Origin of the sequence: Nocardia inohanensis NBRC 100128 (assembly GCF_001612945.1) — a bacterium.
Taxonomy (GTDB): Bacteria; Actinomycetota; Actinomycetes; order Mycobacteriales; family Mycobacteriaceae; genus Nocardia; species Nocardia inohanensis.
This window is the reverse complement of record NZ_BDBK01000014.1, coordinates 1-230,686: the sequence shown is the minus strand read 5'-3', so window position 1 is coordinate 230,686 and position 230,686 is coordinate 1. Positions and strand designations below refer to the sequence as shown.

At 67.6% G+C, this 230,686-nt stretch carries 183 protein-coding genes, 5 tRNA genes, 1 other RNA gene and 3 pseudogenes (1 of these 192 cut by a window edge); 112 read left to right on the top strand and 80 right to left on the bottom strand.

Features of this window, described 5'->3' with window-relative positions:
* The 5 genes in view from glnT to NI1_RS26625 are tightly spaced (at most 21 nt apart) and all read left to right on the top strand, a layout consistent with a single transcriptional unit that may run on beyond the window.
* A protein-coding gene (gene glnT, locus NI1_RS26645; RefSeq protein WP_067825869.1) for a type III glutamate--ammonia ligase crosses the window boundary here: on the top strand, positions 1 to 442 show its final stretch. Its footprint begins 899 nt before the window's first position; 442 of the gene's 1,341 nt are visible here — the last part of the coding sequence; its start codon lies off the left edge, out of view; the stop codon is at positions 440 to 442.
* 21 nt (positions 443 to 463) lie between these two features.
* Complete coding sequence (locus NI1_RS26640) at positions 464 to 1,387, top strand: class II glutamine amidotransferase (RefSeq protein WP_067826047.1); 924 nt, start codon at positions 464 to 466, stop codon at positions 1,385 to 1,387.
* Complete coding sequence (locus tag NI1_RS26635; RefSeq protein ID WP_067825867.1) at positions 1,372 to 2,067, top strand: GltB/FmdC/FwdC-like GXGXG domain-containing protein; 696 nt, start codon at positions 1,372 to 1,374, stop codon at positions 2,065 to 2,067. Before NI1_RS26640 ends, NI1_RS26635 begins: the two co-directional genes overlap by 16 nt.
* Position 2,068: 1 nt before the next feature.
* On the top strand, positions 2,069 to 3,382 hold the full coding sequence (locus NI1_RS26630) for an FMN-binding glutamate synthase family protein (protein WP_067825865.1): 1,314 nt from the start codon (positions 2,069 to 2,071) through the stop codon (positions 3,380 to 3,382).
* Complete coding sequence (locus NI1_RS26625) at positions 3,379 to 4,656, top strand: allantoate amidohydrolase (RefSeq protein WP_067825863.1); 1,278 nt, start codon at positions 3,379 to 3,381, stop codon at positions 4,654 to 4,656. The genes NI1_RS26630 and NI1_RS26625 overlap by 4 nt, the downstream gene beginning before the upstream one ends.
* On the opposite strand, the gene NI1_RS26620 is transcribed toward NI1_RS26625, so the two are convergent.
* Genes NI1_RS26620 through NI1_RS26595 form a run of 6 tightly spaced genes read right to left on the bottom strand, consistent with a single transcriptional unit; the run spans position 4,641 to position 11,529 of the window.
* Entirely contained in the window at positions 4,641 to 5,270 is a 630-nt protein-coding gene (locus NI1_RS26620; protein ID WP_067825861.1) for a helix-turn-helix domain-containing protein, read from the bottom strand. The genes NI1_RS26625 and NI1_RS26620 overlap by 16 nt on opposite strands.
* A gap of 44 nt (positions 5,271 to 5,314) precedes the next feature.
* Positions 5,315 to 5,980: a hypothetical protein gene (locus NI1_RS26615; protein WP_067825860.1), complete on the bottom strand. Its 666-nt coding sequence runs from the start codon at positions 5,978 to 5,980 to the stop codon at positions 5,315 to 5,317.
* An 8-nt stretch (positions 5,981 to 5,988) separates the two neighbouring features.
* Positions 5,989 to 7,671, bottom strand: coding sequence for an ABC transporter family substrate-binding protein (locus tag NI1_RS26610; protein WP_067825858.1), 1,683 nt, complete (start codon positions 7,669 to 7,671; stop codon positions 5,989 to 5,991).
* Between the two features lie 53 nt (positions 7,672 to 7,724).
* Positions 7,725 to 9,599, bottom strand: coding sequence for an ABC transporter ATP-binding protein (locus tag NI1_RS26605; RefSeq protein ID WP_067825856.1), 1,875 nt, complete (start codon positions 9,597 to 9,599; stop codon positions 7,725 to 7,727).
* On the bottom strand, positions 9,596 to 10,552 hold the full coding sequence (locus NI1_RS26600) for an ABC transporter permease (RefSeq protein WP_067825854.1): 957 nt from the start codon (positions 10,550 to 10,552) through the stop codon (positions 9,596 to 9,598). The genes NI1_RS26605 and NI1_RS26600 overlap by 4 nt, the downstream gene beginning before the upstream one ends.
* Positions 10,549 to 11,529, bottom strand: coding sequence for an ABC transporter permease (locus tag NI1_RS26595; RefSeq protein WP_067826046.1), 981 nt, complete (start codon positions 11,527 to 11,529; stop codon positions 10,549 to 10,551). Before NI1_RS26595 ends, NI1_RS26600 begins: the two co-directional genes overlap by 4 nt.
* 167 nt (positions 11,530 to 11,696) lie before the next feature.
* On the opposite strand from NI1_RS26595, the gene NI1_RS26590 reads away from it, so the two are divergent.
* Positions 11,697 to 12,497 (top strand): Cof-type HAD-IIB family hydrolase, encoded by an 801-nt coding sequence (locus NI1_RS26590; RefSeq protein ID WP_067826045.1) that lies wholly within the window; start codon positions 11,697 to 11,699, stop codon positions 12,495 to 12,497.
* 3 nt (positions 12,498 to 12,500) lie between these two features.
* Here NI1_RS26590 and NI1_RS26585 read toward each other — a convergent pair whose 3' ends face one another.
* Positions 12,501 to 14,564, bottom strand: a complete 2,064-nt coding sequence (locus NI1_RS26585) for an N-acetylmuramoyl-L-alanine amidase (protein WP_084523742.1) — start codon at positions 14,562 to 14,564, stop codon at positions 12,501 to 12,503.
* Between the two features lie 222 nt (positions 14,565 to 14,786).
* Between NI1_RS26585 and NI1_RS26580 the strand changes: the two genes are divergently transcribed.
* Positions 14,787 to 16,178, top strand: coding sequence for a SpoIID/LytB domain-containing protein (locus NI1_RS26580; RefSeq protein ID WP_067825852.1), 1,392 nt, complete (start codon positions 14,787 to 14,789; stop codon positions 16,176 to 16,178).
* Positions 16,179 to 16,783: 605 nt separating this feature from the next.
* Here the strand turns inward: NI1_RS26580 and NI1_RS26575 are convergent.
* Positions 16,784 to 17,041 carry a helix-turn-helix domain-containing protein gene (locus NI1_RS26575; protein ID WP_067826043.1) on the bottom strand — a complete coding sequence of 86 codons (258 nt, stop codon included), beginning with the start codon at positions 17,039 to 17,041 and terminating at the stop codon, positions 16,784 to 16,786.
* A gap of 140 nt (positions 17,042 to 17,181) precedes the next feature.
* Here NI1_RS26575 and NI1_RS26570 point away from each other — a divergent pair, with 140 nt between their 5' ends.
* From NI1_RS26570 to NI1_RS26560, 3 genes are all read left to right on the top strand, one after another.
* Positions 17,182 to 17,931: a PE-PPE domain-containing protein gene (locus NI1_RS26570; RefSeq protein ID WP_157535360.1), complete on the top strand. Its 750-nt coding sequence runs from the start codon at positions 17,182 to 17,184 to the stop codon at positions 17,929 to 17,931.
* Positions 17,931 to 18,656 (top strand): hypothetical protein, encoded by a 726-nt coding sequence (locus tag NI1_RS26565; RefSeq protein WP_067825849.1) that lies wholly within the window; start codon positions 17,931 to 17,933, stop codon positions 18,654 to 18,656. The genes NI1_RS26570 and NI1_RS26565 overlap by 1 nt, the downstream gene beginning before the upstream one ends.
* Positions 18,657 to 18,907: 251 nt before the next feature.
* The gene (locus NI1_RS26560) at positions 18,908 to 19,678 is read left to right on the top strand and encodes a peptidoglycan recognition protein family protein (RefSeq protein WP_067825847.1); all 771 of its coding nucleotides are present in this window, start codon (positions 18,908 to 18,910) and stop codon (positions 19,676 to 19,678) included.
* A gap of 77 nt (positions 19,679 to 19,755) precedes the next feature.
* On the opposite strand, the gene NI1_RS26555 is transcribed toward NI1_RS26560, so the two are convergent.
* Entirely contained in the window at positions 19,756 to 20,490 is a 735-nt protein-coding gene (locus NI1_RS26555) for a helix-turn-helix domain-containing protein (RefSeq protein ID WP_169815638.1), read from the bottom strand.
* Positions 20,491 to 20,662: 172 nt separating this feature from the next.
* Between NI1_RS26555 and NI1_RS26550 the strand changes: the two genes are divergently transcribed.
* The gene (locus NI1_RS26550; RefSeq protein WP_218026831.1) at positions 20,663 to 20,926 is read left to right on the top strand and encodes a hypothetical protein; all 264 of its coding nucleotides are present in this window, start codon (positions 20,663 to 20,665) and stop codon (positions 20,924 to 20,926) included.
* A gap of 142 nt (positions 20,927 to 21,068) precedes the next feature.
* On the opposite strand, the gene NI1_RS26545 is transcribed toward NI1_RS26550, so the two are convergent.
* On the bottom strand, positions 21,069 to 21,908 hold the full coding sequence (locus tag NI1_RS26545) for an MBL fold metallo-hydrolase (RefSeq protein ID WP_067825841.1): 840 nt from the start codon (positions 21,906 to 21,908) through the stop codon (positions 21,069 to 21,071).
* Between the two features lie 99 nt (positions 21,909 to 22,007).
* Here NI1_RS26545 and NI1_RS26540 point away from each other — a divergent pair, with 99 nt between their 5' ends.
* The gene (locus tag NI1_RS26540; RefSeq protein ID WP_067825839.1) at positions 22,008 to 22,388 is read left to right on the top strand and encodes a winged helix-turn-helix transcriptional regulator; all 381 of its coding nucleotides are present in this window, start codon (positions 22,008 to 22,010) and stop codon (positions 22,386 to 22,388) included.
* Between the two features lie 22 nt (positions 22,389 to 22,410).
* Positions 22,411 to 23,013 (top strand): VanZ family protein, encoded by a 603-nt coding sequence (locus NI1_RS26535; RefSeq protein WP_067825837.1) that lies wholly within the window; start codon positions 22,411 to 22,413, stop codon positions 23,011 to 23,013.
* Here the strand turns inward: NI1_RS26535 and NI1_RS26530 are convergent.
* Positions 22,921 to 23,421 carry a MarR family winged helix-turn-helix transcriptional regulator gene (locus NI1_RS26530; RefSeq protein WP_067825835.1) on the bottom strand — a complete coding sequence of 167 codons (501 nt, stop codon included), beginning with the start codon at positions 23,419 to 23,421 and terminating at the stop codon, positions 22,921 to 22,923. The two genes, NI1_RS26535 and NI1_RS26530, sit on opposite strands and share 93 nt — an antisense overlap.
* Before the next feature lie 103 nt (positions 23,422 to 23,524).
* On the opposite strand from NI1_RS26530, the gene NI1_RS26525 reads away from it, so the two are divergent.
* Together NI1_RS26525 and NI1_RS26520 are read left to right on the top strand one after the other, a co-directional pair.
* Positions 23,525 to 24,463 (top strand): EamA family transporter, encoded by a 939-nt coding sequence (locus NI1_RS26525; RefSeq protein WP_067825833.1) that lies wholly within the window; start codon positions 23,525 to 23,527, stop codon positions 24,461 to 24,463.
* 46 nt (positions 24,464 to 24,509) lie between these two features.
* A complete protein-coding gene (locus tag NI1_RS26520) occupies positions 24,510 to 25,148 on the top strand; it encodes an NAD(P)-dependent oxidoreductase (protein ID WP_067825831.1) in 639 nt (212 codons plus the stop codon).
* Between the two features lie 120 nt (positions 25,149 to 25,268).
* On the opposite strand, the gene NI1_RS26515 is transcribed toward NI1_RS26520, so the two are convergent.
* Entirely contained in the window at positions 25,269 to 26,006 is a 738-nt protein-coding gene (locus tag NI1_RS26515) for a S1 family peptidase (protein ID WP_067825829.1), read from the bottom strand.
* Positions 26,007 to 26,247: 241 nt separating this feature from the next.
* On the opposite strand from NI1_RS26515, the gene NI1_RS26510 reads away from it, so the two are divergent.
* Complete coding sequence (locus tag NI1_RS26510; protein ID WP_067825827.1) at positions 26,248 to 27,003, top strand: MerR family transcriptional regulator; 756 nt, start codon at positions 26,248 to 26,250, stop codon at positions 27,001 to 27,003.
* Between the two features lie 10 nt (positions 27,004 to 27,013).
* On the opposite strand, the gene NI1_RS26505 is transcribed toward NI1_RS26510, so the two are convergent.
* Both NI1_RS26505 and NI1_RS26500 read right to left on the bottom strand, forming a co-directional pair.
* Positions 27,014 to 27,586 (bottom strand): Uma2 family endonuclease, encoded by a 573-nt coding sequence (locus NI1_RS26505; protein WP_067825826.1) that lies wholly within the window; start codon positions 27,584 to 27,586, stop codon positions 27,014 to 27,016.
* Between the two features lie 75 nt (positions 27,587 to 27,661).
* The gene (locus NI1_RS26500; protein ID WP_067825824.1) at positions 27,662 to 28,882 is read right to left on the bottom strand and encodes a hypothetical protein; all 1,221 of its coding nucleotides are present in this window, start codon (positions 28,880 to 28,882) and stop codon (positions 27,662 to 27,664) included.
* Between the two features lie 252 nt (positions 28,883 to 29,134).
* Here NI1_RS26500 and glf point away from each other — a divergent pair, with 252 nt between their 5' ends.
* From glf to NI1_RS26460, 8 genes are all read left to right on the top strand, one after another.
* Positions 29,135 to 30,331 carry a UDP-galactopyranose mutase gene (gene glf / locus NI1_RS26495; protein WP_245663409.1) on the top strand — a complete coding sequence of 399 codons (1,197 nt, stop codon included), beginning with the start codon at positions 29,135 to 29,137 and terminating at the stop codon, positions 30,329 to 30,331.
* Positions 30,328 to 32,283: a glycosyltransferase gene (locus tag NI1_RS26490; RefSeq protein ID WP_067825820.1), complete on the top strand. Its 1,956-nt coding sequence runs from the start codon at positions 30,328 to 30,330 to the stop codon at positions 32,281 to 32,283. The genes glf and NI1_RS26490 overlap by 4 nt, the downstream gene beginning before the upstream one ends.
* Positions 32,280 to 32,861, top strand: coding sequence for a phosphatase PAP2 family protein (locus NI1_RS26485; protein ID WP_084523738.1), 582 nt, complete (start codon positions 32,280 to 32,282; stop codon positions 32,859 to 32,861). Before NI1_RS26490 ends, NI1_RS26485 begins: the two co-directional genes overlap by 4 nt.
* Positions 32,862 to 32,887: 26 nt before the next feature.
* The gene (locus NI1_RS26480; protein WP_067825818.1) at positions 32,888 to 33,835 is read left to right on the top strand and encodes a decaprenyl-phosphate phosphoribosyltransferase; all 948 of its coding nucleotides are present in this window, start codon (positions 32,888 to 32,890) and stop codon (positions 33,833 to 33,835) included.
* A gap of 1 nt (position 33,836) precedes the next feature.
* Positions 33,837 to 35,801, top strand: a complete 1,965-nt coding sequence (locus tag NI1_RS26475; protein ID WP_439957300.1) for an arabinofuranosyltransferase AftB family protein — start codon at positions 33,837 to 33,839, stop codon at positions 35,799 to 35,801.
* A 396-nt stretch (positions 35,802 to 36,197) separates the two neighbouring features.
* Positions 36,198 to 37,190, top strand: coding sequence for an alpha/beta hydrolase (locus NI1_RS26470; RefSeq protein ID WP_067825816.1), 993 nt, complete (start codon positions 36,198 to 36,200; stop codon positions 37,188 to 37,190).
* A 224-nt stretch (positions 37,191 to 37,414) separates the two neighbouring features.
* Positions 37,415 to 38,491, top strand: a complete 1,077-nt coding sequence (locus NI1_RS26465; protein ID WP_067825814.1) for an alpha/beta hydrolase — start codon at positions 37,415 to 37,417, stop codon at positions 38,489 to 38,491.
* A 183-nt stretch (positions 38,492 to 38,674) separates the two neighbouring features.
* The gene (locus NI1_RS26460) at positions 38,675 to 39,721 is read left to right on the top strand and encodes an alpha/beta hydrolase (protein ID WP_067825813.1); all 1,047 of its coding nucleotides are present in this window, start codon (positions 38,675 to 38,677) and stop codon (positions 39,719 to 39,721) included.
* A gap of 133 nt (positions 39,722 to 39,854) precedes the next feature.
* Here the strand turns inward: NI1_RS26460 and NI1_RS26455 are convergent, their stop codons facing one another.
* The 3 genes from NI1_RS26455 to NI1_RS26445 are packed head-to-tail and all read right to left on the bottom strand — an operon-like array spanning position 39,855 to position 44,335.
* A complete protein-coding gene (locus NI1_RS26455) occupies positions 39,855 to 42,800 on the bottom strand; it encodes a non-ribosomal peptide synthetase (RefSeq protein WP_067825811.1) in 2,946 nt (981 codons plus the stop codon).
* Positions 42,801 to 42,825: 25 nt separating this feature from the next.
* Complete coding sequence (locus tag NI1_RS26450; RefSeq protein WP_067825809.1) at positions 42,826 to 43,650, bottom strand: SDR family oxidoreductase; 825 nt, start codon at positions 43,648 to 43,650, stop codon at positions 42,826 to 42,828.
* The gene (locus NI1_RS26445; RefSeq protein ID WP_067825807.1) at positions 43,643 to 44,335 is read right to left on the bottom strand and encodes a thioesterase II family protein; all 693 of its coding nucleotides are present in this window, start codon (positions 44,333 to 44,335) and stop codon (positions 43,643 to 43,645) included. Before NI1_RS26445 ends, NI1_RS26450 begins: the two co-directional genes overlap by 8 nt.
* Before the next feature lie 720 nt (positions 44,336 to 45,055).
* Between NI1_RS26445 and NI1_RS26440 the strand changes: the two genes are divergently transcribed.
* The 10 genes and pseudogenes from NI1_RS26440 to NI1_RS26395 all read left to right on the top strand — a co-directional run bounded on the left by NI1_RS26440 (position 45,056) and on the right by NI1_RS26395 (position 61,998).
* Entirely contained in the window at positions 45,056 to 46,060 is a 1,005-nt protein-coding gene (locus tag NI1_RS26440; protein WP_439957303.1) for an alpha/beta hydrolase, read from the top strand.
* Positions 46,061 to 46,229: 169 nt separating this feature from the next.
* Positions 46,230 to 47,507: pseudogene (locus NI1_RS26435) on the top strand (alpha/beta hydrolase-fold protein); the annotation flags it as partial.
* Positions 47,508 to 47,663: 156 nt separating this feature from the next.
* The gene (locus NI1_RS26430; RefSeq protein WP_245663408.1) at positions 47,664 to 48,629 is read left to right on the top strand and encodes an alpha/beta hydrolase; all 966 of its coding nucleotides are present in this window, start codon (positions 47,664 to 47,666) and stop codon (positions 48,627 to 48,629) included.
* A gap of 151 nt (positions 48,630 to 48,780) precedes the next feature.
* A complete protein-coding gene (locus NI1_RS26425) occupies positions 48,781 to 50,844 on the top strand; it encodes an alpha/beta hydrolase-fold protein (protein ID WP_084523728.1) in 2,064 nt (687 codons plus the stop codon).
* A gap of 138 nt (positions 50,845 to 50,982) precedes the next feature.
* Positions 50,983 to 51,516, top strand: coding sequence for a DUF732 domain-containing protein (locus NI1_RS26420; RefSeq protein ID WP_067825801.1), 534 nt, complete (start codon positions 50,983 to 50,985; stop codon positions 51,514 to 51,516).
* A 3-nt stretch (positions 51,517 to 51,519) separates the two neighbouring features.
* The gene (locus NI1_RS26415; RefSeq protein ID WP_174564527.1) at positions 51,520 to 52,497 is read left to right on the top strand and encodes a cutinase family protein; all 978 of its coding nucleotides are present in this window, start codon (positions 51,520 to 51,522) and stop codon (positions 52,495 to 52,497) included.
* A gap of 445 nt (positions 52,498 to 52,942) precedes the next feature.
* Positions 52,943 to 54,865 carry a long-chain-fatty-acid--AMP ligase FadD32 gene (gene fadD32 / locus NI1_RS26410; RefSeq protein WP_067825798.1) on the top strand — a complete coding sequence of 641 codons (1,923 nt, stop codon included), beginning with the start codon at positions 52,943 to 52,945 and terminating at the stop codon, positions 54,863 to 54,865.
* A 111-nt stretch (positions 54,866 to 54,976) separates the two neighbouring features.
* Entirely contained in the window at positions 54,977 to 60,133 is a 5,157-nt protein-coding gene (gene pks13, locus NI1_RS26405; RefSeq protein ID WP_084523725.1) for a polyketide synthase Pks13, read from the top strand.
* A gap of 54 nt (positions 60,134 to 60,187) precedes the next feature.
* Positions 60,188 to 61,729, top strand: coding sequence for an acyl-CoA carboxylase subunit beta (locus NI1_RS26400; RefSeq protein ID WP_067825796.1), 1,542 nt, complete (start codon positions 60,188 to 60,190; stop codon positions 61,727 to 61,729).
* 71 nt (positions 61,730 to 61,800) lie between these two features.
* A complete protein-coding gene (locus NI1_RS26395) occupies positions 61,801 to 61,998 on the top strand; it encodes a DUF5988 family protein (RefSeq protein WP_067825794.1) in 198 nt (65 codons plus the stop codon).
* A 16-nt stretch (positions 61,999 to 62,014) separates the two neighbouring features.
* Here NI1_RS26395 and NI1_RS26390 read toward each other — a convergent pair whose 3' ends face one another.
* The 3 genes and pseudogenes from NI1_RS26390 to NI1_RS39950 form a co-directional block, all read right to left on the bottom strand.
* A complete protein-coding gene (locus tag NI1_RS26390; RefSeq protein ID WP_084523777.1) occupies positions 62,015 to 62,782 on the bottom strand; it encodes an alpha/beta fold hydrolase in 768 nt (255 codons plus the stop codon).
* A 125-nt stretch (positions 62,783 to 62,907) separates the two neighbouring features.
* Positions 62,908 to 66,237: an arabinosyltransferase domain-containing protein gene (locus tag NI1_RS26385; RefSeq protein WP_084523723.1), complete on the bottom strand. Its 3,330-nt coding sequence runs from the start codon at positions 66,235 to 66,237 to the stop codon at positions 62,908 to 62,910.
* 159 nt (positions 66,238 to 66,396) lie between these two features.
* Positions 66,397 to 69,691 (bottom strand): annotated as a pseudogene (locus NI1_RS39950) (arabinosyltransferase domain-containing protein).
* Between the two features lie 286 nt (positions 69,692 to 69,977).
* Between NI1_RS39950 and NI1_RS26375 the strand changes: the two are divergent.
* Complete coding sequence (locus NI1_RS26375) at positions 69,978 to 71,867, top strand: serine/threonine-protein kinase (RefSeq protein WP_084523721.1); 1,890 nt, start codon at positions 69,978 to 69,980, stop codon at positions 71,865 to 71,867.
* A gap of 3 nt (positions 71,868 to 71,870) precedes the next feature.
* On the opposite strand, the gene NI1_RS26370 is transcribed toward NI1_RS26375, so the two are convergent.
* The 4 genes from NI1_RS26370 to dprE1 all read right to left on the bottom strand — a co-directional run bounded on the left by NI1_RS26370 (position 71,871) and on the right by dprE1 (position 78,471).
* The gene (locus NI1_RS26370; protein ID WP_067826031.1) at positions 71,871 to 73,709 is read right to left on the bottom strand and encodes a DUF6541 family protein; all 1,839 of its coding nucleotides are present in this window, start codon (positions 73,707 to 73,709) and stop codon (positions 71,871 to 71,873) included.
* Between the two features lie 188 nt (positions 73,710 to 73,897).
* Complete coding sequence (locus NI1_RS26365; RefSeq protein ID WP_084523719.1) at positions 73,898 to 75,985, bottom strand: galactan 5-O-arabinofuranosyltransferase; 2,088 nt, start codon at positions 75,983 to 75,985, stop codon at positions 73,898 to 73,900.
* 249 nt (positions 75,986 to 76,234) lie between these two features.
* Positions 76,235 to 76,996: a decaprenylphospho-beta-D-erythro-pentofuranosid-2-ulose 2-reductase gene (gene dprE2 / locus NI1_RS26360; RefSeq protein WP_067825788.1), complete on the bottom strand. Its 762-nt coding sequence runs from the start codon at positions 76,994 to 76,996 to the stop codon at positions 76,235 to 76,237.
* Positions 76,993 to 78,471 (bottom strand): decaprenylphosphoryl-beta-D-ribose oxidase, encoded by a 1,479-nt coding sequence (dprE1, locus tag NI1_RS26355; RefSeq protein ID WP_084523718.1) that lies wholly within the window; start codon positions 78,469 to 78,471, stop codon positions 76,993 to 76,995. Before dprE1 ends, dprE2 begins: the two co-directional genes overlap by 4 nt.
* Positions 78,472 to 78,537: 66 nt before the next feature.
* On the opposite strand from dprE1, the gene NI1_RS26350 reads away from it, so the two are divergent.
* Complete coding sequence (locus NI1_RS26350) at positions 78,538 to 79,020, top strand: GtrA family protein (RefSeq protein ID WP_084523716.1); 483 nt, start codon at positions 78,538 to 78,540, stop codon at positions 79,018 to 79,020.
* 16 nt (positions 79,021 to 79,036) lie between these two features.
* Here NI1_RS26350 and NI1_RS26345 read toward each other — a convergent pair whose 3' ends face one another.
* The 4 genes from NI1_RS26345 to NI1_RS26330 all read right to left on the bottom strand — a co-directional run bounded on the left by NI1_RS26345 (position 79,037) and on the right by NI1_RS26330 (position 82,276).
* A complete protein-coding gene (locus NI1_RS26345) occupies positions 79,037 to 79,654 on the bottom strand; it encodes a pyridoxamine 5'-phosphate oxidase family protein (protein ID WP_067825785.1) in 618 nt (205 codons plus the stop codon).
* Positions 79,655 to 80,014: 360 nt separating this feature from the next.
* Entirely contained in the window at positions 80,015 to 80,722 is a 708-nt protein-coding gene (locus NI1_RS26340) for a DUF8020 domain-containing protein (protein ID WP_067825783.1), read from the bottom strand.
* Positions 80,723 to 80,732: 10 nt separating this feature from the next.
* On the bottom strand, positions 80,733 to 81,545 hold the full coding sequence (locus NI1_RS26335) for an SGNH/GDSL hydrolase family protein (RefSeq protein ID WP_067825781.1): 813 nt from the start codon (positions 81,543 to 81,545) through the stop codon (positions 80,733 to 80,735).
* A 50-nt stretch (positions 81,546 to 81,595) separates the two neighbouring features.
* Complete coding sequence (locus NI1_RS26330; RefSeq protein ID WP_067825779.1) at positions 81,596 to 82,276, bottom strand: hypothetical protein; 681 nt, start codon at positions 82,274 to 82,276, stop codon at positions 81,596 to 81,598.
* Positions 82,277 to 82,343: 67 nt separating this feature from the next.
* Here NI1_RS26330 and NI1_RS26325 point away from each other — a divergent pair, with 67 nt between their 5' ends.
* Positions 82,344 to 82,892, top strand: coding sequence for a MarR family winged helix-turn-helix transcriptional regulator (locus tag NI1_RS26325; RefSeq protein WP_245663406.1), 549 nt, complete (start codon positions 82,344 to 82,346; stop codon positions 82,890 to 82,892).
* A 35-nt stretch (positions 82,893 to 82,927) separates the two neighbouring features.
* Here NI1_RS26325 and NI1_RS26320 read toward each other — a convergent pair whose 3' ends face one another.
* Genes NI1_RS26320 through NI1_RS26310 form a run of 3 tightly spaced genes read right to left on the bottom strand, consistent with a single transcriptional unit; the run spans position 82,928 to position 87,927 of the window.
* Positions 82,928 to 83,587, bottom strand: a complete 660-nt coding sequence (locus NI1_RS26320) for a Crp/Fnr family transcriptional regulator (protein ID WP_067825777.1) — start codon at positions 83,585 to 83,587, stop codon at positions 82,928 to 82,930.
* Positions 83,588 to 83,600: 13 nt separating this feature from the next.
* Entirely contained in the window at positions 83,601 to 85,580 is a 1,980-nt protein-coding gene (locus NI1_RS26315; RefSeq protein ID WP_067825775.1) for an adenylate/guanylate cyclase domain-containing protein, read from the bottom strand.
* Positions 85,581 to 85,608: 28 nt separating this feature from the next.
* Positions 85,609 to 87,927 carry a molybdopterin-dependent oxidoreductase gene (locus NI1_RS26310; RefSeq protein WP_067825773.1) on the bottom strand — a complete coding sequence of 773 codons (2,319 nt, stop codon included), beginning with the start codon at positions 87,925 to 87,927 and terminating at the stop codon, positions 85,609 to 85,611.
* Positions 87,928 to 88,056: 129 nt separating this feature from the next.
* Here NI1_RS26310 and NI1_RS26305 point away from each other — a divergent pair, with 129 nt between their 5' ends.
* On the top strand, positions 88,057 to 88,485 hold the full coding sequence (locus NI1_RS26305) for a helix-turn-helix domain-containing protein (protein WP_067825771.1): 429 nt from the start codon (positions 88,057 to 88,059) through the stop codon (positions 88,483 to 88,485).
* Between the two features lie 121 nt (positions 88,486 to 88,606).
* Here the strand turns inward: NI1_RS26305 and NI1_RS26300 are convergent, their stop codons facing one another.
* Complete coding sequence (locus NI1_RS26300; protein WP_157535355.1) at positions 88,607 to 89,086, bottom strand: hypothetical protein; 480 nt, start codon at positions 89,084 to 89,086, stop codon at positions 88,607 to 88,609.
* Positions 89,087 to 89,435: 349 nt separating this feature from the next.
* Between NI1_RS26300 and NI1_RS26295 the strand changes: the two genes are divergently transcribed.
* On the top strand, positions 89,436 to 90,017 hold the full coding sequence (locus NI1_RS26295) for a DUF4282 domain-containing protein (protein ID WP_067826021.1): 582 nt from the start codon (positions 89,436 to 89,438) through the stop codon (positions 90,015 to 90,017).
* A 106-nt stretch (positions 90,018 to 90,123) separates the two neighbouring features.
* Positions 90,124 to 90,996, top strand: a complete 873-nt coding sequence (locus NI1_RS26290) for a helix-turn-helix domain-containing protein (protein WP_067825769.1) — start codon at positions 90,124 to 90,126, stop codon at positions 90,994 to 90,996.
* Positions 90,997 to 91,084: 88 nt separating this feature from the next.
* Here NI1_RS26290 and NI1_RS26285 read toward each other — a convergent pair whose 3' ends face one another.
* Positions 91,085 to 91,513 carry a MarR family transcriptional regulator gene (locus NI1_RS26285; protein WP_067826019.1) on the bottom strand — a complete coding sequence of 143 codons (429 nt, stop codon included), beginning with the start codon at positions 91,511 to 91,513 and terminating at the stop codon, positions 91,085 to 91,087.
* An 87-nt stretch (positions 91,514 to 91,600) separates the two neighbouring features.
* On the opposite strand from NI1_RS26285, the gene NI1_RS26280 reads away from it, so the two are divergent.
* The gene (locus tag NI1_RS26280) at positions 91,601 to 93,070 is read left to right on the top strand and encodes an MFS transporter (protein ID WP_245663405.1); all 1,470 of its coding nucleotides are present in this window, start codon (positions 91,601 to 91,603) and stop codon (positions 93,068 to 93,070) included.
* A 64-nt stretch (positions 93,071 to 93,134) separates the two neighbouring features.
* Here NI1_RS26280 and NI1_RS26275 read toward each other — a convergent pair whose 3' ends face one another.
* Positions 93,135 to 93,695 (bottom strand): dTDP-4-dehydrorhamnose 3,5-epimerase family protein, encoded by a 561-nt coding sequence (locus NI1_RS26275; RefSeq protein WP_067825766.1) that lies wholly within the window; start codon positions 93,693 to 93,695, stop codon positions 93,135 to 93,137.
* Positions 93,696 to 93,697: 2 nt separating this feature from the next.
* Positions 93,698 to 94,573, bottom strand: coding sequence for a glucose-1-phosphate thymidylyltransferase RfbA (gene rfbA / locus NI1_RS26270; RefSeq protein ID WP_067825764.1), 876 nt, complete (start codon positions 94,571 to 94,573; stop codon positions 93,698 to 93,700).
* A 247-nt stretch (positions 94,574 to 94,820) separates the two neighbouring features.
* Between rfbA and NI1_RS26265 the strand changes: the two genes are divergently transcribed.
* Positions 94,821 to 95,798: an alpha/beta hydrolase gene (locus NI1_RS26265; RefSeq protein WP_067825762.1), complete on the top strand. Its 978-nt coding sequence runs from the start codon at positions 94,821 to 94,823 to the stop codon at positions 95,796 to 95,798.
* Between the two features lie 143 nt (positions 95,799 to 95,941).
* Here NI1_RS26265 and NI1_RS26260 read toward each other — a convergent pair whose 3' ends face one another.
* Positions 95,942 to 96,640: a DUF8020 domain-containing protein gene (locus NI1_RS26260; protein ID WP_067825760.1), complete on the bottom strand. Its 699-nt coding sequence runs from the start codon at positions 96,638 to 96,640 to the stop codon at positions 95,942 to 95,944.
* A gap of 434 nt (positions 96,641 to 97,074) precedes the next feature.
* Here NI1_RS26260 and rfbB point away from each other — a divergent pair, with 434 nt between their 5' ends.
* A complete protein-coding gene (gene rfbB, locus NI1_RS26255; protein ID WP_067825758.1) occupies positions 97,075 to 98,079 on the top strand; it encodes a dTDP-glucose 4,6-dehydratase in 1,005 nt (334 codons plus the stop codon).
* Here the strand turns inward: rfbB and NI1_RS26250 are convergent.
* The 3 genes from NI1_RS26250 to NI1_RS26240 are packed head-to-tail and all read right to left on the bottom strand — an operon-like array spanning position 98,076 to position 101,722.
* Positions 98,076 to 99,104 carry a glycoside hydrolase family 18 protein gene (locus NI1_RS26250; RefSeq protein ID WP_067825756.1) on the bottom strand — a complete coding sequence of 343 codons (1,029 nt, stop codon included), beginning with the start codon at positions 99,102 to 99,104 and terminating at the stop codon, positions 98,076 to 98,078. The genes rfbB and NI1_RS26250 overlap by 4 nt on opposite strands.
* Positions 99,105 to 99,140: 36 nt before the next feature.
* A complete protein-coding gene (locus NI1_RS26245; protein WP_067825754.1) occupies positions 99,141 to 100,751 on the bottom strand; it encodes a DUF2142 domain-containing protein in 1,611 nt (536 codons plus the stop codon).
* The gene (locus NI1_RS26240) at positions 100,748 to 101,722 is read right to left on the bottom strand and encodes a glycosyltransferase (protein WP_067825752.1); all 975 of its coding nucleotides are present in this window, start codon (positions 101,720 to 101,722) and stop codon (positions 100,748 to 100,750) included. The genes NI1_RS26245 and NI1_RS26240 overlap by 4 nt, the downstream gene beginning before the upstream one ends.
* A gap of 174 nt (positions 101,723 to 101,896) precedes the next feature.
* Between NI1_RS26240 and NI1_RS26235 the strand changes: the two genes are divergently transcribed.
* The gene (locus tag NI1_RS26235) at positions 101,897 to 102,388 is read left to right on the top strand and encodes a GtrA family protein (RefSeq protein ID WP_084523712.1); all 492 of its coding nucleotides are present in this window, start codon (positions 101,897 to 101,899) and stop codon (positions 102,386 to 102,388) included.
* Positions 102,389 to 102,503: 115 nt separating this feature from the next.
* A complete protein-coding gene (locus NI1_RS26230) occupies positions 102,504 to 104,408 on the top strand; it encodes a glycosyltransferase (RefSeq protein ID WP_067825750.1) in 1,905 nt (634 codons plus the stop codon).
* A 163-nt stretch (positions 104,409 to 104,571) separates the two neighbouring features.
* Here NI1_RS26230 and NI1_RS26225 read toward each other — a convergent pair whose 3' ends face one another.
* The gene (locus NI1_RS26225; RefSeq protein WP_067825748.1) at positions 104,572 to 105,159 is read right to left on the bottom strand and encodes a TetR/AcrR family transcriptional regulator; all 588 of its coding nucleotides are present in this window, start codon (positions 105,157 to 105,159) and stop codon (positions 104,572 to 104,574) included.
* Between the two features lie 21 nt (positions 105,160 to 105,180).
* Here NI1_RS26225 and NI1_RS26220 point away from each other — a divergent pair, with 21 nt between their 5' ends.
* Complete coding sequence (locus NI1_RS26220) at positions 105,181 to 105,564, top strand: SRPBCC family protein (RefSeq protein ID WP_067825746.1); 384 nt, start codon at positions 105,181 to 105,183, stop codon at positions 105,562 to 105,564.
* A 59-nt stretch (positions 105,565 to 105,623) separates the two neighbouring features.
* Here NI1_RS26220 and NI1_RS26215 read toward each other — a convergent pair whose 3' ends face one another.
* Positions 105,624 to 106,472 (bottom strand): SDR family oxidoreductase, encoded by an 849-nt coding sequence (locus NI1_RS26215; RefSeq protein WP_067825744.1) that lies wholly within the window; start codon positions 106,470 to 106,472, stop codon positions 105,624 to 105,626.
* Positions 106,473 to 106,646: 174 nt separating this feature from the next.
* On the opposite strand from NI1_RS26215, the gene NI1_RS26210 reads away from it, so the two are divergent.
* The 4 genes from NI1_RS26210 (at position 106,647) to NI1_RS26195 (ending at position 111,430) form a co-directional block, all read left to right on the top strand.
* Positions 106,647 to 107,828 carry a serine hydrolase domain-containing protein gene (locus tag NI1_RS26210; protein ID WP_067825742.1) on the top strand — a complete coding sequence of 394 codons (1,182 nt, stop codon included), beginning with the start codon at positions 106,647 to 106,649 and terminating at the stop codon, positions 107,826 to 107,828.
* 11 nt (positions 107,829 to 107,839) lie between these two features.
* A complete protein-coding gene (locus NI1_RS26205; RefSeq protein ID WP_084523710.1) occupies positions 107,840 to 109,342 on the top strand; it encodes an alpha/beta hydrolase in 1,503 nt (500 codons plus the stop codon).
* Positions 109,343 to 109,553: 211 nt separating this feature from the next.
* Entirely contained in the window at positions 109,554 to 110,798 is a 1,245-nt protein-coding gene (locus tag NI1_RS26200; RefSeq protein WP_067826015.1) for a sensor histidine kinase, read from the top strand.
* Complete coding sequence (locus NI1_RS26195; RefSeq protein WP_067825738.1) at positions 110,786 to 111,430, top strand: response regulator; 645 nt, start codon at positions 110,786 to 110,788, stop codon at positions 111,428 to 111,430. The genes NI1_RS26200 and NI1_RS26195 overlap by 13 nt, the downstream gene beginning before the upstream one ends.
* 141 nt (positions 111,431 to 111,571) lie before the next feature.
* Here the strand turns inward: NI1_RS26195 and NI1_RS38180 are convergent, their stop codons facing one another.
* The 6 genes from NI1_RS38180 to NI1_RS26170 form a co-directional block, all read right to left on the bottom strand.
* On the bottom strand, positions 111,572 to 111,742 hold the full coding sequence (locus NI1_RS38180; RefSeq protein WP_157535354.1) for a hypothetical protein: 171 nt from the start codon (positions 111,740 to 111,742) through the stop codon (positions 111,572 to 111,574).
* On the bottom strand, positions 111,739 to 112,842 hold the full coding sequence (gene rsgA, locus NI1_RS26190) for a ribosome small subunit-dependent GTPase A (RefSeq protein WP_067825736.1): 1,104 nt from the start codon (positions 112,840 to 112,842) through the stop codon (positions 111,739 to 111,741). Before rsgA ends, NI1_RS38180 begins: the two co-directional genes overlap by 4 nt.
* Before the next feature lie 235 nt (positions 112,843 to 113,077).
* Entirely contained in the window at positions 113,078 to 114,001 is a 924-nt protein-coding gene (gene glfT1 / locus NI1_RS26185; RefSeq protein WP_067825734.1) for a galactofuranosyltransferase GlfT1, read from the bottom strand.
* Positions 113,998 to 114,819 carry a galactan export ABC transporter ATP-binding subunit Wzt/RfbE gene (gene wzt, locus NI1_RS26180; protein ID WP_067825732.1) on the bottom strand — a complete coding sequence of 274 codons (822 nt, stop codon included), beginning with the start codon at positions 114,817 to 114,819 and terminating at the stop codon, positions 113,998 to 114,000. The genes glfT1 and wzt overlap by 4 nt, the downstream gene beginning before the upstream one ends.
* Positions 114,820 to 114,826: 7 nt before the next feature.
* Positions 114,827 to 115,651 carry a galactan export ABC transporter permease subunit Wzm/RfbD gene (gene wzm, locus NI1_RS26175; protein WP_067825730.1) on the bottom strand — a complete coding sequence of 275 codons (825 nt, stop codon included), beginning with the start codon at positions 115,649 to 115,651 and terminating at the stop codon, positions 114,827 to 114,829.
* A 231-nt stretch (positions 115,652 to 115,882) separates the two neighbouring features.
* Positions 115,883 to 116,479, bottom strand: a complete 597-nt coding sequence (locus NI1_RS26170) for a bacterial proteasome activator family protein (RefSeq protein ID WP_174564526.1) — start codon at positions 116,477 to 116,479, stop codon at positions 115,883 to 115,885.
* 92 nt (positions 116,480 to 116,571) lie between these two features.
* On the opposite strand from NI1_RS26170, the gene NI1_RS26165 reads away from it, so the two are divergent.
* Positions 116,572 to 117,777, top strand: a complete 1,206-nt coding sequence (locus NI1_RS26165) for a cysteine desulfurase-like protein (protein WP_067825728.1) — start codon at positions 116,572 to 116,574, stop codon at positions 117,775 to 117,777.
* Positions 117,778 to 117,876: 99 nt separating this feature from the next.
* Here NI1_RS26165 and NI1_RS26160 read toward each other — a convergent pair whose 3' ends face one another.
* On the bottom strand, positions 117,877 to 118,866 hold the full coding sequence (locus NI1_RS26160; RefSeq protein ID WP_067825726.1) for an NAD(P)H-quinone oxidoreductase: 990 nt from the start codon (positions 118,864 to 118,866) through the stop codon (positions 117,877 to 117,879).
* Between the two features lie 253 nt (positions 118,867 to 119,119).
* Here NI1_RS26160 and NI1_RS26155 point away from each other — a divergent pair, with 253 nt between their 5' ends.
* The 5 genes from NI1_RS26155 (at position 119,120) to NI1_RS26135 (ending at position 123,144) form a co-directional block, all read left to right on the top strand.
* Positions 119,120 to 120,295: a lactate 2-monooxygenase gene (locus NI1_RS26155; protein WP_067825724.1), complete on the top strand. Its 1,176-nt coding sequence runs from the start codon at positions 119,120 to 119,122 to the stop codon at positions 120,293 to 120,295.
* A gap of 69 nt (positions 120,296 to 120,364) precedes the next feature.
* Positions 120,365 to 120,853, top strand: coding sequence for a MarR family winged helix-turn-helix transcriptional regulator (locus NI1_RS26150; RefSeq protein ID WP_067825722.1), 489 nt, complete (start codon positions 120,365 to 120,367; stop codon positions 120,851 to 120,853).
* Between the two features lie 53 nt (positions 120,854 to 120,906).
* Positions 120,907 to 120,994 (top strand) — tRNA-Ser (locus NI1_RS26145).
* A 10-nt stretch (positions 120,995 to 121,004) separates the two neighbouring features.
* Positions 121,005 to 122,069 (top strand): Nickel transporter NicT, encoded by a 1,065-nt coding sequence (nicT, locus tag NI1_RS26140; protein WP_067825720.1) that lies wholly within the window; start codon positions 121,005 to 121,007, stop codon positions 122,067 to 122,069.
* 22 nt (positions 122,070 to 122,091) lie between these two features.
* Entirely contained in the window at positions 122,092 to 123,144 is a 1,053-nt protein-coding gene (locus tag NI1_RS26135; protein WP_067825719.1) for an alpha/beta hydrolase, read from the top strand.
* An 8-nt stretch (positions 123,145 to 123,152) separates the two neighbouring features.
* On the opposite strand, the gene hisC is transcribed toward NI1_RS26135, so the two are convergent.
* Complete coding sequence (hisC, locus tag NI1_RS26130; RefSeq protein ID WP_067825717.1) at positions 123,153 to 124,232, bottom strand: histidinol-phosphate transaminase; 1,080 nt, start codon at positions 124,230 to 124,232, stop codon at positions 123,153 to 123,155.
* Positions 124,233 to 124,337: 105 nt separating this feature from the next.
* Between hisC and NI1_RS26125 the strand changes: the two genes are divergently transcribed.
* The 3 genes from NI1_RS26125 (at position 124,338) to NI1_RS26115 (ending at position 125,317) form a co-directional block, all read left to right on the top strand.
* Positions 124,338 to 125,027 (top strand): dienelactone hydrolase family protein, encoded by a 690-nt coding sequence (locus tag NI1_RS26125; protein ID WP_067825715.1) that lies wholly within the window; start codon positions 124,338 to 124,340, stop codon positions 125,025 to 125,027.
* Positions 125,028 to 125,115: 88 nt separating this feature from the next.
* A tRNA-Ser gene (locus NI1_RS26120) sits at positions 125,116 to 125,205 on the top strand.
* Between the two features lie 39 nt (positions 125,206 to 125,244).
* Positions 125,245 to 125,317, top strand: a tRNA-Arg gene (locus NI1_RS26115).
* A 78-nt stretch (positions 125,318 to 125,395) separates the two neighbouring features.
* On the opposite strand, the gene NI1_RS26110 is transcribed toward NI1_RS26115, so the two are convergent.
* The 4 genes from NI1_RS26110 to NI1_RS26095 form a co-directional block, all read right to left on the bottom strand.
* The gene (locus NI1_RS26110; RefSeq protein ID WP_084523770.1) at positions 125,396 to 126,112 is read right to left on the bottom strand and encodes a maleylpyruvate isomerase family mycothiol-dependent enzyme; all 717 of its coding nucleotides are present in this window, start codon (positions 126,110 to 126,112) and stop codon (positions 125,396 to 125,398) included.
* A 26-nt stretch (positions 126,113 to 126,138) separates the two neighbouring features.
* The gene (locus NI1_RS26105) at positions 126,139 to 126,876 is read right to left on the bottom strand and encodes a DUF998 domain-containing protein (protein WP_084523706.1); all 738 of its coding nucleotides are present in this window, start codon (positions 126,874 to 126,876) and stop codon (positions 126,139 to 126,141) included.
* Between the two features lie 93 nt (positions 126,877 to 126,969).
* Positions 126,970 to 127,416, bottom strand: coding sequence for a very short patch repair endonuclease (locus tag NI1_RS26100; RefSeq protein WP_084523704.1), 447 nt, complete (start codon positions 127,414 to 127,416; stop codon positions 126,970 to 126,972).
* A gap of 60 nt (positions 127,417 to 127,476) precedes the next feature.
* Positions 127,477 to 128,619 (bottom strand): DNA cytosine methyltransferase, encoded by a 1,143-nt coding sequence (locus NI1_RS26095; RefSeq protein WP_067825712.1) that lies wholly within the window; start codon positions 128,617 to 128,619, stop codon positions 127,477 to 127,479.
* Between the two features lie 245 nt (positions 128,620 to 128,864).
* Between NI1_RS26095 and NI1_RS26090 the strand changes: the two genes are divergently transcribed.
* The gene (locus tag NI1_RS26090) at positions 128,865 to 129,467 is read left to right on the top strand and encodes a putative glycolipid-binding domain-containing protein (protein ID WP_281179512.1); all 603 of its coding nucleotides are present in this window, start codon (positions 128,865 to 128,867) and stop codon (positions 129,465 to 129,467) included.
* Here the strand turns inward: NI1_RS26090 and NI1_RS26085 are convergent.
* Positions 129,464 to 130,414, bottom strand: a complete 951-nt coding sequence (locus NI1_RS26085; RefSeq protein WP_067825709.1) for a prephenate dehydrogenase — start codon at positions 130,412 to 130,414, stop codon at positions 129,464 to 129,466. The two genes, NI1_RS26090 and NI1_RS26085, sit on opposite strands and share 4 nt — an antisense overlap.
* A gap of 58 nt (positions 130,415 to 130,472) precedes the next feature.
* Between NI1_RS26085 and NI1_RS26080 the strand changes: the two genes are divergently transcribed.
* The 3 genes from NI1_RS26080 (at position 130,473) to NI1_RS26070 (ending at position 131,616) form a co-directional block, all read left to right on the top strand.
* Complete coding sequence (locus tag NI1_RS26080; RefSeq protein WP_067825707.1) at positions 130,473 to 131,012, top strand: tRNA adenosine deaminase-associated protein; 540 nt, start codon at positions 130,473 to 130,475, stop codon at positions 131,010 to 131,012.
* Positions 131,013 to 131,035: 23 nt separating this feature from the next.
* Positions 131,036 to 131,473 carry a nucleoside deaminase gene (locus NI1_RS26075; protein ID WP_067826004.1) on the top strand — a complete coding sequence of 146 codons (438 nt, stop codon included), beginning with the start codon at positions 131,036 to 131,038 and terminating at the stop codon, positions 131,471 to 131,473.
* A 55-nt stretch (positions 131,474 to 131,528) separates the two neighbouring features.
* Positions 131,529 to 131,616, top strand: a tRNA-Ser gene (locus NI1_RS26070).
* Between the two features lie 120 nt (positions 131,617 to 131,736).
* Here NI1_RS26070 and NI1_RS26065 read toward each other — a convergent pair.
* Positions 131,737 to 134,037 (bottom strand): MMPL family transporter, encoded by a 2,301-nt coding sequence (locus tag NI1_RS26065; RefSeq protein WP_067825705.1) that lies wholly within the window; start codon positions 134,035 to 134,037, stop codon positions 131,737 to 131,739.
* A 233-nt stretch (positions 134,038 to 134,270) separates the two neighbouring features.
* On the opposite strand from NI1_RS26065, the gene NI1_RS26060 reads away from it, so the two are divergent.
* From NI1_RS26060 to tgt, 5 genes are all read left to right on the top strand, one after another.
* Positions 134,271 to 134,837, top strand: a complete 567-nt coding sequence (locus NI1_RS26060; protein WP_245663404.1) for a TetR/AcrR family transcriptional regulator — start codon at positions 134,271 to 134,273, stop codon at positions 134,835 to 134,837.
* A gap of 69 nt (positions 134,838 to 134,906) precedes the next feature.
* Positions 134,907 to 135,422 (top strand): RrF2 family transcriptional regulator, encoded by a 516-nt coding sequence (locus tag NI1_RS26055; RefSeq protein WP_067825701.1) that lies wholly within the window; start codon positions 134,907 to 134,909, stop codon positions 135,420 to 135,422.
* 102 nt (positions 135,423 to 135,524) lie between these two features.
* Complete coding sequence (locus NI1_RS26050) at positions 135,525 to 137,258, top strand: ABC transporter ATP-binding protein (protein WP_067825699.1); 1,734 nt, start codon at positions 135,525 to 135,527, stop codon at positions 137,256 to 137,258.
* Positions 137,255 to 139,216: an ABC transporter ATP-binding protein gene (locus NI1_RS26045; RefSeq protein ID WP_084523700.1), complete on the top strand. Its 1,962-nt coding sequence runs from the start codon at positions 137,255 to 137,257 to the stop codon at positions 139,214 to 139,216. Before NI1_RS26050 ends, NI1_RS26045 begins: the two co-directional genes overlap by 4 nt.
* A 67-nt stretch (positions 139,217 to 139,283) precedes the next feature.
* The gene (gene tgt / locus NI1_RS26040) at positions 139,284 to 140,531 is read left to right on the top strand and encodes a tRNA guanosine(34) transglycosylase Tgt (protein WP_067825697.1); all 1,248 of its coding nucleotides are present in this window, start codon (positions 139,284 to 139,286) and stop codon (positions 140,529 to 140,531) included.
* Positions 140,532 to 140,565: 34 nt separating this feature from the next.
* On the opposite strand, the gene NI1_RS26035 is transcribed toward tgt, so the two are convergent.
* Positions 140,566 to 141,336 carry a queuosine precursor transporter gene (locus NI1_RS26035; protein ID WP_067825695.1) on the bottom strand — a complete coding sequence of 257 codons (771 nt, stop codon included), beginning with the start codon at positions 141,334 to 141,336 and terminating at the stop codon, positions 140,566 to 140,568.
* Between the two features lie 49 nt (positions 141,337 to 141,385).
* On the opposite strand from NI1_RS26035, the gene NI1_RS26030 reads away from it, so the two are divergent.
* Complete coding sequence (locus NI1_RS26030; RefSeq protein ID WP_067825693.1) at positions 141,386 to 142,003, top strand: DUF4190 domain-containing protein; 618 nt, start codon at positions 141,386 to 141,388, stop codon at positions 142,001 to 142,003.
* Positions 142,004 to 142,067: 64 nt separating this feature from the next.
* Here the strand turns inward: NI1_RS26030 and NI1_RS39940 are convergent, their stop codons facing one another.
* The 3 genes from NI1_RS39940 to NI1_RS26015 all read right to left on the bottom strand — a co-directional run bounded on the left by NI1_RS39940 (position 142,068) and on the right by NI1_RS26015 (position 144,434).
* Positions 142,068 to 142,856: an RDD family protein gene (locus tag NI1_RS39940; protein WP_067825691.1), complete on the bottom strand. Its 789-nt coding sequence runs from the start codon at positions 142,854 to 142,856 to the stop codon at positions 142,068 to 142,070.
* A gap of 51 nt (positions 142,857 to 142,907) precedes the next feature.
* Complete coding sequence (gene gluQRS / locus NI1_RS26020; RefSeq protein WP_067825689.1) at positions 142,908 to 143,831, bottom strand: tRNA glutamyl-Q(34) synthetase GluQRS; 924 nt, start codon at positions 143,829 to 143,831, stop codon at positions 142,908 to 142,910.
* Between the two features lie 99 nt (positions 143,832 to 143,930).
* The gene (locus NI1_RS26015) at positions 143,931 to 144,434 is read right to left on the bottom strand and encodes a DUF309 domain-containing protein (protein ID WP_067825687.1); all 504 of its coding nucleotides are present in this window, start codon (positions 144,432 to 144,434) and stop codon (positions 143,931 to 143,933) included.
* A gap of 386 nt (positions 144,435 to 144,820) precedes the next feature.
* Here NI1_RS26015 and NI1_RS26010 point away from each other — a divergent pair, with 386 nt between their 5' ends.
* Entirely contained in the window at positions 144,821 to 145,030 is a 210-nt protein-coding gene (locus tag NI1_RS26010; protein ID WP_067825686.1) for a DUF397 domain-containing protein, read from the top strand.
* Positions 145,031 to 145,078: 48 nt separating this feature from the next.
* On the opposite strand, the gene qcrB is transcribed toward NI1_RS26010, so the two are convergent.
* A complete protein-coding gene (gene qcrB / locus NI1_RS26005; RefSeq protein ID WP_067825684.1) occupies positions 145,079 to 146,716 on the bottom strand; it encodes a cytochrome bc1 complex cytochrome b subunit in 1,638 nt (545 codons plus the stop codon).
* Positions 146,717 to 146,813: 97 nt separating this feature from the next.
* On the opposite strand from qcrB, the gene NI1_RS26000 reads away from it, so the two are divergent.
* The gene (locus tag NI1_RS26000) at positions 146,814 to 148,214 is read left to right on the top strand and encodes a wax ester/triacylglycerol synthase domain-containing protein (RefSeq protein WP_084523699.1); all 1,401 of its coding nucleotides are present in this window, start codon (positions 146,814 to 146,816) and stop codon (positions 148,212 to 148,214) included.
* Positions 148,215 to 148,262: 48 nt separating this feature from the next.
* Here the strand turns inward: NI1_RS26000 and NI1_RS25995 are convergent.
* Together NI1_RS25995 and NI1_RS25990 are read right to left on the bottom strand one after the other, a co-directional pair.
* A tRNA-Ser gene (locus NI1_RS25995) sits at positions 148,263 to 148,348 on the bottom strand.
* Between the two features lie 54 nt (positions 148,349 to 148,402).
* Positions 148,403 to 149,488, bottom strand: coding sequence for a hypothetical protein (locus NI1_RS25990; protein ID WP_067825682.1), 1,086 nt, complete (start codon positions 149,486 to 149,488; stop codon positions 148,403 to 148,405).
* A gap of 99 nt (positions 149,489 to 149,587) precedes the next feature.
* Between NI1_RS25990 and ffs the strand changes: the two genes are divergently transcribed.
* Together ffs and NI1_RS25980 are read left to right on the top strand one after the other, a co-directional pair.
* Positions 149,588 to 149,682: signal recognition particle sRNA small type (gene ffs, locus NI1_RS25985), an RNA gene on the top strand.
* Between the two features lie 127 nt (positions 149,683 to 149,809).
* The gene (locus NI1_RS25980) at positions 149,810 to 151,099 is read left to right on the top strand and encodes an aspartate aminotransferase type Ic (RefSeq protein ID WP_067825681.1); all 1,290 of its coding nucleotides are present in this window, start codon (positions 149,810 to 149,812) and stop codon (positions 151,097 to 151,099) included.
* A gap of 54 nt (positions 151,100 to 151,153) precedes the next feature.
* Here the strand turns inward: NI1_RS25980 and NI1_RS25975 are convergent, their stop codons facing one another.
* Positions 151,154 to 151,996, bottom strand: coding sequence for a methyltransferase domain-containing protein (locus NI1_RS25975; protein ID WP_067826001.1), 843 nt, complete (start codon positions 151,994 to 151,996; stop codon positions 151,154 to 151,156).
* Positions 151,997 to 152,069: 73 nt separating this feature from the next.
* On the opposite strand from NI1_RS25975, the gene NI1_RS25970 reads away from it, so the two are divergent.
* From NI1_RS25970 to NI1_RS25955, 4 genes are all read left to right on the top strand, one after another.
* Positions 152,070 to 152,648: an HhH-GPD-type base excision DNA repair protein gene (locus tag NI1_RS25970; RefSeq protein WP_157535352.1), complete on the top strand. Its 579-nt coding sequence runs from the start codon at positions 152,070 to 152,072 to the stop codon at positions 152,646 to 152,648.
* A 113-nt stretch (positions 152,649 to 152,761) separates the two neighbouring features.
* Complete coding sequence (locus NI1_RS25965) at positions 152,762 to 153,469, top strand: DUF8020 domain-containing protein (protein WP_067825680.1); 708 nt, start codon at positions 152,762 to 152,764, stop codon at positions 153,467 to 153,469.
* 145 nt (positions 153,470 to 153,614) lie between these two features.
* Complete coding sequence (locus NI1_RS25960; protein ID WP_067825678.1) at positions 153,615 to 154,310, top strand: DUF8020 domain-containing protein; 696 nt, start codon at positions 153,615 to 153,617, stop codon at positions 154,308 to 154,310.
* Positions 154,311 to 154,439: 129 nt separating this feature from the next.
* The gene (locus NI1_RS25955; RefSeq protein ID WP_067825676.1) at positions 154,440 to 154,991 is read left to right on the top strand and encodes a flavin reductase family protein; all 552 of its coding nucleotides are present in this window, start codon (positions 154,440 to 154,442) and stop codon (positions 154,989 to 154,991) included.
* Positions 154,992 to 154,995: 4 nt separating this feature from the next.
* Here the strand turns inward: NI1_RS25955 and NI1_RS39935 are convergent, their stop codons facing one another.
* Entirely contained in the window at positions 154,996 to 158,028 is a 3,033-nt protein-coding gene (locus NI1_RS39935; protein WP_067825674.1) for a helix-turn-helix transcriptional regulator, read from the bottom strand.
* Positions 158,029 to 158,562: 534 nt separating this feature from the next.
* On the opposite strand from NI1_RS39935, the gene NI1_RS25945 reads away from it, so the two are divergent.
* The 13 genes from NI1_RS25945 to NI1_RS25890 are packed head-to-tail and all read left to right on the top strand — an operon-like array spanning position 158,563 to position 172,012.
* A complete protein-coding gene (locus tag NI1_RS25945) occupies positions 158,563 to 159,441 on the top strand; it encodes an amino acid ABC transporter permease (protein WP_245663402.1) in 879 nt (292 codons plus the stop codon).
* Entirely contained in the window at positions 159,438 to 160,202 is a 765-nt protein-coding gene (locus NI1_RS25940) for an amino acid ABC transporter ATP-binding protein (RefSeq protein WP_067825672.1), read from the top strand. Before NI1_RS25945 ends, NI1_RS25940 begins: the two co-directional genes overlap by 4 nt.
* 31 nt (positions 160,203 to 160,233) lie before the next feature.
* The gene (locus NI1_RS25935) at positions 160,234 to 161,214 is read left to right on the top strand and encodes a transporter substrate-binding domain-containing protein (protein WP_067825670.1); all 981 of its coding nucleotides are present in this window, start codon (positions 160,234 to 160,236) and stop codon (positions 161,212 to 161,214) included.
* 3 nt (positions 161,215 to 161,217) lie between these two features.
* Entirely contained in the window at positions 161,218 to 162,288 is a 1,071-nt protein-coding gene (locus NI1_RS25930; protein WP_067825668.1) for an LLM class flavin-dependent oxidoreductase, read from the top strand.
* Positions 162,285 to 163,886 (top strand): ABC transporter substrate-binding protein, encoded by a 1,602-nt coding sequence (locus tag NI1_RS25925; RefSeq protein ID WP_067825667.1) that lies wholly within the window; start codon positions 162,285 to 162,287, stop codon positions 163,884 to 163,886. Before NI1_RS25930 ends, NI1_RS25925 begins: the two co-directional genes overlap by 4 nt.
* A 4-nt stretch (positions 163,887 to 163,890) precedes the next feature.
* Positions 163,891 to 164,853, top strand: a complete 963-nt coding sequence (locus NI1_RS25920; RefSeq protein WP_067825665.1) for an ABC transporter permease — start codon at positions 163,891 to 163,893, stop codon at positions 164,851 to 164,853.
* Positions 164,846 to 165,022 (top strand): hypothetical protein, encoded by a 177-nt coding sequence (locus NI1_RS38175; RefSeq protein WP_157535351.1) that lies wholly within the window; start codon positions 164,846 to 164,848, stop codon positions 165,020 to 165,022. Before NI1_RS25920 ends, NI1_RS38175 begins: the two co-directional genes overlap by 8 nt.
* Positions 165,015 to 165,884: an ABC transporter permease gene (locus tag NI1_RS25915; RefSeq protein WP_067825663.1), complete on the top strand. Its 870-nt coding sequence runs from the start codon at positions 165,015 to 165,017 to the stop codon at positions 165,882 to 165,884. The genes NI1_RS38175 and NI1_RS25915 overlap by 8 nt, the downstream gene beginning before the upstream one ends.
* Positions 165,881 to 167,581 (top strand): dipeptide ABC transporter ATP-binding protein, encoded by a 1,701-nt coding sequence (locus tag NI1_RS25910; protein ID WP_067825661.1) that lies wholly within the window; start codon positions 165,881 to 165,883, stop codon positions 167,579 to 167,581. The genes NI1_RS25915 and NI1_RS25910 overlap by 4 nt, the downstream gene beginning before the upstream one ends.
* Positions 167,581 to 168,681 carry an LLM class flavin-dependent oxidoreductase gene (locus tag NI1_RS25905; RefSeq protein WP_067825659.1) on the top strand — a complete coding sequence of 367 codons (1,101 nt, stop codon included), beginning with the start codon at positions 167,581 to 167,583 and terminating at the stop codon, positions 168,679 to 168,681. The genes NI1_RS25910 and NI1_RS25905 overlap by 1 nt, the downstream gene beginning before the upstream one ends.
* Before the next feature lie 9 nt (positions 168,682 to 168,690).
* Positions 168,691 to 170,055 (top strand): NtaA/DmoA family FMN-dependent monooxygenase, encoded by a 1,365-nt coding sequence (locus NI1_RS25900; RefSeq protein ID WP_067825658.1) that lies wholly within the window; start codon positions 168,691 to 168,693, stop codon positions 170,053 to 170,055.
* On the top strand, positions 170,052 to 170,876 hold the full coding sequence (locus NI1_RS25895; protein WP_067825656.1) for a DUF1684 domain-containing protein: 825 nt from the start codon (positions 170,052 to 170,054) through the stop codon (positions 170,874 to 170,876). Before NI1_RS25900 ends, NI1_RS25895 begins: the two co-directional genes overlap by 4 nt.
* Positions 170,873 to 172,012 (top strand): LLM class flavin-dependent oxidoreductase, encoded by a 1,140-nt coding sequence (locus tag NI1_RS25890; RefSeq protein ID WP_067825653.1) that lies wholly within the window; start codon positions 170,873 to 170,875, stop codon positions 172,010 to 172,012. Before NI1_RS25895 ends, NI1_RS25890 begins: the two co-directional genes overlap by 4 nt.
* Before the next feature lie 647 nt (positions 172,013 to 172,659).
* On the opposite strand, the gene NI1_RS25885 is transcribed toward NI1_RS25890, so the two are convergent.
* Positions 172,660 to 173,931: an ROK family protein gene (locus NI1_RS25885; protein WP_067825651.1), complete on the bottom strand. Its 1,272-nt coding sequence runs from the start codon at positions 173,929 to 173,931 to the stop codon at positions 172,660 to 172,662.
* A gap of 685 nt (positions 173,932 to 174,616) precedes the next feature.
* Between NI1_RS25885 and NI1_RS25880 the strand changes: the two genes are divergently transcribed.
* From NI1_RS25880 to NI1_RS25855, 6 genes are read left to right on the top strand one after another with little or no spacing between them, the layout of a single operon-like run.
* Positions 174,617 to 175,381 carry a GntR family transcriptional regulator gene (locus NI1_RS25880; protein ID WP_439957298.1) on the top strand — a complete coding sequence of 255 codons (765 nt, stop codon included), beginning with the start codon at positions 174,617 to 174,619 and terminating at the stop codon, positions 175,379 to 175,381.
* The gene (locus NI1_RS25875) at positions 175,381 to 175,608 is read left to right on the top strand and encodes a 4Fe-4S dicluster domain-containing protein (RefSeq protein WP_040744775.1); all 228 of its coding nucleotides are present in this window, start codon (positions 175,381 to 175,383) and stop codon (positions 175,606 to 175,608) included. The genes NI1_RS25880 and NI1_RS25875 overlap by 1 nt, the downstream gene beginning before the upstream one ends.
* Before the next feature lie 33 nt (positions 175,609 to 175,641).
* Positions 175,642 to 177,081: an ABC transporter substrate-binding protein gene (locus NI1_RS25870; RefSeq protein WP_067825647.1), complete on the top strand. Its 1,440-nt coding sequence runs from the start codon at positions 175,642 to 175,644 to the stop codon at positions 177,079 to 177,081.
* Positions 177,078 to 177,941: an ABC transporter permease gene (locus NI1_RS25865; protein WP_067825645.1), complete on the top strand. Its 864-nt coding sequence runs from the start codon at positions 177,078 to 177,080 to the stop codon at positions 177,939 to 177,941. Before NI1_RS25870 ends, NI1_RS25865 begins: the two co-directional genes overlap by 4 nt.
* Positions 177,938 to 178,684 (top strand): ABC transporter ATP-binding protein, encoded by a 747-nt coding sequence (locus NI1_RS25860; RefSeq protein WP_067825643.1) that lies wholly within the window; start codon positions 177,938 to 177,940, stop codon positions 178,682 to 178,684. Before NI1_RS25865 ends, NI1_RS25860 begins: the two co-directional genes overlap by 4 nt.
* 32 nt (positions 178,685 to 178,716) lie before the next feature.
* Positions 178,717 to 181,416: a fumarate reductase/succinate dehydrogenase flavoprotein subunit gene (locus tag NI1_RS25855; RefSeq protein WP_067825641.1), complete on the top strand. Its 2,700-nt coding sequence runs from the start codon at positions 178,717 to 178,719 to the stop codon at positions 181,414 to 181,416.
* Between the two features lie 43 nt (positions 181,417 to 181,459).
* On the opposite strand, the gene NI1_RS25850 is transcribed toward NI1_RS25855, so the two are convergent.
* A complete protein-coding gene (locus NI1_RS25850) occupies positions 181,460 to 183,052 on the bottom strand; it encodes a DUF2207 family protein (RefSeq protein ID WP_067825639.1) in 1,593 nt (530 codons plus the stop codon).
* A 78-nt stretch (positions 183,053 to 183,130) separates the two neighbouring features.
* Between NI1_RS25850 and NI1_RS25845 the strand changes: the two genes are divergently transcribed.
* The gene (locus tag NI1_RS25845; RefSeq protein ID WP_245663401.1) at positions 183,131 to 184,474 is read left to right on the top strand and encodes a neutral zinc metallopeptidase; all 1,344 of its coding nucleotides are present in this window, start codon (positions 183,131 to 183,133) and stop codon (positions 184,472 to 184,474) included.
* Between the two features lie 89 nt (positions 184,475 to 184,563).
* Here NI1_RS25845 and NI1_RS25840 read toward each other — a convergent pair whose 3' ends face one another.
* Positions 184,564 to 185,862 (bottom strand): ammonium transporter, encoded by a 1,299-nt coding sequence (locus tag NI1_RS25840; RefSeq protein WP_067825636.1) that lies wholly within the window; start codon positions 185,860 to 185,862, stop codon positions 184,564 to 184,566.
* Positions 185,863 to 185,969: 107 nt separating this feature from the next.
* Entirely contained in the window at positions 185,970 to 186,803 is an 834-nt protein-coding gene (locus tag NI1_RS25835; RefSeq protein ID WP_067825634.1) for a hypothetical protein, read from the bottom strand.
* A gap of 425 nt (positions 186,804 to 187,228) precedes the next feature.
* Here NI1_RS25835 and NI1_RS37450 point away from each other — a divergent pair.
* The 5 genes and pseudogenes from NI1_RS37450 to NI1_RS25810 form a co-directional block, all read left to right on the top strand.
* Positions 187,229 to 188,848: pseudogene (locus NI1_RS37450) on the top strand (DNA polymerase III subunit gamma and tau); the annotation flags it as partial.
* A gap of 2,036 nt (positions 188,849 to 190,884) precedes the next feature.
* Positions 190,885 to 192,096: an acetyl-CoA C-acetyltransferase gene (locus NI1_RS25825; RefSeq protein ID WP_067825632.1), complete on the top strand. Its 1,212-nt coding sequence runs from the start codon at positions 190,885 to 190,887 to the stop codon at positions 192,094 to 192,096.
* A 35-nt stretch (positions 192,097 to 192,131) separates the two neighbouring features.
* The gene (locus NI1_RS25820) at positions 192,132 to 194,285 is read left to right on the top strand and encodes a 3-hydroxyacyl-CoA dehydrogenase NAD-binding domain-containing protein (protein ID WP_067825630.1); all 2,154 of its coding nucleotides are present in this window, start codon (positions 192,132 to 192,134) and stop codon (positions 194,283 to 194,285) included.
* 325 nt (positions 194,286 to 194,610) lie between these two features.
* Positions 194,611 to 198,141, top strand: a complete 3,531-nt coding sequence (locus NI1_RS25815) for a serine/threonine-protein kinase (RefSeq protein WP_067825995.1) — start codon at positions 194,611 to 194,613, stop codon at positions 198,139 to 198,141.
* A 60-nt stretch (positions 198,142 to 198,201) separates the two neighbouring features.
* Positions 198,202 to 199,674, top strand: a complete 1,473-nt coding sequence (locus tag NI1_RS25810) for an alpha/beta hydrolase (RefSeq protein WP_067825628.1) — start codon at positions 198,202 to 198,204, stop codon at positions 199,672 to 199,674.
* On the opposite strand, the gene NI1_RS25805 is transcribed toward NI1_RS25810, so the two are convergent.
* The 4 genes from NI1_RS25805 to NI1_RS39930 form a co-directional block, all read right to left on the bottom strand.
* On the bottom strand, positions 199,616 to 200,932 hold the full coding sequence (locus NI1_RS25805) for a class I SAM-dependent methyltransferase (protein ID WP_067825626.1): 1,317 nt from the start codon (positions 200,930 to 200,932) through the stop codon (positions 199,616 to 199,618). The genes NI1_RS25810 and NI1_RS25805 overlap by 59 nt on opposite strands.
* Positions 200,929 to 202,359 carry an FAD-binding oxidoreductase gene (locus NI1_RS25800; protein WP_067825624.1) on the bottom strand — a complete coding sequence of 477 codons (1,431 nt, stop codon included), beginning with the start codon at positions 202,357 to 202,359 and terminating at the stop codon, positions 200,929 to 200,931. Before NI1_RS25800 ends, NI1_RS25805 begins: the two co-directional genes overlap by 4 nt.
* 160 nt (positions 202,360 to 202,519) lie before the next feature.
* Positions 202,520 to 202,843 carry a hypothetical protein gene (locus tag NI1_RS25795; RefSeq protein WP_067825622.1) on the bottom strand — a complete coding sequence of 108 codons (324 nt, stop codon included), beginning with the start codon at positions 202,841 to 202,843 and terminating at the stop codon, positions 202,520 to 202,522.
* 85 nt (positions 202,844 to 202,928) lie between these two features.
* The gene (locus NI1_RS39930; RefSeq protein ID WP_067825620.1) at positions 202,929 to 209,045 is read right to left on the bottom strand and encodes a WD40 domain-containing protein; all 6,117 of its coding nucleotides are present in this window, start codon (positions 209,043 to 209,045) and stop codon (positions 202,929 to 202,931) included.
* A 116-nt stretch (positions 209,046 to 209,161) separates the two neighbouring features.
* Here NI1_RS39930 and NI1_RS25785 point away from each other — a divergent pair, with 116 nt between their 5' ends.
* The gene (locus tag NI1_RS25785) at positions 209,162 to 210,448 is read left to right on the top strand and encodes an ArsB/NhaD family transporter (RefSeq protein ID WP_084523689.1); all 1,287 of its coding nucleotides are present in this window, start codon (positions 209,162 to 209,164) and stop codon (positions 210,446 to 210,448) included.
* Here NI1_RS25785 and NI1_RS25780 read toward each other — a convergent pair.
* Complete coding sequence (locus tag NI1_RS25780; protein WP_067825618.1) at positions 210,445 to 211,359, bottom strand: hypothetical protein; 915 nt, start codon at positions 211,357 to 211,359, stop codon at positions 210,445 to 210,447. The genes NI1_RS25785 and NI1_RS25780 overlap by 4 nt on opposite strands.
* Positions 211,360 to 211,555: 196 nt before the next feature.
* On the opposite strand from NI1_RS25780, the gene NI1_RS25775 reads away from it, so the two are divergent.
* Entirely contained in the window at positions 211,556 to 211,990 is a 435-nt protein-coding gene (locus tag NI1_RS25775; RefSeq protein ID WP_067825991.1) for an SRPBCC family protein, read from the top strand.
* Between the two features lie 17 nt (positions 211,991 to 212,007).
* Here the strand turns inward: NI1_RS25775 and NI1_RS25770 are convergent, their stop codons facing one another.
* Together NI1_RS25770 and NI1_RS25765 are read right to left on the bottom strand one after the other, a co-directional pair.
* Positions 212,008 to 212,358, bottom strand: coding sequence for a VOC family protein (locus NI1_RS25770; protein WP_067825616.1), 351 nt, complete (start codon positions 212,356 to 212,358; stop codon positions 212,008 to 212,010).
* Between the two features lie 15 nt (positions 212,359 to 212,373).
* The gene (locus NI1_RS25765) at positions 212,374 to 213,192 is read right to left on the bottom strand and encodes a MerR family transcriptional regulator (protein ID WP_067825614.1); all 819 of its coding nucleotides are present in this window, start codon (positions 213,190 to 213,192) and stop codon (positions 212,374 to 212,376) included.
* A 161-nt stretch (positions 213,193 to 213,353) separates the two neighbouring features.
* Here NI1_RS25765 and NI1_RS25760 point away from each other — a divergent pair, with 161 nt between their 5' ends.
* Both NI1_RS25760 and recR read left to right on the top strand, forming a co-directional pair.
* A complete protein-coding gene (locus tag NI1_RS25760; protein ID WP_067825612.1) occupies positions 213,354 to 213,686 on the top strand; it encodes a YbaB/EbfC family nucleoid-associated protein in 333 nt (110 codons plus the stop codon).
* 15 nt (positions 213,687 to 213,701) lie between these two features.
* Positions 213,702 to 214,310 (top strand): recombination mediator RecR, encoded by a 609-nt coding sequence (gene recR, locus NI1_RS25755; RefSeq protein ID WP_067825610.1) that lies wholly within the window; start codon positions 213,702 to 213,704, stop codon positions 214,308 to 214,310.
* Positions 214,311 to 214,432: 122 nt separating this feature from the next.
* On the opposite strand, the gene NI1_RS25750 is transcribed toward recR, so the two are convergent.
* From NI1_RS25750 to NI1_RS25740, 3 genes are all read right to left on the bottom strand, one after another.
* Complete coding sequence (locus NI1_RS25750; RefSeq protein WP_157535350.1) at positions 214,433 to 214,624, bottom strand: hypothetical protein; 192 nt, start codon at positions 214,622 to 214,624, stop codon at positions 214,433 to 214,435.
* A gap of 153 nt (positions 214,625 to 214,777) precedes the next feature.
* A complete protein-coding gene (locus NI1_RS25745) occupies positions 214,778 to 215,419 on the bottom strand; it encodes a hypothetical protein (protein WP_067825606.1) in 642 nt (213 codons plus the stop codon).
* A gap of 16 nt (positions 215,420 to 215,435) precedes the next feature.
* Positions 215,436 to 215,660, bottom strand: coding sequence for a hypothetical protein (locus tag NI1_RS25740; protein WP_067825604.1), 225 nt, complete (start codon positions 215,658 to 215,660; stop codon positions 215,436 to 215,438).
* A 168-nt stretch (positions 215,661 to 215,828) separates the two neighbouring features.
* Between NI1_RS25740 and NI1_RS25735 the strand changes: the two genes are divergently transcribed.
* The 6 genes from NI1_RS25735 to NI1_RS37445 all read left to right on the top strand — a co-directional run bounded on the left by NI1_RS25735 (position 215,829) and on the right by NI1_RS37445 (position 228,537).
* Entirely contained in the window at positions 215,829 to 219,311 is a 3,483-nt protein-coding gene (locus NI1_RS25735; RefSeq protein WP_067825990.1) for a transglutaminase family protein, read from the top strand.
* Positions 219,312 to 219,332: 21 nt separating this feature from the next.
* Positions 219,333 to 222,341, top strand: coding sequence for a circularly permuted type 2 ATP-grasp protein (locus NI1_RS25730; RefSeq protein WP_245663400.1), 3,009 nt, complete (start codon positions 219,333 to 219,335; stop codon positions 222,339 to 222,341).
* Between the two features lie 52 nt (positions 222,342 to 222,393).
* The gene (locus tag NI1_RS25725; protein ID WP_067825602.1) at positions 222,394 to 223,266 is read left to right on the top strand and encodes a transglutaminase family protein; all 873 of its coding nucleotides are present in this window, start codon (positions 222,394 to 222,396) and stop codon (positions 223,264 to 223,266) included.
* Positions 223,267 to 223,272: 6 nt separating this feature from the next.
* Positions 223,273 to 224,256 carry a zinc-binding metallopeptidase family protein gene (locus tag NI1_RS25720; RefSeq protein WP_067825600.1) on the top strand — a complete coding sequence of 328 codons (984 nt, stop codon included), beginning with the start codon at positions 223,273 to 223,275 and terminating at the stop codon, positions 224,254 to 224,256.
* Between the two features lie 200 nt (positions 224,257 to 224,456).
* On the top strand, positions 224,457 to 226,256 hold the full coding sequence (gene leuA / locus NI1_RS25715) for a 2-isopropylmalate synthase (RefSeq protein ID WP_067825598.1): 1,800 nt from the start codon (positions 224,457 to 224,459) through the stop codon (positions 226,254 to 226,256).
* 235 nt (positions 226,257 to 226,491) lie between these two features.
* Positions 226,492 to 228,537 (top strand): MinD/ParA family ATP-binding protein, encoded by a 2,046-nt coding sequence (locus NI1_RS37445; RefSeq protein WP_157535349.1) that lies wholly within the window; start codon positions 226,492 to 226,494, stop codon positions 228,535 to 228,537.
* 63 nt (positions 228,538 to 228,600) lie between these two features.
* Here NI1_RS37445 and NI1_RS25705 read toward each other — a convergent pair whose 3' ends face one another.
* Both NI1_RS25705 and NI1_RS25700 read right to left on the bottom strand, forming a co-directional pair.
* Positions 228,601 to 229,587 carry an LLM class F420-dependent oxidoreductase gene (locus NI1_RS25705; RefSeq protein ID WP_067825596.1) on the bottom strand — a complete coding sequence of 329 codons (987 nt, stop codon included), beginning with the start codon at positions 229,585 to 229,587 and terminating at the stop codon, positions 228,601 to 228,603.
* Between the two features lie 77 nt (positions 229,588 to 229,664).
* Positions 229,665 to 230,573 carry a LysR family transcriptional regulator gene (locus NI1_RS25700; RefSeq protein WP_067825594.1) on the bottom strand — a complete coding sequence of 303 codons (909 nt, stop codon included), beginning with the start codon at positions 230,571 to 230,573 and terminating at the stop codon, positions 229,665 to 229,667.
* Positions 230,574 to 230,686 lie beyond the last annotated feature (113 nt).

The following is a 230,686-nucleotide window of genomic DNA, read 5'->3' as shown; positions in this document are numbered from 1 at the left end:
GCCGACCGTGAACTCCTACAAGCGACTCGGCGCGACCAATACCGCCAGCGGCGCGACCTGGTCGCCGCGCTATGCCACCTACGGCGGTAACGACCGCACGCACTACCTGCGAGTTCCGGATCAGCATCGGGTCGAATTGCGGGGCGCGGACGGTTCCGCGAATCCCTATCTGGCGATTGCCGCCTCGGTCGCGGCGGGGCTGGACGGCATCGACCGAGCCCTGGATCCCGGTGCGCCGGGCGAACAGCGCGGCGACATGCTCCCGATGACTTTGGTGCACGCCATGGACGCTTTGGAATCCGATCCGGTTCTCACCGGCGCACTCGATGTCGCGGGCCCCGGGGTGGCCGAGTATTTCGCGGCTCGCAAACGCGAGGAGTTCTTCGCCTGGCACAACACGGTCTCCGACTGGGAGATCGAGCACTACCTGACGGCCTTCTGACGAAAACCCTTGGAGGACAATATGTGCGGCATAGTCGGCCTGCACCTGCGCGATCCCGCGCTGTATCCCCGGCTGGGTGAACTGCTCACCGGCATGCTGGACCAAATGTGTGACCGCGGACCGGATTCGGCCGGAATGGCGGTGTACGGGGATCCGTTGTGGTCGCCGCCGGGCACCGTCACGGTCACCCTGCTGGACTGTCCGCTGCCCGCGCCCGTTCTGGCCGAAAAGCTCACGGCCGCATTGGGTGTGCCGATCACCGCCCGTTCCTACGCGCCGACGATGCTGGTCAACGGCCCGGCCCAACCCGGCGAGTGTGCCGACGGACACGCGGCCGCACTGGCGGAATCGATCCGGACTCTGGTTCCGGGAGTACGGGTGATCGGTTTCGGTGAGACGCTCACCGTGCTCAAGGGCATCGGCAATCCCACCGAATTGGCGCACGGTTTCGGCCTGCCGCAGGCGCAGGGCTGGCAGGGTGTGGCGCACACCCGCATGGCCACCGAGTCCGCCGTCACCGCCGCAGGCTCGCATCCCTTTTCGGTGGGACCCGGTCAATGCCTGGTGCACAACGGATCATTCAGCAATCACATGAGCATCAAGCACGAATTGCAGCGCGCCGGCGTCGAATTCGACAGCGAGAACGATACCGAGGTGGGTGCCCGGTTCGTGGCCCGGCAGCTGGCCGAGGGCGCGGACCTGGAGAAGTCCCTGCTGCTGCTCAATGACGTCTTCGACGGTTTCTACACCCTGCTGGTCTCCACCAGCGATTCCTTCGCCGTGGTCCGCGATGTGATCGCCTGCAAGCCCGCCGTCATCGCCGAGACCGATCGGTGGGTGGCGATGGCGTCGGAGTATCGCGCGCTGGCGGATCTGCCCGGCATCGAACAAGCCCGAATCTTCGAACCCGAACCGGAAGAGGTGTACGTATGGCGGCGATCATGACCGAGCGCACCGTTCTCGATGTGGCCGAATCCGGCACGCGCGCAGTAAATTCCGTCCTGCTGTCCGAGGACGCGCCCGCAGCCGTCACCCTCGCGAATCCGCGCGGCGCACATGCCCTGGCCTGCGGCCTGGACCGCGATCTCGAGGTGACCATCGACGGCCATGTCGGCTACTACTGCGCCGGTATGAACCAGCACGCCACGGTCACCGTACAAGGCAGCGCGGGGGTGGGCGTCGCCGAGAACATGATGTCCGGCACGGTGCGGGTGCGCGGTGACGCCTCCCAGTCGGCGGGCGCGACCGCACACGGCGGGCTGCTCGTCATCGAGGGCAATGCCGGTGCGCGCTGCGGTATTTCGATGAAGGGCGTCGATATAGTGGTGGGTGGCGATATCGGCCATATGAGCGCCTTCATGGGCCAGGCCGGCAGGCTCGTGGTGCTCGGTAATGCCGGTGAGGCACTGGGTGATTCGCTGTACGAGGCCCGGATCTATGTGCGCGGCACCGTGGCATCCCTGGGCGCGGATTGCGTCCGCAAACCCATGCGCCCCGAACACCTCGCCGAATTGCGAGACCTGCTGGCCGCCGCCGGTTTCGACGCCGATCCCGCCGAATTCACCCGCTACGGCTCGGCCCGGCAGCTCTACCACTTCCACGTCGACAATGCCGGAGCGTACTGACATGACCAACCCCGCACTACGCGAATCCGCGACCTTCGACCGCCGCGCCATCGCCGAAATCCAGCGCGCCGCCGAGACGGGCATCTACGACATTCGCGGCTGGGGCGCGAAACGCCCCCTCCCGCACTTCGACGACCTGCTCTTCCTGGGCGCGAGCATGTCGCGCTATCCCCTGGAAGGCTATCGCGAACGCTGCGATACCGATGTGGTGCTCGGCGACCGCCACGCGAAACATCCACTACACCTTGATATTCCGGTCACCATCGCGGGCATGAGCTTCGGCGCGCTCTCCGGGCAGGCGAAGCAGGCGCTGGGCCGGGGCGCGAGCGCCGTCGGCACCTCCACCACCACCGGTGACGGCGGCATGACGCCGGAAGAACGCGGGCAGTCCAAGCATCTTGTGTACCAATACCTTCCGTCACGTTACGGGATGAACCCCGACGATCTACGCAAGGCCGACGCCATCGAGATCGTGCTCGGTCAGGGTGCGAAGCCGGGCGGCGGCGGCATGCTGCTGGGCCAGAAGATCAGCGAGCGGGTGGCGGGCATGCGCACCCTCCCACAGGGCATCGACCAGCGCAGCGCCTGCCGTCACCCCGACTGGACCGGTCCGGACGATCTGGCCATCAAGATCCTCGAACTGCGCGAGATCACGCAGTGGGAGAAGCCGATCTACATCAAGATCGGCGCGACCCGCACGTACTACGACGTCAAGCTCGCCGTGAAGGCCGGAGCGGACGTCGTGGTGGTGGACGGCATGCAGGGCGGAACCGCCGCCACCCAGGACGTTTTCATCGAGCACGTCGGCATCCCCACGCTCGCCGCCATCCCGCAGGCCGTGCGCGCGCTGCAAGAGCTGGGCCTGCATCGCAAGGTGCAGTTGATCGTCTCCGGTGGCATCCGCACCGGCGCCGACGTGGCCAAGGCCATGGCGCTGGGCGCGGACGCGGTGGCCATCGGCACCGCCGCGCTGATCGCCCTGGGCGACAACAGTCCGCGCCATGCCGCCGAATACGCGGCGCTGGGGTCGGCGGCCGGCTACTACGACGACTTCCAGGACGGCCGCGATCCGGCGGGCATCACCACCCAGAACCCTGAGCTGGCAAGCCGTCTCGACCCGGTCGAAGGCGGCCGCCGGCTCGCCAACTACCTGCGCGTGCTCACCATGGAGGCGCAGACGCTGGCCCGCGCCTGCGGCAAATCCCATCTGCGCAATCTCGAACCGGAGGATCTGGTCGCGCTCACCGTCGAAGCCGCCGCCATGGCGCGCGTCCCGCTCGCGGGCACCGGCTGGATTCCGGGTGCGGTCGCATGACGGCGTCGAGCTACGTGCCGTTCGACAGTGCCGGCGCGGCAGCGGTTTTCGATCCGCTCTGGCACGAGATCCGCCTGATCGGCCGCCACGACGGCACCGGCGGCTACCGCCGTTACGCCTGGTCGGACCCCGATCTCACGCTGCGCGAATGGTTCCGTTCCAGCGCGGCGGCTCGCGCGCTGGAAGTGGAGGAGGACCGCAACGGCAACCTGTGGGCATGGTGGCTGCCGCGCGGCTGGATCGGTGATCCCGAGGGCGCGTTCGTGACCGGGTCCCACCTCGACTCCGTCCCCGACGGCGGCGCCTTCGACGGCCCGCTGGGCATCGTCTCGGCCTTCGCCGCGGTGGACCTGCTGCGCGCCCGCGGTATCGAACCGTCCATACCCATTGCGGTGGTGGCGTTCTCGGACGAGGAGGGCGCGCGGTTCGGCGTGGCCTGTATCGGTTCCCAGCTCGCCACCGGCGCCCTGGCCCCGGCGCGTGCCCTCGCACTGCGCGACATCGACGGAATCACCCTGGCGGAAGCCCTGACCCGCGCCGGACGAAACCCCCGGCACCTGGGCGCGGACCCCACCCTCACCGACCGGGTCGGCGTCTTCGTCGAACTCCACATCGAACAGGGCCGAGCGCTGGACCTGGTCGATCACCCGCTGGCCGTGGCCTCCTCGATCTGGCCGCACGGCCGCTGGGAGTTCGATTTCACCGGCGAGGCCAATCACGCCGGCGCGACCAGGCTCACCGACCGCCACGACCCCATGCTGGCCTTCGCCGCCACCGTCCACACCGCCCGCACCGAAGCCGCCGCCCTGAACGCCGTAGCCACCTTCGGCAAAGTCCTCGTCTCCCCCAACGGCACCAACGCCATCCCCTCCCGGGTCCGAGCCTGGCTCGATGCCCGCGCCGCCGACCAATCCACCTTGGAACGCCTGGTCGCCCGCATCACCGGCGCCGCCCACGTCCACACCAAACTCGACAACACCACCCTGACCGTCACCCCCGAATCCCTCACCCCCATAGTCGATTTCCCCGACGCCCCCCGAAACCGCCTGGCCCGCGCCCTGTCCCACCTCGGCGACCTCCCCGTCATCCCCACCGCGGCCGGCCACGACGCGGGCATCCTCTCCGACATCGTCCCCACCGCAATGCTCTTCGTCCGCAACCCCACCGGCGTCTCCCACTCACCTGCGGAACACGCCGACCCCCTCGACTGTCACCGCGGCGCGGCAGCCCTGGCCGACATCATGACCGCCTGGACCTGTCAATCCTCGACGTGATTGTCCGGATACGCGGTGACAGCCAGAAACCGAATCGGCAACCGCACCAATTCGTGCGGCCCATGCGGCCCCTCCCCATCCAGCAACAGCGAATCCCCCGGCCGCAGCGTGTACTCCGAATCCCCGTGCCCGTAAACCATCACCCCCTCCAGCATGTACAGCAACTCCGTCCCCGCATGCTGAAACAAGGGAAACGTCTCACTGGCCTCGGTAAGCGTCACCAGCACCGGCTCCAGCCGCTTGTGCTGCCCCCGCAGCGCCCCCAGCAACTCGTAGTGATGCCCCACCCGAGACCCCCGCCCCACGATCGCCGACCCATGCCCCGCCCGGGTGAACACCGCCTCCCCCTTCGTATCCGCCCCCCGGAACAAGGACGTCACCGGCACATCCAGCCCCGCCGCCAACCGCGCCAACGTGGAAAGGCTGCACGAAGTCTGCGCATTCTCGATCTTCGACAACATGGCCTTGGAAATCCCCACCCGCGCCGCCATATCCCCCACCGACAACCCACTGGCCAGCCGCAACGCCCGCACCTGCCGCCCGATCACCCGCTCCAAATCCACCCCGCTGGGCGTCCCCGCCGCCACTTCCCGATCCGCGCCACCACCACTCATCCCCCGATCCTATCGGCGCGTTTCCTCACAGTGGACATCGGTGATCAGCTGGGATCGGACCCGCGGATGGCGGCGAGCCAGGTGGCGGTGGTGGCGGCGATCAGCGTCGCGGCGACGAACGTGATGGTCCCGCCGCCGCCCACATAGACCCACAGCAAGCCCACGAACGGTGCTACCACCGCCGACTGGGCGTCGAGCAGCAGGCGGCGGCCGATCCGCGCCGCGGCGACGGCCGTCGTAGTCGCGTGTGTGTCCGGGCGGCTCGGATTGTCGATCAGCCGGCCGACCGGCTCCTGATCCCGGAAACGGCCCGACGGATACATCCGCGCTCCATCGATATGGACTGTGCGGGTGGACAAGTCGGCATTGTCCTGGGTGAGGGTGACCAGGGTCGGATCGAAATAGACGGGCAGCCAACGGGTCCGGCCGCCCAATGTGAACTCCAGCCAGGACCTGCTGACCAGTCGATGTTGCTGCCGCACCCGGCGGACCGCCGCGGGACCGATGGTGGGTCCCGCGGCGGTGCGTGGCAGGCCGATCGGCAGATAACCCAGCGCTGTCGCCAGCCGAATGCTGGTGTAGCCCAGCACGATCAGCGTCAACGCGGCGAGCATGCCGAACTGCTCCGGATCGGCGAACGGCACCCAGGCGAGCATGCTCACCAGGGTGCCGATCGTCACGAGCACCGGATAGGCCAGCGGGTGACCCATCCGGGAAATCACTTCAGGAAGCCGATTTTGGTGTAGTCGTAGCTGGCCAGGCCGACCGCGCCGAAGTTGGCGAGGTTGTCGCGGACCGCCACATTGCCGGGGGACTGCATGAGCGGCGCGGAATGGCCTTCGGCCCAGACCATCTTGTCCACCTCGTTGGCCAGCTTGATCGCCTTCTCCGGATCCAGTTCGGACACGGCCTCCTCGATCTTGGCGTTGACCTCCGGGCTGCCGACGCGGCCGTAATTGCCTTGCAGGTCATTGGGGTTGTAGCCCCAGATCTGGTTGAGGCTGCCGAACGGGAACGGGTCACCCACCCAGCTCCAGAAGCCCATATCGAAGTCGCCCGGCTGGATCACGTCGGTGAAGTAGCCCTTGCCCGGCTTGGTGATGATCTCGGTCTTCACACCGATCTGGGCCAGGTTCTGCTGCATGATCTGCGCCATCTGCACCCAGCTGGTGTCGTTGTACATGATGTGCCGGATGACCAGCTTGCGGCCGTCCTTCTCGCGCACATCGCCGTTCAGCTTCCAACCGGCGTCGTCCAGATCCTTGGCGGCGGCCTGGAGATCGAATGCGTAGGAATTGTCCTGGTAGCCCTGCTGGCCCTGCAAGAACACATGGTTCTGCAGCGGCTTGGGGTTCTCCACCAGCCCGTTCTGAATGGCGGTGGCGATGCCCTGCCGGTCGATGCCCTTCATGATGGCAACGCGCACTTTGGGATCGGCGAGAATGGATCCGGGCGAGCCGTTGAACGTCAGATGCGACCACTGGTTACCGGGTGCGCGCCGGATCACCACGCCCGCCGTGCTCTGGGCGGTCTTGAGATCGTCACGGCTGCCGATGCCGACGGCGTCGATCTCGTTGTTCTGCAAGGCCGGAATCAGTGCGGCGCTGTCCAGCGCGCTGTAGGTGATGGTTTCGAGCTTGGGCGTGTCACCCCACCATTTCGGGTTGCGGCCCAGCACGATCCGGTTCTGCGCGCGATCGATCGAAGTCACGATGAACGCGCCCGCGCTCGGCGTCGGACCGTCGATGAAGCCCTTGTTGAAGACCTCGGCATTGGCCGACACCGACTTCGGGAACAGGAAGGCGTTCCCCGAGAACTGGCCCTTCCAGTCGGCATAGTGCTTGTTGAAGGTGAGGACGGCCTGGCGGTCGTCGACGCCCTTCTCCACCTTCTCCACCCGATCGAAGCCATTGTTGATGGCGATCAGGTAATCCTTGTTCTTGCCGCTCAGCGCCTGCGCCTCGGCGGCGATGTCCTCCCAGGTGATCGGGGTGCCGTCGGACCAGACCGCCTTGGGATTGATGGTGTAGGTGACCTGCTGCGGGTTGGTGTTGGTCAGCTCCACGGAGGTGAAGTAGTCGGTATTGACCGTCGGCACGCCCGCGGCATCGATCCGGAACGCCCGGGGCATGGTGGCCTTCAGCAGCGCGCCGGTGTCGGCGTCGTTGCCGTCGTTGTGCATGCCGTTCCAGTTCTCCGGCAGCGAACTGACCGCCAGCCGCAGATTGCCGCCTTCCCGCACATCCTCGGCCGGGTGCGGATTGATGTCGTTGGTGGTGCCGATCGCCGCGACCGAGCCCTTCGGCGCGCCGGAGTCGTCGCCACCACCACACGCGGTCACGGCCAAAGCCACTGCGACCAAAGGAATCGCAAGCCGTAACCCTGTCGAGCGTTTCCTCATCGGTCGCCCCTTCCGTCGGAGTTGTACTGACACTTCGGAAACCTACGGTCCGCTCATCCGGCCACGACCGGCAGCGGAATCGCATCGATGAGGGCGCGAGTGTAGCTGTCGCGAGGATCGGAGAAGATTTGTTCGGCCGGACCGTACTCGACGATGCGGCCGTCCTTCATGACAGCGATGTCGTGCGCGAGATTGCGCACCACCGAAAGGTCGTGTGAGACGAACAGGTACGCGAGCCCGCGCTCGATCTGCAAGTCGCGCAACAGGTTCAGCACGCCCGCCTGAATGGAGACGTCCAGCGAGGACACCGGCTCGTCCAGCACCAGGATCTCCGGTTCCAGCGCCAGCGCCCGCGCGATGCTGATGCGCTGCTTCTGCCCGCCGGAGAAATCGGTCGGATAACGGTCGGCGTATTCGGGCCGCAATCCCACCTGCCGCAGCAATTCCGGTACGCGACGGGCGATTTCGTCCCGCGAGCGGCCGTCGATCCGCAACGGTTCGGCAATGGCGTCCGAGACCGGCAGCCGCGGATCCAGCGCGGACGCCGGATCCTGGAAGACGATCTGCATGCGGCGGCGAATACTGCGCCGGTCCGCCTTGGTGAGAGCGGCGACGTCCTTGCCGAGGATCTCGATGCGCCCACTCTCCGGCGGCAGCAAATCCATGATCTGGGTCAGCGTGGTCGACTTGCCCGAGCCGGATTCGCCGACGAGGGCCAGGGTCCGGCCCGCGCGCAGCTCGAACCCGATGCCGTCCACGGCTTTCACCTCGCCGATGCGCCGCTTGAACACCACGCCCCGGGTGAGCGGATAGGTCTTGCGCAGGTCGCTGACCTTCATCACGACGTCCCGGGTATCGACCTGCGCGACCTCCTCCGGCTGCTCGATCTCCTTGCGGTAGGCCGTGAACAGCTCGGTCGTGCCGATCTCGGAGGTCCGGATGCAGGCGGCGCGATGCCCGGGTTCGGTGTCCTGCAAAGGCGGTTCGGCCGCCCGGCAGTCGTCGATCGCGATCGGGCAGCGCGGCGCGAAGGTGCAGCCGGCCGGCAGCGCGTGCATGGCGGGCGGAGAGCCGACGATGGGGATGAGGGGGGTGCGCGCGGGGCCGTCCAAGCGCGGAATGGAACCCAGCAGGCCCACGGTGTACGGCATTCGCGGTGCCGCGAACAGCTGTGCGGCCGAGGCGGTTTCGACAATCCGACCGGCGTACATGACCGCCACCCGATCGGCCAGCGTGGCCGCGATACCCATATCGTGGGTGATCATGACGACGCCCGCGCCGGTGATGTCACGCGCCTTGCGCAGCAGGTCCAGAATCTGCTTCTGCACCGTCACATCGAGCGCCGTGGTCGGCTCGTCGCAGATGATGAGCTCGGGGTCGTTGGCGATGGCGATGGCGATCACCACGCGCTGGCGCATACCGCCGGAGAACTCGTGCGGGAAGGCCCGGGCGCGCACTTCGGGGTTGGGAATGCCGACCAGGCCGAGCAGCTCCACGGCCTTCGCGGCGGCCTCGGCCCGGCTCATCTTGCCGTGCGCGAGCAGGGCTTCCGCGATCTGATCGCCCACCCGGTAGACCGGGGTCAAGGCCGAGAGCGGGTCCTGGAAGACCATCGACACGCTGCTGCCGCGCAGCGTGGACAGCTGTTTATCGCCGAGCCCGAGCAATTCCCGCCCGCGCAATCGAATCGAGCCGCGGATTCGCGCCTGCTCCGGGAGCAACCCCATGACGGCCAGCGACGACACCGATTTGCCCGAACCCGATTCGCCGACGATGGCCAGCACCTCACCGTCGTTCACGGTGTAGCCGACACCGCGGACGGCATCCACCCGGCCTTCCTCGCTCGGAAAGGAGACGTGCAGGTCCGAGACTTCCAGCAGCGGCGCGGTGGTGGTCTTGCGGAGGTTGGGGGCCGAATTGTCGGTCATGCCTGCGCCTTTCCGGCGGGTGCGGCGCCCGCGGCCTGACGATCTTTGCGCCGGGAGCGCGCCCGCTGCGCGCTGGGGTCGAAGGCGTCCCGCAGGCCGTCGCCGACCAGGTTCGCGCACAACACCGTGGTGATCAGCAGTCCACCGGCGAACATGAAGAGCCACGGATACGTGAGCGCCGAGGCGGTGCCGGCGGCGATCAGCGAGCCCAGGGAGACGTCCGGCGGCTGCACGCCGAATCCCAGGTAGCTCAGGCCGGTTTCGCCGAGGATGGCCGCACCGACCGCCAGCGTGGTGTCGATGATCAGGATGGAGGCGATGTTCGGCACGATGTGCGAGACCACCACGCGCCGGGTCGAAGCTCCCATATACCGTGCGGCGCGGACGAATTCGCGTTCCCGCAAGCTCAGCGTGAGCCCGCGCACGATACGAGCGGTGATCATCCAGCCGAAGCCGCCGAGCAACAGGATCAGCAGTGCTATCGACGCATTGCCTTTGGTGCGCGGCGCGAAGATGGCCACCACGATGAAGCTCGGTACCACCAGCAGCAGGTCGACCACCCACATCAGGGCCTTGTCGATCCAGCCGCCGAGCAGACCGGCCAGCGATCCGACGACGGTCGCGACGATGGCCGCCATGAACGCCACACTGAAGCCGATGATCAGCGACTTCTGCAAGCCGCGCAGAGTCTGCGCGAGCACGTCCTGACCGATCTGGGTGGTCCCGAAGGGATGCTTGGCACTGGGCGGCTTCAACAGTGCCGTGTAATCGAGCTGCTGATAGTCGTAGGGCAGGAACGGCGGCAGCGCGAAACTGCCCACCAGCAGTATCAGCAGCACGACCGCCGCGGCCACCGACACCTTGTTACGCAGGAACCGGCGCAGCACCAGCTTGCCGCGGCCGCTCGCGGCGGGCTCCGGCGCGCCCTGGACGATGATCTCTGTTTCGGTCATGCCGCACGCACCCGAGGATCGAGGACGGCGAGAACGATGTCGGACAGCAGTCCGCCGATGAGCACCATCAATCCGGCGAAGGTCGCGACGGTCACCACCGGATACAGGTCCTGGCGGTTGATCGAATCGATCAGCCATTCACCCACGCCGTGCCAGCCGAAGATCTTCTCGGTGAAGGTGGCGCCGGTGATGAGACCCGCGAGGCTGTAGGCGAAGAGCGTGGCCATCGGGATGAGAGCGGTGCGCAGGCCGTGCTTGTACAGGGCGCGTCGCCGGGTCAAGCCCTTGGCGCGGGCGGTACGAATGAAATCGCTCTGCAACACGTCGAGCATCGCATTGCGTTGGTACCGGCTGTAACTCGCCATCGCCATGAGGATCAGGCCCAGGGTCGGCACCACCATGTGCTGGGCGCGATCGACTATCTGATTCCACAATCCATGCACGGCGGTCGCCGAGGTCTCCCCGGTATAGAGGAAGATCTGCTTCCCGCTGACCGTATTGATCTCCAGCGCACCGTATTTCAACAGCGTGGCGAGCAGGAAGATCGGCGTGCTGAGGATCAACAGCGAAAGCACCGTGGTGAAGTAGTCGCTGAACTTGTATTGCCGGATCGCTCCCGCCGCGCCGACCAGCACACCCAGCAGGGTGCCGAGTATCGACCCGACCAGCAACAGCCGCAAACTCACCCCGATCCGCCGCGGCAGTTCCTCGCCCACCGGCTGCCCGGCCAGCGTGGTCCCGAAGTCCCCTTCGGTCACCACCCCCTTGATCCAGGTGACGTACCGCTGCGGAATCGGATCATCCAGATGCAGCTGCTCCCGCTTGGCATCGATCACCGACTGCGGCGGCCGCGGATTGCGCGACTCCAGGCTGTCCAGGGGACGGAACGTCAGACATGCGAGGGAAAAGGTCAGGAACGACGCCAGCACAAGCAGCACGACATAGTTCAGCGCACGTCGCAGCAGAAAACCGGCCATCATTCCCTTCCGGGGTCGAGTCTTAGCCCCAGATCATAGGGACCGGCGACCCGAACCGCGTGGTAGCGCACAGCCAATGCCGGGCAATTCGCCCCAGCTTTCGGTTTCGCGTCGCGGTTTCAGGCAGACTGGACTGGGTGACACTCTTTCACCTGCCCAAACCCAAGATGGTCGCCACGGACGTCGATGGCACGCTCATCGACAACGGTGAGCAGGTGAGCACGCGCACGAAAGCCGCGGTAGACGCCCTTATCGCGGACGGTGTGCCGTTCGTGCTCGCCACCGGCCGTCCACCCCGCTGGATCGATCCGGTGGTGGATGGTCTCGGTTACGCGCCGCTGTGCGTGTGCGCGAACGGGGCCGTCATCTATGACAGTGCGGCCGATCGGATTCTGTCGGCGCGAACTCTGGATGTGGAGACGCTGGCCTGGGCGGCGGATCTGGCCGAGCGGCTACTACCCGGGTGCGGGCTGGCGACCGAGCGGGTCGGGCAGAGTGCCCACGATGCCGCGACGCCGCAATTCGTGAGTTCGCCGGAGTACGAACACGCCTGGCTGAATCCGGATGACACGCGCGTGTCGCGGGCCGAGGTGATCGAGGCGCCCGCCATCAAGATGCTGATCCGGTTGCCGGGGGCGATGAGCGGGGACATGCGGGCGGTTTTGGAGCCCGCACTCGGTGACCGGGCCGACCTCACCTATTCGACGGATCACGGGTTGATCGAGTTGTCCGCGCCGGGCGTCACCAAGGCGACCGGGCTGGCGACGGTGGCGCAACGGCTGGGCGTGCAGCATTCGGCGCTGATCGCGTTCGGCGATATGCCCAATGACGTGCCGATGCTGCGGATGGCCGGGCACGGGGTGGCCATGGGCAATGCGCATCAGGAGGCCAAGGACGCCGCCGACGAGATCGCCGCCGCCAACCACGAGGACGGCGTGGCGCGCGTCCTCGAGCGTTGGTGGACGTGAGTTCTACTGTGCGGCGGGCTGTTCCGGCCCGATAGCGGCCGGTGCGGGTTCGGCCGGCGCGGCCTCGGGCAGGGTCGCCGGGATCTGCGTGCCCGCCGCCGGCGCCGTGTTCAGCGTGTCCGGGATGGGCGAACCGCCGGGCACCGCAGCGGGATTGCCGCCGAAGTTCTTCAGCACGGTGGTGACGATTCCGGTGAGCTTGTTGAAAATCAGTGAGCCCCGCTGGAAGTCGGCGCGCACACCGTCCTGCACCTGATATTCGTTGCTCGACGGCAGCCCGAGCATGCCGGTCCCCGCGCCGAGTTGCAGGAATCGCTCCAGGATCTTGCCGACCACCGCGAACACTCGCCCGTCCGGCGTCGAGTACACGTACCCGTTCACGAACTCGGCGTACTGCCCGCCGTCCTCGGTTGCCACCGGCTCCGACTTCGCCTGTCCCAGTGGGCCGTTCGCCGCACCCTGCTGATTCCAGTAGCCCGCGACCGGATTCTTCCCGACCATATCCAGCAGCTTGCTGGTCAGGTCGGCGAGCGTGGCCAGATCGGCTTCGGAGTTGTTGCTCTGGGACTGCGGCGCGGTGTGCGGGCTGCCGGCCTGCTGTTCCGGCTTCGGCCGCGTGCCGCCGCGGCTGCCGCCCTGCACCGATCCGGCCGTCTGCTCGGCGATGGCGCGGATCTTGTCCATCAGCTCGTAGGCGGCATCACCGGGGCAGGTGGTATTGCCGACATCGCGATGTGCGAAGACATTCGGCAGCTTGACCGCTTGTCCCAGCGCGTATTTCGTGTAATCGCTGCCTTCGGAATACATGGTGGTCTGGCCTTCGGGCTGGATTCCGGCGATCTTCGCCCGCCATCCGATGAATTCGCCCATGGCCTGCACGGCGATATCGGTCGGCGCTTCTTCCTCGTGATTGCCCATGAATGCCACACCGGCGGTATTGATATTGAATCCGCCCGCGTGCGCGCCTTCGACCGCGCGGTCCAGCCCGCCGTATCGGCCTTCGAAAATCTGCCCGTACTTGTCGACCAGCGCGTTGTATCCGATATCGCACCAGCCCAGCGTCTTCGCGTGATACGAGTAGATGGCGCGCACGATGCCCGCCGATTCCGCCTTGGAGTAATCGTTGCGTCCGGCGGTGTGGTGCACGGTGATCGCATTGACGCCGTCGTCGTAGGTGGGTTCTTCACACCGCAGCGATTCGTCCGCGCCCCATTGCGCACGCGTGATCACCTTCGGTCCGCCGCCCGGCAGCGCCGCCGCGACCTGGGTGAGGTTCTCGTCGATGGCCCCGCGGCCCGGATCGATCAGCACCGCGGCCAATTTCTCCCAATTGATCTGCGCGGGATCGCCGGAATGGTCGGTCATCGGGGCGGGTTCGGCGACCGGCTTGCGGGTGGTCAGCACCTGCACGGCCTTGGTGCTGCCGACATAGAGCGGCTCGGTGCCGGTGCGTTTGGCCGCGACGCGCTGGCGTCCGTCGGCTTCGTCGGTGGAATACCAAGGGCCCCAGGTGCCGTCGGCGCGTTGCGCGCGAATCTTGGAGCTGGTGCCCGCCAGATTGTCGGCGGTGAGCGCGACCATGCTGAACGGCGTGTCGCGGGTGAGTTCCTTGACCTGGGCTCCGACCTGGTCGATCAGGTCGTTGGGTACGGCGCCGGGCGCCAGTGCGGGAGTGTTCGGATCGCCTTCGAGCTGGGGTGCGGCCGGGGTTTCCGCGGGCGCTTCGGGCCCGGGGTCGGCGATGAATCCGGGAGCGCCGCCGGGTTTCGAGACACCGCCGAGGTTCGGTAGCGGTATCTCGCTGGGTAGTCGTACCCCCGACGGCACCGGTAGCCCGGCCGGGATCGGAATCGATTTGGGCAGCGGCAGCTTGCGCAGATCCGACAGCCGCAGATCGGGCAGATTCAATCCGGTGAGCTGCCGCAGCGGCAAGACCACGTCCGGCGCGGAGGCCAGCGCCACCTCGGCCAGCTGGGCCGGTATAGCTGCCAGATTGCTCTGATCAGCAGGTTTGACTTCCGGGGAGTCGCTCAGCGCCAGGACCCCGAACGGTGCAGTAATGGCCATTATGGTGACTACGGGGAGTACATACGAGTGTTTGGCTCTGCTGTACGGCACGTCTATCTCCCATTCAGGTAAATCTGTCTAACGGCACCCGGCTCGCAAGGTTGCTTCCGAGCGTCTCAGCGATCACACTAGTCCCAACTGTCACAGTCCCTGAACGTATGGTTGAGGCTTAGCCTTGGGTAACTCGAATGTAGCCTCAGCTCCAAACAGAACGGGTATGACATGCCGAACGGTTACCTACACGCACGCCGCAGACGCCGTAGCCTGATCGCCCTGTCCGTCACCGCCGCCACCGCGGCCGGCGGTACCGCCGCTCTGCTCTGGGCGTGGCCCGACGGCGCCTTCAACTTCACCGCTGGCCCCGGTCACGGCCGCGGCATGAGCCAAACCGGCGCCTTCGATCGCTCTGTCGGCGGCGACACCGCAGAAACCATCCTCAGCCACTACTATCCCGGCGCCGAGCTGGCCGACATCGGCCCCACCACGGTCCGCGTCCGCCTCCAGCACCAGGACGACAGCACCCTCGACGTCACCTCCGAATCCGTCTTCTTCGTCGCCGGCCGCCGCGTAATCCCAGGCCAGGCAGCGGTTTTGACCCCGACCCCCACCGGCGCCGACATCCGCATCACCCAGGGCTGCGACGGCGAAACCCTGTGGGAGGGCAGCACCGACGACCCCTGGGCGTATCCGATTGCCGAAGGCACGAACCGCCCCGCCGAAGAACTCCTGCAACTCTGCGACGGCAGCGCCTACCGCGGCGTCCTCGGCGTCGCCCTGGAAGCCGGCAAATACCGCACCGTCAACGAAGTAGACGTCGACGACTACCTGATGGGCGTCGTCCCCGCCGAAATGGTCGCCAACTGGGCCGATCAGGGCGGCACGGAAGCCCTACGCGCCCAAGCCATCGCGGCCCGCTCCTACGCCCTGGCCGAAAACCGCTACGCCTACGCCGAAACCTGCGATTCGACCGACTGCCAGATGTACCCCGGCACCGACAAAGAAGACCCCCGCACCACCGAAGCCGTCCTGGCCACCACCGGCCGAGTCCTCGCCCGCGACAGCCACGTCCTGCGCGCCGAATACTCCGCCTCCCCCGAAGGCGGCACCCCGGCGGAAAATCTCGAAATAGGCCCAGCCCTAACCGATTTCCCCGCCGCCCAACCCGCATTCCCCGCCAAACCCCTGTTCCCGGACCTCCTCACCCCCGAGGAACCGTCCCAACCCGACGAGACCTATCCCGGCCAAACCTATTCGGACCCCACGTATTCGGATCCCACCTACACCGATCCCACGTACGCCGATCCAACCGCCCCAACCGACGTAAACCCGGCCGCCCCAACACAATCCCTTCCTCCAGCCGTAACAAAACCACACCCGAACCCCGGCACCCGAGTCCGCAACGTCCTACCCCCCTCGGGCTCCGGCACCCCAGCCGGCCCCACCGGCCTCCGCCTCATGTCCAACACCCACCACTTCACCGACCCCGCCCCGGAACCCACACCCGCACAGGTACATCCAACCGAAACCATGCTCCCCCGCACGGCTTCCACCCCCACCCCGCCCATCGCTCCACAGACCAGGCGCCTGCCTGTAGCAGGACCGGCAGGATTGTAAATCTGTCATCGAATCGGTCATGCGCCAAGACCGCTGATCAGATGCCAATTATCCATTAGTTCCACTGTGCTGAAAGGTCTTTCGTACGCACTGGTAACCCGCGTGTGGAATGTGAATTGTGAGATGTGTTGCGCAAGAGCTGAACTGAGGATTTAGTATTCGTTCTGTGTATACTGCCGCTCGTCATAATTGTCCTAAAGGGTTGCACCCCAGGGCATCACATATGGGTAGGTGTATGCAGTAGGCGTGGCGTGCCACAGCGATTCGATGAGCGATCGCGCGGTGGGTGTGTGGTTGCTGTCCGATGGGATCGAGCTGGCACGGAGTGGTGCTGAGTTGCCAATGAAGGACTCGTCGGCGGTCTGGTTATGACCCGATGGGTCGATGGTTGGCAATCCGCGCTGAACGCGGATCTCGTAGCAAGGAAGTGCGCCGTGTCCGCAGATGCGCTGGTGGCGTGGTTTGTTCGGATTTTCGATTCCGAATCGTTGATGATCGTGGCCGGGCAAGTGGGGGAGGAGACCGCCGCCCGCATAGCGCGCGGCGAAGCAACCGTTGCCGAGTTGTATATAGCCGCGGCGGTATTGGGCTGGGGCCTCGGCGACCTACTCCCAGGATCCATTGGCGAGCTTTACGGCCCGCCCCATGACTTCCAGCGGCGAAACGCCGAGTGCATCGCATAGTGCGACGAGCTGATGCATATCGGGTGAGCGCTCCCCGTTCTCGAAGCGCTGAATCGTACTGACGGCAACCCCCGAGGCTTCCGCCAGTTGCGGCCGGGTGAACCCCCGCCGCCCCCGCGCCGCGCGGAGCTCTTCACCCACCGCACGGTTGATCCCGTCGTGGAGGTCCCGCAGTTCCATACGGACCATGATGAGGTCCAAACGGAATTCTTGCAAACACCTACTGAGGTGCGCGGATGTGCCCATTTCCGGGCCTGCGGAGTCACTGAAAGGTCCGTTTGGACTTGTAAGTGGTCCGTACGGACCTTAGTCTGTTCCGTATGGACTTCTTTACAACCGGTCGTCGGGGCATGATCGACGTCCTGATCGTCGGCGGCACCTGGGCTCCGCAGGGTGAACCGGTCACCGATACCTTCGCGCGCTCCCTCGACCTGGCTCGATTCGCGCCCCGCATGGTGCCCTATCCGGCCGACTACGGCCGCCAGGTCCCCTACGCCGAAAGCAGTGCGGCGGGGAAGGCCGCACTGCTGGAAGCGATCGCCGCTGCCCCCAACCGCGTAGTGATCGCCGGCTACTCCCAGGGCGCCGCCATCGCCGGTGACGTAGCCGCAGAAATCGGCCGCGGCCTCCACCCGGAACTCGAAATCGAAGCCTGCGCCCTGATCGCCGACCCCCTCCGACCCGCCGGTCGGTGCCTAGGCCCCGACCCCGGCGGTTACGGCATCGCGGGCCAGCGCTGGATCGCCGACATCCCCGCATTCTGGGTCGCGGCCCCCGGCGATCCGATCACCGCCCTCCCCGCCGGCAACCCCCTTCGTCTGATCGCCGACCTCACCGGCTACTTCTGCCTGACTACCCCCGAGGACGTAACCCGTTGGGGGAGGAGCCTCATCGACACCGCTCTCCGCCGCCGCCTCCAGCGCTGGTGGACCCCGGACAACTGGAGCGCCTGGTCCGGCGCCCTCGCCTACGCCCGCGGCTACCTCACCGACGGTCGCCACACCACCGACTACGTCCGCCAAGGCCACGCCGCCCGCCTGGCCGAAACCATCAACCGAGAGGTCGCCTGATGCCGTCCGCCGAGCCCAACCACCTAAACCTGGACCGCCCGGCCCTCCGCAGCTTGGCCGATCTGCTCTGCCAAATCCCCGCCCTATCGGAAGATCTCGAGGACTCGGTGACCGGCCGAAGCCGCCTGGGCGAACCCAACTATCGCCTCTCCTCCCGCACCAGCGACCAACCGCTCCCATTCAGCGTCTCGGCGGCAAAAGTCCGTGACCACCTCCACACCCTATTGGTCTCCTGGGTTCGTGTCATCTGTGAACAGCGCGCCCTGGACTACTCCGGGCCGACTTCCACCGCAGGACTGTCCATCTGGCTGCACCGGAACCTGATCTCGTTAGCGATGACCGAGGGTCTCGACACCGCCCCCGAAGAACTCCGCATGGTGGTCGAAGCCGCCGAACGAATCATCTGCCCACCCCTTGAAAAGATCACCGTTGACGCCACCGCCCTCGAAGTCGCCCGTCGAGCCCGCCTCAACGTCTCCGGAATCGCGACGCTGGCCAGAGAACTAGGTGAGCCGTTCTCGGCGGTTACAGCACGCCGCATCCAAACCCTGAGGGACGCAGGAAGAATCATCCCGGTCCCCGGGCCGTGGGCACCCGACTGGCCCGAACTGTTCGTAGTCGGTGAAGTGTTCGACGCCCATCTCGCCCACCCCACGCGTCGCCGCAAGTCTCCGGCGAAACCAGTCGAATGCGTCAGTACCGTTCGTTACCTGCAACTTTCATGAATCTTCATTCTGGGTGTTGACTTTCGGGTGCGCTTAAGTGAAGCTGGATGCAGCGCCATAGTTGCGCCTTCATCCGGACCTCACCGGAAACCAATACTCAGGCAAGCGAATCAAGTTCGTCGCTGTGCCCGTGCAAGCCCTCGATCCGCAATTGCGGACCGGGGGCTTTGTCGTTGCGGCGGTAGCGAAACGACTGTCGCCAGCTCATGCGACGCCATCGAAAAGACCTCACCCCTTCGAAGGAAACCCATATGTCCTGGACTGGCGACCCGGTCTGGCTCGCGGATGTATTGCGCGAAGCCGGATTACGGGTAATCGAACACGAAGGCTGGCGTGAGCGCGGGCACGGCGACTTCGCCGATATCCGCGGCGTGCTCTGCCACCACACCGCCGGCGGCGGAACCGAGGACTGGCGGATCGTCCAGTACGGTCGCCCGGACCTCGAAGGCCCACTCGCCCAACTGGTCCTGGAACGTGATGGCACTTTCCGTGTCATCGCGGCGGGTGTCTGCTGGCATGCCGGTCGTGGGGCCTGGCCCGGCTGGCCCACCAACAACGCCAACTACCACGTGATCGGCATCGAAGCGGTGTCCCGAGGCGACGGAACCGATTGGACCTCAGCCCAATTGGACGCCTACAAGCGCGGCTGTGCGGCCATCCTGGCGCGCATCGGCCGCACCGCCTCGGACTGCGTCGCTCACCGTGAATACAGCAGCGAAGGCAAGATCGATCCCTTCGGCATCGACATGGACGAGTTCCGCGCCGATGTCCAGCACTTCATCGACGGAAAGGATGCTCCCATGAGCGCATCGGAAGTCAAGCAGATCCAGGACTTCGTGGCCGGGTTCTGTGGCCCGATCGGCAATGACGTCAAGGATATTCGCGAACAGCTGTGCGGTCGGGACCAGCGTGACGTGGGCGAATTCGCGGGCTGGCCGCAGCTCGGCGGGCATACCATCGTCGATGCCCTGGCCGAGATCCTCGAGCGGCTCGAGAAACTCGAAGCCCCTCAGCGCTCGTAGGCGGGCATCTCGTTCGAATGCCTCGGGATGCACCACGGACGGCACCGGGCTGCGCGATCGGTGATGACATATCCCGGCTAGTTCGTGCTCCCGGCGGCTGGGATCAGCCGGTACAACCACCATGGGCGGTCCGGGAACTCCGGGTTGTAGAGCCGGGCGTTCAGCCGGTGCACACGGTCAGCGGCCGGGTCGCGGACCAGCACGTGCTGGCGGAAAAGGATTTCGGTGGGTACCTCGTTGGCCCACATGCCCTGCCACTCCGGCGCGCTCCCACAGCTGCCGATGATCCGGGCCGTGCGATCGCTGCGTGAAACACCCGGCTCGAGCATGCGCAGGCCGTAGACGAGGCGGTGCGCTTCGCTCGTCCACTCGGGCAGCACGGTGCGGGCGTTCGGGTCCAGGAACATCCACTCGATCAGGCTGGGGCTGTCCTGAACTCCGGGAAACAGTCGCAGGTATGGGCGGTTGACGGCGACCAGGGTGAACGTCGGCACCAGGAAGAAGCCGGCTGGATGCCCGAGGCTGTCGAGGTCGGCCAGATCCGACGAGGTCGGGCGCGGCGGACCGGAGGGTGTGCGACGTCCCAGTACGTCGGGCAGCGCTCGTGCGAGGATCTGCCGCCGATGCAGGGCGGGCACATCCAGCTCGTCGAAGAGCGCCCGCAGGGTCCCCAGCGTGGCCGGGCGACTGCCGCGTTCGATCTTCTCGATCAACGACGCCGACACATTGGCCCGATCGGCGAGTTGCTCGCGAGTGAGCTCGGCGTCCTTACGCCGTTGCCGCAAGTATTCGCCGAATGGATTACCGGACAACACTTCTCACCTACCTGTTCCGGTTGCTAGCAGTATTCGGATTAGGGGACCCCGTACGGATTGTGCGGGCGGGCATCGTTGACTGTCGGTCCACTGATCTTGAATACTAGAACATATGTTCGAACGATAGCTAGAACGGCGCTATGACCGCAGGTGAGGCGGTGCGGCGCCGGTGGCTTCAGGGGTGGAAGGCGGTCCGGTGGACTGGATGGGTAGATGTGTCGGCGGCAAGATCGAGCGAGCGATGCTCGAAGCCGAGATCGGAGTTGCCGAACTCGCCCACGGGGTAGGTGTGCCTGAAGTGGTACTCGAGGCGAGGCTCGCCGAACCCGCCACCATCACCGCCACCGAGCTCATTCTCGTTGCGGCAGTGCTGAGTTGCGATATACGTGTACTGCTGCCCTGTCTCAACTGCATCGGGATGTGTCTTAACTGAGCGGTTGCCTGCCGGGGCGCGGCAACGAAAAATATTCGGCCTCAGCAGCATTGATGTCCAATAGCGAAAGCCAGTCCGAATCAGGGCGGTGCTCCACATGGAGCGCCGCCCTTTCGTCGTTGCTGGACCACCTATCCGGGGGTCAGTGGGTGTGGGCTGTGGTCAGTTCGGCGGCTACGGGGTCGGCGCCTAGGGGGATCAGCCAGTTCAGGGCTGCTTCGGGGGCGAATTCGGCCATGCGGGTAGCTACTTCGTCTTTTTGGGTGGCGGTTAGGGAGGTGGCGTCGCCCAGGAGGCGGGATACGGTTTCGCGGTACATCAGGAGGTATTTGCGCTGGGCTTGGAGGAGGGAGACGGTGCCTGCGGGGCCGTGGCCGGGGTAGAGGGTTAGGCCGGTGAGGGTGGGGATGAGGGTGTCGAGGGCTTCCAGCCATGTGGTGGAGTGGCCGTCGGTGAGGTAGGAGTGCATGCCGTCGAAGAAGGCCAGGTCGCCGATGAAGGCGGCGCGCTGGGTGCCGGATTCGACGAGAATCCAGCTGTCGGCGTGGCTTTCGGCGGGGCCTACCTCGTGGATGGTGAAGCGGAGGCCGTCGATTTCGATGGATTCGCCGTCGGCCAGGTGGTGGTTGGGGACGCGGTAGCGGTCGGGCCATTCGGCGCCGTAGGTCGGGCCCCATTGGGCGCGTTTGGGTTCCGCGGATTCGGCGATCACCTTGGCTACCTCGGCGGTGGAGTAGACGGGGGCTTCCTCGGGGACCACGTAGGGGAGGCCGTTGAAGTGGTCGGGGTGAGGGTGGGTGACGAAGGCGGCCAGCAGGGGCTTGCCGAGGGCTTTGGCTCGGGCGGCCAGCGCGTTCGCGTCGGAGACCAGGAGGTTGGCGTCGATCAGGATGACACCGTTCTCGGTCTCGAGCAGGTAGCTGTTGACGAAGATGCCGGGTTCGGCGGCGGAGTAGGTGTGGACGCGGAAGGTGGTGCTCATGTCCGGATTCCCTTTCGTGGTTACGGTAGGGATGACCGTATGAGCCCGCGCTCGGTGCCGATAGAAGGCACTTCGAAGTGCCCTTCCAGTGGAGATCCGATGAGCCTCGTCATTCCCGACATCCTGGAAGAATCCTGTGCGACGCGGCAGGCTTTGGAACGGTTCGCGGCCAAATGGCGGGTGCTGCTGATCTATGCGCTGATGGACGGGCCGCATCGGCCGGCGGCGCTGCGCAGGCGACTGCCCGACATCACGCAGAAGATGCTCACCGAAACCCTGCGTGGGATGGAAGCCGACGGGCTGGTGGAGCGGCAGGTGTACAAGCAGTCCGCGCCGCAGCATGTCGAATACACGCTGACCGCGCTGGGCAAGACGCTCGAGCAGCCGCTCGCCGCCATCTGCGGGTGGGCGACGGAACACGGTGTGCTGGAGGTGCGTCACGACGACGACCTCGACGAGATGAGCGCGGCCGCGGGCTGAAACCGCCGCTACCGTGGATGGGGTGCGGCAGGTGTGGGACGCGTGGGGGAGCGTGCTGGTGGTGTGGGCGCTGGCGGTGCCGGTGGTCGCGGCGGGCGGATTCTGGTTGGCGCGGTGGCGGATTCGGCGCGGGCGAGCGCGCGAACAGGCCGTGCGATGGACGGTGGCCGAGGCGGCCATCCTGGTCGGCACCCTGCCCTGGATCTGGATGATCCTCACCCCGGCTCACGGTGAACGCAAAGTCATCCTGATCCCGCTGCTCGATCTGTTCGAAACCCTGCTCGAGGCATCCAGCAACACCGTGGTGCAGGTGGTGGCCAACACCATCCTGTTCATTCCACTGGGTTTCTTTCTGCCCCGGCGGTTTCCGTGGTTCGCGACGGTGCCGCGCATGCTGGCGGTCGGCGCGCTGCTCTCCGCCGGGCTCGAAACCGCCCAATACGTGCTGGATCTCGGCCGCTGGTCCTCCATCGACGATGTGCTGATGAACGCGTCGGGCGCCGGTATCGGCGCGTGGCTGTCGCTGCGGTACTCAGCCCAGCGACCGGTCGCCGAGGGATTCGGCGAGCGTGCGCAGCAGGGGGACCAGGGTCTCGCGATCGGATCCGGCGAAATCGGCAAGTAGCCGTTCGGAATTGGCGGCGTGCAGCGGCAGCAGCTTGTCGACCAGTTCGCGGCCCGCATCGGTGAGCTGCACGCGGATGGCGCGGCGATCGGACGGATCGGGCACGCGCTCGACCAGGCCCTTGGCGGTCATGCGGTCGATACGATTGGTGATGGCGCCCGAGGTCACCATCAGCGCCTTGTTCAAAGCGCCTGCGGTGAGCCCGGTTTCGCCACCGTTGCGCCGCAGCGTCGACAGCAGGTCGAACTCCCAGAACTCCATGCCGTGCCCCTTGAAGAACTCGGCGAACTCGCGATCCAGGATGCGGGCGATGCGGGTCAGACGACCGGTCACCTCCACGTAGGAACAGTCCACTTCGGGGCGGATGCGGGCCCAGGCGGCGCGGATCTCGTCGACGGCATCGGACATCAGGACTCCTCTTTACGGTAAGTATCTCAACATCAAGATACTTGACATCGAACTAACCGGATGCTTTTATTTCAACGTTGAGATTATCAATGAGGAGCTAACGATGAACATCAGCCGCACCGGATACGCCGGAACTCTGGCTCTGACCGGCCTCGCACCGCTGGTTTGGGGATCCACCTACGCCATCACGACCGAGTTCCTGCCCGCGGACCGGCCGTTGTTCACCGCTCTCATGCGGGCCCTGCCCGCCGGTCTGTTGCTGCTGGCCGTGACCCGGAAGCTGCCGCAGCGGGAGTGGATCTGGAAGGCCGGCGCGCTCGGCGTGCTGAATATCGGGGCCTTCTTCCCGCTGCTGTTCCTCGCGGCCTACCGGCTGCCGGGCGGCGTCGCCGCGGTGCTGGGGGCCGCCGCGCCGCTCATCGCGCTGGGGCTGGCCACGGTCGCGCTGAACGAGAAGATCAACGCACGCAAGATCGCCGCGGCCGTCATCGGCATGGCGGGCGTCGCGCTGGTGGTGCTGCGAGCCAGTGCGGCCCTCGACACCGTGGGCGTGATCGCGGGTCTGCTGGGCGCCACCTCGATGGCCGCGGGCACCGTGATGACCAAGCGCTGGGGACGGCCGGAAGGCGTTGGGCCACTGGCTCTGACGGGCTGGCAGCTGACCGCGGGCGGCATCATGCTGCTGCCGCTGGCGCTGCTCGTCGAGGGCATGCCGCCCGCGCTGACGCTCACCAATGTCGGTGGCTACCTGTTCCTGGGTCTGATCGGTACCGCCGCCGCGTACGCCATCTGGTTCCGCGGACTGGCCAAGGTCAATGCCACCTCGGTGTCGTTCCTCGGCCTGCTGAGCCCGGTCTCGGCCGCCGTGATCGGCTGGGCCGCACTGGGACAGGCGCTGGCCCCGCTGCAACTGCTGGGCATGGCCATCGCACTGGGTGGCACGCTGCTCGGCCAGCTGGCCACCGCACCCAAGGCCATCGCCGTCACGGTGACGAATGATGGTGCCGCACAGCACGGTTCGAACGTCAAGACCGCTGCCTGATCGGCGTGACCATCACCTAAGCAACTATGAAGGAGAACGAAAAGCCATGCGTATCACGATCTTCGGAGCATCGGGTGGAGTCGGCAGCCGCACCGTACGGGAAGCGGTCGCCCGGGGACACGAGGTGGTGGCGGTGGCACGCAACAGCGCCGGGCTGGCCGGACTGCCGGAAGCGGCGGAGGTGCGGACGGGGGATGTGTCCGACCCGCAGCAGGTGGCGGCGATCAGCGCGGGCAGCGATGTGGTCATCAGCGCCACGCGGCCGGTCGCCGGGCAGGAGAACGAGCTGGTTCGAGCCGCGGTGGGATTGCTGGAAGGGTTGGCGGACAGCGAGATCCGGCTGCTGGTGGTGGGCGGGGCGGGCAGCCTCACGGTGCCGGGCACCGGCAAGACCGTCATCGAGCAGCCCGGCTTCCCGGCCGATTGGGTGCCGATCGCGGATGCCTGCAATCGGCAGCTGGCGGTCTTCCAGGACTCCGGGCCCGGCGTGGATTGGGCCTACGTGAGCCCGGCCGCCATGCTCGAGCCCGGGGAGCGCACCGGCTCCTACCGGCTCGGCGCGGACGAACTCATCGCGGATGACGAAGGCAATTCGGCCATTTCGATGGAGGACCTGGCGGTGGCGCTGGTCGACGAGGCGGAACGGCCCAAACACCATCGCACTCGATTCACCGTGGGGTACTGAGTGGATTCCGGCTGAGAGCATGCCGGAATGACGGGGGTGGGCTGCCGGAATGATGGGGCGAGATGCGAAGGGCGCGACCGGGAATCCCGGCCGCGCCCTTTTCGTCTGTGTGCAGCGAGCTCAGAAGACCCGGAAGCCCGCGCCGACCTTGCCGTGCGCGTCGATATCCGCGAGCACCATGGTGATGCTGGTGGCCAGCTCCGGCTCGTGGATGATGTCACCCGCGCCCTTGCACAGCGGCAGCTCGATATTGATCGGGCCGGCGGTGAAGTTGGTGGCCGCCACGACCATGCCGACCAGGCGGTCGCCGATCAGCACCGGGCCGCCCGAGTCACCGTGGTTGGCGCAGACCTGGGAGCGGAAGTACTCCGGCTGCGATTCCCACACCAGACCGCAGGTGTAACCGGTGGTGCGGCCGTTCTTGCAGACGGTGTCGCCGACCTTCGGGTTGGAGCCGATGCCGTTGATCACCGACTGCGCGACCTTGCGCACCGGAGCGACGCGATCGGCATTGAGTTCGATGACGGCCCAGTCGTTGTCGTCGCTCTTCTCCGAGATCACCCCGATCACCCCGGATTTGGTGGACTTCTCGGCGAGCAGGCGCGCGCCCACGTCACCGCAGTGCCCGGCCGTAATAGCGACCAGTCGGTTCTCCCGGTCGTAGCCGACCGCGGTCAGCGTGCACTCGGAGACCTGGTCCTTGGTGGTGAGGTCCTCGACGTAGACGCCGGAGCCACCGCCCAGGGCAGCCGGACCGGCCGCCTGCGCGCCGGCGGAGGAGACCAGCATCGGCGCGGAGAGGGCCGCTACCAGCGCGACCGCCCGATGCAGAATTCGGGCACGGCCCGCTGTGAACATGTGTTGCCTTTTCCCCAAAGGTTGAACAGAAGATGAATTGGCGTGGGCGAAACGAAAAACGGTGTAGCCCAACGTGCCGGGCGATCTTGTCACGGCTACCAGCCAGAATCAAGAGCGGACCGGTCGGTGACCGATGTGTCGGCCGATTCGCCGGGCGCATACTGAATGGGCTTGACCTTGACGCTGCGTCAACTTGCATCCTGAATCCATCGAGGCGAACGAGCGAAGAAAGGAACGAACAGTGGCGACCGAATGGTCCATCCAGGAACTGGCCAAAGCCGCCGGCACCACCAGCCGCACCCTGCGGCACTACGGTGCGCTCGGCATGCTGCCGCCCACCCGGATCGGGCACAACGGCTACCGCTACTACGACCAGGACTCGCTCGTCCGCTTGCAGCGCATCCTGCTGCTCCGCGAACTCGGTCTGGGCCTCCCGGCCATCGCCGAAATCCTCGCGGGCCAAACGGATACCGCCGCAGCCCTGCACACGCATCTGGACCTGTTGCGACAGGAACAGGACCGGATCGCGCGGCAGATCGCCTCGGTGCGAACCACATTGCGCAAAACGGAAGCAGGTGAGCCACTCATGGCCAAGGAAGTGTTCGACGGATTCGACCACACGCAATACCAGGACGAAGTAATCGAGAAGTGGGGCAGGGCCGCCTACGAGCGGGGCGACCGCTGGTGGCGCTCCATGACCGAGGCCGACAAGCAGGCCCACGGCCAAGCCCACCTCGACATCGCCGCCGACTACGGCCGCGCGCACGCCGCCGGCCTCCCGGTCGACAGCGCCGAAGTGCTGGATATCGTGCAGCGCCACTACGACTGGGTGACGGTCGGCTGGCAGGGCAAGCGCCCCACCGCCGAAGCCTTCACCGGCCTCGGCGAAATGTACGTAGCCGACCCACGTTTCGCCGCCAACTACGACAAGCACGGCGCAGGCGGCGCGATCTACGTCCGCGACGCCATGCGCGCCTTCGCCGAAACCCGCCTCTAGTTCCGCCGGCTCAGTCGCCCAGACCGGTGAGTTCGATCTCCATATCGAAGGGGTCGGTTGTGCGCAGTACCTTGCGATGGACGTCCACCGGCGCGTACTGACCGGTCATTTCGTCCAGGCGATAGGCGTAAACGACCGGCTGGGAGTCCTCGGCTTCGATTCGCCAGAAGTGGGGGATCCCAGCGCGTGCGTAGTCCATCGGGCGGATCATTCGATCTTTGCGGCGCGTTCCCGGAGAGACGATTTCAACTGCCAGGGTTACCGCGGACTTCGGAAGCACGTTCTCGGTGGGTAGGGCCGCGGCCCGGGTGACGACCAATATGTCCGGCACCGGAGCGAAGTCGTCGGTGATCGCGATGGCCTGCTCGACCTCGACCGCCAAGTCGCTCGGGCAGCTTTGCTCCATAGCGACGGCCATGCGTCTCAGCACTCGGTTGTGCCACATGGAGGCCGGAGCCATCATCACGGCAACACCGTCCTCGAGTTCGAAGCGGAATCCGGGGTCATAACCAGCACGCAGGTCGGCCACTGTCAGTCCACCCGGCGCAGTCTGCATCTGACGCGGTTCGGCGGTCACCGTCACCTCCTAGGTTCTACCCCGGATCCTGCCTGCACGATGCTGCTTGTCCGCATTATCGTGCAGGCCCTCGGCGTTTCGCTACGCCGCGCACATGGATTGCATGACGCCGCGCAGGATCGGCATGCCGTAGGTGGTGGGGGCGAAGGCGAGGGTCTGGGCGATGCCCAGGGGAGTGGTGATGGTGGAGGCGACGCCGGTGAAGCCGGCGATGGTGTTGCCGAGGGTGAGCAGCAGGCTGGTGGTGTCGAGGGTGAGGGTGATGAGGTCGAAAGCGTTCTCCACCTTCACATCACCGAGGGGGACGGTGTTGAGGGCCTTGCCTTCGTAGATGTCGAAGCCGAGGTTGGCCAGGAAGGTCAGCGGGCCGTAATCCATGGCGTTGACCAGCGGGCCGAGTTCTTCGATGCGGCGCATGGTGACGATCTCGGCCACCCGGTTGTCGCGCAGGAAGCCTTGCAGGGCATCGGCATTGGCGTGGACGGCGGTGGTGTCGACGCCCAGTTCGGGGTGCGCGGCGAGGAAGGTGCGGGTGCGCTCGACCAGGTCGGAGGTCTTGAGCTCGGCCAGGGGAGTGCAGGCGCCATCGGCCTTGACGAGCTGGTTGGCCAGGTCCAGCAGCGGCTGGGGGACGGCTACCTGTTCGTCGGGCAGATCCAGTTGCAGCTTCTCGTAGGCGTTGGGCGCCTTGCAGGTGCGGGCGACCTGGGCTTGGACGGCGCGGGCGAGGGACTTCACGCCGTTGAAGATCGCGCCGACGATGGGCTTGAGGATGAAGCCCGCGGTGGGGACCAGGCTGGCGGCCAGCTGGGCGGGGACCTTCACGATGCGGGTGGCGAGGATGAAGATCTCGATGACGTCGTTGACGGTCAGCTGGGAGACCGAGACGGTCTTGTTGATGCTGCCGGTGCGGATCGCGTCGAGGGTGTTGACCAGGTACGTGACGATCGGGTCGTCCAGGAATTGCAGCCGGCCGCCCGAATCGGCGGAGTCGGCGGGCAGTCCGCGCTTGTGCACGGTCACCTGCGCGATGCTCTGCCGGAAATCGTCGACCTGTTGGTCATAGGCGGACTGCTGTCCGGCCGGCACGACCGAGCGGACCGCGGTGGCCGCGGTGGTGACGATGTCATCGAAGGTTGCTGCGCCATCGCCACAGAGGCCGATGGTGTCCGCGACCTCGACGGTCGCCAGGGTCTCCTCGGCCGCGCGGGCGGGCGCGGCGGCGGGGATGAGGGCGGCCGAGCCGATCATGGCCGAGAGGGTGAACGCACCGACGAGCGGGGCGAGACGGTGAAACCGCATGTGAATTCGTCTTCCGGGTCGAGCGTCGGCTGCGGGCGGGCAACTGCAACACGGCATAACAAACTGGTCGGACGATCAGTTCGAGCCTATGTAATACAGGTCTCATGACACGTCTGTCAGCACTTCGGTGAACTCTGGGCAAAATTTCCCGGTGAGCGGAACGACGCTCTCCCGGCCCCGCCGTATCCTCCGGAATCCGCAGCACCCGGAGCCCACGCACGCCGAGCGGGGATGCCGGTAGTCTGGGCAGCCGTGACCGTCGCATCCCCCTTCGATCTCATTGTTGTCGGCTCCGGATTCTTCGGGCTGACCGTCGCGGAACGCACCGCCAGCCAGCTCGGAAAGCGCGTACTGGTGATCGACCGCCGCTACCACCTCGGCGGCAACGCGTATTCGGAGGCGGAACCCGAAACCGGCATCGAAGTCCACAAATACGGTGCGCACCTGTTCCACACCTCGAACAAGCGGGTGTGGGATTACGTGAACCAGTTCACCGAATTCACCAACTATCAGCATCGCGTCTTCGCCATGCACAAGGGCCAGGCGTACCAGTTCCCCATGGGCCTGGGTTTGATCTCGCAATTCTTCGGCCGCTACTTCACCCCCGACGAGGCCAAGGCGCTGATTGCCGAGCAGTCCGCCGAGGTCGACTCCAAGGACGTCACCAACCTCGAGGAGAAGGCCGTCTCGCTGATCGGCCGCCCGCTCTACGAGGCGTTCGTCCGCGACTACACCGCCAAGCAGTGGCAGACCGATCCCAAGGAACTGCCGTCGAGCATCATTTCCCGGCTCCCGGTCCGCTACAACTTCGACAACCGGTACTTCAACGACACCTACGAGGGTCTGCCGAAGAACGGTTACACCGCGTGGCTGACCAAGATGGCCGAGCACGAGAACATCGAGGTCCGTCTCGATACCGACTGGTTCGAGGTGCGCGATGAGATTCGCGCCCAGAACCCGGACGCGCCCATCGTCTACACCGGCCCGCTGGACCGCTACTTCGACTATGCCGAAGGCGAACTCGGGTGGCGCACCATCGATTTCGAGACCGAGGTCTTGAACACCGGTGACTTCCAGGGCACTTCGGTGATGAATTACAACGACGCCGACTTCCCCTACACCCGCATCATCGAATCGCGGCACTTCCACCCGGAACGCGATTACCCCAAGGACAAGACGGTCATCCAGCGCGAATTCTCCCGCTTCGCGCAGACCGGCGACGAGCCCTACTACCCGATCAACACCCCGGAGGACCGCGCCAAGGTGCTCGCCTACCGCGAGCTCGCCAAGGCCGAAACCGCCTCCGCCAAGGTGCTTTTCGGTGGCCGCCTGGGCACCTACCAGTACCTGGACATGCACATGGCCATCGGCGCGGCGCTCAGCATGTTCGACAATGTGCTGCGCCCGCACCTGGAATCCGGCGCCGCGCTGGTGGACAGCGCCGAATGACCGCCCAACTCGAGCTGGAAGCCATGAGCATCGACAGCCGCGCCAAGTCCCTGCTCCAGCGGATCATCCTGCCGCGCCCGGGCGAACCCCTGGACGTGCGCAAGCTGTACCTGGAGGAATCCGAGACCAATGCCCGGCGCGCGCACGCCATCACGCGTACGGCGCTGGCCATCGGGGCCGAGTCCGAGGTGTCGTTCTGCACCTACTTCAACGCGGTCCCGGCCAGCTACTGGCGGCGCTGGAGCGTGCTGAAGTCCGTGGTGCTGCGGCTGGAGCTGTCCGGCCACGGGCGGGTGGACGTCTACCGCTCCAAGGCCGACGGCTCGCGAATCCACGTGCAGGGCAGCGAATTCACCACCCCCGGTGATGGCGCGGCCGCCGCGGCGTTCGTCGAATTCGAGGTCGATCTGGGCCCGTTCGAGGACGGCGGCTGGATCTGGTTCGACATCACCACCGACTCGCACGTCGAAATGCGCAGCGGCGGTTGGTACGCGCCGATCGAAGCCCCGGGTGAAGGCAGCATCGCCGTCGGCATGCCCACCTTCAACCGGCCCACCGACGCGGTGAAAACCCTTGCGGCGCTGGGTTCGGACCCGCTGGTGCTGGAGAAGATCAAAGCCGTCATCATCCCCGACCAGGGCACCAAGAAGGTCGTGGACGAGCCGGGCTTCGCCGAAGCCGTTGTGCCGCTGGGTGATCGGCTTGCCATCCACAACCAGCCCAACCTGGGCGGGTCCGGTGGCTACAGCCGCGTCATGTACGAGGCGCTCAAGACCACCGACGCCGAGTTCATCGTCTACATGGACGACGACATCGAGATCGAGCCGGACTGCATCCTGCGCGCGCTCGCCTTCTCGCGATTCGCCAAGTCGCCCATCCTGACCGGCGGGCAGATGCTGAATCTGCAAGAGCGCTCGCACCTGCACGTCATGGGTGAGGTCGTGGACCGCTCCATCTTCATGTGGACCGCGGCCCCGAACGTTGAATACGACCACGACTTCGCCAAGAACCCACTGCGCGACCGCGACAACTCCAAGCTGCTGCACCGGCGCATCGACGTCGACTTCAACGGCTGGTGGACCTGCGTGATCCCGCGTCAGGTGGCGGAGGAGATCGGGCAGCCGCTGCCGCTGTTCCTCAAGTGGGACGATGCCGAATACGGTTTGCGCGCAAGGGATCACGGCTACCCGACGGTCACCCTCCCCGGTGCCGCCGTTTGGCACATGGCCTGGTCCGACAAGGACGACGCCATCGACTGGCAGGCGTACTTCCACCTGCGCAACCGCCTGGTCGTCGCCTCCCTGCACCTGCCCAACGACGGCCGCCCGATGGTCGTCAACACCATCAAGGCCACGCTGAAACACCTGCTGTGCCTGGAGTATTCGACGGTGGCCATCCAGAACGAGGCCATTCGCGATTACCTCGCCGGCCCGGACAAGCTGTTCGACCTGCTCCCCACCGCGCTCGGCAAGGTGCACGCCATGCGCAAGGAGTTCCCGGACGCCGTGGTCGTCCCGTCCTCCACCGAACTGCCCATGGCCTCCCGGGCCGAGGTCGGCGCGGTCGGCGAACCGGGCAATCCGCTGGCCAAGGTGGCGCGTCTCGGCAAGGGCGTGCTGCACAACTTCCGCAAGGCCAATCCCGCGCATCACGAGACCCCGCAGCTGAACGTCCCCACCCTGGACGCACGCTGGTTCCTGCTGTCGCAGGTGGACGGCGTCACCGTCACCACCGCCGACGGCCGCGGCGTGGTCTACCGCAAGCGCGATCCGCGTAAAGCCATGGAGCTGTTCAAGGAAGCCATGCGCCTGCGCCGGGAGCTGGCCGAGCGTTTCCCCGAAGTGCGCGAGCAGTATCGTCGCGCGCACGCGCATCTCACGAGCAAGTCGGCGTGGGAGAACGTCTTCGGTATCGACTCGACCGAATCCATTTCAGGAGAAGAGCGCAAATGACCGCTGCGGAGTCCGCGACCGCGGACCGCGGGCTGCACGTAGTTCCGGAGACTCCGGAGGCCGTGCCGCCCGCGACGGGTGAGGTCAAGATCCTCAACCTGGTGCAGGGCACCATCGGACAGCAGCCGGGCGCCATCAAGGCCGCGCGCGGTATGTCGCATTTCGGCGAGCATTCGCTCGGCTGGATCGGCATCGCCGCCGTCGGCGCGCTCGTCGACAAGCCGCGCCGCCGTGAGTGGGCGGGCGTGGCCGTCGGCGCGTTCGGTGCGCACGCCGCCTCGGTGGTGATCAAGCGGATCGTTCGCCGTAAGCGCCCGCATCACCCGTCGGTGCAGGTCAACGTGTCGACGCCGTCGAAGCTCAGCTTCCCGTCCTCGCACGCGACATCCACCACGGCGGCGGCTGTGTTGCTCGGCAGGCTCACCGGGCTACCCTTGCCTGCGGTGCTCGTCCCGCCGATGCTGCTCTCCCGGCTCGTCCTCGGAGTGCACTACCCCTCCGACGTGCTCGCCGGCTCGGCGCTGGGTGCCGCATCAGCTGCCGCCGTGCTCGCTGCCGAAAAGAGATTCGCGAATTGACCGCCCAGGAAAGAGCCCTTGTTGACATGAGCGAAGAGCCCACCAGCACCGACCTGGACGAGGCGGTCATCAAGGGACCGCCGAAGACGCTGGCCGGTGGCCTGGTCAAGGCCATGCGGCCGCGGCAGTGGGTCAAGAACGTGCTGGTGCTGGCCGCGCCCATGGTGGCCGGCAAGAACCTCGCGACCGGCGATTTCATCATCGCGAACTGGACCGTCATCGGGCACGTGGCCATCGCGTTCGCGGTGTTCTGCCTGGCCGCGTCCGGCATCTACCTGGTCAACGACGCGCTCGACGTCGAGGCCGACCGGGCGCATCCGACCAAGCGCTTCCGGCCCATCGCGGCCGGTGTGGTGCCGGTGAACCTGGCCTACGTGCTGTCGTTCGTGCTGCTCGCGGGCTCGATCCTGTTGTCGTTCACCGCGAATTGGCATCTGGCCGTGGTGATGGGCGTCTACATCGCCATCCAGCTGGCCTACTGCTTCGGCCTCAAGCATCAGGCCGTGCTCGATATCGCGATCGTCTCCTCGGGCTTCCTGCTGCGCGCGGTCGCCGGTGGCGCGGCCGCGGACATCAAGCTGTCCAAGTGGTTCCTGCTGATCATGGCGTTCGGCTCGCTGTTCATGGCGGCCGGAAAGCGCTACGCGGAGTTGAAGATCGCGCTCGACACCGGCGCCAAGATCCGTAAGTCGCTGGAGTACTACACGCCGACCTACCTGCGGTTCGTATGGACGCTGTCGGCCACCGCCGTGGTCGTGTTCTACGGTCTGTGGGCGTTCGAACCGGATCACGCCAACAACACCTGGTTCGCGGTGTCGATGATCCCGTTCACCATCGCCATCCTCCGGTACGCGGTCGACGTCGACGGCGGCGAAGCCGGTGAGCCCGAAGAGATCGCCCTGGGGGACCGGATCCTCCAGTTCCTCGCAATCGCCTGGATCGGAGCGGTAGGTGTCGCTGTCTATCTCACCTGACGTGGTAGAGGGAGAAGAGCGAGTCGAGGGCGCGCCGACGGCACAGTTGCCGGTCGGTCGCGCCCGTCGCCGTGCGGACGACGCACGGCTGTCTCGACTATCCCGCGCTACCTTCGTCGGTGGGATCGCGCTGACAGCGGTCCTTTTCGCGGCTGGTGGCTGGCAGCGCCGCTGGATCGCCGACGACGGTCTCATCGTGCTGCGCACGGTGCGCAACCTGCTGGCGGGCAACGGTCCCGTCTTCAATGCGGGCGAGCGCGTCGAGGCGAACACCAGCACCGCCTGGACCTACATCGTCTGGTTCTTCAGCTGGCTCACCCAGATCCGGCTCGAGTACGTGGTGCTCGGCATCGCGCTCACGCTGTCGGTGCTGGCGGTCGTGTTCGCCATGATGGGTTCGGCTCGGCTGTGGGGCGGTTCGGCTTCGCAGTTCCTGCTGCCCGCGGGCGTGCTCGTCTATATCGCGCTGCCGCCCTCGCGTGATTACGCCAGCTCCGGGCTGGAATCGAGCCTGGTCATCTTCTGGCTGGCGGTGCTGTGGTGGGCGCTGGTGCGCTGGTCGCAGGCCGAGAAGGTGCGGCTGCCAGGCTTTTTCGCGCTGGTCTTCTGGGCCGGTCTGTCCCCGCTGATCCGCCCGGAGATGACGCTGGTCGGCGCGCTGGCCTTGATGATGATCTTCCTGGCGCCGGTGCCCGAAACCCGTTTGCGGCCCTGGGTGTTCCGCGGGCTGATCGTGGCCGTCGCGGGCATCGTGCCGGTGGCCTACCAGATCTGGCGGATGGGTTACTACGGCCTGCCCTACCCGAATACCGCGGTCGCCAAGGACGCGGGCGGGGCCAAATGGGGTCAGGGCCTGGTCTACTTCTGGAACCTGATCGGGCCGTACTGGCTGCTGGTGCCGCTGGCGCTGCTCACCGTCGTCGCGGGCGTGCTGGTGTGGACGCGTTCGGGTACCCGCGGCGGACGGCACGCACTGGGCACGGCCGGGGCCGCGGACGGCGGAAAGCCGGACCTGCGCACCCGGATCCAGCGTTTCAGCCGGTGGCTGCGCACGCCCACGGCCGTCGTGGTGCTGATGGTCGGCAGCGGGCTGCTGCTCACCGTGTACGAGATCCGCGTCGGCGGTGACTTCATGCACGGGCGCATGCTGCTGCCGCAGCTGTTCTGCCTGATCCTGCCGGTCGCGGTGATTCCGCTGCGGCTGCCCGAGAACCGGAAGCCGGATTGGGTTTTCGCGGTGGTGCTGGCGGCGTTCCTCGGCACCGCCGGGTGGGCGCTGTTCGCGGCCAACACCACGGCCATCAAGACGGGGACCAAGATCAGCTCGACCGGCATCGTGGACGAGCGCGTGTATTACGTGCTGAACACCGGGCACGATCACCCGATCCGGGCCGAGGACTACCTGGACTATCCGCGCATGCGGGCCATGGTCAAGAACATCACCGAGACCCCGGACGGCGGGCTGCTGCTCAATTCGCCGTCGTTCATGTTCTGGTATGTCGCGCCGCCGCCGCAGCCCATTCCGGATGAGGGTGCGGGGCATACGGTGTTCTTCCTGAACCTGGGCATGACCTCGATGAACGTGCCGCTGGATGTGCGCGTCATCGATCAGATGGGGTTGGCGTATCCGCTTGCGGCGCATACCGAACGGCTGACCGACGGCCGCATCGGGCACGACAAGAACCTCTACCCCGACTGGGTGGTCGTGGACGCGGGCATGGTCGACAAGCACCCGTGGATGCCGTGGTACCTGGACGACCGCTGGACGGCGCAGGCGCGAGTCGCCCTGACCTGCCCCGCGACTCAGGATCTGCTGGCCTCGACGCGTGCGCCGCTGACCTTCGACCGCTGGCGGCACAACGTCCAGCAGTCGCTGGCCTTCGCCAAGTACCGCATCGACCGCGTACCGAAGTACGAGATCGAGCGCTGCAAGCTGGTCGACCCGACCCTGGTGCCGCCCAGTTAGTTCGGGACAAGAAATAAGAGCGACCCCGCGCCAGTTGGCGCGGGGTCGCTTGCTTCCCCCCGTCCTTCCCGCGTGCTTTTAGCGGGAATCCACACAGTGGGCGTGTGGATCCCGGCTAAGAGCATGCCGGGATGACGGGGAGGCGAGGGGGATTGGCCCCCTTTATCACGGTTGTCCCACAGCTTTACTATTCCTGTATCGATTCGGTAACGCCAAGGCATATGTTCCGCGATAACATCTGCGGACAACTCTTCTGACGGCCTGAGTGATCTTGTGCCGCAAGGGTTGTCGCACGGGACGAAAGGCCGATGAAGGATGCGGGGCGTAACTGTGAATGGTGGGGCACAGTCGGGCGGCGGACGTCCGATCACGCGGCGGGGGCTGCTCAAAGGAACCTTGGCGGGCGCGGCACTGGCCGCCGCCGCGCCACTGATCGGTTCCATCGCCTCCCCGGCAACCGCGCGAGCGGCTTTCAACTCCGACGGCTTCGACTTCTATGTCGATTCCGCGACCATGGGACCGGTCAAGAGCCGGGTTTTCCGTGCCGCGGACGGCAATACGAACCGCGTGCTCTACGCCCTCGACGGCATGCGCGCCCGCGACGACCTGAACGGCTGGGAGATCGAGACCGAGGTCGCGCGCGAACTCACCAAGCAGAACATCAATGTGGTGATGCCGGTCGGCGGCCAGTCCAGCTTCTATACCGACTGGAACGCCGCCAGCACCTTCCTGGGCAGCTCCGCCGGAACCGACGCGGGCCGAACCAATTCCGGCTCCTCGCAGGTCCTCGCGGGCGGCCCCGGCAAGTCCTACGCCTACAAGTGGGAGACCTTCCTCAGCAAGGAACTCCCCACCGGCCTGCGAGATCGCCTGGGCTTCAGCTCGACTCGCAACGGCGTCGTCGGCCTGTCCATGAGCGGCAGCTCCGCGCTCATGCTGGCCGCCTTCTACCCCGGTCAGTTCTGTTATGCCGGTTCGTTTTCCGGCGCGCTGAACATGTCCGATTCGGTGATGCGCAACGCGGTGCGGGTCGCCATGCTCGACGCCGGCGGTTTCAATGTCGAGTCGATGGCCAAGACCACCTCGCAGTGGCAGCACCTGGACGCGTACTCGTTCGCTCCGAAGTTGAAGGCCAACGGAACTCGCATGTGGATCTCCGCGGGCAGCGGCCTGCCGACCTCCAGCGACGCGCTGAACATGACGACTTTGCAGGGCATGGGCATCGAGGCGGTGGCGCTGATGGGCACCCGCGCCTTCCAGTCCCGCTACGCCGGCCTCGGTGGCTCCAACGTCACCTACGACTTCCCGGGGGTCGGCGTGCACAACTGGAAGAACTGGGAGGCACAGCTCTACAAGATGCTGCCGGACCTCTCGGCGAACATCGGCTGATGCGGCGGCGCTATGGATTCGACAAGCGGGATTTGTCCCTTGTTTTGTATCCAGGCGCAGCTCCGCGCCACTTTTTCGGCAGAGAGTGGCGCGGGTCACTTCTGTCTCGATCTGATAACGCCCCGTTAGTCATCACACGATAGGCTCCCCGAGACCTCCGGCCCGTGGTCACGAACACACGACCGGAAAAGCGTGAGACAACGACAGGAAAGGCCGGACAGAACATGCGAGGCGAGAGACGTCTGAGATCCCGCAGCGGTTGGCTCAAGAGATCGGTGCTGGGTGTCGCTTTGGCGACGTTGCTACCGTTCGGGGTGTCGGTGGCAGGAGCCGGAGCCGCACACGCGGCCTATAACCCATCAGGATTCGACTTCTACGTGGACTCCGCGTCCATGGGCCCGGTCAAGTCGCGAATCTTCCGCGCGGCCGATGGCAATACCTCTCGCGTGGTCTATGCCCTCGACGGCATGCGCGCCGGCCAGAACCTCAACGGCTGGGAAATCGACACCAATGTGGCGCAGCTGCTGACCAGCTGGAACATCAATGTCGTCATGCCCATCGGCGGCATGTCCTCGTTCTACGCCGACTGGAACGCGCCCTCGGCGCTGCTGAACCTGCCGGCCGGTTCGTCCTCCGGCTCCGCCTCGGGTTCGGGCACCGGCTCGTCCTCCGGTTCGGGCGCGCTCCAGATGTTCGACGGCGGCCCCGGCAAGTCCTACCGCTACACCTGGGAAACCTTCATCACCCAGGATCTGCGCAACGCGCTGCGCGACCGCCTCGGCTTCAACCCGAACCGCAACGGCGTGTTCGGCCTGTCCATGGGTGGTTCCGGCGCGCTGACCCTGGCCGCCTACCACCCGGACCAGTTCAGCTACGCGGGCTCGTTCTCCGGCTACCTGAACATCTCCGCGCCCGGTATGCGGGAGGCCATGCGCATCGCCATGATCGATGCCGGCGGCTACAACGTCGACTCGATGGCGCCGCCGTGGGGCCAGCAGTGGCTGCGCATGGATCCGTTCGTCTTCGCGCCGATCCTGAAGAACAACAACACCCGCCTGTGGATCTCCGCCGCGAGCGGTGTGCCCGGCGCGGGCGATGTCACCGGCGTCATGTCGGTGATCCAGGGTGTGCCGCTGGAGGCCCTGGCACTGGCCAACACCCGGGCTTTCCAGGTCCGGATGGCGACGCTGGGCGCCAATAACGTCACCTATGACTTCCCGGGTACCGGTGTGCACAACTGGCAGAACTGGGAGGCCGAGGTCAACCGCATGGTCCCCGACCTGTCGGCGAATATCGGCTAGCTCCACGACGCTCGAAACCGAGGCCCCGCGCTGTCCGCGCGGGGCCTCTTTTTCATCTCCAATCAGACTCGCGGGCGGCGACACGCTGAACACGCCGAGATGGGCGTCCGATACTCGTTCTGTACCGAAGATCAGTTCTGCAAGGTCGGGTTGTTCCAAGCTCCAGACGAGAGGGCTAGGTCGATGCGGTGTAGTGGGGTCAAACGCGCGGTATTGGGCATAGCGGCGGCGCTGCTACTGCCGAGCGGGATAACGGCGTATCAAGCGCCACCCGCGGCTGCGGCCTTCGACCCGTCCGGATTCGACTTCTGGGTCGACTCGCCCGTGATGGGACCGATCAAGACGCGCGTGTTCCGCGCCGCCGACGGGAACACCAATCGCGTCGTGTACGCCCTGGACGGGCAGCGCGCGACCGAGATCCTGAACGGCTGGGAGAACGACACCAATGTGGCCCAGGTGCTCACCTCCTGGAACATCAATGTGGTGATGCCGGTCGGCGGCGAGTCGAGTTTCTACGCGGACTGGAATTCGCCGAGTTCGTTCTTCGGCGTCCCGGCGGGCGCGGGTTCGTCGGCGGCCAATACCGGTTCCGGCGCGACCGAGGCGCTGGGCGGCGGGCCGGGCAAGAGTTACCGGTACGACTGGGAAACCTTCATCACCAACCAATTGCGGTGGGCGTTGCGGGACCGGCTGGGCTTCAACCCGTATCGCAACGGCGTCTTCGGCCTTTCGATGGGCGGCAGCGCGGCGCTGACCCTCTCGGCCTACCACCCGGACATGTTCAGCTTCGCCGGATCCTTCTCCGGCTACTTGAACATCTCCGCGCCGGGTATGCGGGAGGCCATTCGCACGGCCATGATCGACGCCGGCGGCTACAACGTCGATTCCATGGCCCCGCCGTGGGGCGAGCAGTGGCTGCGCATGGATCCGTTCGTCTTCGCGCCGACGCTGATCGCCAACAACACCCGCCTGTGGATCGCCGCGGGTAGCGGTCTGCCCATGCAGCAGGACCTCGACATCCCGTTCGGCGCGGCCGCCGACCGGCTGGTGCGCGGCGCGCCGCTGGAAGCCTTGGCGCTGGCCAACACCCGCGCCTTCCAGGTTCGGATGGCCACCCTCGGCGCGCAGAACGCCGTGTACTCGTTCCCGCCGTACGGCCTGCACGCCTGGACCAACTGGCAGGACGAGGCGTATCGGATGATTCCCGACCTGTCGGCGAATATCGGCTGACGGGCCGGGCCGCGGGTCAGCGCGGGCTGTTCAAGACCGCTGACCCGTTGGCCACGATTCCGACGCCGGTTCCGAAGAGGTTGGCGAGGACGCCGAGAATTTCCAGCATGGCTGTGTGCCTTTCGTTCGAATCTCAGTTTTCGAGGGCGGTGGCGAGGTCCCGGAACACCGGGTGCCGGTAGAGCAGCATCAGCTGCATGGGCAGTCCGTTGTCGGACAGTTCGGTGCTCAGGTGGATCGCCGCCAGTGAATTGCCGCCCGAGAGGAAGAAGTTGTCCTCGGGGTTCGGTGCGGCCCCGAGCACAGTCTGCCAGGCCGCGGACAGGATCTCCTGTGCCGCTGATGTTTTCGTGATGCCGACTGGATCCGCGGCCGGGTGTGCCGCGGCGAGCGGGTCCGGGAGGCGGGCGGTATCGGCTTTGCCGTTGGTGGTGAGCGGAATCGACGGCAGCGGCGTGTAGGTCGCCGGGCGCATGTACGCGGGCAGGGTGCGCTCCACCATGCCGCGCAGTTCGATCAGGTCGAGGTCGCCGACCACATAGGCGTCCAAGCGCGGAGTCGCGAAGCGGCCGTTGGCATTACAGACCACGATCGCGTCCTGTACGCCGGGCCGCCGCCGGATGCTGTTGCGGATCTCGTCCAGTTCGATGCGATAGCCGTTGATCTTGATCTGCTGATCGATGCGGCCCAGATGCTCCAATGTCCCGTCGGGCCGCACCCGGCCCAGATCCCCGCTCCGATACCAGCGCTGCCCGTCCGGGCCCGCCACGAACCGGCCGGCCGTCAGCGCGGGGTTGCCGGAGTAGTAGAGCGCCAAACCCGCTCCGGCGACCCAGATCTCGCCCGGGAAGCCCGGCGCCACCGGCTGCAGATCGGGACCGAAGACGGCGGTCCGCCAGCCGGGAATCGCGCGCCCCACCGAACTCGGGGCCCGCAACGCGACCTGTTTGGACACCGGCTGGATGGTGACGTGCACGGTGGTCTCGGTAATGCCGTACATGTTCACCAACCGGCAGCGCCGCTCCGGATAGCGATCCAGCCAAGCGGAGGAACTGCTCCCCTGCAAGGCTTCTCCGCCCAGGATCACCAGCCGCACGGATTCCAGCAGTGGAGCCCGAGCGTCGTGATGCACCAAATGGGCGAAGGCCGACGGCGTCTGATTCAGCACGGTGACACCGGAATCACGCAGCAGCGCATGGAATGCCGCCGGATCGCGGGCGGTGTCCTTGCCGACCACCACCGCGGTTCCACCGGTGGCCAGCGCGCCCCAGATCTCCCACACCGAGAAATCGAAGGCGGGGGAGTGGAATACGCTCCACCGGTCATCCGGCATCAGCGCGAACTCCGCTTCCAGCGCGTCGATCAACGCGAGCGCGCTGCGATGCGCGATCACCGTACCCTTGGGGCGGCCGGTGGTACCCGAGGTATAAATGGCGTAGGCGGGCGCGTCACCCGAAAGCAATTGTGGCAATGCGGCATTCGCGATCAGCGGGCCGGTCAGCTCCGCGATCGACACCACCGCGATGTCCTCCGGCAACTGCTCGACCAACTCCGCTTCGACCACGGCGACGCGCGCCCGCGAATCCTCGACGATGTAATGCAGCCGCTCGACCGGGAATTCGATATCGACCGGCACATAGGCCGCGCCACATTTCCAAATCCCCAGCATGACCGCGAACAACCGGGCCGATTTGGCAGCCGCCACCACCACGAAATCCCCCGGCAGCACCCCGAGTTCCAGCAGCCCGGCCGCGATCGAGCCGGACAGCTCGTCGAGCTCCCGGAACGTCAGCGCGCCCGCGCCGTCCTGGACGGCGATCGCGTCCGGCCGAGCCGTCGCCTGTCCGGCAACCCGCTGTTCCACCCGCTCGCCCGATGCCACCGGCGACCCGAACTCCGCAACGACCGCGCCGATTTCGGTGGAAGCGAGGCCGAGGCCGGAGCGATCCGGTTGGGACTGGCGAAGGCGTGCGTCAGGTCCGGTCTCGGCCGGGGCCGGGGCCGGATCCGGGGACGTGAAGTGGTGGCCGGGGTAAAGCGGTTCAGCCTGCTGAAGGCGTGCGTCGGGACCGATCCCGTGGACCGGTGCCGCGAACTCCAGGTCGCGAATGGACAAGTCCGGGCCGGACTTTCGCACCTGTCGGTAAACGGCCGCGAACGCACGCGTCAGCGGTCGGAGTCGTTCCGGTGACTCCGCGGCCGGGCCGCGTACCCAGAGCCGGACGGTGTCCGATCCCGGGCCGGGCCGAATCACGACGTCGAAGTCGCGGGCGGGCTGGTCACCGGGCAGGTACAGCGCCGCCGCGCCGGTGTAATCGGTGATGCGCACCGATCGCAGCACCGCACCGGCGTCGGTGGTGTCCACCGCTGGTTCGGCGAGCGCCAGCCGCGACGAAATGTCCTTGATCGAGCCGTGGCCGTCGACCTCACAGACCGCGTATCCGTTTCCGGGCCCCACGCCGGTCGGCCGGCCCGCTGTTTCCAGCAGCGTGTCGGTGGTTCGCAGGTGCACACTCAGCGTCGCGGTGTCCACGAAGCGGGCCAGCGTCGCGACGATCGCGGCGGCCAGCTCGTCAACGCGGTGATCCGCGCCCCACGCGATGTCGAGCTGCGTGCTCGGGCCTTCCGCGAGGCCGGTGCCGGAACATGCTCCGAAACCTTCGAGCTCGGCGGTTCCAACCGTGGAATCTGCTCCGCGCCCGTCGAATTCGGCGAGCTGGGCGATGGATCGGGCCCCGTATCCGTCGAGTTCGGCGAGTACCGGTCGCGGGTCCGCCGCCGTCAGCAGCACGACGTCCGCCGCGCCGTCGGGGTATCGGGTGCAGGTCAGCCGGGCCCGCAGGCCGCCGCCGAGCGGGTGCCGTAATCGCTGCCGGACGAGTCGCGCGGCGGGCTGCGAGGTGGCAGCGAAAGGCACGCTGCGGCACCAGGTTCCGATCTCGCCGGGCGTGATCCCGAGTGCGGCGGCGACCATGCCGGTCAAGGCCGCATCGGTGGGCGCGGTCCGCAGCCGCACCGCGATACCGACGATCGGCGCGACCTCGGCCCCGGCGGCCGGGCGGGCGTGGTGAGTCGTCATAGCCGGCCTTCTCTACGAGGAGCGATCATCGGGAGGTGAAACCGCCGTCGACCGTCACGACCGCGCCGACCACGCTGCGGCTGCGGCCGGAGGCCAGCCAGGCGACCGTTTCGGCGATATCCGCCGCGTCGACCAGCGCGTTCGAAGGCTGATCGCGCAGGAAGAGTTTCTCGTGATCGCCCTCCAGCGCGAGCGCGTTCGCGACCTCGCTCAGCATGCGTCCTTCCAGCTCGGGTGCGTCGTGGACCGAACCGGGGCAGACCGCGTTGACACGAATCCCATGCGGGGCCAGGTCCAGTGCGGCAGCTTTGGTCAGCCCGACCAGGCCGTGCTTGGAGGCCACGTATCCGGCGAAGTTGCGGTAGCCGACCAGACCCGCGGTGGAGGCGATATTGACGATGCTGCCCGAACCCTGCGGCTTCATGATGCGGGCGGCGGCGGACAGGATTCGAAACGGCCCGGTCAGGTTGATATCGAGCATGGTCGGCCAATCCTGTTCGGACACTTGGTCGATGCCCAGACCGGAGGGCCCCACGATGCCCGCGCAATTGACGACCACATCCAGGCGGCCGAAGCGGCGCAACGCCAGCGCCATCACCGAGTCCACATCGGCCTCCGACCGGACGTCACCGAGATGGAGCTCGGCATCCGCGCCGGCCTCCAGGCACAGTTGCCGGGTGTGCTCGAGCTGGCTCTCCGAACCCAGTGGGTACGGCACTTCGGGTGTGTCGCGGCCGATATCCATCAGCACCAATGCGCAGTTCGCCTCCGCGAGCCGCAGCGCGCAAGCCCGTCCGATCCCCCGGGCCGCACCCGTCACCAGGGCGACCAGATGCTCCGCATCAGCCATGGGACACGCGCGCCGCCGCGGCGATGAACTCCAGGGTTTCGGTCAAATTGTCGGCGAGATACATGTGCCCCCCGGGGAACATTCGCAGCGAGAACTCCCCCGAGGTGGCCCTTTTCCAGCCGTGCAGATCCGGCTCGGCGACCAATTCGTCGTCGGCGCCGCGCAGTGTGGTGATCGGTGCGGCGATGATCGCGTCGGGCGCGGCCACATACGATTCGTGCATACCCACGTCGCCGCGCAGGGCGGGCAGAATGATCTGCCGCAGCTCCGGGTGCGCCAGTGTGGGATGGGTGTAACCGGCGAAAGTCTCGACCCGGGCGACGAATTCGTCGTCGGTCAGGCCGGCGGCGCGTTCGGCGCGCGGATTCCACGGGTCGGGCGATCCGCTCACGTACACGTGGTCGACGACGGAACCGAGGCTACGAGCCAGTTCGAAGGCGAGGATGGCGCCGAAGCTGTGGCCGAGCAGCAGAATGCGCTGTCCGGGTGCGGCGGCCTGGTGAATCTGCTGGGCGATATCCGCCACGGCGGCGGTCAGATCCGGATACAGCGCGTCGGCGAATCTTTCCTCGCGGCCGGGCAATTGGATCGGCAATATGTCGATCCCCGCGGGGGCCTGTGCATTGCGGTAGAACGAGGCGCCCGCACCGGCGAACGGTAGGCAAACGAGCAGGTGGGTCGACATATCGGCGAGAATGCCACATCGGCCGAGCCCGGTTGCCGGGAATCGCGTTTCGGACTTGGACGCGAGTCCAACTCTACTTCGGCGACAATACGGCACCGATCGCCCTGATCTCTTCTGATAGTGAGAGCTCATGACTTTGAAACGTGATGCAAGTCACGTTTCGGACATTGGGGATGAGCCGGTGCATCCTGCGCCGGTCGCACCGGCGCTGAGTCATGATGGCAGCAGCGGAGTCCGCGTGGACGGGCGGCCCAGTTTCTATTCTGATCGGGCGCCTGCGAGGTCGCGATCAGTTCCGTTATGCCGCATCATATTCCGGTTATATGAAAGGCTCGACTCCGCGAACGGCCGTCCGGTCCGGAGATCGAATCTCGGTTGAACCGAGTGTGAAACTTCCCTCACGGCAAGGTTTTTCCGGTTGCCGGGCGCGCGCCCGCGATTCACGATATGGTCACGCCACCATTTCGGCTGCTTGCGCATGGTGGATTTTCACCGAACGAATGGAGTACCTTGCCAACCCCTCCCGGGGTCGAATAGTCTCCAGCGAGCGCAAGTGCCGTATTGGTGGCGCAGCTCGCTTCGGAGCGTCGGGATTCGCAGCGGGTATCGAACGCGCATGTCTGGATAGGCAGCCTTCACAGGCTCGGGCGTGCGTGTGCGAACAACTAAATGCACAGCAGCAGATGAGGAGCAGTATCCATGCGTTTCGGCAGGTCCGCCATGCCGGAGGGGGCCCAGACAGGACTGCGTCGCGCTAATAGCGGTTGGCGCACACGACTTTTCGCCGCTGGTGCGGCAGCTCTGGCCATCCCGACCGCGGCCGCAGTGGCGACTCCGACGGTCGCATCGGCCGCTCCGGTGTTCAGCCCGGTGCATCGCGCACCGGCGGGCGGTTTCGAAGAACTCATGGTCCCGTCCAGTATGGGACCGATCAAGGTGCAGGTGCAGTGGGCCAAGTACGGCGGCTCCTCCGCGCTCTACCTGCTCGACGGCATGCGCGCCGGCGATGACAAGAACGCCTGGTCGAACCCGGACGAGGGCAATGCGCTCGCCACGTTCGCCGAGGACAATGTCACCGTGGTGATGCCGGTCGGCGGTCAGTCCAGCTTCTACACCGACTGGACCTCGGCCTCCAACACCAACGGCCAGAAGTACACCTACAAGTGGGAAACCTTCCTCACCAAGGAACTTCCCGACTTCCTGGCCGGCTACGGCGTCTCCAAGACCAACAACGCGGTCGCGGGCCTGTCCATGGGTGGTTCGGCCGCGCTCGCGCTGGCCGCCTACCACCGGGACCAGTTCAAGCACGCCTCCTCGTTCTCGGGCTACTTGAACCTGTCCGCGCCGGGTATGCGTGAGGCCATCCGCCTCGCCATGCTGGACGCGGGCCGCTACAACGTCGACTCGATGGCCGCCCCGTGGAGCCCGCAGTGGCTGCGCATGGACCCCTTCGTGTTCGCCCCGCAGCTCAAGGGCCTGCCCATGTTCGTCTCGTCCTCGACCGGTATCCCCGGCCGCTACGACGGTTTCGACTTCGGCACCGGCAACGCGATCGCGCTGGAAGCCCTTTCCATCGTGAACACCCGGGCCTTCGAAGCCCGCCTGGGCGCCCTCGGCATCCCGGCTCGCTTCGACTTCCCCGGTACCGGTACCCACAAGTGGAAGTACTGGGCGGAGGAGCTCTCCAAGGTGCGTCCGGACATTCTGAACGCCCTCGGAGCCTGATCCCGGGATCCGAACTTCGAACGGCCCCCCGCTCTCCGGAGCGGGGGGCCGTTCTTTGTCACGACCGCTCGGTTCTGTTGTAGCGCCCCATGATTCGCCGCAAGCGAGTACAAAAACTAATGTGACACGTGTGGCATGTGTTAGATGGGGGGTGCTCGGGCGTGTGGGGATGGCAACGCTCGCGGCAGCCACTTCGATGGTTCTCGTCAGCAGTACCGCGATCGCGGAACCCGGACCGGCGGCCGCGCCGACCGGTACCGCGATCCGAAAAGTGGTGTGGCTGAGCGACAGACGGGTCGCCCTATGGGTGGATTCACCCGCCATGGGCACCCAGATCCAGGTTCAGCTGCTGCTGGCCAGAGAGTGGAAAAGCAAGCCCGACAGTAGATTTCCCACCCTCTTCATGCTCGATGGCCTGCGCGCCGGCGACGACGAGAACGGCTGGACCAAGGAAGCGGGCGCGGAGTCCTTCTTCGCCGACAAGAACATCACCGTCGTATTGCCGGTGGGGGGCATGTCGAGCTTCTACACCGACTGGAAGAAGCCGGACCACGGCAAGTTCTACAAGTGGGAAACCTTCCTCACCAAGGAATTGCCGCCCCTGCTCGACAAGGACTGGCGCACCACGAATGTGCGTGGCGTAGCGGGTCTTTCGATGGGCGGCACCGCGGCCATGACGCTGGCGAGCCGCAATCCCGGTTTCGCGAAGTTCGTCGCCTCCTACTCCGGCCTGCTCACCCTCACCACCCCGGGTATGCCGCAGGCCGTCCAGTACTCGATGCGCGAGGCGGGCGGCTACGACTCCGACGCCATGTGGGGACCGGCCACCGATGCCGAATGGGCCTCGCACGATCCCTATGCCCTCGCCGAAAAGCTCAAGGGCGCAAGCCTGTACGTCTCCAGCGGCAGCGGCCTCGCGAGCGTCCACGACATTCCGTCCGGAATTCCCGGCGTCAGCACCGACTGGACCGGTATGGCGCTCGAAGTGCTGGCCCGCTTCTCATCCCAGCAATTCATCGCCAAACTCAACAAACTGAGCATTCCGGTCTCGGTGAATTACCGTCCGTCCGGTACTCATTCCTGGCCCTACTGGGATTTCGAGATGCGCCAATCCTGGCCGCAGGCCGCGGCCGCCCTCGGCGTCGAGGCCACCAAACCGGAGTGTGCCGCGGCGGGAGCGATTCTGCCCGTGGCACTTTCGAAGTCCTGGCTGGGCGAATGCCTCACCGCCGAGTTCACGCAGGCCGGCGGCATCGCGCAGGACTTCCGGGGCGGCCGCGTGCTGTGGTCGGCGGCCACCGGCGCGCACGCGCTGGGCGGCCTGATCGGCGGCGCGTACCAGGGCGCGGCGGGACCGGCTGGGGCACTGGGCTTTCCGACATCCGACGAAACGCCTATTTCGGGCGGATCGGAACAGAAATTCCAGCACGGCAGTATTACCTTCACCGGGGGCGGGATCGAAATTCACCTGGGCTGAACGCCGATACACGCCATTCGGACCTGGATACCCGCCAGTTATCGCTCCCACACCGGTAAAGTGCACCGCGTCCGTGACGCCCGGTCACGATGCTGTCGTTTCCCTGCGGTTCAGGAGCTCATGTTCATGGCATCACAGGTTTTTCGGCGCGCGCTCGTGGCCGCCGCGGCTGTTCTCACCCTGCCCGCCCTCGCGGCTCCGGCCCTCGCGATGCCGGTGCACGCCCCGGTGCATCGCACGCCCGAGGGCGGTTTCGAGGAGTTGATGGTCCCCTCCAGCATGGGGCCGGTGAAGGTGCAGGTGCAGTGGGCCCGGCACGGCGGTGACGCGGCGCTCTATCTGCTCGACGGCCTGCGCGCCCGCGAGGACTTCAATGCCTGGTCCTTCGAGACCAATGCCATGAAGATGTTCGCCGAGGACAATGTCACCCTGGTGATGCCGGTCGGCGGCCAGTCCAGCTTCTACACCGACTGGCGCGCGCCCTCCAGCGGCAACGGCCAGAAGTTCACCTACAAGTGGGAGACCTTCCTCTCCGAGGAGCTGCCCGCCTTCCTCGAGGGGTACGGCGTATCCCGCACCAAGAACGCGGTGGCGGGGTTGTCCATGGGCGGTTCGGCCGCACTGGCGCTGGCCGCCTATCACCGCGATCAGTTCAAGCACGCCTCCTCGTTCTCGGGCTACCTGAACATCTCCGCGCCGGGCATGCGCGAGGCCATTCGGATCGCCATGCTCGACGCGGGCCGCTTCAATGTGGATTCGATGGCCTGGCCGTGGAGCCCGCAGTGGCTGCGTATGGACCCCTTCGTCTTCGCCCCGCAGCTGCGCGGCCTGCCCATGTACGTCTCGGCCGCGGCGGGCATTCCCGGACCGCACGACAATCCGGATGGGCCGGTCGGCATCTTCAATACCGTCAATGCCATTGCCCTCGAAGCCTTGTCGATGGTCAATACGGTCTCGTTCATGGCCCGGCTGAACCAGCTCGGTATCGACGCGCACTACAGCCTGCCGTCGAACGGCACCCATTCCTGGGGTTATTGGCAGGACCAGCTCGAGTCGGCGCGCCCCGAGATCCTCGCCGCCCTCGGCGCATAACCCCCCCGTCATTCCCGCGTGCTTTTAGCGGGAATCCACACAGTGCCGTGTGGATCCCGGCCAGGATGACGAAACTGGTCGTTTGCTGTAGTGCCCCCGATTCCCGCGCGTCCTACCCGGAACCGCGCCCCATCGGGGGTACAACACTTGTGTGGCTGGAGTTGTTCGTGGGACCGGATGGACGCGCAGGCGCGGCGCGATAGCCGCCGCTGCCGCGGTATTTTCCCTGGCCGCAGGCACTGTCGTCGGGTCCGGACCGGTCGCGGCCGCACCCGATTCGACGGCCGCCCCGGCCTCGGTGCAGAAGTCGCAGTGGCTCAGTGACCGCCGAGTGTCGCTGTGGGTGAACTCGCCCGCCACCGGCGCGCCGATCGAGGTGCAATTGCTGCTGCCCCGGGACTGGCACGCCCATCCCGATGCCAAGTACCCCGTGCTGTTCATGCTCGACGGCCTGCGCGCCACCGATGACGAGAACGGCTGGACCAAGGACGCGGGCGCGGCCGGCTGGTTCGCCGACAAGAACACCCTCGTGGTGCTGCCGATCGGCGGCCAGTCCAGCTTCTACACCGACTGGCTGCAACCCGACAACGGCCGCAACTACAAGTGGGAGACCTTCCTCACCAAGGAGTTGCCGCCGCTGCTGGAGAGCCAGTGGCGGGCCACGAGTCAGCGTGCGGTGGCCGGTCTTTCGATGGGCGGCAGCGCGGCCATGATGCTCGCGGCCCGCAATCCCGGCTGGGTCAAGCACGCCGCCTCCTACTCCGGCTTCCTCACCCTCACCACGCTCGGCATGCCGCAGGCGGTCAATTTCGCCATGAAGGACGCAGGCGGTTTCGATTCCGCCGCCATGTTCGGCCCGCCCGGCAGCGAGGCGTGGAAAGAGCACGACCCCTACGAATTGGCCGACAAGCTCAAGGGTTTGAGCCTTTACGTCTCCAGCGGCAGCGGCACCGCGGGCGCGACCGATCCGCCCGGCGACCTACCCGGCCTGACCTCGAACTACGCGGGCATGGGCCTGGAGGTGCTGTCCCGCTTGAGCACCCAGAACTTCGTGGCCAAGCTGAACAAGCTGAATATCCCGGTGCAGGTCAACTACCGCCCGTCCGGTACTCACACCTGGCCGTACTGGGATTTCGAGATGCGGCAGTCCTGGCCGCAGACCGCCGCCGCGCTGGGCGTGGACTCCACCGCCACCCAGTGCACGCTGGGCGGGGCCATTGCCGGTGTGGCACAGGCCAACAACTGGCTCGGCGACTGCCTGACCGGCGAATACTCCGTCAATAATGGTGTGGCCCAGGACTTCCGGGGCGGGCAGGTCTTCTTCTCCCCGGCCACCGGCGCGCAGCCGGTCGGCGGGGCGATCGGCGGCAGTTACGCGGGCTTGAACGGCGCGGCCAGTGGACTGGGCTTCCCGACCGGTGGCGACGGCGGCCTGCCCGACGGCCGCGGCCGCTTCCAGCCCTTCCAGAACGGCTCCATCTACTGGACCCCGCAGACCGGAGCGCAGGCGGTGCGCGGAGCCATCCTCGATGCCTGGGGCAAACAAGGATTCGAGCGCAGCCCCGCCGGTTACCCGACCGGACCGGAACAGCGCACCCCCAACAAGGACGGCGTGCTCCAGGGTTTCGAGAACGGCCCCGTCTACTTCAGCCCCAAGACCGGCGCGCACCTGGTGCAGGGCCTGATTCTGGGCAAGTACTCGGGCCTCGGTTTCGAGAACAGCCCCTACGGCTTCCCGGTCTCGGATGAGCAGCCGCTCAAGGACTTCGGCCGCTACTCCGCCTTCGAGAACGGCAATATCTATTGGAGCCCGCTCTCCGGCGCCTGGGGCGTGCGCAACGGCCCGATCATGGACGCTTGGGGCGCACTGGGTTTCGAGAACGGCAATCTCGGCTTCCCGATGGCCGACGAGACCGCGGTGCCCGGCGGCGTCCAGCAGATCTTCCAATTCGGTTCGATCGTGGTGCGCGACGGCAAGCCGCAGGCGCTGACCCACGACGGCAAGCCGATCGCGCTGCCCGGTGTGGTGGAGCCACCGAAACCGGAGCCGAAGCCCGAGGCCCCCAAGCCGGAACAGCGCGCCGCGGCCGCCCCCGGATCGCAGGCCGCGACCCCGGAACCGGCCACCACCACCCAGCCCGCCCCGGTGGAACCGGTCGAGGGCTTCCCGCTCCCGATCCCCGCCCTGGGCCCCGAAGTGCGGCCCAATAACTGACGCGCCCCGCCCGCACAGCGGGCATACCGGACGCTGAGAAGTCGATGAGGTTCGTTTGTGAGCTCGGGACGTCGGCGCGGGTTACCGCTAGCCTGGGGTCCGACCTTGTGCCCGCAGACAGATCAAGGAAGCGAATAAATGCATCGGACCCGTGGAAAGGTTGTCGGCGTGGTAGCCACCCTGGCTGCCGTCGGCCTGCTCGCCGCCTGCGGCAATAACGATTCGACCGCGAAGAGCACGCCCACGCTGGCCCCGACCACGTCCAAGGCCGCCGCCTCCGCTCCCGCCACTCCGGGCGGTGAAGCCCCCGCGACCGGTCAGTCCGGCAGTCCGGAGGCGGCGCCGACCAGTTCGGCCGCGGTCGAGCGCCCGCAGCCGGTGCCCAGCCAGTTCGTCACCACCCCCAGCAATGCGACGCCGCTGACCGACAAGGACAAGGCGTTCCTGGAGGAGCTGAAGAAGAAGGGCATCACGCCCGCCTCCACCGATATCGCCCTCACCGCCGGCAATCTGGTGTGCCAGGGCAAGGCCGGCAATGCCCCGGAGGACCAGATCATCACCTACGTGACCGCCATCGCGGGTTCGGATCCGAGCTTCGACGTGTCGAAGATGCCGGTCGAGCAGGCGGGCAAGATCTATTACGAAGTCGCCTCCAGCACGTACTGCAAATAAATGATGTCGACGCGCCGCTCCGGACGCCGGTCCAAGCCGGCAGGCTGCCTGCTGATCATCGCCGTGATCGTGATCGTGATCATCCTGGCGTTGCTGCTGTGGTACCTGCTGGCGGGCCGCCTGCACCTGCCCAAGCCCACCAAGCCGGGTTCGGAGCAGCCGCCGACCTCTCAATCCGCCGACTGCCCGGACGTGTTCATGCTGTCCGTGCCCGGCACCTGGGAGTCGAACAGCAATGACGACCCCTACAACCCGACGGCGAACCCCGCCTCGCTGATGTTGAACATCTCCAATCCGGTTCGTGAGAAATTCGACAACAAGCGCCTCGAGCTCTACACCGTCCCGTATGTCGCCCAGTTCTCGAATCCGATCGCGATCCCGCCGGACGGGCAGGCGTCGTACAACAAGAGCCGCTCCGAGGGTTACGACCGCGCCAACGCGAAACTGGCCGAGACGTACAAGAATTGCCCCCTCACCACCTACGTGCTCGCGGGTTTCTCCCAGGGCGCGGTGATCGCGGGTGACCTGGCCGCGCAGATCGGCGCGGGCAAGGGCCCGGTGCCCGCGAAGCAGGTGCTCGGCGTGACGACCATCGCCGACGGCCGTCGCGACGAGGGCGGCGAGGGCAAGGCCCAGGAGATCGGTTTCTCCCCGGCCGGTGTCGGCGCGGAGGTCGCGCTCAAGGGCCTGAACGTCCCCGGCATCACCATGACCGGACCGCGCGCGGGTTACGGCGCGCTCGCCGATCGCACCTATACGATCTGCGCCTCCGGCGATCTCATCTGCGATTCCCCGGCGGCCGCTCTCAATCCGGCCAATATCCTCGGCTCGATCGGCACCCTGGTGCGGGCCGCGGGCAATCCGGTGCACAGCCTCTACAACGGCTTCGTGGTGGACGAGAACGGCACCACAGCGACCCAGTGGACCGTCAACTGGGCCAGCGGGCTCATCGAGAACGCACCGCACCCCGCGCACTCCTGATTTTCACGCGATCCGGCGAGCGAGCGCTCACCTGTGTGACGGTCTCCCGACCGACCCCCCAGTTTCAGGGTCACCTAGTAAAGTGCTCCGGGTTGCGACACCCCCCGGGTCCGGTGGGTGCTTCAACTCACATCCATGTCCTTGTTGTGTCGTTTGTGGGTTCCCACCCACCCATTTGGAGGCATTCGCGTCGGTCGGAGCGTAGGAAGAGACTGTGAGCTGGGAGATGTTCGGCCGCTCCGAAGCATGGCCGATCTACTCGTCTGTAACATGTCTCTGGTTTGAGAACATCTAGCCAATAGACGGTCACCGCGCAGACCGCAACAGAATTCAGCAGGTTGGCTCTCGCATGGAGCTCCCGCGGGCGAAAGAGAGTCGGGGCCTCACAGGTAACAGCGGCACAATCGCCGTATGCCGCCGCGTGCGCCTCGGAGGAGAAGAAGGAATGGACGAGACTTTCGACGATTACCTCGACGAAACGGGGAACATCACGATTCCCGAGGGCAGCACCCTCGTCGACTACGTCGAGAAGCACACCCACGGTAACGACGCAGATGATCTGGCGTACCGCTACATCGACTACTCACGCGAGCGCGACGGTGAGTATCAGGACCTGACCTGGAGTCAGTTCGGCACCCGGCTGCGCGCGGTGGCCGCCCGTCTTCAGCAGGTGACCAAACGGGGCGATCGGGTCGCGATCCTCGCTCCGCAGGGCCTGGACTACGTGATCTCCTTCTTCGCCGCCATCTATGCGGGCACCATCGCGGTGCCGTTGTTCGATCCGGACGAGCCGGGTCACACCGATCGCCTGCACGCGGTGCTGGGCGACTGTGAGCCTGCGGCGATCCTGACGGCCAGCTCCTCCGCCGCCGGGGTACGCCAGTTCTTCCGGTCGCTGCCCGCCGCGCAGCGTCCCCGCATCATCGCCGTGGACGCCATTCCGGACAGCGTGGGCGAGTCGTGGATCCGCCCCGATATCGCGGTCGACGATATCGCGTACTTGCAGTACACGTCGGGTTCGACACGCGTTCCCGCCGGTGTGGAAATCACGCACCGGGCGGTCGGCACGAACGTGCTCCAGATGGTCAACGCGCTTGATCTGAACTGGAATTCGCGCGGTGTCACCTGGCTGCCGCTCTACCACGACATGGGTCTGCTGACCGTGATCCTGCCCGCCGTCGGCGGCAAGTACATCACCATCATGTCGCCGGCCTCGTTCGTTCGCCGCCCCGCGCGCTGGATCAACGAACTGGCCGCGGTGGCCGACGGCGCCGGAACCTTCGCCGCCGCACCGAACTTCGCCTTCGAGCACGCCGCCATGCGCGGTCTGCCCAAGCAGGGCGAGGCCCTCGACCTCTCGAACGTCATCGGCTTGATCAATGGCTCCGAGCCGGTCACCACCTCGTCGATGAAGAAGTTCAACGAGGCGTTCGCGCCGTACGGCCTGCCCAAGACCGCCATCAAGCCCTGCTACGGCATGGCCGAGGCCACCCTGTTCGTCTCGGCCACCCGGCACGAGGACGAGGCCAAGGTCATCTACGTCGATCGCACCGAGCTCAATGCCGGCCGCATCGTGAAGGTGGAGCAGGGCACGCCCAACTCCATCGCGCAGGTTTCCTGTGGCTACGTGGCGCTTTCGCAGTGGGGCGCCATCGTGGACGCCGAGACCGTCGACGATCCCGAGGGTGCGCGTGAGCTGCCCGAGGGTCAGGTCGGCGAGATCTGGTTGCACGGCAACAACATCGGCATCGGTTACTGGGGTCGCGCGGAGGAGACGCAGAAGACCTTCCGTAACCGGTTGACCCGCCGTCTGCCCACCGGCAGCCACGCCGAAGGCGTTCCGGCCGAAGGCAACTGGCTGCGCACCGGCGACTACGGCGTGTACGTGGACGGCGAGCTGTACATCACCGGCCGGGTCAAGGACCTGGTCATCGTGGACGGCCGCAACCACTACCCGCAGGATCTGGAGTACTCCGCGCAGGAAGCCTCCAAGGCGCTGCGCCCCGGTTTCGTCGCGGCCTTCGCGGTCCCGGCCAACCAGCTGCCCGCCGAAGTGTTTGCGCAGGACAGCCATTCGGGTCTGAGCTTCGATGCGGAGGATGGCAGCGAACAGCTGGTTATCGTCGCGGAGCGCGGTCCGGGCGCCGGCAAGGCCGATCCGGGGCCCATCGCGGATGCGGTGCGCGCGGCGGTCTCCTCCCGGCACGGCGTCACCGCGCGTGACATCCTGCTGGTGCCCGCGGGCTCGATTCCCCGTACCTCCAGTGGCAAGATCGCGCGTCGTGCCTGCAAGGCGGCGTACTTGGAAGGCACACTGCGTGGTGGTTACACGCAGCAAGCTTTCCCCGATGCACCAGACGAGGAATGAGGCTTAAGCCTCATCGGTTGAATGGCGCGAGCCCCGGCGGCTCGCGCCATTCGTTGAATCACCACCGATTCACTGCCGCGCACTCTACGCAGACAGGTAGCTTGAGGACTGATGGCTGAGAACGAGGGCATGCCCCCCACCAACACGACCGAGGACGCTCCGACGGCTGCCGAAGGCGCGCCGAAGTCCGCACCCACCGGTGCGGACATGACGGTGCCGGAACTGCGGGAGTGGCTGCGCAAGTGGGTCGCCGACGCGACCGGGCAGCCGCTGGAGAACATCACCGTGGATCGGCCGATGGAGGAATTCGGGCTGGCCTCGCGGGATGCGCTCGCGCTCGGTGGTGACATCGAAGAGTTGACGGGTGTGCTGCTCAACGCCACCGTCGTCTATCAGCATCCGACCATCGCCTCGCTGGCGGAGCGAATCATCAACGGGGAACCGGAACTTCCGGTCGAATCGGTCGACGAGTCGTTCTACACGGCCGGATTCCAGCCGGACGAAGCGCACGACATCGCCATCGTCGGCCTCTCCACCCGGCTGCCCGGTGCGGGCACTACGCCCGAATCCACTTGGGATTTCCTGATCAATCGCGGCGACGGCGTCCGTGATCTACCCGAAGGCCGCTGGGACGAGTTCCGGGGCGATCCGCGCCTGGACGAGATGATCGAGAAGTCGAATGTCCGGGGCGGCTACCTGGATCAGGAAGTCATCAAGGGCTTCGACGCGGAATTCTTCGCCACCTCGCCGGTCGAGGTCGAGCGCATGGATCCGCAGCAGCGACTTTCGCTCGAGCTGACCTGGGAAGCCTTGGAGCACGCCCGGATTCCGGCCAACGAGCTCAAGGGCAAGCCGGTGGGCGTGTACATCGGCTCGACCGGCAATGACTTCATGATGATCGCGGCCATGGGCGTCGGCAATGCCGAACCGGGCACCCCGGCCTCGGCCGAGGCGTACGGCATCATGGGCTCGGTTTCGTCGATCATCCCGAACCGCGTCTCCTACTTCTTCGACTTCCGCGGTCCGTCGGTCTCGGTCGACACCGCCTGCTCCTCCACCATGGTCGCCGTGCACGAGGGCGTGCGCGCGCTGCGCGGCGGCGAGGCCGATCTGGCCATCGCCGGCGGCGTGAACATGATCCTGGCTCCGGCCGCCTCGCTCGGCTTCGACGCCAATGGCGGTGTGGCCAAGGACGGTCACGTCAAGGCGTTCTCCGCCGAAGCGGACGGCATGGTCCGCTCCGAGGGCGGCGGCATGGTGGTGCTCAAGCGCCTGGCCGACGCCGAACGTGACGGCGACACCATCTACGCGGTGGTCAAGGGCTCCGCGGTGAACAATGACGGCCGTTCCAACGGTCTGCTCGCGCCCAACCCGGATGCGCAGGCCGAATGCCTGCGCCGCGCCTACCGCGATGCCGGAATCGCGCCCTCCACCGTCGATTACATCGAGGCGCACGGCACCGGCACCGCGCTCGGCGACCCCATCGAAGCCGATGCCCTGGCCCGCGTGGTCGGTCGCGGCCGCGACGACGACAAGCCCGCGCTGCTGGGTTCGTCCAAGACCAACTTCGGTCATCTGGAGTCGGGCGCGGGCGCGGCCAGCTTCGCCAAGGTGATCATGGCGTTGCGGCACAACGTGATTCCGCCGAACCTCGGCTTCGCCAACCCCAGCCCGTTCATCCCGTGGGATACCGCGCACCTGAAGGTCGTCGCGGAGCCCACCGAATTCCCGCGCTACAGCGGCAAGGCCACCATCGGCATCTCCGGCTTCGGCTTCGGCGGCACCAACGCCCACGTGGTGGTGCAGGAGTACGTGCCGGTCACCGCCGCGCCCGCCGCGGAGACCACCGACGAGACCGGCGCGGGCCTGGACAACGAGACCACCGATGTGGTCGCCGAGGCCGAGCGCATCACCGAAGCCGCTGCGCCGGAAGCCGAATGGGGCAATCGCGAAGAGCCGCTGCCGCTGATCCTCCCGGTCTCGGCGTACCTGCCCTCGCGTCGTCGCCGCGCCGCCGCCGATCTGGCCGATTGGCTGGAATCCGAAGCGGGACAGGCGACTCCGCTGGTCGCTGTGGCCCGTTCGCTGGCCAAGCGCAATCACGGTCGTTCGCGTGGCGTGGTCATCGCCAAGACCCACGAAGAGGCCGTCGCCGGCCTGCGCGCCATTGCCGAGGGCAAGCCCGGCACCGGCGTGTTCACCGCCGACTCGCCGTCGATTCGCGGACCGCTGTGGGTGATGGCCGGTTTCGGCGCCCAGCACCGCAAGATGGGCAAGCAGCTCTACACCGAGAACTCGATCTTCCGTAAGGCCGTCGACGAGGTCGACGAGCTGGTCGTGGACGAGGCCGGGTACTCGGTCAAGGAAATGATTCTCGACGATGCCCAGGACTGGGACATCGGCACCGGCCAGGTCGGCACCTTCACCGTCCAGGTCGGCCTGGCCGCCATCCTGCGTGCGCACGGCGCACAGCCGGAGGGCGTGGTCGGCCACTCGCAGGGTGAGGTTGCCGGCGCGTACATTTCGGGCGGCCTGCCCCTGGAGGACGCGGTCCGGGTGATCTGCGCGCGCTCCCGCCTGATGGGCGAGGGCGAGGCCATGATCACCGACGATCAGGTCCGGAACATGGCGCTGCTGGAGTACTCGGCGCAGGAGATCGCCAAGCTCCAGGAGACCGAGTTCCCCGATATCGAGGTCGCGGTCTACGCCGCGCCCACCAATACCGTCATCGGCGGCATGCCGGATCAGGTGGCGGCCATCGTGGCGCGCGCCGAATCCGAGGGCAAGTTCGCCCGCGTGCTCCAGACCCGCGGCGCCGGCCACACCTCGCAGATGGACATGCTGCTCGGTGAATTGGCCGCCGAGCTGGCCGGTTTGGAGCCGACCAAGCTGAAGCACGACCTGTACTCGACCGTCCACAAGGACGGCGTCTACCGCGCGGGCCACGACCCGGTGCACGATGTCGACTACTGGGTCACCAATATGCGCGGCTCGGTGTACTTCACCAATGCCATCCGACAGGCCGTCGACACCGGTATCACCACCTACCTGGAGCTGGCCCCGAACTCGGTGGCGCTCATGCAGGTCATGGGCACCACGTTCGCGGCCGGCGTGCACAACGCCGCGCTCATCCCGACGCTGAAGCGTAAGGAAGACGAGGCCGCGGGCATCATCACCGCGATGGCCCAGCTGTATGTGAACGGCCACTACGTGGATCTGCCTTCGCTGCTTCCGGCGGGCGACGGCTACGCGGATATCCCGCGCACCGCGTTCCTGCGGAAGCAGTACTGGCCCAAGGCCTCCGGTGGTTTCGGCGGCGGTTCGGGCAACACCCGCGTCCCGGGCGCGTACGTCGCGCTGCCGGACGGCCGCCACGTGTGGGAGGTGCGGGCGAGTGCCGTCACCGACCTGTCGGCCCTGGTGCATGCCGCTGCCTCGCAGGTGCTTTCGGATGTCACCGTGGGTGCGTCCGTCGCGCACTTCGCGATTCCGCTGTCCGGCACCCTGACCACCACGCTCACCCCGCATCCGGGCGGCGCGTCGGTGTCGGTGCACGCCAAGGAGGGCAATGCCTTCCGCCTGCTCTTCGACGCGGTGGTCACCTCCGGCGCTCCGCTGCCGGAATCCGCTGTGGCGCAGCCGGTCGCGGCTCCGGCGGCCGAGGTCGCGGTGCTGGAGACGGCTCCCGGTGAGCGCTGGGATCCGAACGGCTCGCAGACCATCGAGCAGCGCCTGGGCATCATCGTGGCCGAATCCATGGGTTACGCCGTGGAGGACCTCCCGATGGAGATCCCGCTCATGGAGCTCGGCCTCGACTCCCTGATGGCCATGCGGATCAAGAACCGCGTCGAGTACGAATTCGACATCCCGCAGCTGCAATTGCAGGCCGTGCGCGATGCCAGCCTGCTCGAGGTCGGCAAGGTGCTGCGCTACGCCATCGAGCACCGCGATCAGCTGAACGAGATCGCCGCGCGGCAGGCCGCCGGTGAGGACATCACCGTCGACGCCGACTTCGTGTCGGCCGCGCGCGCCGCCATGGCCTCCGGCGCCGATCCGGCCGCGCTGCTGCCGCAGGTCGAGACCACCGATCCGGTCGCCGAGGCCGAGCAGATCACCGAAGCCGTTGCGCCCGAACCGGTTACCGCCGACTACGAGGCGTCCGCGCCGGTCGCGGAGACCGACGCCGACAATGTGCCGCCGCGCAATGCCCCCGAACGCCTCGCGTTCGCGACCTGGGCGCTGGTGACCGGCAAGTCCGCGGGCGGCATCTTCAACCCGCTGCCCGAGCTGGACGCCGCCACCTTCGACAAGCTGGTGGCTCGCCTGTCCGAGCGGGTGCAGGCCGAGATTCCGGCCGACGAGGTGCGTGCCTGCAAGACGATCGAGCGGCTCGCCGACGTGGTCGCCTCCTACCAGGAGCACGGCAGTGACGTCGAAGGCTTCGTGCGCACCCTGCGGGCGCGGACGGCGGATTCGACCGAGCCGCCGGTGTTCGTCTTCCACGCCTCGGGCGGCAATACCCTCGCCTACGACGCACTGGTGAAGCGCCTGCCGGCCACCACCCCGGTGTACGGCTTCGAGCGGGTCGACGGCTCCATCGAAGAGCGTGCGCGCCAGTACATTCCGGAGATCCTGAAGCGTCAGCCCGAGGGACCGTACGTGCTGTACGGCTGGTCGCTGGGTGGCGTGTTCGCGTTGAAGGTGGCCGAGCTCATGCGCGCCGACGGCCACGATGTGGGCGTCGTCGGCCTGATCGATGTGGCGCTGCCGGCGCAGCCGCACGTCGATACCCCCGAGGAGCGCGTCGCGCGCATCCGGCGGTTCCAGAACTTCGCCAAGAAGACCTACGGCTTCGAGGGCGAGCTGGACGACGAGCAGCTCGAGGAATTGGCCGCCGCCTCCGACGAGGATCAGATCGACATCGTCATGCAGCTGGTCAAGTTCGCGGGCGTCGACATCCCCGGCGGCGTGCTCGAGCATCAGCGCACCTCCTTCATCGACGGCGGCGAGCTGTACCGGTTGTCGCCCATGCGTTACGAAGGTCACGTGGTTCTTTACCTGGCGGACCGGTATCACGACGGAATCATCGAACTGGAACCACGTTTCGGTGAGCGGCTGCCCAATGGCGGCTGGGAGGAGCACATTCCGGATCTGGAGATCATCCACATTCCGGGTGACCACCTCCAGATCATCGATGAGCCGCGGATCGCGACCATCGGGGCGGATCTCACCGGGAAACTCGCCGAGATCGCTTCCGCGGCGAAATAGCACCACAGCGAAACGGGTTCTGCGAAAGTAGGTATCACAGCCGAAAGGGGACCAGTGAGTACTGCCGGGAAACTCGCCGACCTGCGACAGAAGCTGGAAGTCGCGAGAGAACCGGCAGGAGCAGCGGGAATCGCGAAGCGGGCGCGCAAGGGTATCCCTTCCGCCCGCGACCGGATCAATATGCTCTTCGATCCGGGCACCTTCGTGGAAATCGGTGCGCTGGTCCGCAATCCGGGTGACAAGAACGCGCTCTACGGCGACGGCGTGGTCACCGGCCACGGCCTCGTCGAAGGCCGCCCCGTCGCTGTCTTCTCGCACGACCAGACCGTCTACGGCGGTTCGGTCGGCGAGATGTTCGGCCGCAAGGTCGCCGGCATCATGGAGTTCGCCGCCAAGGTCGGCTGCCCGGTGGTCGGCATCAACGACTCCGGCGGCGCGCGCGTGCAGGAGGCGGTGACCTCGCTGGCCTGGTACGCCGAGCTGGGTCGTCGCCAGGAACCGTTGTCCGGCTTGGTCCCTCAGATCTCGATGATCCTGGGCAGTTGCGCGGGCGGCGCGGTCTACGCGCCCATCAATACCGATGTCGTGGTCGCCACCGAGGCCGCCTACATGTTCGTCACCGGCCCCAAGGTGATTCGCGAGGTCACCGGCGAGGACGTCTCGCTGGAGGAGCTCGGCGGCGCGAATTCCCAAGCGCAGTACGGCAATATCCACCATGTCGCCAAGGACGAGGCCGCAGCTTTCCAGTGGGTTCGTGACTACCTCGGTTATCTCCCCTCCAGCTGCCAGGAACTCCCGCCCATCGTGAACCCCGGTCTGGAACCGGAGCTCACCGAATCGGATCAGGAGCTGCGCGGCATCGTGCCCGATGCCGACAACGCCGCGTACGACATGCACGAGATCCTGCTGCGCATCTTCGACGACGGCGCGTTCCACGAGTTCGGGGAATCCGCGGGCCGCAATGTCATCTGCGGTTTCGCCCGGGTGGACGGCCGCACCGTCGGCGTGGTCGCCAACCAGCCCATGGTCTACGCCGGCGCGCTGGACGCCCGCGCCTCCGACAAGGCCGCGCACTTCGTCCGGCTCTGCGATGCCTTCGAGATCCCGCTGGTGTTCGTGGTCGACACTCCGGGCTTCCTACCCGGGGTGGAGCAGGAGAAGATCGGCGTCATCAAACGCGGTGGCCGCTTCATCTTCTCGTTCGTGGAGGCCACCGTTCCGAAGGTCACCGTGGTCATCCGCAAGTCCTACGGCGGCGGTTACGCCGTCATGGGTTCCAAACAGCTGGGCGCGGACGTCAACCTGGCTTGGCCCACCGCCCGCATCGCGGTGATGGGCGCGGAATCGGCCGTCAGCCTGATCGGGGCGAAGTCCTTGGAGGCGGCGCCGGAGGATCAGCGCGCGGCCCTGCGCCAGCAGATGATCGACTTCTACAACGCCACCATGGCGACCCCGTGGGTGGCGGCCGAACGCGGCTATATCGACGCCGTCATCGACCCCGCCACCACCCGGCTGGAGATTCGTCGCGCGCTGCACCTGCTGCGCGACAAGAAGCTCCCACGCAACCCCCGTAAACACCATCTTTTGCCGCTCTGACCTACCGGCGACGGCTCGCCGATTACACCGAATCGATCGGTCGTCCGGGCCGGATGTGAGAGCCTTCAGCTATGAGTACACCGAAGGCATTGCTCGAAGGCGGGCCGGACGGCCTGAAGCAGCGGATCGTGCCCATCACCCCGCCGGGCATAGAGTTGCGGGTTGCTTTCGGGGGTGGGTACGAGCGCTTCAAGGTGACTCCGCGCTGGGAAGACACCCCCGAGGGCAGTCTTCCGGTGTACGAATGGATCGCTCACATCGACGCGTGAGTCGATACGAAACCGGTCAGTGCGCGGCGCGGCGGATGGGCTGGCGCGTCGGCACCGGATCCTTGGCGAGGAAGTCCGCGACCAGGGAGTAGACCGCGGCCGGTTTCTCCATAACCAGCAGATGTGACGTGCCGGGGATGATGGCCAGCTCGGAGTCCGGGATCGCGCGATACAGCGCGAGGGTGTGCTCCGCCGCGATGGCGTCGTCGTCCCCGGCCATGACCAGGGTGCGCACGCGCAGGGCCGACAGGTCCGCGGGGGTGAGAGCGGGTTCCGCGCGCTCCATTTCGATGATCTTGCGAACCACGACGGGGAAGTGGTCTTCGCCCTGGGGAGAGACCTCGCCGTAGCGGGCGCCCAGACGCTGCATGGCCTCCTCGCTCGTGAAGCTCTCCAATACCCCCGGCAGCAGGCCGTCGTGATGGAAGTTCCCGCTGATCAGAACCAGTCTGCGGATCAGGTCCGGGCGGCGCAGCGCGACCAGCAGGGCGACATTCGCGCCCGAGCTGTAACCGACCAGATGGGCGGGTTCACCGACCACCTTCTCCAGGAAGGCGATCAGGTCCTCGGCCATCGCGTCGAACGACATCGGCCCGTCGACATCGGACGTGTGCCCGTGCCCGCGCCGATCGGTCTTGTAGACCCGGAACCGCCCCACCAGTGATTCCATGGCCGGCGCGAACATTCGGGAATCGACGAAGGAGCCGTGCAGCAGGACCACCGGTTCGCCGTCACCGTGCACGTCGTACCAGGTCGCGACATCGCCGAGTTGAACATTCACCATGGTGTCCATCCTTCCGGGTGGCGGAGGTCACCCTCACAATGGGTACCCGTTCACGGTGAGACCACCGGAAAGCGAAGTGGCCGTCCGCGATTCGCGGACGGCCACTTCACTACGGGCCGGTCGGGTCAGGAGGCCCTGATCTTGCCGGGGGACCAGAAGCCGGAGCGGGGGGCGGTGCCGGTCTGGATCTCGGGCTTGCGGTCGGCGTCCGGGTAGTACTGGGTGTACTGCTCGAGGGAGCCCCAGTCGCGGTCCCAGTTGTCGCGGAGATAGGTGGGGATGGTTTTGGAGGAGGCGAGCATTTCGCTGAAGCCGAGCGGGCCGCCGAACTCCTCGGCCTGCCAGGTGTTGGTGGAGCTGATGGCCAGCGGGCGGTCCGGCAGGATGCGGAAGTTGGGGACTTCGGCGATGCCGTAGCGGTGATCGAACGGGCGCTGGCAGGGGAACTGGAGGCCGACCGCCCAGTCCAGCAGGATGGGCTGCTCGGAACCCAGGTAGTCGTTGAGGGTTTGCAGTTTGGGGACGCGCGGCGGGGTGAACGCCAGCCACTGGTCGCCGATCAGGATGGGATCGACGGCGTGGATGCGGACCGCGTCGGCCTCGGCGGGCAAGGCGGAGAAGGGGACTCGCAGATTGCGCCAGGACGGGGCGGGGCCGATGTCCTGGGGACGGTATTCGCCCAGTTCGGTGACGCTGCCGTCGGCGTTCTTGTGCCCGTACTGCACCACCAGCGTCTGGCCGTAGGTCATGTTGCCGGTGGAGTCGAAGGAGAGCACGCGCCCGGCCGCCGAGATGACGATGAGCGGCGAGTCGTCAGAGCGCGCGGGCAGGCCGTACCAGCTGGAGGTGAGGGTGGCGGGCTGCTGCACGCCGTCCTGCCAGGAGCCCATGATCGGGGTGGTGGCGGGGTCGAGGCCGAAGGGCAGCGCCACGGTGGAGCCGTTCACGCCCTCCGCGCCCTTGCCGCCGCCGGTGCCGGCGTTCTGGCCCTCCTCGAAGGCGGGGCCGACGGTCTGGGTGGAGGTATTGCCGGTGCCGGGTTTGACCTCGACGGCGTCGGCATCGAGTTTCACGGGAACGCCGTTGGGGGAGAAGCCGACCGGGTTCTCGCCGGCGAGCGGATCGCCGGTGGGCGGGTGCGCCGGATCGATGATGGGCGCGAGATTGCCCTTGTTCACCTCGGTTTCGACGAGCACGTCGCCGGCGAGCCCGCAGCTCTTGCCCGCGAGCGCGTCGAAGTTGGAGCGGCCCAGCGAGTACGCGGGGTACTGCGAGACCGCGCCCTTGAGCATGGACAGCACTTCGAATACGACCATGAGCGCCGCCACCACGGTCAACGGGATGGCCGCGAACTTGCGGATCCGCTTGCCGCGCTGCGTCTTCCCGTTGGCCAGTGGTTTGGCGTAGCCCTCGCGCAGCCCCTGCCAGGCGACCACGGCCAGCGCCAGGCCGAACAGCAGCAGCACGATGGTGTTGGACTGGACGCCGTGCAGCGAGACGCGCTTGTCGAACCACGGCACGCCGTAGCTGGAGACGTACCAGTATCCGTTGATGCCGGAGAAGGCCAGGGCGAGGGTGAACAGCAGCCCGGCCAGGAACACCGACCGGTTCTTGCGGGAGCGAAGTGCGGTGGCGGACACGGCAACCGCCGTCACCGCCGCCAGCGATCCCGCGATGCCCGCGTACGCGCCGAAGTGGTGGGTCCACTTGGTCGGGTTGAACATCATGAAGAAGATGGTTCCGAAGACCACGCCCATCAGCCGCCAGGTCGGGCCGGAGGCGATGCCCGGCACCTGCCGCCGCCGCAGCAGCACCAGCATGGTGGTGATCAGGCAGAGGATCATGACCAGGAACGCGAAGCGGCGCGCCAGCGACCCGTCCACGGTCTCCACGAACAGGTAGTAGTACCGCAGATAATCCTTGTACCAGGCGAGATTCGGCCCGGTGGCCTGCCGCACCCGGTTGGCCTCCATGATGCCGGCGAAGGTCTGGTCGCCGAAAACGACCACCAGGACCAGGGTTCCGGCCGCGGCTATCGGCGCCAGCAGCGCGACGTCGCCGAACTGCTTGCGCCGCCGGACCGCGATCGCCACGAGGGGCCGGATACCGGCGAGCAGCGCCGCCACACACATCAGACCGGTCGGTGCGGCCGCCAGGGTGAACGCCGCGACCAGCACCGCCACCGCCGCGGGCAGCAATCGTGAAGTGGCAATGGCTCGTTCGATGGAGACCCAGGTCAGCAACGCGCCCAGCGCCACGATCGGCTCCGAACGCAGGCCGTTGTCATAGGGCAGCCAGAAGGCCAGGAACACCAGACCGCCGGTCCACAGCGCCACCTTGGACTTGGAGACCGCGTTGCCGAGCCGCGGCACCACCTCGCGGCTGATCACCAGCCAGCACAGGATGCCGCAGAGCAGCGCCGGAATCCGCACCCACGGGCTCGCGGTGGAGATCTCCGAGAACGCCTGGATGACGTAGTAGTACCAGCCGAACGGCGCTTCGGGCACGCCGAACCAGCGGAAGTAGTTGGCCATGTACCCCGCGTGCGGCGCGACCCGGACCATGGTCAGGATGTAGCCGTCGTCGGAGGTGTTCGCGCCGATGAAATGCCACAGCAGCAGTGTGCCGATGACGCCGCCGTCCGCCCAGGTCGGCTTCAGCCAGTGCGCCGGGAAGATGCGCCGATGCCCGCGCCCGTCGCTGGTGTCCAGTACGGCGAGCGCACCCATGGCCAGCAGCGTCAGCAGCACGGCGGCGATGATCGCCACCAGCTTGATCACGGTCGGCGTGGAGGAGAACCGCGAGTCCACGTCCATGTGGAACGAAAGACCGTCCGGCACCGCGCCTTTCATATCGGTGAAGACGCCGGTCACCTGGGGCCGCAGATCGCCGCCGAGCTGGCCCTCGACCGGCACGGTGATGATTTCGCGCCCGCCGTCGGCCGTCGGCTTCTCGATGGTGCGGGTCAGGCCCTCGAAGCGCGCGTAGGTCTTGGCATCGTCGGAGGTGATGACGATCGACGAGCACTCGCTCATCCGCTCGCGCGGCGCGGAGACCACGACGGCATTGCGGTCCAGTACATCCACCGACTCGCCCGACACCCGGACGAACAGTGCCTCCAGGTCCGCCCCCTTGCCCTGTGGCGGCGCGGTTGCCAGCAGAATGCCGCCGCGCGGATCCAGCTGCTGCACAGCGCTGCACGGGATGGTGACGTCGAGGCTCAGCGGCACCTGCGACATCAACGGCGCGTCGATGCTCTGCAAGGAACCGTGCTGCGGCCAGTTGATCGCCGCGGTCGTCTGCTGCACCGGAAGGAACGGCGTGGCGAGCGCGAACAGCGCGCCCAGCAGACCCGCGACTATGGCGATCGTCTTGGCGATCCGGAAGTCGCGCGAGGACGCGGGAGGTTCCGCCGGTTGCGGCGGTTTGGTCAGCACTGCGGAGGCGTCGGACACGGTTGCTGATCGTATCGGTAGGAACCCGAAGTGGCGCTGTTCACTCCGGCGACGCGACACGCATACCGGCGTCCCTCGTCATCCCGGCATGCCTTCAGCCGGGATCCACACGCCCACCGTGTGGATTCCCGCTAAGAGCATGCGGGAATGACGAGGGGGTCAGCGGGCGCGGATCGGCGCGTCCTTGGCCAGGCCGGACCGGGTCTCCACCGTCACCGACAGTTCGGCCGGCGGTGCCTCGGCGTACGAGGTGAACTGTTCCAGCGAACCCCAGTCCCGGCCCCAGTCATCGTCCAGATAGGACGGAATGGTCTTGGACTTCAGCAACAGCGAGGTCCACCCCAGCGGCCCGCCGCCGATATCGTCCTGCCAGGCATTGGAGGCGTCCGAACCGACCCGGTCGGGCAGGATCCGCCACTCCGGCACCTCGGCGACCCCGTCCTTGTGATCGAACGGCCGCTGGCACGGGAACGCCAGCCCCACATGCCAGTCCTCCAGCACCGGAGCCTGCTCACCCACAACGGAATTCAGCGTCTTCAGCTGCGGCAACCGCGGCGGGGTGACCGCCAGCCACTGCCGCGGCGTGATGTCGGCGTCATTGGCGACCAGGCGAACCGAGTTGGCCCCCACCGGAATCTGGTCCAATGGCACCCGCAGGTTCCGCCAGGACGGGTTGGGCCCGATATCGATGGGCCGGATCCGCCCGACGTCCTTCATGTTCCCGTCGGCGTCCCGCGTCCCGTATTCGACGAAGAGATCCTGTCCATAGGTCTCGACACCGTCCTTGTTGAAGGATTTGATCCGCCCGGCCGCCGTCACGATCAGCACCCGGTACGCCGGATCGGCGCGCATGCTGTCGCTCGGATCCATCCGGTACCACTGGGTGGTGAGGGTCGCGACCTTCTGTTCGCTCGCGCTGTAGCTGCCCAGCACCGGTGTGGTGGCCGGGTTCAGCCCGAACGGCAGCGCCACGCTGGACCCGTTGACGCCGGTCTTCTCGGTGGTTCCGCCGCCGGTGCCCGCCCCGGTGGTGTTGGTGGTCTTGTTCTTCGAGTCCTCGTTCACCGAGTTCGCCCCGCCGGTGGTGGTCTCCTCGGCGTCGGCGGTGAGATCGGCGGCGACGCCGTCGGGGGTGAATCCGGTGTTCTCGGCGGACAATCCGTCGGCGTCGGAGCCGGTCCACGGATGCAGCAGCGACTGCTCGGTATCGGTCTCCACCAGCACGTCGTTGGCCAGCCCGCACGAATCACCGCCCAGCGACCGCAGATTCGATTCGGCGATGGAGTAGGCCGGGTACTGCGTGATCGCCGCCTTGGCCAGCGAGAGCACCTCGAACAGCACCAGCACCGCCGCCGCGATGGTGAGCGGCATGGTGGCGAACTTGTCGAATTTCCTTGGCGGCCCGGCATTCACGTAGGGTTCGCGATAGTGCTGCCACAGCGCGATCAGCAGGCACACCACGGCCAACCCGAGGAAGAGCGTGGAGAAGCCCTTGCCCGCGGCCAACGGCGCCTTGTCGTAGAACGGCACGCCGTAGCTGGAGACGTACCACCAGCCGTTGGAGCCGGTGAAGGTGATGGCCAGCAGGAAGAACACCGCCGCGGTGAACAAGGTCCGATTGCGCGGCGAGCGAATCCCGTTGGAGCCCACCGCGACCGCGGCCAGCGCCGCCACCGATCCGGCGAGGCCCGCGTACACGCCGAAGTGGTGCGTCCACTTGGTTGGCGTGAACATCATCAGGAACAGCGACATGAACACGATGCCGAGAATCCGCGCCGACGGCCCGCGCGAGGTGCCTGGAATGCGGCCGTTCTTGCGCAGCATGACCAGCACGCACACGCCCAGGCAGAGCAGCATGGCGAGAATGCCGAAGCGGCGGGCCAGCGAGCCGTCGGGGGAGAGCGAGAGCAGGGCGTCCCAGCGGGTGCGTTCGTCGAACCAGGCCACGTTCGGGCCGACCAGGGTGCGCACCCGGGTGGCCTCCATGACCGAGGCCAGGGTCTGATCGGCGAAAACGACCACGATGACCAGGGTTCCGGCGGCGATGCCCGGCAGCAGCAGCGCGCCGTAGCGCAGCACGGCCGAGCCGGGGCCGGACTTGGCGCGCTTCAGGATGACCTGGAGCACCGGCCGGGATCCGGCGACCAGTGCGGCGATACAGATCAGGCCGGTCGGTCCGGCGGCCAGTGAGAAGGCCGCGATGAGCACGCCCACCGCCGCCGGCAGCAACCGGCCGGTCGCGATCGCGCGCTCCATGCAGCACCAGGTCAGCAGCGCGCCCGCCGCGATCAGCGGCTCGGGGCGCAGGCCGTTGTCGTAGGGCATCCACGCCGCCAGGAACACCAGCGCGGCGGTCCAGATCGCCACATTGTCGCGGCGCACCCGAGCGCCCAGGCGTGGCAGCACTTCCCGGCTGATCACCAGCCAGCAGGTGATACCGGCCAGCAGCGCGGGCAGCCGCAGCCACGGGCTGGCATCGCTGATCCGGGTCATCCAGGCCAGCACCTCGTACGGCCAGCCGAACGGCGCCTCGGCGACGCCAGCCGAACGGCGCCTCGGCGACGCCGAACCAGCGGTAGTAGTTGGCCATGTACCCCGAATCCTTCGAGGCCCTGGCCATATTCAGGATGTAGCCGTCATCGGAGGTGTTCGCGCCGATGAAATGCCAGAGCAGCAGCGTGCCCAGCACCACCACATCCGCGATGCGCACCCGCCACCAGTGCGCGGGCAGGAACCGCCGGGCGCGGCGGCGGTCGGTGGTGTCCATCAGGTGCAGGGCCAGCAGCGCGTTCAGCGTGAACGCCACCGCGCCGATGATCGCGAGCCGCTTCAACCACGAAGGCGTGGTGCTGAATCGGGCATCGATGGCGACCTCGGCGTGCGCGCTCTTGATCTGTTCCCGGTTCAGATCGGTGAACAACCCGACCACCTGCGGCCGGCTGTCGCCGCCCACATGACCCTCGACCGGCGCGGTCTCCCCGGTCACACCGGTGACCTCGACGCGCGTCGCCGTCGAATCCGACGTGATCGACAGCAGCGCGGAGTCCGGCAATTTCGCGGTCGGCACGGACAGCAGCGGGATATTGCGCACCAGCACCGCGACGACGCGCCCCTGCTTCGGATCGTCCTCGAGCTTGACCACCAAGCCCTTGTCGACCGCCTTGCCGGAGGCCGCGGGCACGGTGGAGAAGACCATCCCGCCGCTCGGCAGCTCGCTGCCCGCCCACATCCGGGCGGGCAACCGCACATCCATCGACAGCGGCACATACGACACCAGCGGCGCCTCGACGCTGGTCGTATCCCCTTGCGGCCAGGTCAAGGTCGGCCGATCCTGCTCGACCGGCAGGATCGGCGTGATCACCGCCAGCAGGAATCCGAGAAGCCCGGAAACCAGGGCGATGAGACGGAGGCGGTGAAACGCTCGGGTGTCTTCGCGCACGGTCCCCGACTCTATTCCGCCTCTCCGTGACTTTTGCGCACGGCCGGGTGCCGTCGCCGGTCTCGCATGCGTGCCTGCGATTTCGAGCAACCCGATTCCGGGCGTACCCGGGGAGTTACCCGCACCTCACGACAACAGTTGTCCAGGTGGGTTCGCTTCGGCTATAGGGGGTTCGGGGGCTTGCCCCCGAACGTTCTTTCTCTTCCCCGGGACCGGGGCGGTGGCCGTCCGGGCGGAACTCGGTCAGGATGGTGGGTATCCGTACTGGGCGAGGGGCCGGGCCGGAAGACGAAGAGGAACCATGACCGAGCTGCGACCTGGTGAAGTGCTGGCCGGGTATGTGATTCAGCGGCGGGTCGGTGCCGGGGGTTCGGGCGTCGTATATGCGGCGCGGCATCCACGCCTGCCCCGGCTGACCGCCCTGAAGATCTTGAAACGTGATGAATACGCCGGCCACGAAGGGGTGTGGCGGCGCTTCGAACGTGAGGCGGATATCGCCGCGCACTTCGACCATCCGAATATCGTGCAGATCTTCGACCGGGGGGTCGCCGAGGATCAGTACTGGATCTCCATGCAGTATGTGGATGGGGTGGACGCCGGTGAGCTGCACGGTATTTCGCCCGATCGGGCGCTGCGTCTAGGCGGCGAGATCGCGGGTGCGCTGGACTACGCCCACGGCAAGGGCGTACTGCATCGCGATGTGAAGCCCTCCAATATCCTTGTCGCCGAACCGGACAGCGGCCGGCCCGAACGCGCGCTGCTCACCGACTTCGGCATCGCCCGGCTGCGTGACGAGACGACCAAACTCACGCAAACCGGAAACATCTCCGCGACTTTCGCTTTCGCGTCACCGGAACAGGTATCGGGCAAGCCGGTCGGCCCGCACTCGGACCAATACTCCTTGGCCTGCACGCTTTTCGTGCTGCTCACCGACCATCGGCCGTTCAAGGCCGACAATCCGCTGGGCTGGGTGCACGCGCACACCCAAGAGGATCCCTTGCGGGTCAGTGCGGTGCGGCCGGATCTGCCCGCCGCGCTGGATCCCATCCTGGCCCGAGCGCTGGCCAAGGATCCGGACGATCGCTACCCCACCTGCGCGGAATTCACCGATGCCGCATTGGCCGCCTACTACTCCGACCCGGCGATCGCGGTCACCGCGCCCGCGCGCTTCGTCCCGCCGACGCCGTCGCGCCCGGGCTCGGCGTGGGCGATCGGCGGCGGCCGAAAGTCGCTCCGGCAGCGCATTTTCCGTCATCGGGCCGTGATTCCGGTGGTGGTCGCGGCGGTGCTGGCGGCGGGCGTCGGCATCGCGCTCGCACAGCGCGACACCACCTCGATACCGGACGGTGGGGCCGTTCCCGCGAAGTTCCTCGGCACCTGGCTGGCCACCGAAGGCCAGACCAACTACCGCCTCACCGTCGAGCAGGGCAAACCACAAGACTCCATCATGTCCAGCATCGTGGACGGCGTGCTCCCCAACGGCTCCCCGTTCCACTGCGAGTTCGCCGCGCCGCTGGATCAGGTTCCCGCGGACGGTGATCGCGTGCTCATCGGCCAATCGCAGATCGTCACCCGCGAACCCGCGAATGCCTGCCGCGCCAACGCCCCCACCACCTTGAACCTGCTCTCCGACGGCCGGCTCAGCCGCAAAACCGATGTGAGCGGACTGATCACGTACACCCACGTCGAGGACGTCGCGAAATCCTGGGGCACGGACGCGCCGATCGCCCAGGCGTTCCCGACCCTGGTCGGTCAGCTCTCCGCGGCGGGCCGCTCGGTCGGCTGGCAGGGCGCGAGCTGCCAGAAGCGCGACCCCACCACCACCGACGCCCCCGCCACGCTGGGTTCGCATCGCATCGTCTGCAATGCCGAGGACAACAGCGGCCAAATGCGTTTCGACCTCTTCGATTTCGGCACCCGGCCCGGCCGTCCGATCGCCGACCTCTTCTTCACCGGCACCGCGCCGGCCCAGACCCGCACCCACCCCGACGTGGCCGGCGAACTGACCGTCACGACCACACCCGGCATCGATCCCGCCAAGGACCGTGACACCGACGCCCAGCGCATCTACACCGCCGTCACCTTCCCCGACGGCGATCCGCGCTCCCGCTTCGTACTGGTCCTGCGCTGGCCGGGCCACACCGTCGACAACACCCTCACCGACTGGCTGGCCCGCGCCCCGCTGAGATAACCGCTAGAGCTGCCCGCGCACGTCCCACAGCCAGACGCCGTCCACGTAGGTGGCGGGAATTCCCAGCAGCTGATCGACGGTCAGGCGCAGCGTGTCGCCGTTGTCGGTGGGCGGCAGTACCACCACGTCGGCCTTCCAGTACCGCAGATCGGCCCACGCCTGATCCTTGGCGGCCTGATCGACGATCGGCACCTTGTTGGCCTGCTGCGCCTTGATGAGCAGGCTGGCGGTGGGCCGGTCGTCCGGACCGTAGCGGCCCTTCTTGTCCACCCCGGTCGGGCCGACGAAATAGCCTCCGGCGAGCGGGAATCCGAAGTCGGCGTCGGCCTGCCAGCGCAGCGCGCGGGCATCCGGCGGCGTCGGCGGCGGCGCGATCACCACGGATCCACCCGAAACGTACTGCCGCACCGTCCCATCGGCGAAGAAGCCGGGGGTGGGTGCGCGCTGCACCACGGGCAGGATGGTCGGGGTGACGGTGAGCAGCGCGAAGCCCAGCGCCGCGAACCACGCCAAAGGCCGCCAGTCCGTGGCGGATGCACGCCAGTACTCCAGCGCCCGCTGCGTCGCCACCGCCAGGATGAGCGCGATCGCCGGAATCGCCGCCATGGTGAACCGTGACTCCAGCACCGAATTCAACAGCGGCACTTCCTCGAGCCACTTCCATGGCAGCGCGATGCCGGTGTCGTGCTTGCCGATCATGAGCTTGGAGCCCAGCGACAGCACCGTGAACGCCACGATCACCGCCGCGGCGGCCCGCACCACGCGTTCACGCCACATCAGCACCGTGGTGACCAGCACGACCAGCAGCAGCGGCCAGCCGAAGTAGGAGTTCTCCTCGGTCTCGTTGATGCTCACGTTCTGGCCGTGCGAGACCAGCCCGCCCAGGGATTCGGACGGGAACTGGAACAGCGCCTTGAGATCGTTGCCCATCGGACCGTGGTCGATGGAGCGGTAGGACTGCGGCCCGAAGAACTGCCACCACAGCGGAATCTCGGTGAAGGCGATGGTGATCAGCGCGGCCAGCAGCACGGTCGGGGTGATGGTGCGCAGCGCCCGCAGCCCGATGCGCGGGGAGTGCAGGTAGTAGACGACGGCGAACAGGCCGAAGGCGAGCGCGAAGATCAGCAGCGGCTCCTCGCCCAGCGCGATCTGCAAGGCCACCAGCAGGCCGAGCACGAAGGCATCGCGATTGCGGCGGGCCTTGCGGCGTTCGGGAGTGGTGCCCGCGCGCTTGGCCATCCGGATGATCTGCAAGGCGATCAGCGGCAGCAGCATCAGTGCGACGAAGTTCGGGTGCGCGTTGGCGTGCGAGATCATGGCGGGCGCGAAACCACAGAACACACCACCGATGGCGGCGGCGAACCTGGACTGCACGACCTGGCGGGAGAACAGCCAGTACCAGGCGAAGGCGGTGCCGAACAGGCCGAGGGTGAGCACCAGCACGAAGGTGACGGTGGGCCCGAACAGCAGGGTGACGGGGGTGAGCGGCACGCCGACGCCGAACATGGCGGTGTTGGCCATCATGTTCACGCCGTCGGGATAGTTCTGGAGGTTGGTGCCGAGCGGGTTCTCCAGGTGCGCGATCTTGTGGGCGGTGACCGCGAAGAACCATTCCCACATGGTCTGGTCCTGGCCGCTCTTGATCAGATAGCCGCGGTCGGTGTGCAGCCACTGGCCCGACAGCACCAGCACCGCGAGCGACAGATAACCGGTGGCGACGATGAGATCGGCGCGGGCGCTACGGACACGCCGAAGCACCCGTTGCGGCGTGTTCAGCCGTGGGGGTGAGGTTTGCGTTGTTATGGTTCGATCGAGAACCTTTACCGCCGAGTCGCTTTCGATGCGATCGGCCTCCCACCCCTGTGTCACAGATAACTCCTTGCCTTCACAATCAGCGGCCCACGCTACCGGGTTCCACTGAGATTGCACTGGCAAGTGCCTGAGTTATCCACAGAAACGTGGAGTTATCCCCAAAAATCGACCGATTTCTGGGGATAAGTGATCCATGTCTAGTTACCTGGTCGAGACTTTCACTTCCGTACCACCAACGTGAACGGGCCGATCTCCGTGCTGGTGAATCGCGCATCCTCGAACAGGCGCTTGGGGAACGACACGGTGTACCGCTTCACATTCGGATCGTTCGGGTACACATCCTCCGCCAGCCGCAGCGTGTACTCGTCGCCGGAACGCCGGAACAGGAACGCATCCGGAGCCCGCCACGGCGAATGCTCCAGCGCCGACACCAGTTCCGCCGGGCTCTGCAACTGCGACCACCGCTTGATCTCCGCCGCACGCCCCGGGAAGTCCGCGAGCGGGTTGGCGTAATGCGAAGTGAGCGACTGGAATCCGTAATACGGGTACACGGCCAGGAAACTGGTGTCGGCGGTCAGTACCACGGTCGCGTCGCGCGGACGCCCGGTCTGCTCCAGCAGTTTCGCGTCGATGGCCGCGTAATGCGATACCGCCGACGGCGGGCGCTTGTCGGCGCGCTGACCGTTGCCGTCGGTATCGGTGTACGCGGTATTGATCTCGGTGTTCAGCACCTGCGGAATCTCCTGGGCGAACGCCACCGCGCCCACGATCGCCACCGCACCGGCCGCCAGCCGGAACCGCGCCGGCTCGTTCAGCACCTGGTAGACCGCGCGCGCACCCTCCGCGAACCCGAACACCCCGGCCGCGCCCAGCAGCGCGTACAGCGGGGCCTCCAAGCGGAAACCCAGCAGCGTGGTCCCGGCCGCGGTCGCCAGCATGGACAGCAGGCACCACAGATAGACGGCCAGCACCCCGATACCCAGCGCCTGCGCACGCCGCGAGCTGCCCGCGCGCACCACCAGCCAGATCAACCCGAGCAGGCAGAACGCGCCGGCCAGCGAGAAGTCGAACATGGGCAGCGGCAGCCGCGAACCCGCCTCCGGCAGATAGTGGAACGCCGAACCACCCGCGAAAGACGCCTTGCCACTGAGGAAATCGAGCAGGAACGGCGTCCACACCGTCAGCGCCAACAGCCCCGCCACCAGGCCCATCGTGATGAGCCGCGCCAGTATCGGCCGCAGCACGGCCCACCCGCCCGGCACCCGAGCGCCCGGCGTGCTCGCATCACCGGTCTGCCCGCCCGAGGTGCTCCGCGCCGCCGCATCCCGATGATGTTGTGTGCGCAGGGCCCCATGACGTTCGCGCAGCATGAGCACGGCCGCGATGACCGCCATCAGGCACACCGTGAACACCGCGAGCCCGAAGTACAGCGTGTAGAACGACGCGGCCACCCCGAGGAAAAGCCCCGCACCGATCACCGCGCCCCACCCACCGGCGGTGGACGGCTCGCGTTCCACGGTGTCGGTCGTGGACGCATCGACTCCCGGCGCGGCGAGCACGGACCGCAACGCCAATTCGGCCGGGCGGTACAACGCACCCCAAGCCAGCAGCAGCGCCGGACCGAGCAGCAGCACCAGCACCGCGCTGTACGCCTCGGGCGCACCGTAGGCCAGCGTGACCGCTGTGGTCGCGGCGGCCACGGCCACCGCCCAGTCGGCGCGAATCAGGTTGGACCACAGCACGAGTGCCACCACTGCCGCGACCGCGAGCACCAGGATCGCGTACGGCTTGAACGCTTCCCACCCGGCCATTCCGGTCAGGCTCGCGAAACGTCCACCGAACCAGAACCATCCGCCCGGATAGAACGGCGGCAGGTCGATGTAGTTCATATCGTGCAGCGACGCGCTGTCGGTGAGCCGCGTCAAATACTGCGTCCGGAACTCCTGATCCACGGACATGCCGAACAGATACAGCTTGGTCGCCGCGAGCGGCATCCCGAGCGTGACGGTCACAAAGGCCGAAATACCGCCCCAGGACAGCAGTTTCGACAGCCACCGCCACTTGTGGTGCCGGATCAGCACGACCGCCACCACCAGCATGGCCAGCGCGCCCACCTGACCCACCGTGGTCAGCGCCTTCGTCACATGCGAGGCATTGAACGCCGGCCACTGCACCCGCGAGAAGGCGAACAGCCCGACCCCCGCCACCACGGCGGCGACAACGGCCGCGAGCACGGCCTCACCAAGCGCCCCACCGGCCTGCCGCACCAGCACCGCCGCCCGGCCGCCCGATTCCCGCTCGCTCATTCGCTCTCCGCCTCCGGATTCGCTCCATGGACCGTCTGCCGCTGCGAAGCCTAGTACCGCCGCAGCGCTACCCCTGGCTCCGTCTTCCCCGCACGTTCCCGTCCGTCATCCCGGCGTGCTTTTGGCCGGGATCTCCCCGGCAGCCAGTGAGATTCCCGCCAAAAGCACGCGGGAATGACGGGGGAGGTGCGCATACGCGACGAGCGGTGGCCGCAGGGCCACCGCTCGTCACTTACTGTCTCGTCTCGCCTAGACCGGCAGGCGGCGGAAGATCGGGCGCGGCACGTGCCGCAGGATCGCCATCACGAAGCGGATGGGGCCGGGGACCCAGACGATCTCCTTGCCCTTCTGCGACGCCGCCACGGCCATCGCCGCCACGTCTTCCTTGTCGACGGTGAGCCCGTTCTCCTTGGCGTGCGCGGAGAGCTTGGTGCGCACCATGCCGGGGCGAATCACCGTGACGCGCGGACCGAACGGAGCCAGCGCCTCGCCGAGACCCAGGTAGAAGCCGTCCAGGCCGGCCTTGGTGGAGCCGTACACGAAGTTGAAGCGGCGCACCCGTTCACCGGCGACCGAGGACATGGCCAGGATGCGGCCGAAGCCCTGCGCCTTCATCTTCTCGCCGATCAGCACGCCGACGGAGACCGCCGCGGTGTAGTTGATCTCGGCCATCATGACGGCCTTGCGCTGGTCCTGCCAGAAGATCTCGCCGTCGACGTCGATACCGAAGGCGACGATCGCGACATCCACATCGCCTGCCGCCCAAGCCTGTTCGATGACCTTCGGGTGGCTCTCGGTGTCGAGCGCGTCGAAGTCGACGACGGTGACCTCGGAGGCCCCGGCCGCCTTCATGGTGGCGACGGCGTCCTCGCGCAGCGCGTCACCGGGCAGCGCGGCCAGCACGACGCGCGCCGGGCCCTTCTTCAGGTACTCGGCGCAGATCGCGAGACCGATCTCCGAGGTGCCGCCGAGCAGCAGAATGGATTGCGGGTTCCCTACCGCATTGATCACTGGAGCTCCAGCCTTCTCGCCATATCGGACATGAAAACGCCTGTGGGATCGACACTTCGGCGGATCTTGATCCACTCGTCGATCCGGGGGTACATCTGGTGGAAGGTCTCGGCGTTGGTGCGCGAATCCTTCGCGGTGTACAGCCGGCCGCCGAACTCCAGCACGCGGCGGTCGAGATCGGTGACGAGCTCGTTGAGACCCGGCCGAATCGGGAAGTCCACGCAGATGTTCCAGCCCGGCATGGGGAAGCTCAACGGAGCCGGGTTACCCGCGCCGAACAGCTTGAAAACGTTGAGCGCCGAAATGTGCCCGGACGCCTGGATATCGATGATGATCCGCTTGAATTCGTCGACGGCCTCGGTCGGAACGACGAACTGGTACTGCAAGAAACCGGCCGAACCATAGACCCGATTCCACTCCGCGATCATGTCCAGCGGGTGATAGAACTGCGTCAGGTTCTGGATCTTGCCGGTGTAGTTGCCGCCCATGGCGTAGTACGCCTCGCCGACCGCGCCCAGCGTCAGCCGGTTCGCGGAGAAACTCGGGAAGATGTTCGGCACCGTCATCAGCTGCGGCGCATCGAACTTCAGCGGGTTCTTCTGCTTCTTCTTCGGCAGCTCGTCGACCTTGGCCAGGCGACCGCGAGTCAGGCAGGCGCGCCCCAGCTTCGGCTGCGGGTTCATCACGTCGAACCAGGCGCTCGAGTACGTGTAGTTCTCTTCGCTGCCGTCGCTGTGCACCGCGATGGTCTCGTCCAGCGTCGTGGTCTTCACACCGTCGTTGATGAAGTACGCCGACTCGGTCGGGATCATCTCGATGGTGGCGCGCAGGATGATGCCGGTCAGCCCGTTGCCGCCGACGGTCGCCCAGAACAGCTTGGCGTTCTTCTTCGGCCCGATGGTCTGCACCTTGCCGTCGGCGGTGAGCAGATCCAAGGTCCGGACGTGATTGCCGAAAGAACCTTCGCTGTGATGGTTCTTGCCGTGGATATCGGAGGCGATGGCGCCGCCGATGGTGACCTGCCGGGTACCGGGTAGCACCGGAACCCACAGCCCGAACGGCAAGGCCGCCTTCATGAGCTGGTCCAGGCTGACGCCACCGTCCACGTCGACCAGGCGTGAATCGCGGTCGATGCGGTGGATGCGGTTGAGCGCGGGCATGTCGATGACCAGGCCGCCCGAGTTCTGCGCGTGGTCACCGTAGGAGCGGCCGAGGCCGCGCGCGATCACGCCGCGGCGCAGGTGCGCGGGCTTGGAGTCGTTGTCCTCGGCGACCATGGCGACCGCGCGGGCGATCAGCTCGGGGTCACTAGTGGAGAGGACTTCGGACGTGGTGGGTGCGGTGCGACCCCATCCGGTCAGCGTGCGAGTCCGCGTCGGCAGTTCGAAGGAGCCGGTCGACGCTGAGTCCGCACCATCGCTCGCCGAGCTGGCGGCGGCTTCCGTGGTGGTCTGAGCTTTCGTGGACATCGGCATAGAGGCTACAGGCATAACCCGCTCGCGGCTTGTGTCCTCGGTCCCGGGCGCTACCCTCTGGAGTTTGTGACCGCGGAACCGCATCTGCCCCTCCCGCCCGAGCTGCCTCTCGTCGACGAGCCGGGTGGGACGGACGTCGATCTGAAGACCCAGATCATCCGGTTCACGCTGACCGGCGGGTTCTCGGCGATCATCGACTTCGGCCTGTATGTGCTGCTGATGAGCGTGGTGGGGCTGCCGCGCGAGGTCGCCAAGGCGATCAGTTTCATCGCGGGCACCACCACCGCGTATCTCATCAACAGGCGTTGGACGTTCAAGGCCGAGCCGAGTCGCAAGCGTTTCGTGGCGGTTGTCGTTCTCTATGCGGTGACATTCGCGACGCAGGTCGGACTGAATGCCGCGGTGGACACGGCCTTGCCCGACCTGCCGTTCACGCTGGCCGGTCACACTTTCAAGCTGTCGATTCTGATCGCGTTCGCGGTCGCCCAGGGCACCGCGACCGTGATCAACTTCATCGTCCAGCGGGCTGTGATCTTCAAGATCCACTGACGCCGGCGGAGGGTTGCTAGGAGTCGACGAGGGCGCGGGACTCTTCTTTCGAGTGGAAGTAGTCGCCGCCCTTGGCGCGCACATTGTCGGTGCCCCACTGGCGGGACTCGCGCTGGGCGGGCACCAGGTGCGGGATGTGTTTGCGGCAGTGGATGTATGCCTCTTCGACGTCGACCACCACCCAGCGTTCGGGGATGCGCCCGCGTTCGTCGGGCGGCAGGTCGGGTACGCAACGGCGCATCAGGGTGTCGTCGACTATGCGCGCGGTGCCGTTGATGTGCAGTCCGATCAGGTCGCGCACGAAGTCGATCATCAGGATGCCGATGTGCGGGTTCTCGAGCAGATTGCCCAGCGAGGCCAGCACCCCGTTGCCGCGATACTCGGGATAGGCGAGCGTGCGATCGTCGATGACGTGCAGGAAACCGGGTTTGCCGGCGCGGAAGCTGGAATCGCATTCACCGTGTTTGTCGGCGGTGGCTATGAAAGCCATATCCATCCGGCGAATGAATTCGATCATGTGGTCGTTCAGGCGATCTCGCACTTGATCGTTGTAGAAGCGTTCCGCCCGTTCTTCGGTGCCGTAGCGCTGCTGTAGTTCGCGTTCGCCATCGCTGCCGTTTCTGATACCGGGCATCGTGCACCCCTCGGGTAGCTGAACACCAGATGGAAGAGGCTCGGCCACGAATCTCGGCCATCCGAAATGCTATACGGTTTAACTATTTTCGTGTGGCGAATGCGTGAACCGCCGCATCGTCCCAGGTAAAGGATGGTCGACTGGCGAAGGTCCAAGCTTCCCGAGCGAGGATCCTCCCGAATGAAATCTTTCACAAGGGACCTAAGTCGCTTAGCTGCGGGGATGCTGCCGAGCGGTTCGCGGCCGGGCGCGGCGAGTTCCCTAGGGGGCGGGCGTTTTTCGCAATCCTGGAAAGTCCCTTTTGCAAACTTTGTCCGGGTATTGCGGAGCGTCATCCCCCTAGCGAACGTCGATCTCTACTCACATGGGCGCGGTGATGGTGGCGAAGTATTGCACCGCCGCCAATATCGCGACCGGCGCGGTCACCAGCAGTTGCCCGGCGATGGCGCCCAATGCGCCGACGGCCATGATGCCGCCGAGGCAGCCCGCTACCGCCGCGGGCAGGAACGGGCCGAACAATCCGACGATGGTGGCCGCAGCCACGGTGGTGGCGGCGATGCCGCCGAGCACGCAGCCGACGGCCGCACCGCCGACGCCGCCGATCAGCGCGCCCATCGAAACCCCCAGGCCGACAGTGGAGACCAGTCGGTTCCAGGCGGCGGTCTCGCGCTGGTACGGCGTCTGGAATCCGGCCGAATCCTCGAAAGGCAGTGCGACAGGAGAGTAGACGGCGTGTTCGCGATCCAGCAGCGGGGTGAGGGTCGCGGTGCGATCGGAGACGGCGGCCGCGATCGGGAACGTGAAATCGTCCACCCGGAAGCTCATTTCGGCCTGCGCCAGGGTGTCGTGGCCGGGGGATTCGATGGTGAGCACCCCGTCGTCCACCCTGATCGAACCGTCGTCGATGCTGATGACGGCGCTATCGCCGAGGGTGGTCGCGGTGAAGCCGATCCCCGGCGCATCGGATGCGGCCACACCGCCGGTGTCAGCCGACGCGCCGGATGCCGGACCGGCGGCGCACCCGCCGATGGCGACCAGCACGGCGAGCACGATCACTTTGAGTCGCATGGTCTTTCCTTCAATCCAGCAGTGCGAGCTCGGCCACCACGACCCGCGCCACGGCCACCTGGCCGGCGGGGGTGAGATGCACGCCGTCGGGCTCGAACAGCCGCCGTCCGGTTGTCGGATGGGTGACGCTCAGGGTGTCGATCACCACCTCGGGTCGCATCTCGAGTACGGCCGCGGTCTCTTCGTGATCCTTTGCGCGCCAGCTGATCCGGGACGCCTGGAACGGCGGGAACTGCGCGATCAGCGACTCGTCCATATCGGTCGGGGTGAGCCAGACCCAGCGCGCCTCGGGGGCCTGCGCGCGCAGCAGTTCGAAATTGCGAGCGGTCTCCTCGGCGCTGACCACCCGCTCGCCGTCGGGGCCGAGGCGCTGGGCGTCGTTCGCGCCGAGCTGGCACAGCACCCAGTCGGGGCGCTGGAGGCGAAGCGCTCCGGAGTTCTTCAGGATCTGGGTGGTGGTCGCGCCCGCGATCGCGGTGTTGGTGAACGTGACGCGGTCATCCGGTCGCGCCGATTCCAGCAGGTGCCGCAGGATTTCGAACCACGACAACCGGTCCGCGGTGCTGCTCTCGCCGAGCGCCACCACCCGCTCGCCGGGTGCGAACGGCAGGCGGTCCACCTGTTCGGCGATCTCTGGTTCGGTGAGCAGATCGGCCGCCGCGGCGCGGGCTTGATTCTCCAGATCCTCTCGCAGGGAACGGTATTCCTCCGGCTCGAGCCCGAACAGCGCGGCGATGTGCGCCTCGTCGATCCCGTACAGGTACGGCAGTGACAGTTCGGGCTTCTGGAATCTGACCAGCTTGGCGGCGAGGTCGGGGTTCATGGCTACTCCTGGATAGGTGTTGGGGCGGAGACGTATACGCGCCAGGGGAATTACGCGCGCGGCAGGCGGAAGCCGGCGACGATCAGCCACGCCATTCCGGTGAACCGGGCGATGGGCAGCAGGAACGCGGCGGTGGTGAAGGTGAGCGAGACGGTGGTCAGCATGGCGATGAACGCGATGCCCAGGCCGATGCGGAACAGCCACGGCCCGAACATGTTCCGGGCCTGCGCCGCGAGTGCGATGCCCGCGATGAGCAGGCCGGTGGTCATCACGTTGGCGGGGCCGCCGAGCAGAAAGGCGAGGGTGTGCAGGGCGCGTACCGTGCTCGGATCTTCGGTCACCTCCGGCACCGTCAGTACCCAGCTGACCACCCCCGAGCCGAGCAGGAACACCGTCGCGAGCGCGCCGCCGAGCGCGGTGAGCGCGGTGCCGAAGTCGTCGCCGAACTTGCGCAGTCGTGAGCCGGCGGTCGCGGCGTAGAGGGCGAGGGGGATGGCGGCGGCGTATTGCAGCACCGCGCCGGTGCGGACGGCCGAGGGGTGGTCGCGGAAGTAGGCGAGGGCGTCCCGGGCCTCCCCGAACGGTGACGGAAACGGGCTTCCGCCCGCACGGACGGTGCTGATGAGCAGCCCCGCCACGAACAGCCCGGCCGCCGCGGCGCCGAGTGCGCCGAGCGGGGGTTCGAAGGGGCGGGTGGGGCGTTCGATCGGGTATGCGGCTGCGATGGCCATGGCAATCCATTCTCAGAAGTGAATCATTCTGTTGGGTGAACGATTTCCTGCTGTGTACGATAACCCCGTGACCGATGCCGAGCAAGAGGGTGAATCGCAGCCGCCCCCGCGGCGGCCGAGCTGGCTGCCGCCGGCGGATCCGAACGCGCCGCGACCGCAGCGCCCCATGCGCGCGGCGGGGTTCCAGCTGGCCCAGCTCGGTGGGCTCGCGAGTCAGCGGTTCGCCGAGCGGGTCGCCGAAATCGGGCTCACGCCACCGGAAGTCGGCATCCTGCGGATGATCGCGAGCGAACCGGGGCGCAGTCAGCGCTCACTCGCCGCCGAACTCGGGGTGGTGCCGAGCCGGGTGGTGGCGCTCATCGATCCGCTGGACAAGAAGGGCCTGATCGAACGCCGCCGCAGTGTGACCGATCGCCGCAATCACGAACTGCATCTGACGGTCGAAGGTGGCAAGCAGCTGGGCCGTCTCGCCCAGGTGGCCTTGGCCCACGAAGCCGATCTCTTCGCCGTCCTGACCGACACCGAATACGACCAGTTCGCTGCCTTGCTCGCCAAATTGGCTGCGGCGCAGCAGCTCACGCCGGGAGTGCACCCGGGGTACCAATCGCTCCCGTAGGAGCGAACGAGATCAGTGTGGTTGCGTCGCCTGGGTTAGCGGGCTTTGTGGGTTAGGCGGGGGTGGTCGAGGATGATGATTGTGCCTCGGCCTAGGTGGACTATGCCCTGGTTTTCGAGGTCGCGTAGGACTTTGTTGGCGGTGGCTCGGGTGGTGCCCGCCATCGAGGCTAGGTCTTCTTGGGTCAGGCGAATTTCTGGTGGGGCGCTGTTGGGTTCGCGGTAGACGGTGGCCAGGTGGGCTAGGCGGCGGAGGACTCGGGTTTCTACGGGGAGGTAGAGGGCTTCCAGGACCGCGGCGGAGAGGCGGCGGACCTGGGCGGCCAGGGAGGTGGTGAGGAAGCGCTCCACCTGGGGGTGGTCGGCTCTCAGGCGCTCCAGTTGGGTGCGGTTGAGGGTGAGGGTTTCGGCGTCGGTGACCGCGACGATGGTGGCGGTGCGGCGGGCGTCGGGGCTGAGCAGTGCTTGTTCGCCGAACATTTCGCCGGGGCCGAGGATCGTCAGGGTGGCGGTGTGGCCGAGGGGAGTGGTCACTCGGACTACCAGGCGGCCGGACATGATCAGGTGGACGCAGTCGCCGGGGTCGCCTTCGTGGCAGACGATGTCGCGGCGGCGGAACTTCCTGGGGGTGCAGGCGGCGATGAACTGGCGCTGTTCGGGGGGTGAAAGGCCGTCCAGCAGTTCGAATTCCATCATGGCGGTCCTCCCGTCACCGCAGAGCCGTCAGCCGGTACACGGTGACCGGGCGGCTCTTGCCCTTGATATCGAAGTCGCCGAGGTTCTCGACCTCGGCGTGGGGTCCCAGTCGCTGCCGGGTGAGCGGGCCCACCACCACGGTGCCCGGTTCGGCCAGTCCCTCGAGCCGGGCCGCCAGGTTGGTGGTGTCACCGATCGCGGTGAAGTTGCGCATTTCCCGGGCGCCGACATTGCCGACGATGGCGGGGCCGGTGTTGACGCCTACCCGGAACATCGGCCAGTCGCCGTGCGCGGTTTCGCGGACCGCCGCGGTCGCGCGTTGCAGGGCGAGTCCGGCGCGCGCCGCTCGCAGGGCGTGATCATGTTGGCGCACCGGCGCATTGAAGATCGCCATCACCGCGTCGCCGACGAACTGCACCACGGTTCCGCCCTCGGCGAGGATCTCCGGGACGATCGCGCCGTAATAGGTGTTCAGCATGCGCATGACCTGTGCCGGGCCCGCCTTCTCCGCGAACGGCGTGTATCCGCGCAGATCCGCCATCAGCACGCTGACCTCGTGCACCTCGCCGCCCAGCCCGGCTTGCGACGGGTCGGCCAGCAGCGTGGTCGCCACCTGCGGGGACATGTAGGAGCGGAACAACCCGTCCAGCTGCTGGTACAGCCGGGCGTTCTCCAGCACGACCGACGCCTGCGCCGCGAACGAGCGCGCCACCGCGTGCTCGGCGGGGGTCAGCAGGCCGGGGCGGACGAGTTCCAGGACCCCGGATTGAATTCCCTTGACCAGCAAGGGGAATGCGAAAGCGGCCGCATCGGGCGGGCCGCCGTCGGCGAAGACCAGGTGTCCGCCGCGCATGATGCCGATGCGGACTCGATCGCGGTCGAAAGCCGAGCCCGCCAGCTGCTGGATCTCGGTGAGGAGCTGGTTCTCACCGCGAATCACGTTGGCGCGCTCGCCCACCGCGACGAGCGCGCCCAGCCGGCGGACCTGTTCGCGTTCGTTGCCGAGCGCTTGCGCGGCCTGTTGCAATACCGCGACCTGGCGTTCGGTGAGGCCGAAGCGGCGGGCCAGGTGCTGGGCGGCCGCGCCCAGCGGATCACCGGGGGCGATGCCGCCGGTGGCGCGCTGGTCGAGCGCGGAGACCATCTCCTCCAGAGCGCGGGCGTAATCACGCTGGATGGCGGCGAGGGTGCTGCGCTGGGTGATGCTGTCGAACAGGCCGCGGGTGGAGCCCTCGCGGCGGAAGCTCAGGTGGGCGCTGACCGCGATCAGGATGAACGCGACGCCCAGCAGCACATGCCACTCCCACCAGGAGACGCGCCAGCTGCGGCCGAAGCCGACGGCGAAGAGGGCCTCGGCGAGCAGGATGAACGCGGTCAGCACCGAGAGCAGGACGGTCGCGCGATTGCGCAGGTAGATCCAGATGTAGCAGGCCGCGGCCACCAGGTAGCAGGCCGCGCCGACGAAAGCCGCTGCGATCAAAGGACCTTGGGCTTCGGAGGGGTCGGGGACGGCGTCGAAGGGCGGGACGCGGGTGAGCGAGAGCAGCGCCCAGCCCGCCATCAGGGTGAGGGGCAGGGCGGCAAGGATTTCGGTGAAACGGTGCGCCCGCGCGGTGGGCCCGTACTCCACCACCGAAGCCAATGCCGCCAGCCCGCCCAGCACCATACCGACCGGAACCGCGACAGTGAAGCCCACATTCGGGGTCGACAGGATGACGCCGGGGGTGGCGAGGGCGTGCAGGCCGAGGAAACCGGCGTTCAACTGGAACACCAGCGAAACCAGGATCAACCGCATATCGCGATGCGCTCGCGCCGCCCGCAACAGCAGGATGCCGAGCGCCAGCGCCACCGCGGCCGCCCCGAGAATCAACCAGAAATGCAGGCCCCGATGCTGGAACTCGTGGTCCAGCTCCGGATGCGAAACCAGCAGCCACAGCCCCGCCGCGGGCAGTGCGACATGCACCGCCCACAGCGCGACCCGAATCATCGACATGCGATCGTCTCCCCCGGAACCGGGTGGCTCAGGCGGGCGAAAGCGTCACCGGCACGCCGTTGAACACGGCATTCCCGGACGGCGCGTCCACCAGCGAATCATCGGTCAGCACATTGGCGTTCACCCCGGCATGGGCCCGCGCCACCTGCTGCGTACTGTCACCGTGCCCCCACCCGTGCGGCAGGCTCACCACCCCCGGCATGATGTCCGCCGTCGCCTCCACCTCCACGGTCACCGTCCCGGCGGCGGACTTCACCACCGCCACCCCGTTCAACCCCAGCCGCAGCACATCCTCGGGGTTGACATGCAGGGTGCATCGATTCGACCCGCCCACCAGCGGCGGCACATTGTGCAACCAGCTGTTGTTGGACCGCAGCTGCCGCCGCCCCACCAAAACCATCTCCGGAGCCTCCACCGCCAGCCGATCCCGCAGCCGCGCAACATCATCCAGCAACTGCGGCGGAGCCAGCTCCACCTGCCGCGACGCCGTCAACAATACGCCCGGCAACCGCGACCGCAACGGCCCCAGATCCACCCCGTGCGGATTGTCCAGCAGCACTTGCAAGTTCAGTCCGCCCGGTGGCGGAACGCTCCCCGCCGATCCGGTGTCGCCGGTCGCCCTCCCGAGGTGCGGGCCCTCGGCCGCCGCGTCGGTCGCAGTTCCCGTGGTGCCGTGGGTTTGGGTCGCGGTCGGTGTGGCGGGCGCTCCGGCGGCCCATTCCCCGTAGGGGCCGAGGCGCAGCATCAGGTCGATGCGCTGCTCGGTGGTGTTGTCGCCCAGCAGTTCCGCGCGGCGGTGGGCCATTCCGGCCTTGTGCAGCGTGCCGGCGATCACGATCTCGTCCACCATGGTGAGCGGGTCCAGGCCCTCCTGGGGTTCCTGGCCGGAGACGGCGAGGGCGAGGCGGGCGATCACTTCGGCTTCGGAGAGCTCGCCGTCGGCCAGCGGGACCAGCGGGCGCGAGTAGCGGGCGTAGTTGTGGACGGCGAAGTTCAACAGGGCGAAGTCGTAGTGCGGGGCCTGGGTGATGCGGGGCGGGGGCAGGATCACGTCGGCGTGGCGGGTGGTCTCGTTGAGGTAGCGGTCGACGCTGACCATGAACTCGAGATCGGCGAAGGCCGTGTCCAGCCGCGCGCTGCTGGGGGCGGACAGCACCGGGTTGCCCGCCACGGTGACCATCGCACGGATCCGGCCCGCGCCCGGGGTGAGGATCTCGTCGGCGAGGGTGGCGACCGGGAATTCGCCCATGGCTTCGGGGAGTTCGCGGACCCGGCTGGTCCAGCGGGCGGTGCGGAACGGGCGGGTGCGCACGATGCCGAGGGCCGCGCCGGTGGGGAACATGGCGCCGCCGGGGGAGTCCAGATTGCCGGTGAGCACGTTGACGACATCGACCAGCCATTGCGCGACCGTGCCGAATTCGGCGGTGCAGGTGCCGATCCGGGCGTAGACGGCGGCGGTCGGTGCGGCGGCCAGTTCGCGGGCCAGGCGGATCACGGTCTCGGCGGGTACGCCGGTGCGCTCGGCCACCACCTCCGGGGTGAAAGGCGCTGCGGCGGCGCGTACTTCGTCGAGGCCGGAGACTGCGATACGCACGGTCGTCAGGTTCTCGGCGAAGAGCGTGTGCACGATGCCGAACAGCAGGTAGGCGTCACTGCCGGGGCGGATGAACAGGTGTTCGTCGGCGAGTTTGGCGGTGCGGGTGCGGCGCGGGTCCACCACCACGAACCGGCCGCCGCGTTGCTTCAGCGCCTTCAATCGTCCCGGGAAATCCGGTGCGGTACACAGCGATCCATTGGATTCGAGCGGGTTCGCGCCCAGCATGAGCAGGTAGTCGGTGCGATCCAGATCGGGTACCGCGACGGTGAGCGGATCGCCGAACATGAGCCCGCTGGCGACCTGCTTCGGCATCTGGTCCGCGGTGCTGGCGGAGAACAGGTTTCGCGTCGCCAGCGCGCGGATGAGCAGCGGCACGTACAGCGCCCCCGCGACCGTGTGCGCGTTCGGATTGCCCAGGTACAGCCCCACGGCCTGATTCCCGTACTCCGCGCTCACCTGCGGCAGCCGCTCGCGGATCACCCCGAACGCCTCGTCCCAGCTCGCCGCGCGCCAGGTATCGGTGGCGCGATCGCGAATCATGGGTGCGGTCAAACGATCCGGGTCCTCGTCCAGGTGGCCGAGGGTGGCTCCTTTCGGGCAGATGAACCCCCGGCTGAACGGATCGGCGTGGTCGCCGCGTATGGACCGGATGTGATCGTCGGCGTCCAGGGTGAGTTCGAGCCCGCACACCGCCTCACACAGCGGGCAGGTGCGCAGCAGGTTCCGGCTGCTGTCCGTGGCATGGGTCATAACCAATGATCGCGCGTCGGCCCCGGAGGTGAAACACTTCCGCATCAATGCCCCGAATGTCGGTGCGCTGACACTTCCCGCGTGCCGGCGCGGACAGACCCGCGCCGCCCCCGCGACCAGGCTTGCCGTATGCGGTTTCTGGAACGGACACAAGCACTCGAGGCGCTGCGGACGGCCTGGGCGGACGTCGCGGCGGGCACCTCATCGGTGGTCGCGCTGACCATCGGCGGCGAACCGGGATTGTTCGTGCGGGTCGCCGCGCCCGGCCCGGACGGCGATCCGGCCCGCGCGCTGCCCGAACTCACCGGACGCCAGCAGGACGTACTGGATCTGGTCTGCGCGGGCCTGACCAATGCCGAGATCGCCGAGTACCTGGTGCTGTCGGTGCGGACGGTGGACCACCACGTCTCGGCCGTGCTGCGCAAGCTCGGCGTCGCCAACCGCCGCGCGGCGCGGGCGCAGGTGCTGGGCCGGAATCCGGGGCTGCCCGCGCACGCCCCGAGACGGACCGTGGCGCAGCCGCATTCGCGCGCGCTGCGGGTACTGCGCAGCGCGTAATGGAACTACGTTCCGAATTCATGCGTTTCAGCAATTAATTCGCAACGTTTACCACCGGATACGACAAAACCGCGGGTGCCGGGGAGCACTCGCGGTTTTTCGCGTTATTCAGAGCTGGAGATCAGGAAGCGATACGAGCCGCCTGCGGAGCGCCCTTGGCCGCGGCGCGAACGGCGGCGGCGATGGCCACCACCGGAGGCACCCAGCGCGCCTCGTGCGGGGCGACGCCCCAGCAGGCCGCGCCGGCGGCCGAAATCTGAGTCGGCGGCAGCGGGATGCCCGCGCCGTCGGTGTGCACAACAGCTCCTGCGGCGCGCAGCGCCTCGATCGCCATGGCGGCCTTGGCCAGGCCGGTCACCAGGTGAATCTCGCGGCGCTCGGCGCCCGGAATCTCGATGATCGGACCGGTGAGGTCGTTGGCCCGCAGGAACCGACGGATGAAAGCGGCGGTGTCGCCGGTGACCTCGATACCCGAGATCTGCTCGTCGGTGATCAGGCAGATGCCGTTGGCGGTTTCGTTGACCGTCCAGCCGCGCTGGATGTACTCCTGCGCAGATTCCTTGACGGTTGACGAAAGCGTCGTACGCACTGGTTTCTCCATTCCCCGGTAGATCTTTGTCCTGCTCTGTGCGGGGTATCGCAACCAGACGTTCGGAGCGTTACACGTTCTTTTTCGATCGGGTCTGGTTTCGGCTCCTGTCGAGACGTCTTGCGGCGAATGAGACCGGTTCGTGCTCGTGTCACATTTGCGACGAGATCGCTGTGCGGCGGTCACTGCCTGCGATAACGCGCGCCCGCACGGACGCGACGCGGGCGGCGGGCCCGCGCGCGGTTCGACCGCCGGAAACCGGGAAGTGTTCTAGAACACACCGCGCCACTCTGCCGCCGTGCGGCGGAACCGGTGAGACTGCACACGGCCGAAAAGGTCTGTGGGAGAGGAGTGCGTCGGCATGACCGACCAATCGGGTGGGAACACAGCGGAACTCGGGGAGTTCGAGGAGTTCGAGGCCGAGGGACGGTGGGCCGCCTTCAAGGAATCCGCCGCCCGGCGCATGTCCCGGCGGGCCGCCGAAGAGGGTGAGGAACCCGAGACGCCCGTCGAACCCTTCGCCAGCCCAAGCGCTTTCGGCTCCTGGAGCGTGGACGCCGCCCGGGCGCTGCTGGATGTGCAGTTCCACCGCTCGGCCACCCGCACCCTGCTCCCGCTGGCCTATCTGCTGGGCCTGTCAGGCGCTTTCGCCATCCCGATCACGGGAACCGTACTGCTGTGGCGGGTTTCGGCCGTGCTGGGCATCGCTTTCGCGGTGATCTTCGCGATTCCGCTGGGCCTGACCATCGCCGCGGTGGTGCGCCTGCTGCTGGAGTTCGTGCTGAACGCGTCCCGGCTGGCGGGACGGGTGGAGCACATCGCGGATATGGCCGACGATCTGTTCCAGGCGCTCTCGGATGTGGCGGAACCGGTCAACCAGCTGTCGAAAGATGTTCAGGCGGTGCAGTTCTGGCGCTTCCGCCGCCGGTCGTCCGGGAAATAACCGCTGGAAATCGGGCATCATATCCGGCCTTTTGCTTCGCGCGTGCATGGATCGCTGAGTTCTCCTGTGCAACAATGCGAATCGCACACTGGTATCAGGGGGATTGATGGCACTACCGCAGGGGATAACCGGATCCACCATGCCGCGGCGGCAGCTCGGCAGACAGCTGCGTGACCTGCGCAATCGCGCACGCATGACCACGCGCGTGGCCGCTCAGCGGCTGGAATGGTCCGAGGCCAAGATCTGGCGCATCGAGACCGGGCAGACCTCACTACGCAGCCTGGACGTCGAGGCCATGTGCCGGATCTACGGCGCTCCGGAGGATGCCATCGCCCCGCTCACGGCCCTGGCCCGGGAGACCAAGGCGCGCGGCTGGTGGACCGAGTTCAGTGATGTCATCGACGAGGGGTACGAGGTCTACATCGGTCTCGAGGAGGCCGCGGCGCGGCTCACCACCTACGAGAACGAGCTGATTCCCGGGCTTTTGCAGACCGAGGGGTACATGCGGGCGGTGCTGGCGGGCGCGTATCCGGGCATCACCGCCGAGCAGATGGATCGCCGGGTGCGGGTGCGCACCGCGCGCCAGGCCCTGCTGTCCCGGCCGGATTCACCGCTCCAGGTGGATGTGGTGATCTCCGAGGCGGTGCTGTGGCATCGCATCGGCGGCGACGAGGTCATCGTCGGTCAGCTGGAGCGGCTGCGCCGCCTCGGCGAGCTGCCGAATGTGCGCCTGCGCATCGTCCCGGCGGATTGCGGCTATCACCACGGCATGGATGCCGGACGCTTCGTGCTGCTCGAATTCCCCAGTGCCGCAAATGAACCCACCGAACCGCCGGTGGTGTACGTGGAGTCGCTGACGGGGTCGTCGTACCTCGACAAGGAACATGATGTCGAGCGCTACAAGGAAGCCTTCGCCGCGGTCACCTCGATCGCCGTGGACGCACTTCCCATGATCGAAACCATGCGCGCTTCGGTGTAACCCACCTCGTCATTCCGGCGTGCCTTTGGCCGGAATCCGCACGCTCACTGTGGATCCCGGCCAGAAACATGCCGGGATGACGGGCGGGTCAGTGCAATACCTGCTCCAGCACCGCCCGATGCGTCGGCACGGCCTGGCTGTGCAGCTCACGCCCCTTTTCGGTGAGGCAGACGAAGATCGCCCGCCGATCCTCGGTACACAGCGAACGCGCGACCAGCCCGTCCTTCTCCAGGCGGGCGACCGCCCGCGACAGCGCACTCTGACTCAAGTGGATGTCGGCGGCGAGATCGCTCATCTTGTAGTTCTCCCCGCCGGCATCGATGAGCCGGTCCAGGGTCTCGAATTCACTGAGCCCGAGGTTGTGGCGGCCTTGCAGTTCTTTTTCGAGAGCGCACGAGGTCGTCGCGTGCCGGGCGAGCAGATCGCGCCACTCGGCGACCAAGCCAGTGGGTTGCGTGAAATCCACGGACGAGGCGACAGCGCTCCCCCTCTCGGCGCTTGCTGTCGACTTCGGCATGGCCGCCATCTTAGTGCGCGCAAGCAAACCATGCAACCGCATTAAATGCTTGTGCATTTGATGCGCGTGCATGTACTGTCCACTCTCGTGACTTCGACCGAAACCTTCCGCCCTTCAGCGGTCGCCGCTGACTCCTCGCAGTGGCCGATTCGGCTCTGGGGCATGCTCATCACCCTCTGCATCGTGCTGTTCCTGGACGGCCTCGACGTGTCGATGATCGGTGTCGCCCTCCCCTCCATCGGTACCGAACTGAACCTCGAGACCTCCACCCTTCAGTGGCTGGTCAGCGGATACGTCCTCGGCTACGGCGGCCTGCTGCTGCTGGGCGGGCGCACCGCGGACCTGCTGGGCCGGCGCAAGGTCTTCCTGATCGCCCTCGCGGTCTTCGCGATCGCTTCCCTCGCGGGCGCCCTGGTTAGCTCGGGCCCGCTGCTCATCCTGACCCGCTTCATCAAGGGCCTGGCCGCCGCGTTCACCGCGCCGACCGGTCTGTCGATCATCACCACCAACTTCCCCGAGGGCCCGGCCCGCAACAAGGCGCTCTCCATCTACACCGTGTTCGGTGCGGGCGGTTACTCCATGGGCCTGCTCTTCGGCGGCTTGATGACCGGTCTCGGCTGGCGCTGGACCTTCCTGCTGCCCGTCCCGATCGCCATCGCCGCGCTGATCGCCGCATTCCAGCTGGTGCCCAAGGACAAGCCCGCCGAGGAGGGCGGCCACGATCTGTTCGGCGCGCTGCTCTCCACCGCCGGCATGCTGCTGCTGGTCTACACCGTGGTCTCGGCCCCGGAAGCCGGCTGGGCCTCGGCCCGCACCATCGGTTCCTTCGTCGCCGTGGTGGTGCTCTTCGCCGCCTTCGTCTACGTGGAGAACAAGGTCAAGTACCCGCTGGTCCGCCTGAGCATCCTGAAGAAGGGCTCGCTGGTCCGCGCCAGCCTGGCCATCATCGCGGTCGGCGGTTCGTACTTCTCCTGGCAGTTCATCACCACCCTGTACCTCCAGGACACCCTGGGCTGGTCGCCGCTGAAGCTGGCCCTCGCCCTGCTGCCGGTCGGCCTGCTGGTGGTCGCCTCCGCCTTCGTCAGCGACAAGCTGGTCGATCGCTTCGGCACCGGGCCGATCATCGCCGTCACGCTGGTGGTGATGGCGGTGGGTTACCTGCTGTACCTGCGCCTGGACACCGCGCCGGCCTACCTGACCATGCTGCTGCCCGCGGTGCTGCTGGTCGGTATCGGCTGGGTCGGCTTCCCGGCCATCAATATTCAGGCCACCAGCGGTATCGAGGACGACGAGCAGGGTCTGGCGGCCGGCGTGCTGCAAACCGCCATGCAGGTCGGCGCGGCCATCGTGCTGGCGGTGACCACGGCCATCGTGACCTCCGGCGCGCACACCGACCGGAGCCCGCAGGCCATGCTCGACACCTACAAGCCGGGCCTGGAATTCGCCGCCGGGGTGGCTATCGTGGGAGCCCTGGTCGCCCTCTCGGTCTACCTGCCCAAGCGGCGGGTCAAGGCCGCGGAGTCGGCCGAGGATCGCGAATTGGAGCTCGTCGGCTGATCCGCAGCAGCCGATGAAAGCAGGGCCCGGGGACACTGTCCCCGGGCCCTCGGCTTTTCCGGAATCAGCGACGCAGCGACGAGAGGCCCGGCGCGGCAGCGTCTTTCGCGGAGCGGATGAACTCCAGCGGTTCACCGTTGCGCCCCGCCGTCGGCCATTCGATGGCCAGCTCCGGATCGAAAGCATCCAGGTCCCGGTCGAATTCGGGGGCGTACTCCAGCGAGCAGAGATAGTTGACGGTGGAGTCGTCCTCCAGCGACAACAACGCGTGCCCGAGCCCCTCGGCCAGGAAGACCGACTTGCGCTCCACATCGTCGATCACGACGGCGTCCCATTTGCCGAAGGTGGGGGAGCCGGGCCGCAGATCCACCACCACGTCCAGGAACGCCCCGCGCACGCAGGTCACGTACTTCGCCTGTCCCGGCGGATCTTCCGTGTAATGGATCCCGCGCAGCACGCCCGCCGCCGAGGTGGAGATATTGACCTGCATCAGATCGAACGGCCGTCCCACCGCCTTCTCGAATTCCGATGCCTTGAACGCCTCGGTGAAAACCCCGCGCTCGTCACCGTGCAGGCGCGGCGTGAACTCCCACGCCCCCGGTATGCCCAGTTCGCGAATCCGCATCTCTACTCCCACGCCCGTCCGTGATCGAGCAGGCTGTACAGGTATTTCCCATAACCGGAGCGCAGTAGCGGTTCGGCCAGCCGGCGCAGCTGTTCGTCGTCGATGAAGCCCAGCCGCCAGGCCACTTCCTCGGGCACGCCGATCTTCAACCCCTGCCGCTCCTCGATGGTGCGTACGTAATTGGCGGCGTCGAGCAGCGAATCGAAGGTGCCGGTGTCGAGCCAGGCGGTGCCGCGCGCCAGCACGTCCACCTGCAACCGGCCCTGCTCCAGATAGGTCCGGTTGATATCGGTGATCTCGTATTCGCCGCGGTCCGAAGGCTTCAGGTCGCGGGCGATGGCCAGTACGTCGTTGTCGTAGAAGTACAGCCCCGGAATGGCGTAGTTGGAGCGCGGCCGGACCGGCTTCTCCTCGATGGAGATGGCCTTGCCGTCGGCGAATTCCACCACGCCGTAGGAGGTCGGGTCCGACACCCGGTAGGCGAAGACCGCGCCGCCGTCGATGTCATGGAAGCGATTGAGCCGCATGCCCAGTCCGGGCCCGTGGAAGATGTTGTCGCCCAGCACGAGTGCCGCGGAGTCGGTGCCGATATGGTCCGCGCCGAGCACGAACGCGCGCGCCAGTCCGTCGGGTTCGGGCTGCACCACATAGGAGATGGAGAGCCCGAACTGGCTGCCGTCGCCCAGCAGGCGGGTGAAGGCGTCGCTGTCCTCGGGGGTGGTGATGACCAGGATGTCCCGGATTCCCGCCAGCATCAGCGTGGACAGGGGGTAGTAGACCATCGGCTTGTCGTAGACCGGGACCAGCTGCTTGCTCACTCCGCGCGTGATCGGATGCAGCCGCGAGCCCGTGCCACCGGCCAGGATGATTCCGCGCATGTCACGAGAGTCTGCCAGTTCGGTTCCGAGCGTGACGGGTCAGGTTCCGAGTCGACGCCGAATCGGTCACGCCGGTTTGCCGCTATGCCGAATGGTCCATAAGTGTTGCGTAGGTCACGTTCTCATGGTGTTCTGAAATGACGCTATGTGAGATGTCAGCGCCGACTCTCTTGCGCCGAGGTCGCAGCCGTGTGCTCCGCTCCCCGGAACGAACGGCTCGGCGCGCCAACAACGAGGTAGGTGCGCGATGACCCACGACACTCCGGTCGCGAATCCAGATCGAATCAGCGCCGCGGCGCGGGCCCTTGCGATGGCCTGCCGCACCATGATCCGGCCCGCCGGCGAATTGGTGCCCGTCACCGCGGGATCCATGCCCATCGCCCAGGCGGTGATCAACAATCTCGCCAAGATGCGCCCCGCGCCCCGGGGCGTGGAACGGGAACAGGTGCGGCTCAACGGCTTCCGGATGGAGATCGTGCGGCCCGCCGGTGCGCGTAAGTCACTGCGCGACGGCGCGATCATGTACATGCACGGCGGCGGATTCTTCCTGTGCGGCCTGGACACCCATCGCCCCGTGGTGGCGGCACTGGCCCGGCGCACCGGATTGCCGGTGGTGAGCATCGAATACCGCCAGCTCCCGCAGACCGATATCGCGGGCTCGGTCAGCGATTGCCTGACCGCCTACAAATGGCTGCTGGCACACGGTGTTCCAGCCGGGCGCATCGTCTTCGCCGGTGATTCGGCGGGCGGTTACATGACCTTCGCGACCGCCCTGCGCGCCCGGGACGCGGGGCTGCCGGTGCCCGCCGGGCTGGTCGGGCTGTGTCCCGCACTGGATCTCGACTGCACCGAGAAGCGCGCCCACCGCAACTATCGGCGCGATTCCCTGATTCCGCTCTCCGCGCTGGAGGCGGTCGTCGCGATCGGCGCGGCCCGGGACGGCTACCTGGATCCGCGGCTGTCTCCGGTCAACAACGTGCTGGCGGGCATGCCCCCGGCGCTGCTCATCGTCGCCGAAGACGAGGTGCTGCGCCGCGACAGCGAGATCATGGCCCAGCGGCTCGCCGAATCCGGCGTCCCCGCGACCCTGGAGGTCTGGCGGGGCCAGGTGCACGCCTTCATGGCCATCTTCCCGAACATGCCCGAAAGCCGCGCCGCCCTCGCACACGTGGCCCAATTCGTGCGCGCCCGAATCGAATCCGACTACATCGCGAGAACCGCGTGATGCCCGTCCGCGGGGGTGGGGGCGCAGCCCCCACGACCTGACGTCAGGCGGGTCCGTCTGAATCCGTTCGGCGGAGTCGGCTGCAAAAAGCGAATCCCCCACCCGGGTGGTCCGGGTGGGGGATTCGTTGTGCGCCGGATGAATTACTTGGGCGCGGTGAAGGGCTGGTTGATCGTGGTGAAGTACTGCACGGCGGCGGCGATCGCGACCGGAGCGGTCACGAAGATCTGACCGGCCAGCACACCCAGGAAGCCGACGGCGGCGGCACCGGCGATGCAACCACCCAGCGGGCCCAGGCCGAACAGGGTGGCCAGCGCGCCGGTGGCGACGACGCCGAGGGCCGCACCCGCGACACAGCCGAGGGCCGCGCCACCGATACCACCGACCAGGGTGCCGATGGTGGCGCCCATGGAGATGGTGTCCTTCAGGCGGTTCCAGGCGGCCTGCTCACGGTCGTACTCGGACTTCCAGGGAGCCTGGTTCTCGTACGGCAGGGCGACGGGCTTGTAGACGGCGTGCGCCTCGTCGTACTGCGGGGTCAGGGTGGCGGTGTTGCCCGCGATGTCGGCGGCGATCGGGAACTCGAAGTCGTCGACGCGGAACTTCAGTTCGGTGCCGGCGACGGTCGCGCCGTTGGCAGCCTGGATCTTGAAGGTGCCGTTGTCGTTGACCAGCGAGCCGACGTCGGTGCGGATGACGACGGTGCCGTTCTCGGTCTGGGTGGCGGCGTAGTTGACCACGCCGTTGTCTGCCGCGGCGGGGGCCGCGTTCACGGTGCCGGCGGTGACGCCCATGGCAGCGATCAGCAGCGCCGAGGTGGCGGCGAATTTCCTCATCAGCATTTGGTGAAACCTCATCGGAAGAGCTCGGGGGGACATGAGGAATCGAAATGGAGATCAGCTAACGCTCGGTGAACCGACTGTGACCGTTAGTTCAAATTCCGTTCACCATCGTGATCACGCGCTCGGGGAGGCTCCGGAAATGCGCTGCGTGCGTATGGTTTTCAAGGATGACAGGTATCCACCGATGCGTTACCGATCGGTCTCTTTGTGAGGAAGGTCACACGGCTTGCTTGGAAAGTCTCAGGAATTTCCCGATGAAAGTCTCAGCGTCTCGGCGTAATTGCGACATTTGGGATGCCGCCGCTGTTTCGGTGCGGATATTTTGTTTCCTTCTCGTGTCCGATTCCGCTCACTCCGAACCGGCAACCGGTGTAATGCCCGCAACCTATCCGACCCTGCGGCCGGTCGCCGCCCGCGCCGCGTAGGGTTTCGGTGTGCGACTGCTCGTAACCGGAGGCGCCGGATTCATCGGCGCGAACTTCGTTCACCAGACCGTGAACCGCCGACCCGGCGTGCACGTGACCGTGCTCGACAAACTCACCTATGCCGGCAATCGAGACTCGCTGGCCCCCATCGCGGATCGAATCGAGTTCGTGCACGGCGACATCGCCGATACCGCGCTGGTGGATCGCCTGGTGGGCGGCGTGGACGCGGTGGTGCATTTCGCCGCCGAATCCCACAACGACAATTCGCTCGCCGATCCGTGGCCGTTCATCCAGACCAATATCGTCGGCACCTATTCGCTGCTACAGGCGGTGCGCCGCCATCAGGTGCGCTATCACCACATCTCCACCGACGAGGTCTACGGCGATCTGGAACTCGACGATCCGGCGTCGTTCACCGAGGTCACGCCCTACAACCCGTCCAGCCCGTATTCGGCCTCGAAAGCCTCGAGCGACATGCTGGTGCGTTCCTGGGTCCGCTCTTTCGGCGTGCGCGCGACAATCTCCAACTGCTCCAACAACTATGGCCCATACCAGCATGTGGAGAAATTCATCCCACGTCAGATCACCAATCTGATCGACGGAATCCGCCCCCGCCTCTACGGCGCCGGACATCAGGTCCGCGACTGGATTCACGTGGACGACCACAACAGCGCGGTATGGGAAATCCTGGAGCGCGGCCGAATCGGCCAGACCTACCTGATCGGCGCCGACGGCGAACGCGACAACAAGTCCGTCGTGCAGCTGATCCTGGAAGCCTTCGGCCGCAGCCCCGACGACTTCGACCACGTCACCGACCGCCCCGGCCACGACCTGCGCTACGCCATCGACTCGACGCTGCTGCGCACCGAACTCGGCTGGGAACCGGAGTACCGCGACTTCCGCAAGGGCCTGGACACCACCGTCGAGTGGTACCGGAACAACGAATCCTGGTGGCGCCCACAGAAAGCCGCCACCGAGAACGCCTACGCGGCCGCCGGCGAGAAAGTCCTCTAGTCCCGGCACCAATCCGCGCGATACTCCGACCAGTCCCGGGGCGTGGCGGCGAAGTCGACATACAGGGCGACTCCGAACGATTCCCGTCCCGGGGCCTCCCGCCCCGAACCCAGCCGCACGCCGCGTATTGCGGCGGATACGGTTTCGGCCGCCGCGCGATGGCCGATATCGTCGGTATGGAATGCGGGCAGCCCCATCAGGAGATCCACGTTCTCGGGCGTGACCTGAAGCGCGAGTTCGGTCTGCTGCGCGACATAGCCGCCGTAAAGGGCGGGCGTAGGCATAGCGGTGTCGTATGACATCACCGCGATCTGATCCACCGACCGCGCGACCTCGGCGAAATAGCTTTGCGACCACCACTTTCCGTGGTCCGCCACCGCCGATCCGACCGAATGCAGACCCGGCAGCGGATCGATGACGGGAGCCGATACCGAGAGCAGCCGCTGCCGTTTCGATGTCAGGTCATGAGTTTGCGCGAGCATGGTCACGAACCCGTCCGAACCCGAGCGCACCGGCTCCAGATCGAAATGGATTCCGTCGAACCCGAGTTCGAGCATCTGTGCCGCCGAATCCATTACCCGATGCCGGACGCGTGCGTCATCCAGATCGAGTCCTTCCATTTCGGGTCGTACCAGATCGCCCAGCCAGGACTGCACCCGAATTCCCGGCAGCAGGCGATGTGCGGTGTCTATCAACCATTTGCCCTGTGGATAAAGCGCGCTGGGCAAAGAGCCGTCGTGTTCGAGAGGGCCCGTGTGCACGTACAGGTCCTTGATTCCGGTGCCGGAGAGCAGTTTTCCCAGCTCGATCAGGTCGGCCTCGGATTTGCGTCCGTCCACCCAGGCATGCCCGAGCCAGACCGCGTCCCGTCCGCGCGTGCGGGCGTCGTCGCGTAGGTCGCCGGAATACTCGAGGCGCAGGAAAAATGCCGCGCCCGCGATCGGGATCAGCATTACGCAGAGCAGTATCGCGGCAACGAATCCCGCGCGTCGCCCGCGCGACCACGAACGCCATTTCGCACCCATCGCCGACATGGTAGCGATGGGTGCGACGGGAGCGAATCAGCCCCAGACGATGGTGGAGTACTTGACCACGGCGGCGATCAGGGCGATGGAGGTCGCGGCTACCACCGTGATGGCCGGGCCGCGGGTGGGCACCCGGCCTTCGGAATCGGTGAGGCGCAAAGGCATCCAGCGCAGGATCACCGCGAATCCGAGAATGGTCAGTGGCACGAAATAGCGGCCTTGTACGCCGTCGATGATGAAATAGCCGACGGGGGTGAAGGACATGTACAGCGTCACATAGATCATTGCGACGCTTGCCAGGATGGTCAGGGCCACCAGCCAGGTGCGCAGCCGGTTCGCGTCGGCAGGGGTGAAGCGGTCGGCGATGCCGATGCTCACGGTGAAGGCCAGCAGGCTCGCCACGATGGTCAGGGCGGGCACGTCGATGTAGGCGAAGCCCAGCTCGCCGAAGAACTGGGTGAACCAGCGCTGATCGCGGCGGGCGATGGAATCGCCGAAGACGGACAGGAATTGGAGCGGATCGCCGAGGATCTCCTTCAGCTGATCGCCCGGGCGCACCGAACCCCACTGGTTCTCCGGCCGCATCAGGCTCATGCCGTCACCGGTGGGCGCGGCGATCTTCATCCACACCGCGAAGGAGAGCCCGCCGATGGCGGCCGCGGCCCACGGCAGGATGCGCTGCCACACCGCGATCCGCTCGATACCGCCGAAACCGAAGCGGCTCGGCGGAATCAGCACGATCAGCATGGCGATCAGCACGTAGGTCGGCTTGCACACCGGCAGCAGCACCGTGGCGGCCAGCGCCGCAACGGTTTCCGGCTTGGAGAGCCGCTGCCCGAGGAACAAGCCCTTCACCACCACGATCGAAACCAGCGCCGCGAGAGCGTTGGTCACCGTGTCGGCGGTGACCGTGCCCGCCTGGAACAGCGCGATGGGCAGCACGGCGACGGTGAACGCCAGCCACTGCACCCGATGCCCGCGCAGCATGCGCAGTGCGAAACCGACGATCACCAGGTAAGCCAGCAGACCCGCCCAGCGCGTCGCCAGCACCATGCCGCCGACGCTCAGGTCGAACGCCTGCGCGACCCGGATACCGGCCGCGGGCGGCAGGTACGGAATCGGGGAGTAGGCAGCGGTATTGGTGAACCAGACCTGGGTGGTGGTGGCGCTGACCGGGGCCGAGCCGAGCAGGTCGTAAGCCTTGCGGTCGACCACCATCGGATCGGGTTCGTCATTGTTGTTGCGGTAGTCGTCGAACGCGTAGCTCATCAGCGCGTCGATGCTGACCGGAACGTCACCGCCCCAGGCCGGGCCGCGATCGTCATGGATCTTCTCGGGCAGGAACCCGCCCTGCGACACCTGGTAGGCGCGGCCGAACTGGGTGATCTCGTCATGCCCCCAGAACGGCGGGGTGAGCACCGACCACACCGCACCGAAGATCCCGGCGATCAACACGAAAGCCACTGCGGCGGTGCCGAAGCGAGCGTCGATGCGCTCGAACAAACTGCCGGCGGGCGCGGGCTTCGCCTCCGCGGCAACCGGAGCTTCCGCCACCACGACCGGGGTCGCGATTTCTGCTGGTGCCGCAGCCGTTTCCGGCTGCTCGTTCTCGGGTCCGGCGGTCTCGGGCGATTCTCGGACCGTCATCGACGCGAGCCGCCCAGGCGCTCGACGACGGGCTCGGTCTCGCCGACCGCCGAATAGCGCAGGTAGACCAGGCGCGCGGCCTCGTGCCGGGAGCGCTTGATGCCGTCCAGGATCAACCCGGCGGTCCAGGCCAGGGTGCCGAAGAGCAGCAGCGTGAAGCCGAGGAACAGGGTCGGGAAGCGCGGCACCTCGTGGATCCGGTAGAACTCGATCACGATCGGGGTGATCAGGATGATCGAGATGATCCAGGCCAGGGTGCCGAACAGCCCGTAGAAGGCGACCGGCCGCTCGTGCCGGGCCAGGCCGACGATCAGCCGCAGGATCTTGAACCCGTCGTGATAGGTGCGCAGCTTGGATTCGCTGCCCGCCGGGCGATCCTTGAAGCCGACCGGAACCGCGGTCTGCGGCACCCGCAGGTGCTGCGAGTGCACGGTCAGCTCGGTCTCGATCTCGAATTCGCGCGAGACCGCCGGGAAGCTCTTCACGAACCGCCGGGAGAACACCCGGTAGCCCGACAGCATGTCCTCGACGTTCTCGCCGAACACCTTGCCGACCACGCCGTTGAGCACCTTGTTGCCGGTCTCGTGGCCGGCCCGGTAGGCGCTCTCGCCTTCGAGTTCGCGGCGCACGCCGAGCACGTGGTCGTAGGGGCCGTCGAGCAGGGTCTTGATCATGATGGGCGCGGCGGCGGCGTCGTAGGTGTCGTCGCCGTCCACCATCAAGTAGACGTCGGCCTCGATATCGGCGAAGGCGCGGCGGACCACATTGCCCTTGCCCTTGCGATATTCGGTGCGCACGATCGCCCCCGCTTCGCGCGCGCGTTCCGCGGTCGCGTCGGTGGAGCGATTGTCGTAGACGTATACGACGATGCCCGGTACGGCGGCCTTCAGGTCGGTGACGACTTTCGCGACCGCTGCCTCTTCGTTGTGGCACGGCACGATGGCGGCAATGCGAAGCTCGGTGGAGTCCACCCGGTCAATCCTCTGATCGGAAGGCGAATACGAACACGGGGAGGGTACCCGACCTTCGGGGGGAGCATGTGCGTTGCGCCCCGCAGTTCGCGGCCCGGCTCGTTCTGGACCGAGTGGAGCGGAGGAGCGAAGCGGAGGGCAAAATGTCACAGCGTGTCCAGCAGGGAGGTCGGAATGTCCGAGGCGGAGTCGGCGGGGGTGAGTGCACCCAAGACCTTGGGCGGGCGCTTGAAAGCACTCCTGAGCGGTGGTATCGGCGCATTCGTGGTGGTCGGAGGCATCGGCTTCCTGGTCGATGCGGGCACCTACAACGCGCTGGTGTTCTGGGGCGGCGAGGGGCCGATGCACGACGCGCCGGTGCCCGCCAAGATCATCGCGATTCTGACCGCCACCGTGGTCACCTATTTCGGCAACAAATGGTGGACGTATTCCGATCACGAGGGCGGCAATAACGGCCGTCATATCGTCGTATACGCACTTCTCAACGTGGTCGCCATCGGCTTGCAGGCGAGCTGCCTCGGCTTCTCCCGCTACGTGCTGGGACTGGACAGTCCGTTGGCGGACAACATCTCTGGCACGCTCATCGGGCAGGCCGTCGCGATGGGGTTCCGTTACTGGGCATACGGGAAATTCGTCTTCACCGGCAGCCGCGAAAAGCGGGACTAGCGCTGACGCGAGCCGAGCGCATTGATATCCTCGGCCCGCCGAGCGTGACAGTGGGAGTGCGACCACGTCGGGTGTGCCGGTGTCTGTTCTGTATTCGAGGGATGTCGAGGAATTCATGGACGCGTCGGCTGGCCAAGCCGTGACCGAAATCAATGACCGGCAGACGGCCGGGGCTCCGGCGACCCTGCGCGCCGAGCACGCCGCGCCGGATCGGCTGGTGCTGGCCCGCGGTGTCTTCACCGGACCCGCGCCGAAGATCAGCGATGAGCTCTATGTCGTGGTGAAGGGCGGCAAGGCCCGCCACGAGCGGCTGAGCCTGCACCTGGACAAGGGCGCGCGGGCCCACACCAACACCTACTTCGGGCGGTTCGCGGCCAGCTACTGGCAGCGCTGGACCAAGGTCACCGCGGTCGAGGTCGCTATGACGCTCGAGGTCAGCGGTAAGACCAAGGTCCGGATCGCCGCCTCCGATATCGCCGGCCATCGGCGTGTCGTGGGCACCGCGGAGGTGCGGGAGAGCGGGCGCGTGGTGCTGGGCGCGCCGCTGGACATGTACATCGACGGCGGCGCGCTGTGGGTCGAGATCGACGCCATCGGCAGCGATGTCACCGTCACCGATCTGGAGTGGACCGCGGCCGCGCCGGAGCAGGTGCGCCCGGTGGCCATCGCCATCTGCACCTTCAACCGGGCACAGGACTGCGCGCACACGGTGGCCGCGCTGGCCTCGGATCCGACCGTGCTGTCGCTGATCGACGCGGTGTACGTGGTCGATCAGGGCACCGATCTGGTCGAGAACCAGCAGCTGTTCACCGACACCCAGCCCAAGTTCGGTGACAAGCTGCGCTACATCCGGCAGCCGAATCTCGGCGGGGCGGGCGGTTTCACGCGCGGCCTCTACGAGGTGTCGGCGGCCAACGAGCACGCCGACGTCATCCTGATGGACGACGACATCCTGTGCGAGCCCGAAACCGTCCTGCGCATGAACGCTTTCGCGAACCTGACCGTCGAACCCACGCTGGTCGGCGCGCAGATGCTCTTCCTGTTCAACCCCGACTACCTGAATGTCGGTGCGGAGGAGACGAATCTGGCCCGGCTGCGGCACGGCCAGAAGGTCTCCAAGGCGCTGCGCAACACCTCCATGCTGAAGAAGCATCAGGAGCGCCGGGTGGATGCCGGCTACAACGCCTGGTGGACCTGCCTGATCCCGGCCGAGGTGGTCAAGAAGATCGGCCTGCCGGTGCCGATCTTCTTCCAGTGGGACGACGTCGAATACGGCCTGCGCGCTCGCGAGAACGGTTTCGTGACCGTGACGCTGCCGAACGCCGCGGTCTGGCACGCCGACTTCTACTGGAAGGATTTCGACGACTGGGCGCGCTACTTCTCCTCGCGCAACTCGCTCATCGTCTCCTCCCTGCACCACGATCTGGACCCGAAAGCCGTTACCCGCCAGCTCTTCCGCGAGATCGGCGAGTACCTGGTGGGTATGCAGTACGGTCTGGCGCACACCACGCTCCAGGGCATCGAGGACTATCTGCGCGGCCCGGAAGCCTTGCGCGACGGCGGTATCGAGGCTTTGGCCAAGGCCCGCGCCTCCCGCAACGACTACCCGGAGACCATCAAGCACCCGGTCACGCGGACGGATATCCCCAACGCGCACCTGCATCTGCGCCGCGCGGGTGGTGAACCCAGCCGTCCGCTGCTCATCCTGTTCAAGCGCGCCCTCACCCAGTGGACCGGCCGCACCATTCCGGGCCCGGTCAGCGTCACCCGCGAGGATGCGCACTGGTGGCATATCGGCCTGTTCGACCAGGTCGTCGTCACCGATGCGTCCCAGTCCGGCGTCCGAGTCCGCAAGCGCGACAAGGAAACCGCCCGTCGTCTGCTGATCCGCGCCTACCGCGTACTCAAGCAGCTCCGTAAGGACCTGCCGAGCTTGCAGGACCGCTGGCGCGCGGCCATGCCGGAGCTCACCTCCCGCGAGAACTGGGAACGCCTCTACGGGATCGACAAACTCTCCTGATTCTCAGGGGCTTCGCCTCCAGAACGCCACCTGATCAGGCGGCCCGGGACCTGCGGTCCCGGGCCGCCGTCTCGTTCGCGGGGTTCGTAGCCGAAGCGATCGGCGGGGTCAGTGGCTGAGAGTTGCCCGGGGGTTCGGGGCGAAGCCCCCGAAATCTCTTCTCTCACTTCGGGGTGAGCAATGTGCGGCAGGCAGCCGCGAGATCATCCTCCAACCACTCGGGCAGTGTGTCGGCGTGCGCATGGCGTCGCAGTGCCGCGTACGGGAGATCCACTACCGCCCGGCTGACGGCATCCATCTCGCGTGGTCCGTCACTGCCGAACAGTTGTCGCGCAACGCGTCTCACGTGTTCGATCAGCGGCGCGTTCATGGTCGCCAACCGTTCCCGGAACTCGGTATCCGGTGCGCCGTCGAGCAGATCGCGGGAGCGCAGGTTCAAGAGCAACCGCGCGTCGTCCAGGCTTTCCCGCCCGAATGTGACCGCCCCCCTGGTCATTCCGACGGCCGCGTCCAGCGGATCCTCCGCCTCGGCGCCGGCGAGCACCCGGGACTGAAACCGTTCCAGCGCCCGGATCCAGGCGGCGGTGAGCACGCCGTTCCGGTTGCCGAAGCGGTGATACAGCGTGCCCACGGGCGCGCCGCTGGCTTCGGCGATGGCGGCCACGGAGGCCGCGCGGGGACCGTCGCGCAGCACCAGGGTGCGCGCTGCGTCGAGGATCACGTCGGTGTCGTGCTTGCGGGGTGGCGCCATCTACTAGTACGTTCCTTCTATATGGAGCGTTTGCCCTATATCGATTCGCATTCCAGGATAATCACCGCCGATCGCGCGCACACCTGGGCGGCCCTGTTGCGCACGACCTGCCGGAACCCTGAAGATCTCAGCACACTGCCGCGCGGATTCACCCTTGACGAGGCCGATCCACCGCGACGTTTGGCCGCGAAAGGCGGGCACCGGTTCTCCCGCTACCGGCTCGCCTTCGAACTGGATGAGATGGAAGGCGGCCACACCCGCCTCACCGCCGTCTCGCACGGCGAGTTCCCGGGGATACCCGGCAAGATCTACCGCACGCTGGTCGTCGGCAGCGGCGGGCATCGCCTCGTGGTGCGGAACATGCTGCGCCGCATCGCCTGCACCGCGGAAGCGGGTGCGGCGTGATCAGCTGTGGAACCTGAAACTGCCGGCCGGGCGTCGAGCACGCTCGGCCGCAACCGGATTCAGAGGAACAGGTCGGTAGTCAGCTCTCCGTCGCCCGGCGTCACCCGGTACTTGTCCAGGTCGGTGATGCCGTGCGCGGCCAGCACCTCGTCATCGATGAAGAAGTTGCCGGTGGTGTCCTTGGCCGGTGAGGTCAGCACCAGGTAGGCGGCGTCGGCGTAGATATCGGGGGTGCGCGAGGTGGAGACCATCTCGTCGCCGCCGAGCAGGTTGCGCACCGCCGCCGTGGCGATGGTGGTGCGCGGCCACAGCGAGTTCACGCCGATTCCGTATTTGCGCAGCTCCTCCGCCAAACCGAGTGTGGTGAGCGACATTCCGTACTTGGCGATGGTGTAACCGAGCGCGGTGCCCGCCCATTTGGGATCGAGGTTCAGGGGCGGCGACAGGGTCAGGATGTGGGGGTTGCGCCCGGTCTGAGCCGAGTCCTTCAAGGCCGGAATGCACAGTTTCGAGAGCAGGAAGCTGCCGCGGCAGTTGATGTCCTGCATGAGGTCGTACTTCTTCATGGGCAGGACTTCGGTGGGGGACAGGTCGATGGCCGAGGCATTGTTGACCACCATGTCGATGCCGCCGAACATCTGAATCGTCTGCTGCACCGCCTCCGCGACCGCGCCGTCGTCGCGGATATCGCCGACGAACTTCAGCACCGTCCCGCCCGCCTGCTCCAGCTCGGCCGCCGCGGTGTGGATGGTGCCGGGCAATTTCGGATGCGGCGTATCGGTTTTCGCGATCAGCGTGACATTCGCGCCGTCGGCGGCCGCACGTTTGGCGATCTCCAAACCGATTCCGCGACTGCCACCCGACATGATCATGGTCCGGCCCGCCAGCGGCTTCCGTGCATCGGTCATGGTCGCTCCTGTTCCTCAGGTTCCCCCGCAATCGAGGGTAGTGCTGGCGCTACCCCCGCGACGGGAGATCGCACTACCGGCAATTCGGGCGTGCGGGGCATGGGCGCGACGGCCGCCGATTCCTAGGCTCGGAAGAGCCGGAACACCCGGCCTGAACAGGAGGAACACCTTCCCATGAGGACATTGCGGGGGTACGGCGGCCGAGTAGCGCTGGCCGGAGTCGGTATGGTCGCCACGCTCGCGGCGGCGGCCTGCAACACCGGGGTCTCCGCGTCCGAGCCCGGAAAGCAGTCGCTGACGCTGAGCCAGGCGATGCAGGCGGCGGCGAGCGCCGGATTCCCCGGTATTCAGACGGTGATCAGCGGCCCGAACGGGTCGCGCACCCTGACCGCCGGGGTGGGCGATGTAAGCACCGGCGCACCGATCCCGGACAACTCCCAGGTCCGAATCGGCAGCAATACCAAGACTTTCGTCGCCACCGTCATCCTGCAACTGGTCGCCGAAGGCAAGATCGATCTGGACGCGCCGATCGAGAAGTACCTGCCCGGCGTCGTCGCGGGCAATGGCAATGACGGCAATCGGATCTCGGTGCGGCAGCTGCTCCGGCACCAGAGCGGACTGCCGGATTATCTGACCGCCGGTCCCGCCGATCCGAAGCACGACCCGAACAGTCCCATGGTTCAGGCCGATACCGAAAAGGCGCGCTGGGCCGAGTATCAGCCGGCCGAACTGGTGCGCATCGCCATGAGCATGCCGCCACAGTTCGAACCCGGCGCGAAAGCCGTCTACACCAATACCAACTACATCCTGGCCGGAATGCTCATCGACCGCGTCACGGGCAGTTCCTATGCCGCCGAGATCCGCGCCCGCATCCTGGAGCCACTCGGCCTGCGCGACACCTATTTTCCCGAACCGGGGGAGACCGGCATCCGCGGCACGCACCCGCGCGGCTATCAGCAGGTCGACGGTCAGCGGGTCGACTACACCGAGCAGAACGTCTCCTGGGGCGGCGCGGCCGGGGCGATGATCTCGACCCCCGCCGATCTCAGTCGCTTCTTCACCGCGTTGACAGTGGAGAAGAAACTGCTGCCCGCCGCCCAGCTCACCGAAATGCAGCAGACCGTCTCCTTCGATCGAATGCCCACCGCCGGTTACGGATTGGGTCTGATGAAGCTGCCCACAACCTGTGGAAAAACGGTGTGGGGCCACGGCGGCAGCATCCCGGGCTTCGGCACCCGCAACGGCGTCGCGGCGGACGGCACGGCCGTGGTGGTCACCGTGAACCAGGTGCTCGACAGCGAAGCCGGATCCGATGCCGTGCAAGCGGTATTCGACGCCGCGCTCTGCGGACGATGAGGAGGATCGAAATGAAACGCGGGCTACTGTCCTTCACCGCCCTTTTCGCCATGGCCGGCGGCCTGGCCGCGAGCTTGACCGCGCCGGCGTCCGCGAGCGCGCCGCTGGATCGGTATTACAGCCAGCGGCTGGAGTGGAAGCACTGCGGCGAGGCGGCGCTGGACGCGGCGGGCGCGCAGTGCGCCGACGTCACGGTGCCGCTGAATTACGCCGAGCCGCAAGGCCGGACGCTCACCGTGGCGATCTCCCGCATTCCCGCCACCGATCCGGCGCAGCGGCGCGGGATCATGCTCGCCAATCCCGGTGGTCCGGGCGGTCCGGGCCTGGATCAGCTCGCCGGACTCGCCGAGACCGCGATGACCGCCGATGTGCGCGCCCGTTACGACCTGATCGGCATGGATCCGCGCGGCATCGGCCGGTCCTCGGCCGTGAACTGCCAGTGGCCCATCGGCTTCGGCATCCGCTCCGGTGGCAACGATCTCGCGAGCTACGCGAACAATGTGGCCACCATGGCGGATCTGGCCGGGCGTTGCGCAGCGGTGGAGGGTGATCGCCTGCCGCACATCACGACTCGCAATACCGCCCGCGATATGGATGTCATCCGCGGCATTCTCGGCGAGGAGCGGATCAACTACTTCGGCACCTCCTACGGCACCTACCTGGGTGCGGTCTTCAGCCAGATGTTCCCGCAGCGCACGGACCGGATGGTGCTGGACAGTGCGGTCGATCCGGATAAGTACGGCGCGGTCGGCATGGTCCAGCAGATGGGTCCCGCCAACGAAGCCGCCTTCGACCGCTGGGCCGAATGGACCGCCGCCCGCGATGCCGAATACCGCTTCGGGACCGATCGCGAACAGGTGCGCGCCGCCGTCACCGCCTTGCTCCGGCAATCCGGCGAGCACCCGATTCGCTACGGCGACTACGACATCGACGATCACATCCTGCCCATGATCCTGTTCACGCAACTCGACGACCCGCGCCAATACGGCAAGCTGGCCGACGTCATGCGGCAGATCGCGGATGCGGCGACCGGCATCGCCGTCCGGCCCGGGCCCGAAATGGTGTCCGCCCTGAACACCCTCACCAGCAACAAACCCCGCGACCTCTCCCCGCAGATGGCCGTCATGTGCGGTGATGTCGCGGTCCCGCGCGACCCCGCCTGGTACTGGCGCAATATCGAAGCCGCGCGCCCGTCGCAGCCGTTGTTCGGCGCGCTCGCCAACAACCTCACCCCGTGCGCCTTCTGGCCTGCCCCCGCCGAACCCGCCACGGCGGTAAGCAATTCCGTGCCCAGCCTGATCGTGCAGGCCACCGGCGACACCCGCACCTCCTACGAATCCGGCCGGGCCCTGCACCGCGCCATGACCGGATCGCGCATGGTGACCCTCGACGATGTCGCCATCCACAGCGTCTACGGCCGCTACCCCAACGCCTGCGCCTACGCCGCGGTCAACACCTACTTCCGCGACGGCACGCTGCCCGCGTCGGATATCACCTGCCAGGACGACAACTAGTGCCGCGTCCGGAAGTCGTCTCGCGGAACCGTCCCCTGGTTATCCCGGCGGGTTCACCGCCGGGCCGAAAGCGCGCCGGAAGGACGGGGGGATCCGCCGCGAGCCAGCACGACGGCGGGGTCGGCTGCAACCGGTATGGACGGGACGCCGGCGATGGATCGCTGCTGGATAGGGTCGATGGGTGGAGCGTGTGGAACCGTCGGGAGCGCCGATGACCGGGTGGGTGTGGTTGCGCGCCCGGCTGCGGCTGCTGCCCCGGTCGATCGCGTACCTGGCGGTCGGTGGGGTGACCGCGCTGCTGGCCGTGTTCGCGGTGGTGGCGTTGCTTATCGTGCTGGCGGCGAGCCTGGTGGGAGTGGGGATACCGGCGATTCCGGAGATCCTGCGGTTGGTCCGCCCGCTCGTCGAGTTCGATCGGCGGCGGACCGGGAAACTGCTGGGGCAGCCGCTGGTGGTGCAGTACGAGCCGCTGGAGGGCGGGCTGGGGACGAAACTGGCCACGGTGGCCCGGGACCCGGCCAATCGGCGGGATGTGGCGTGGCTGGCGGTGCACGCCCTGCCGGGGATCGTGCTGGGCGTGCTGGCCGTAGTGCTGCCGATCAGCGCGATCGCACAGCTGAGCATGCCGTTGTACTGGTGGCTGGTGCCGGACGGGGAATTGGCGACGTTCGGATTCGCCGTGAATTCCTGGCTGCGCGCGCTGGATGCCGCCCTGCTGTCGGTGATTCCGATCTTCGTCACCTTGCAACTCCCACTCGTGGCGCGGGCCCAGGCCGCACTCGCGCGCGCCCTGCTCGGGCCCTCCCCGGACGCCGGGCTCGCGGTCCGGGTGGCGGAATTGACCGCGACCAGAGCCGCGGCACTGGACGCGCACGGGGCCGAACTGCGGCGCATCGAACGGGATCTGCACGACGGCGCGCAAGCCCGGATCGCGGCGGTCATCATGCAGCTCGGGCTCGCCGACCAACTGCGGCAACGGGATCCGGAGGCCGCCGCGGGCCTGGTGCGTCAAGCCCAGGACACCGCCACCGACGCCCTGGCCGAACTGCGCGATGTGGTGCGCAGCGTCTACCCGCCGGTGCTCGCGGATCGTGGTCTGGCGAGCGCGATTTCGGCGCTGGCCGCCCGCAGCCCCATCCCCTGCACGGTCGATTCGGGCGCGGGGACCCGCCGACCGGCGGCGGTCGAGGCGGCCGCCTACTTCGTGATCAACGAGGCCATTGCGAATGCGACGAAACATTCGGGGGCCGAGCAGCTTTCGATCACGCTCGGCGGTGATGCCGCGGTGTTGACCGTGGAAGTACGCGATGACGGTGTCGGCGGCGCGCACGAGAGCGAAGGTGGCGGGCTGGCGGGGATCCGGCGGCGCGCCGAGGCGCTGGACGGGCGCATGCTGCTGAGCAGCCCGGCGAGTGGACCTACTGTGTTGCGGGTGGAGTTGCCATGCGGGTTGTGATCGCCGAAGACGACGCACTGCTGCGGGAAGGGCTGTCGCTGCTGTTGCAGTCGGCCGGAATCGAAGTGGTCGCGGCGGTGGACAATGCCGACGACTTCCTGACGATCGTGACGGCGGACCGGCCGGACGCGGTGGTGGTGGATGTGCGGATGCCGCCCACCTTCACCGACGACGGACTGCGAGCGGCGGTGCGGGCCAGGCAGATTCATCCCGGCCTGCCGGTGCTGGTGCTGTCGGCCTGGGTCGAGGACAGCTACGCGGCCGAGCTGCTCGGCGACGGTGCGGGCGGGGTGGGCTATCTGCTCAAGGAGCGGGTCGGCAAGGTCGACTGGTTCCTGGAGTCGCTGCGCCGGGTCGCGGACGGCGGCACCGCCATGGACCCCGAGGTGATCTCGCAGCTGCTGGTCCGCCGCAAGGCCGACGACCCCCTTTCCGCCCTGACCGCGCGCGAGCGCGAAGTGCTGGCGCTGATGGCCGAGGGCCACGCCAACGGCACCATCGCCGAACGGCTCGTCGTCTCCGAAGGCGCTGTGCTGAAACACATCCGGAGTATCTTCGCGAAACTGGGACTCTCCGCGGACGACGCCGGGCATCGCCGCGTACTGGCCGTACTGGCTTATCTCAACGCCTGACACTGTCCGGAACGAAGCCACCCCGCCCGCGAAACGACGACCCCGGCCCGGAACGGCCGCACCCCGTCCGGAACGACGACACCCCGCCCGGGAACCCGGGCGGGGTGTGGTACTTCAAAATCTTCGGCCCGGATCGGCGAATCAGATCCGCCGGCCCACCGCCATGATCATGAGATCGGCCCGCATCCGCTCGGCGTCGGCCTGGCGAGCGGCCCGCTCACCGCTGTCGGCCATCCGAGCCAATGCCGCCTGCGCCACCGCCGCCTCACAGGCGAAAGCCTTCAACGCGGCACGCAGATAGGAGACGCTCATCGCTTACCTCCTCGTTCCTTGCACATCCGGCGCTGTGCCTTGTTGATGTCCTTCCACACCTTCTTGCGCTCGGCGCGCAAGCGGTTGTCGGTGCGGGAAGCCATCCACTCGTTCTCGCGGGAGAGCTTGCGATAGGAGTCCAGGCGACGCTGGGGCAGCGCCCCGGACGCGATGGCCTCCTGCACCGCGCACCCCGGCTCGCCGTTGTGCCCGCAGTCGCCGAAACGGCAAGCCGCCGCGAAGGATTCGATGTCGCTGAAGGTGCGGCCGATGCCCGCCGCGGCATCCCACAACCCCACCGAGCGCAACCCCGGCGTGTCGATGAGCGCCCCACCGGTCGGCAGCGGGCGCAATTCCCGATGCACGGTGGTGTGCCGCCCCCGCTTGTCGCCGTCGCGAACCGCGTTGGTGGCGAACACTTCCGACCCCAGCAGCGCGTTCGCCAGGGTGGACTTGCCCGCACCGGACGGTCCGATCAGCGCGACCGTGCCCTCCAGTACAGCGGTCAGTACCTCCATACCGAATCCGCTGGAAGCACTCACCGCGACCACGGCGGCCCCGGGCGCGGCGGCCCGCACGGCATCGAGTGAAAGATCCGGCGCGAGATCGGCTTTGGTGAGCACCACCACCGGTTGCGCCCCGGATTCCCAGGCCAGCGCGAGCAGTCGCTCGATCCGCCCGAGATCCACATCGCCGTCCCCGGCCGTGCACACCAGCACGGTGTCCACATTCGCTGCCAAGACCTGCTCGGCGGAGCGGGCGCGGGAATCGGAGTGCCCGGAGACCGCCGCGCGGACGATGGCGGTCCGGCGCGGCAGCAGCTGCCGCACCATCCGGCCCGTGTCGATGGCCACCCAATCGCCGGTGGTCAGACCATGAATCTCGGAATTGGCGGGCGGGCATTGAGCTCGCACCACGGCGGCCGTCAGCCGACTTTGATAATCAGCGGTGGGAAGCGGTGCGGCGACATCGCATTCGCTGCGATCCATGCGAATGACGCGCGCCGGAATCAGAGTGTCGCCGAGCAGCGGCAGGTAGTCGGCGGCGAGCGCCGGGGTCCAGCCGTAAGGGGTGAGCAGGTCGAGATCGACCGATGCCATTTGAGGAGTCCTTCGTCGGGCCGAGCCCGATTACGGACTCAGCGCGGGGAGATCGAGGTGGATACGCGTGGCGCAAAAGTGCGCGCGGGCACGGCAATCCGCACAACCGTCTTCTTCACGAAATCCACCTCCTCGACTCCCTCGGGCGATCAGCCGGAGCGATCGCGACTCGAACAACGAACGAAAGCTACTCTCGCAGAGCGCCGCAGCCTCCGCAACCGAATTAAATCGGCCGTTAGACCTGCGGTTTGTGGAACTGCTCGCGGCGGCCCTGGCGCTGCAAGCGCAGCCACTCCAGCAGCCCGGACGGGTTCTTCTGCTGCACCAGGAAGAACCACCCGAACCGGGCCAGCTCCTGCGGCAACAGCTTCCGCATCCCGGGCTGCGACATCAGATACCCGCGATTGCGATAGGTGAAGTACCGCTTCACCGGATCGTCCGGATACTGGGTGTGCATGCGCCCGCCCAGAATCGGCTTGAACTCCTCCGACCCGTTCGGATGCAGGTAGGCGGTCTGCAAACAGGTGCCGAACGGCAGCCCCGAGCGCACCAGCCGCCGATGCACCTCGACCTCGTCGCCGCGCACGAACAGCCGCAGATCCGGCACGCCGATCACATCCACGGCCTCGGCCGAGATCAGCGCGCCGTTGAAGAGCGAGGCGATGCCCGGCAGGAAATCCTCGTCGCCGAGTTCGGAGCGCAGCCGCCGCCACACCACGCCGCGCCGCAGCGGGAACGCCAGCCGATCCGGATCGTCGATATCGGCCACCACCGGCGACACCGAGACCAGCTCGTACTTCTTGGCGCAATCGAACAGCGTGGCGAGCACTTCCGGCCCGTCCGGCCGCCCGTCGTCGTCGGCCAGCCACACCCAGTCCGCGCCCATGGTCAGCGCGTGCAGCATGCCGAGCGCGAAACCGCCCGCGCCGCCGAGATTGTGCTCGGAGCCGAGGTAGGTGGTCTCCATCGGCTGCTGCTTGACCAGCTCGCCGACCTCGGGCTCGTTGCCGTTGTCGACCACGATGAGATGGTCCAGCTGCCGCGTCTGGGTGGCCAGCACCTTCAGCGATTCGGCGAGCAGTTCCCGGCGTTTATGAGTGACGACGATGGCGACAACGCGCGCATCGTCCGCGAAGTAGGGCTTGGGCGTGTCACTCATGCGGGGTTCCGTTCCGGTTCACGTTCACGTTCCAGATCCCGCAGCACCTGCGCCACGTGATCACCCGCCTCCGGGCCCTCGTAGGCTCGCACGACCTCTTCGATCCCGCCGTGCATGCGCACATTGCCGTGATCGATCCACATGGCCGAATCGCAGAGTTGCGCCAGGAATTCATTGGAGTGCGAGGCGAAGACCAGAATGCCGGAGCGGGACACCAGCTCCTGCAAGCGGATTCGCGCCTTCTTCATGAATTCCGCGTCGACCGCGCCGATGCCCTCGTCGAGCAGCAGGATCTCCGGATCGATGGAGGTGACCACGCCCATCGCCAATCGCACCCGCATACCGGTGGAGTAGGTGCGCAGCGGCATCGCCAGATATTCGCCCAATTCGGTGAATTCGGCGATCTCGTCGATTTTGGCGAGCATCTGCTTACGTGTCTGCCCGAGGAACAGTCCACGAATAATGATGTTGTCGTACCCGGAGATCTCCGGATCCATGCCGACGCCGAGATCGAAGACCGGGGCCACCCGCCCGCGAATACGAGTGGAACCGCGGGTCGGTTCGTAGATGCCCGAAAGCAGGCGCAGCAGCGTCGATTTGCCCGCGCCATTGTGGCCGACCAAGCCGATCCGGTCGCCTTCCTTCAGCGATAGGTTGATATCGCGCAGCGCTTCGACGACCACCACATCGGAGGAGTTGCGTCCGATGGAGCCGCCGGCCTTGCCCAGGAACGCCTTCTTCAGCGATCTGGATTTGGCGTCGAAGATCGGGAACTCGACCCACGCGTTCTGGGCTTCGATACTCACCTGGTCAGTCATTGAGCCTTCACACCCAGTAGGGGACGCGGGAACGGTATTGCTTCATAGCCAGTATCGCGACTATCCAGCCGATGGCGGTGAAGGCCAGCACGATGGCCCAGTGCCGCCACAGGATCGGATCGCCGAGCAAGGGTGCGCGCACGATCTCCAGATAGTGATAGGTCGGCACCAACTCGATCAACCGCGCCCGCTCGCTGACCTGACCGCCCTGCGCGTGCAGCACCTTCGCCGACCACATGACCGGGGTGAGCACGAACAGCATGCGGGTGAGCGAGCCGAGGATCGGCGCGATATCGCGGTAGCGGGTGCTGAAGATGCCGAACGCGATGGAGACCCACATGGCGTTCATGAACAGCAGCAGAATCCCCGGGATCACCAGCAGGACCGACCAGTCGAGATCCCGCCACACCGCGAACGCCACCAGCATCACCAGATAGATGACCAGGTTGTGCGCGAAGAACAGGAACTGCCGCCACACCAAGCGATACACGTGCACGCTCAGCGCCGATGGCAGCTGTTTGATCAACCCCTCGTTGGCGATGAAAACGTCCGAGCCCTCGAGGATGCTGGCCTCGATCACATTCCAGACGATGATGCCGACCGTCACATACGGGAGGTATTCGCGCAGCGGCTGATTCAGCAGGGTGGCGTAGAGCAGGCCGATGGCCGCCGCCTGCACCGCCGTGGAGATGGTGATCCAGAAGGGTCCGAGCACCGAGCGGCGATAGCGCTGTTTGATGTCCTGCCACCCGAGCGAGAGCCATAGTTCACGCTGGCCGAATCCGTCGCGGAAGTCCTTGAACGCGCGACGGAACGTCTGGGAGTCCGACATCAACGGCACCGGTTCGTTGTCCGGTCTCGCTTCGGCTTCGGCCGAGTCGGCGGGGGCAGCAGCAGGCACAAGACCCGACCTTATCTCCTCCGCCTCTCCGCGTCTTCAACGCGCGGTACCCAGCCGTTGACACTCGCATATGCGGGCCTGCGGCCGGGTGCCGAAACCATTCTGGACGTCCCCGACGAGTTACCCGGATCGCAGCGAAATCAGTCGTCTCGTTCCGGACGTTCAGAGATACTGGCCGCCGCCGGGCGAACCTTGCTGTCGCGGATCCGCGTGGGTGACGCCGGGCGGCAGCGCCTGGCGCATTTGTTCCAGTTGCGCACGTGCGGCCATCTGCTGTGCGAACAGGGCGGTCTGGATCCCGTGGAACAGGCCCTCCAGCCAGCCCACCAGCTGCGCCTGCGCGATGCGGAGTTCGGCGTCGGAGGGAATCTGGTCCTCGCTGAACGGGAGCGCGAGGCGTTCGAGTTCTTCGCGCAGCTCCGGCGCGAGACCCTGTTCCAGTTCGCGCACCGAGGTCTTGTGGATTTCCCGCAGGCGGGTGCGCGCGGCGTCGTCGAGCGGTGCGTGCCGCACTTCCTCGAGCAGTTGTTTGATCATGGTGCCGACCCGCATCACCTTGGCCGGCTGCTCGACCATATCGGCGAGCGTTTCTTCCTTGTCGCCGTTTTCGTCCGAATTACCCTCGCCGACAACCTGTCCGGTGAGCTCGACGGGATCCCCCGCGCCGCCACCCGGCAGCGCACCCGCCGGAATGAGCAGTGGCTTTCCCTCGGGGCCGATCACCACAATGGATTCCGGCGCCCCATCCGATTGCGTCATGTTCCCCATCATGCCCTGTACGCCCGATCCGGCCACCGGCAAACACCCCACACCATTACCGCGCCCAGCCCCTTCCCTTTAGAGTGGCCAGCATGACTTACGACGTCGCAAGGGTGCGGGGCCTCATACCGTCCCTGGGCGACGGCTGGATCCACCTCGACCCGCAAGCGGGCATGCTGGTCCCGGATTCGGTATCGCGAGCCGTCTCAACGGGTTTCCGTACCTCCGCCTTCTCGCACACCAACCGGCACGGCGCGGCCAAACGCAGCGCCGCCATTCTGGAAGCGGCGCGCGAGGCGGTAGCGGACCTGGTCGGGGCGGATCCGGCGGGCGTAGTACTCGGACCCGACCGCGCGGTACTGCTCGCCTGGCTGGCCGAATCGCTGAGTTCCCGGCTGGGTCTGGGCACCGGAATCGTGCTGTCGCGCCTGGATGACGAAGCCAATGTGGCGCCCTGGCTGCGCATCGCCAATCGCTATGGGGCGCATGTGCGCTGGGCCGAAGTGGAGATCGAGACCTGCGAGATGCCGGCCTGGCAGTTCGAGGAGCTGATCGGGCCGACCGCGCGCCTGGTGGCCTTGACGGCGGCCTCGCCGATCGTCGGCTCCGCGCCGGCGGTGCGCGTCGCGGCCGACCGGGTGCACGAGGTCGGCGGGTTACTGGTCGCGGACTGCTTCGGCGCGGCGCCGTACGCGCTCATCGATATCGACGAACTCAACGCCGATGTCATCGCGCTGAGCGCACCCGCGTGGGGCGGCCCGCAGATCGGCGCGCTGGTCTTCCGCGATCCCGCCTTCCTGGACCGCATTCCGTCCATGTCGCTCAACCCCTACGCCAAGGGTGCGGAACGGCTGGAGGTCGGCGGGCACCAGTACGCGCTGCTGGCCGGGCTCACCACCTCGATCGACTATCTGGCGGCACTCGACGAGCAGGCCAAGGGCACCCGGCGGGAACGGCTCGAGGTCTCCATCACCTCGTTGCAGGACTACCACGATCAGCTCTTCGAGCACCTGATGTCGGTACTGGACGAGATCCCGAACCTGACCGTCATCGGCCGGGCCTCCACCCGCATCCCCACGGTCAGCTTCACCATCGCCGGCATGCAGGCCGAGAAGGTGTCGGCCAAGCTGGCCGACGCCCGCATCGGGACCTTGAGCGGATCCCACGGCGGCAGCCGCCTGCTGGACGCGCTCGGCGTGAACGACGAGGGCGGGGCCGTCACCATCGGCTTGGCCCCGTACACAACCAAATTCGAGATCGATCAGCTCGGCCGCGCCCTCACCGCGCTCGACACCTAGCCACCGCGCCCCCTCCGTCATTCCCGCGTGCTTTCAGCGGGAATCTCACTTCTATCAGTGAGATCCCGGCCAAAAGCATGCCGGGATGACGTGGCCGTTCTAGTCGCGAATCCGCAATATCACCTTCCCGAAGGATTCCGGGGAGTCCAGCAGTTTGTGCGCGGCCGCGGCGTCGGTGACCGGTACCTCGGCCGAGACGACCGGCACGATGGTCCCGTCGGAGATCAACGGCCAGACATGCCTGCGCAGTTCGGTGATGATCTCCGCCTTGGAGCCCTTGCCGTGCTCCGGGCGGCGGCGCAGATTGGTGGCGTGGATGGAACCGCGCTTGCCCAGCAGCGCGGCCAGGTTCAACTCGGCCTGCACCCCGCCCTGCATGCCGATGATCACCAGATGCCCGTCCTCGGCGAGCACGTCGACATTGCGCTCCAGGTAGGCCGCGCCCATATTGTCGAGAATGATGTCCACGCCGGGATATTCGGCGTGCAGCACGGTCACGAAGTCGTGCTCCTTGTAATTGATCGTGACCGTCGCCCCCAATTCCCGGCAGCGCTCCAGCTTGTACTCCGATCCGGCGGTCACCGCGACCCGCGCACCGAGCGCCCGCGCCACCTGAATCGCATGCGTGCCGATGCCGCTGCCGCCGCCGTGAATCAGCAGCAAATGCCCGGAATGCATGCCCGCGGTCATCACCAGGTTCGACCACACCGTCGCTGCCACCTCGGGGAGCGCGGCGGCCGCCGCCAGGTCGAGGCCCTCGGGGACCGGCAGCACCTGCGACTCGGGCACCAGCACCCGCTCGGCATAGCCGCCGCCGGACAGCAGCGCGCAGACCTTGTCGCCTTTGCGCCAATCGCGCACTCCGGCACCGACTTCCGCGACCACGCCCGAACACTCCAGCCCCAGCGTCTCGCTCGCGCCCGGCGGCGGCGGATAGAAGCCCTGCCGTTGCAGCAGGTCCGCGCGGTTCACCCCCGCCGCCACCACATCGATCAACACCTCACCCGGTCCGGGCGCGGGCAGATCGTCCACCTGCGCCCACTTCATCACCTCGGGCTCACCGAAACCGTCGAGCGTCACCGCATACATGAATTCGAGCCTACGACTCGCGCCCGGCGATTACTGTCAGGCAAGGCTCGGGGAGGGCACAGCATCCTGTCAGCTTTTCCCGTCACTCTGGAATCACGGCCATTCGATAGGAGATTCCATGATCGGCATCATCACCACCCTGGCCGCCTTGACCATCCTCACCGTCATGGCGATTTCGGGTTCCGTCGCGGCGCATTCGCCCCGCGCCCTCGTTCGCGTCCGGCGTAGGTGATTGCGGACTACGTTTGCCTGCATGAGCAGTTTTGTCGACTTCCAGAACGAGATCTATTTACAGGGCCTCGCCGGCACCGTCCCCGCGCTACCGATGACCGCGGCCGGACTGGAGCAGCGGGCCCGGGAAGTTCTGGAACCGGCCGCCTTCAATTACGTCTTCGGCGCCGCGTCGTCCGAACGCACGGCGCACGCCAATCTGGCCGCCTTCGAGAAGTACCGGCTGCTGCCGCGGGTCTGGCGCGGGGCGAGCGGGCCCGGGGCCCGGGACCTGTCGGTCGAAGTGCTCGGAACCCGGCTCGCCGCACCGATTCTCACCGCGCCCGTCGGCGTGCTGGGGCTGCTGCACGAGCAGGGTGAGACCCTCGTCGCCGAGGTGACCCGGGAACTCGGCATCGGCATGGTGCTCTCCACCGCGGCCTCCACCACCATCGAGGACGCGGGCGCGGCGGCGGGGGACTGGTGGTACCAGCTGTACTGGCCCGATGACGACGAGCTGGCGCGGTCCTTCGTGGAGCGGGCCGAGAAGGCCGGGGCCAAGGCCATCGTGGTGACCGCGGATACGCCCAGCCTGGGCTGGCGGCCGCGCGATCTGGAGCTGGGGCACCTGCCGTTCCTGCACGGCAAGGGCATCGCCAACTATCTGTCCGATCCGGTCTTCCGGGCCAAGCTCGCCGCCCCGCCCGAGGAGTCCGAGGACGCCATGCGCGCGGCCGTCCTCACCTGGATCGGACTCTTCGGCAACCATGCGCTGCGCCCCGCCGATATCGCGAAACTCCGTGAGTGGACCGAACTTCCGATCGCGGTCAAGGGCATCCAGCATCCCGACGACGCCCGCCAGGTGGTGGACGCGGGCGCCGACGCGGTGATCGTCAGCAACCACGGCGGCCGCCAGGTGGACGGGGCCGTCGGCTCCCTCGACGCGCTGCCCACCGTCGTCGCCACCGTCGGTGATCGCGCCGACGTGCTCTTCGACTCCGGTATCCGCACCGGCTCCGACGTCATGATCGCCCTGTCCCTCGGCGCCAAGGCCGTCCTCTACGGCCGCCCCTGGGTCTACGGCCTCGGCCTCGCCGGCCGCGACGGCGTCAAGCACGCCCTGCGCTGCCTGCTCGCCGATTTCGATGCGGCCATGGGCCTTTCGGGCTGCACCGCCGTCACCGACCTGAGTCGCACGATGATCTCCAGCTTCCGCTGAGGACGCCCCCGGACCGGCCCGCCCGCCCGGTTAGAATCAGGTGTGGCTGTCGATTCCGGGGGCCGAAACGTGGCCGAACCGAGGTGGCTCACCCCGGAACAGCAGCGCGCCTGGCGGGCATACCTGGACGGCAGCCAGCGGCTGATGGCCGATCTCAATCGCCAGCTGCAACGCGACAGCGACCTGTCCTTCGCCGACTACCGCATCCTGGTGAAACTCTCCGAAGCCCCCGGCCGCGCGCTGCGTATGAGCGATCTGGCCGACGGCGTGCTCTCCTCCCGCAGCCGCCTCACCCATCAGATCCGGCGGATGGAGGCCGAGCGCATGGTCCGCCGCACCGCCTGCGAGGACGACGGCCGCGGCGTGCTCGCCCAGCTCACCGACGAGGGCCTGCGCCGGTTGCGCGCCGCCGCCCCCGGCCACGTCGCCGCCGTCCGCCGCTTCTTCGTGGACCTGCTCACCCCGCAGCAACTCGCCGCCGTCGCCACCGCGCTGGATCTGGTCAACCTGGCCGCCGACCACCGCGCGGCCGCCCGGTCGGACCGGGATTTCGAGTGACGCCCCGGAGACCGATCGAAGCCCGCTTTCCCATCCGCTAACATCGAACCCCTGGAAGCGTGGCAGAGCGGCCGAATGCATCCGCCTTGAAAGCGGACGTCGTGAGAGCGACCGGGGGTTCAAATCCCTCCGCTTCCGCCAATTCCAAACGATGAGGGTGTGTTTCGTGCGCGGTTGGATCGGGATGGGACTAGCTGTCGCCGCACTGCACATCATCGGCTGGGGGATGTTGTTGCTGCTCGTCGTCCCCGGACACTACGAAGTGCAAGGCGCGGTGTTCGGGGTCGGCCTCGGGCTCACCGCCTACACCCTCGGCATGCGGCACGCCTTCGACGCCGACCATATCGCCGCCATCGACAACACCACGCGAAAACTGGTGGCGGAGAACGGGCGAGCCAAGACCCACACCGTCGGCTTCTGGTTCGCGCTCGGGCACTCCACCATCGTCTTCGTCATGGTCGGGTTGCTGGCGCTGGGCGTGCGGGCACTGGCCGGGCCGCTGGCGGACGAGGACTCGTCGCTGCAACGCTGGACCGGGCTGTGGGGGACCAGCATCTCGGGCAGCTTCCTGATTCTCATCGGGCTGCTGAATCTGGTGTCCCTGATCGCGATCTGGAAGGTGTACCGGCGCATGCGCGCGGGCACCTTCGACGAGGCGAAGCTGGAACGTGAACTGGAATCGCGTGGCGCGCTGAACCGGATCCTCGGGCCCGTCATGAAACTGGTGCGCAAGCCCTGGCAGATGTATCCGGTGGGGCTGCTGTTCGGGCTCGGCTTCGACACCGTCACCGAGGTCGGCCTGCTGGTGATCGCCGGCGGCGCGGCTGCCACCGGTTTGCCGTGGTACTCGATCGTGGTGCTGCCCATACTGTTTTCGGCCGGTATGGCGCTCTTCGATTCTCTCGACGGCTCTTTCATGAGTTACGCCTACGACTGGGCGTTCGCGCGGCCGGTCCGCAAGATCTACTACAACCTGGTGATCACCGGGCTGTCGGTGGCGGTGGCGTTGCTCATCGGCGCGCAGGAGATCATCTCCATCTTCGTCGAAAAGCTGGATATCACAACGGGTTTGATGGCCTGGATCGGCAATCTCGATCTCGGCGACCTCGGGTTCATCATCGTCGGACTGTTCCTGGGCACCTGGGCGATCGCCATCGCGGTGTGGCGTTTCACCGATATAGAGACTCGCTGGGAACGAGACCTGGCCGCCGACTGAATCCATCTGGCACTATGGCGGCGTGGATCGCCGCCGTGTTGCACGGCGTCGCCTGGCCGGCGCCCTCGCCTGGGTCGCACTGTTCACCGGTGCGGCCGTTTCCGCACCCCCGCATGCCTTCTCGGACCCGCCGGTCGAATCCGGCTCCAACGAGGAGGCGCCGCCCGCCGTCGACCCCGTGCACCCGTCCCGGGCCGCCATCCGGAGCGTCTCGAACATCACCGAGCGCCTGCTGCACGTCGAAGTCGCCTCACCGGCCATGGGCAGAACCGTGGAAATCCAAGTGCTGCTGCCGGATCGGCGCGACGAACCCAGACCGACGGTCTACATGCTCGACGGCCGCGCCGCCTCCCCGGAGGCCAACAACTGGACCGCGCGCGGGGGAGCGCTCGAGTTCTACGCCGACAAACCCGTGAACGTCGTCTTCACCCTGGGCGGACCCGCCAGCTACTACACCGACTGGCTGCGCGCCGACCCGAAACTCGGCACCAATCGCTGGGAAACCTTCCTCACCCGCGAACTGCCACCCCTCATCGACTCCCGCTTCGGCGGAAACGGGGCCAACGCGCTCGAGGGCGTCTCCATGGGCGCCGAGGCAGCCATGATGCTGGCCGTACGCGTTCCGTGGCTGTATCGCGCTGTGGCGGCCCATTCCGGTTGCTACGCCATGAGTTCCGACTTCGGCCAGGCGCAGGCGCGCGCCGTGGTCGGCACCTTCGGCGGCGATCCGGACAATATGTTCGGCCCCTCCGACGACCCGCAATGGGCGGCACACGATGTGATGGCCCTGGCGGAACAGTTGCGCGGCAAGGCCATCTACCTCTCCTCGGGCAGCGGCGTCCCCGGCGAACACGACATCCAGGGCACCCCGGACTTCCGCAACGCCGTCATGTTCGGCGGCCCCATCGAAGCGGGCGCGGCCATGTGCACCAAGCAATTCGCCGACCGCCTGGCGCATTTGGGCATCGGGGCGAACGTGAACCTGCGCCCCACCGGAACGCACTCCTGGCCGTACTGGACCGACGAACTGCCGCGCGCCTGGCCGACTTTGGCGGCGGGGCTGGCGATCGGCTGACCCGGAGTTCAGCTCGCGAACCGCGCGACGACCGCCGGATCGGTGGCGAACGCGAGGAAGAAGTCGTTCTCGTGCGGATCGCCCGCGGTCACGCGCACCCCGTCGGTGCCGTACGGCCGCACGATGACTCCCGCTTCGGTGCTGGCGGCGCCGAATTCGGCGCTCTTCTCGCCCAGCGGCAGCCAGATGAAGTTCGATTCGCTGCGCGGCACCGGGTAACCGGCGGCGAGCATGGCATCGCGCATCCGATCGCGTTCCGCCACAACGGCATTCGTGCGCTCCAGCAGCTCGTGCCGGGCTTCCAGGGAAGCGATCGCGGCCGCCTGGGCGACTCGGCTCACGCTGAAGGGGATGTGCACCTTCATGAGCGCGGTGATGACCTCGGGCGCACCTACCGCGTAGCCGACGCGCAGCCCGGCCAGTCCGTACGCCTTCGAGAACGTCCGCAGCACCAGCACATTCGGCCGGTTCCGCCCCAGCTCGACACCGTTGGGGAAGTCCTCGGCGGGAATCCGCAGGTACTCGTAGTACGCCTCGTCCAGCACCACGAGCACATTCGCCGGCACCTGATCGAGGAACCGCTCGATCGCCGCCCTGCCGTGCGCGGTACCGGTCGGGTTGTTCGGGTTGCACACGAACACGACTCGGGTATTCGGCGTCACCGCCGCCGCCAGCGCGTCCAGATCGTGCGCGTAACCGTGGTCCAGGGGAACCTGCACCGCCCGCGCGCCCGCGACCCGGGTGACGATCGGGTACGCCTCGAACGAGCGCCACGCGAACAGCACCTCGTCGGTCGGCTCCGCGCAGGTGATCTGCACCAGCTCCTGGCAGAGCGCCACGCTGCCGCAGCCGGCCGCCACGTTCTCGACTTCGACGCCGACGAATTCGGCGATGGCCGTCCGCAATTCGACGGCGGCATTGTCGGGGTAGCGGTTGGACAGCTCGACGGCTTCGGCGATCGCCTTGGTCACCGCGGGCAGCGGCGGGAAGGTGGTCTCGTTGCTGGCCAGTTTCACCGCGCCCGGCTGGGTGCGGCCGGCCACGTAGGCCGGGATGGCATCGAGGTCCGGGCGGATGTGCGCGCTCACCCCTCCACCCTAAGCGGCGGACCGGATCCGCTGCCGCCGAGCCTCGATGGCGAGCGGCCGGAAAATTTGTCCCGAAACTTTACCTAGCATCACTACTCTGGCGTTATGCCGGGCATTTACCGAGATCTAGCACCCGTGCGCGACGCCACCACGGTCCCGGTCATGGTGCTCGAACCCGAGGGTCACGCGCGCGGCGGCATCGTGGTGTTGCACGAATCACGCGAATTCACCGAGCCATTGCTGGAACTCATGCGTTCGCTGGCCGACGACGGCTGGACCGTGCTGGCCCCCGATCTGTTCCACCGCGACAACGGGACCATGCCGGACCGCGTCTTCGGCACCGACCTGATCGAGGATTTCGACGCCTGCTTCGAATGGCTCACCGGACGCGGCGTCTTCCGCGACTGCATCGGCGTGCTCGGTTTCGACTCCGCCGGCACCGCGGCCGCGCTGGTCGCCACCGATCGGCGCGTGGGCGCGGTGGTCAGCGTCGCCGCACCCGGCATCGAAACCCCGCTCACCCCGGAGGCCGTCGCCCTGCTCGCCGCCGCGCCCACTTTGAAAGCCCCGTGGCTGGCGCTGTTCGGGGCCGACGATCCGCGCACTCCGCCCGAGCAGATCGAGCGCCTGCGCGATGCCGCCGCCCGCGCCGATGTGGCCACCCTGGTGGTCACCTATCCGGGTCTGCGCCACCGCCCGGACCGCCCCGGCTTCGAACCCGCCCCGCACGATGACGAATCCACCCTGGACGCACAGACCCGCATCTTCGATTGGTTCGACTCGCACCTGCGCTGACCAGCCGATTTGGCCTATTGGTCACCCGCTGTGTAATCTTCTGTCCCGGCGGTTCGAAAGGACCGGCGCCCTCGCAAGAAGGCAACCAGGAGGCGTGCCAGAGCGGCCGAATGGGACTCACTGCTAATGAGTTGTCCCTTCACGGGGACCGGAGGTTCAAATCCTCTCGCCTCCGCCAAGCCAGGTACGCCTGGTGTAATACCAACTGAATAACCATGCGCCCGTAGCTCAACGGATAGAGCATCTGACTACGGATCAGAAGGTTAGGGGTTCGAATCCCTTCGGGCGCACAACGAAAAGTCCCGCACCACTCGGTGCGGGACTTTTCTGTATGCGCCCCAACCACTTTCGCGTGGCGGTGAGCTAACTCACTTCCAAGCCGCCAGATCCGGCAGTTCTCCGGTGAGCCCCTCGCCGGTCGACCGCCCGATCAACCAGGCCGCGAGCGCAGCCGCCGGACCGGTGACGGTGGTGGCTCCGGCGCCCGTCGTGCCGGTGTAGCCCGTATCGGTGGCGTGCACGGTGAACCCCGGCCCGGCGAGGGCGGCGCGATCGGCGACGGCTTGGGGGAGCAGGCGGGCCAGAAATGCCTCGGACCAATCGGCGGGGGTGTAGCCCAGGACCAGATCCACGTGATGGATCTCGACCTCCACCAACCGCATCCACGGCACCCGGGTCGCCGGCATCTCCCCGCCCTGACGATTGCGCACGATGGCCGGCCAGCGGTCCGCCGGCATCACCCGCGCCAGCGCCAGCCAGCGTTCGGCAGAGGCGGCCAGGTCCTCCAGCTGTTCGCGCAGCGGCCGCGGCGCACCCGCCTCGATATCGGCCTCACGCAGATACATGCTCGCGTACTGCGGGGTTTCGATGCCGGTGCGCGCCCACAACAGCAGGTTGACCAGGCTGTCGGCATTGCGTGAGAGGTGGGCCAGTACGTGCCCGCGGGTCCAGCCCGGCAGCAGCGACGGCTCGACCAGGTCGGCGTCGGTCAGCTTGCGGGCGGATTCGAGCAGCAGCTCGGTCGCGGCGGCCACGGTGTCGAGCTGGGCGGTTATCTCGGTGATTTCCGGTGCGTCGCTGGTCACATTCCCGACCGTACCCGGAGCCCGGATCAAACGCCGGGCGATGCGGCGGGTGCGGACGAATCGCGCTCCGCCACAAAGATTTGCACGGCCAGCGCGATCAGCCACAGCGACATGGCGCCGACCTGGATGCGCTGGGCGATCCCGAGGCCGTAATTGCCGGACAGGTTGTCGGCGATCAGCATCCACGCCGTCACGATGGAGCCGGTGATCAGAATCCACAGGCCGGTGTGGCGCAGGATGGGCCAGCGCTTGTACTTGAACGCCGCCACGCTGAACGCGATCATCGCGGTGTAGATCGAGAACACCGCCAGGGTGCTGGTCAGCGCGTGCACCTGGTGCAGCTGTGGGAACAGGCCGGTATCCACATAGCGGTTCGGATCCTGTTGCTGGAGCGGCATTTGCGCGTCCGCGATGGTGGAGGCGCCGAAACAGGCCAGCGCGATCCAGCCGATGTTCGAGTACAGCCGCCGCGAGAACAGCAGCAGGCCGCCGATGCCCGCGACCATCAGCAGCGCGCCCGCCACGGTGTCGCCGGTGGTGAAGACCCAGCGGAACGGTGCGCCCTTCTCGGCCAGCTGGCTCAGGAAGGTGTTGGTGGGATCGCTGGTGATGGGCAGGACGAACTCCAGTACCCAGGACGAATAGCCGAGACCGGCGAGACCGATCAGGATCGCTATGCACCAGCGTGAGATCTTGCGCCAACCTGGCGTGCGCTTGGTCGCACTGGTTGCCGCTACCGCCTGTTCCTGCTGGGTTGGCGTCATCGCCGGGCTCGCTTTCGCTGATTCAACTCGCTCTCGCTGCACTGCCCGCAGTCGATCTTTCCGGACTGGTCGGACGGTCCGATGCTTCTTCCATCATGACCCATCCGCTCGCCGTCTCGCCGCGACCCGCGCTCCCAGCGCCGCGGTGACCAGGTCAGCCGCCGCATCCGGGCCCACGTGCTCCCACACCCGCACCACCGTCCAGCCCGCCGCCGTGAGCCTGGCATCGGTATCCCGGTCCCGCGTGACGTTTCCCGCCAGCTTCTCGGCCCACCACTCGGCATTGTTCTTCGGGAACGTCGCATGCTCCGGGCAGCTGTGCCAGAAACACCCGTCCACATAGACCGCGACCTTCCATCGCGGAAAAACAATGTCCGCCCGCCGCCGCATTCCCGGAATCGGCGCCCGATCCACGAAGAACCGCTTCCCGCGCCGATGCAGCTCCCGCCGCAATTGCAGCTCCGGTTCGGTCCCCGCCCGCCGCTGCTTGGCCATCCGCGCACTCGTCGCGGCATCGGTCACTGGTTTGGCGGCACTCACCGGATCATCGCCGGGGTGCTCACACGCGGTGTCATGGGCGCTCCTACCGGAGGCCGTGACTCAAGCGGCCTCGCGCGGGAATCCTCCCATCCGATCGAGGTGGTTCTCCACGTCCTCCAGGAAACCGGGCGGGAATCGCAGCGAGCCCATCCGGGTGCGGCGCAGGAAACCGGCGGTGGCGCGGGCCGAGAGCAGGCGGGAGTCGTCGAGGAACCAGCGCAGGTCCTCGTAAGGGGCGTGAACGGGCCAGGTGGAGACCGGGACTCGCATGCGCACGCCGCCGTGACCCCAGGCCGCGGTGGGCCAGCCGCGGCCGGTGAGGGGTTCACCGTCGGGGTACGGGTCGTCGGCGGGGTGGGCCAGGCGGGAGCCGATCCAGGCGGCCATCCGCACGCTGACCGCATTGCCGACCAGTTTCCAGCGATGGCCGGGGCGCACGCCGGGGACACCCAGGGCCGGTGCGGTCCAATCGCGATCGAAGCCTTGCAGGCGCTCGGTGTCGGTGAGGCCGGGGGTGACGATCTCACCGGAGGGCAGGCGGACCGCGGGCGGGCTCGCGATGCCCAGCGCGGAGCCGCCTTTCAAAGTGGGCACCGCGTTGACCGCCCAGCCCAGCCCGCGCTGACCCTCGGTCCAGTAGAAGCCGCACGGATCTTGCTCCGGATCGCCGACCGTGCGCGGCCCGGCATCGCAGCCGAAGAGCACCGGGCGCGGATCCTCGGTGCGCGAGGCCAGCATCAGCACCCGCTCGCGGCGCTGCGGCAACCCGAACGCGCGCGCGTCCACCACCCGATAGGCCCAGGTGTAGCCGAGCTCCTCCAGCGCGCCGGTGATGTGCCGCATGGCCGCCCCGCTGCCCAGTTGCAGCATGAACGGCACGTTCTCGATCAGCAGCCAGCGCGGGCCCCGTTTGCGGCGCACCAGGCGGAACACCTCGTCCACCAAACCCGAACGCGCCCCGGTGATTCCGGCCGTGCGCCCGGCCTGCGACAGGTCCTGGCAGGGGAAGCCCGCGGCCACCAGCTCGGTGCCGGCGGGCAGCGCGCGCAGCCGCTTCACATCCGAATGCACCGGCACGTCCGGGAAGTGCGCGGCCAGCACCGCCTGCGCCCCGGCATCGATCTCGCACAACAGCTCACTGCGCCAGCCGTGCGCGGCCAGCCCGAGTTCCAGTCCGCCGATGCCGGCGAACAGGCCGACCATCCGCGCGCCCGTCACTGTGCCGTCCCTTTCACCCCGGAGTCCCCATCTGCCCCGGGTACGTTACTCGAGTCGCGCGCCGCCCACCGAGATCAACACCGGGCACAACGGACCTACCAGGCATAATGCCGAGGAATTTCGGCCGGGACCGCCTTCGGTGCGATCGCGGGACCGCGCGCGCTGTGATCCGTGGCGCGCGGTGCCGCGTGCGCGCGAGCGGGCGCACACCTGCACGTACGGTATTAAGCGTGACGGAGAGCGGGAGCGAGGACACGACGCCGGCGACGCCCAAATGGCCATCGATTCTCACCTGGCGGGCGCACAACGCGTCCCGGATGGAATCGGTGCGGGTGGTGCTCAGCGGCAATCGGATTCGTGCCGCCGGCCGCATCATCGCCGGCGAATGCGAAGACCATCCCGCCTTCAGCGCCTCCTACGACCTGGTCACCGACGAGAACGGCGTCACCCGGCGGCTGTCGCTGCGCAGCACCCTCGCCACCGGCGAACGGCACGCCTCCATCGCCCGCGACGAAGAGAACTACTGGCTGATCGACGCGGGAAACACCCACGTACGCTCCACTTTCGGCGGCGCGCTGGACGTGGACGTGGTGCTCAGCCCGTTCTTCAACACGCTGCCGATCCGCCGGTACGGGCTGGCGCACGCCAGCGAGGACGTGCAGGTGCCGGTCGTCTATGTGCGGCTGCCGGATCTGCTGGTGCAGGAAGCCAGCCTCACCTACAGCAGCGGAGCGGACGGCATCCACGTGCTCTCGCCCGTCTCCTCGGCCACCGTCACCGTCGACAACGACGGGTTCCTGCTCGACTACCCCGGCCTGGCCGAGCGGATCTAGCCGAGCGATTCGACGACCCCGCCGCGGCGACCGGCGTCGGCGAGCCGCTCCAGCCAATCCTGGTCGCCGGGGCGCACATCGGTGATGACCCAGCGCTGGTTGTCCTCGTACTCGACGCGGCCGTCGTGCCCGGCCTCCACCAGCTGCGCGATCTCACCGTTCGCGCGCAGGCTTTCGCGCGCGCCCTCGAGCACGCGAAGCGTGTCATCGAGGACCGCGAGCAGCGCGGCCGCATTCGGCTCGCAGATGGCGCGCACCAGGGCGGGCGCGGTGGCCGCCACCCGGGTGCCGTCGCGGAAGGATCCGGCCGCCAGGCCCAGCGCCAGCGGGCCGCCGTTATTGCCCTGGATGGCCAGGGCCTCGGCGAGCAGGTGCGGCAGGTGCGAGATGCGCGCCACCGCCTGGTCGTGCTCCTCCGAGCGCACCGGGACCACCACGGCCCCGCAGTCCAGCGCCAATTGCGCCACCCGCCGCCAGGTTTCGGCATGCGTACCCGGATCCACGCTCACCGCCCAGGCGGCTTTCTCGAACAACTCGGGAGTAGTTGCCGCCCAGCCCGATTCGCTGGTCCCGGCCATCGGGTGGCCGCCGACGAAGCGCGCACCCAGTTCGTGCCGGTGCACGGCGTCGCGGACCGGGGCTTTCACGCTCACCACATCGGTGAGCGCGCAGTCGGGCGCGAAGGACTTCACATCCGAGAGCACGGTGTCGATGGCTGGCATGGGTACGCCGACCACGATCAACGCGTCCTGTTCGGCGGCGCGCCGCAGCACCGCCTCCACGTCCCCGCTCACCTCGAATCCGTCGGCGCGCGCGGCGCTCGCACCCGCTTCCGAACGGTTGTACCCCCAGGCTTCGTAGCCCGCGGCGGCCGCGGCGCGCAGCACCGAACCCCCGATCAATCCGGTACCGAGGACACAGACAGCTGCTTTCGGATGGCCCGTCATGCGATCAGATTCGCATACGACTTCAACATTTCCCCCGAAGCGGACTACCGTTGCGCCCATGGCAGCACAACGCTCGAGCGCGAACAGGGCGGCGTCGGAAGAATACGACGACGTGGAAGGGTTCGCAGTGGCGGTTGTCCGCGAGGAAGCCAACTGGAAAGTGACGCCGTTGACCTCGGCGGCACTGCACAGTCTCTCCGAAGCGGAGGACGAGTTGCGAGGTTTGCGAAGCTCCGGCGCGGTCTTCGGTCTGCTCGATATCGACGACGAGTTCTTCATCATCCTGCGCCCCGCGCCCACCGGCAGCCGCATCCTGCTGTCGGATGCGACGGCGGCCATCGACTACGACATCGCCTACGAGGTCCTCGAGCACCTGAACGTCGAAATCCCCGATATCGATCCGGACGATATCGACGACGTCGAACCCTGGGAGGAAGGCGATCTCGGCGTCCTGGCCGACCTCGGCCTGCCCGAACCGGTGCTCGCGGTCATCCTCGCCGAGACCGACCTCTACCCGGACGAACAGCTCGGCATGATCGCCCAGCGCCTCGGCTTCGCCAACGAATTCGCCGCGGTGCTGGACAAACTCCCGCGTTGACCCCCACCCGCGCCGACGAGGCCATGATCCGCGCGGCGATCGAAGCGGCCCGCACCGCCGATCCCCGCGACGTGCCCGTCGGCGCGGTCGTCTTCGGTCCCGACGGGCAGGAACTGGCCCGCGCCGCCAATGCCCGGGAGGCGACCGGTGACCCCACCGCCCACGCCGAAGTCCTCGCCTTGCGCGCGGCCACCGCGGTCCTGGGCGACGGCTGGCGGCTCGAGGGCGCGACCCTCGCCGTCACCCTCGAGCCCTGCACCATGTGCGCGGGCGCGCTGGTGCTCTCGCGCATCGGCAAACTCGTCTTCGGCGCCTGGGAACCCAAGACCGGCGCGGTCGGCTCGCTCTGGGACGTGGTCCGTGATCGACGTCTCAACCATCGCCCCCAAGTCACCGCCGGCGTCCTGGAACCCGAATGCGCCGCGCTCCTGGACGATTTCTTCCGATCCCAGCGCCCCTGACCTGTCTCTCCAGCCGATTTCGGGATTCGCGGTGCCGTCCGGTAAAGTCACCACCGGTGGCGTGTCCGAGCGGCCTAAGGAGCACGCCTCGAAAGCGTGTGAGGGGTAACCCCCCTCCGAGGGTTCAAATCCCTCCGCCACCGCTGAGAAGCCCCGCACCGGGAAACCGGTTGCGGGGCTTTTTCTTTCGGCCGCCGGCCCCCGGAACGCACCGACCCCCAACCGGATTCGGCTGGGGGTCGGTGTTTTTCAGGGCGTGTGCGTCAGCCCACGGAGGCGGGCTCCTTGGTCAACTCGACCGGCTTCTGCTGCAACTCGCGCAGCTTGGAGCCTTCGACGTCGATATCGGGCAGGATGCGGTCCAGCCACTTCGGCATCCACCAGGCCCACTTGCCCATCAGGACGAGCAGGGACGGGATCAGCACCATGCGCACGATGAAGGCGTCGAACAGGACGCCCGCGGCGAGCGCGAAACCGAAGGACTTGGCGGTGGCGTCGGTCTCCAGGATGAAGGAGCCGAACACCGAGATCATGATGATCGCCGCCGAGACCACGACCCGGGCCCCGTGGTGGTAGCCGCTGATCATGGCTTCCTTGGGGGACTTGCCGTGCACGAACTCTTCGCGCATGCGGGTCACCAGGAAGACCTGGTAATCCATGGCGAGGCCGAATACCAAGCCGATCAACATGATCGGCAGGAAGCTGACCAGCGGATGCGGATCCTCGATCAGGCCGAGCGCGCCGTCCTGGAAGATCAGCACCGTCGCGCCGAAGGTGGCCGCCATCGAGAGCAGGAAGCCGAGCGCCGCGGTCAGCGGAACCAGGATCGAGCGGAACACCAGGATCAGCAGGATGAACGCCGCGCCGGCGACCAGCGCCAGGTAGGGAACGATCTTGCTGAGCAGTACGTGGTCGACGTCGGCGTAGATGGCCGTGGTGCCGGTGATGCCGTACGCCATGCCCGGGTAGTCCACCGCGAGTGCGCTTTCCGCGCTGCGGGCATCGCTCACCAGGTCCTTGGTCTCCTGGTTGTTCGGGCCCTTCTTCGGCACGGCGTTGAGCATCGCGCCGGCCTTGTCCTCGCTGAACTCGGGCGCGGTCACGTAATCCATGCCGGAGTAGGACTCGAGCTGCTTGCGCAGCGCGTTCGCCGCATCCGTGCGCTTCTCCGGAGCCACGTCGGCCAGATCGGCGACCACCATGAGTACGCCGTTGCTGCCCTCACCGAAGCCCTCGGTGCGGATCTCGTACGCCTTACGGATCGTGGTCGTCTTGGGCAGGCTGTCATCGCCCGGCAGACCCAATTGCAGTCCGGCGGCGGGCGCGGCCAGCGCACCCAGCAGGATCACGCTGAGCAGCAGGGTGATGGCGGGCGCCTTGGCGATCACGCGGGCGAAACGGGTGCCGTTGGTGACCTGGGTGTCGTCCTCGGGATCGTGCTGGGCGACCAGCGGCAGCTTCGGCTTGAACAGGAAGCGGCCGATCGCGCCCATCAGCGCCGGCATCAGGGTGATGGCGGTGAGCACCGCGAACGCGGCCGCGATGGCGCCGCCCAGGCCCATGAAGGTCATGAACTCGACGCCGACCACGCTGAGCCCGCCCAGCGCGATGATGACGGTCAGACCCGCGAACACGACCGCGGAACCGGCGGTGCCGAGCGCGACGCCCGCGGCCTCCTCCGGCGAATCCTGGACTGCCAGTTCGGATTTGTACCGCGAGACGATGAACAGCGCGTAGTCGATGGACAACGCGATGCCGATCATGGATGCCAGGAAGGTGGTGAAGCTCGGAACCTCGATCACCGAGGTGCCGACGAAGATCAGCGAGGTGGCCGCGCCGAGGCCGATGATCGCGGTCAGGATCGGGACGAAGGAGGCGACGATCGCACCGAAGGCGACCATCATCACCACCAGCGCCACCGCCATGCCGATCATCTCGGACTTACCGCCGGGCTGCTGCTGCTCCATCGCGATGGAACCGGCCATCTCCACGGTCAGCCCGTTATCGCGGGCGACCTGGGCCACGTCGTAGGCGGCCTTGCGGTCGTCGGCGGTGACATCGCTGAATTTGGCGATCTTGAAGGGCACGTTCAGCGTCGCGACCGTGCCGGGTTCGTCCTTGTTCAGCACGTTCAGCGGTGCGCCGGTGCACTTGGAGACGTCCGGATTCGCGGTGAGGCAGCCCATCTTGTCCGCCACGGTGACCGGATTGTGCAGCGGCTTATCGTGATTCACGATGCCGAGCTCGCCCAGCTTGCCGATGAGCGCGTCGATCTCGCGCACGTTCTTCTCGTCGGTGAGCTTCTCGCCCGCCGGCGCCTGAATGACATAGGTGCCGGTCACGGCCTCGAATTTGAAGGCTTCCGAGGCGCCGGGGAAGTGCTTGTCGAGGATCTCGTTGGCCCGCGCCGACGGCAGCTCGGGCATGCTGAAGTCATTGCTCATCGGCTCCTTCAGCTGCGCACCCAAGCCGCCGAGCAGCAGGAACAGCAGAAGCCAGACGGGTAAGACGATCCATTTGCGGCGGAAGGCGAATTTGCCCCACCGATAGAGGTATACGGACACGAGGGGTTCTCCTGGCGCTGGTGCGGGCATGCGATGTGCAGGTCTTGGAGCAGCGCGTAGGCAGTTCAGCCGCGGGAAACCCTGTCGAACCCCGCCTCCACGAAAATTCTGCCTACCGTGCGGTAGGTAGACTACCGAGTGGCAAAGCGGAGGAACAACCTCGATTTTAGTGGTGTTGCTCGCTGCGGGAGACGTGGTGAGAGGATGAACGAATGGTCGCCCCAGTTGGTTCCGTGAGTGTCGTCGCAGGTAGAAGCACCAAAGACGCGATTCGCGAGGCCGCCATCCGATTATTCGCGGCCAAAGGCTTCGATCAGACCAGCTTGCGCGAGGTCGCCGATGCGGTGGGAATCACAAAAGCCTCGCTCTATTACCACTACGCCTCCAAAGTCGACTTGCTCATAGCCATCATCGAGCCGATCTTCGAGGATCAGCGTGCGCTGGTGGAGAGCCTGGACGGGCTCGAGCATTCACCGGAGCGGGTGCGCGAGGTGATGACCACCAACCTGCACTCGACGCTGCGCTACCGCGATACCGGCGTGCTGTGCATGCGCGACACCGTGGCCATCGTCAACGCCCTCGGCAATCGCTACCCCGACATCATCGAGCTGCATCGCCGCATGTGCGATTGGGTGGCCGGGCCGGACGCCGACGACACGGCCAAGCTGCGCGCGGCCGCGGCCATGCAGGTGCTGGGCACCGCCATGCTCTCCCAGGAGATCGCCCCCGAGGTCGATATCGACCACATCGAGAAGGTACTGCTGGATTCCGCGCTCAGCGTGCTCTATCCGGCGGGATAACCGGGCGAATCGGAGTGCGGGTGGCGCGATAAGGTTTTCGCTCAGCGTCCAGGAGATCAGGAGTTCCCCGTGCACATCACCGCGAAGGTCGATTACGCGGTGCGCACGCTCGTGGAAATCGCCAAGGCGCAACCGGATTCGGTGAAGGCCGACGCCATCGTGATCGCTCAGGACATCCCGCCGAAGGTGCTCGAATCGGTGGTCGCGGATCTGCGGCGTGGCGGATTGGTCACCAGCCGCCGCGGACCCGATGGCGGATACCGGCTCGCGAGCCCGGCCGCGGAGATCAGCATCGCCGATGTGATTCGCGCCGTGGAGGGTCCGCTCGCCTCGGTGCGCGGCCAGCGGCCGGAGGATGTCAGTTATGCCGGTGCGGCCGAGCCATTGCAACGGGTCTGGATCGGTCTGCGGGTGAATATCCGGTCGGTGCTGGAGCGGGTGACGATCGCCGATATCGCGCACGATCTGCTGCCGTCCTTCTTGGACGAACTGCTGCACGACCCCGACGCCTGGACCCGCAGACCCCGTCTGACCGGCGGCGTCGTGCAAACCTCGTGGCGGGATCTGGACTCTCCGGATATCTGAAGCGATACCCGCGGCGGTCCGGATGTGACGTGGCGCACTCCTCATCACCGCGCCGAAAACCTCGCCGCGCCGGTCACCGGTCAGGGGTAGCCTGCGAACATCATGTTGATCAGACTTCTCCGCAGCTTCCTCGCGCCCTACCGAAAGCAGCTGGTGGGCGTGGTCGTGCTTCAGCTGATCTCGGTCATCGCCATGCTCTATCTGCCGAGCCTGAACGCCGACATCATCGATGACGGCGTCACCAAGGGCGATATCGACGCCATCTGGCGCATCGGCGGAGTGATGCTGCTGGTGACCGCCGTGCAGATCGTGGCGCAGGGCGCGTCGGTGTACCTGGGCGCGCAGGCCGCCATGGGCGCCGGCCGCGATATGCGCGCCGCGCTGCTGCATCAGGTCGGCGGCTTCTCCGCCCGCGAGGTGGGCACCTTCGGCGCCCCGTCGCTGATCACCCGCAATTCCAATGACGTGCAACAGGTTCAGCTGCTCACCCTGATGAGCGCGACCATCCTGGTGATGGCCCCCATCATGTGCGTGGGCGGCGTCATCATGGCGCTGCGCGAGAACCTGCAACTGTCCTGGCTGCTGCTCATCGCGGTGCCCGCGCTGGGCCTGTCCATGGCCTTCATCATCACCCGCATGGTGCCCGGCTTCCGGCGTATGCAGGACCGCATCGACTCGGTGAATCGCGTACTGCGCGAACAGATCACCGGTATCCGCGTGGTGCGCGCGTTCGTGCGCGAGCGGCAGGAGGCGTGGCGCTTCGGCGTGGCCAACTCGGAGCTGACCGACGCGTCGCTGTATGTCGGCCGCTACATGGCGCTGATGTTCCCGTCGGTCATGCTGATCTCGAATGTGACTGCGGTGGGCGTCATTTGGTTCGGCGGGCACGCCGTCGACGCGGGCACCATGCAGATCGGCTCGCTCACCGCGATGCTGGCCTACATCATGCAGATCCTGATGGCGGTCATGATGGCCTCCTTCCTGGCGATGATGGCCCCGCGCGCCGCGGTCTCGGCCGAGCGCATCGGCGCGGTGCTGGACACCGAATCCTCGGTGGAGCCGCCGCGGCTGCCGCAGCCGTTCAAGGGCGATCCGGGCACCGTCGATTTCCAGTTCGCCGAGTTCAAGTTCCCGGGCGCGGAGAAGCCGGTGCTCAGCGCGATCCGCTTCGCGGTGACGCCCGGCACCACCACCGCCATCGTGGGCGCGACCGGCTCGGGCAAGACGACGCTGGTCAACCTGATCCCGCGGCTGATCGATGTCACCGACGGCGCGGTGTACGTGGGCGGCACCGATGTGCGGCACATCGATCTGGAGCTGCTGCGCGATCAGATCGGCCTGGTGCCGCAGAAGGGGTACCTGTTCTCCGGCACCATCGGCTCCAACCTGCGCTACGGCAAGCCGGACGCCACCGACGAGGAGCTCTGGCACGCGCTGGAGATCGCGCAGGCCGCGGACTTCGTGCGGGAGATGCCGCAGGGTCTGGAAACCCCTGTCGCACAGGGCGGTACGACGGTCTCCGGCGGTCAGCGTCAGCGCCTGGCGATCGCCCGCGCCCTGGTGCGCAAGCCGCGCATCTATCTGTTCGACGACTGCTTCTCCGCGCTCGACGTGGCCACCGACTTCCGGGTCCGGGACGCCTTGAAGCCGGAGACCCGGAATGCGGCGGTAATCATTGTGGCCCAGCGCATCTCGACCATCCGCGAGGCCGATCAGATCGTGGTGCTGGACGACGGGGTGATGGCCGGTATCGGTACCCACGAGCAATTGCTCAGGGACACACCGGAATACCGCGAGATCGTGGAGTCCCAGCTCAGCGCGGAGGAGGTTCGATGAGGCCCGGCGCTCCCGCTCCCGGCGCGCCGGACGCGAAGGCCAAGTCCTTCGGGCCGTCGCTGAAGCGCGTCCTACGCCGGCTCGCTCCCGAACGTTTCTATCTGGCAATCGTTTTCGTGCTCGCCGTGTCCTCGGTGGTGCTCAATACCCTGGGCCCGCAGATCCTCGGCAAGGCCACCAACCTGATCTTCGACGGCGTGGTCGGCAAGCAGTTGCCGGCGGGTATGACCAAGGAGCAGGCGGTCGAGCAGATCCGCCAGGCCGACGGCACCTTCGCCGACATGCTCGCCAGCATGGACGTGATTCCCGGTGTGGGCGTGGACTTCTCGGCCGTGGGCCGGGTGCTGGCCATCGTGCTCGCGCTCTACATCGGCTCGTCGGTCTTCGGCTTCCTCGAGGCGTACCTGCTCAACATCGTCATCAACCGGACGGTGCGGCGGCTGCGCAACGAGATCGAGGAGAAGATCCACCGCCTGCCGCTGAGCTACTTCGATTCGCAGCCGCGCGGCGACGTGCTGTCCCGGGTCACCAACGACGTCGACAATGTGGCGCAGACGTTGTCGCAGACCATGAGTCAGCTGATCATCTCCGCGCTGTCGGTGATCGGCATCCTGATCATGATGTTCTGGATCTCGCCGCTGCTGGCACTGATCGCCCTGCTCACCGTGCCGCTGGCGATCGTCGCCACCGCCCTGATCGCCAAGCGCTCCAAACCGCACTTCGTGGATCAGTGGAAGCTGACCGGCGAGGTCAACTCGCAGGTCGAGGAGGCCTTCACCGGGCACGAGGTGGTCAGCGCCTTCGGCCGGGTGCGCGAGGTGGGCGAGCGGTTCGACGAGACCAACGGCAAGCTCTACGACGCATCGTTCAAGTCGCAGTTCATCTCCGGCCTGATCATGCCCGCCATCATGTTCCTCGGGAACCTGAACTACGTGCTGATCGCCGTGGTCGGTGGCCTGCGGGTGGCCTCGGGTCAGCTGTCGCTGGGCGAGGTGCAGGCGTTCATCCAGTACTCGCGCGGGTTCACCCAGCCGCTCACCCAGATCGGCTCGATGATCAACCTCTTGCAGTCGGGCGTGGCCTCGGCCGAGCGCATCTTCGAGATCCTCGACACCGACGAGCAGATCCCCGATCCCGAGGTCGAGGATTCGCGGCCGCTGGATCGCGGGCGGGTGGCGTTCGAGCGGGTGTCGTTCCGGTACGAACCGGAGACGCCGGTCATCGAAGAGCTGTCGCTGGTCGCCGAACCGGGGCATGTGGTCGCCATCGTCGGGCCGACCGGTGCGGGCAAGACCACGCTGGTCAACCTGCTCATGCGGTTCTACGAGGTGGACGACGGCGCGATCACCATCGACGGCGTCGACATCACCCGGATCAGCCGCGATCATCTGCGCGCCCGGATGGGCATGGTGTTGCAGGACACCTGGCTCTTCGGCGGCACGATCCGGGAGAACATCGCCTACGGCAATCCGAACGCCTCCGAGGACGAGATCCTCGAAGCCGCGCGGGCGGCGTATGTGGACCGGTTCGTGCACGCGCTGCCGCACGGGTACGAGACCGTCATCGACGAAGAGGGTTCCGGCGTCAGCGCCGGTGAGAAGCAGCTCATCACCATCGCCCGCGCGTTCCTGGCCAAGCCGTCCATCCTGATCCTGGACGAGGCGACCAGTTCGGTCGACACCCGTACCGAATTGCTGGTGCAGCACGCCATGGCGGCGCTGCGCCGGGATCGCACGAGTTTCGTGATCGCGCACCGACTTTCGACGATTCGCGATGCCGACACCATCGTGGTGATGGAGAAGGGCAAGATCGTCGAGCAGGGCACCCACGACCAATTGCTCCAGGCCCGCGGCGCGTACTACCGCCTGTACCAAGCGCAGTTCTCGGCGGCTATCACCGATGGTGAGGGCGAGAATGTGGACGACCCGGATCCGGACGTGGTCTCGCTGGGTAAATGATCTATTTTCCGCCCGGCCCCGACGGGCCGGGCGGAGTTGTATCGGCCGGTGCGATTAGCATCGCGGGGTGTCTGATTCCGGATTCTCGTTCAAAGTCGGTACCCGGCTGGAAGGCCGCCACGGTCGAACGGGAGTGATCAGCACCCCGCACGGAGACATCGCGACCCCCGCGTTCATTCCGGTCGGCACCAAGGCGACCGTGAAAGCGGTGCTGCCGGAGACCATGAAGGAACTGGGTTCGCAGGCGCTGCTCGCGAACGCCTATCACCTGTATCTCCAGCCCGGCCCGGACATTGTGGACGAAGGCGGCGGCCTGGCCGAATTCATGAATTGGCACGGCCCCACCTTCACCGACAGCGGCGGCTTCCAGGTCATGTCGCTGGGCGTGGGCTTCAAGAAGGTACTGGCCATGGAGGCCGTCGGCGTGCAGAACGACGATGTGATCGCCAAGGGCAAGGAACGCCTCGCGCACGTCGACGACGACGGCGTCACCTTCCGCTCGCACCTCGACGGCTCCAAGCATCGCTTCACCCCCGAGGTGTCGATGGGCATCCAGCATCAGCTCGGGGCGGACATCATGTTCGCCTTCGACGAGCTCACCACGTTGATGAATACCCGTGGCTACCAAGAGGAATCGCTGGAGCGCACCCGCCGCTGGGCCAAGCGCTGCCTGGACGAGCACGAGCGTCTGACCGAGGCGCGTTCGCACCGCCCCTACCAGGCGCTGTTCGGCGTCATCCAGGGCGCGCAGTACGAAGACCTGCGCCGCAAGGCATGTCGCGATCTGGAGGCGTTGCGTGGCGACGGCGGAACGGGTTTCGACGGTTACGGTATCGGCGGCGCGCTGGAGAAGCACAATCTCGGCACCATCGTCGGCTGGTGCTGTGACGAGCTGCCCGAGGCCAAGCCGCGGCACATGCTCGGCATCAGCGAGCCCGAGGACATGTTCGTCGCCATCGAAAACGGCGCGGACACTTTCGATTGCGTGAATCCGTCCCGCGTCGCGCGCAATGCCGCGCTGTACACCGACGAAGGCCGGTTCAATATCAATACCGCGCGCTTCAAGCGGGATTTCACGCCCATCGATTCCACCTGCGATTGCTACACCTGCGCGCACTACACCCGCGCCTACATCCATCACCTGTTCAAGGCGAAGGAAATGCTGGCGTCGACGCTGTGCACAATTCACAACGAGCGCTTCACCGTTCGGCTGGTGGATCGCATTCGCGAGAGCATCGACGGCGGGTATTTCCAGGAATACAAGACCGAGTACCTGGCCGGCTGGCAGGGCCGGATCAAGGCCCCCGGCAAATGAAATGGGGTGTGGCGCAAGGCCACACCCCATCCGGTCAACTCGCCAGCGCCGGTACCGGCAGTGGTTCGTAACTGGGTTCGTGCTTCTTGAGGAAGGCGATCACCCGGTAGGTGATGGGCAGCACGATCACCTCCGCGAGGGTCTTCCAGACGAAACCCACCACCACGTAGTTGACGAACGTGCCCCAGGAATCGATCCCGATCGCCGTCGCCGCGATGGAGCAGAAGATCAGCGTGTCACCGAACTCCCCGACCACGGTGGAGCCGATGAGCCGTGCCCACAGATGCTTCTCCTTGGTCCTCTCCTTGATGGCGACCAGCGCGGCCGAGTTCAGCATCTCGCCCACGAAGTACCCGCACAGCCCCGCCAGCACCAGCTGCGGCGTGGTGCCGAGCACGGCGTCGAAGGAGCTCTGGTAGCCGGGGTCGAGCGCCGGGAGCTGCCGGGCGATCCAGAAGCAGCCCACCATCAGCAACAGGATGCCGAACCCGAAGTAGATCGCGCGCCGTGCCGCCTTGAACCCGTACACCTCGCTGAGCACGTCGCCGATGATGTAGGCGAGCGGGAACAGGAACCAGGCGCCGTCGGTGGTGATCGGCAGGATATCGATCGGCCCGAGCTTGACCGAATGGTCGGCGAAGAACTGCACGCCCTTGGTCGCGCAGATATTGGAAATGATCAGAACTGCCGTGAACAGCGCCACGACCGGTGTGTAGTAACCCCCCGCCGCCTTCGCGAATGCCGCGTGTTCGGAGGCGGGGCGTCCAGTGCCGGCGGTGTCCGCCGGAAGTAATGCATCACTCACGAAGTGAACAGGATACCGGTCGACCTGCCTGGTGGAATAGGCTGGGCGGATGACGAATCCCGGAGATTCCGACGAGTGGTGGAAGCAGTACGGCGGGGAGGGTGTTTCGCCGGACGCGCAGTCCTCCGGATCGGCTCCGCAGCAATCGGCGCCGCCAACCCCCGGTTACTCCTCCGCGCCGAATCTTTCGAAGCAGCCGGAGACGCCGTCGGCCTCCCCCTACCCGAGTTATCCGCCGCCGCAGCCGAATTCGGCGCCGTCGTATCCGCAGCCGGCCGCCGGGCCGTATCAGTCCGGGCCCAATGCGTTTCCGCCGCCCGCGGGCGGGGCGTACCAGTCGGGACCGAATCCCTATCCGCAGGCGCCGGGTTACGGTTATCAGCAGCCGGGCTATCAGCCCTACGGGTACGCGCAGCCCGGGCTGGGCACCAACGGGCTGGCCATCGCGTCGATGATCCTGTCCATCGTCGGGTTGCTGCTGTGCATGTTCGGCGTGTTGTCGCTGGCCGGCCTGATCATGGGCGTGGTGGCGCTGAATCAGATCAAGCAGACCGGGCAGCAGGGCAAGGGCATGGCGCTGGCCGGGATCTGGGTGGGTGCGGGCGGGCTCGCGCTCGCGGTCATCTACTGGCTCTTCATCATCATCGCGGCCTCGAGCGGAACGTAGCTCTCGCCGGTACGAAAACGGGCGCGCATCCGGATCGGATGCGCGCCCGAGGTTTTCGAACGGGTTACGAGGTCTTGATGACCTGGGTGCCGCCCGCGAACTTGTCGTGCCAGCCCTGCTTGTTCGGGTCCTGGTTGATGCTGACCGCGACCCAGATCGCCAGGCCGACCTCGATCAGGCTGCCGATGAACCAGGGAATGATGCCCGCCAGCATGAAGAGATTGCGCTTGGCCGAGGTGACCGGGTCGAGGGTGCCGCCGCCGGGGGCCAGCACCTTCAGCTTCAGCAGCTGCTTGCCGAAGGTGGCGCCCTGCGCGACCTCCATGCCGACGAAGTAGCCGAACATGGCGAGCGCGGTCAGGATGCTCCACACCACGGTCAGGCTGTTGGGCAGGAAGGCGCCGATGATGCCCATCGGAATGCCGACGATGAACCCGTCGATGATGCGGGCGCCGAGGCGGATCCCCACGTCGGCCGGCTGCGCGCCGCCGCCGAAACCGGGCTGACCCGGGTACGGCTGGTACGCGTCCTGCTGACCGTACGGGTTCGGCTGCTGGCCGAAGCCGCCCTGCTGACCGTAGGGCTGCTGCTGACCGTAGCCCGGCTGCTGGGCGTAGGGGTCGGACTGCTGGCCGTACGGCTGCTGCGGCTGCTGGCCGTATCCGCCCGGCTGCTGCTGGCCGTAGCCCGGCTGCTGGCCGTAGGGATCGGACGGCTGCTGACCGTAGGGCTGCTGACCGTAGCCCGGCTGCTGCTGACCGTACGGATCGGGCTGCTGGCCGTAAGGCTGCTGACCGTAGGGCTGGCCACCGCCCTGCGGATACTGGTTGGGGTCATACCCACCGCTTGTCATTGTGTTCGCCGTCCTCGTCGAAAGTCTCGGGGGTCTGGTCGAGTCCGTACGTTACGGACACGTACTGGGTTGCAACAAGCTGTTCGGATCCAGTGTCCATGGTTCCCGCGGCAGCTTTTCCGGCCGGAACCGCTCCAGTATCTGCGGAATCGTGGTTGCGTCGCAGTAACCCAGCGACTCGCCGAGCAACATCAGTACCTGCTCGGGAGTTTCGCCCAGGGCCAGCCGATCGCGCAGGGTGACCGCGCCGTCCCGCTTGGCCAGGCGCTGCCCGGAGGTGTTCAGCACCAGGGGCACATGCGCGTAGTGCGGCACCGGAGTGTCCAGCAGGGTGGCCAGATAGGCCTGCCGCGGCGTGGACGGCAGCAGGTCGTCGCCGCGAACCACCTGGTCGATGCCCTGAGCGGCGTCGTCGACCACGACCGCCAGGTTGTAGGCCGGGGTGCCGTCGCCGCGCCGCAGCACCAGATCGTCGACCGCGCCCCGATAGTCGCCGAGCAGTTCGTCGTGGATCTCGAATTCGGTGACCTCGGCGCGCAGGCGGAGCGCGGCGGGCCGGCCCTCGGCGCGGCGCCGAGTTTGCTCGGCCGCGGTGAGATCGCGGCAGGTGCCCGGATACGCGCCCATCGGCCCGTGCGGCGCGGTGACCGCCTGCTGAATTTCCTTACGGGTGCAGAAACATTCGTAGGTGCGCCCGGCCGCGGTCAGCCGCGCGATGGCCGCTTCGTACAGCGGCAGTCGCTCCGACTGCCGCAGCACCGGCGGATCCCAGTCCAGCCCGAGCGTTTCCAGGTCCTCCAGCTGCCGCTCCTGCGCGCCGGCCTTGACCCGGTCCAGATCCTCGATCCGCAGCAGGAAGCCGCGCCCGGTGGAGCGCGCGAACAGCCACGCCAGCAACGCGGTGCGCAGATTGCCCAGATGCAGATCCCCGGAAGGGCTCGGCGCGAATCGTCCGTATCCCGTCACGTTGGCCATCGTAGGCGCACCTTCGTTCGCATCCTTCGCAGTGTGGCTACTCGTTCGCACTCTTGCGGGTGCACACAATCGGTGCGAGCCGAGAGCGAAAATGCGAACTCAGTGAATGCGCAATTCGGGTCGGAGTTGCGCCTCCGAAATGGGTTTCTCCTGGTCCAGGTCGGTGAGAAGCGTTTCGGCACAGGCGATCAGGCCGGGGGAGTCGATGTCGTAGGGTGCGGGTCCGTAGGCCTGCAGTCGCCCCGCCGCCCGCTCCAGCAGCGTTCGAGCACCCTTCGGATTCCCCCGCTGAATGTGGGTGAGGCCAACGGCGAACTGCGCGAGCCCCTGCCACAGCATCCGCTCGGCGAATGGCCCGTTCTTCCAGGCCGCCTCGAGCACCTCGTGGGCATTGAAGGCCAGCCCGTCGTCGAGCAGGCGCTGGGCGTACTCCAGGGTCGCTTCGGGCGATAACTCCAGATCGTCCGGGATTCGCGGGACCCCCGTGCTCCCGAATGGGAGGGGTCGCCCAAAACGGTCACGGGGTCGGGCATTCCGGGCACGCCCGGCCTCGTCTCGATCCCGTCCGGTCTGCTCCGGCTCGCGCTCGGTCATGGTCTCCATGATCCCGGACGTAACGACCGGCGGTCGCCCGCCCGGTTCGTTCCGTTCGCCGCACCGCGCACCGGCAACAAAATTGCTACTTCGAATAATTGTTGTGTGCAATCTACGGCTATTTCTGTGCAAATTATTTGCTGGCTAACCTTGCCCTATATTTGCTGATTGAAAACGAAAGAATGCGATCTCCTATTGGAGAACCCTGCTACTGTTTAGCGCGGGAACGGCCATCGGGGGTGCATTCCCATCGTGAAGTGCAGAGAGCGGGTTGTACGGGGCGTTTGCGCGCAACCCGGGGCGTACGTGGGATTCGCCGATCTCCTCGGATCCCAGTGTCACCAAGATCGATGCCAGCAAGATCCTGAGCATGACGCAGAAAAGGAGCTAGAACCGTGAAGCTGGATTTCACCGGCGCCGTGTGGCGCAAGAGCAAACACAGCGGCCCCAATGGCAACTGCGTGGAGGTCGCTTTTCTCGGAGACGGCAACGTGGCGGTTCGCGACACCAAGGACCACGGTCGCGGCCCGATCCTGGCGTTCACCCCCGGCGAGTGGGACGCATTCATGGCGGGCGTATCCGATGGGGAGTTCAAGCGCGCCTGAAACGGGAACTGGGCCCCGAGTCGATGTGGACTCGGGGCTTTTCGTTTGTTAGTGCCGCCCGTTGCCGGAGTGATCCTCCTGCGCCCGGCGCAGCACCGCCAATTGCTTGTGCTCCTCGGCCGATTCGGTGGCCCGGTGCTGTTCCCGCTCGGCCGGCGGATCGGCCCGGAAGAAGCTGCCGGTGCCGGGCCGCCCGGCAATGCCCAGCTCGTTGAGCTTCCGCGGCACGCGAGCGCCCTGATACTCCAGCGGAATCGGATGCCCGTGCTCGTCCACCGGCCCGAGCGGCTGATGGATCTCGATGTACTCCCCGTGCGGCAGCCGCCGGATCACCCCGGTCTCGATGCCGTGCTCGAGAATCGCGCGGTCACCGCGTTGCAGCCCCAGGCAGATCCGGTACGCGGTGAAGTACGCCAGCGGCGGCAGCAGCAGTAGCGCGATGCGGAACGCCCAGGTGGTCGCGTTCAGCGAGATCGAGAACTGGAAGGCGATGATGTCGTTGACGCAGGCCAGGGTGAGCACCAGGTAGAACGCCAGCGACATGAACCCGATCGCGGTGCGCACCGGCACATCTCGCGGCCGTTGCAGCAGATTGTGACGCGCCACCCGGTCCCCGGTCAGCCGTTTCTCGATCCAGGGATAGGCGATGAGCGCCACGAAGATGAGCGGCATGGCCAGCGCCACCGAGAACGCGCCCGGCACCGTGTGCCCGAAGATGTAGAGCTCCCAGGCCGGGAAGAGGCGCAGGAAGCCATCGGTCCACATCAGGTAGAAGTCCGGCTGAGTGCCCGCCGAGACCTGAGATGGGTTGTAGGGACCCAGATTCCAGATCGGGTTGATCTGCAAGAGCCCGCCCATGATGGCCAGCACGCCCAGCGTGAAGGCGAAGAACGCGCCCTGGTCCAGGGAGAACACCGGCACGATGCGGGTGCCGATGACGTTCTTCTCGGTGCGCCCGGGCCCCGGATACTGGGTGTGCTTCTGGTACCAGACCAGCGCGATATGCGCGGCGATGAGCGCCAGCATGATGCCCGGGAAGAGCAGCACGTGCGCGATGTACAGGCGCGGCACGATGATGTGGCCGGGGAAGTCCCCGCCGAACATCAGCCAATGCAGCCAGGTGCCGATCACCGGGGAGCCCATGGTGATGCCGGCGAAGGCAGCCCGCAGCCCGGTGCCCGAGAGCAGATCGTCGGGGAGCGAGTAGCCGAAGAAACCCTCGAACATGGCGATGATCAGCAGGATCGCGCCGATCACCCAGTTGGCCTCGCGGGGTTTGCGGAACGCGCCGGTGAAGAAGACGCGGCACAGATGCACGATCATGGATGCGCTGAAAAGCAGTGCGGCCCAATGGTGTACCTGCCGGACGAAGAGCCCGCCGCGCACATCGAAGGAGATCTGCAAGGCGGTCTCGTAGGCGCGCGACATGGTGACGCCGCGCAGCGGTTGATAGGACCCGTTGTAGGTCACTTCGGTCATCGACGGATCGAAGAAGAGGGTCAGATAGACGCCGGACAGCAGCAGAATGATGAAGCTGTAGAGCGCGATTTCACCGAGCAGGAACGACCAGTGCGTCGGAAAGACTTTGTTGATGGATCTTTTGACGAATGCCGCGGCCTGATACCGCTGATCCGCCGCATCGGCCTGCTCCGCCAGTCGACCAGCGGTGCGATTACGAGTTGCCATAGCGGTCACCCGCCCCGGGAGAGAGTGGTAAGGCTTCTACTACACACGGTAGCACCCAGACCCACTGCACCATATGCGCTTTCGCTAGGCTCACCCGGTGAATTCCTTGGCGGCCCGCGACGCCTCCGTGTACTGGTTGTCTGCCCGCACCCGCAACGATTTGTTCCTCTTGTACTGTTTCGCCGACGCCGGGCAGCCGACCGACCGGCTTCGTGCGGCGATTGCAAACCGGGTCATCGATATTCCAGATTTGCTGGTGCACGTGCTCGAAACTCCTGCAAATATTGCGTATCCGATATGGGCGCATTGCGAATTCACTGCGGAGCAGTTCGCGGAGCATGAACTGGCCGAACCGACCTGGGGTGCGCTCACCACGGCCCTGGAAGCCTTGCTGAACACCGGGATCCGCGCCGAGCACCGCGCGTGGAGGTTGCACCTCTTCCGCGGCATCACCGGTGCACCGGGATTCGCTCCCGGCGAGCCCGCCCTGGTGGCGATCCTCCAGCTTTCCCATGCCCTCGCCGACGGCCGCCGGGCCGCCGAACTGGCCCGCGCCCTGTTCTCCGAAACCCCACCCTCGTCATCCCGGCATGCTTTCAGCCGGGATCCACACACGAGCGAACCGTGTAGATTCCGGCTGAAAGCATGCCGGAACGACGGTCGGGTGGCCGCCGCCCTCGAACTGCCGCGACTGCCGATCCGCATGGCCCGCACCGTGATTCGCGGACTCGCGGCCGCCCGCGCCCAGCAGGAACTGGCCGACCTCACCGCCTCCGGTGCTGTCCCGCCCCCATCGCCGGGCGTCGTCCCGAACCTGCTCGCCGGCGACGGCAAGCTCCCGACCGGTCACTCCGTACGGATGCTGGTGCGCGATGCGAACGAATTGCGGGTCCCAGGTCATACGGTGACCGTCGTCGCCCTGACCGCCATCTCACTGGCCATGCAGCGCTATCTGACCCGGCGCGGCGAACCGTGCGAAGACGCCCGCGCCCAAGTCCCCATGGCGGTTGCCGCCACCCACGGCACCCGCAACAGCTACCGCGACCTCTCGGTAGACCTGTGCTTCGGCGAACCGGATCCGCGCGCCCGCGCCGCCGCCATCGCCGCGGATCTCGCCCTCCGAGCCGAACGCGCGAAACACCCGTTGCAGGAAGCGCAGTCCCGGGTCACCGCGGCCCTGCCCGCCCCGATCCTGCATCGCGATGTGACGCACCTCCCGATCGAGGCGCTCCCCGAACGAGTTTCGGGCCACACCGTCGTCTCCAGCGTCCATCGCGGCCCCGCCGACCTCACTTTCGGCGGTGGCGCGGTCCGTTTCACCGCCGGCTTCCCCGCCATCGGCTCGGTCATGCACCTGACCCACGGCATCCACGGCCTCGGCGACACCGTCACCCTGTCGCTGCACGCCGACCCGGCCGTCGTCCCGGATCTCGACGCCTACGCCGCACTGCTGGACGCGGCCCTGCGCGAAACCGCGACCGCCCTGAACCGGGCCTGAACAGACGAAAGCCCCGGCTGGACAGTGTCCAAACGGGGCTTTCGTGAGCGGAGGATAGGGGATTTGAACCCCTGAGGGCTGTTAACCCAACCCGCGTTCCAGGCGAGCGCCATAGGCCACTAGGCGAATCCTCCGTGGAGCAATATACCGGCTGACCCCCCGCGGAACGCAAATCAGGTAGTCGGAGGCTATTTCTTCTTCAGTGCCGTGAGCGCCTTCTGAAGTTGCTCCTTCGCCACCGAGGCCATTTCTTCCTTGCTGATGGATTCGCCGGGACCGCGATCGAGGTTGATCTTGACCTTGACCGAGACATTGCTGTCGGTGACCGCGGCGGTGTACTCCTGCACCGTGAACGAGGAGTAGTCGCTGGTCTCGGTATGCCAGTAGCCCTGGCTGCCGATGCCGGTGAGATCGCCGGAGGCGCGCCCGGAACCGGTGGTGCCGGTGTCGAACTGCTTCCAGGTGTCGTAGGTGGGGCCGCCGTAGGCGCTGGTGAAGCCGACATCGAGGGTGATCTCGGCCTCATTGTCGTGGTACTTGCTGCTGCTCGACTTGCTGGAGTAGCCGGCCTTGCAGTTCATCGAGCCGCCGCTGTAGTCGGTGCCCTTGGTTTCGGTGTGCGTGGGGCTGCCCTTGGAGGTGGAGGACCACTTGGTGAGCGCCGAGGGATCGATCAGGCTGCACGCGTTGGTGATATTGGCCATGGAGTAGTTGCCGTCCATGCTCTTCTTGTCATTGCCCAGCGGTGAGATCGGGCTGGAGTCCTTGGTGGCGACGGCGATCGCGCCGATGCCGATGCCGACCAGCACCACCAGGCCGATGACGCCGCCGACGATCCAGCCGGTCTTGTTGCCGCCGCCGGCCGGCCGCGCGGGCGTCGGGTAGGCGTAACCGCCTGCGGGCTGGGCGAATTGCTGCGCCGGCGGGACGGGCTGCGCGGGCGGGAACGGCTGGCCGCCCATCGGCTGCCCGGCCGCGTACTGGCCGCCGGTGTAGGCGGGCTGCGGAATGGCTTGTGCCGGTGGGGTGTAACCCGCCGCGCCTGCACCGTAATTGAGCATGGTCGGGTCGGCGGGCGGCTGCTGCCCGCCGTAATTCAGCATGGTCGGATCGGCGGGGGGCTGCTGGCCGCCGTAGTTGAGCATGGTCGGATCCGCTCCGGTCACCGGTTGCCCGGGATCGGTGCCGGTGGGCGGGGTCGCCCACCATTGCGCGGTCTCCTGCGCTTTCGCCGGGTCGTGCGGCTCGCCCGGTCCTGGATTGGAGCTAGTCACGTACGGTTTCCCCTCCGGTACTGAGCGGGTCGCCCCGCATGTCGGACCGATCGTAACGACCCGGGGCGGCAGGAGTCTCGGTGAGCCGCTACACTGGCCGACGGATCCAGCGCGGCGCGCATCCTGTGAACTCCCCCAGGGCCGGAAGGCAGCAAGGGTCAACGGGCTCTGCCGGGTGCGCTGGGTCCCCTTTATTTTCCGGGGACTGCGCTCTCCGTATATCGCTCCCGATTCGGTCGAGCCCCCTAGTAACGTGGGCGGTTGGATTCGCGGTCTACTCGCGGACCACACATATTCCTCGCCCTTGGAAAGGCTGTGCAGATGCCCCGGCAGACGCAACTCGGTTTGATGAGCCATGCGGAACTCGTGACGGAACACGAGACGCAGACCGCGAACTACGCGAAGCTCAAGACCGAGAAGCTCACCCTGGACATCACGCGCGGTAAACCCGCGCCGGAACAACTCGATCTCTCCAATGCCCTGCTGTCGCTGCCGGGCGAGGGTGACTATAAGGACGCCAACGGCACCGACGTGCGCAATTACGGCGGCCTGCACGGGCTCCCGGAGCTGCGCGCCATCTTCGGCGAACTGCTCGGCATCCCGGTGTCGAACCTGCTCGCGGGCAACAACGCCAGCCTGGAGCTGATGCACGACATGATCGTGTTCTCCATGCTGTACGGCAACGCCGACTCCACCCGCCGCTGGGCGGACGAGCCCGTGCTCAAGTTCCTGTGTCCCGCGCCCGGTTACGACCGGCATTTCGCGATCACCGAATCGCTGGGCATCGAGATGATCGCCATCCCGATGCTGGGCGACGGCCCGGATGTGCACGCCATCGCCGAACTGGTGGCGAACGATGCGAGCATCAAGGGTCTGTGGGCGGTGCCGAACTACTCCAACCCGACCGGCGTCACCTTCTCCGAAGCCGTGACCCGCGAACTGGTTTCGATGCCCACGGCCGCACCGGACTTCCGCCTGTTCTGGGACAACGCTTACGCGGTGCACCCGCTCACCGAGACCGCCGACCCGGTGCTGGATGTGCTGGGTCTGGCCGCCGCGGCCGGAAACCCCAACCGCCCTTACGTTTTCGCCTCCACCTCGAAGATCACCTTCGCGGGCGCGGGCGTCAGCTTCTTCGGCTCCTCCACCGCCAACCTGGAGTGGTACCTGAAGCACGCCGGCAAGAAGAGCATCGGCCCGGACAAGCTGAACCAGCTGCGCCACTTGCGTTTCTTCGGTGATGCCGAGGGCGTGCGCGCGCACATGCAGAAGCATCGCGCCATCCTGGAGCCGAAATTCCAACTGGTGCTGCGCATTCTGGAGGATCGCCTGGGCGCGTCGAAGGTGGCGTCCTGGACCGAGCCCAAGGGCGGCTACTTCATCAGCCTGGATGTGCTGGAGGGCACCGCCAGCAAGGTGGTGGCGCTGGCCAAGGACGCGGGTATCGCGCTGACCCCGGCGGGTTCGTCCTACCCGTACGGAAAAGACCCCGAGGACAAGAACATTCGCATCGCGCCGAGCTTCCCGTCCGAGGCGGAGCTGGAGAAGGCGATGGACGGCCTGGCGACCTGCGTCCTGCTCGCCGCGAGCGAGAAGCTCTTGGGCTTGTAGTACGAAAAGCGAAAGGGGCGCGTATCTTTCGATGCGCGCCCCTTTTTCGTCCGCTCAGTTCGGTTTGTGGGCGAGCACTGCGAAGATGGTCACCGACAGGTGGATGTCACCGCTGGCCGCTCCGGCCTCCAGATCGGCGAGCAGCTGATCGCGCTGGCGCTGGGTGATAGAGCCGCGGGCCACCGACATGTCCGCGACGCGAGCGACCAACGCGCCCGCGCCCGCGGTCCCGTCCTGGACCAGGGCGTGCGAGCCGATGTCGTCGACGATCAGCCCGCCCTTGGTGAGCAGCCCGGAGAGCTGGCGTCCCGCGAACGGATTGGTGGTGCGCGAGACGAGGGTCTCGACCACCTCGTGCACCACGTGCCGGTCGCCGGGATGCACGATGGCCGTGCCCCAGTCGGCGTCCATCACCACCACGCGCCCGCCGGGCTTGAGCACCCGGGTGATCTCGCCGACGGCGCGGGCGGGCGAGGTCAGGTGCTGGAAGACCCGCTCGACCAGCACGCCGTCATAGCTGTCACTCGCCAGCGGCAGCCCGTAGGCGTCGCCGGAGACGAATTTGGCGGTGGAGCCGGCCTGCGCGGCGCGCCGTTCGGCGGCGTGCAGCAGGTGTTCGTCGGGTTCGACGCCGAGCGCGATCCCGTTCGGGCCGACGGCCTCGGCGAAGTGCATGACCTCCGAGCCGGTCCCGGATCCGATGTCGAGGGCGCTCTCCCCGGTTTGCAGCGCGAGCTTCTCGTGCGCCCACGTCCGCAACCGGCGGATTCCCGGTAGCGCGGCTTGCAGATCGTGGACATCGACCAGTTGATCCTGGCCTTCGCGGTCGAAACGGTCCGGTTGCAGTCCGGACCCTGCGCCGGTTTGCGGCGCGGTTCGTACTGAAGAATTTGCCATGGTGTCGGGCATGGCGCCCACCCTAGTCGTGACCCGTGTCACCGCAACGCGGGATGGATGGGATGATCGAGCAATGGTGAGCCGCAAACTGTGTATTGCGCAGGAATCCGCCGCTGACGACCTGCTTTCCACCGATGATTTCGCCCTTTTGGTGGGTATGGCACTGGATCAGCAGTTTCCGATGGAGCACGCCTTCCGGGGTCCGCAGAAGATCGCCGATCGAATGGGCGGGTTCGATATCCGCAAGATCGCCGAGGCGGATCCGGCGGAATTCGAGGAGCTGGCCGCCACGCCGCCGGCCATCCACCGGTACGGGCGTTCGATGGGCCGCCGGGTGCAGGAGCTGGCGCGGTTCATTATCGAGAACTACGACGGAAACACCGCGGGCCTGTGGACCAATGGGGATCCGGACGGCAAGGAAGTCCTGAAACGGCTCAAGGCTTTGCCGGGGTTCGGGGATCAGAAGGCGCGAATCTTCTTGGCGCTATTGGGAAAACAGGATGGGTTGACCGCCGCGGGCTGGCGCGAAGCGGCGGGCGCTTACGGCGAGGACGGGTCGCGGCGTTCGGTGGCGGATGTGACCGATGCCGAATCTCTCACGCAGGTGCGGGAATTCAAGAAGCACGCGAAGGCGGCCGCCAAGCAGAAGTAGCGCCCGCCCGGTGCCGATTGAATCAAGGTGGTTCTAAACCTCCAATCGGCGCCGCAATTGCTTGATGCTTGCCGCGTTCGATTTGCAGGAGCACCAGCGGGAAGCAGCACCAAATGAAGATGAGGAAATTCGCCGGGATCGCGGCACTGTTGGTCACGGCGATCGGTGTGACCACCGGCGCGGCGGGCACCGCCGGTGCGGCCCCGGCCACCGCCGACCAGGGCGTCGTGAACTACGCGGCCACCAATACCGGGACCGAAACGGTGATTCACACCGATGCCGGGTCCCTGGTCACCGAGGACGGCTACTTCAAGATCAAGGCTGCCAACGGCGCCACCGTCGCCGGCACCGAACTGAAGTTCCGTGTCGACGAGTTCGAGTTCCCGATCGCCGCCGAGATCTCCGGCCGCACCGCGACTCTGACGCCGGTCTTCGACGAGGCGCACGCCGTGTACAAGCCGGTCGCGCTGCCCTACGAGAACCAGGCGCCGTGGAAGACCGAGTACGACCGTGAGGTCGCGGCCTGGACCCGGCTGACCCAGACCATCACCCTGGGCGCCACCATCGGCACCCTGGTCGGCGGCATCGGCGGGGCGGGCCTGGGCTGCATCGCGGGCGCGGCGCTCGGCGCCGTCGCGACCGGCGCGCTGGCCACCCTGTTCGGTCTCGGCCCGATCGGCGGCTGCATCGCCGGTGCGGCGGCCGTCGGCTTCCTCGGTACCGTCGCCGGGCAGATTTTCGTGACCGCGCCGGTCGCGATTGCCGCTGCGGTGCAGTACTTTACGACCATCAACCAGCCGTTCACCGCGCCCGCGAAGTAAATTCGGCGAGGTAATCCGGTGTGCGCCCGAAGGCGCCGAGCGAAGAGTTAACCCGCCCGGCACCTTCGGGTAAGCATTCGTTCGTATTTCCCCTATTTGATCTCCACGTTCCCCCTGCGGACCGCCTGATGAGGAAATACCACAAATGCTTTCGAAGAAATTCGCCGCCACCGCGGCGCTCGTGATCGCTGCCCTGGGCGTCACCGCGGGCACCGCCGGCGCTGCTCCTGCCGCGCAGGACAACGGTGTCATCAACTACGCCGCCACCACCAACCCCGAGACCGGCGTCATGGTCATCCGGACCGACGGTGACATGGTGGTCGAGGACGGCACCTTCAAGATCAAGGCTGCCAATGGCACCACGGTCGCCGACACCGACCTGAAGTTCCGCGTCGACGACTTCGAGTTCCCGATCGCGGCCGAGATCGCCGGCAACGCGGCCACCCTGACCCCGCAGCTCGACGAGCAGCACGCGGTCTACAAGCCGGTCAACCTGCCGTTCGAGAACCAGGCCCCGTTCAAGTCGGACTACGACCGTGAGCAGGCCGCCTGGAAGCGCATGGTCGACACCATCTCCATGGGCGCCTCGGTCGCCACCCTCGTGGGTGGTATCGGTGGCGCGGCCCTCGGCTGTGTCGCGGGCGCGGTTCTCGGTGTCGTCGCCACCGGCGCGCTGGCCACGCTGTTCGGCCTGGGCCCGCTGGGTGGTTGCATCGCCGGTGCCGCCGCCGTCGGCTTCCTGGGCACCCTGGCCGGCCAGATCTTCATCACCGCTCCGGTCGCGATCGGCGCGGCGTACAACTACTTCGTCACGATCAACCAGCCGTCCCTCCAGAAGTAATTCTCTCCACAGCCTTTTCGGCGGGACACAGCCCCCGTCCGGTGCATACCGGGCGGGGGCTCTCGCGTTCTTCCGATCCGCCTGAGCCCAAACCTGTTGCTGCCCGGGCCATCCTGCTGAACTGGGTCGATGGGCGAGCTGACCTCGATTCACGGTGCGGATGCCGCACTCACCCCGGTCGACGGCGCGGATCTGCGCCGCACCTTCGCGCACTTCCCCAGCGGGGTGGTGGCGGTCTGCGCCCGCATCGGCGGCGTGCCGCACGGGCTGGTAGTGAGCACCTTCACCCCGGTATCGCTGGATCCGCCGCTGGTTTCGGTGTGCATTCAATACACCTCCGAGACCTGGCCGCGGCTGGAGCAGGCCAGCCGGCTGGGGCTCAGCCTGCTGGGTTCCGGGCAGGAGGGGGCGGCGCGTTCGTTGAGTTCCCGGACCGGTGATCGCTTCCGTGATATCGACCTGCGCGGCGGAAACGGCAACGCGGCCTTCATCTCCGGGGCCACGGCCTGGCTGGAGACGTCCGTGCACGCGCAGGTTCCGGCGGGTGATCACGCGGTGGTGCTGCTGCGGGTGCACCGGCTCACCACCCACCCCGATTCCGAACCCCTGGTATTCCACCGCAGTGGGTTTCGCGCGCTGGAAAACCCGGTGCCCCCGCAGATTCGCGAAGCGACCGCCTGAACTCTCAGCGCGTGGCGGCGAGGTCGCGGAAGGACGCCAATTCGCGTCGTGAGGTGATGCCGAGTTTCGGGTACGCGTTCGACAGGTGATATCCGACCGTGCGCGGGCTCAGGAAGAGCCGGGCGGCAATATCCCTGTTGGACAACCCTTCCGCCGCCAATTGCACGCTCTGCAATTCCTGCGGCGTCAATTTCGTCAATACATCGGTTGCCGGTGCGGCCGTGCGGGTTTCGCCGGTGGCGCGTAATTCGTTGCGAGCGCGCTCGGCCCAGGGGCGGGCATCGAGCCGCTCGAAGGTTTCCATGGCGGCGCGCAGATGGCGGCGGGCGTCGGCGCGGCGCTGCTCACGGCGCAGCCATTCGCCGTAGAGGAGCTCGGTGCGGGCGCGCTCGAACGCGTACTCCGTTGTGGTGTGATGGAGTTCGAGCGCGGCTTCGAAATGCCGCGCCGCCGCGTCGGGGGTCGTAAGCGCCCGGCAGCGGTCGGCGATGGCCAGTGCCCACGGGTGCCGGACCTGCTCGGCCCAGGCGGTGTAGAGGCGCAGCGCCGGTTCGGCTTCGGCGGTGCGGCCGATGCGATGCGCGGCCTCGATGAGATCGGGCAGGCTGGCGGTCGCGCCGTGCCGGTTGGCGCCGGCGAGCATGGTGACATACCGATCGAAGGCCGCTTCGGGGCGGCCCAGGCCCAGATCCAGCAGGCCCAGGGCGGCTTCGGCGTGCACATTGGCCGGGGCCACGCCGTGGGCGAGCGGTTCGGAAGCCAGTTCGCGGCAGGCGGTTTCCGCTCCGCGCAGGGCCGCGAGATGCGCCAGCGTCGCGGCCTGCCTGGTGTGAAAGGCGCGCTGACCGGTATCGGCGGCGAGCCGGATGCCTTCGCGGGCGGCCGCTTCGGCGTGCGCGAAATGCCCGAGCAGGATGTCGATGCGGGCCCGGAGCCACAGAGCCGACACCAGGATGCCGAGCGCGCCATGATTCCGGCACTCATCCTCCAAAGCGACAGCGAGATCCCGCGCCGCCGCCATATCCCCGAGCAGCAATTGCCAGTGCACCACCTGCGCGCGTTCCCGCAGATCGCCGGCGCCGATATCGGCCAGTAGCTCCCGTACCGCCACCTTCCCTCGATCCTGGCTCCCCGCTTCCAAATTCAACGCGTCCAGCAGATCCACCAGCGCCCGCACCCGTCCCGCTCCGGGCAATCCCGACCGCTCCGCCTGCCTCGCCGTCTGCCGCGCCGCCGCGAGATCGCCTGCACTCCAAGCGGATTCCGCGGCCTGGAACAACAACCGTCCCGCCGTCTCCGGATCCGCCTCCGCCGCGAACGCCGCCGCCGAAGTCAATGTCCGATAAGCCACCCGAGGCCGATCTTGATCCCGTGCGATTGCCGCCCGCAACGAAACCACCTGCGCCAATTGCCCCGGCTCCGGCAACAACCCGATAGCCGTCTCGGCCAAGACTTCGGCCCGATCCATATCCCCGGCATCCGCCGCTGCCCGCGCCGCGGCCGCCAACCTCCGGCCTTTGTCCGCCGCGCCCGGACTCAGCCGGGCCGCCCGCTCATAGGCCGCCGCCGTCTCCCGCAATCCACCGCGCCCCAGTGCACACCGTGCGGCATGCTCCAACGCCCGCGCGGCCTCCTCATCCGGCCCGGTGGCGGCCGCCGCCAGATGCCAAGCCCGCCGATCATCGAACGCCGCGACCAGCGCCCCGGCCAACGCCCGATGCGCCGCCCGCCGCGCGGCCGCACTCGCGCCTTGATACGCGGCCGCCCGAATCAACGGATGCCGGAACAGAATCCGATCGCCTTCGAGCCGCAGCAGGCCGGCGGCTTCGGCCGCCAGTTCGGCGGTGCTCGTCGACCGGAGCGATGCAGGAGTGCCCGTGCTCGAGCCCGTCCCCGTGCCGTTGCCCGTCCCCGTGCCGGTCCCTGTGCCCGAGCCCGGGCCGTCTGTGGGCGTCGCCACCTCGGAGCGCGTTCGGCGGAGATCGTCGGTGGCCGTTGGGATTCCGGCGTTCGGCTGATCCGCCGGCAGGGCAGCGCCGTAATTCGCAGCGGGCGCGGCCAGACTCGGACCGCCGTAATTCGCCGGCGCGGCCGGACTCGGATCGCCGTCATTCACCGCGGGCGCGGCCGGACTCGGATCACCGCCTTGCGATGGCGTGGCGACAGGCGGCGGATCGGCGGCGAGCAGGGTTGCGGCGGCGCGGATTGTCGCCGCGTCGCCACTGCTGTCGGTGGCGGCGATCAGGAGCAGGTTCCGGACCGCTACGGGGAGCCGGGAGATCTGGTCGGTGAAGGCGCGCTGGATGCGGGTGGGAGCGGGGGAGTGCGGGAATTCGCCCGCGCCGCCGGAGTGCTGGAGGGTCGGCAGGACTTGGAGGGCAAGGGGGTTGCCGTGGGATTCGCGCACGATCCAGTGCGCGATCGCCGGGGTGAGATCGGGGTGGTGGGTGGTGAGCAGCGCTTCGGCGTCGGGCTCGGGGAGGCCGGTGAGGGCGAATTCGCGGGCGGCGAGCTGCTGGAGTTCCGGCAGGTGGTCGTCGCGCACCGCGAAGATCAACACGATGGGTTCGGCGTCGAGGCGGCGCGCCGCGAACAGCAGGGCGTCCAGGGAGGCGCGGTCCACCCATTGGGCGTCGTCGATCAGGCAGAGCAGCGGTCGCGCCTCGGCCAGATCGGCGAGCAGGGTCAGCGTGGCCGCGCCGACCAGGAATGGATTACCCACGCCCGCACCGGAATCCAGCGCGGTCCGCAAGGCTGCCGCCTGGGCGTCGGGCAGCAGGTCGAAGCGCCGCCGGGCTTTGCCGAACAGTAGATGGAGTCCGGCGAACGGGAAGTTCGATTCGGCTTCCGTCCCGGTCGCCCGCAGCACCCGGAAGCCGTTCTCCACGCCGGTCGCGCCGGTGGCCAGCTGCTCGAGCAGCGCGGATTTGCCGATGCCGGCTTCGCCGCGCAGGACCGCTACGCCCGCGCGGCCGGTGGTCGCGCGCAGGAGCAGATCGTCGAGGGCGGCGATCTCCGAGGCGCGACCGTAGAACACGTCGATCGACTCTACTGGACGGTTGTTCGACGACTTTCGGCTTGCACAAGAGCTGGGCGGAGCGGGCGGCACACCGGCCGCTGCCTGCGTCGAATGACCCCGCACCGGCCGTCCCCGCATCGCGCCCGCTATCCATCCGGCAAACCAGGTAATCCGGCGGCGGGGACCGATTTCGCCGCGCCATAACGTCAATCCCCGTGAACGCCGTACCGGCTCCGCCCGGCCATCGCCACGATGTCACGCGGCCTGCTCCCGCTGTCGTCCCGGCGACCCCGCGCCGAGAGGATGCGATCGCGCTGAGCCGAACTCTGTCGCGGCGGCGTGCGCGGTGCTGAACTTTCCGAGGTACTCCTGTTGGATCCGCCCGCCTCGCGGTTGTCACCGTGGCGGGACAGTGAGCCCGCCCGGTCTTGCCACGACCGGGCGGGCTCACGGTGTTTTCCGGGAAATTGTGGGAAACCCCTTGCGCGCCTATTGAATTCATGCTGATCCGGATCGGTGACCGCCGCCACTCACCTTCGTATGGTCGTTCGGGTGAGCATTCTGGCGGCACCCCCCAAGCGTGCGGGAGCGGACGAGGACGAGGACGCCGTCCTGCCCGTCGCCCGCAAGCGCCATCCGTGGCGGTGGGTGACCGGCGGCATCGCATTACTGCTGGTCGCGCAGTTCGCGCACGGCCTGATCACCAATCCGGGCTGGGACTGGTCCACGTTCGCGCAGTACGTCACCGCCGCGTCGGTGTTGAGCGCGTTGAAGGTGACCATCGAGCTGACCGTGTGGGGGACCTTGCTCGGTTTCTTCATCGGGATCTGGCTGGCCATCGGCCGGCTGTCGAAGAACCCGGTGTTCCAGGCGATTTCGTGGACCTATATCTGGGCTTTCCGGTCCATTCCGCTGATCGTGCAATTGTTGTTCTGGTTCAATCTGGCCTACCTGTACAAGACGCTTTCACTGGGTATTCCGTTCGGGCCGGAATTCGTAACATTCGAAACCAACGGTGTCATCGGCGGTTTCACGGCCGCGGTGATCGGCCTGGCCCTGCATCAGGCCGCGTACTCGGCGGAGATCATCCGCGCGGGCATCATCTCGGTGGATCAGGGGCAGTGGGAGGCCGCCAAAGCCCTCGGCCTGCCCTGGCGGCGGCAGTTCTTCACCGTGATCGCGCCGCAGGCCATGCGCGGGATCCTGCCCAACGCCGCCAATGAGGTGATCTCCCTGTTCAAGGGCACCTCCATCGTCTCCACCATGGCGATCGCCGAACTCTTCTACCAGGTGCAGGTGATCTTCGGCCGCAATGGCCGGGTGGTGCCGCTGCTCATGGTCGCCACCGTCTGGTACATCGTGCTGACCACCGCGCTGAGCATCGTGCAGCACTACATCGAACGGCACTATGCGAAGGGGCACGTGCGATGAGCGAGTACGCGATCCACCTGCGCGGGGTGCGGAAGTCCTTCGGCGGCACCGAGGTACTGGCCGGAGTCGATCTGGCGGTGCGGCCCGGCGAGGTGACCGTCATCCTGGGTCCGTCCGGTTCGGGCAAGTCCACGCTGCTGCGCACCATCAACCATCTGGAGCAGGTGGACGCGGGCACCGTGCGGGTCGCCGGTGAACTGGTCGGTTACCGCCGCAAGGGCGACAAGCTGCACGAGCTGTCCGAACGCGAGATCCTGCGGCAGCGTTCGCGGATCGGCTTCGTCTTCCAGAACTTCAATCTCTTCCCGCATTTGACGGTACTCGAGAACGTGGCGCTCGCGCCGATCGCGTCGCAGGGGCGTCCCAAGGACGAGGCGCGGGCCGAAGCCCTGGAGTTGCTGACGAGAGTCGGCTTGGCGGACAAGGCCGATGAGTACCCCAAGCGCCTCTCCGGCGGCCAGCAGCAGCGCGTCGCCATCGCGCGGGCGCTGGCCCTGCGGCCGGAGGTGGTGCTGTTCGACGAACCCACCTCCGCCCTCGATCCCGAACTGGTCGGCGAGGTGCTCGACGTCATCCGCGATCTGGCGCGCGGCGGTTCGACCCTGGTCATCGTCACCCACGAACTCGGTTTCGCGCGGGAGGTCGCCGACACCGTGGTGCTGCTGGACGCGGGCCGGGTGGTCGAGCACGGCCCGCCCGCCCGGGTCTTCGACACCCCCGCGCACGAGCGCACCAAAGCCTTTCTCGCGCACGCGCTCTGACGCGCAACCCGATAGACAAGGAACCGTTCACATGTCCCTGAAGAGCCGTCGCAGACGGGTCACCGCCCTGGCCGCCCTCACCGCGTTGAGCCTGCTCGCCGGTGCGTGCGGTAAGGGCGACGACGGCGACGCGAGTGTGCGGACCGCCAACGGCACCACCTACGATCTCTCGCCGGAGCAGTCCGGCCGGGTGCACGCGACCAAGGTCGATGCCATTGCCGCGCAGGTGCCGCAGGCCATCCGGGATCGCGGCACGCTGATCGTCACCGGGGCCGCCGGGGCCGCGCCGCCGCTGCGCTTCTACGCCACCGACGATCGCACCGTGGTCGGCTCCGAAATCGACTTCGCCACCGTGATCGCCGACATCCTGGGTCTGAAACTGGATGCGCGCGTGGCGGATTGGGCGCAGAACTTCGTGAAGGTCGACTCCGGTGAGGTGGACGCCTTCATCTCCAACGTGACGGTCACCGAGGAGCGCAAGGAGAAGTACGACTTCGCCACCTACCGCCTGGACAATATCGCCCTGGAGGTTCCCAAGGACGCCACCTGGACCTTCGCCGACCGGAAGTCGCTGGCGGGCAAGAAGATCGGCGTCGGCTCCGGCACCAACCAGGAGCAGGTGCTGGTGTCGTGGAACGACGCCAACCTCGCCGAGGGCCTGCCCAAGATCGAGATCCAGTACTTCCAGCAGGTCACCGACTACTACCTGGGGCTGTCCTCGGGCCGCCTGGACGGTTACCTCGGCCCGAACCCGTCGGCGCAGTACCACTCCGCCACCGCCGGCCAGACCAAGGTGGTCACCACCGTCTCCGGTGCGGGCGATGCCCTGCAAGCCGAGATCGCGGCCCTCACCCGCAAGGACAACGGCCTGATCAAGGCATTCCAGCAGGCCATCCAATACGCCATCGACAACGGGATCTACCAGAAGGTCATCGACCGCTGGGGCCTGAGCAGCGAGGTCGTGAAGCAGTCGCGGATCAACCCCGCCGGACTCCCGAAGAAGAAGGGCTGAGGCGTGAAGTTCCTACTGCTGACCCTGATCACGCACGTACCGGACCCCATCACCGGGGCGACCGAGACCGCCCGGCAGCGCCTGCGCCGGGTGGTGGAGAGCGCGAAGCTGGCCGAGGACCTCGGCTACGACGGTTTCGCGGTCGGCGAGCGGCACGAGGATCCGTTCATCTCGGCGGCCCCGCCGGTGGTGCTCAGCCATATCGCGGCCGTCACCTCCGAGATCGCGCTGTTCACCGGCGTCACCACGCTGAGCCTGCTGGATCCGGTGCGCGCCTTCGAGGACTACTCCACGCTGGACAATCTCTCCGACGGCCGCCTGGAGATCATCATCGGCAAGGGCAACGGCGCGGCGCAGGCCCAGCTGTTCCACGTCACCACCGAGGATCAGTGGGATCGCAATCGCGAAGGCTACGAACTGTTCCGCAAGCTGTGGGACAGCGACAGCGTCACCTGGGCGGGCAGTTTCCGGCCGTCGCTGACCGACGCCAAAGCCCTGCCCCGGCCCTTGCAGCCGCGGCTGCGCATCTGGCACGGCAGCGCCACCAGCCGGGAATCAGCGGATTACGCCGCGCTGCACGGTGATCCGCTCTTCTCCGCCAATGTCACCAATCCGATCGAACCGTACGCGGAGCTGATCGATCACTATCGCGAGCGCTGGGCAGCCTACGGCCACGACCCGGCCGAAGCGCTGGTGGGCGCGGGCACCGCCGGGTTCCTGGTGACCCGCGATTCCCAGGACGCCATCGCCGCCTACCGGCCGATCTTCGAGGCGCGGCAGGCGGTGGCGCGAAAGTTCAACGTGCCCATCGTGTTCGACAGCGTGGAGGACTTCGCCGAGCGATCCTCCGCGCTCATCGGCAGTCCCCAGCAGGTGCTGGACAAGCTGTCCCGCTATCACGAGCGCTTCGGTCACGAGGTGGTCCATCTGGGCGCGGACGGTGACGGCCGCACCGAGAAACAGCATCGCGAGAGCCTCGAGCTCTTCCAATCCGAGGTCGCACCCGAACTGCGGCAGCGCATTCCGAGCCGTCCGCTCGGAGCCGATCGTTACCCCTCCGGAGTCATTCGATGAAACGCCCCCTGGCCCTGGCCGGAGTCCTGGCCGCCACCTTGTCCGTCGCCGCCTGCGGTGGCGGTGGTGGCGGCAGCACCGCCGCCGATGGTCCGCCGCAGTCCGGCGGCACCCTGCGCTACGGCCTGTCGGTGGCCCCGACCTGCTCGGATCCGGTGCAGTCCGGGACGAACCAGACCATCTACGTGACCCGGCAGGTGGTGGATTCGCTGCTGGATCAGGATCCCGATTCCGGGGAGCTGCGGCCGTGGCTGGCCGATCAGTGGACGGTCAGCCAGGACGCCAAATCCTTCACCTTCCGATTGAAGGAGGGCGTCACCTTCAGCGACGGCACGCCGCTCACCCCCGAGGTCGTGAAGAAGAACCTCGACTCCGTGGTCGCCATCGGCGCGGTGAAGGCGCCGCTCGCGGCGGGATACCTGGCCGGATACGCCGGTGCCACGGTGCTCGACGCGCGGACCGTGCAGGTCGACTTCGGCGCGCCCAATTCCCAGTTCCTCCAGGCGACTTCGACGCCGCAGCTCGGCATCCAGTCCGAGGCGACCGTCGCGAAGTCGGCCGACGAGCGCTGCCTGGGGAGCAATATCGGCTCCGGTCCGTTCACCTACGCGGAGTGGAAGCAGAACGCGTCCGTCACGCTGGCGAAGCGCACCGGCTACAACTGGGGCTCGTCGCTCCAGGATCACCGTGGTGACGCCTACCTCGACAAGATCGAGTTCACCGTGGTGCCGGAGGCCGGCGTCCGGACCGGCTCGCTCGCCTCCGGGCAGCTGGACGCGATCAGCGACGCGCTGCCGCAGGACGTCGCGCAGATCGAAGCGGCCGGCGGGCGGGTGCAGTTCACCTCCAACCCGGGCATTCCGTTCGGCTTGCAGCCCAATGTGACTCGCGGCCCGCTGCGCGAGTTCGCGGTGCGGGCGGCGCTGCTCACGGCGGTGAACCGCAAGGAACTGGTGGACACCGTGCTGGGTCCGCAGTTCAAGACCGCCACCAGCGTGCTGGCCTCCCGCACGCCGGGCTACCTGGATCTGTCGTCGCGGGTGAAGTACGACCCGGCCGCGTCGAAACAGCTGCTGGATCAGGCGGGCTGGGTGCCCGGCGGCGACGGCATCCGGGTGAAGGACGGGCAGCGGCTGTCCTTCGGCGTGGTGTTCGCGCCCGTGTTCGCCGCCAACCAGGCCATTCTCGAGCTGACCCAGCAGCAGTTCCGCGCCATCGGCGTCGATCTGCGGCTGGAGCCGGTCTCGGTGGCGGAGTGGACGACCCGGCAGAACAACAAGGACTTCGACGTCAACTACTACAACACCAGCCGTGCCGACGGTGACATCCTGCGCACCTTCGCGCTGGACCAGCGCAACTTCAATGCGCGCACCGAGGCCACCAAGCTGGATGCGCTGCTGGCACAACAGCTTTCGGTGACCGATCCGGTGCAGCGAGCCAAGATCCTCGGCGAGGCCCAGAACGCGGTGTTCGACGAGGGCCTGTGGATTCCCACCCTGGAGCTGTCGCAGGCCATCGGCGTCGCGCCGGCCGCGGCGGGCGTGAAGTTCGACGCCTCCGCGCGCCTGGTCTTCCACGACACCTGGGTGAAGCGGTAAACCCATGCGGCGGTACGTGATCGGACGGGTAGCGCAGGCGATCGGCGTGCTGTGGGCGGCCTTCACCCTGTCGTTCGTGGTGCTGTACCTGCTGCCCGCCGATCCGGTGGAGATCGCGGCGGGGGACGCCACCACCGGTACCCGGGTGGACGCGGCGGCCATCGCCGAGATGCGCGCCCGGTACGGTTTGGACGAACCGCTGGTGGTCCAGTACTGGACGGCGCTCACCCATGCGGTGCGCGGCGACCTCGGCCACTCCATCGGCACCGGTCAATCCGTCACCGGCGCACTGGGCGAGGCCCTGCCCTCGACCCTGGCCCTGGCGTCGCTGGCCATGCTGTTCGCCGTAGTCGGCGGTGCGGCTCTGGCTCTGGCCGCCGCCTACACCGAACGCGGCTGGCTGCGCGGCTTCCTCACCGCCCTGCCGCCGCTGGGCGCGTCCGCCCCCACCTTCTGGGTGGGATTGCTGCTCCTGCAAGTGTTCTCGTTCCGTTTGCGCCTGGTCCCGGCCTTCGGCGGCACCGGCCTCACCGCCACCCTGCTCCCGGCGATCACCCTGTCGATCCCGGTCGGTGCGGTCATCGCGCAGGTCCTCTACTCCAGCCTGATCAGCACCTGGCGGCAGCCGTTCGTGGAGGTCGCCTTCGCCAAGGGCGCATCCCGCTGGTGGGTGCAGCTCCGCCATGTCCTGCGCCCCGCCGCCGGCGCGGCCCTCACCGTCTCCGGACTCTGGGTCGGCACCGTGCTGGCAGGTTCGGTCGTCGTCGAAACGGTCTTCTCCCGTCCCGGCATCGGCCGCCTCACCCAGGAAGCCGTACTGCGCCAGGACATCCCCGTCGTGCAGGGCATCGTCACCTTCGCCGCCCTGGTCTTCGTGGCGGTCACCCTGCTCGTCGATCTGGTGCAACCCCTCATCGATCCCCGTATCGCACAGAGCGTCTCGACCAAGGAGCGCGCCAATGCCTGAACTCTCACCCCGCTTCCTGCGCGAACTGCGTGATCGCCTGCGCAGTTCGAGTGGACCCCGCTCCCGCCGCCTGCTGCTGTCGCACACGCTGGTCGATCCCGGCCTGGCCTGGTGGTCCGCCGACGGCGAGAACGGGTCCGAGCACGGCAGGTCGATGATCGATGGCTGAGGCGCTGGCGCTGCGCGAATCGACCGTGCTGCCGTCCATTCCGGTGCGGCGGGCGGCACGCTGGCTGCGCGGCAATCTCGGGCTGGCGGTTGCCGGGCTGATGGTGCTGCTGGTCCTCGGATGGGCGCTGGCGCCGTCGCTGTTCGCCGCTCGGGATCCGCTGGCCGGGGTGCCCGCGCAGAAGTTGCGGGGGCCGAGCGCCGAACACTGGTTCGGGACAGACAATCTCGGGCGCGATCTGTACACGCGGATCGTGCACGGGGCGGCGTTGTCGTTGACCGCGACGGTGTGCGCGGTGCTGCTCGGGCTGGTGGTGGGCAGTCTCGTCGGCTTGGTCGCGGGTATGGCGGGCGGGCTGGTGGATACCGCCATCAGCCGGGTCATCGATGTGCTGCTGTCGATTCCGGAGCTGCTGACCTCGCTGGCATTGATCACCGTGCTGGGCCTCGGAACACGCAATGTGGCTATCGCCGTGGGCGTTTCGCTGATCGCGAGGTTCGCGCGGGTGATGCGGGGCGAGGTGCTGCGGGTGCGCAGCGCACCGTATGTGGAGGCCGCGTTCGCCGCCGGGGTGCGCTGGCACACCGTGTTGTTCCGGCATGTGCTGCGCAATGCGTACGGTCCGGTGGCCGCGCTGGCCACCGTCGATTTCGGGGTGTCCGTGCTGGCAGTCGCCTCACTGAGCTTCCTCGGCTACGGCGCGGTGCCGCCGACTCCGGAGTGGGGGACGTTGATCTCCGAGGGGCGCAACTATCTCGCCACCGCGTGGTGGCTGACCACGCTGCCGGGGATCGTGATCGTCGCCCTGGTGCTCTCCACCCAGCGCATCGCGCGCGCTCTGCACAAGGACAACTCGCGATGAGTGATCCATTGCTGAAAGTTCGGGGCCTGCGGGTCGAATACCGGGGCAGTACCGGAGTCACCGGTGCGGTGGCAGGGGTGGATCTACACGTCGAGCGGGGGGAGACCGTGGCGCTGGTCGGCGAATCCGGTTCCGGCAAGTCCACTCTCGCGCATTCGGTGATCGGCCTGCTCGATGGCGGTGTGATCACCGAGGGCGAGATCACCTTCGCGGGCGACCGCATCGACCGTGCTCCCCAGCGGACGCTACAACACCTGCGTGGAGCACGTATTGGCCTGGTTCCGCAGGACCCCGGCACCTCCCTCAACCCGGTGCTGCGCATCGGCGATCAGGTGGCGGAGGTGCTGCGCATCCACGGTCGCGCCGACAAGCGCACCGCGGCGACCGAGGCGATCCGCATTCTCGAGGAGGCGGGGCTCGACCGCCCCGAACTTCGTGCGCGCCAATACCCCCAGGACCTCTCCGGCGGTCAGCGGCAGCGCGTTCTCATCGGTATCGCGCTGGCCTGCACGCCCGACCTGGTGATCGCCGACGAGCCGACCAGCGCCCTCGATGTGACGGTGCAGCGCCGCATCCTCGACCACCTGGCCCGCCGCACCTCGGAATCCGGCACCGCCGTCTTGCTGATCACCCATGACCTGGCCGTCGCCGCCGAACGAGCCGACCGCATCGCGGTCATGCAACAGGGCCGCATCGTCGAAACCGGCACCGCCGCGGCGGTATTGGGTGATCCGCAGCACGAATACACCCAACGCCTGATCGCGGCGGCCCCCGCCCTCTCCGGCGGGCGGGCGGCGAGCCATACCGACTCCGGTCGTCCCGACGCGAACGGTCCTCGTGGCGCCGCCGCGGCGGTAGCGCGGACGGAGCCCGGCGCTGCCGCGGTGACCGCGCACGGTGACGACCCCCGTCCGCTGCTGACCGCGACCGGGTTGCGGAAGTCCTTCCGAATCACGCGGGATTTCACGCTGACGGCCGTGGATGATGTCGCGCTGGAGGTCCGGCGCGGCGAAACCCTGGCCGTGGTGGGCGAATCCGGCTCCGGCAAGTCCACCACCGCGCGGATCATCGCGCGGCTGGCGGCGGCGGACGCGGGCACCATCACCTTCGACGGGGCGGATATCACCACGCTGCGCGGGGCGAAGCTGCGGGAGCTGCGGCGGCGGATTCAGGTCGTGTACCAGAACCCCTACGTGTCCCTGAATCCGAAACTCACCATCGCGCAGATCGTGGCGGAGCCCTTGCAGGCGTTCGGGATCGGCACCCGGCGCGGCCGCCGCGACACGGTGGCCGAACTGCTGGAACAGGTCGCGCTGCCGGGCGACTACCTCGATCGCCGTCCGGCCGAGCTCTCCGGCGGTCAGCGGCAGCGGGTCGCCATCGCCCGCGCGCTGGCGCTGCGTCCGGACCTGCTGATCCTGGACGAACCGGTTTCCGCACTGGACGTCTCGGTGCAGGCGCAGATCCTGGACCTGCTGGAGCGCCTGCGGGCCGAACGAAACCTGGCCTACCTCTTCATCTCGCACGATCTCGCCGTGGTGCGGCGGCTCGCCGACCGGGTAGCGGTCATGCGGCACGGCCGAATCGTCGAAACCGCGGACACCGCAACGCTCTTCGACGCGCCGCGAGACGAGTACACCCGGGAACTGCTGGCCGCCGTACCGGTCGCGCCCACCCCTCTGGAAAGGACCGCGTGATGTCCGATCGAACTCCCTTGCTGCTGGGCCTGGAGCTCTCCGGTACCGGCGCGCACCCCGCTTCCTGGCGGCGCGCGGATTCCCGCGCCGAGGAGTTGTTCACCGCCGGGTACTGGGTGGACGCGGTGCGGGCCGCCGAGGAGTCGGGCATCGACTTCGCCTTCCTGCCGGACGCTTTCGCGTTGCCGGCGGGTGCGGCGGGGCAGCTGGACGCGGTGGCGGTGGCCGCCCGGGTCGCCGCCGTCACCCGGCGGATCGGGTTGATTCCGCAGGCGTCGGTCACGCACACCGAACCGTTCCATCTCTCGAAAGCCATTGCGAGCCTGGACTTCGCGAGCGCCGGTCGCGCGGGCTGGGAGCTCACCGTCTCGACCGGCGAAGCGAAACTCTTCGGCCGCAAGGACGAACAGGATGCCGCTTCGCGCTGGCACGAAGCCGATGAAGCCGCCGAGGTGGTGGCGCGGCTGTGGGACAGCTGGGAGGACGACGCCGAGATTCGCGATGTGCCCACCGGGCGGTTCATCGACCGGAATCGGCTGCACTACATCAATTTCGCGGGCGACAACTTCTCGGTGAAGGGGCCGTCCATCACTCCGCGCCCGCCGCAGGGGCAGCCGCTGGTGGCGGTGCGCGCCGCCGGCCCGCACAGTGCCGGAGTGGCCGCCCGCCGCGCCGACCTCATCCGGATCACGGCCGGTGACCTGGCCACCGCGATCGCCTACCGCCGCGAAATCCGCACGGCGACAACCGCAGCCGGACGCGACCCCGATCAGGTCCGGATCCTGCTGGATATCGATATTCACCTCGCCGCCACCGCGGATCGGGCCGCCGCCGAGGTCGCGCAACTCGAGGACTGGGCTGCGACGGCGGCCCCGCACACCGTCTTCCACATCGGCACCGCCGCGGAACTGCGCGGCCTGCTGACCGAGGTGAGCGACCGGAACGCCGCCGACGGCGTGGTGCTGCGTCCGCTGGCCCTGCCCGCGGCGCTGCCGCACCTGCCCGATATCGCGCCGCCGGCGGTCGTCTCGGCGGACACCCCCACCCTGCGTGAACGCCTCGGTCTGCCGCGTCCCGCCAATCGCTACGCCCATTCCTGAGGAGGCACCATGCCGGACCATCGCATACGCAAGCAGGTTCATCTGGCCGCGCACTTCCCGGGCGTCAATCACCACACGGTGTGGAACGATCCGGGCTCGGGCAGCCAGATCGACTTCGATTCCTTCGTGCACCTGGCGCGCACCGCCGAACGCGGACTCTTCGACTTCTTCTTCCTGGCCGAAGGGCTGCGGCTGCGCGAGCATCTCGGGCGGATCCACGATCTGGACGTGGTGGGGCGGCCGGACACCTTCACGGTGCTGAACGCTCTCGCCGCCGTCACCACGCACCTCGGGCTGGCGGGGACGATCAACACCACCTTCAACGAACCCTACGAGCTGGCGAAGCAATTCGGGTCGCTCGATCACCTGTCCGGTGGCCGTGCGGCATGGAACGCGGTCACCTCCTCGGATGCCTTCACCGGCGAGAACTTCCGGCGCGGCGGCTACCTGGAGCACGCGAAGCGGTACACCCGGGCCAACGAGGTGGTCGATGCCACCCGGGCGCTGTGGGACAGCCGCGCGGGGCACGAGTTGATCGTGGATCGTGAGCGGGGTGTGTTCACGCCGCCCGCACCGACCGTTCGGTTCAGCAGCGATCAGTTCGATATCGAAGGCCAGTTCGTGCTGCCGCGCAGCCCGCAGGGCTATCCGGTGCAGATCCAGGCTGGCGACTCCGACGAGGGCCGCGAATTCGCCGCCGCCAAGGCCGATGTCATCTTCAGCGCGCACGGCGAGCTCGAGGACGGGCAGCGCTTCTACACCGACGTCAAGGACCGGCTGGCCAAGTACGGCCGCAATCGCGACGATCTGAAGATCCTGCCCGCCGCCGGTTTCGTGCTCGGCGACACGCCGGAGGAAGCCGCCGAGCACGCGAACGCGATTCGCCATCAACAGGTTTCGCCGCAGACCGCGATCGCCTTTCTCGAACAGGTCTGGGGCCGTGACCTTTCCGGCTACGATCCCGACGGCCCGCTGCCCGATATCGATCCGGCCGAGAACGCCGACATCACCCGCGGGCGCGTCCGGCACGCCAAAGACCCGCGCGCCGTCGCCGCCGCCTGGCGCGCCAAGGCCGCGGCCGAGCGGCTCTCCATTCGCGAACTCATCATCGCCACCACCGCGCGCCAGCAGTTCGTGGGCACGCCGCGCCAGGTGGCGGCCGAGATCGACCGCTATGTGCAGAGCGACGCCGCCGACGGTTTCGTGCTGGTCCCGCACCTCACCCCCACCGGTCTCGACGAATTCGTCGAGAAGGTGATCCCCGAACTCCAGGAGCTCGGCAGCTTCCGCACCGAGTACACCGGCACCACCCTGCGCGACCACCTCGGTCTGCGCCACCCCCACCACGGCACCGAAGGAGTACGCGCATCATGACCGCTACCGTCACCGAATTCGAACAGCAGTGGGCGACCTGGCGCACCGAGCGCGCGAATTGGGCCCGGCAGCCGCTGGGCTGGCTGAGCCTCACCGGACTGCATTGGCTGGGTGAGACCGACGAGACCTTCGACGGGGTGCCGGGAACCTGGCGGGTCGACGGGGAGAACGTCCATCTCACCGTCGATCCGGCCGCGGTGGCCGACGCGAGCTCGGCGCTGCGCCTGGACGGTGCGGAGCTGATCGGCACGGTCGTGCTCACCCCGGGCGAGGGCGCGCCCGGATTGGAGATCCGCACCGGCGACCGCGCCATCGAGGTCATCCGCCGCACCGGGCAGTTCGCGCTGCGCATTCACGACCCGGCGGCGGCGACCCTGGCCGCGTTCACCGAAATCCCGGTGTACCAGGCGAATCCGCAATGGGTGCTGACCGGGCGCTACCGCGCCTTCGACGAAGCCCGCACCGTCACCACGGGCGCGGTGGTCGAGGGCCTGGAACATCACCACTCCGCGGCCGGCGTCGTCACCTTCGAGGTCAACGGCGTCGAACGCGAGCTCGTCGTCTTCGGCAGCCCCAGCTTCGGGCTGCACATCCTGTTCACCGACGGCACCAGCGGCAGCACCACCTACGGCGGCGCACGGCGGCTGGACCTGCCCACCCCCGATGCCGACGGCACGGTGGTCCTCGACTTCAACCGCGCGCTCAACCTGCCCTGCGCCTTCACCGATTACGCCACCTGCCCGGTCGCGCCGAGTGAGAACCGGCTGCCGTTCTCGGTGACGGCGGGCGAGCAGGATCCGCGGAAGGAGCACAGCGCATGACCATCCCGCTCTCGGTGCTCGATCTGTCGCCCATCAGCGCCGGATCGACGGCCGCACAGGCACTTCGGAACACCATCGACCTGGCGCAGCACGCCGAACGCTGGGGCTACAACCGGTATTGGGTGGCCGAGCATCACTTCGTGCGGGTCGCGTCCTCCGCCTCGACGACGCTGATCGGCCTGATCGCGGCGGCCACCGAAACCATTCGCGTCGGATCCGCCGCCGTGCAACTCGGCCACCACACCTCCATTTCGGTGGTGGAGTCGTTCGGGACCATCGACGCTCTGTATCCGGGCCGGCTCGACCTGGGCCTGGGGCGTTCCGGTCACCGCGGCAACCAATTGCGTTCCGCGGGTGTGCCGCCCGTGCCCGCCAAACCGCGGGCCCGTACCGAGGTGCGCGACGGCGTGGTCATCCCGCCGCAATTCAACCCCGGCCAGTTGCTCGACTTCACCCGTATCGCAGCGGGTTTGGAAGCCCTGCACCTGCCCGGCGCGCAACCCCTGGACTACACCGAGCAGGTGCACCAGATCAAAGCCCTCCTCGAAGGCAACTACATCACCGACGACGGCGTCGAACTGCGTGCCGTCCCCGGCGAGAACGCCGACCTGCAACTCTGGCTCTTCGGCAGCAGCGCCGGCGAAAGCGCCCAGCTGGCAGGCGAACTCGGCCTCCCCTTCGCCGCCAACTATCACGTCTCCCCGGGCACCATCGTGGAGACGGTCGAGGCGTACCGCGCCGCCTTCCGCCCCACCGCCGCCCGCCCCGACCCCTACCTGGTGGTCTCGGCCGACGTGGTGGTCGCCGAAGACGATGCCACCGCCCAGCATCTGGCCTCCACCTACGGCCACTGGGTCTACAGCATCCGCAGCGGTGCCGGCGCCGCCGAATACCTGAACCCCGACACCGCCCCACCCCTCTCGGACTCCCAGCGCCGCCTGGTCGACGACCGCGTCACCACCCAATTCGTCGGCTCCCCCGCAACCGTCGCCGAACGCCTCCGGGCCCTCCAACAACTCACCGGCGCAGACGAAATCGTGGTCACCAGCGTCACCTTCGACCACGCCGACCGCCTCAACTCCCACCGCCTCCTGGCCCGCGAATGGGGCCTGCGCCAGGACGTGCGCGCCGCCTAGAAACTTCCCGTCGCACGCCGGGGAACGGGGACTCCACCGGCGAGCGACGGGAACCCCGCATGTCGCGCAGGGCCTCGCGCACATGCGGAAGGGCCGGGCCCGGATAGTGGACCATCCGGGCCCGGCCCCCAACCACTTCCCGTGCAGGAGAGACGAACTGAAGAGCCCCCGCCGAGCTGACCCTTGGCAAGGACCCACGGCCGAGCTGACGGTTGGCAAGGACCCACGGCCGAGCTGACGGTTGGCAAGGAACCCCGGCCGAGCTGACGGTTGGCAAGGACCCACGGCCGAGCTGACGGTTGGCAAGGAACCCCCCGCCGAGCTGACGCTCGGCGGGGGGCCTAGTTTGAGGGTTCGGTGCGCGGCGGGTCTCCAGCCTGCGAGATTGGTGCGTGGCGGGTCTCCAGCCTGCGAGATTGGTGCGTGGCGGGTCGTTAGCCTGCGGGTTCCATGCCTGCGGGGTTGCGGGGATCGTCGGTGGTGGGGTTCCGTGTCTTGTCGCCCATGCGGGATGGAGGTGCGGGTGGCGAGCTCGTCTGCGGTGGGGGTGCGGTGGCGAGCTAGGGCTACCCGCACGCTCCCGGGGGTCGGGGCTGGCCCCTGAACCCCTTCCCTTTGGGGGTGTGGGGGCTTGCCCCCACGATCTCTTAACGCGCGGTGCGCGTTGCGCGGCGCATGGCCGAGAGCGGGTCGGCGTAGAAGACGCTCAGCGACGTGACCGCGGCGGCGAACTCCTGAACTCGTCCGCCGAAGCGGGAGATGCGGAGGTCGGCTGCCGGAAGGGTGGTGGAGTCGTTGAAAGCCTTTGCCACGCGCTCCATTCCGGGACGCCAGCCGGTGAAAGCCTGGCCGCCCAGGACTACTCGGTCGGGGTTGAACATGTCCCGGACGAGTGCGGCGGTGCGGCCGAGGATTTCGGCGCGTTCGATGAGCAGCGCGCGGGCCGCCGCGTTGCCGGTGTCGGCGGCGCGGTAGAGGTCGGTGACGACCGGGCGGCGCGGGGCCTCCGGCTTGGGGAGCACACCCTTGCGGATCGCGCGCTCCAGCAGGAAACGCTCACCGATGGTGGCCTCCAAGCAGCCGCGCCGGCCGCAGGTGCAATCGACGTCCGAGCCGGTCGGCAGATGCGCGATCGAGCCGGGTCCATTGGCGGGGGTGTGCACACGATCGTGCAAAGTCACTGCTACACCGGCGGTTTCCCGCGCGTAGATGTAGAGGCTGCTGCCGGGCCGGGTCTCTTCGCCGGGCTCGCGGCCGAGCAGCAGCTCGGAGGCCGCCATCGCCTCCACGTGGGCGGAGACCGAAACCGGCTGATCGAGCACGCTGCTGAACACGGCGGCGACCGGTGCGGCCGTCCACCCCAGACGCGGATGGTCCACCACACCCGCGGCGGGATCGACCCGCCCGGCGATGGCCACGCCCGTCCACAGCGGTTTGCGGCGCGGCAGGCGATCCAGGAACGCCTTGGCGCTGCGCGCCACTATGGTCAGCGCGGCGTCCTGACCCGTTTGCGGAGTGGCGATTTCGAGCCCGCCGAGAATTCGCCCGGACAGGTCGGCGGCCACGATGCGGGTCACGGTGGACCCGATGTGCACGCCGAGCGTCACATAGGAATCGGTATCGACCTCGAACGGCACCCGCGGCCGCCCGACCGCGCCGGACGCGGTCAGATCGGCCCGCTCGCGCAGCAATCCGGCCGAAAGCAGCGCGGACACTTGACGATTCACGGTGGCGATACTCAAACCGGTGGTCTGAGCGGCGATATCGCGGAAGATCGGCCCGCGGGCCGCGGCGCGCAGTACAGCCGCGGCCGGGTTGTCGGTAATGCGCAGTTCCGGCGGCACGGCGGGCCGGGCCGGAGCCAGGCGTGCGGTGGCGACGGTCGAATTTTGCGATCGTTCGATCGTGGGACTGGACATGATTTCGGAGTCCTTGCTGCGGTCCCGTCGGCTAACGGGACGAATGCCTACATGAAGAAATCAGCGATGCAGCGAAGAGCCCGGATTCGAGCGAATCGGGGTCAGTACTCGGCTGCGCGACGGCAGGGACAACACAGTTCCCGTTGCCGCGGCAGCCGCACACCCAGCGCGACGGTCACATACGTGACCCGTGCGGCGGTGGGGCGACTGGAAGACATGGGATCAAATTAGCATTCCGCTCAGGGGGAACGGAAGGCGAACGCGAACCTCCCGGCCGCCCGGGCGAATCGAGGGGGTGTGACGGGAAACCCTCCGGGGTGGTGCGCCTCCTACCGAAATCTTTGCGCCAGTTAACTTTTGATGACGCATCGAACCGGGAACGGTGACGCGTCATAACGTGACGGACGACACTCGAACCTCCCACATCTCGAGATATCGCCGCTCTCGACAGCTCACTCCCACCCGCACTGGCGCACACGCATTCCGATCAGTGTGATTCCAAGCCCGGTGCTGGTCGCGCCGGTGGCGTAATACCCGTAAACCCCGCCGTTTCGGCAGGCCGTGGCGCTCACCGAGCGGCGCAGAACCGCACACCCCATGAGGTACCGCGAGTGAGGGCCGGATTGGTCCCAACCGAAGCCCTTACAGTTCTGAACTCGCAGGTCAAAGGCGAAAGGAGCTGAGGGTGCCGGAACCGATCCCACTGCGCGGACCCGTACGCCGCGCCGATCGCGCCCGCCAGGTGGCGGACGTGCTGCGCCAGCAGATTCACGCCGGCGCGTTCGCGGACGCGCTGCCGTCGGAGGCGCAGCTGACCGCCGAATTCGCGGTCTCCCGCAATACCGTGCGCGACGCCCTGGCCCTGCTCAAGGACGAGGGCCTGATCGAACGCGCCCCCAAGATCGGCACCCATGTCGCGCGCCGCAAATACGATCACGGCCTCGACGCCCTGCTCGGGTTGAAGGAGACCCTGCGCGGCCACGGCGAAGTCCACAACGAGGTACGGGCCGTGCAGCACGTCGTGCCGCCGCTCGCCGTCGCCCGCAAACTGCGGCTCGAACCCGGCGAGCAGGCCGTCTACATCGAGCGCCTGCGCTGGTTCGGCGACCTGCCGTTGAGCCTGGACCTCACCTACCTGGTCCCCGATATCGGCGGCGAGGTCATCACCCGCGACCTGGAGACCAATGACGTCTTCGCGCTGATCGAGGAGATCAGCGGCGGCCCGCTCGGCTCCGCGGACCTCGCCCTGGAGGCCATCACCGCCGACGCGCACTCGGCCTCCACCCTGCACATGCCCGAGGGCGGCGCGCTGCTGCTGCTCGAACGGCTCACCAAGCTCGAGGACGGCCGCCCGGTGGACCTCGAATACATCCGGATGCGCGGCGACCGGATCACCATGCGCGGCAGCCTGACCCGGCCGCCGGAGCGCACCGATTGGAGGCTGACCTGATGGCTCTGGTCAATCAGCGGGCGGATGTCCCGGTGACCATCGACGAATCCCTGTGCATTCAGGGCTGCACCCTGTGCGTGGAGATCTGCCCGCTCGATTCGCTGGCGATCAACCCCGACAACGGCAAGGCGTACATGCACGTCGACGAGTGCTGGTACTGCGGGCCGTGCGCGGCGCGCTGTCCCACCGGCGCGGTCACCGTCAATATGCCCTATCTCCTCCGCTGAAATCCCTTCGGCAGCAGCTTTTTTAGGAATCCCATGAAGTACCGTTCCGCTCGTATCGCCACGGCCGCACTGGCCGCCGCGCTCGCCCTCACCGCCTCCGGCTGCTCGCTGGAGCAGCAGTCGTCCGGCAGCGGCGACACCGTCAAGGTCGTCATCGGCTACCAGTCCAAGACCATCAATACCGTGACCGCCGGAACCCTGTTGAAGGCCAAGGGATTCCTGGAACAGCGGCTGCACAAGCTGACCGACGGCGGCGGCGCGAAGTACGAGGTGGAGTGGCAGGACTACGACACCGGTGCGCCGATCACCGCGCAGATGGTGGCCGAGAAGATCGATATCGGCTCGATGGGTGACTATCCGCTGCTCATCAACGGTTCGCGCACCCAGGCCAACGAGCGCGCCGAGACCGAATTCGTCTCCGTCACCGGCTACAACCCCAAGGGCGCGCTGAACATGGTGGTGGTGTCGCCGGATGCCAAGGCGCGGTCCATCAACGACCTTGCCGGGCAGAAGGTTTCGGCATCGGTCGGCTCCGCCGGACACGGCACCCTGGTGCAGGCGCTGACCCGCGCCGGCATCGACCCGAAGACCGGCGTCGAGGTACTCAACCAGCAGCCGCAGATCGGTTCCTCCGCACTGGAATCCGGTCAGGTGGCCGCGCTCTCGCAGTTCGTGGCCTGGCCCGGACTGCTGGTCTTCCAGAACAAGGCCAAGCTTCTCTACGACGGGGCCGAGCTGAACGTCCCCACCTTCCACGGGGTGGTGGCGCGTCGTGACTACGCCAAACAGCATCCGGAGGTGCTGAATGCGTTCCTGCAAGCCCAATTGGACGCCACCGACTTCATCCACACCCAGCCCCTGGAGGCGGCGCGGCTCGTCGCCGAGGGCAGCGGCCTGCCTCAGGAGGTCGTGTACCTCTACAACGGGCCGGGCGGAACCTCCTTCGACACCACGCTGAAGCCGAACCTCATCAGCGCCTTCAAAGCCGATGTGCAGTACCTGAAGTCGATCGGTGACTTCGCGGACCTGGATATCGACAAGTTCGTGGATCCGACCGCGCTGCAAGCCGCATTCAAGGAACGCGGCGCGAACTACGACGCCGAACTGGCCGTCGGCACCAACCCCGCACCGGTCAAGGGCAACGACCCGGTGAGCGGCAAGACCGCCGACAATCCGGCGCTCGCCGGCGAGATCTGGTTCACCGGCGCGGATGCCACCCAGGTCGCTTCGGACCCCACCAGCCTGCTGCGCGCCGTGAAACAGGCTCGCGCCCAGGGTAAGACGGTCCGCGCCGCCTACGTGCCGGACGCCGAACTCGGCACCCGCTGGTTCGCCGACAAGGCCCTGTGGGTGCGCGACGGCGAAACCTACCTGCCCTTCACCACCGCCGCCGCCCAGCAGCGCTACCTGACCGGGCATCCGTCGGGTGCGGCTGTCGCCTACGAGCAGGCCGTCAGCGAGGTCCGGCAATGAGCGCCACCACCGCGGCGCCACTCGCGGCCGCCGTGGTGCCGGAATCGCCCGCCGTCGTGTCTCGTCCGCATCGCAGGCGCGGAGCCTGGCGGTCTCGGGCGGTCCGCTCGGTTTCGATCATCGCGGCGATCGGCCTGTGGCAGCTGTTGACCGCCAACAACGTTCGGGCATGGGTGCGGTTCGATACCCTGCCGACCGTCACCGAGATCGTGCGCGCTTTCCGGCACCAGCTGGGAACCGACGAGTTCTATCTCGATCTCGGGCAGTCGCTGATCCGGATTCTGAGCGGGTTCGGCCTCGCCGCCGCGCTCGGTGTGTCGCTCGGTGTGGCACTGGGGCGTTCCCGCTGGCTGGCCGACACGGTCGGGCCGTTGACCGAACTGGCGCGGCCCATTCCGGCGATCGCCATCGTGCCGGTCGCGATCCTGCTGTTCCCGGACGACGAGGCGGGGATCGTGTTCATCACCTTCCTCGCGGCCTTCTTCCCGGTGCTGGTCTCCACCAGGCATGCCGTGCGGGCCCTGCCGACCATCTGGGAGGACTCGGTGCGCACGCTCGGCGGCAATCGGTGGGATGTGCTGTTCCGGGTGGTGTTGCCGGGCAGCCTGCCCGGGGTGTTCTCCGGGCTTTCGGTGGGCATCGGCGTGGCGTGGATCTGCGTGGTCTCCGCCGAGATGATCTCCGGTCGGCTGGGAGTCGGCTATCGCACCTGGCAGGCGTACACGATCGTGGACTACCCGCGGGTGTTCGTCGGCATCATCACCATCGGCGTGCTGGGGTACAGCACTTCGGCCGCGGTGGAATTCATCGGCCGCCGGGTCACCCACTGGCTGCCGCGCATCCCGGAGGCGGCGAAATGAGCATCGGATTGACCCTGGAACGGATCGGTCTGTCCTACACCGGCGCACCGGTGATCACGGATCTGAATCTGGAGGTGAAGCCGGGGGAGATCCTGATCCTCACCGGCCCATCCGGCTGCGGCAAGTCCACCGTGCTGCGCGCCCTGGCCGGACTGCTGCGTCCCGACACCGGGCGGGTGCTGGCCGACGGCATCGAGGTCACCGGCACCGACCGGGATCGCGCCGTCGTCTTCCAGGACAATGCGCTGCTGCCGTGGAAAACCGTGCGCGCCAATATCGAACTGGCGCTGAAGCTGCGTGGCGAACCCCGCGCGGGCCGCCGCGCGCTGGCCGAGAAGTGGATCGAGGAGATCGGCCTCACCGGTTTCGCCGACTTCCTGCCCAAGAGCCTGTCCGGCGGCATGCGCCAGCGGGTCCAGCTGGCGCGCGGGCTGGCCGGCGCACCGCGCGCGGTCATGATGGACGAACCGTTCGGCGCGCTCGACGCGCAGACCCGGAACACCATGCAGCGCTTGCTGATCGATACCTGGCAGACCCATCCCGCCACCGTCGTCTTCGTCACCCACGATGTGGACGAAGCCCTGCTGATCGGCGATCGCGTCGCCGTGCTCGGCCGCGCCGGGGAACCATTGCGCGCCCTGCTGGAGGTCCCCCAGCCGCGCACCCTCGGCCTCGACCGCAGCGCGCTGCGCGCCGAAATCATTACCGCTCTGGATCATTCGGGCGATCTCGCCGTCCTCTGATCCGTCCCCGACTGCGAATGCTGGTGTAACTCATGGAGATTCCCGATCTGTCCGAAACCCTGCGGCTGGACTGCGACGTCCTGGTGATCGGCGGCGGCACGGCGGGCACCATGGCCGCGCTCACCGCCGCCGAGCAGGGTGCGAACGTGCTGCTGCTGGAGAAGGCGCACGTCCGGCATTCCGGCGCGCTGGCCATGGGCATGGACGGGGTGAACAACGCGGTCATTCCGGGCAAGGCCGAGCCGGAGGATTACGTCGCCGAGATCACCCGGGCCAACGACGGAATCGTCAACCAGCGCACCGTCTATCAGACGGCGACGCGCGGATTCGCCATGGTGCAGCGGCTCGAACGCTACGGCGTGAAGTTCGAGAAGGACGCGTACGGGGAGTACGCGGTGCGGCGGGTGCACCGGTCGGGGTCGTACGTGCTGCCGATGCCGGAGGGGAAGGACGTCAAGAAGGCGCTGTATCGCGTACTGCGGCAGCGCAAGATGCGCGAGCGGATCCGCATCGAGAACCGGCTCATGCCGGTGCGGGTGCTCACCGAGAACGGGCGTGCCGTCGGGGCCGCCGCATTGAACACGCGCACGGGGGAATTCGTCGCGGTGGCCGCCAAGGCGGTCATTCTCGCCACCGGTCCGTGCGGGCGGCTCGGGCTGCCCGCCTCCGGGTACCTCTACGGCACCTACGAGAACCCCACCAATGCCGGTGACGGGTACGCCATGGCCTATCACGCGGGCGCGGAACTCTCCGGCATCGAATGCTTCCAGATCAATCCGCTGATCAAGGATTACAACGGTCCGGCCTGCGCCTACGTCGCCAATCCGTTCGGCGGTTACCAGGTCAACGCCCTCGGTGAGCGCTTCGTCGACTCCGATTACTGGTCCGGGCAGATGATGTCGGAGGTCAAGCGGGAGATCGAATCCGCGCGCGGGCCGATCTACCTCAAGGTCTCGCATCTGCCGACCGAAACCCTGGATGCCCTCGAAGGCATCCTGCACACCACCGAACGGCCGACGCGCGGCACCTTCCACGCCAATCGCGGACACGACTACCGCACCCACGATATCGAGATGCACATCTCCGAAATCGGTTTGTGCAGTGGGCATTCCGCATCCGGCGTGTGGGTGGATGAGAACGCCCGCACCACGGTGCCCGGCCTGTACGCGGCCGGAGACCTGGCCTGCGTCCCGCACAACTACATGATCGGCGCGTTCGTGTACGGCGATCTCGCGGGCGCGCACGCGGCCTCGACGCTCGCCGAAATCGATGCGCCGCGCGAACTTCCGTCCGATCAGCTGGCGGCCGCGCACGAACTGATCTATCGCCCGCTGCGCAATCCCGACGGCCCGCCGCAGCAGCAGGTCGAATACAAGCTGCGCCGCTTCGTCAACGACTACGTGGCCCCGCCCAAGACCGCCACCAAACTTTCGCTGGCCATCGAAACCTTCGACCGCATGCTGGGCGACCTGGAAGCCATGGGCGCGCAGACCCCGCACGAACTGATGCGCTGCGCCGAAGTGAGCTTCATCCGCGACTGCGCCGAAATGGCCGCCCGCTCCTCCCTCACCCGCACCGAATCCCGTTGGGGCCTCTACCACGAACGCGCCGACCTACCCGAGCGCGACGATGTGGAATGGCGCTACCACCTCAACCTCCGCAAGGGCGAGGACGGTGACATGGAATTCCTGAAGCGTCCGGTCGACCCGTACTTCGTCCCCGTCCCCGGCCTCGACGATCTGCCTTCGGAAGACTCGGCGGTCATCCCCGTCGAGCAGCCCGCGCTCGTCGGCAGCCCGCCCAATCTCGGGGCGGAAGTGCACACCCACACCGTCCCGGCTGCCCCGGCCGCGAAGGAGATCGTCGCCCCGCGCATCGCCCTCCTGCTCAGCCTGGATGCGCCGAGTGCGGAAGACCTCGAATCCTTCCTGTCCGACCCGGACCCGCGCGTGCGCGCCACCGCCCTGTCCGTCCTCACCGAGGGCACCCCGGACGGTTTCGGCGACCGCCTCATCGACGCGCTCGGCGACACCGATGCCGAAGTCCGGGCCGCCGCCGTGGCGGGCCTGCGCGAACTCGTCGAAATCCTGCCCGCCCCCGGCCAGCTCGCCCGGCATGCCGACTCGCCCGACCCGCTGGTGCGCGCGGCCGTCATCGACCTGCTGCGCGCCCTGCACGCCGGAAGTGCGGAGCTGTTCGCCAAGGCCGCACTCGATTCCGACCACCGGGTTCGCATTCAAGCCGTGGACGGACTGGTCTCTCTGGACGATTGGAACGCCCTCACCACCGCCGCCCACGACGAGAACCGCGAAGTCCGCATCGCCGCGGCCAAGGGTCTGGCCACCGTCGGCCAGGGCGGAGTGGCCGCCGTCCGCACTCTGATCACCGACCGCGACCCCTTGGTACGCGCGGCCGCCCTCACCGCCCTGGCCCGCCTCGGCGACGCCGGCGATGCACCGAATCTGGCTGCCGCATTACGGGATTCGGCCTGGCAGATCCGGGAAGGCGCGGCCCGGGGCCTATCGGCGATCGGCGCCGAACTGGCCGCCGAACCCCTCACCGCGGCCCTGTCCGACGTCCACCCCGACATCCGCAAAGCCGCCGTGCTCACCCTCAGCAGCTGGCCGGAGTCCGAATCCGCCCGCACCGCACTGCAATCCGCCCTCGACGACACCGACGCCGACGTCCGCGCCTACGCCCGCCGCGCCCTGGCATTGCACGCGAATTCCTAGCCGGACGATCCCGGGGAGGCGGTCGGAATGGCGGAAAGAGTCTTCACCTCGCCGCGCGGAACAATCCCTCGACCGCCGTGATGAAGTACGGGAAATGCGCGCCGAAGCGGAGCAGGTCGCGGTCACCTTCGAAGCCGCCGAACCAGTAGATGCCGGTCTCACCGTCGGCGGTCGGGTCCAGATTGCGGAAGGTGCGGACCCACTGGTCGGTGCGCTGTCCGGCCACCATGAACGGCAGGGCACGGGAGAACACCAGCTCCTGATCCGGCGGCGGGAGTTGCTGCGGCGCAATCGCGTCCAAACCGCGCAACATGGCCTGGACCCGGCCGGTCAGCTCACGGCCCAGCGCCGTACGGGACGGCAGGTAGCGGGGGAGGAGCAGGGCCGCGACACCCGCCAGCGCGATCGCGACGCCGATGAGCGCGTGCCCGGGGCCGAGCGCGAGGGCGGCGGTGGCGATCGCCCCGGTGACGATCAGTGCCGCGCCGAGCCAGAATTCGAAGCCGCGGCGGGTGCGATCCACGAACGCGCCGCGCGCCACGGCATCGTCGATCAACGCGCGGCGCACCGCACGGACCGGGACCTTGCCCTTCAGCTCCGACAGCAGGACCGAATCCGCGCCGTCCGGCAGCAGCGCGGCATAGACGGTGCGCTCGTAGGCGGTGAGCTGATCGTCGGCGGGGTTGAGACGCTCGATGCGCCAATCCTTCTCACCCGCCACGGCGACCCAGAGATAACTGCGCACCGCCAGATCCACGATGGTGGCGGCCATATCGCAGGGGTCCACATAGCCGTCCAGCAGCAGTCCGGCGGTGCCCGGCAGCACGCCGTCCGGCGAGGTGAACCGGGCCCGATTGTGCTCGCGCGCAATCGGATCGAGCACCTGCGGCGCGTCCTGGGCGGGCCGGCGCGTCCACACCACGTAACCCGCCGCGGCGGCCAGCCCCGCCAGCAGCACCGCGAACGCCGCCAGCACCGGACCGGTCAGCGAGAACGGGCCGGGCGCGTCGTCGTCCTGGATATCGGCATTGGCCTTCACCGTGCCGGGCGGCAGCTGCAAGGTCACATCGATGACATCGCCCTTGTGCAGATCCGACTTCGACAGGTGTGCGACGCCGTCCGGCTCCACCCGGATATCCGCGCAATCCTCCGGAGCGCCGGGCGGGCCGATGGTGCACTTGGTGACGCCCATCCGGAAGTCCGGGCTGATCACGCTCACATTGATCGACGCCACATCGGTGTTCAGCACGCCGGTCCAGTGGAACACCTGCGCGCCATCGGTATTGCTGACCGTGTTGTGCACGGCGTACTTGAAGGTCGCCGACCCGGGCCGCGCCTCGATGGTGAACAGGCCGTCGTCCACCCGCGCCGTACCGTCGCCGGTGGCCTCCACCTCGGTGACCTCGAAGCTGCGCTGCACGGTATCGCTGACCTGCACCCGCAGCGGCAGCACCTGCCGGAAGTCGCTGCCCTCGGGCACTTCCACGGTCTCGGCCACGCGTAGCAGACCATCGTCGCCGAGACTCACATCCGCGGTGATGCGCACGCCCTCCGACTGCGCGAGGGCGGCCGGTGCGCTCAGGCCCGCGAGCGCGAGCAGCAGCGCGACGAGAGCGCCCCCCCGAAAAATCTGCATGACAGGCGACTATAGACAGCTTGCTATCCTTCCTCAGCGGCTGTCGGTTATCGCATACGAACGAGGGGGGTGCGGGGGATGACTCGCCCACCGTCCGGCTATGGTCCGACTCCTCCCGGCGGCAACCCGCCCGGACAGCCGCGCCCTGGTCAGGGCGGTAATCCGAATCACGGCCGGCCGCAGCCGAATCCGGGGCACCCGGGACGGCCGCCGGGTCAGCCCGGCTATCCCGGGCAGCCGAATCCGGGACCGCCGCAGCGCCCGCCGTACGGCAATCCGCCTCCGGGCCAGCCGTTCCCGGGGCAGCAATTCCCGGTCCAGCCGTATCCCGGGCCGCGTGGACCGGGGCAGCCGCAGCCCGGCCGCCCCCAGCCCGCGGGCCAGCCACGGCCGGGTTATCGCCCGGTAGCGCCGCCGCCCGCGCAGACCGAGATGTTCTCGCGGCGTCCCGCCTATCAGCCGCCGCCCGCGCCCACCAGCGCGCCCGCGCAGCCCGGATATCGGCTCCCCATGCCCGCGCCCGGTGCGCACGCGCCGGCCGCCCGGCCGCGCCGTCGCCGCCTGGGCACCCTGCTGGTGATCCTCATCGTGCTGATCACCGGGGTGCTGCTGCGCACCGCCGTGCGCAACGGCTTCGACAGCCTCGGCTCCGGTGAGGCCGTAAAGACCACCTACGCACCCGATTCCGGCGGCGGCAGCGCCACCGGCGTCGCCGCCACCGCCGACAATCCACTGGTCACCGGGGCGGATCTGACCCTGATCCCGGCCAAATGCAACTACACCGCGTGGAGCACCGAGGTCGAGGCGGCGCGCACCTTCTTCGAAACCGCGGCCGGCTGCCTCGAAAACGCCTGGAAGCCACTGTTCACCGAGATCAATATGAGCTTCGAAGCGCCGAAGCTGATGGTCTCCGCCGACACCACCGGCATCACCACCCTGTGCACCGGCAGCAGCTCCAACTTCGCCGCCTTCTACTGCTCGGCGGACAAGACCATCTACCTGCCGATCAGCCAGTTGCAGACCGATATCTTCAAGAACAACTGGGTGGTCTATCTCTCGGTCTTCGCCCACGAGTACGGGCACCACGTCCAAGCCCAATCCGGCATTCTCGGCAAGGTGCATCAGCAGCGCCGTGACGCGGGCGTGCGCAGCGACACCGGGCTGGAGCTGTCCCGCCGAACCGAATTGCAGGCCAACTGCTTCGACGGCATGTTTCTCTCCGCCTCGCACGGCGGCGGTTCGCTCACCAACGCCCAGATCGGCGTGGCCCGCACCGACACCTACCATCGCGGCGACTCGGCCGGCGATATGCGCGACCACGGCACCGCCCAGAACAGCGGTTCCTGGTTCGAGGTCGGCTACGACAAGAACCGCACCGCCCAGTGCAACACCTTCTCCGCCGCCGCGAGCAAGGTGAACTAGCGCGCCGGCCCGCCCTTCGGCGGCGGGGAGTGGGATGGACACAAAGGGGTCCGGGGACTTGGTCCCCGGACCCCGTTCTGTTCGAACCGTCAGTGCCCGAAGGGCTTTCCGTGGCGCTGCGGCGAATGCCCGTGCACGCCTTCGGCGTATGCGGTCTCGGCGTGCAGCGCGAAGTCGATACCGCCGACCTCGTCTTCCCGGCTGATCCGGAATCCGATGAACTTGTCGATGACCTTGCCCAGCAGGAACGTCACCCCGAAAGCGAAGGCCGCGACGGCGAGCACGCCGACCACCTGCTTACCCAGCTGCGCCGGCCCGCCGCCGTAGAACAGCCCGTCGGCCCCATCGGTCATGACATGGGTGGCCAGCAGCCCGATCAGCAGCGTGCCCACCACACCGCCCACGAAGTGCACGCCCACCACATCGAGCGAATCGTCGTAGTTGCCCTTGAACTTCCAGCCCACCGCGAACGAACACACCACGCCGGCCAGCAGACCCACGATCAGCGCGCCCAGCGTGTTCACCGTCCCACACGACGGCGTGATGGCCACCAGACCCGCCACCGCACCCGACGCCGCACCGAAGGTGGTGGGCCGGCCGTCGCGCACCTGCTCCACCACCAGCCAGCCCAGCATGCCCAGGCAGCCCGCGACGAGGGTGTTCAGGAAGACCGCGGCGGCAATGCCGTTGGCCTGCAAGGCGGAACCGGCATTGAACCCGAACCAGCCGAACCACAGCAGCCCCGCGCCGAGCAGCACGAACGGCAGATTATGCGGTCGCATGGCGTCTACCTTGAAGCCGACGCGCGGCCCCAGCACGATCGCCATGGCCAGCGCCGAAGCGCCCGAAGCGATCTCGACCACCAGGCCGCCCGCGTAGTCGAGCGCGCCCAGCTCGGCCAGCCAGCCGTCCGGCGTCCACACCCAGTGCGCGATCGGCGAATACACGATGAGCGCCCACACCGGCACGAAGATCATCCAGGCGGAGAACTTGGCGCGGTCGGCGATCGCGCCCGACACCAGCGCCACGGTCAGAATCGCGAAGGTCAGCTGGAAGGTGACGAACAGCAGCTCCGGCACGGCCTTGCCGTCGGTCCCCGGAATCGCGTGCAGGGTGCCCGGATCGATCCCGGACAGCCCGAGATGACCGAGGTCTCCGATGATCCCGCCGCCCGCGTCGTCGCCGAAGGCCAGGCTGTACCCGAACAGCAGCCACACCACCGCGACCAGCGGAATCGCGATGAAGCTCATCATCAGCATGTTGAGCACACCGGTCGACCGCACCATGCCGCCGTAGAAGATCGCCAGCCCGGGCGTCATGAGCAGCACCATGGCCGTGGCCGCGAGCAGCCAGGCCGTGGCGGCCGGATCGAGGGTCAGGGGTGTCATGGGGGTAACTCCTTCCGCGCGCAATCGCGTTGCGTGGAAGTTACCGAAAACTCACGTTTCGGCGCTGTTACGAAAATGAGGACTTGGATACCTGCCCGTAACAGGTGCTAGCTGCGGCGATCCCGAGCCTTGCGCCCCAAAGCCCGCAATCCGCGCGGTCCGGGCACGGGCTGGCCGTCGTCGAGGGCCATCCACTCGGCGGTCACCAGCCACTGCTGCTGGGCGCGGGCGTCGGCTGTGTCGTTGAACACGCGGCGGCCGCGATCGTCGCGCAATTCGTAGGCGAGCACCGACCAGCGCGGCGGGCGCTCGTTCTCGGCGATCTGGTCGCGCAGGTAGGTGGCGACCAGGGTGCCGAGGGTGTTCACGGGGCGCAGTGAGACCCGATTTCCGTACCGGGCGGCATGGAAACGCCTTCCGGCGCACAGGGATCGGGGCGTGGCGTTGTAGGCGATCCAGCCCGCGCGCTGCGCCCGCTCGATCAGCCACAGGTGTTTGACGGCGGTCGGGGGAATATCGCCGACGCGATCGCGAATCAGGCTCACCACGGGTTCGGAGAGCAGTACGTCGCGGCGGGTCGGACCGGTGCCGTGCGCGGTCCAGTATTCGTCGGTGAGTTTCGCGATGACGCGGCCGAAATCGTCGATGCTGCGCTGGGCGCGGCGGCCCAGGCGTTCGATGCGATCGGCCTCGGCGCGCATATCGTTCTGCACCATCAGGGTCTCGATGGCCGCGAGGGTCGGCACCTGACCGCGCTGCAAGAGCTCCAGGATGGCGCCCGCGGTGGCCGGATCGGCGGCGGCCGACACCGGTAGCGAGGCGCGCTTGATGTCGTAGTCCTGGGGGGCGATGGCCCGGCTGAGCAAACCGACCGCGGCGATGTCACCGGCGAACTCGGTGCTGGAGAGCCAGGCTTGGGCGATGTCGTCGTGCGACGGCACTGGGGCGTTCCTCCGGAAAATTTGGTTGTGCCCCGGTCGGGATGAGGGACCGGCCGGGGCCACCAACCTGATGAAGGTTTGGCTACCGAAGTTGCCGATGTCCACGGTAGCCAAACGATTGCGATCTTGCCGCATCGGTTCACTGGATCGTTATGTCCGCTCTGCGGAGTTGAAACCGAACGCACGACTGCATCTGGTGATCTTGCAGACCAGGCGCGTCCGGCATTTCCATCCTAAAAACGCGCTGAGAATTTGCTGAGCTCACTCACAGGATTTCAGTCCGGTCCGGTCGGTTTAGACCGGTCTCTCGGAATGCATGTGATGTACGCCACACGATTGCTTGCGACAGGCCGGGAAACGGACAACTCGGCGACCGGCCCCACAGCGAATAACTCGATGTCGGACCGTCCCGGTAACCTGCCTGCGTGGCTCTGTACCGGAAGTACCGACCGGCAACGTTCGCTGAAGTGGTGGGTCAGGAGCACGTCACCGATCCGCTGAGTATCGCGCTCGACACCGGGCGGATCAGTCATGCCTACCTGTTCTCGGGTCCGCGCGGATGCGGCAAGACCTCCTCCGCGCGCATCCTCGCGCGCTCGCTCAACTGCGTGCAGGGACCGACCTCGAAACCCTGCGGCGTCTGCTCCTCCTGTGTCGCGCTGGGCCCCGGCGGGCCGGGCAACCTGGACGTCATCGAACTCGACGCCGCGAGCCACGGTGGTGTCGACGACACCCGCGAACTCCGCGACCGCGCCTTCTACGCGCCCGCCGAATCCCGGTACCGCGTCTTCATCGTCGACGAGGCGCACATGGTGACGACGGCGGGCTTCAACGCCCTGCTGAAGATCGTCGAAGAGCCCCCGGCCCACCTCATCTTCGTCTTCGCCACCACGGAGCCGGACAAGGTCCTGCCGACCATCCGCTCCCGCACCCATCACTACCCCTTCCGCCTGCTCCCGCCCGCCACCATGCGCGGCCTGCTCGGCAAGATCTGCGACCAGGAGAACGTACAGGTCGAAGAGTCGGTGTACCCCTTGGTCATTCGCGCCGGCGGCGGCTCCCCGCGCGACAGCCTCAGCGTCCTGGACCAGCTGCTCGCGGGCGCGGGCCCCGAGGGCGTCACCTACCCCCGCGCGGTCTCCCTGCTCGGCGTCACCGACATCGCCCTGATCGACGATGCCGTCGAGGCCCTCGCGACCTCGGACGGCGCGGCCCTGTTCGGCACCATCGACCGCGTCGTCGAAGCCGGCCACGACCCCCGCCGCTTCGCCACCGATCTCCTCGAGCGCCTCCGCGACCTCATCCTCCTGCGCGCTGTCCCCGACGCGACCGAGCGCAATCTGGTCACCGGCCCCGGCGACGTCCTGGACCGAATGCGCGCCCAGGCGAACAACATCGGCCCCGCCACCCTCGCCCGCCATGCCGAACTCCTCCACGAGGGCCTCGGCGACATGCGCGGCGCCACCAACCCCCGCCTCCTCCTCGAGGTGATCGCCGCCCGCATGCTGCTCCCCTCGGCCTCCGAAGCCGAGTCGGCGACCCTGCAACGCCTCGAAACCATCGAACGCCGCATGGCGAACGGCATCCCGGCCGCCGCGGCTGCCGCCCCCGGTGGCTCCGCCGCGCCCGCTCGCGCCGCGGGCCCCGCCGCCGAGCAAGGCAGCGCCTCTGCCGATGCCTCGGCCCCGAGCGCGCCCCCGGCTTCCGGAAATCGCCGCCGCGGTGCGGAAGCCCTCGCCGCCCTCCGTGCCGAAAAAGACGGAACCCCAACACCTCCCGCCGGATCGCAGCCCACCGGCGCGCAAGTGCCCCCGGCCGCCCAGGCGGCCCCCATCGCCCCCCAACAGCCCGCCGCCGCTCAGCAGCGCGCAGCGCAAGACGTCCCGGCTCCCGTACCGCCGGCGGCCACCTCTCAGTCGCCGGTCTCCGCGGCACCAGCGCCCACGATGCGGAGTGCTCCGGCAACCGCGCCGGGCGACCAGGGTTCGACCCCGGCGCAAGCTGCACGGCCGCAGGCCGCGGCACCCGAAGCCGCCGGGCAGCCCGCTGTGACCGCTATCCGTCCGCCCGAGCTGAGCCCGGTTTCGATCGCGGCCGTTCAGGCCGCGGAAGCCGTTGGCGCGCAGCATGACTCAACTACCGGAGCGACCGACTCCGGCGCAGCCGCGACCGGCCGGCCCGATTCTGGCATGGCCGCGAGCGCGGGTGCCGTCACCGCGCCCCAGGCTGCCCACCCCGCCGAACGCGCTGCGGCTGTTCAAGACTCGGGAAACATTCGCGCCGACTCCGATTCCGGCGCTGCGGTGCCGCCGGATGCTGCCGGCGGACCGTCCAGCTCCGCCCCTCATCCGGCCGAACCTCACGCCGCAGCCGACGCTGTTGTGCCGCAATCGGATTCCGCTTCCGATGCCCCGACTGCCGCTACGGCGGGTGCTGATCGATCCGCCGAAACGGCTGTGGCGCAGAAGAGTTCGGAACCGCTGCCGCAACCCGGGTTGATCGGTCTGGAAGAGCCGAGCACCGCCGCGGCCCCTGCGACACCCGGCGCTGCGCTCTCGGCTGTGGGCGAGGCTGCGCAATCGGCCGCGTCGCAGTCGGCTCCCGTGGCGCCCGACAGTGTGTCCCCAGCTGTGGGTGATGCCGTGCATCCGGCCACGTCGCAGTCGGCTCCTGTGGCGCCTGACAGTGTGTCCCCAGCTGTGGGTGATGCCGTGCATCCGGCCACGTCGCAGTCGGGTCCCGTGGCACCCGGCAATGTGTCCCCGGCTGTGGATGGTGCTGCGCAATCGGCTGCTTCGCAGTCGGCCCTCGCGGAATCCGCCGGTGCTGATCCGGCTGCACCGGAGATCGTCGCCGGTGTGCCGAGTGCCGCGCCTGCGGCTGCGGCCGGCAATTCTGGGTTGAACGCGGAACCCGTTGCTGCTCAGCCTGATTCGAAGCCCGTTCGCGCCACTGCGGAGTGGGGTGCGCCGGTCGGCAAGGCGCCCGCGGCGGGCACTGCCGCGGACTCGGAGTCCGAGGAGCCTGCGGCGGGTGCGGAGCCGGTCGCCGCGGCGCAGTCCGGGGACGCCGTTTTGCAGGAGATCGAAGCCGCTTGGGCGGATATCCGGGCCAAGGTGCGGGAGTTCGGGGCGGCGGTGCAGGCGCTGCTGTCCGGGGCGAGCGTGGCTCGGGTCGAAGGGGCGACGATCGTTTTCGCGCATCAGCACGCACCGCTGGCGCAGCGGTTGTCGCAGCCGAAGAACCTGGAGGCGGTGCGGTCGGCGGTCAAGGCCGTGCTGGGGCGCGATCATGACGTGAAGTGGGAGGTCGGGGGCGCGGGGTCGGCCCCGGCGGCTCGGGGCGGGTCGACCGCACCGGGTGGGCGCGGGCCGGCGACCAAGGAGGCCGAGAAGAAGGCGGCGCCGAAGTTCTCGCGGCCGAGCCAGGCGAAGGGGGCGGCCGCGGCTGCGCCGGCTCCCGAGGCGCCTACCGGGTGGGGGAATGCTCCGGCCGCGGCTCCTGCGGCGCCGGCCGCGCCTGTGCAGGCCCCGGCCGGTACGGGTTCGGGCGGATCGGGTCAGGGTGCGTCCGCACCGCAGGTGACGCCTTACGAGGACGATATTCCGCTGCCGGACGGCCCGGACCTTCCGGACGACCCGGGGGCTGTTGACTACCCGCCAGTAGGTTATGACGGCGTTCCACCTGCCACTACGGAGGAGGAAGAGCGGGAGATGCTGGAGGATGCGGCGAAGCCGGTGCCGGCCGGGGAGCGGCGCGACCCGGATGATGTGGCGCTGGAGCTGTTGCGTGCCGAGTTGGGGGCCACACCGCTGGAGGGTTGACAGTTCGCCTATGGAGGGCCTTAAGTTAACCGGAGTTCGCATCGCGGCGTACTATGATCGGGTGGCCGTGAGTTCTGGTTCGGTGAGGTTCTAAGGTATGCCCAGGCGTACGGGCTACTGGCGAGTCAACTAACTGGTTCCTGTCGCAGTTTGTACAGCGTCAGGACGGTCGGTTCGAGAGAACCGATCGGCGAGGGTAACCCGCGGCCAACCCGCACAACGCGGTGTCGGCGCACCTAAGAGAGGACAACTCGGATATGACCACTGAGGCCTACATTTACGAGGCCATCCGCACTCCGCGCGGCAAGAACCGCAAGGGCTCGCTGCACTCGGTCAAGCCGATCGACCTGACCACCGGTCTGGTCGCGGAGCTGCGGAACCGGTTCCCGAACCTGGACGAGGATCGCATCTCGGACATCATCCTGGGCGTCGTCTCGCCCGTGGGTGATCAGGGTGCCGATATCGCCCGCACCACCGTTCTCGCCGCGGGTCTGCCCGACACCGTCGGTGGCGTCCAGATCAACCGCTTCTGCGCCTCGGGTCTGGAAGCCGTCAACCTGGCCGCCCAGAAGGTCCGCTCCGGCTTCGAGGACCTGGTCATCGCCGGTGGCGTGGAGTCCATGTCCCGCGTGCCGATGGGCTCCGACGGCGGCGCCATGTTCATGGACCCGAAGACCTCCTACGAGGCCTACATTGTCCCGCAGGGCATTTCGGCCGACCTGATCGCCACCATCGAGGGCTTCACCCGCGACGATGTCGACGCCTACGCCGTGCGCTCGCAGGAGCTGGCCGCCAAGGCGTGGGACGCCGGCTACTTCTCCCGCTCGGTCGTGCCGGTCAAGGACATCAACGGCCTGACCGTGCTCGACAACGACGAGCACATGCGTCGCGGCACCACCGCCGCCGACCTGGGCAAGCTGAACCCGGCCTTCGCCGGCATCGGCGAGATGGGCGGCTTCGACGCCGTCGCCATGCAGCGCTACACCTACGTCGAGAAGATCGACCACGTGCACACCGGCGGTAATTCCTCCGGCATCGTCGACGGCGCCGCGCTGGTGCTGGTCGGCTCCGAGGAGGCCGGCGCCGCTTCGGGTCTGACCCCGCGCGCCCGCATCGTCGCCACCGGCATCTCCGGCGCCGACGCCACCATCATGCTGACCGGTCCGACCCCGGCCGCGCACAAGGCCCTCGCCAAGGCGGGCCTGACCGTGGACGACATCGACCTGTTCGAGATCAACGAGGCGTTCGCCTCCGTGGTGCTGAAGTTCCAGAAGGACCTGCAAATCCCGGACGAGAAGCTGAACGTCAACGGCGGCGCCATCGCCATGGGCCACCCGCTGGGCGCCACCGGCGCCATGATCACCGGCACCATGATCGACGAGCTGCACCGCCGCAACGGTCGCTACGCCCTGATCACCCTGTGCATCGGCGGCGGCATGGGCGTCGCCACCATCATCGAGCGCGTCTGACGCCCACCCGAGACTTTTCAGGAGAACGAAACACAATGACTGAGAACATGATCGGCTGGGAAAAGGACGCCGACGGCATCGTCGTGCTGACCATGGACGACCCGAACCAGGGCGCCAACACCATGAACCAGCTCTACAAGGACTCCATGCGGGCCACTGTGGACCGCCTGGTCGCCGAGAAGGACGACATCACCGGTGTCGTCATCACCTCCGCGAAGAAGACCTTCTTCGCCGGCGGTGACCTCAAGAACATGATGCAGACCACCAAGGCCGACGCCGCTGCCATCATGGAAGAGCTCACCTTCATCAAGGACGACCTGCGTCGTCTGGAGCAGCTGGGCAAGCCGGTCGTCTCCGCCATCAACGGCGCTGCCCTCGGCGGCGGCCTGGAGATCACCCTCGCCACCCACTACCGCATCGCGGCCGATGTGAAGGGCGTGCAGCTGGGTCTGCCCGAGGTCTCCCTCGGTCTGCTCCCCGCCGGTGGCGGCGTCACCCGCATCACCCGCATGCTGGGCATCGCGAACGGCCTGATGGGCGTGCTGCTCCAGGGCCAGAAGTTCAACGCGCAGAAGGCCAAGGCCACCGGCCTGATCAACGAGGTCGTCGGCTCGGTCGAGGAGCTGGTCCCGGCCGCCAAGGCGTGGATCAAGGCCAACCCGGACAAGGGCGTGCAGCCCTGGGACGTCAAGGGCTACAAGATCCCCGGCGGCACCCCGACCACCCCGGCGCTCGCCGCCAACCTCCCGGCGTTCCCGGCCAACCTGCGCAAGCAGCTCAAGGGCCAGAACATGCCGGCGCCGCAGGCCATCATGGCCGCCGCGGTCGAGGGCGCGCAGGTCGACTTCGACTCCGCGTCGCTGATCGAGTCGCGCTACTTCGTCTCGCTGCTGACCGGCCCGGTCGCGAAGAACATGATCCAGGCGTTCTTCTTCGACTTGCAGGCCATCAACAACGGCGGTTCGCGTCCGAAGGACATCCCGAAGCGCGAGATCAAGAAGGTCGGCGTCATCGGCGCGGGCATGATGGGCGCGGGCATCGCGTACGTCACCGCCAAGGCCGGCATCGAGGTCGTCCTCAAGGACGTCACCATCGAGGCCGCCAACAAGGGCAAGAACTACTCCGAGAAGATCGAGGAGAAGGCGCTTTCCCGCGGTAAGACCACCCCGGAGAAGTCCGCCGAGCTGCTGGCTCGCATCACCCCCACCGCCGATCCCAAGGATTTCGCGGGCGTGGACTTCGTGATCGAGGCCGTCTTCGAGAAGCCCGAGCTCAAGAACGCGGTCTTCCAGGAGATCGAGGACATCGTCGACGCGGATGCGCTGCTCGGCTCCAACACCTCGACCCTGCCCATCACCCTGCTCGCCAATGGCGTGAAGCGGGCCGAGGACTTCATCGGCATCCACTTCTTCTCGCCGGTCGACAAGATGCCGCTGGTCGAGATCATCAAGGGCGAGAAGACCTCTGACGAGGCGCTGGCCCGGGTGTACGACTACACCCTCGCGATCCGCAAGACCCCGATCGTGGTCAACGACTCGCGTGGCTTCTACACCTCGCGCGTCATCGGCAAGTTCATCAACGAAGCCATCATGATGCTCGGCGAGGGCGTCGACCCGCAGACCATCGAGCAGGCCGGTTTGCAGGCGGGCTACCCGGCGGCGCCGCTGAAGCTGTCGGACGAGTTGAACTTCACCACCATGCAGAAGATCTACAAGGAGACCGCCGAGGCGATCATCGCCGCCGGTGGCGAGATCGACGCCGCCTCCGGCGCGACCGCGCAGATCCTCGACAAGCTGGTGGAGGAGTTCGACCGCAAGGGCAAGGCCGGCGGCGCGGGCTTCTACGACTACGTCGACGGCAAGGCCACCAACCTGTGGCCCGAGCTGCGTACCCTGTTCAAGACCTCGCGGGAGCTGCCGGAAGGCGTCACCCTCCAGGACCTGAAGGACCGCATGCTCTTCGCCGAGGCCATCGAGACCCAGAAGTGCTTCGACGAGAACGTGCTGACCTCGACCGCGGATGCGAACATCGGTTCCATCTTCGGTATCGGGTTCCCGGCCTGGACCGGTGGCACCCACCAGTTCATCGTCGGCTACCCGGGTGGACAGGAAGCCTTCGTGGCGCGCGCCGACGAGCTGGCCGCCAAGTTCGGCGACCGCTTCCAGGTTCCCGCCTCGCTGCGTAAGTAGTAGTCCGGTTGCGGGCGCAAATGCGCCACTGACCTAGGGATTCGAACGGCCCGGATCGCGTTTGTCGCGGTCCGGGCCGTTGTGCATGCTGGAGATGCTTGGGCGTGTTCGTCCGGGTTACTCGTAGCTGTGTCGATTCGTGTACGCCTGCGTCCGGACCGCGCTACGTTGGAATATGCGCGGGTGAAGACCGGAACAGCCCGTACGCGGTTTGGTACGCGCTCTTTCCAGTTCGAGGTGGCCAGAGATGAATCCACAGGCGCGCCCGGGAGGCTCCCGGAGTGAATCCACCGGAGCCGAATCCGCCACAGCGGCGTATATCCCCATGACCATCACCGACGAGCTCGAGGCCATGGGCCTGTTCGACGCCGAGGAGATCGGTCGCGGCGGGTTCGGTGTCGTATTCCGTTGTGCGCAAAAGACGCTGGATCGGATTGTAGCCGTGAAGGTGCTCTCCTCGGAGATAGACGAGGAGAGCCGGGAGCGGTTTCTGCGCGAGGAACAGGCCATGGGGCGGCTGTCCGGGCATCCGAATATCGTCGACATTCTTCAGGTCGATGTGACGCCTGCGGGCCAGCCGTTCATCGTCATGCCGTACGCCGTGCACGGGTCGCTGGAGCGCCTGGTCCGGGAGAACGGTCCATTGACCTGGGAGGATTCCCTGCGGGTCGGGGTGAAGCTGGCGGGGGCCATCGAGAGCGCGCATCGCGCCGAGATCCTGCACCGGGATGTGAAGCCGGCCAATGTGCTGCTCAGCCGGTACGGCGAACCGCAGCTCACCGACTTCGGAATCGCCCGCATCCCAGGCGGATTCCGCACCTCCACCGCGCTGATCACCGGCTCGCCCGCCTTCACCGCGCCCGAGGTGCTCAAGGGCGACGAGCCGACGGTGCGCTCGGATGTGTACGGCCTCGGCTCCACCATGTTCGCCCTGCTGACCGGGCACGCCGCCTACGAGCGGCAGGCGGGGGAGAAGGTGGTCGCCCAGTTCCTGCGCATCACCAGCCAGCCGCTGCCGAACCTGCGCGAGCACGAAATCCCCTCCGATGTCGCGGCGGCCATCGAAGCGGCCATGGCGACGGACCCGCGTGATCGGCCCGCCAGCGCGGAGGAGTTCGGGGAACTGCTGCGCGGGGTGCAGAGCGAGCACGGACAGGTGCCCGACGAGATGGCCCTGCTCGACGGGGAGCTCACCGGCACCGCCGACGGGACGGATCCCACCGGCACGCAAGGCTATTCGCGGCAGCGCACCGGAACGGTGGTGACCGCGCCGCGCGGCCGGTCGCTCTCCTTCCGGCCGGCCGGGCCGTTCACCGAAGCGTTCCCCAATACCGGCACGACATCGCTGGGCAATACGCTGCCCCCTACGGCCACCACGAAATTCCGGCCGCCGAAACCCGCGCGCGAACCGGTGCCCCGGCCGCGGCTGCTGGAACCGCTGCGGGCGGGCGGGCGCCGGCGGCTGGCGGTCATCCACGGTCCGGCGGGCTTCGGCAAGAGCACGCTGGCCGCGCAATGGTGCGCCGAGCTCACCGATCGCGGAATGTCGGTGGCGTGGATCGCCATCGACCGCGACGACGACAACGAGGTGTGGCTGCTGGCGCACATCATCGCGGCCATTCACCGGGTGCGGCCGGAGATCGGGGCCGGTCTGGAGCAGGTGCTCGAGGAACGGACCGCCGAAGCGGTGCCGTACGCGGTTTCCGCGCTCATCGACGAAGTGCACGCCGGCGGCAGCACCGTGGTGGTGATGGTGGAGGACTGGCATCGGATCACCGATCACGGCGCGCACCGGGTGATGGACGCTCTGCTCGACAATGGTTGCCACCATTTGCGTTTCGTGATCACCAGCCGCGAGCACACCGGCCTGCCGGTGAGTCGGATGAAGGTGGCCGACGAGCTGGTCGAGATCGGCTCCGCGCAGCTGCGGCTGACCCCCGAGGAGACCCGGCAGATCCTGGTGGAGCGCACCGGGCTGGAGCTCACCGACCGGCAGGTGGAGCAGATCCACACCGCCACCGACGGCTGGCCGGCCGCGATTCAGTTGGCGAGCCTGTCGCTGCGCCATGCCGGGCAGGACGCGGATCAGCTGATCGCGCGGCTGTCCGGGGACAACAAGTCGATCCGGGACTATCTGGCCGAGAACGTGCTGGACGCGCTGGAACCGCGCATGCTCGAATTCCTCGGCGCCATAGCGATTCCCGAGCGCGTGAACGCCTCGCTGGCGGAGGCGCTGACCGGTATGGCCGATGCGGCGCAGCTGCTGGAGCAGGCCGAGCAGCGGGAACTGTTCGTGCACCGGCTCTCCGACGATTCGAACTGGTACCGAATGCAGCCGATGGTGGCCGAGCATCTGCGGGCGCGCCTGGAGCGTTCGCAACCGGGTGTGGGGAAAGCCCTGCACCGCAAGGCATCCCGCTGGTTCGCCGAGCATCAGCTGCTGCGGCAGTCGGTGGATCACGCGCTGGCGGCCACCGATTTCAAGTTCGCGCTCGACCTGGTCGAGAACGGCGGCATGGATCTGATCGATCGCTCGCGGCTGGCGACGCTGTTCGGGACGGTCTCGAAACTTCCTGTGCAGCAGGTGACTTCGCGTTCCAAGCTGCTGATGGCGCTGGCGCGCGCCAATGTGAACCTGCAACAGTCCGGGGCCGCCCGCACCGCGCTGGGCCGTCTCTCCAATATGCTGGCCCGCAGTTCGCCCACCGATACCGAGGCGGTGAACCAGCGTTGCCAGGCCGCGGTGCTCGGCGCGGCCGATCGGATCGCGCGCGATCGCACCGAGGGTGTGCTGGAGCGCCTCGCCGACTGCCTGCGCCTGGCCGACGAGCTTCCGGCCTGGACGGTGTCCACCGCCGCGAATCTCGCTTCCTACGTGCGCCTTTGCGAATTCGACTTCGTCGGCGCACGGGAAACGCAGGACTGGGCCGCGCCCTATCACGCCCGCTCCGCCGACCCGCTGGGCGAAGTGTTCGGCCTCTGCGGGCAGGGTGCCGCCGCCTACGAACAGCTCGATATCGCCGCCGCCGACCAGTGTTTCGACCTGGCCTGGCAGACCGCCCGGGATCGCTCCGGTCCGCGCTCACACGCGGTCCGGGTGGCCGCCGCCCTGCTGGGTGAGGTCACCTACCGGCGCGGCGACCTGGACGGCGCCGAACGCCTGCTCGATCAAAGCCACGAACTGCTCCCGAAGGTCGGCCCGGTCGACTTCCTCATTCCGATCTTCGTGATCGGCGCCCGGGTGAAGGCGGTGCGTGGCGACCTGGAGACCGCCACGGCCCGGCTCGACGAAGGCGCGCGTATCGCGGTGGACCGCAAGCTCACTCGCCTGGCCGCCCATATCCGGGCCGAACGATTGCGGCTCGGCCTGCCCACCGATCCCTTGACCGCCGGCCTGGTCACCGACCCCATGGTCCGTCCGGTCCGTCATGCCACCGGCGCCGCCGCGCTGGGCGCGGAGGCCGAGGAGATAGCCACCGTCCGGGCCCTGCTCTACCGCCATTACAACGGCGACGACCGGGCCCCCGACGATTTCGCCCCGCTCGGCACCGACGACACCGCCGTCAAACGCGCCCGCGCGCTGCACGGCCGCATTCGCGAACAGCACCGTCCCCGGGCCGAACTCGACACCGCCATCCTGCTCGCCGAATGCCTCTCCGCCGCCGGCTGGATGGGCGAATCCATCGCCACCCTCACCCCCGCGGTGGTGCGCTGCGCCGAACTCGGCTGGACCCGCCCGCTTTTGGACGCCGGCCCGGGCGTACTCGGCATCCTGCGTACTCTTCGCAACGAAATGCCTTTGGGCACAGTCGATTCGGTGGAGATCCCCCGCAACTTCCTGGACGGCCTGCTCTGAGCGAAAGCCCCGACAGGCATCCCGGAGGCAATTCACAGCGTTTCTCGAGGAACGCGGGCGATGATCACCGTCGTGCCTCCACCGCCGCCGACCCCAGGTCAATCGGGTAGCCGGGCCTTTCATCACGGCCTGTCGCTGCTGCACGGCTGGGTGCCGCAGGTGTTGCTGTTCGTGGCGGTGCTGCTGCTGGTGGTGGCGTTCGCGCGGGCTTCGCGGCGGTGGTGGGCGGTGTGGGTGCCGGTCTGCGCGGTCGCGGGGCTGGCGGCCGCGTGGGGTGCCTGGGCCTACATGAATGATGAAGGGCTGGCGTCGAATCCGGCTCCGATGCTGTTGTGGGTGTGTATCGGGGTGACGGTGGCGGCGCTGGTGGCCGCGGTGGCGGGGCTGCGGTCGGGGGCGCTCTGGCAGCGGGTGGTGGCGGTGCTCGCGGTGCCGGTCGCCCTGCTGAATGCGAGCGTGGTGCTGAATCAATGGGTGGGCTACTACCCGACGGTGCAGTCGGCGTGGGCGGCGGCGACCGCGGAGCCGCTGCCGCATCAGACCGATCCGGATGAGCTGGCGGCGCTGCGGAATACCGATGTCGGGCCCGGACGAATAGTGCCGGTGGATATCCCGGAGTCGGGCAGCGATTTCCGGCATCGGACCGAGTACGTGTACTTGCCGCCCGCCTGGTTCGAAGGCGCCGAACCGCCCGCGTTACCGGTGGTGATGATGATCGGCGGGGAGTTCAACACCCCGGCCGATTGGGTGCGCAGCGGCCAGATCATGCCCGCCGTCGACGATTTCGTGGCGGGCAACGGGGGAGTGGCCCCGGTGCTCGTATTCGTCGATGCCGGTGGCAGTTTCAACAACGACACCGAATGCGTGAACGGTCCGCGGGGCGATGCCGCCGACCATCTGACCCGGGACGTGCCTGATTACCTGAAGTCGGAGTTCGGGGTCGCGCGCGATCCGGCGCGGTGGGCGGCGGTCGGCTGGTCCATGGGCGGCACCTGCGCGGTGGATCTCGCGGTCATGCATCCCGAATTACTGCACACCTTCGTGGATATCGCCGGTGACGCCGGACCGAACTCGGGCAGCAAGGAACAATCCATTCGCCGCTTGTTCGGCGGCGACGCGCAGGCTTGGGCGGCTTTCGACCCCGCGACGGTGATGGCGAAGCACGGCCCGTACGCCGATACGGTCGGCCTCTTCGACGATCTGACGCCGCCCCAGCGGCAGGGCGGATACGGTCGCAATCGCCCCACTCGTACTGCGGTGGAGGATGATTCGGCCGGTTACGGCGGTCGAGACGCCGTCTACGACAGCGGTGAGGTCGGCGCCGCGGCGGCCCTGTGTGAACAGGGCCGCCGGGTCGCCATCGACTGCACGGTGTACACCACCGAAGGCGGTCACACCTGGCAGTTCGCCGCCGCGGCCTTCACCTCGGCATTCCCCTGGCTGACCGAACGCCTGGGCGCGGTCCGAGCGTCGGCTACGCCTTCCACCAGGGGCGCAGGGGAACAGTCCACGCCTGGTCGGCCCCCAGCTTGACGCCGAGGACCTGGTGTAGCTGCACCACATTGCGTTCGAACCCGAGCTGACAGCCCGCCATATATAGCCCCCACACCTTGGCGGTCCCGTCGCCGACCTCCTCGACGGCGGCATCCCAGTTCTGCACCAGGTTGTCGCACCATTCGGCCAGGGTGAGCGCGTAGTGGTACCGCAGGTTCTCCTCGTGCAGCACCTCCAGCCCCACGTTCTGCGCCTCGGAGATGATCCGCCCCGATCCGGCCAGCTCCCCGTCCGGGAACACGTACCGGTCGATGAAATCGCCCGCCTTGGTGGTGTGCTTGTTGTCGGGCCGGGTGATGGAGTGGTTGAGGAACAACCCGCCGTCGCGCAGCTTCGACTTCATGAACTCGAAGTAGGCCGGGTAGTTGTGCACCCCGATGTGTTCGGTGAGCCCGATGGAGGAGACCGCGTCGAACCCGGATTCCCGCACGTCGCGGTAGTCGGAGTGCCGCACCTCGGCCAGCTCGGCGAGTCCTTCCTCGGCGATCTTGGCCTGCGCCCATTCGGCCTGCTCGGCCGAGAGCGTCGCCCCGATCACCTTGACCCCGCGCTTGGCCGCGTACCGCACCATGCCGCCCCAGCCGCAGCCGATATCGAGCAGCCGGTCCCCGGCCTTCAGGTTCAGCTTCTCGAAGACCAGCCGGTACTTGTTCTCCTGCGCCTGTTCCAGGGTCCAGGCCGGATCCTCGTACGCCGCGCAGGTGTAGGTCATGGACGGCCCCAGCACGTACTCGTAGAACGTATTGGAGACGTCGTAGTGATGGTGGATGGCTTCCGCGTCGCGAGTCTTGGAGTGCCGCAATCCTTCCAGCGCGATGCGCCGCCAGCGCGGCAGCGTCTCCTGCGGCGGCGGCGCGACCGGCTTGAGCAGTTCCCAGCCCAGCGAGCGCGCGATGACCACCAGCTGCATGGCGGTGGGCCGGCGGAACTTCATGTTCGCCATGGCCTTGAGCAGCTCGTAGGGATCGCCGGGGTGCACGCCGTGGGCGACCATGTCACCGGAGATGTAGGCGCGCGCCATGCCGAGGTCGCCGGGTGCGGTGGCGATGTAGTTGACCCCGCGCGGCGTCTTGATCTCCAGGCCGAATTCGGAGTCCTCGGGCCCGGTGCTGCTGCCGTCGTAGGCGGTCAGCCGGATGGGTACGGGGCCATCGATGAGGGTCTCGAAGATCTCGGCAATGGTGAGCTTGGTTCCGAGCTCGGCGAATACGTCGGAACGGTCCTTGAACGTGGTCATTTGCGTTGCACCGCCTTCGAATACAGATCCAGCAAACGATGATCCGGGTCGTAGTGCTGCTTGAGCTGCTTGTAGGTGTCGCCGCCGTAGTACAGCGCGGCGAAGTCTTCCTCGGAGTAATAGGCGTCCGAGTACAGGGATTTATGCCCGTCCAGCCGCGAGACCTCGGCCTCGATGGCGCGATTGGCCGCGCCCTCGACCTGTCCGGCCACGGTGGGCACCGCCGACCAGAAGCCGATGTTCACATAGGTGCGGCCCGGTTCCAGCGGGTAGAGCGGCCACGGCTGCTCACCCTCGGTGTCCCGCAATCGCAAGGGGCACAGCCAGATCGGTTCGATGGGAATCTCACGCAGGAACCAGTCCAGGAAGTCGGCGGTGCGCTCGATCGGCACCTCGATGTCCTGCACCACCCGCTCGCGCGGCAGATTTCCCTGCCGCGCTTCGAGCTTGTCGCCGATGTGGTACTTGTGATCGAGCGCGATCAGCTTCCAGTAGAAGCTGGAGCGCAGGTACTTCTTCGGCCAGAAGCGCCGGATCTTCGGGTTCTGGGTGCCGAAAGCCCGTGAGCACCAGAACCAGTCGGTGTCCCAGCGCCACAGGTAGTCGGCGATGGTGAGCCGGTCCCGCTTGGGTGTCCCGGCATCGTGCTGAATGGACCGGTAGTAGATGTCCATACCGGTGTAATCGCTGGTCGGGCCGGGTTCGTCGGTCTGGCGGCCGACGGTCAGATAGCTTTCGCCCGCACTGAACACCACGCCGTCGAGGTAGTCGACCCGCTCCCCGGCATACGAGCGGTCCGCGATGATCTGCGCCATGGTCGCCTCCAGCTCCCGCAGATCATGAAACCTGATGTGCCGCAATGCCACATACGGTTCCACCGCTTCCAGCTCGATTCGTAACCGAGTCGAATAGCCCAGCGTCCCATAGGAGTTGGGAAAGCCCCGGTAGAGATCGGCGTGCTCGTTGTCCCGGGTGGCGGTGATGATCTCCCCGGCTCCGGTCAGCACATCGATCTCCAGCACCGATTCGTGCGGCAGGCCGTTGCGGAACGAGGTCGATTCGATGCCCAGCCCGGTGACCGCCCCGCCCAGCGTGATGGTCTTGAGCTGCGGCACCACCAGCGGCGCCAGCCCGTATTTCAGGGTGGTCGCGACCAGATCCTCATAGGTGGTCATCCCGGCCACATCGGCGGTCCGGGCTTCCCGGTCCACCGCGATGACCTGGTTCAATCCGGAGACGTCGAGCCCGGGTGCGGGGTTCTTGGCCCGGGCGCGGAAGAGATTGGACGTCTTCTTGGCCAGGCGAACGTTGGCATCGGGTGGGATGGCGCGATAGGACGCCAGCAGTCGATCGACGCCTGCCCGATGCGCGGCGAAACCCGATTCCTGTGCGGCCGGTGCGCGGCCGGCCTTCCCCAACAGACTCACTGCCACCCTCGGAACCTATCGTGGACCGGTCGGTCCGGCCAGCAAGATGACACCGGCGGGGCGGTTTTTCACGCAAGGTTTTCGTGGGTGTCTACCGCCCTCACCTGCTTCTGTCCGAGTCTATTCCCGCTGCCGAAGTGAATATTCTTACGCTTGCTAACTATCTGGTGGCCAGAAAGTCCGATTCCCGCCGGAATTCGGCCGTCAGCCCGACCGCCCCGCCCGCCACCATCAAGCCGCCGATGCTCAGCAGAATCCAGGGCGCCCAGCCGCTGTCCGCACGCTGCTGATCGAAGGAGCGGGTGGTGGTGCGGCCGTTGCGGGTGATGGAGCAGTTGTCGCCCGGATGCATCTGGCGCCAGCCGCACATCACCTTGCCGGAGCTGTCCGCCAGCGAGGCCGTGCCACCGATGATGAGACCGGCCCCGAAAACGGCACAGAGCAGATAGGGCACCGCGTCCTTGACGCGACGCACGGTGTGCATGGCGAGCGTTCTCCTCGAAAAACCCGGTACGGCAGCAGGATCCGGCCGGATCGCTGCGGCGTAGCATAGCGGGACCGGGCCGCGCTCACAGCCGCTCGTCGAGCGGGATCTGCCGGATCTGCGGTTGATACGGCTCCAGCTCACCGACCTCGAACCGGTACATGCCGATCACCTGCCAGAACTGGCCCGCCGTCAGCCCCTCCGTCTTGTAGCGGCCGTCGGGGGTGAAGGACACCCAGCCCTCGGGCAGCCCGAGCAGGGTGGCGAGCAGCGCCGGCGGGTCACCCATCGACCACAGCATCACGCAGCCGTCGTTCCCGCCGCTCACCAGCAGGCTGCCGGTGGGGTCGAAAGCCAAGGACCGCACCCGGTTTCGATGCCCCGCCAGGCTGTGCAGCAGCTGCCCGGAGGCCAGATCCCACAGTTGGATCACCAGATCGTCGCCCGCGGTGGCGAGCAGTCCGGCATTGCGATCCACCGCCGCGCACCAGAGCTTGCCGTGGTGTTCGCTGAGCCGGTACAGCGGTTGCTCGGCCCGCGGGTTCCACACCCGCACCGTGGCATCCCAGGAGACGCCGGCCAGCCGGTCCGCGTGCACCGCCACCCCGTAGACGCGCTTGAGCGGTTCGGATTCCCGAGTGTCCCAGCTGGATTCGCCCTGCTGCCGGTCGGAGAGCGTATCCAGCAGCGCGCCGGTGGCGACCTCCCACACCCGGATCTTGCCGTCATCGCAGCCGGTGGCCATGCGCCCGCCGTCCGCGGTGAAGGTGATGGAGCGTACCCGCCCCCGGTGCTCACCGCAGACCGCGTGCTCCCCACCGGTATTCAAGGTCCACAGGGTGACGGTGTCGTCGTCGTTGGCGGTGGCGATGAGCTGACCGGTCGGGTCGTAGGCCATGGCCCAGACCGGTGCGGAATCGATGGTGATGCGCCGTTCGTGCACGCTCCCGTCGACCGCGAACACCCGCAGCGTCCCGTCCCGGGCGACGGTCGCCAGCTGATTCGGATCGGTCGGCGAGAACACCGCCCAGTCCAGGGTCACGATGCCGTCGTCGTCGCCCTCGATCCGCCGGGCCAGCTGTCCGGTCCCGGAATCCCACAGCCGGACGCTGCCGTCATTGCCGCAGCCCGCGATGAGGGTGCCGTCCGCGTTGACCGAGACGCCCCGCACGTGGCGGCCGTGTCCGGTCAGCACATGACAGCAGGTCCCGCTGACCGGATCCCACACCCGCAGCGCGGATTGCCCGTCGGCCACGGCCAATTGGCTGCCGTCGGGCCGGAAGGAGAACGGCCAGATCGAGCTGGTGTGCCCCGCCAGCCGATGCCGGGGCGCGCCGTCGGCGGCATCGCGCACGAAGACCAGTCCGGCCGCGTCGCCGGTCGCCAGCAGCCCGCCGGCCGGATCGAAACTCAGCCAGTGCACTGGGACATTGCCGTGCTCGGTGCGCTCTCGGAATACCGTGCCCGCCGATGCATTCCAGAGGATGACGGCCCCGGCATTGTCGCCGCTGGCCAGCACCGCCGGATCGGCGGGATGAAATGCCAAGGTGTAGACGCTGCCCCGGTGCCCTGCCAGGGTCCGCACCCCGCCCGTCAGATCCCAGATCGCCAGCCGCCCGTTCGCTCCGCCCACCGCCAGCCGGGTGCCGGTCGGATCCCAGGCCAGTCGCCGGACCGATTCGGGATCGCCTGGCAGGGTGGCGATTTCGGTCCCGTCGCGGCTGTCCCACACCCGGATGGTGCCGTCCTGGTACCCCGCCGCCAGCCGATCGCCGTGGAAGGCCAGGCTGAAGATCCGCTGCGCGAAGCCCCGCGGCGGCGCGAACCGATGCCGCAGCACCCCGCCCGGCAGCTCGAAGACCCGCACCACACCCGCCGCGTCCCCGGTGGCCAGCAGCTCGCCGCTGCCGTTCACCTCCAACGGCCACGGCCATTTCGCGAAGTCGCGCAGTAGTTTTCGCAGTTCGCCGGTGGCGGCATCCCAGATCCGCGCCGTCCCGTCCGCCGAGCCGGACACCACTACGTGCTCGGTGAAGGCGACCGCGACGGCCCGCGCCCGATGCCCCTGCAAGGTCCGCAGCGTCCGCCCGGTATCGGCCCCGTAGATGACCACCCCGCCGTAATCGCATCCCAGCGCGATGGCCCGCCCGTCCGGACTGTAGGCCAGCGGCCGCGGCAGTCGCCCGTGCTGGGTATCGATCCCGTGCCGGACTCCGATTGTCGCCGGGGCGAATTCGGTCCCCGCCGTTGTGCCCGGTACCTGAATGGCCCCCGCCAGCTCGGTATCCGCCGGCCGCCCGGCAACCTCGATCAACACGGCCCGTGTCCATCGACTGCCCGCCGCGCGGCTACCGGAAAGGTCCGCCCGCAATAGGCGGGCCGCAGTCAGATCGGCACGATCCAACGTGACGTTCACCAACGCGGCATGATCGAGCCGCGTCCGATGCAATCGCGCCCCGCTCAGATCAGCGTCCGTCAGATCGGCCCCGGTCAGATTCGCTTCGGTCAGATCCGCACCCCGCAGGTCCGCCCCGGCAACGGTCGCCCGCGCGAGGTCGGCCCCGATCAGCCGCGCACCCCGCAAGTCCGCCCGATCCAGCGCCGAATCGGAGAGTCGCGCCCGACTGAGATCCGCTCCCGCAAAATTGATGCGCCGCAAATCCCGATCCGCCAACTCGGCCCCCGCCAATATCGCATCGTGCAAATCGGCCCCCGGCATGATGTGCAGCCGCGTCGCGATCCGCACCGCATTGGCGCGAGCGATCTCCGTGGCCGGGCCACCGGGGCGGGTGTTCATATCGGCACGGCCCGATCCGGCGGCGTCAGCAGCCTCGTCGGCGCGCGTCTCGTCCCCAGCCCGAAAGGCTGCATCGGGGTCGTCGGTTTCACCGCCGGAGCCGGGGTCATCGGCGCGAGCCGAGTCGTGTGCGCGGTCGAAATCCCCAGCGGGGGCGAATCCGCCGACGGGAGTCGAGGTTCCGGATTGGTCGGCGTCGGTGGCGAGTTCGGGGTGCACGCGGGCGATCCAGGCGCGCAGGACGGTGACGTCGGCCAGATCGCAGAGGAAACCGACCGCCATATCGCTGAGGTGGCGTTGGGTCAGAGCGGCGGGGGTGGTTGCGCCGCTCCGGAATTCGTCGCTCACCTGCTTCATGACCAGCCACTCGGTCACGGAGGGGTGGATGAGGGCGAAACGGTTGTCGTCGGTGCGGACGATGAGGCTGCGGGAACCGAGGTAGTGGGCCAGGTGGGCGGGGCCGGGACGGTGCGGGCCGGTGGTGCGGTCGGCGACGCTTCGGGCGACCTCGGCCAGGTCCGCCGGGCCCAGGTCGGACAGGCCCAGGTCGGGTTCGCCTGAGTTCCAGACTCGGAGCGCGAAAAGGGTGACCGCGGACCGTAGTTCGTCGAGCCGGAGTTCGGGCTGGCCGGTGGGATCGGCGGGGGCGCGGCTGATCTCGTACTTCAGCCAGGTGTCCAGGAGAGTCTCGTAGAGCATGGTCGGGCCGATGAGTTCGCCCGCATCGGCCACGCCGCGCAGCCGGTGCTCGTCGAGTTCCGCGATGAAGCTGAGCATGCGCGGATTGCGGGCCAGCGCCAGCAACGCCGGAATGCGATGCAGCAGCAGCATCCGGTTCGCGGCCGCCGAATCCGCCTCCGGGTAGCGGTTGTCCAGGAAGTCCCGGACCTGGTCGTCGGTGAAATCCTCGATGCTGATCAGGGTGCGATCGGAGCGGGTGCGCAGGCGTTCGCCGAGTGCCATCGATACCTGGTCGCGGGAGCGGAAGTGCTGGGTGCGGGCGGCGACCACGATCTTCGCCTTGCCGATGGCGGCTTGCAGCAGGGTGTCCATATGGTCGGCGGCGCTCTCGTAGCTGAGCCGGGCGACCAGTTCGTCGAAGCCGTCGAACAGCAGCACCACCCGGCCCTGTTCGAGCATGTAGGTGAGCGCGGCCAGATTGATCCGGTCCTCGCCGTAATTCGCCAGGTGGGCGGCGATCAGGCTCTCCACGGTGCGGGTGCGGTCCAGGGTGCGCAGTTCGATGAAGAGCGGCACCAGGCTGGGTTCCGCGGCGCCGATCCGTAAAGCCAGCTCGCGCAGCGCGAATGATTTACCGCGCCCGAAATCGCCCAGCAGCAGGATGAATCGGCCGTCGTCGGCGGTCACCTGGTGCAGCAGCTCGTCGATCAGATCGGTGCGGACCTCCCGGCTCCCGCGCTCCAGGATCCGGAAGCGTTGCGGCACATAGAGGGTCGAGGCGTAGCGGGGTTCCTCGCGTAGCCGTGCCGTCTGCCTGCGCAGATAGTCGTCGAGGTCCAGCAGACCTTGGAAGTCGGTGAAGCTGCGCACCCGTACCCCGCGCAGCCCCGCGCGCTCGCGCAACTGCCGGTCCGGCGATCGGCCGCTGTAGACCAGCTCCGATCCCGGCTCCGGATCCTGATTCAGGAACTCTTCGACGATCGGCCAGGTCACCACGCCGTCGTGCGCGCCGATGCGCCATTGATCGACCACCTCGCCGCGTTTGGCGGTGACCAGCAGGCAGGGCAGATCGGCCGGGATGCGCCGCAGTTTGGCCCCGGGATAACGCACCCGGCACACCTCTTCGATCCGGTTCAGCAGCAGATCGAGCGATTTCAGGGCCGGAGCCGCCGGGATTTCGGGGGTGACGGGCGGCTTCTCGAGCGAGGTCACCGCGGGGCTCGCGGGCAGGCTCGGCGGCAGTGTCTCGGCGGCATCGCGCCAGGCGCGCTCCAGGAAAACCGGTGTACCGCTGCGGTTTTCGCACGGATACCGGGTCAACCCGTGCGCGGTCAGGTGAATGAGCTCCGCCCGTCCGGGCCCGGCGGCCGGCAGTACCGGCAGGTGCTCGCCCAGCCAGCCCAGATGAACGCCGCCCGGTCCCGGCCCGTGCAGCAGCAGGTTCAAATGCGGCGCGAGATGCCGGAACGCCGCCGCGGTATCGCGCAATAGTTCGGGATGCCACGGCGAGGTCCCCGCGTCCGGCATCGGATCGTGGCGCAGCACGCCCAGCCGGAACCAGCCCAGCCGTTCGAATTCGCGCAATTGCTCGGCGAACCACAGTGATTGCGGGTCGCCGAGGAAGCCGTAGTTGTCGTCCTCGAGATGCGTTGCCGCCAAGGTGGAGTTGAGCCCGGCCACCACCACGCGCAGTTCGGGAATCGGGAAGAGCGTCCAGGGTTGCGCACCGTCGAAGACCAGATCGTCCAGCCCCCGGTAGACCTCGCCGAACATGCGCTCGAACAGTTCCAGCTTGCGATAGAACGGCGGCTGCGGGCGGCGATTGTTGGCCTCGCACTCCAGAATGTAGGCCTGGCACAACGCCTTCGACACATCGTGATTGCCGGGCACCACCACGACCCGGCCGGGCTCCAGCTTGAGCAGTACCCGCAGCCCGCGCAGAAACGTGGCCGCGCTCTGGAATTCGTTCAGGTTCGCCGATTCGGTGAGGTCGCCGCTGACCACCAGCAGATCCGGCGCGGGCACCCGTTGATCGACGAGTTCGCCGACCGCGCCCCGGATCTGCGATTGCAGGGTTTCCGGATCGAAGGCGGTCTCGTCGAGGGCGGATGTCCGCCCGAAGCGCGGCCCGGCCACATGCAGGATCGACACTTCGGTGCGCCGATGCTCCGGCGGCGCACCGCCGGGATATGCGGGCGCGGTCGGCGGCCGGCGCTGCCGCCCCGGCCCGTCGGAGCCGTCGAAGCGCAGCTCTGCGGAGGACCCGAATCCGGTGCGCCGCGCCGGGAATCCGGGGCCGCTGCGGCCGCCCGGCAGCTGCGCCACCCAGTCCAGCACCTGGTCGCGCGCCGCCGCGCCATCGTCCACCTGCGCCAGATCCAGGCAGCGCACCCCCGCGGGCAGCGCCTCCAGCGAGCACCCCGCCACCCGAACGGCCAGCAGTTTGGCCGGATCCGCGTCCAGCGCCGCCTGCCACTCCGGATTGGTGTGCCGCGCCGCCACATAGTTCGGCGACCACACCACCAGCACCGCCGCCGCTTCCCGCACCCCGCGATAGGCGAAGTCGTCGAAGTCGGTGCCCGGGGCGAAGTCCCAGGATTGCAGCAGTGTCCGATATCCCGCCCCGGCCGTCTCCAGCTCCCATGCCAGCCAGGTCGCCCACCGTTCGTCGGCGGGCGAGTAGCTGATGAAGAACTCTCCGGGCCGCCCTCCCGTCGAACTCACCGCACCAGTATTACTCTGCGGAATACTTATCGGGGGCAACTGAATAGGATCGGACAGGACACGATCGTGGACTAGGCGCGCGTAGGGAGAATCGCGCGGTAACAGTGCGAGGACGGATGGAATCGGATCCACCGGCCCCCGGGCCTGAACCCGCGCCCGCGCATGCCCGCAAGCGGCTCCCCGCGGTCCTCCGCAATCGGGTGGCCGACCTGCGCGAACGGCTGAGTCTGCTGGACGGTATCCGCATCGCCCTGCTGCTGGCCGGATTGCTCTGTGTCGCTACCGGACTGCTGCCGCGGGCGGAAGCGGCCGCCAATATGCGCCGGATCGCGCCCTTGCTGCTGTTCCTGGGCAGCGTGATCGTGCTGGCCGAGCTGACCAGGCGCGCACGGGTCTTCGATGTGATCGCGCATCGGCTGGCCATCATCGCCGGCGGGAACTACGTGGCGCTGTTCCTGCTGTGCGTGCTGTTCGCGGCCACCACGACCACCGTGCTGAATCTCGACACCACCGCGGTGCTGCTCACCCCGGTCATGCTGGCGCTGGCGATCCCGGCGCGGATCGCCCCGGTGCCGCTGGCCATGACCACCCTCTGGCTGGCCAATACCGCGAGCCTGCTGTTACCGGTCTCGAACCTCACCAACCTGCTCGCCGCCGACCGGGTCGCGCTGGACGCCACCGGGTTCGCGGCCAGAATGTGGCTGCCCCAGCTGTTTTCGGTGCTGGTCACCATGGTCTGCCTGTGGTGGTGGTACTGGCGGCGGACCGAGCGCGGGGCGGAACGGTACGTGGTGCCGCAGCCGGTGCGCCCGGCGGACGGGCGCGAGCGCACCCTCATGTACACGACCGCCGGTGCGTGCGTGCTGTTCGTGCTGGCGATCCCGTTCGTCGGCGACAGCATCGGCTTGGCGGCCACCGCCGCCGCGGTCATCGCGATTCTGGCGTTCGCGCTGTTCGATCGCTCCGCGCTGCGCTGGTCGCTGATCCCTTGGCAGCTCCTGGTTTTCGTGACCGGTCTGTTTCTGGTCGTCCCCACCTTGAGCCGCTTCGGTTTGTCCGATCTGATGCACGGGCTGATCGGCGACGATTCCGGCGCAGGCGGGGCGTTCCGTGCGGCGGCCGCGGGGGCGGGGCTGTCCAACCTGGTGAACAACCTGCCCGCCTACACCGCGGGGGAAGCGGTGATCCCGGCGGGTGAGCGAAACCAATTGCTGGCCTTGCTGATCGGCACCAACGCCGGCCCGGTGATCACCCCGTGGGCCTCGCTGGCGACGCTGTTGTGCCTGGAGTTCTGCCGCACCCACGCGGTCCGGATCCCCATGCGGAAGTTCGTGCTGACGGGCGTGGTGCTCGCGGTCACCGCGACCGGCGCGGCGGTGGCCGGACTGCTGCTCACCGGCTAGAACGGATTCTCCGGACGCAGTGCGTAGCGCACGATCTCATCCACATCGCGGTCGGTGTAGGACGTCGGCAGCGGCAGCGCGAGCTGTACGAACAATCTGCGCACCTGCTCCAGGCTGGGTTCGGCGGGCGGTGTCAGATCGCCGCGGTAGCCCAGCGGAATCTGGCGCGCCTGGCGGAAACTCACCGCCAATTCCCGGGTGAAGTCCTGGTAGTGCGGTTTGCCGCGCTCGAAGAACAGTGCGGGGGTGGTCGGGTTCCGCTGGGTCATGATGACCCCGCTGGCCGACAGATCCCAGCGAAAGGTGGTGGTGCCCGAGGAGACCGCCAGATCGATGGTGAGGAACTCCGACAGCCGCGCGTGCCAATAGGCCGCCAGCACCGTCGCGAAACACTGCCTGCGAATCCGTTCGGTGGTCCACGGCCGCCCCGCCGCGCCCTGCGGTTGCAGCGAGGTCCGGTACTGGGCGTCGGCCTGGCACAGCGGCACATCGTTGGGGTCGAGGATCTCGATCTGCACCCGGAGGGTCCGCTGTTCCCGCCGCGCCTTCTCCAGCAGCATCGGCAGGGTGACCGCCCGCAGGTAGGAACCGGTGCCGCCCTTGCAAACCCATTGGTCGGTGTCGCGGCGGGCGAGGGCGTGCTGCTGCCCGATCTCCGAGCCGTAGAGCAGCCGCACCGCGGTGGTATCGCGCACGGCCCGCACCATTTCCTGCCGGTCACGCAAGAGCATGGTGGCCAGCAACGCCAGCACGGCGAGGGTGGCGGCGCCGACGAAACCCGCGGCTTTGTCCTCCGGAATCGCATCGGAGAAGGTGTCCAGGCATTGGATCAGCACGGCGATGAGCGCGATGCCCAGCACCACGACCCCGTCCAGATTGGCGCGCAACCACTTCGCGATGCGTTTCGTCATACGCGCCTCCCCCGGTCGGCTCCCTCCAGGATAGGCCCGCTACCTCGGCGGGAACCCGAATCCGAAGGGATTGCCCGGCTTGGACATTCGTCCTGGATACCCATGGGAAGCCGGCCGCGCCCGAATCGGGCGTAGCATAACCGGGCGGCAGCAGGGAAACAGCCGGGCAATCCGTGCAATCAGTAAGGAGCACATGGTGGGACAGGTCAGCGCCTCCAGTTCGATCGTCGTGACGGCCGATCCGAAGCGGACACTGGACGCTCTCGCGGATTACGAGACGGTGCGGCCGCGCATCCTGTCCTCGCACTACCGCGACTACAAGGTGGTCGAGGGCGGCAAGGGCGCGGGAACCGTCGCCGACTGGACGCTGCAAGCCACCGAGAAGCGCTCCCGCAATGTGCACGCCACCGTCACCGTCACCGATTCCATGGTGACGGAACGGGATTCGAACTCCTCCATGGTCACCACCTGGACCGTCACCCCCTCGGGCAGCGGCTCGCTGGTCACCGTGCGCACCAGCTGGAAGGGCGCCGGCGGTATCGGCGGCATCTTCGAGGGCATCTTCGCGCCGCTCGGCCTGAAGAAGATCCAGGCCGAGGTGCTCGAGAACCTGAAGCGCGAACTGGCCTGATCTCGCCGCCCCGGCGATCAGCCGGCGGCGACGTCGAAGAGGTTCCCTTCGGGATCGGCGAGCGTCGCCCACTTGGTGCCGTACTCGTCGAAATCGGCGATGTGCTTGGCACCGAGCGCGATCGCCCGCTGGATCTCGGCGGGCTGATCGTCCGCCGTCAGGTCCAGGTGCACGACGTTCTTGCCGGGCGTCTTGTCGGGGACGTGGATGAACATGAGCGTCGGCGAATGGCCCGCGCTCTGGCCGACGGTGGCGAAGTGCTCGTTGCCGCCCGGGTCCACGGCGAGCTCCAGCAGCTGGGCGTAGAACCCGGCCAGCTCGTTGGCGTTCGCGCAGTCGAAGGTGATGTTGGCGAGTTTCACGGTCATGACGGTGCTTCCTGTTCAGAGCCGGCCGACCGGCCAGCAGATTTCGGTGATGTAGTCCGACGGCACGGCGTCCCCCGGACCGGTTAGGTAGAGCTCGCGAATGGGTTCCGCCAGCGAGGTGTCGTGTTCGGCGACGAAGGTGCCCAGCGCGCCGTAGGTGAGGTCGAAGTCGGTGAACGGGCCGATATGGGTGGCCACCGCGAACCGCCGGGCGGGTAGATCGACAACGGTGCCGAGCGTCGCGGCGCGCTCCCGGTCGGCCGGGTCGATCGGTACGAAGGCCACCACCTCGCCCTTGTCCTCCTCGAAGAACTCGGGGGAGTAGGTCGCGCCGCCGGGACCCGCGGGCTGGATGCCGAGTCCCTCGAGCGCGATGTAGAGCGGCGGGAACTGCTCGTCGCACCATTCGCCGATCACCTCCCGCAACACCACTTCGGCGACCGACAGCGCGGGATAGCTTGCGACGGAACGATATTGGACCTTGATATCGATCTCCGTCGGCGGCAGCAGCAGGGTGCGCAGCGAGGCCACCGCATCGCGGGTGCGCTGGAGTTCGGCCTCCATGCGCTCCAGGTGGGTCCGCAGCGCGGCATCCCGGCTCGCCCGATCCGGCGCGGAGAGCACCTCGCGGATCTCGGGTACCGGCATGTTCAGCTCGCGCAGCCGCCGGATGAGATGGGCCTGATCCACCTGATCCGTCGAGTAGAAGCGGTAACCGGAGCTCGGATCGATCCGCACCGGCTCCAGTAGCTCGATCTCGTGGTAGTACCGCAGCGCCTTCACGCTCAGATGACTGAGCTTGGAGAACTCCCCGATCGGGACCGTTGCTGTCATGCCTTCAGCGAACACCCTCCCACCGGGGGAGAGTCAAGAAAGCGGGGATTCGGGGTTTCCACGCCCAAACCGCCGATCCTGCGCCGCGGGGGCCGGGACCTGTCGCTCCGTTCCGCGACTAGGCTGGGCGGCAATCACTTCCCCCGTAGAGAGGAATCGCCGTGCAGCCCGGTGGAGAGTTCGATATCCAGCAGTTGATGGCCCAGGCCGCTCAGATGCAGCAGGCCGTCATGGCCGCGCAGCAGGAGATCGCCGAGGCCGAGGTCGAGGGCGAAGCGGGCGGCGGCCTGGTCAAGGCCCGGATCAAGGCCACCGGCGAGGTGCTGGCGCTGACCATCGACCCCAAGATCGTGGACCCCGAGGATGTCGACACCCTCCAGGACCTGATCATCGGCGCGATCAACAACGCCATGGAGACCGCCCAGCAGGTGGCGGCCGATCGCCTGGGCCCGCTCGCGGGCGGCCTCGGCGGCGGCGCTCTCCCCGGCTTCTAGACAGGGAAGGCGCAGGTGTACGAAGGGCCAGTTCAGGATCTGATCGACGAGCTCGGCAAGCTGCCCGGCATCGGTCCGAAGAGCGCGCAGCGCATCGCTTTTCACTTCCTCTCGGTGGAACCGCCGGAGATCGACCGGCTCCAGTCGGCGCTCCAGAAGGTCCGCGACGGCGTGCGCTTCTGCTCGGTCTGCGGCACCGTCTCCGACGGTGAACTCTGCCGCATCTGCGCCGACCCGCGCCGCGACCGCACCATGATCTGCGTGGTCGAGGAGCCCAAGGACGTGCAGGCCATCGAGCGCACCCGCGAATTCCGCGGCCGGTACCACGTGCTCGGCGGCGCCTTGGACCCGTTGTCCGGCATCGGCCCGGATCAGCTCCGCATCCGGGAGCTGCTCACCCGCATCGGCAATCAGGACGACGGCGTGGACGTCACCGAGGTCATCATCGCCACCGACCCCAATACCGAGGGCGAGGCCACCGCCACCTACCTGGTCCGTATGCTGCGCGACTTCCCGGGTTTGAGCGTCACTCGCCTGGCTTCGGGTCTCCCGATGGGCGGCGACCTGGAATTCGCGGACGAACTCACCCTCGGTCGCGCCTTGTCCGGCCGCCGCACCCTCTAGCCGCGGACGAAACAAAGCCGCTGAGGTCACCTCCGGCTGCGGGCTGGGTCCCGAGCCCCGAGGTCACCTCCAGGAGTGCCGGGGTTTCAGGGGCGAAGCCCCTGAGAGCCTGCGAGAGTCGGCTATGTCCAGGTCGGCGGTGCGGGCAGCGCCGCCGGCTGCGGGCACGGGATGTGCTGCATGTTGCGGGGGATGTCGGCGCCCGCGCCGGTGGCGTGCAGCGCCACGGCCACGGCGAATGTGGCTGCCACGCCGGCTACTACGGCCAGGCTCTTACGTAGCCTCGGGCCGCTCAGCTTCGGGACTAGCTTCATGGTTCTCTCCTCGCCGGAAGTGATTACGAGAACTAGCCGGAACACACAGCACAACGAAGCGAAATGCTAGCGTTCCTGCGCCCACGAATCTTGCAAGCGGACACCATCGATTCGAAAAGAAATATGTCCGTTATGCCCGAGACCGGAAATTCGTCAGAAGGTCAGGCGCTGCCAATCGAGCGAATCGAACCGCTCCCGCGCACCCGTCGCCCATTCCCAGATGAGCTCCGACACCAGCCGCTCGTCCCCCAGCGAGATCGCGAAATGCCGCTCCGCCGACCCGGCCCGATACTCCAGGTCGTACCGGCCGTCCTCGTGCCGATAGGTTTGGATGTAATCCTGATCCGCCCGCTCGGCGATCAAATACGGCCCGGGCGCACCCAGCGCCGGAATCCACAATTCGACGAGTTCCTTTGTCAGATAGGGAAACTCCCCGGCCCCACCGTGATTCACGGTGAGCGGCACCGACCCCGCCGGATCGAGCAACCAGGCCAGCTGCGGATCGTAGACCGCGTACCCGCGCGGCGTCGCCAGCTCGAACAGCGCACCGCGCAGATGCCCGATGGCGTCGTACGGACTCGACACGAACAACGCCTCGCCCATGGCCCCGTCGACCGCGGGCGCGCCCAGGAACGCGTCCACTTCGGGCAGTTCGCCATTGCGCTGGTCCAACTCGGCCGCGATCTCGGCGATCGCCGCGGCCGCGGGTTTCCCGTCCTGCGCGGTCAGGTACTCGTCCACCTCGGCGGGTGTCACGGCGGCGCCGGAGGGCAGCAGTACGTGGTCGTAGCTCACCCGGCCAGGCTAGTTGTCAGCCCGCGAGGGTCTGCGGGCCGGTCCGGATGTACTCCTCGACGACCAGGCAGTGGCAGCCACCGGCGATATCCGAACAGTCGGTAATGAACAGGTGCCGGATCCGGTCGCCGTCGGTGCAGTCCGGTTCGGTGCACTCCAGTGCGCCGTCGGTGTGCGCGAGCAGAGTCCCGTGACAGTGATCGAGGTCCGCTGCGCAGAGCGAGCATTCGGGGACGCTCATTCCAACCTCCTTGTCCCCACGAGTCAATCACTCGGGTCCGACAACTGTGGGAGGTCGCCGCGTGTCGTCCGAACTGTCCGGAACTCGCCCGCGTGTCGCGCGTCCGGGTTCCCGGTCGCTTAACCGGAATCGGGCGCCCGCGGCACCGCCGACATGGTGAACTTGTTCATGGGCATCAAAGTGTCCCTGCAACATCGCACCACCTATACCTTCGACCGCCCCGTGCGCATCCATCCGCACGTGGTGCGGTTGCGTCCGGCCCCGCACACCCGGACCGCCATCGAGGCGTATTCCATGCGGGTGACGCCCGCGGACCACTTCGTGAACTGGCAGCAGGACGCGTTCGGCAATTTCCTTGCGCGCCTGGTGTTCCAGGAGCCCGCGAGCGAACTCTCGGTGGACGTCGGGCTGATCGCGGACCTGGAGGTGATCAACCCGTTCGACTTCTTCGTCGAGGATTACGCCGAGCATTTCCCGTTCGCCTACAGCGCGCAATTGGCCGCCGATCTGGAGGTCTATCTGCGGCCCGTGGACGAATACGAATCCGGTTCCGGCCCCGGTGAATCCGTGCTCGAATTCGTGCGCGCACACTCCCCGCACGACTATCCGCGCAGTATCGAATTCCTGGTCGCGGTCAATCAGGCTTTGCGCCACGAGGTCGGCTACACCATTCGCATGGAACCCGGGGTGCAGACTCCCGACCACACTCTGCGCACCGCGCTCGGATCGTGCCGCGATTCCGCCTGGCTGCTGGTGTCGATTCTGCGCGAATTCGGTTTGGCCGCCAGGTTCGTCTCCGGTTACCTCATCCAATTGGCCCAGGACGTCCCCTCGCTCGACGGTCCCTCCGGTCCGCCCGCCGACTTCACCGATCTGCACGCCTGGACCGAGGTCTATCTGCCCGGCGCGGGCTGGGTCGGTCTGGACCCCACCTCCGGTCTCTTCGCCGGCGAAGGGCACATTCCGCTCGCCGCCACCCCGCACCCGACCTCCTCGGCCCCCATCACCGGCGCCACCGACCCGGTGAAAGCCACCCTCGACTTCTCCAACTCCGTCCGCCGCATCCACGAGGATCCGCGAATCACCCTGCCCTACCGCGAGATCCAATGGCAGCGCATCACCGCCACCGGCGCCGCCGTGGACGCGCGCACCGCCGCGGCCGATATCGGCCTCACCCTCGGCGGCGAACCCACCTTCGTCTCCGTCGACGACCAGACCAGCCCCGAATGGACCACCGCCGCCGACGGCCCGCACAAGCGCGAACGCGCCGCCGACCTGGCCGCCCGCCTGCGTGCCATCTACGCACCCACCGGCATAGTCCAATACCGCCAAGGCAAGTGGTACCCCGGCGAACCCCTCCCGCGCTGGGATGTCGCCGTGCTCTGGCGCACCGACAACCAACCCCTGTGGACCGATCCGGCCCTGCTCGCCGACGCGTGGCTGCCCCGAACCGAGGTCGAGAAGCCGAGTACGCCGGCGCCCGTGGCCGGTCCGGTGCGGCAACCGGCGCAGTCCATGGACGGCGTCGACGGCCAGGTCTGCCCGCACCCTCCGGCCGGTGTGCTGCCGAGCCGCCCCGTCGCCGTCGCGGCGCGCGAGGAAAACACTGGTGCGCAGTCGATTCCGGCGCTGCGCCTGGTCGAGCACATCGCCGCCGGTCTCGGGCTGCCCCGCGGTCAGGTGCGCCCGGCATACGAGGATGCGCTGCTGCGGTTGGCCGCGAAGTCGCGGGCGCCGGAAGGAGAACCGGTAGCCAGGACCGATGATCTGACGCCGGAGCAGGATTCGCGGGAGGCGCGGCAGGCTCTGCTGGACGAGCTGGATACCGCGGTGGCCGAGCCGGCGGCGTATGTGTTGTCGCTGTATCGGCGCGCGGACGAGGCGGGGTGGGCCAGCGCGGACTGGCAGTTGCGGCGTGGGCGAATCGTATTGACCGAAGGGGATTCTCCGGCCGGACTGCGCTTGCCGCTGGGGTCGGTGACCTGGCGGTCGCCGCCGGCGCGACCGGAGGCGGATCCGTTCGCGGCGCGGGTTCCGTTGGCCGAAGCGGAACCGCCGGCGGTGGTGGAGTCGGCGGATCGCGCGCCGATCAGCGCGCTGGTGGCCGAGATTCGGGACGGGCGGCTGTTCGTATTCCTGCCGCCGGTCGAGGAATTCGGGGCCTTCTGCGATTTGGTGCGGCGAGTGGAGGAGGCCGCCGCGGCGGTCGGGCAGCCGGTGGTGCTGGAGGGGTACGCGCCGCCGGTGGACGCGCGATTGCAGTCGCTGTCGATCACGCCGGACCCGGGGGTGATCGAGGTGAATGTGCAGCCCACAACCAGTTTCGCGGAGCAGGCGCGATTGCTGGAGACGCTGTACGAGCAGGCGCGCGAGGCGCGGCTGGGGACCGAATCCTTCGACGTGGACGGGAGCAACAGCGGGACCGGCGGTGGCAATCACATCACGCTGGGCGGGGCCACACCCGCGCGGTCGCCCCTGCTGCGCCGGCCGGACCTGCTGGTCTCCATGCTGACCTATTGGCAGCGGCATCCATCGCTGTCCTATCTGTTCTCCGGGCGGTTCATCGGCCCGACTTCGCAGGCGCCGCGCGTCGACGAGGGACGGCCGGAAACCCTGTACGAGTTGGAGATCGCGTTCGCGGAGATCGCGCGACTATCGGGTCCGGGGGAGCGCACCTCCGCGCCGTGGGCTGTGGATCGCGCCCTGCGGCATCTGCTGACCGACATCACCGGCAATACCCATCGCGCCGAGTTCTGTATCGACAAGCTGTACAGCCCGGATTCGGCGCGCGGGCGGCTCGGGCTGGTGGAGCTGCGCGGGTTCGAGATGCCGCCGCATTTCCGGATGGCGATGGTGCAGTCGCTGCTGGTGCGAGCGCTGGTGCTGCGCTTCTGGGAGCAGCCCTACACCGCGCCGCTGATCCGGCACGGGGCGAACCTGCACGGACGCTACCTGCTGCCGCACTACGTGCTCGCCGATATCGCCGACGTCGCGGCCGATCTGCGTTCGCACGGTATCGAATTCGATACCAGCTGGCTGGAGCCGTTCGCCGAGTTCCGTTTTCCGCGCCTGGGCACGGTGGTACTCGGGGATATGGAAGTGGAGCTGCGCGGGGCCATCGAACCCTGGCACACCCTCGGTGAGCAGACCGTCGCCACCGGTACCGCCCGCTATGTGGATTCGTCGGTGGAGCGCCTGCAAGTGCGGGTGGTCGGCGCCGATCGCGGCCGGTACGCGGTGACCTGCAATGGTTTCCCGGTCCCGCTGCTGGCCACCAACAAGGCGGATGTGCAGGTCGCGGGGGTCCGGTACCGGGCCTGGCAGCCGCCGAACGCCCTGCACCCCTCGCTCACCGTGGACGCGCCGCTGACCTTCGATCTGGTGGATCTGGAATCCGGGCTCTCGCGCGGCGGCTGCACGTACTACGTCTCGCATCCGGGCGGTCTCTTCTATGCGGGGCCGCCGGTGAATTCGGTCGAGGCGCAATCTCGGCGCAACCGGCTCTTCGAACCGTTCGGGCATACGCCGGGGCCCGTCGATATCGCCGATCTGCGTGCCAAAATGGCTATACAGGCCACCGACATCGGCGCTCCCGGAATCCTCGACCTCCGCCGGGCGCGCACCGTGTGGAGCGCGGCCCGCGACCGATAGGCATTCGGGAAGTGGTAGGCGGTGACAGTGCTCGACACGACGCCACCGGGTGACGCCACGGCCGACGGACCGGACCGCTGGAGTGACCTGACGCAGCGGCGCGAAGTCCGCGAGGCGCTCGCGAAATACCGTGCGGCAGCGGCCGATACCGGCGGTCTGGATGCCTGTGGACTACCCACCGGCGGCTACTGGGACGAACTCGCGGACGGGAACGGGCGGCTGCGTCCACTGTGGGCCGATCTCTCCGCCGACTTCCTCGATCAGGGGCGTGCGGGCCTGCATCGGATAGACGGGCGGGTGCGGCGGCTCATCGAGGACGACGGCATCACCTACACCGAGCTCAAGGAGACCGAGGAGACCGCGCCCCCGGCGCCGTGGCGGCTCGACCCGATTCCGCTGCTGGTCTCCGATACCGACTGGACCGGGCTGGAAGCCGGTGTGGTGCAACGCTCCCGGCTGCTCGACGCCATCCTCGCCGATGTGTACGGACCCCGGCACACCCTGGCGCGCGGGCTGCTGCCGCCGCGGATCGTCTTCGCGCACAGCGGGTATGTGCGTGCGGCACACGGGATTCCACTGCCCGGACGGCAGCAGTTGTTCCTGCACGCCTGCGATATCAGCCGCTGGAGCGACGGCGGTTTCCGCGTCCTCGCCGATTGGGCGCAAGCACCCTCCGGTATCGGTTACGCGCTCGCCGACCGCCGCGTGGTCTCGGCCGCCATCCCCGAAGCCTTCGAACTCGCCAGCCCGCGCCCGCTCAATCCCTTCGTGCGCGCCATGCGGCTGATGCTGATCGAAGCCGCTCCGCGCGCCGCCGACGAGGAACCGGTGGTGGTGGTGCTGAGCCCCGGCGTGCACTCGGAAACCGCTTTCGACCAAGCGTATTTGGCCTCGGTGCTGGGATTCCCGCTGGTGGAGAGCGCCGATCTGGTGGTTCGCGACGGCCGCCTGTGGATGCGTTCGCTCGGCACCCTGAAACAGGTCGACGTGGTGCTGCGCCGCGTCGACGCCGAATTCTCCGATCCCCTGGACCTGCGCCCGGATTCCCGTTTGGGCGTGGTCGGACTGGTCGAGGTGCTGCGCCGCGGCGCGGTCACCGTGGTCAATACCCTCGGCAGCGGACTGCTGGAGAGCCCCGCCCTGGCCGCGTTCCTGCCCCGGCTGTCCCGCGCTTTGCTCGACGAAGAACTGAAACTCCCGGGCGTGCAAACCTATTGGGGCGGCGACGATGTCGAACGCGCCCACCTCGCCGCCAACCTGCACCGCCTGATCCTGCGCTCGGCCATCGACGACACCACCGTTTTCGGTCCCCTCCTCACCGAAACCCAACGCGCCGAATGGCGGTCCCGCATCACCGCCGAAGGCTGGAAATGGGTGGGCCAGGAGCCCGCCCGCTTCTCCGTCGCCCCCGCCGTCACCGCCACCGGCGAACTCGCCGCGGCCCCGGTCGCGACCCGCCTGTTCTCCCTCGCCGGACGCATCGGATACCGCGTCATGGCGGGCGGACTCGGTCAGCTCCACCAGCGCGTCGGCCCGGACGGCATGATCGGCGAAGCCGCCGCCAAGGACATCTGGGTCAGCGCCACCCCCACGCCCGTCCCGGCCGTCGAGGTCCCGGAGGAACGCCTCCGCCCCGCCCGCGTCCCCGCGCTGGAGGTCGTCAGCTCCCCCCGCGTGCTCAACGACCTGTTCTGGCTGGGCCGCTATTGCGAACGCGCCGAGGCCACCGTCCGCCTGCTCACCGCCACCCACGACCGCTACCAGGACTACCGCTACCGCCCGTGGATGGAGGGCGCGGAAGCGATGCCCATCCTGATCGCGGCCCTCGCCCGAGCCACCGGCACCACCCCGCCCGCCCCGAAACGGCTTGCCGCCGAGCGAATCCCATCAGATACGGAGAGCTCGGCCCGGCACGATCCAGCATCATCGTCCCGGGCCGCCGCCACCCCACCGGGCCCGGCCCGCACTCCGCCGGGCGCGGCGTGGTCGGCGGACGATCCGGCGACCATTGGTCGCTCGGAGGCGGGCGAGTCGTCGAATACCGTTGTGGGACAGTCACAATCCGGGTTCGGTCAGCTGCAATGGCAGGGTTCCGGCGGTTCCGGCGCGGATCCGGTGGGCCCGGAGGGTGCGGGCGGGGCCGACCGGTTCGAGCGCGCGGCGCGGAAACCGGGTCGGCGGCGCGAATATTCGGACGAGCCGACCGTACCGATCGCCTTGCCGGGGGCCTCGCGGCGGGAGCACGATTTCCTGGTGGCGTTGTCGGTGGATCGGGAACTGCCCGGGTCGCTGGCCTTCGCGGTGGAGCGGTATGCGAAATCGGCTCGGGCCGTGCGGGATCAGCTGTCTCCGGATACCTGGGTGATCCTCGGCGCGGTCGATCGGGCGCTGGCCGAGTACCGGGCGGCGCTGGGGGATCGCGGTGCGGCGCTGGCCGCGGTGCATTCGCGGGTGTTGTCGGCGCTGCTCTCGCTCCAGGGGATCGATGCCGAGACCATGGTGCGCGATACGGGTTGGTACGTCATGGATATCGGACGGCGGCTGGAGCGGGCGCTGGCGCTCACCTCGCTGCTGACCTCGGCGCTGACCGAGGCGTATCCGGCCCCGGTGAGCCGGGTGGTGATCGACGCGGTATTGCAGGCGACCGTCTCCTCGGTGAGTTACCGGCGGCGGCACCGGGATTCGATGCGCGTCTCGGCGCTGGCGAGCCTGCTGCTGTTCGACGCGAGCAATCCACGCTCGCTCGCCTATCAATTGGAGCGTCTGGAAGCCGATTTCCTGGCGCTCCCGGCCGCTAGCGGAGCCTCCCGCCCGCAACGGCTGTTGACCGATGCTCAGCGCATGCTGCGCCGGATCGATCCGGCCGATCTGGAGAACACCGACGCCGGCGGCCATCGCACCGAGCTGGCCGAACTGCTGGACGGCGTGCACCTGCGGCTGCGCAAGCTCTCCGAATCCTTCGAGACCACACGGCTTTCGGTGCCGCACGAGATCCAGCCGCTCTGGGGTACGACGCGGGTGATCGGATGAGCGCGCGACGCGCAAGACCCGTCGGGGCGCGAACCCGGAAGGCGGCGTGAGCATGCGACGGTATCGAATCCTGCATCGCACCGTCTACGACTACTCCGACGCGGTCACCAGCTCCTACGGCCGGGCGTATCTGACGCCGCGCGAGTTCCCGGGGCAGCGGTTGCTCGCCCACGAGGTGAGCATCGACCCGGTGCCGTCCGACCGGTCGGTGGGATCGGATGTGTACGGCAACACCACCCTCTACTTCCACGTCACCGCCGAACACGAACGCCTCGAGGTCACCGGCACCTCCCTCCTCGACGTCGACCGTCCGCCCCCGTCGCCCCCCGACCTCCCCTGGGAACAGGCGCGCCCCGATATCGGGAACGGCCCCCTCGCAGCCGAATTCACCCTCGACCTGACTCCACCCGAAATCATCCCCGAGGTCGCCGCCTACGCCGCCGCATCCTTCCCGCCGGGCCGCCCCCTGCTGTCGGGCGTCGCCGAACTCACCACCCGCATCCACACCGATTTCACCTACGAGTCCGGCTCCACCAATGTCAGCACCCGCGTCGCCGATGTCTTCGCGGCCCGCGCGGGCGTCTGCCAGGACTTCGCCCGCCTCGCCATCGCCTGTCTGCGCTCGCGGGGGCTGGCCGCCCGCTACGTCTCCGGCTATCTCGCCACCGACCCGCCGCCCGGCAAGGAACGCCTGGTCGGCCTGGACGCCACCCACGCCTGGGCCGCGGTCTGGCTGCCCGGTGCGGCGGACGGCGCCTGGATCGGATTCGACCCCACCAACGACCAATTCGCCGACGAACGCTACGTCACCGTCGCCTGGGGCCGCGACTACGCCGACGTCCCGCCCCTGCGCGGCATCATCTACACCGACGCCAAGGAATCCACCATCACGGTCTCGGTTGATGTCGCCCCGATCGAGGTATAGCCCAGCATGCGCGATTTCAGTTGCCCCGAATGCGGCCAGCAGTTGGACTTCGAGAACACCCTCTGCCTCAATTGCGGCAGCCCGCTCGGTTTCCAGCTCGCCGCCCGCGCGGTGGTGGTGCTGGACGGCGAATTCCGGCACTGCGCCAACCAGTATGTGGCGCAATGCAACTGGCTGATCCCCGTCGACTCCCCGGCGGCGCTCTGCGAATCCTGCGCGCTCACCCGCACCCGCCCCGCCGATCAGGACGACAAATGGCTGCCCGCCTTCGCCGAGGCCGAGGCCGCCAAACGCCGCCTGCTGCTCGAGCTCACTGAACTCGGCCTGCCGCTCACCGGCCGCGCCGCCGATCCGGAGCACGGCCTCGCCTTCGATCTGCTCGCCAGCGGCGCCGAGCCCGTCGTCACCGGTCACCACAACGGCGTCATCACGCTGGACCTGGCCGAGGGCGACGATGTGCACCGCGAACAACTCCGCGTCGAGATGGCCGAGCCCTACCGCACCCTGCTCGGGCATTTCCGGCACGAGATCGGCCACTACTACTTCACGGTCCTGGTCGACGACGAGGCGCTGACCCGCTACCGCGAACTGTTCGGCGACCCCTTCGCCGACTATCGGGAAGCCCTCGACCGCCACTACTCCGAGGGCGCGCCGCCCGGCTGGGGCGACCATTACGTCTCCTCGTACGCCACCATGCATCCCGCCGAGGACTGGGCCGAGACCTTCGCCCACTATCTGCACATCCGCGACACCCTCGACACCGCCGCCGCGTTCGGCTTCGCCCCCGCCGGCGCCACCCTGGACCGCCCGCAGCACGGCCGCGCCGGCTTCGATCGCATCATCGAACTCTGGCTGCCGCTGGCTTGGGCGCTCAATATGATGAACCGCTCGATGGGCCATCCCGACTTATATCCTTTCGTCCTGGCCGACCCCGTGCTGGACAAAATGCGGTTCATCCACGAACTCTGCGCGACCGCCGCCCATGGATGACACACTCGGAACTGTGGCCCCCGCCTCCCTGACTTCCGGGCTCCTATCGCGGCCCTGTAAACTCTCGATCATCATGCAGCGGGCACTTCTCCTCGGCCGCCGCGACGGGGTCTGATACGGACCGGCTCCTGTCGCGGGGCTTTGCGGTGCCGGTCTACCCCACTTACTGGGATCCAGTCACACCCTCGGAGAGAATCGCCATGTCACCCGCTGATGCTTTCGTTTCCGGCTCGCGCACCATCACCGCGCCGAGCAAGCCCGCGCCCGCCGACCAGCCCGCGTGGAACAAGCAGAAGAACTCCTCCATGCCGGTCTTCCGGTACCGGCCCTACGCCGAAGAGGTCCAGCCCATCGAGCTGCCGGACCGCACCTGGCCGGACAAGATCATCGACCGCGCGCCGTCCTGGTGTGCCGTGGATTTGCGCGACGGCAATCAGGCGCTGATCGACCCGATGAGCCCGGCCCGCAAGCGCCGCATGTTCGACCTGCTGGTGCGCATGGGCTACAAGGAGATCGAGGTCGGCTTCCCGTCCGCCTCGCAGACCGACTTCGACTTCGTGCGCGAGATCATCGAAGACGGTGCGATTCCGGACGATGTGACCATTCAGGTGCTGGTGCAGTGCCGGCCCGAACTGATCGAGCGCACCTTCGAAGCATGTGCCGGCGCGCCGAACGTGATCGTGCACTTCTACAACTCGACCTCGATCCTGCAACGCCGCGTGGTCTTCCGCGCCGAACGCGACGCGGTGAAGAAGATCGCCACCGATGCCGCGAAGCTGTGCCTGGAGATCGAGCAGCAGCATCCCGACACCAACTGGCGTTACGAGTACTCGCCGGAGTCCTATACGGGCACCGAGCTGGAGTACGCCAAGGAGGTGTGCGACGCGGTCTCGGCGATCATCGCGCCGACCCCGCAGAAGCCGCTGATCATCAACCTGCCGGCGACCGTCGAGATGGCGACGCCGAACGTGTACGCCGACTCCATCGAGTGGATGCACCGGAACCTGGAGCGCCGCGACTCCATCGTGCTGTCGCTGCACCCGCACAATGACCGCGGCACCGCCGTGGCCGCCGCGGAACTGGGTTACCAGGCCGGCGCGGATCGCATCGAGGGCTGCCTGTTCGGCAACGGCGAGCGCACCGGCAATGTCTGCCTGGTGACGCTGGGCATGAACATGTTCTCCCGTGGCGTGGATCCGCAGATCGACTTCTCGAACATCGACGAGATCCGCCGCACGGTCGAATACTGCAACCAGCTGCCGGTGGCCGAGCGTCACCCGTACGGCGGCGACCTGGTGTACACCGCCTTCTCCGGCTCGCACCAGGACGCCATCAACAAGGGCCTGGACGCGATGAAGGCCACCGCCGACGCGGCGGGCTCCGATGTCGACGACATCACCTGGGAGGTTCCGTACCTGCCCATCGACCCGAAGGATGTCGGCCGCACCTACGAGGCCGTCATCCGGGTGAACTCGCAGTCCGGCAAGGGCGGCGTCGCCTACATCATGAAGACCGATCACGGGCTGGTGCTGCCGCGCCGGTTGCAGATCGAGTTCTCGCAGGCCATCCAGCGCATCACCGACGGTGAGGGCGGTGAGGTCACGCCGAAGGAGATGTGGGATGTCTTCGCCGACGAGTACCTGACCCCGATCCGGCCGCTGGAGCGCATTCGCCAGAAGGTCACCGCCTCGGAAACCGATGGCGGCGTGGACCATATCGAAGCGGTCGTGAAGGTGGACGGCGTCGAGCAGGCCATCGCGGGCGAGGGCAACGGCCCGCTGGCGGCATTCGTGGACGCGCTGTCGACCATCGGATACGACGTGCGGATCCTGGATTACTCCGAGCACGCCATGTCGGCGGGCGACGACGCGCAGGCCGCGTCCTACGTGGAGGTAGCCGTTGGCGACAAGGTGACCTGGGGCGTCGGCATCGCCACCTCCATCACCACCGCGTCGCTGCGGGCCGTGGTCTCCGCCGTCAACCGCGCGGCGCGCAAGTAGTCCGTTACGGGCACAGCCGATTGCAAGGTGCCGACTGATTTCGGAAGTCTCGGGTAACTCGCCGGGGACGACCGAAATCAGGTCGGCACCCAACCGTTGGCCGCATCGGTTTCCGGCAACGGCACCCGGCTGCGCGCAGAAGTCGCGGAGAGGCGGAGCGGCTCGTAATGCTAGCGTTGGGTCGCAATAGCGCCGCCTAGCTCTCTGTTCGAGCTGTCGAGCAGATGGGGGACACGTGACCACGAAGGATCAGAAGTCGGACTCGAAGCCCAGCGAGGCGATCGAGGACGCCGAAGACATTGTGTCGGCTGCGAAGGCGCAGGACGACGCCGAGACCGCCGTGAAACCGGAGCCCGCGGACGCCGCCGATGAATCCGAGGAGCAGCCGGCGGGGTTCTTCCCGCCGGTGCCGGATTCCATCGAGCAGGTGCCGGGTGACGGGGTGCCGGCGTTCGGTGCCGGGTCCGGGCAGCCGGGGCCGTTCACCGGGCCGCAGGGTGATGGGCCGGGGCCGTTCGTACCAGGGTACGGGCCGGGCGATCTGCCCAATCCCTTCGCGCCGGGCTCCAACGGGCCGGGCGAGGGACCGAATCCCTTTGCCGGTGGGCCCGGTGGTCCGGGTGAGGGACCGAATCCTTTTGCGCCGCAAGGACCTAACGGTAACGGTGGGCCGGATGGCCCGAATCCGTTCGCACCGACCGGTGGGCCGTTCCCGCAGGCCGGGCCGTACGGCGGGCCGGGACCGTTCGCGGGTGGACCGGGCGACGGGCCGTTCGCCGCGGGTCCGAACGGACCCTTCCCGGGTGCGCCGCAGCCGGGGTTCCCGACCGGGGCGTATCCGCCGCCGGATGCCGGGCAGTTCGCGCCGCCGCCGAATTCCGGTGCGCCGGGGGCCTTCCAGGCTCCGGGCGGTTCTTACGGTGAGATCCGGCAGGAGACGCCCTACGGCGAGATCCGCCAGGAGATCGGCAGTGACGGCATGGTGCGGCGGGTGTTCCCCGAGCAGCCCGCCGACGCGGGTCAGCAGGGCGGGCCGGGGCAGCAGGGTCATCCCGGTGGTCAGCCGGGTCAGTCCGGTGGTCAGCAGCCCGGCGGTCCGGGGCAGTTCCAGGGCGGGCCCGAAAACACCGGTCCGCAGGCACAATTCGGCGCGCCGGGGCAGCCGGGCCAGTTCGCGCCGTCCGGGGAGCAGCCGGGCGGGCCGATCTACAGCTGGTCGCCGCCGCCCGCGCAACCGCAGCCGCAGCAGCAGCCGGGATTCCCGCCGGGCTGGAACAACCAGGGACAGCCGGGATTCGGGCAGCAGCAGCCGGGGTACGGGCAGAATCCGCCGCCCGGACATTCGGTCAACGACCTGAACCTGCTGAAGCGGGCGCGCCGTGCCCCGCGCAGCGGCTGGCGGCGGGCCGTGCACAAGATGTCCGGCGGGTCCATCAATCCGGGTGAGTCGCCGGCCGACGTGGTGCATTCGCAGCTGGCCGATCGGGTGAATCAGCCGGTGCGCGGGGACTATCGGATCGCGATTTTGTCGTTGAAGGGCGGCGTCGGCAAGACCACCACCACGGTCGGTCTCGGCTCCACGTTCTCTTCGCTGCGCGGTGACCGGGTCATCGCCATCGACGCCAACCCGGACCTCGGGACGCTCGCGCATCGCGTGCCCCGGCAGACGCGCTCCACGGTGCGAAACCTGCTCGAGGACAACCACATCAGCCGGTACTCGGATGTGCGCGCGCACACCTCGCAGGCGCCCAGCCGTCTGGAAGTGCTTGCGAGTGAACAGGATCCGGCGGTTTCGGAGGCGTTCAGCGAGGCCGACTACCGCAAGGCCATCGGCATCTTGCAGCAGTTCTACAACATCATCCTGACCGACTGCGGTACCGGGCTCATGCATTCGGCCATGGCCGGTGTGCTCGATATGGCCAGCTCGCTGGTGCTGGTGACCTCGCCGGCCATCGACGGCGCGCGCAGTGCCTCGGCCACCCTGGACTGGCTGGATCATCACGGCTACCACAAGCTGGTGGAGCGAACCGTGGTGGTGGTCAACGCTTCTCGTAAGGGATCGTCCACGGTGGATCTGGATCAGCTGCGCAAGCTGTTCCTGGATCGCACCCGGGCGGTGCAGGTCGTCCCGTTCGACGACCATCTCGCCGAGGGCGCGGAGATCGACCTGGAGCTGGTCTCCAAGCCGACCCGGCGCGCACTGCTGGAACTGGCGGCCATGGTGGCCGACGATTTCGGCTATCACGCTGCCCAGCAGGGCTATCCGCAGCAGCCGCGCTAGCTCCGCAGTGAAAAGCCAACGCCCCGTGGTCATTACGACCGCGGGGCGTTTTCGGCTTCCGGGTCAGCCTCGGACGAGCGGGGCGAGGGTGCGGCCCGCCAGCTCCACCACGCCGGGTTCGTGACCATTGGTGATCAGGTTGACGATGAGCCCGTCGATACCTTGATCCAGCACCCGCGATCGCAACTGCTCGGCGACGTCGTCGGGCGTGCCGACGAATTGGCGATCCGCGGGCGTCTGCCGCAGCTCCTCCGCCGACAACGCCGACAGGTCGATGCCCGCCCGGGCGAGCAGCTCCGCCTGCTTCTTGCGTGCCTGATCGCCGTCCTCGTCCACGATCACGAACGCCAGGAAACTGGTCTCCAGGGTCTCGCGATCCCGGCCGGCCTCGTCGAGCCGGGCATGCAGGGCATCGATCTTGCGCGGCAGTTCGGAGGGGTTGCAGATGATGTTCAGATGGTCGGCGAACCGCGCCGCCAGCGCGAACGTCTTCTTCTCTCCGCCGCCGCCGAGCAGAATCGGCAGATCGTCGCGCACCCGAGGCTCGTTCATCGCATCCCGGGTGTGATACCACTTGCCGTCGAGGGTGGAGTGCTCCCCGCGCAGCATCGGCTGAATGATCCGCAGCGCCTCTTCCAGCCGCTCGAAGCGCTCGGTGAACGTCCCGAACTCGAACCCGTACGCCTGATGCTCGAGCTCGAACCACCCCGCCCCGATCCCCAGCACGGCCCGGCCCCGGCTCACCACATCCAGTGTGGTCACCGTCTTGGCGGTCAGTGCCGGATTCCGATACGTATTGCCGGTCACCAAGGCGGACAATTGAATCCGCTCGGTGGCAGCCGCCAACCCGGCCAGCGCCGTATACGCCTCCAGCATCGGCTCATCCGGCGCACCCAGCAGCGGCAGCTGATAGAAGTGATCCATCACGAACGCGGCATCGAACCCCGCTGCTTCGGCCTCCCGAGCCTGCGCGACAACCGCCGGGAACAGGTCTACCGGCGCCACTCCGTAGGAGAAATTGGGCATCTGATATCCGAGGCGAATGCTCATAGCGCCACGGTATGACCTGGAGTGCACTCCAAGTCAAGACCTGCGCCCGGCCGCCGCCCGCCCGGCGTGTCCGGTCGTCAGCCGGGCAGTTTCGCGCCGGTAGCCCGGCGGGCGGCGGCTTGGAAAGCGGCGATGACGGTGGCCACCGCCGGCCGATTCTCGGCGTGCGGGCGGGTGGCCAGATCGTAGAGGCGGGCGGCGCGCACGCCCGCGAGGCGGAGCACCACCAGGTCGGGGTGGCGGACGGCGTAGCGGGGCATGAGGGCGACGCCGTAGCCGGAGGCGACCAGGGCTTCGATCACGCTGAATTCGTTGAGGCGCTGCACGATTCGCGGCTGCACCCCGGTGACGGTGGCGATGGAGCGCAGCACGTCGTCGACGGGGAAACCGCTGCGGACGCTGACCCAGGTCTCGTCGGCGAGCTCGGCGGGAACCACCGCGCCATTGCGCGCCAGCCGATGATCCGGTGCCACAACGACATCGATGGGTTCGCGCATCAGCACCCGCGAGGCCACCCGTGCTCCGCCGATCGACGGCGCCCGCTCGTCGCGGTGCGTCAGGACCACGTCGTAGTCGGCGAGCAGGCGGGGGACCTCGGAGGGCGGCACGTCCTCGTCAGCGGCCACCACTTCCACTCCGCTGCTTGCCAATTCGGCCAAAACGTGCGGGAGCAGCAATGTCGCGCCGGACGGGAACAACGCCACCCGCACCTGCCCGCGCGGTGAACCCCGATACGACGCCATCTCGGCGGCCGCCCGGTCCATGGCCGCCAGCACTTCATCCGCGCGCACCACGAGCGCCCGGCCCGCGTCGGTCAACCGCACTCGCCGCCCATCCGGCTCCAGCAGCGGCACCCCGGCCTCGCGCGCGAGCACCTTCAACTGCTGCGAGACCGCCGAGGGCGTCATCGCCAGCGCCTCGGCCACCGCCGCGACCGTCCCGCGATCCGCCAATTCCCTCAAGACGCGCAATCTTTCGATTGACATGGTCGGTGCGGCCGCCCGAAGCTCCCCGCTGCCGCTGCCGCTGCCGCTGCCGCTGCCGCTGCCGCTGCCGCTGCCGCTGCCGCTGCCGCTGCCGCTGCCGCTGCCGCTGCCGC

Coding starts and splice junctions, on each gene's coding strand:
- NI1_RS26640 (WP_067826047.1), top strand. CDS start 464: ATGTGCGGCATAGTCGGCCTGCACCTGCGCGATCCCGCGCTGTATCCC.
- NI1_RS26635 (WP_067825867.1), top strand. CDS start 1,372: ATGGCGGCGATCATGACCGAGCGCACCGTTCTCGATGTGGCCGAATCC.
- NI1_RS26630 (WP_067825865.1), top strand. CDS start 2,069: ATGACCAACCCCGCACTACGCGAATCCGCGACCTTCGACCGCCGCGCC.
- NI1_RS26625 (WP_067825863.1), top strand. CDS start 3,379: ATGACGGCGTCGAGCTACGTGCCGTTCGACAGTGCCGGCGCGGCAGCG.
- NI1_RS26620 (WP_067825861.1), bottom strand. CDS start 5,270: ATGAGTGGTGGTGGCGCGGATCGGGAAGTGGCGGCGGGGACGCCCAGC.
- NI1_RS26615 (WP_067825860.1), bottom strand. CDS start 5,980: ATGGGTCACCCGCTGGCCTATCCGGTGCTCGTGACGATCGGCACCCTG.
- NI1_RS26610 (WP_067825858.1), bottom strand. CDS start 7,671: ATGAGGAAACGCTCGACAGGGTTACGGCTTGCGATTCCTTTGGTCGCA.
- NI1_RS26605 (WP_067825856.1), bottom strand. CDS start 9,599: ATGACCGACAATTCGGCCCCCAACCTCCGCAAGACCACCACCGCGCCG.
- NI1_RS26600 (WP_067825854.1), bottom strand. CDS start 10,552: ATGACCGAAACAGAGATCATCGTCCAGGGCGCGCCGGAGCCCGCCGCG.
- NI1_RS26595 (WP_067826046.1), bottom strand. CDS start 11,529: ATGGCCGGTTTTCTGCTGCGACGTGCGCTGAACTATGTCGTGCTGCTT.
- NI1_RS26590 (WP_067826045.1), top strand. CDS start 11,697: ATGGTCGCCACGGACGTCGATGGCACGCTCATCGACAACGGTGAGCAG.
- NI1_RS26585 (WP_084523742.1), bottom strand. CDS start 14,564: ATGGCCATTACTGCACCGTTCGGGGTCCTGGCGCTGAGCGACTCCCCG.
- NI1_RS26580 (WP_067825852.1), top strand. CDS start 14,787: ATGCCGAACGGTTACCTACACGCACGCCGCAGACGCCGTAGCCTGATC.
- NI1_RS26575 (WP_067826043.1), bottom strand. CDS start 17,041: ATGGAACTGCGGGACCTCCACGACGGGATCAACCGTGCGGTGGGTGAA.
- NI1_RS26570 (WP_157535360.1), top strand. CDS start 17,182: ATGGACTTCTTTACAACCGGTCGTCGGGGCATGATCGACGTCCTGATC.
- NI1_RS26565 (WP_067825849.1), top strand. CDS start 17,931: ATGCCGTCCGCCGAGCCCAACCACCTAAACCTGGACCGCCCGGCCCTC.
- NI1_RS26560 (WP_067825847.1), top strand. CDS start 18,908: ATGTCCTGGACTGGCGACCCGGTCTGGCTCGCGGATGTATTGCGCGAA.
- NI1_RS26545 (WP_067825841.1), bottom strand. CDS start 21,908: ATGAGCACCACCTTCCGCGTCCACACCTACTCCGCCGCCGAACCCGGC.
- NI1_RS26540 (WP_067825839.1), top strand. CDS start 22,008: ATGAGCCTCGTCATTCCCGACATCCTGGAAGAATCCTGTGCGACGCGG.
- NI1_RS26530 (WP_067825835.1), bottom strand. CDS start 23,421: ATGTCCGATGCCGTCGACGAGATCCGCGCCGCCTGGGCCCGCATCCGC.
- NI1_RS26525 (WP_067825833.1), top strand. CDS start 23,525: ATGAACATCAGCCGCACCGGATACGCCGGAACTCTGGCTCTGACCGGC.
- NI1_RS26520 (WP_067825831.1), top strand. CDS start 24,510: ATGCGTATCACGATCTTCGGAGCATCGGGTGGAGTCGGCAGCCGCACC.
- NI1_RS26515 (WP_067825829.1), bottom strand. CDS start 26,006: ATGTTCACAGCGGGCCGTGCCCGAATTCTGCATCGGGCGGTCGCGCTG.
- NI1_RS26500 (WP_067825824.1), bottom strand. CDS start 28,882: ATGCGGTTTCACCGTCTCGCCCCGCTCGTCGGTGCGTTCACCCTCTCG.
- NI1_RS26490 (WP_067825820.1), top strand. CDS start 30,328: ATGACCGCCCAACTCGAGCTGGAAGCCATGAGCATCGACAGCCGCGCC.
- NI1_RS26485 (WP_084523738.1), top strand. CDS start 32,280: ATGACCGCTGCGGAGTCCGCGACCGCGGACCGCGGGCTGCACGTAGTT.
- NI1_RS26480 (WP_067825818.1), top strand. CDS start 32,888: ATGAGCGAAGAGCCCACCAGCACCGACCTGGACGAGGCGGTCATCAAG.
- NI1_RS26465 (WP_067825814.1), top strand. CDS start 37,415: ATGCGAGGCGAGAGACGTCTGAGATCCCGCAGCGGTTGGCTCAAGAGA.
- NI1_RS26460 (WP_067825813.1), top strand. CDS start 38,675: ATGCGGTGTAGTGGGGTCAAACGCGCGGTATTGGGCATAGCGGCGGCG.
- NI1_RS26455 (WP_067825811.1), bottom strand. CDS start 42,800: ATGACGACTCACCACGCCCGCCCGGCCGCCGGGGCCGAGGTCGCGCCG.
- NI1_RS26450 (WP_067825809.1), bottom strand. CDS start 43,650: ATGGCTGATGCGGAGCATCTGGTCGCCCTGGTGACGGGTGCGGCCCGG.
- NI1_RS26445 (WP_067825807.1), bottom strand. CDS start 44,335: ATGTCGACCCACCTGCTCGTTTGCCTACCGTTCGCCGGTGCGGGCGCC.
- NI1_RS26440 (WP_439957303.1), top strand. CDS start 45,056: ATGCCGGAGGGGGCCCAGACAGGACTGCGTCGCGCTAATAGCGGTTGG.
- NI1_RS26430 (WP_245663408.1), top strand. CDS start 47,664: ATGGCATCACAGGTTTTTCGGCGCGCGCTCGTGGCCGCCGCGGCTGTT.
- NI1_RS26420 (WP_067825801.1), top strand. CDS start 50,983: ATGCATCGGACCCGTGGAAAGGTTGTCGGCGTGGTAGCCACCCTGGCT.
- NI1_RS26415 (WP_174564527.1), top strand. CDS start 51,520: ATGTCGACGCGCCGCTCCGGACGCCGGTCCAAGCCGGCAGGCTGCCTG.
- fadD32 (WP_067825798.1), top strand. CDS start 52,943: ATGGACGAGACTTTCGACGATTACCTCGACGAAACGGGGAACATCACG.
- pks13 (WP_084523725.1), top strand. CDS start 54,977: ATGGCTGAGAACGAGGGCATGCCCCCCACCAACACGACCGAGGACGCT.
- NI1_RS26395 (WP_067825794.1), top strand. CDS start 61,801: ATGAGTACACCGAAGGCATTGCTCGAAGGCGGGCCGGACGGCCTGAAG.
- NI1_RS26390 (WP_084523777.1), bottom strand. CDS start 62,782: ATGGTGAATGTTCAACTCGGCGATGTCGCGACCTGGTACGACGTGCAC.
- NI1_RS26375 (WP_084523721.1), top strand. CDS start 69,978: ATGACCGAGCTGCGACCTGGTGAAGTGCTGGCCGGGTATGTGATTCAG.
- NI1_RS26365 (WP_084523719.1), bottom strand. CDS start 75,985: ATGAGCGAGCGGGAATCGGGCGGCCGGGCGGCGGTGCTGGTGCGGCAG.
- dprE1 (WP_084523718.1), bottom strand. CDS start 78,471: ATGCCGATGTCCACGAAAGCTCAGACCACCACGGAAGCCGCCGCCAGC.
- NI1_RS26345 (WP_067825785.1), bottom strand. CDS start 79,654: ATGCCCGGTATCAGAAACGGCAGCGATGGCGAACGCGAACTACAGCAG.
- NI1_RS26340 (WP_067825783.1), bottom strand. CDS start 80,722: ATGCGACTCAAAGTGATCGTGCTCGCCGTGCTGGTCGCCATCGGCGGG.
- NI1_RS26335 (WP_067825781.1), bottom strand. CDS start 81,545: ATGAACCCCGACCTCGCCGCCAAGCTGGTCAGATTCCAGAAGCCCGAA.
- NI1_RS26330 (WP_067825779.1), bottom strand. CDS start 82,276: ATGGCCATCGCAGCCGCATACCCGATCGAACGCCCCACCCGCCCCTTC.
- NI1_RS26320 (WP_067825777.1), bottom strand. CDS start 83,587: ATGATGGAATTCGAACTGCTGGACGGCCTTTCACCCCCCGAACAGCGC.
- NI1_RS26315 (WP_067825775.1), bottom strand. CDS start 85,580: ATGTCGATGATTCGGGTCGCGCTGTGGGCGGTGCATGTCGCACTGCCC.
- NI1_RS26310 (WP_067825773.1), bottom strand. CDS start 87,927: ATGACCCATGCCACGGACAGCAGCCGGAACCTGCTGCGCACCTGCCCG.
- NI1_RS26305 (WP_067825771.1), top strand. CDS start 88,057: ATGCGGTTTCTGGAACGGACACAAGCACTCGAGGCGCTGCGGACGGCC.
- NI1_RS26300 (WP_157535355.1), bottom strand. CDS start 89,086: ATGGAGAAACCAGTGCGTACGACGCTTTCGTCAACCGTCAAGGAATCT.
- NI1_RS26295 (WP_067826021.1), top strand. CDS start 89,436: ATGACCGACCAATCGGGTGGGAACACAGCGGAACTCGGGGAGTTCGAG.
- NI1_RS26290 (WP_067825769.1), top strand. CDS start 90,124: ATGGCACTACCGCAGGGGATAACCGGATCCACCATGCCGCGGCGGCAG.
- NI1_RS26285 (WP_067826019.1), bottom strand. CDS start 91,513: ATGCCGAAGTCGACAGCAAGCGCCGAGAGGGGGAGCGCTGTCGCCTCG.
- NI1_RS26275 (WP_067825766.1), bottom strand. CDS start 93,695: ATGCGGATTCGCGAACTGGGCATACCGGGGGCGTGGGAGTTCACGCCG.
- rfbA (WP_067825764.1), bottom strand. CDS start 94,573: ATGCGCGGAATCATCCTGGCCGGTGGCACGGGCTCGCGGCTGCATCCG.
- NI1_RS26265 (WP_067825762.1), top strand. CDS start 94,821: ATGACCCACGACACTCCGGTCGCGAATCCAGATCGAATCAGCGCCGCG.
- NI1_RS26260 (WP_067825760.1), bottom strand. CDS start 96,640: ATGCTGATGAGGAAATTCGCCGCCACCTCGGCGCTGCTGATCGCTGCC.
- NI1_RS26250 (WP_067825756.1), bottom strand. CDS start 99,104: ATGGGTGCGAAATGGCGTTCGTGGTCGCGCGGGCGACGCGCGGGATTC.
- NI1_RS26245 (WP_067825754.1), bottom strand. CDS start 100,751: ATGACGGTCCGAGAATCGCCCGAGACCGCCGGACCCGAGAACGAGCAG.
- NI1_RS26235 (WP_084523712.1), top strand. CDS start 101,897: ATGTCCGAGGCGGAGTCGGCGGGGGTGAGTGCACCCAAGACCTTGGGC.
- NI1_RS26230 (WP_067825750.1), top strand. CDS start 102,504: ATGGACGCGTCGGCTGGCCAAGCCGTGACCGAAATCAATGACCGGCAG.
- NI1_RS26225 (WP_067825748.1), bottom strand. CDS start 105,159: ATGGCGCCACCCCGCAAGCACGACACCGACGTGATCCTCGACGCAGCG.
- NI1_RS26220 (WP_067825746.1), top strand. CDS start 105,181: ATGGAGCGTTTGCCCTATATCGATTCGCATTCCAGGATAATCACCGCC.
- NI1_RS26215 (WP_067825744.1), bottom strand. CDS start 106,472: ATGACCGATGCACGGAAGCCGCTGGCGGGCCGGACCATGATCATGTCG.
- NI1_RS26210 (WP_067825742.1), top strand. CDS start 106,647: ATGAGGACATTGCGGGGGTACGGCGGCCGAGTAGCGCTGGCCGGAGTC.
- NI1_RS26205 (WP_084523710.1), top strand. CDS start 107,840: ATGAAACGCGGGCTACTGTCCTTCACCGCCCTTTTCGCCATGGCCGGC.
- NI1_RS26200 (WP_067826015.1), top strand. CDS start 109,554: ATGACCGGGTGGGTGTGGTTGCGCGCCCGGCTGCGGCTGCTGCCCCGG.
- NI1_RS26195 (WP_067825738.1), top strand. CDS start 110,786: ATGCGGGTTGTGATCGCCGAAGACGACGCACTGCTGCGGGAAGGGCTG.
- NI1_RS38180 (WP_157535354.1), bottom strand. CDS start 111,742: ATGAGCGTCTCCTATCTGCGTGCCGCGTTGAAGGCTTTCGCCTGTGAG.
- rsgA (WP_067825736.1), bottom strand. CDS start 112,842: ATGGCATCGGTCGATCTCGACCTGCTCACCCCTTACGGCTGGACCCCG.
- glfT1 (WP_067825734.1), bottom strand. CDS start 114,001: ATGAGTGACACGCCCAAGCCCTACTTCGCGGACGATGCGCGCGTTGTC.
- wzt (WP_067825732.1), bottom strand. CDS start 114,819: ATGACTGACCAGGTGAGTATCGAAGCCCAGAACGCGTGGGTCGAGTTC.
- wzm (WP_067825730.1), bottom strand. CDS start 115,651: ATGTCGGACTCCCAGACGTTCCGTCGCGCGTTCAAGGACTTCCGCGAC.
- NI1_RS26170 (WP_174564526.1), bottom strand. CDS start 116,479: ATGACGCAATCGGATGGGGCGCCGGAATCCATTGTGGTGATCGGCCCC.
- NI1_RS26165 (WP_067825728.1), top strand. CDS start 116,572: ATGACTTACGACGTCGCAAGGGTGCGGGGCCTCATACCGTCCCTGGGC.
- NI1_RS26160 (WP_067825726.1), bottom strand. CDS start 118,866: ATGTATGCGGTGACGCTCGACGGTTTCGGTGAGCCCGAGGTGATGAAG.
- NI1_RS26155 (WP_067825724.1), top strand. CDS start 119,120: ATGAGCAGTTTTGTCGACTTCCAGAACGAGATCTATTTACAGGGCCTC.
- nicT (WP_067825720.1), top strand. CDS start 121,005: ATGAGGGTGTGTTTCGTGCGCGGTTGGATCGGGATGGGACTAGCTGTC.
- NI1_RS26125 (WP_067825715.1), top strand. CDS start 124,338: ATGCCGGGCATTTACCGAGATCTAGCACCCGTGCGCGACGCCACCACG.
- NI1_RS26105 (WP_084523706.1), bottom strand. CDS start 126,876: ATGACGCCAACCCAGCAGGAACAGGCGGTAGCGGCAACCAGTGCGACC.
- NI1_RS26095 (WP_067825712.1), bottom strand. CDS start 128,619: ATGGTCGGCCTGTTCGCCGGCATCGGCGGACTGGAACTCGGGCTGGCC.
- NI1_RS26085 (WP_067825709.1), bottom strand. CDS start 130,414: ATGACGGGCCATCCGAAAGCAGCTGTCTGTGTCCTCGGTACCGGATTG.
- NI1_RS26080 (WP_067825707.1), top strand. CDS start 130,473: ATGGCAGCACAACGCTCGAGCGCGAACAGGGCGGCGTCGGAAGAATAC.
- NI1_RS26075 (WP_067826004.1), top strand. CDS start 131,036: ATGATCCGCGCGGCGATCGAAGCGGCCCGCACCGCCGATCCCCGCGAC.
- NI1_RS26050 (WP_067825699.1), top strand. CDS start 135,525: ATGTTGATCAGACTTCTCCGCAGCTTCCTCGCGCCCTACCGAAAGCAG.
- NI1_RS26045 (WP_084523700.1), top strand. CDS start 137,255: ATGAGGCCCGGCGCTCCCGCTCCCGGCGCGCCGGACGCGAAGGCCAAG.
- NI1_RS26030 (WP_067825693.1), top strand. CDS start 141,386: ATGACGAATCCCGGAGATTCCGACGAGTGGTGGAAGCAGTACGGCGGG.
- NI1_RS39940 (WP_067825691.1), bottom strand. CDS start 142,856: ATGACAAGCGGTGGGTATGACCCCAACCAGTATCCGCAGGGCGGTGGC.
- gluQRS (WP_067825689.1), bottom strand. CDS start 143,831: ATGGCCAACGTGACGGGATACGGACGATTCGCGCCGAGCCCTTCCGGG.
- NI1_RS26015 (WP_067825687.1), bottom strand. CDS start 144,434: ATGGAGACCATGACCGAGCGCGAGCCGGAGCAGACCGGACGGGATCGA.
- qcrB (WP_067825684.1), bottom strand. CDS start 146,716: ATGGCAACTCGTAATCGCACCGCTGGTCGACTGGCGGAGCAGGCCGAT.
- NI1_RS25980 (WP_067825681.1), top strand. CDS start 149,810: ATGCCCCGGCAGACGCAACTCGGTTTGATGAGCCATGCGGAACTCGTG.
- NI1_RS25975 (WP_067826001.1), bottom strand. CDS start 151,996: ATGGCAAATTCTTCAGTACGAACCGCGCCGCAAACCGGCGCAGGGTCC.
- NI1_RS25970 (WP_157535352.1), top strand. CDS start 152,070: ATGGTGAGCCGCAAACTGTGTATTGCGCAGGAATCCGCCGCTGACGAC.
- NI1_RS25965 (WP_067825680.1), top strand. CDS start 152,762: ATGAAGATGAGGAAATTCGCCGGGATCGCGGCACTGTTGGTCACGGCG.
- NI1_RS25960 (WP_067825678.1), top strand. CDS start 153,615: ATGCTTTCGAAGAAATTCGCCGCCACCGCGGCGCTCGTGATCGCTGCC.
- NI1_RS25955 (WP_067825676.1), top strand. CDS start 154,440: ATGGGCGAGCTGACCTCGATTCACGGTGCGGATGCCGCACTCACCCCG.
- NI1_RS25940 (WP_067825672.1), top strand. CDS start 159,438: ATGAGCGAGTACGCGATCCACCTGCGCGGGGTGCGGAAGTCCTTCGGC.
- NI1_RS25935 (WP_067825670.1), top strand. CDS start 160,234: ATGTCCCTGAAGAGCCGTCGCAGACGGGTCACCGCCCTGGCCGCCCTC.
- NI1_RS25925 (WP_067825667.1), top strand. CDS start 162,285: ATGAAACGCCCCCTGGCCCTGGCCGGAGTCCTGGCCGCCACCTTGTCC.
- NI1_RS25920 (WP_067825665.1), top strand. CDS start 163,891: ATGCGGCGGTACGTGATCGGACGGGTAGCGCAGGCGATCGGCGTGCTG.
- NI1_RS38175 (WP_157535351.1), top strand. CDS start 164,846: ATGCCTGAACTCTCACCCCGCTTCCTGCGCGAACTGCGTGATCGCCTG.
- NI1_RS25915 (WP_067825663.1), top strand. CDS start 165,015: ATGGCTGAGGCGCTGGCGCTGCGCGAATCGACCGTGCTGCCGTCCATT.
- NI1_RS25910 (WP_067825661.1), top strand. CDS start 165,881: ATGAGTGATCCATTGCTGAAAGTTCGGGGCCTGCGGGTCGAATACCGG.
- NI1_RS25905 (WP_067825659.1), top strand. CDS start 167,581: ATGTCCGATCGAACTCCCTTGCTGCTGGGCCTGGAGCTCTCCGGTACC.
- NI1_RS25900 (WP_067825658.1), top strand. CDS start 168,691: ATGCCGGACCATCGCATACGCAAGCAGGTTCATCTGGCCGCGCACTTC.
- NI1_RS25895 (WP_067825656.1), top strand. CDS start 170,052: ATGACCGCTACCGTCACCGAATTCGAACAGCAGTGGGCGACCTGGCGC.
- NI1_RS25890 (WP_067825653.1), top strand. CDS start 170,873: ATGACCATCCCGCTCTCGGTGCTCGATCTGTCGCCCATCAGCGCCGGA.
- NI1_RS25885 (WP_067825651.1), bottom strand. CDS start 173,931: ATGTCCAGTCCCACGATCGAACGATCGCAAAATTCGACCGTCGCCACC.
- NI1_RS25875 (WP_040744775.1), top strand. CDS start 175,381: ATGGCTCTGGTCAATCAGCGGGCGGATGTCCCGGTGACCATCGACGAA.
- NI1_RS25870 (WP_067825647.1), top strand. CDS start 175,642: ATGAAGTACCGTTCCGCTCGTATCGCCACGGCCGCACTGGCCGCCGCG.
- NI1_RS25865 (WP_067825645.1), top strand. CDS start 177,078: ATGAGCGCCACCACCGCGGCGCCACTCGCGGCCGCCGTGGTGCCGGAA.
- NI1_RS25860 (WP_067825643.1), top strand. CDS start 177,938: ATGAGCATCGGATTGACCCTGGAACGGATCGGTCTGTCCTACACCGGC.
- NI1_RS25855 (WP_067825641.1), top strand. CDS start 178,717: ATGGAGATTCCCGATCTGTCCGAAACCCTGCGGCTGGACTGCGACGTC.
- NI1_RS25850 (WP_067825639.1), bottom strand. CDS start 183,052: ATGCAGATTTTTCGGGGGGGCGCTCTCGTCGCGCTGCTGCTCGCGCTC.
- NI1_RS25845 (WP_245663401.1), top strand. CDS start 183,131: ATGACTCGCCCACCGTCCGGCTATGGTCCGACTCCTCCCGGCGGCAAC.
- NI1_RS25840 (WP_067825636.1), bottom strand. CDS start 185,862: ATGACACCCCTGACCCTCGATCCGGCCGCCACGGCCTGGCTGCTCGCG.
- NI1_RS25825 (WP_067825632.1), top strand. CDS start 190,885: ATGACCACTGAGGCCTACATTTACGAGGCCATCCGCACTCCGCGCGGC.
- NI1_RS25820 (WP_067825630.1), top strand. CDS start 192,132: ATGACTGAGAACATGATCGGCTGGGAAAAGGACGCCGACGGCATCGTC.
- NI1_RS25815 (WP_067825995.1), top strand. CDS start 194,611: ATGACCATCACCGACGAGCTCGAGGCCATGGGCCTGTTCGACGCCGAG.
- NI1_RS25810 (WP_067825628.1), top strand. CDS start 198,202: ATGATCACCGTCGTGCCTCCACCGCCGCCGACCCCAGGTCAATCGGGT.
- NI1_RS25805 (WP_067825626.1), bottom strand. CDS start 200,932: ATGACCACGTTCAAGGACCGTTCCGACGTATTCGCCGAGCTCGGAACC.
- NI1_RS25795 (WP_067825622.1), bottom strand. CDS start 202,843: ATGCACACCGTGCGTCGCGTCAAGGACGCGGTGCCCTATCTGCTCTGT.
- NI1_RS25785 (WP_084523689.1), top strand. CDS start 209,162: ATGGAATCGGATCCACCGGCCCCCGGGCCTGAACCCGCGCCCGCGCAT.
- NI1_RS25780 (WP_067825618.1), bottom strand. CDS start 211,359: ATGACGAAACGCATCGCGAAGTGGTTGCGCGCCAATCTGGACGGGGTC.
- NI1_RS25770 (WP_067825616.1), bottom strand. CDS start 212,358: ATGACCGTGAAACTCGCCAACATCACCTTCGACTGCGCGAACGCCAAC.
- NI1_RS25765 (WP_067825614.1), bottom strand. CDS start 213,192: ATGACAGCAACGGTCCCGATCGGGGAGTTCTCCAAGCTCAGTCATCTG.
- NI1_RS25750 (WP_157535350.1), bottom strand. CDS start 214,624: ATGAAGCTAGTCCCGAAGCTGAGCGGCCCGAGGCTACGTAAGAGCCTG.
- NI1_RS25740 (WP_067825604.1), bottom strand. CDS start 215,660: ATGAGCGTCCCCGAATGCTCGCTCTGCGCAGCGGACCTCGATCACTGT.
- NI1_RS25735 (WP_067825990.1), top strand. CDS start 215,829: ATGGGCATCAAAGTGTCCCTGCAACATCGCACCACCTATACCTTCGAC.
- NI1_RS25725 (WP_067825602.1), top strand. CDS start 222,394: ATGCGACGGTATCGAATCCTGCATCGCACCGTCTACGACTACTCCGAC.
- NI1_RS25720 (WP_067825600.1), top strand. CDS start 223,273: ATGCGCGATTTCAGTTGCCCCGAATGCGGCCAGCAGTTGGACTTCGAG.
- leuA (WP_067825598.1), top strand. CDS start 224,457: ATGTCACCCGCTGATGCTTTCGTTTCCGGCTCGCGCACCATCACCGCG.
- NI1_RS25705 (WP_067825596.1), bottom strand. CDS start 229,587: ATGAGCATTCGCCTCGGATATCAGATGCCCAATTTCTCCTACGGAGTG.
- NI1_RS25700 (WP_067825594.1), bottom strand. CDS start 230,573: ATGTCAATCGAAAGATTGCGCGTCTTGAGGGAATTGGCGGATCGCGGG.